Origin of the sequence: Pectobacterium carotovorum, from assembly GCF_033898505.1 — a bacterium.
Lineage (GTDB): Bacteria > Pseudomonadota > Gammaproteobacteria > Enterobacterales > Enterobacteriaceae > Pectobacterium > Pectobacterium carotovorum_J.
Map to the genome: position 1 here is coordinate 2,248,450 of NZ_JAXAFK010000001.1, position 230,686 is coordinate 2,479,135.

At 52.7% G+C, this 230,686-nt stretch carries 205 protein-coding genes, 4 tRNA genes, 2 pseudogenes and 1 riboswitch (2 of these 212 running past the window's edge); of the genes and pseudogenes, 71 read left to right on the plus strand and 140 right to left on the minus strand.

Going from position 1 to position 230,686, the window contains the following annotated elements; genetic code table 11:
* Both R9X49_RS10055 and R9X49_RS10060 read right to left on the minus strand, forming a co-directional pair.
* A protein-coding gene (locus R9X49_RS10055; RefSeq protein WP_015840870.1) for a hypothetical protein crosses the window boundary here: on the minus strand, positions 1 to 9 show its beginning. The gene continues 279 nt to the left of window position 1, outside the view; 9 of the gene's 288 nt are visible here — the first part of the coding sequence; the start codon lies at positions 7 to 9; its stop codon lies beyond the left edge, outside the window.
* 602 nt (positions 10 to 611) lie between these two features.
* Positions 612 to 687: transfer RNA gene (locus tag R9X49_RS10060), tRNA-Lys, on the minus strand.
* Positions 688 to 1,023: 336 nt separating this feature from the next.
* Between R9X49_RS10060 and cycA the strand changes: the two genes are divergently transcribed.
* Positions 1,024 to 2,436: a D-serine/D-alanine/glycine transporter gene (gene cycA / locus R9X49_RS10065; protein ID WP_319848228.1), complete on the plus strand. Its 1,413-nt coding sequence runs from the start codon at positions 1,024 to 1,026 to the stop codon at positions 2,434 to 2,436.
* Positions 2,437 to 2,621: 185 nt separating this feature from the next.
* On the opposite strand, the gene iraP is transcribed toward cycA, so the two are convergent.
* Both iraP and R9X49_RS10075 read right to left on the minus strand, forming a co-directional pair.
* The gene (gene iraP, locus R9X49_RS10070) at positions 2,622 to 2,888 is read right to left on the minus strand and encodes an anti-adapter protein IraP (protein ID WP_075278214.1); all 267 of its coding nucleotides are present in this window, start codon (positions 2,886 to 2,888) and stop codon (positions 2,622 to 2,624) included.
* A 394-nt stretch (positions 2,889 to 3,282) separates the two neighbouring features.
* Positions 3,283 to 3,552, minus strand: a pseudogene (locus R9X49_RS10075) (LysR family transcriptional regulator); the annotation flags it as partial.
* A gap of 379 nt (positions 3,553 to 3,931) precedes the next feature.
* Here R9X49_RS10075 and R9X49_RS10080 point away from each other — a divergent pair.
* Together R9X49_RS10080 and R9X49_RS10085 are read left to right on the plus strand one after the other, a co-directional pair.
* Positions 3,932 to 4,007, plus strand: a tRNA-Asn gene (locus R9X49_RS10080).
* 406 nt (positions 4,008 to 4,413) lie between these two features.
* On the plus strand, positions 4,414 to 5,601 hold the full coding sequence (locus R9X49_RS10085; protein ID WP_319848229.1) for a CocE/NonD family hydrolase: 1,188 nt from the start codon (positions 4,414 to 4,416) through the stop codon (positions 5,599 to 5,601).
* A gap of 70 nt (positions 5,602 to 5,671) precedes the next feature.
* Here the strand turns inward: R9X49_RS10085 and R9X49_RS10090 are convergent, their stop codons facing one another.
* The 4 genes from R9X49_RS10090 to R9X49_RS10105 all read right to left on the minus strand — a co-directional run bounded on the left by R9X49_RS10090 (position 5,672) and on the right by R9X49_RS10105 (position 11,915).
* The gene (locus tag R9X49_RS10090; RefSeq protein ID WP_319848633.1) at positions 5,672 to 6,889 is read right to left on the minus strand and encodes a multidrug effflux MFS transporter; all 1,218 of its coding nucleotides are present in this window, start codon (positions 6,887 to 6,889) and stop codon (positions 5,672 to 5,674) included.
* A 123-nt stretch (positions 6,890 to 7,012) separates the two neighbouring features.
* The gene (locus R9X49_RS10095; protein WP_319848230.1) at positions 7,013 to 10,102 is read right to left on the minus strand and encodes an efflux RND transporter permease subunit; all 3,090 of its coding nucleotides are present in this window, start codon (positions 10,100 to 10,102) and stop codon (positions 7,013 to 7,015) included.
* The gene (locus R9X49_RS10100; RefSeq protein WP_319848231.1) at positions 10,099 to 11,208 is read right to left on the minus strand and encodes an efflux RND transporter periplasmic adaptor subunit; all 1,110 of its coding nucleotides are present in this window, start codon (positions 11,206 to 11,208) and stop codon (positions 10,099 to 10,101) included. The genes R9X49_RS10095 and R9X49_RS10100 overlap by 4 nt, the downstream gene beginning before the upstream one ends.
* A 92-nt stretch (positions 11,209 to 11,300) precedes the next feature.
* Positions 11,301 to 11,915, minus strand: a complete 615-nt coding sequence (locus tag R9X49_RS10105; protein WP_319848232.1) for a TetR/AcrR family transcriptional regulator — start codon at positions 11,913 to 11,915, stop codon at positions 11,301 to 11,303.
* 87 nt (positions 11,916 to 12,002) lie between these two features.
* Between R9X49_RS10105 and R9X49_RS10110 the strand changes: the two genes are divergently transcribed.
* From R9X49_RS10110 to R9X49_RS10125, 4 genes are all read left to right on the plus strand, one after another.
* On the plus strand, positions 12,003 to 13,475 hold the full coding sequence (locus R9X49_RS10110; protein ID WP_319848233.1) for an efflux transporter outer membrane subunit: 1,473 nt from the start codon (positions 12,003 to 12,005) through the stop codon (positions 13,473 to 13,475).
* 476 nt (positions 13,476 to 13,951) lie between these two features.
* The gene (gene lepA / locus R9X49_RS10115) at positions 13,952 to 15,751 is read left to right on the plus strand and encodes a translation elongation factor 4 (RefSeq protein WP_319848234.1); all 1,800 of its coding nucleotides are present in this window, start codon (positions 13,952 to 13,954) and stop codon (positions 15,749 to 15,751) included.
* Positions 15,752 to 15,922: 171 nt separating this feature from the next.
* A complete protein-coding gene (locus tag R9X49_RS10120; protein ID WP_319848235.1) occupies positions 15,923 to 17,422 on the plus strand; it encodes a SulP family inorganic anion transporter in 1,500 nt (499 codons plus the stop codon).
* Between the two features lie 108 nt (positions 17,423 to 17,530).
* Positions 17,531 to 18,712, plus strand: coding sequence for a mandelate racemase/muconate lactonizing enzyme family protein (locus R9X49_RS10125; RefSeq protein ID WP_015840886.1), 1,182 nt, complete (start codon positions 17,531 to 17,533; stop codon positions 18,710 to 18,712).
* Between the two features lie 57 nt (positions 18,713 to 18,769).
* Here R9X49_RS10125 and R9X49_RS10130 read toward each other — a convergent pair whose 3' ends face one another.
* The 3 genes from R9X49_RS10130 to R9X49_RS10140 are packed head-to-tail and all read right to left on the minus strand — an operon-like array spanning position 18,770 to position 23,774.
* Entirely contained in the window at positions 18,770 to 21,850 is a 3,081-nt protein-coding gene (locus tag R9X49_RS10130; RefSeq protein ID WP_319848236.1) for an efflux RND transporter permease subunit, read from the minus strand.
* Positions 21,850 to 22,932, minus strand: a complete 1,083-nt coding sequence (locus R9X49_RS10135; protein ID WP_319848237.1) for an efflux RND transporter periplasmic adaptor subunit — start codon at positions 22,930 to 22,932, stop codon at positions 21,850 to 21,852. The genes R9X49_RS10130 and R9X49_RS10135 overlap by 1 nt, the downstream gene beginning before the upstream one ends.
* Positions 22,933 to 22,958: 26 nt before the next feature.
* A complete protein-coding gene (locus tag R9X49_RS10140; RefSeq protein WP_319848238.1) occupies positions 22,959 to 23,774 on the minus strand; it encodes a MipA/OmpV family protein in 816 nt (271 codons plus the stop codon).
* 152 nt (positions 23,775 to 23,926) lie between these two features.
* On the opposite strand from R9X49_RS10140, the gene R9X49_RS10145 reads away from it, so the two are divergent.
* The 3 genes from R9X49_RS10145 (at position 23,927) to R9X49_RS10155 (ending at position 26,973) form a co-directional block, all read left to right on the plus strand.
* Positions 23,927 to 24,616 carry a response regulator transcription factor gene (locus R9X49_RS10145; protein ID WP_319848239.1) on the plus strand — a complete coding sequence of 230 codons (690 nt, stop codon included), beginning with the start codon at positions 23,927 to 23,929 and terminating at the stop codon, positions 24,614 to 24,616.
* Between the two features lie 5 nt (positions 24,617 to 24,621).
* A complete protein-coding gene (locus tag R9X49_RS10150; RefSeq protein WP_319848240.1) occupies positions 24,622 to 25,821 on the plus strand; it encodes a sensor histidine kinase in 1,200 nt (399 codons plus the stop codon).
* A 318-nt stretch (positions 25,822 to 26,139) separates the two neighbouring features.
* Positions 26,140 to 26,973 (plus strand): transporter substrate-binding domain-containing protein, encoded by an 834-nt coding sequence (locus tag R9X49_RS10155; protein ID WP_319848241.1) that lies wholly within the window; start codon positions 26,140 to 26,142, stop codon positions 26,971 to 26,973.
* Positions 26,974 to 27,006: 33 nt separating this feature from the next.
* Here the strand turns inward: R9X49_RS10155 and R9X49_RS10160 are convergent, their stop codons facing one another.
* Positions 27,007 to 28,416 carry an MmgE/PrpD family protein gene (locus tag R9X49_RS10160; RefSeq protein ID WP_319848242.1) on the minus strand — a complete coding sequence of 470 codons (1,410 nt, stop codon included), beginning with the start codon at positions 28,414 to 28,416 and terminating at the stop codon, positions 27,007 to 27,009.
* 150 nt (positions 28,417 to 28,566) lie between these two features.
* Here R9X49_RS10160 and R9X49_RS10165 point away from each other — a divergent pair, with 150 nt between their 5' ends.
* The 4 genes from R9X49_RS10165 to R9X49_RS10180 are packed head-to-tail and all read left to right on the plus strand — an operon-like array spanning position 28,567 to position 31,718.
* The gene (locus tag R9X49_RS10165) at positions 28,567 to 29,244 is read left to right on the plus strand and encodes an amino acid ABC transporter permease (RefSeq protein WP_319848243.1); all 678 of its coding nucleotides are present in this window, start codon (positions 28,567 to 28,569) and stop codon (positions 29,242 to 29,244) included.
* An 8-nt stretch (positions 29,245 to 29,252) separates the two neighbouring features.
* The gene (locus R9X49_RS10170) at positions 29,253 to 29,918 is read left to right on the plus strand and encodes an amino acid ABC transporter permease (RefSeq protein ID WP_319848244.1); all 666 of its coding nucleotides are present in this window, start codon (positions 29,253 to 29,255) and stop codon (positions 29,916 to 29,918) included.
* Between the two features lie 23 nt (positions 29,919 to 29,941).
* Complete coding sequence (locus R9X49_RS10175; protein WP_319848245.1) at positions 29,942 to 30,772, plus strand: amino acid ABC transporter ATP-binding protein; 831 nt, start codon at positions 29,942 to 29,944, stop codon at positions 30,770 to 30,772.
* A 28-nt stretch (positions 30,773 to 30,800) separates the two neighbouring features.
* Complete coding sequence (locus R9X49_RS10180) at positions 30,801 to 31,718, plus strand: aminotransferase class IV (RefSeq protein WP_319848246.1); 918 nt, start codon at positions 30,801 to 30,803, stop codon at positions 31,716 to 31,718.
* On the opposite strand, the gene R9X49_RS10185 is transcribed toward R9X49_RS10180, so the two are convergent.
* Positions 31,704 to 33,101: a sensor histidine kinase gene (locus tag R9X49_RS10185; RefSeq protein ID WP_319848247.1), complete on the minus strand. Its 1,398-nt coding sequence runs from the start codon at positions 33,099 to 33,101 to the stop codon at positions 31,704 to 31,706. The two genes, R9X49_RS10180 and R9X49_RS10185, sit on opposite strands and share 15 nt — an antisense overlap.
* Entirely contained in the window at positions 33,101 to 33,778 is a 678-nt protein-coding gene (locus tag R9X49_RS10190) for a response regulator transcription factor (RefSeq protein ID WP_319848248.1), read from the minus strand. The genes R9X49_RS10185 and R9X49_RS10190 overlap by 1 nt, the downstream gene beginning before the upstream one ends.
* A 204-nt stretch (positions 33,779 to 33,982) precedes the next feature.
* Here R9X49_RS10190 and R9X49_RS10195 point away from each other — a divergent pair, with 204 nt between their 5' ends.
* From R9X49_RS10195 to R9X49_RS10220, 6 genes are all read left to right on the plus strand, one after another.
* Entirely contained in the window at positions 33,983 to 34,819 is an 837-nt protein-coding gene (locus R9X49_RS10195) for a MipA/OmpV family protein (RefSeq protein ID WP_319848249.1), read from the plus strand.
* 365 nt (positions 34,820 to 35,184) lie between these two features.
* Positions 35,185 to 35,991 carry a MipA/OmpV family protein gene (locus R9X49_RS10200; protein ID WP_319848250.1) on the plus strand — a complete coding sequence of 269 codons (807 nt, stop codon included), beginning with the start codon at positions 35,185 to 35,187 and terminating at the stop codon, positions 35,989 to 35,991.
* An 11-nt stretch (positions 35,992 to 36,002) separates the two neighbouring features.
* The gene (locus tag R9X49_RS10205; protein ID WP_319848252.1) at positions 36,003 to 37,118 is read left to right on the plus strand and encodes a serine hydrolase domain-containing protein; all 1,116 of its coding nucleotides are present in this window, start codon (positions 36,003 to 36,005) and stop codon (positions 37,116 to 37,118) included.
* Positions 37,105 to 37,452, plus strand: a complete 348-nt coding sequence (locus R9X49_RS10210; protein ID WP_319848254.1) for a hypothetical protein — start codon at positions 37,105 to 37,107, stop codon at positions 37,450 to 37,452. The genes R9X49_RS10205 and R9X49_RS10210 overlap by 14 nt, the downstream gene beginning before the upstream one ends.
* 25 nt (positions 37,453 to 37,477) lie before the next feature.
* Complete coding sequence (locus tag R9X49_RS10215) at positions 37,478 to 38,011, plus strand: DUF2975 domain-containing protein (RefSeq protein WP_319848256.1); 534 nt, start codon at positions 37,478 to 37,480, stop codon at positions 38,009 to 38,011.
* A gap of 2 nt (positions 38,012 to 38,013) precedes the next feature.
* Entirely contained in the window at positions 38,014 to 38,250 is a 237-nt protein-coding gene (locus R9X49_RS10220) for a helix-turn-helix transcriptional regulator (protein ID WP_319848257.1), read from the plus strand.
* Positions 38,251 to 38,454: 204 nt separating this feature from the next.
* Here the strand turns inward: R9X49_RS10220 and R9X49_RS10225 are convergent, their stop codons facing one another.
* Positions 38,455 to 39,306, minus strand: a complete 852-nt coding sequence (locus R9X49_RS10225; protein ID WP_319848258.1) for a hypothetical protein — start codon at positions 39,304 to 39,306, stop codon at positions 38,455 to 38,457.
* 240 nt (positions 39,307 to 39,546) lie between these two features.
* Between R9X49_RS10225 and R9X49_RS10230 the strand changes: the two genes are divergently transcribed.
* Positions 39,547 to 40,023 (plus strand): GNAT family N-acetyltransferase, encoded by a 477-nt coding sequence (locus R9X49_RS10230; protein ID WP_300993309.1) that lies wholly within the window; start codon positions 39,547 to 39,549, stop codon positions 40,021 to 40,023.
* Between the two features lie 244 nt (positions 40,024 to 40,267).
* Here R9X49_RS10230 and R9X49_RS10235 read toward each other — a convergent pair whose 3' ends face one another.
* Both R9X49_RS10235 and R9X49_RS10240 read right to left on the minus strand, forming a co-directional pair.
* On the minus strand, positions 40,268 to 40,891 hold the full coding sequence (locus R9X49_RS10235; RefSeq protein WP_319848259.1) for a histidine phosphatase family protein: 624 nt from the start codon (positions 40,889 to 40,891) through the stop codon (positions 40,268 to 40,270).
* Positions 40,892 to 41,089: 198 nt separating this feature from the next.
* Complete coding sequence (locus R9X49_RS10240) at positions 41,090 to 41,434, minus strand: DUF1294 domain-containing protein (RefSeq protein WP_039506112.1); 345 nt, start codon at positions 41,432 to 41,434, stop codon at positions 41,090 to 41,092.
* 216 nt (positions 41,435 to 41,650) lie between these two features.
* Here R9X49_RS10240 and R9X49_RS10245 point away from each other — a divergent pair, with 216 nt between their 5' ends.
* The 3 genes from R9X49_RS10245 to R9X49_RS10255 all read left to right on the plus strand — a co-directional run bounded on the left by R9X49_RS10245 (position 41,651) and on the right by R9X49_RS10255 (position 43,153).
* The gene (locus R9X49_RS10245; RefSeq protein WP_319848260.1) at positions 41,651 to 42,106 is read left to right on the plus strand and encodes a GNAT family N-acetyltransferase; all 456 of its coding nucleotides are present in this window, start codon (positions 41,651 to 41,653) and stop codon (positions 42,104 to 42,106) included.
* Between the two features lie 104 nt (positions 42,107 to 42,210).
* Positions 42,211 to 42,606 (plus strand): Imm63 family immunity protein, encoded by a 396-nt coding sequence (locus tag R9X49_RS10250; RefSeq protein WP_201961183.1) that lies wholly within the window; start codon positions 42,211 to 42,213, stop codon positions 42,604 to 42,606.
* Positions 42,607 to 42,841: 235 nt separating this feature from the next.
* Complete coding sequence (locus R9X49_RS10255; RefSeq protein WP_039314859.1) at positions 42,842 to 43,153, plus strand: NIPSNAP family protein; 312 nt, start codon at positions 42,842 to 42,844, stop codon at positions 43,151 to 43,153.
* A gap of 207 nt (positions 43,154 to 43,360) precedes the next feature.
* Here the strand turns inward: R9X49_RS10255 and R9X49_RS10260 are convergent, their stop codons facing one another.
* Positions 43,361 to 43,798: an ASCH domain-containing protein gene (locus tag R9X49_RS10260; protein ID WP_319848261.1), complete on the minus strand. Its 438-nt coding sequence runs from the start codon at positions 43,796 to 43,798 to the stop codon at positions 43,361 to 43,363.
* Between the two features lie 338 nt (positions 43,799 to 44,136).
* Positions 44,137 to 44,219: riboswitch (ZMP/ZTP riboswitch) on the plus strand.
* Between the two features lie 17 nt (positions 44,220 to 44,236).
* Here R9X49_RS10260 and R9X49_RS10265 point away from each other — a divergent pair.
* Positions 44,237 to 44,869, plus strand: a complete 633-nt coding sequence (locus R9X49_RS10265) for a LysE family translocator (RefSeq protein WP_181845308.1) — start codon at positions 44,237 to 44,239, stop codon at positions 44,867 to 44,869.
* A gap of 392 nt (positions 44,870 to 45,261) precedes the next feature.
* On the opposite strand, the gene R9X49_RS10270 is transcribed toward R9X49_RS10265, so the two are convergent.
* Positions 45,262 to 46,350, minus strand: a complete 1,089-nt coding sequence (locus tag R9X49_RS10270) for an NADH:flavin oxidoreductase/NADH oxidase (protein ID WP_319848263.1) — start codon at positions 46,348 to 46,350, stop codon at positions 45,262 to 45,264.
* A gap of 87 nt (positions 46,351 to 46,437) precedes the next feature.
* On the opposite strand from R9X49_RS10270, the gene R9X49_RS10275 reads away from it, so the two are divergent.
* From R9X49_RS10275 to R9X49_RS10285, 3 genes are all read left to right on the plus strand, one after another.
* The gene (locus R9X49_RS10275; protein ID WP_319848264.1) at positions 46,438 to 46,743 is read left to right on the plus strand and encodes a helix-turn-helix domain-containing protein; all 306 of its coding nucleotides are present in this window, start codon (positions 46,438 to 46,440) and stop codon (positions 46,741 to 46,743) included.
* A 128-nt stretch (positions 46,744 to 46,871) separates the two neighbouring features.
* On the plus strand, positions 46,872 to 48,419 hold the full coding sequence (locus tag R9X49_RS10280; protein ID WP_319848265.1) for an FGGY-family carbohydrate kinase: 1,548 nt from the start codon (positions 46,872 to 46,874) through the stop codon (positions 48,417 to 48,419).
* On the plus strand, positions 48,416 to 49,444 hold the full coding sequence (locus R9X49_RS10285; protein ID WP_319848266.1) for a 2-hydroxyacid dehydrogenase: 1,029 nt from the start codon (positions 48,416 to 48,418) through the stop codon (positions 49,442 to 49,444). The genes R9X49_RS10280 and R9X49_RS10285 overlap by 4 nt, the downstream gene beginning before the upstream one ends.
* Positions 49,445 to 49,600: 156 nt before the next feature.
* Here R9X49_RS10285 and R9X49_RS10290 read toward each other — a convergent pair.
* The 5 genes and pseudogenes from R9X49_RS10290 to R9X49_RS10310 all read right to left on the minus strand — a co-directional run.
* Positions 49,601 to 50,524 (minus strand): annotated as a pseudogene (locus tag R9X49_RS10290) (carbohydrate kinase family protein); the annotation flags it as partial.
* Between the two features lie 63 nt (positions 50,525 to 50,587).
* Positions 50,588 to 51,586, minus strand: a complete 999-nt coding sequence (locus R9X49_RS10295; protein ID WP_319848267.1) for an ABC transporter permease — start codon at positions 51,584 to 51,586, stop codon at positions 50,588 to 50,590.
* Positions 51,583 to 52,575 (minus strand): ABC transporter permease, encoded by a 993-nt coding sequence (locus R9X49_RS10300; RefSeq protein ID WP_319848268.1) that lies wholly within the window; start codon positions 52,573 to 52,575, stop codon positions 51,583 to 51,585. The genes R9X49_RS10295 and R9X49_RS10300 overlap by 4 nt, the downstream gene beginning before the upstream one ends.
* On the minus strand, positions 52,572 to 54,119 hold the full coding sequence (locus R9X49_RS10305) for a sugar ABC transporter ATP-binding protein (protein WP_319848269.1): 1,548 nt from the start codon (positions 54,117 to 54,119) through the stop codon (positions 52,572 to 52,574). The genes R9X49_RS10300 and R9X49_RS10305 overlap by 4 nt, the downstream gene beginning before the upstream one ends.
* A 3-nt stretch (positions 54,120 to 54,122) precedes the next feature.
* A complete protein-coding gene (locus R9X49_RS10310; RefSeq protein WP_413775888.1) occupies positions 54,123 to 55,103 on the minus strand; it encodes a sugar ABC transporter substrate-binding protein in 981 nt (326 codons plus the stop codon).
* A gap of 239 nt (positions 55,104 to 55,342) precedes the next feature.
* On the opposite strand from R9X49_RS10310, the gene R9X49_RS10315 reads away from it, so the two are divergent.
* Together R9X49_RS10315 and R9X49_RS10320 are read left to right on the plus strand one after the other, a co-directional pair.
* Complete coding sequence (locus R9X49_RS10315) at positions 55,343 to 55,864, plus strand: 1,2-dihydroxy-3-keto-5-methylthiopentene dioxygenase (protein ID WP_319848270.1); 522 nt, start codon at positions 55,343 to 55,345, stop codon at positions 55,862 to 55,864.
* 84 nt (positions 55,865 to 55,948) lie between these two features.
* Complete coding sequence (locus R9X49_RS10320; protein ID WP_319848271.1) at positions 55,949 to 56,413, plus strand: DUF1456 family protein; 465 nt, start codon at positions 55,949 to 55,951, stop codon at positions 56,411 to 56,413.
* A gap of 119 nt (positions 56,414 to 56,532) precedes the next feature.
* Here the strand turns inward: R9X49_RS10320 and R9X49_RS10325 are convergent, their stop codons facing one another.
* The 8 genes from R9X49_RS10325 to R9X49_RS10360 all read right to left on the minus strand — a co-directional run bounded on the left by R9X49_RS10325 (position 56,533) and on the right by R9X49_RS10360 (position 70,363).
* Positions 56,533 to 57,477, minus strand: a complete 945-nt coding sequence (locus R9X49_RS10325; protein ID WP_319848272.1) for an Rpn family recombination-promoting nuclease/putative transposase — start codon at positions 57,475 to 57,477, stop codon at positions 56,533 to 56,535.
* A gap of 156 nt (positions 57,478 to 57,633) precedes the next feature.
* A complete protein-coding gene (cobA, locus tag R9X49_RS10330) occupies positions 57,634 to 58,467 on the minus strand; it encodes a uroporphyrinogen-III C-methyltransferase (RefSeq protein WP_319848273.1) in 834 nt (277 codons plus the stop codon).
* A 25-nt stretch (positions 58,468 to 58,492) separates the two neighbouring features.
* Entirely contained in the window at positions 58,493 to 61,201 is a 2,709-nt protein-coding gene (locus R9X49_RS10335) for a molybdopterin-dependent oxidoreductase (RefSeq protein ID WP_319848274.1), read from the minus strand.
* Positions 61,198 to 65,391 carry a nitrite reductase large subunit NirB gene (nirB, locus tag R9X49_RS10340; protein ID WP_319848635.1) on the minus strand — a complete coding sequence of 1,398 codons (4,194 nt, stop codon included), beginning with the start codon at positions 65,389 to 65,391 and terminating at the stop codon, positions 61,198 to 61,200. The genes R9X49_RS10335 and nirB overlap by 4 nt, the downstream gene beginning before the upstream one ends.
* 19 nt (positions 65,392 to 65,410) lie before the next feature.
* Positions 65,411 to 66,205, minus strand: coding sequence for an ABC transporter ATP-binding protein (locus R9X49_RS10345; protein WP_319848275.1), 795 nt, complete (start codon positions 66,203 to 66,205; stop codon positions 65,411 to 65,413).
* Between the two features lie 10 nt (positions 66,206 to 66,215).
* Positions 66,216 to 67,130 (minus strand): nitrate ABC transporter permease, encoded by a 915-nt coding sequence (gene ntrB, locus R9X49_RS10350; RefSeq protein WP_319848636.1) that lies wholly within the window; start codon positions 67,128 to 67,130, stop codon positions 66,216 to 66,218.
* 12 nt (positions 67,131 to 67,142) lie between these two features.
* Positions 67,143 to 68,402: a CmpA/NrtA family ABC transporter substrate-binding protein gene (locus tag R9X49_RS10355; RefSeq protein ID WP_319848276.1), complete on the minus strand. Its 1,260-nt coding sequence runs from the start codon at positions 68,400 to 68,402 to the stop codon at positions 67,143 to 67,145.
* 671 nt (positions 68,403 to 69,073) lie between these two features.
* Entirely contained in the window at positions 69,074 to 70,363 is a 1,290-nt protein-coding gene (locus R9X49_RS10360) for a nitrate- and nitrite sensing domain-containing protein (RefSeq protein WP_319848277.1), read from the minus strand.
* A gap of 641 nt (positions 70,364 to 71,004) precedes the next feature.
* Between R9X49_RS10360 and cydA the strand changes: the two genes are divergently transcribed.
* From cydA to R9X49_RS10380, 4 genes are all read left to right on the plus strand, one after another.
* Complete coding sequence (cydA, locus tag R9X49_RS10365) at positions 71,005 to 72,582, plus strand: cytochrome ubiquinol oxidase subunit I (protein ID WP_319848278.1); 1,578 nt, start codon at positions 71,005 to 71,007, stop codon at positions 72,580 to 72,582.
* A gap of 13 nt (positions 72,583 to 72,595) precedes the next feature.
* On the plus strand, positions 72,596 to 73,735 hold the full coding sequence (gene cydB / locus R9X49_RS10370; RefSeq protein ID WP_319848279.1) for a cytochrome d ubiquinol oxidase subunit II: 1,140 nt from the start codon (positions 72,596 to 72,598) through the stop codon (positions 73,733 to 73,735).
* Positions 73,736 to 73,754: 19 nt separating this feature from the next.
* The gene (cydX, locus tag R9X49_RS10375; RefSeq protein WP_010278781.1) at positions 73,755 to 73,859 is read left to right on the plus strand and encodes a cytochrome bd-I oxidase subunit CydX; all 105 of its coding nucleotides are present in this window, start codon (positions 73,755 to 73,757) and stop codon (positions 73,857 to 73,859) included.
* Positions 73,860 to 74,021: 162 nt separating this feature from the next.
* A complete protein-coding gene (locus R9X49_RS10380) occupies positions 74,022 to 74,387 on the plus strand; it encodes a YidH family protein (protein ID WP_319848280.1) in 366 nt (121 codons plus the stop codon).
* 48 nt (positions 74,388 to 74,435) lie between these two features.
* Here R9X49_RS10380 and fdhE read toward each other — a convergent pair whose 3' ends face one another.
* The 8 genes from fdhE to hutW form a co-directional block, all read right to left on the minus strand.
* The gene (gene fdhE / locus R9X49_RS10385; protein WP_319848281.1) at positions 74,436 to 75,365 is read right to left on the minus strand and encodes a formate dehydrogenase accessory protein FdhE; all 930 of its coding nucleotides are present in this window, start codon (positions 75,363 to 75,365) and stop codon (positions 74,436 to 74,438) included.
* Positions 75,366 to 75,600: 235 nt separating this feature from the next.
* Positions 75,601 to 77,052, minus strand: a complete 1,452-nt coding sequence (locus R9X49_RS10390) for a PLP-dependent aminotransferase family protein (RefSeq protein ID WP_319848282.1) — start codon at positions 77,050 to 77,052, stop codon at positions 75,601 to 75,603.
* Between the two features lie 108 nt (positions 77,053 to 77,160).
* The gene (locus tag R9X49_RS10395; RefSeq protein WP_319848283.1) at positions 77,161 to 77,883 is read right to left on the minus strand and encodes a glutamine amidotransferase; all 723 of its coding nucleotides are present in this window, start codon (positions 77,881 to 77,883) and stop codon (positions 77,161 to 77,163) included.
* A 227-nt stretch (positions 77,884 to 78,110) separates the two neighbouring features.
* Complete coding sequence (locus tag R9X49_RS10400) at positions 78,111 to 80,540, minus strand: membrane-bound PQQ-dependent dehydrogenase, glucose/quinate/shikimate family (RefSeq protein ID WP_319848284.1); 2,430 nt, start codon at positions 80,538 to 80,540, stop codon at positions 78,111 to 78,113.
* Between the two features lie 393 nt (positions 80,541 to 80,933).
* Positions 80,934 to 81,410, minus strand: a complete 477-nt coding sequence (locus R9X49_RS10405) for a YlaC family protein (RefSeq protein ID WP_319848285.1) — start codon at positions 81,408 to 81,410, stop codon at positions 80,934 to 80,936.
* Between the two features lie 160 nt (positions 81,411 to 81,570).
* Positions 81,571 to 82,200, minus strand: coding sequence for an NAD(P)H-binding protein (locus R9X49_RS10410; RefSeq protein WP_319848286.1), 630 nt, complete (start codon positions 82,198 to 82,200; stop codon positions 81,571 to 81,573).
* Positions 82,197 to 82,691, minus strand: coding sequence for a heme utilization cystosolic carrier protein HutX (hutX, locus tag R9X49_RS10415; protein ID WP_319848287.1), 495 nt, complete (start codon positions 82,689 to 82,691; stop codon positions 82,197 to 82,199). Before hutX ends, R9X49_RS10410 begins: the two co-directional genes overlap by 4 nt.
* Before the next feature lie 14 nt (positions 82,692 to 82,705).
* A complete protein-coding gene (gene hutW / locus R9X49_RS10420) occupies positions 82,706 to 84,019 on the minus strand; it encodes a heme anaerobic degradation radical SAM methyltransferase ChuW/HutW (protein ID WP_319848288.1) in 1,314 nt (437 codons plus the stop codon).
* A gap of 408 nt (positions 84,020 to 84,427) precedes the next feature.
* On the opposite strand from hutW, the gene R9X49_RS10425 reads away from it, so the two are divergent.
* Positions 84,428 to 86,596 carry a TonB-dependent receptor gene (locus R9X49_RS10425; protein WP_319848290.1) on the plus strand — a complete coding sequence of 723 codons (2,169 nt, stop codon included), beginning with the start codon at positions 84,428 to 84,430 and terminating at the stop codon, positions 86,594 to 86,596.
* Between the two features lie 11 nt (positions 86,597 to 86,607).
* The gene (locus R9X49_RS10430; RefSeq protein ID WP_413775889.1) at positions 86,608 to 87,432 is read left to right on the plus strand and encodes a heme/hemin ABC transporter substrate-binding protein; all 825 of its coding nucleotides are present in this window, start codon (positions 86,608 to 86,610) and stop codon (positions 87,430 to 87,432) included.
* A 217-nt stretch (positions 87,433 to 87,649) separates the two neighbouring features.
* On the opposite strand, the gene R9X49_RS10435 is transcribed toward R9X49_RS10430, so the two are convergent.
* Complete coding sequence (locus tag R9X49_RS10435) at positions 87,650 to 89,242, minus strand: ABC-F family ATPase (protein WP_319848292.1); 1,593 nt, start codon at positions 89,240 to 89,242, stop codon at positions 87,650 to 87,652.
* Between the two features lie 117 nt (positions 89,243 to 89,359).
* On the opposite strand from R9X49_RS10435, the gene R9X49_RS10440 reads away from it, so the two are divergent.
* The 4 genes from R9X49_RS10440 (at position 89,360) to treC (ending at position 94,541) form a co-directional block, all read left to right on the plus strand.
* Positions 89,360 to 90,256, plus strand: a complete 897-nt coding sequence (locus R9X49_RS10440) for a PhzF family phenazine biosynthesis protein (RefSeq protein ID WP_319848293.1) — start codon at positions 89,360 to 89,362, stop codon at positions 90,254 to 90,256.
* 8 nt (positions 90,257 to 90,264) lie between these two features.
* On the plus strand, positions 90,265 to 90,825 hold the full coding sequence (locus R9X49_RS10445) for a GNAT family N-acetyltransferase (RefSeq protein ID WP_319848294.1): 561 nt from the start codon (positions 90,265 to 90,267) through the stop codon (positions 90,823 to 90,825).
* Positions 90,826 to 91,401: 576 nt separating this feature from the next.
* Positions 91,402 to 92,820: a PTS trehalose transporter subunit IIBC gene (gene treB, locus R9X49_RS10450; RefSeq protein WP_319848295.1), complete on the plus strand. Its 1,419-nt coding sequence runs from the start codon at positions 91,402 to 91,404 to the stop codon at positions 92,818 to 92,820.
* Positions 92,821 to 92,849: 29 nt separating this feature from the next.
* Complete coding sequence (treC, locus tag R9X49_RS10455) at positions 92,850 to 94,541, plus strand: alpha,alpha-phosphotrehalase (RefSeq protein ID WP_319848296.1); 1,692 nt, start codon at positions 92,850 to 92,852, stop codon at positions 94,539 to 94,541.
* Positions 94,542 to 94,590: 49 nt separating this feature from the next.
* On the opposite strand, the gene elaB is transcribed toward treC, so the two are convergent.
* From elaB to lrhA, 15 genes are all read right to left on the minus strand, one after another.
* Positions 94,591 to 94,902: a stress response protein ElaB gene (gene elaB, locus R9X49_RS10460; protein WP_010295366.1), complete on the minus strand. Its 312-nt coding sequence runs from the start codon at positions 94,900 to 94,902 to the stop codon at positions 94,591 to 94,593.
* 313 nt (positions 94,903 to 95,215) lie between these two features.
* Positions 95,216 to 96,673 (minus strand): NADH-quinone oxidoreductase subunit NuoN, encoded by a 1,458-nt coding sequence (gene nuoN / locus R9X49_RS10465; protein ID WP_319848297.1) that lies wholly within the window; start codon positions 96,671 to 96,673, stop codon positions 95,216 to 95,218.
* Between the two features lie 6 nt (positions 96,674 to 96,679).
* The gene (nuoM, locus tag R9X49_RS10470) at positions 96,680 to 98,215 is read right to left on the minus strand and encodes an NADH-quinone oxidoreductase subunit M (protein WP_319848298.1); all 1,536 of its coding nucleotides are present in this window, start codon (positions 98,213 to 98,215) and stop codon (positions 96,680 to 96,682) included.
* Positions 98,216 to 98,315: 100 nt separating this feature from the next.
* Positions 98,316 to 100,163, minus strand: coding sequence for an NADH-quinone oxidoreductase subunit L (gene nuoL / locus R9X49_RS10475; RefSeq protein ID WP_319848299.1), 1,848 nt, complete (start codon positions 100,161 to 100,163; stop codon positions 98,316 to 98,318).
* Positions 100,160 to 100,462 (minus strand): NADH-quinone oxidoreductase subunit NuoK, encoded by a 303-nt coding sequence (gene nuoK, locus R9X49_RS10480; RefSeq protein ID WP_005969835.1) that lies wholly within the window; start codon positions 100,460 to 100,462, stop codon positions 100,160 to 100,162. The genes nuoL and nuoK overlap by 4 nt, the downstream gene beginning before the upstream one ends.
* A complete protein-coding gene (gene nuoJ / locus R9X49_RS10485) occupies positions 100,459 to 101,019 on the minus strand; it encodes an NADH-quinone oxidoreductase subunit J (protein ID WP_015840960.1) in 561 nt (186 codons plus the stop codon). The genes nuoK and nuoJ overlap by 4 nt, the downstream gene beginning before the upstream one ends.
* Before the next feature lie 9 nt (positions 101,020 to 101,028).
* The gene (gene nuoI / locus R9X49_RS10490) at positions 101,029 to 101,571 is read right to left on the minus strand and encodes an NADH-quinone oxidoreductase subunit NuoI (RefSeq protein ID WP_015840961.1); all 543 of its coding nucleotides are present in this window, start codon (positions 101,569 to 101,571) and stop codon (positions 101,029 to 101,031) included.
* Between the two features lie 17 nt (positions 101,572 to 101,588).
* Positions 101,589 to 102,563 (minus strand): NADH-quinone oxidoreductase subunit NuoH, encoded by a 975-nt coding sequence (nuoH, locus tag R9X49_RS10495; protein WP_015840962.1) that lies wholly within the window; start codon positions 102,561 to 102,563, stop codon positions 101,589 to 101,591.
* Positions 102,560 to 105,286 carry an NADH-quinone oxidoreductase subunit NuoG gene (gene nuoG / locus R9X49_RS10500; RefSeq protein WP_319848300.1) on the minus strand — a complete coding sequence of 909 codons (2,727 nt, stop codon included), beginning with the start codon at positions 105,284 to 105,286 and terminating at the stop codon, positions 102,560 to 102,562. The genes nuoH and nuoG overlap by 4 nt, the downstream gene beginning before the upstream one ends.
* A 187-nt stretch (positions 105,287 to 105,473) precedes the next feature.
* Positions 105,474 to 106,823, minus strand: a complete 1,350-nt coding sequence (gene nuoF / locus R9X49_RS10505; RefSeq protein ID WP_319848301.1) for an NADH-quinone oxidoreductase subunit NuoF — start codon at positions 106,821 to 106,823, stop codon at positions 105,474 to 105,476.
* Positions 106,820 to 107,365, minus strand: a complete 546-nt coding sequence (gene nuoE / locus R9X49_RS10510) for an NADH-quinone oxidoreductase subunit NuoE (RefSeq protein WP_319848302.1) — start codon at positions 107,363 to 107,365, stop codon at positions 106,820 to 106,822. Before nuoE ends, nuoF begins: the two co-directional genes overlap by 4 nt.
* 2 nt (positions 107,366 to 107,367) lie before the next feature.
* Positions 107,368 to 109,167, minus strand: a complete 1,800-nt coding sequence (gene nuoC, locus R9X49_RS10515; protein WP_271873612.1) for an NADH-quinone oxidoreductase subunit C/D — start codon at positions 109,165 to 109,167, stop codon at positions 107,368 to 107,370.
* Positions 109,168 to 109,265: 98 nt separating this feature from the next.
* Positions 109,266 to 109,940, minus strand: a complete 675-nt coding sequence (locus tag R9X49_RS10520; RefSeq protein ID WP_005969846.1) for a NuoB/complex I 20 kDa subunit family protein — start codon at positions 109,938 to 109,940, stop codon at positions 109,266 to 109,268.
* 17 nt (positions 109,941 to 109,957) lie between these two features.
* Positions 109,958 to 110,398 carry an NADH-quinone oxidoreductase subunit A gene (locus tag R9X49_RS10525; protein ID WP_015840967.1) on the minus strand — a complete coding sequence of 147 codons (441 nt, stop codon included), beginning with the start codon at positions 110,396 to 110,398 and terminating at the stop codon, positions 109,958 to 109,960.
* A gap of 676 nt (positions 110,399 to 111,074) precedes the next feature.
* Positions 111,075 to 112,025 carry a transcriptional regulator LrhA gene (lrhA, locus tag R9X49_RS10530; RefSeq protein ID WP_319848304.1) on the minus strand — a complete coding sequence of 317 codons (951 nt, stop codon included), beginning with the start codon at positions 112,023 to 112,025 and terminating at the stop codon, positions 111,075 to 111,077.
* A 501-nt stretch (positions 112,026 to 112,526) separates the two neighbouring features.
* Here lrhA and R9X49_RS10535 point away from each other — a divergent pair.
* Both R9X49_RS10535 and yfbR read left to right on the plus strand, forming a co-directional pair.
* A complete protein-coding gene (locus R9X49_RS10535; RefSeq protein WP_039515364.1) occupies positions 112,527 to 113,741 on the plus strand; it encodes a pyridoxal phosphate-dependent aminotransferase in 1,215 nt (404 codons plus the stop codon).
* Between the two features lie 133 nt (positions 113,742 to 113,874).
* Entirely contained in the window at positions 113,875 to 114,474 is a 600-nt protein-coding gene (yfbR, locus tag R9X49_RS10540; protein ID WP_319848305.1) for a 5'-deoxynucleotidase, read from the plus strand.
* 29 nt (positions 114,475 to 114,503) lie between these two features.
* Here yfbR and R9X49_RS10545 read toward each other — a convergent pair whose 3' ends face one another.
* From R9X49_RS10545 to yfbV, 4 genes are all read right to left on the minus strand, one after another.
* Positions 114,504 to 116,336, minus strand: a complete 1,833-nt coding sequence (locus R9X49_RS10545) for an SLC13 family permease (RefSeq protein ID WP_319848306.1) — start codon at positions 116,334 to 116,336, stop codon at positions 114,504 to 114,506.
* Between the two features lie 322 nt (positions 116,337 to 116,658).
* Positions 116,659 to 117,315, minus strand: coding sequence for a sugar phosphatase (locus R9X49_RS10550; protein ID WP_319848307.1), 657 nt, complete (start codon positions 117,313 to 117,315; stop codon positions 116,659 to 116,661).
* A gap of 22 nt (positions 117,316 to 117,337) precedes the next feature.
* On the minus strand, positions 117,338 to 117,832 hold the full coding sequence (locus R9X49_RS10555) for a YfbU family protein (RefSeq protein WP_010295396.1): 495 nt from the start codon (positions 117,830 to 117,832) through the stop codon (positions 117,338 to 117,340).
* 165 nt (positions 117,833 to 117,997) lie between these two features.
* Positions 117,998 to 118,453: a terminus macrodomain insulation protein YfbV gene (gene yfbV / locus R9X49_RS10560; RefSeq protein ID WP_225085256.1), complete on the minus strand. Its 456-nt coding sequence runs from the start codon at positions 118,451 to 118,453 to the stop codon at positions 117,998 to 118,000.
* Between the two features lie 476 nt (positions 118,454 to 118,929).
* On the opposite strand from yfbV, the gene ackA reads away from it, so the two are divergent.
* Together ackA and pta are read left to right on the plus strand one after the other, a co-directional pair.
* A complete protein-coding gene (gene ackA / locus R9X49_RS10565; protein ID WP_319848308.1) occupies positions 118,930 to 120,132 on the plus strand; it encodes an acetate kinase in 1,203 nt (400 codons plus the stop codon).
* A gap of 79 nt (positions 120,133 to 120,211) precedes the next feature.
* Complete coding sequence (gene pta / locus R9X49_RS10570) at positions 120,212 to 122,350, plus strand: phosphate acetyltransferase (RefSeq protein ID WP_319848309.1); 2,139 nt, start codon at positions 120,212 to 120,214, stop codon at positions 122,348 to 122,350.
* 110 nt (positions 122,351 to 122,460) lie between these two features.
* Here the strand turns inward: pta and yfcD are convergent, their stop codons facing one another.
* Positions 122,461 to 123,111 carry an NUDIX hydrolase YfcD gene (yfcD, locus tag R9X49_RS10575; protein WP_319848310.1) on the minus strand — a complete coding sequence of 217 codons (651 nt, stop codon included), beginning with the start codon at positions 123,109 to 123,111 and terminating at the stop codon, positions 122,461 to 122,463.
* A 321-nt stretch (positions 123,112 to 123,432) separates the two neighbouring features.
* Positions 123,433 to 123,984: a phosphodiesterase gene (gene yfcE / locus R9X49_RS10580; RefSeq protein WP_319848311.1), complete on the minus strand. Its 552-nt coding sequence runs from the start codon at positions 123,982 to 123,984 to the stop codon at positions 123,433 to 123,435.
* 262 nt (positions 123,985 to 124,246) lie between these two features.
* Here yfcE and yfcG point away from each other — a divergent pair, with 262 nt between their 5' ends.
* The 3 genes from yfcG (at position 124,247) to R9X49_RS10595 (ending at position 126,293) form a co-directional block, all read left to right on the plus strand.
* Positions 124,247 to 124,873 carry a GSH-dependent disulfide bond oxidoreductase gene (gene yfcG, locus R9X49_RS10585; RefSeq protein ID WP_319848312.1) on the plus strand — a complete coding sequence of 209 codons (627 nt, stop codon included), beginning with the start codon at positions 124,247 to 124,249 and terminating at the stop codon, positions 124,871 to 124,873.
* A gap of 125 nt (positions 124,874 to 124,998) precedes the next feature.
* A complete protein-coding gene (folX, locus tag R9X49_RS10590; RefSeq protein WP_319848313.1) occupies positions 124,999 to 125,370 on the plus strand; it encodes a dihydroneopterin triphosphate 2'-epimerase in 372 nt (123 codons plus the stop codon).
* Positions 125,371 to 125,387: 17 nt separating this feature from the next.
* A complete protein-coding gene (locus tag R9X49_RS10595) occupies positions 125,388 to 126,293 on the plus strand; it encodes a TIGR01777 family oxidoreductase (protein ID WP_319848314.1) in 906 nt (301 codons plus the stop codon).
* 48 nt (positions 126,294 to 126,341) lie between these two features.
* On the opposite strand, the gene hisP is transcribed toward R9X49_RS10595, so the two are convergent.
* The 14 genes from hisP to pdxB all read right to left on the minus strand — a co-directional run bounded on the left by hisP (position 126,342) and on the right by pdxB (position 140,274).
* A complete protein-coding gene (gene hisP / locus R9X49_RS10600; RefSeq protein ID WP_015840979.1) occupies positions 126,342 to 127,115 on the minus strand; it encodes a histidine ABC transporter ATP-binding protein HisP in 774 nt (257 codons plus the stop codon).
* A 15-nt stretch (positions 127,116 to 127,130) separates the two neighbouring features.
* Entirely contained in the window at positions 127,131 to 127,847 is a 717-nt protein-coding gene (locus R9X49_RS10605) for an ABC transporter permease (RefSeq protein ID WP_015840980.1), read from the minus strand.
* The gene (locus tag R9X49_RS10610; RefSeq protein WP_319848315.1) at positions 127,840 to 128,529 is read right to left on the minus strand and encodes a histidine ABC transporter permease HisQ; all 690 of its coding nucleotides are present in this window, start codon (positions 128,527 to 128,529) and stop codon (positions 127,840 to 127,842) included. The genes R9X49_RS10605 and R9X49_RS10610 overlap by 8 nt, the downstream gene beginning before the upstream one ends.
* A 126-nt stretch (positions 128,530 to 128,655) precedes the next feature.
* The gene (locus tag R9X49_RS10615) at positions 128,656 to 129,435 is read right to left on the minus strand and encodes a lysine/arginine/ornithine ABC transporter substrate-binding protein (RefSeq protein WP_015840982.1); all 780 of its coding nucleotides are present in this window, start codon (positions 129,433 to 129,435) and stop codon (positions 128,656 to 128,658) included.
* Between the two features lie 418 nt (positions 129,436 to 129,853).
* Positions 129,854 to 130,426 carry a UbiX family flavin prenyltransferase gene (locus R9X49_RS10620; RefSeq protein ID WP_271877300.1) on the minus strand — a complete coding sequence of 191 codons (573 nt, stop codon included), beginning with the start codon at positions 130,424 to 130,426 and terminating at the stop codon, positions 129,854 to 129,856.
* Between the two features lie 198 nt (positions 130,427 to 130,624).
* Positions 130,625 to 132,142 carry an amidophosphoribosyltransferase gene (purF, locus tag R9X49_RS10625; RefSeq protein ID WP_319848316.1) on the minus strand — a complete coding sequence of 506 codons (1,518 nt, stop codon included), beginning with the start codon at positions 132,140 to 132,142 and terminating at the stop codon, positions 130,625 to 130,627.
* 21 nt (positions 132,143 to 132,163) lie between these two features.
* Entirely contained in the window at positions 132,164 to 132,664 is a 501-nt protein-coding gene (cvpA, locus tag R9X49_RS10630; RefSeq protein WP_180741931.1) for a colicin V production protein, read from the minus strand.
* 318 nt (positions 132,665 to 132,982) lie between these two features.
* Positions 132,983 to 133,750, minus strand: a complete 768-nt coding sequence (gene dedD / locus R9X49_RS10635; protein ID WP_319848317.1) for a cell division protein DedD — start codon at positions 133,748 to 133,750, stop codon at positions 132,983 to 132,985.
* A complete protein-coding gene (gene folC, locus R9X49_RS10640; protein WP_319848318.1) occupies positions 133,740 to 135,008 on the minus strand; it encodes a bifunctional tetrahydrofolate synthase/dihydrofolate synthase in 1,269 nt (422 codons plus the stop codon). The genes dedD and folC overlap by 11 nt, the downstream gene beginning before the upstream one ends.
* A gap of 105 nt (positions 135,009 to 135,113) precedes the next feature.
* A complete protein-coding gene (gene accD / locus R9X49_RS10645; RefSeq protein WP_319848319.1) occupies positions 135,114 to 136,031 on the minus strand; it encodes an acetyl-CoA carboxylase, carboxyltransferase subunit beta in 918 nt (305 codons plus the stop codon).
* A 224-nt stretch (positions 136,032 to 136,255) separates the two neighbouring features.
* Entirely contained in the window at positions 136,256 to 136,918 is a 663-nt protein-coding gene (locus tag R9X49_RS10650) for a DedA family protein (RefSeq protein ID WP_319848637.1), read from the minus strand.
* A 196-nt stretch (positions 136,919 to 137,114) separates the two neighbouring features.
* Entirely contained in the window at positions 137,115 to 137,966 is an 852-nt protein-coding gene (gene truA / locus R9X49_RS10655; protein ID WP_319848320.1) for a tRNA pseudouridine(38-40) synthase TruA, read from the minus strand.
* A complete protein-coding gene (locus R9X49_RS10660) occupies positions 137,966 to 138,976 on the minus strand; it encodes an aspartate-semialdehyde dehydrogenase (RefSeq protein ID WP_319848321.1) in 1,011 nt (336 codons plus the stop codon). Before R9X49_RS10660 ends, truA begins: the two co-directional genes overlap by 1 nt.
* A 161-nt stretch (positions 138,977 to 139,137) precedes the next feature.
* On the minus strand, positions 139,138 to 140,274 hold the full coding sequence (gene pdxB / locus R9X49_RS10665) for a 4-phosphoerythronate dehydrogenase PdxB (RefSeq protein WP_319848322.1): 1,137 nt from the start codon (positions 140,272 to 140,274) through the stop codon (positions 139,138 to 139,140).
* Between the two features lie 285 nt (positions 140,275 to 140,559).
* On the opposite strand from pdxB, the gene R9X49_RS10670 reads away from it, so the two are divergent.
* Together R9X49_RS10670 and flk are read left to right on the plus strand one after the other, a co-directional pair.
* Positions 140,560 to 141,438: a DMT family transporter gene (locus tag R9X49_RS10670; protein ID WP_319848323.1), complete on the plus strand. Its 879-nt coding sequence runs from the start codon at positions 140,560 to 140,562 to the stop codon at positions 141,436 to 141,438.
* A 104-nt stretch (positions 141,439 to 141,542) separates the two neighbouring features.
* Positions 141,543 to 142,787: a flagella biosynthesis regulator Flk gene (flk, locus tag R9X49_RS10675; RefSeq protein ID WP_319848324.1), complete on the plus strand. Its 1,245-nt coding sequence runs from the start codon at positions 141,543 to 141,545 to the stop codon at positions 142,785 to 142,787.
* Positions 142,788 to 142,930: 143 nt separating this feature from the next.
* Here the strand turns inward: flk and fabB are convergent, their stop codons facing one another.
* Positions 142,931 to 144,148, minus strand: a complete 1,218-nt coding sequence (gene fabB / locus R9X49_RS10680) for a beta-ketoacyl-ACP synthase I (RefSeq protein ID WP_319848325.1) — start codon at positions 144,146 to 144,148, stop codon at positions 142,931 to 142,933.
* 172 nt (positions 144,149 to 144,320) lie between these two features.
* On the opposite strand from fabB, the gene mnmC reads away from it, so the two are divergent.
* The gene (mnmC, locus tag R9X49_RS10685) at positions 144,321 to 146,348 is read left to right on the plus strand and encodes a bifunctional tRNA (5-methylaminomethyl-2-thiouridine)(34)-methyltransferase MnmD/FAD-dependent 5-carboxymethylaminomethyl-2-thiouridine(34) oxidoreductase MnmC (RefSeq protein WP_319848326.1); all 2,028 of its coding nucleotides are present in this window, start codon (positions 144,321 to 144,323) and stop codon (positions 146,346 to 146,348) included.
* Positions 146,349 to 146,414: 66 nt separating this feature from the next.
* On the opposite strand, the gene R9X49_RS10690 is transcribed toward mnmC, so the two are convergent.
* From R9X49_RS10690 to prmB, 6 genes are all read right to left on the minus strand, one after another.
* Positions 146,415 to 146,699, minus strand: a complete 285-nt coding sequence (locus tag R9X49_RS10690) for a YfcL family protein (protein ID WP_010285074.1) — start codon at positions 146,697 to 146,699, stop codon at positions 146,415 to 146,417.
* Positions 146,700 to 146,732: 33 nt separating this feature from the next.
* Positions 146,733 to 147,278: an elongation factor P hydroxylase gene (locus tag R9X49_RS10695; RefSeq protein WP_319848638.1), complete on the minus strand. Its 546-nt coding sequence runs from the start codon at positions 147,276 to 147,278 to the stop codon at positions 146,733 to 146,735.
* A 28-nt stretch (positions 147,279 to 147,306) separates the two neighbouring features.
* Positions 147,307 to 148,107 carry a sulfite exporter TauE/SafE family protein gene (locus R9X49_RS10700; protein ID WP_319848327.1) on the minus strand — a complete coding sequence of 267 codons (801 nt, stop codon included), beginning with the start codon at positions 148,105 to 148,107 and terminating at the stop codon, positions 147,307 to 147,309.
* Positions 148,108 to 148,139: 32 nt separating this feature from the next.
* A complete protein-coding gene (gene mepA, locus R9X49_RS10705; RefSeq protein WP_319848328.1) occupies positions 148,140 to 148,985 on the minus strand; it encodes a penicillin-insensitive murein endopeptidase in 846 nt (281 codons plus the stop codon).
* Between the two features lie 7 nt (positions 148,986 to 148,992).
* The gene (gene aroC / locus R9X49_RS10710) at positions 148,993 to 150,078 is read right to left on the minus strand and encodes a chorismate synthase (RefSeq protein WP_319848329.1); all 1,086 of its coding nucleotides are present in this window, start codon (positions 150,076 to 150,078) and stop codon (positions 148,993 to 148,995) included.
* Between the two features lie 234 nt (positions 150,079 to 150,312).
* A complete protein-coding gene (gene prmB / locus R9X49_RS10715) occupies positions 150,313 to 151,254 on the minus strand; it encodes a 50S ribosomal protein L3 N(5)-glutamine methyltransferase (protein WP_319848330.1) in 942 nt (313 codons plus the stop codon).
* Positions 151,255 to 151,425: 171 nt separating this feature from the next.
* On the opposite strand from prmB, the gene smrB reads away from it, so the two are divergent.
* Complete coding sequence (gene smrB, locus R9X49_RS10720) at positions 151,426 to 151,968, plus strand: endonuclease SmrB (RefSeq protein ID WP_319848331.1); 543 nt, start codon at positions 151,426 to 151,428, stop codon at positions 151,966 to 151,968.
* Positions 151,969 to 152,056: 88 nt separating this feature from the next.
* Here the strand turns inward: smrB and sixA are convergent, their stop codons facing one another.
* On the minus strand, positions 152,057 to 152,539 hold the full coding sequence (sixA, locus tag R9X49_RS10725; protein WP_319848332.1) for a phosphohistidine phosphatase SixA: 483 nt from the start codon (positions 152,537 to 152,539) through the stop codon (positions 152,057 to 152,059).
* Between the two features lie 1,093 nt (positions 152,540 to 153,632).
* On the opposite strand from sixA, the gene R9X49_RS10730 reads away from it, so the two are divergent.
* From R9X49_RS10730 to R9X49_RS10750, 5 genes are all read left to right on the plus strand, one after another.
* Positions 153,633 to 154,181, plus strand: coding sequence for a spore coat U domain-containing protein (locus tag R9X49_RS10730; protein ID WP_319848333.1), 549 nt, complete (start codon positions 153,633 to 153,635; stop codon positions 154,179 to 154,181).
* 183 nt (positions 154,182 to 154,364) lie between these two features.
* Positions 154,365 to 154,901, plus strand: a complete 537-nt coding sequence (locus R9X49_RS10735) for a spore coat U domain-containing protein (protein ID WP_319848334.1) — start codon at positions 154,365 to 154,367, stop codon at positions 154,899 to 154,901.
* A 35-nt stretch (positions 154,902 to 154,936) separates the two neighbouring features.
* Positions 154,937 to 155,710, plus strand: a complete 774-nt coding sequence (locus tag R9X49_RS10740; RefSeq protein WP_319848335.1) for a molecular chaperone — start codon at positions 154,937 to 154,939, stop codon at positions 155,708 to 155,710.
* A 58-nt stretch (positions 155,711 to 155,768) separates the two neighbouring features.
* Positions 155,769 to 158,138 carry a fimbria/pilus outer membrane usher protein gene (locus R9X49_RS10745; RefSeq protein WP_319848336.1) on the plus strand — a complete coding sequence of 790 codons (2,370 nt, stop codon included), beginning with the start codon at positions 155,769 to 155,771 and terminating at the stop codon, positions 158,136 to 158,138.
* A 4-nt stretch (positions 158,139 to 158,142) separates the two neighbouring features.
* Positions 158,143 to 159,153: a spore coat U domain-containing protein gene (locus tag R9X49_RS10750; RefSeq protein WP_319848337.1), complete on the plus strand. Its 1,011-nt coding sequence runs from the start codon at positions 158,143 to 158,145 to the stop codon at positions 159,151 to 159,153.
* Here R9X49_RS10750 and fadJ read toward each other — a convergent pair.
* The 3 genes from fadJ to R9X49_RS10765 all read right to left on the minus strand — a co-directional run bounded on the left by fadJ (position 159,146) and on the right by R9X49_RS10765 (position 163,208).
* Positions 159,146 to 161,329: a fatty acid oxidation complex subunit alpha FadJ gene (gene fadJ / locus R9X49_RS10755; protein WP_319848338.1), complete on the minus strand. Its 2,184-nt coding sequence runs from the start codon at positions 161,327 to 161,329 to the stop codon at positions 159,146 to 159,148. The genes R9X49_RS10750 and fadJ overlap by 8 nt on opposite strands.
* A complete protein-coding gene (gene fadI, locus R9X49_RS10760; protein ID WP_319848339.1) occupies positions 161,326 to 162,639 on the minus strand; it encodes an acetyl-CoA C-acyltransferase FadI in 1,314 nt (437 codons plus the stop codon). Before fadI ends, fadJ begins: the two co-directional genes overlap by 4 nt.
* A 272-nt stretch (positions 162,640 to 162,911) precedes the next feature.
* Positions 162,912 to 163,208 carry a YfcZ/YiiS family protein gene (locus R9X49_RS10765; RefSeq protein WP_319848340.1) on the minus strand — a complete coding sequence of 99 codons (297 nt, stop codon included), beginning with the start codon at positions 163,206 to 163,208 and terminating at the stop codon, positions 162,912 to 162,914.
* A gap of 383 nt (positions 163,209 to 163,591) precedes the next feature.
* Between R9X49_RS10765 and fadL the strand changes: the two genes are divergently transcribed.
* A complete protein-coding gene (gene fadL / locus R9X49_RS10770) occupies positions 163,592 to 164,875 on the plus strand; it encodes a long-chain fatty acid transporter FadL (RefSeq protein ID WP_319848341.1) in 1,284 nt (427 codons plus the stop codon).
* A gap of 150 nt (positions 164,876 to 165,025) precedes the next feature.
* On the opposite strand, the gene mqo is transcribed toward fadL, so the two are convergent.
* Both mqo and mlaA read right to left on the minus strand, forming a co-directional pair.
* On the minus strand, positions 165,026 to 166,609 hold the full coding sequence (gene mqo / locus R9X49_RS10775) for a malate dehydrogenase (quinone) (protein WP_319848342.1): 1,584 nt from the start codon (positions 166,607 to 166,609) through the stop codon (positions 165,026 to 165,028).
* 363 nt (positions 166,610 to 166,972) lie between these two features.
* Entirely contained in the window at positions 166,973 to 167,734 is a 762-nt protein-coding gene (mlaA, locus tag R9X49_RS10780; RefSeq protein ID WP_319848343.1) for a phospholipid-binding lipoprotein MlaA, read from the minus strand.
* A 527-nt stretch (positions 167,735 to 168,261) separates the two neighbouring features.
* Between mlaA and R9X49_RS10785 the strand changes: the two genes are divergently transcribed.
* Positions 168,262 to 168,336 (plus strand) — tRNA-Arg (locus R9X49_RS10785).
* A gap of 83 nt (positions 168,337 to 168,419) precedes the next feature.
* Here the strand turns inward: R9X49_RS10785 and R9X49_RS10790 are convergent.
* Positions 168,420 to 168,860 (minus strand): GNAT family N-acetyltransferase, encoded by a 441-nt coding sequence (locus R9X49_RS10790; RefSeq protein ID WP_319848344.1) that lies wholly within the window; start codon positions 168,858 to 168,860, stop codon positions 168,420 to 168,422.
* A 359-nt stretch (positions 168,861 to 169,219) separates the two neighbouring features.
* On the opposite strand from R9X49_RS10790, the gene R9X49_RS10795 reads away from it, so the two are divergent.
* Genes R9X49_RS10795 through R9X49_RS10805 form a run of 3 tightly spaced genes read left to right on the plus strand, consistent with a single transcriptional unit; the run spans position 169,220 to position 171,466 of the window.
* On the plus strand, positions 169,220 to 169,846 hold the full coding sequence (locus R9X49_RS10795; protein ID WP_319848345.1) for a hypothetical protein: 627 nt from the start codon (positions 169,220 to 169,222) through the stop codon (positions 169,844 to 169,846).
* A 10-nt stretch (positions 169,847 to 169,856) separates the two neighbouring features.
* Positions 169,857 to 170,666: a lysozyme inhibitor LprI family protein gene (locus tag R9X49_RS10800; protein WP_319848346.1), complete on the plus strand. Its 810-nt coding sequence runs from the start codon at positions 169,857 to 169,859 to the stop codon at positions 170,664 to 170,666.
* Positions 170,663 to 171,466, plus strand: a complete 804-nt coding sequence (locus tag R9X49_RS10805; RefSeq protein WP_319848347.1) for a hypothetical protein — start codon at positions 170,663 to 170,665, stop codon at positions 171,464 to 171,466. Before R9X49_RS10800 ends, R9X49_RS10805 begins: the two co-directional genes overlap by 4 nt.
* Before the next feature lie 108 nt (positions 171,467 to 171,574).
* On the opposite strand, the gene R9X49_RS10810 is transcribed toward R9X49_RS10805, so the two are convergent.
* On the minus strand, positions 171,575 to 172,072 hold the full coding sequence (locus tag R9X49_RS10810; protein WP_319848348.1) for an Lrp/AsnC family transcriptional regulator: 498 nt from the start codon (positions 172,070 to 172,072) through the stop codon (positions 171,575 to 171,577).
* A gap of 82 nt (positions 172,073 to 172,154) precedes the next feature.
* On the opposite strand from R9X49_RS10810, the gene R9X49_RS10815 reads away from it, so the two are divergent.
* Positions 172,155 to 173,351 carry an MFS transporter gene (locus R9X49_RS10815; protein ID WP_319848349.1) on the plus strand — a complete coding sequence of 399 codons (1,197 nt, stop codon included), beginning with the start codon at positions 172,155 to 172,157 and terminating at the stop codon, positions 173,349 to 173,351.
* 105 nt (positions 173,352 to 173,456) lie between these two features.
* Here the strand turns inward: R9X49_RS10815 and R9X49_RS10820 are convergent, their stop codons facing one another.
* From R9X49_RS10820 to R9X49_RS10830, 3 genes are all read right to left on the minus strand, one after another.
* A complete protein-coding gene (locus R9X49_RS10820) occupies positions 173,457 to 174,248 on the minus strand; it encodes an NPP1 family protein (RefSeq protein WP_319848639.1) in 792 nt (263 codons plus the stop codon).
* 216 nt (positions 174,249 to 174,464) lie between these two features.
* A complete protein-coding gene (locus R9X49_RS10825; protein WP_319848350.1) occupies positions 174,465 to 175,220 on the minus strand; it encodes a hypothetical protein in 756 nt (251 codons plus the stop codon).
* Positions 175,221 to 175,344: 124 nt separating this feature from the next.
* Entirely contained in the window at positions 175,345 to 175,611 is a 267-nt protein-coding gene (locus R9X49_RS10830) for a hypothetical protein (RefSeq protein ID WP_319848351.1), read from the minus strand.
* 526 nt (positions 175,612 to 176,137) lie between these two features.
* On the opposite strand from R9X49_RS10830, the gene R9X49_RS10835 reads away from it, so the two are divergent.
* A complete protein-coding gene (locus tag R9X49_RS10835; protein ID WP_319848352.1) occupies positions 176,138 to 176,677 on the plus strand; it encodes a hypothetical protein in 540 nt (179 codons plus the stop codon).
* A gap of 106 nt (positions 176,678 to 176,783) precedes the next feature.
* Here R9X49_RS10835 and R9X49_RS10840 read toward each other — a convergent pair whose 3' ends face one another.
* The 6 genes from R9X49_RS10840 to R9X49_RS10865 form a co-directional block, all read right to left on the minus strand.
* Positions 176,784 to 177,356 carry an alpha/beta hydrolase gene (locus tag R9X49_RS10840; protein WP_319848353.1) on the minus strand — a complete coding sequence of 191 codons (573 nt, stop codon included), beginning with the start codon at positions 177,354 to 177,356 and terminating at the stop codon, positions 176,784 to 176,786.
* 66 nt (positions 177,357 to 177,422) lie between these two features.
* Complete coding sequence (gene dbpA / locus R9X49_RS10845) at positions 177,423 to 178,805, minus strand: ATP-dependent RNA helicase DbpA (RefSeq protein WP_319848354.1); 1,383 nt, start codon at positions 178,803 to 178,805, stop codon at positions 177,423 to 177,425.
* 120 nt (positions 178,806 to 178,925) lie between these two features.
* The gene (locus R9X49_RS10850) at positions 178,926 to 179,660 is read right to left on the minus strand and encodes a molybdate ABC transporter substrate-binding protein (RefSeq protein WP_319848355.1); all 735 of its coding nucleotides are present in this window, start codon (positions 179,658 to 179,660) and stop codon (positions 178,926 to 178,928) included.
* Positions 179,657 to 180,427, minus strand: a complete 771-nt coding sequence (locus tag R9X49_RS10855) for an ABC transporter ATP-binding protein (protein ID WP_319848356.1) — start codon at positions 180,425 to 180,427, stop codon at positions 179,657 to 179,659. Before R9X49_RS10855 ends, R9X49_RS10850 begins: the two co-directional genes overlap by 4 nt.
* 1 nt (position 180,428) lies before the next feature.
* Positions 180,429 to 181,466, minus strand: coding sequence for an iron ABC transporter permease (locus R9X49_RS10860; protein WP_319848357.1), 1,038 nt, complete (start codon positions 181,464 to 181,466; stop codon positions 180,429 to 180,431).
* Complete coding sequence (locus R9X49_RS10865) at positions 181,463 to 182,527, minus strand: ABC transporter substrate-binding protein (RefSeq protein WP_319848358.1); 1,065 nt, start codon at positions 182,525 to 182,527, stop codon at positions 181,463 to 181,465. The genes R9X49_RS10860 and R9X49_RS10865 overlap by 4 nt, the downstream gene beginning before the upstream one ends.
* Positions 182,528 to 182,849: 322 nt before the next feature.
* Here R9X49_RS10865 and R9X49_RS10870 point away from each other — a divergent pair, with 322 nt between their 5' ends.
* Together R9X49_RS10870 and ypdK are read left to right on the plus strand one after the other, a co-directional pair.
* Positions 182,850 to 183,875, plus strand: coding sequence for an LLM class flavin-dependent oxidoreductase (locus R9X49_RS10870; RefSeq protein ID WP_319848359.1), 1,026 nt, complete (start codon positions 182,850 to 182,852; stop codon positions 183,873 to 183,875).
* Positions 183,876 to 184,232: 357 nt separating this feature from the next.
* Complete coding sequence (gene ypdK, locus R9X49_RS10875; RefSeq protein WP_099606229.1) at positions 184,233 to 184,307, plus strand: membrane protein YpdK; 75 nt, start codon at positions 184,233 to 184,235, stop codon at positions 184,305 to 184,307.
* Positions 184,308 to 184,468: 161 nt separating this feature from the next.
* On the opposite strand, the gene R9X49_RS10880 is transcribed toward ypdK, so the two are convergent.
* The 15 genes from R9X49_RS10880 to R9X49_RS10950 form a co-directional block, all read right to left on the minus strand.
* Positions 184,469 to 185,314 carry an A24 family peptidase gene (locus tag R9X49_RS10880; protein ID WP_319848360.1) on the minus strand — a complete coding sequence of 282 codons (846 nt, stop codon included), beginning with the start codon at positions 185,312 to 185,314 and terminating at the stop codon, positions 184,469 to 184,471.
* Between the two features lie 108 nt (positions 185,315 to 185,422).
* Positions 185,423 to 186,169 carry a type II secretion system protein N gene (locus R9X49_RS10885; protein WP_319848361.1) on the minus strand — a complete coding sequence of 249 codons (747 nt, stop codon included), beginning with the start codon at positions 186,167 to 186,169 and terminating at the stop codon, positions 185,423 to 185,425.
* Positions 186,159 to 186,653 (minus strand): type II secretion system protein M, encoded by a 495-nt coding sequence (locus R9X49_RS10890; RefSeq protein WP_319848362.1) that lies wholly within the window; start codon positions 186,651 to 186,653, stop codon positions 186,159 to 186,161. The genes R9X49_RS10885 and R9X49_RS10890 overlap by 11 nt, the downstream gene beginning before the upstream one ends.
* The gene (gene gspL, locus R9X49_RS10895; protein WP_319848363.1) at positions 186,650 to 187,927 is read right to left on the minus strand and encodes a type II secretion system protein GspL; all 1,278 of its coding nucleotides are present in this window, start codon (positions 187,925 to 187,927) and stop codon (positions 186,650 to 186,652) included. Before gspL ends, R9X49_RS10890 begins: the two co-directional genes overlap by 4 nt.
* Positions 187,924 to 188,910, minus strand: coding sequence for a type II secretion system minor pseudopilin GspK (gspK, locus tag R9X49_RS10900; protein WP_319848364.1), 987 nt, complete (start codon positions 188,908 to 188,910; stop codon positions 187,924 to 187,926). Before gspK ends, gspL begins: the two co-directional genes overlap by 4 nt.
* Positions 188,907 to 189,557: a type II secretion system minor pseudopilin GspJ gene (gene gspJ, locus R9X49_RS10905; RefSeq protein ID WP_319848365.1), complete on the minus strand. Its 651-nt coding sequence runs from the start codon at positions 189,555 to 189,557 to the stop codon at positions 188,907 to 188,909. The genes gspK and gspJ overlap by 4 nt, the downstream gene beginning before the upstream one ends.
* Positions 189,557 to 189,922 (minus strand): type II secretion system minor pseudopilin GspI, encoded by a 366-nt coding sequence (gene gspI / locus R9X49_RS10910; protein ID WP_319848366.1) that lies wholly within the window; start codon positions 189,920 to 189,922, stop codon positions 189,557 to 189,559. Before gspI ends, gspJ begins: the two co-directional genes overlap by 1 nt.
* Positions 189,919 to 190,485, minus strand: coding sequence for a type II secretion system minor pseudopilin GspH (gene gspH, locus R9X49_RS10915; protein WP_319848368.1), 567 nt, complete (start codon positions 190,483 to 190,485; stop codon positions 189,919 to 189,921). The genes gspI and gspH overlap by 4 nt, the downstream gene beginning before the upstream one ends.
* 349 nt (positions 190,486 to 190,834) lie before the next feature.
* Positions 190,835 to 191,305 (minus strand): type II secretion system major pseudopilin GspG, encoded by a 471-nt coding sequence (gene gspG, locus R9X49_RS10920; protein WP_319848369.1) that lies wholly within the window; start codon positions 191,303 to 191,305, stop codon positions 190,835 to 190,837.
* A 32-nt stretch (positions 191,306 to 191,337) separates the two neighbouring features.
* Positions 191,338 to 192,564, minus strand: a complete 1,227-nt coding sequence (gene gspF / locus R9X49_RS10925) for a type II secretion system inner membrane protein GspF (protein WP_319848370.1) — start codon at positions 192,562 to 192,564, stop codon at positions 191,338 to 191,340.
* A gap of 1 nt (position 192,565) precedes the next feature.
* Positions 192,566 to 194,062, minus strand: coding sequence for a type II secretion system ATPase GspE (gene gspE / locus R9X49_RS10930; RefSeq protein ID WP_319848371.1), 1,497 nt, complete (start codon positions 194,060 to 194,062; stop codon positions 192,566 to 192,568).
* Positions 194,059 to 196,011 carry a type II secretion system secretin GspD gene (gene gspD, locus R9X49_RS10935; protein ID WP_319848372.1) on the minus strand — a complete coding sequence of 651 codons (1,953 nt, stop codon included), beginning with the start codon at positions 196,009 to 196,011 and terminating at the stop codon, positions 194,059 to 194,061. The genes gspE and gspD overlap by 4 nt, the downstream gene beginning before the upstream one ends.
* Before the next feature lie 88 nt (positions 196,012 to 196,099).
* Positions 196,100 to 196,963 (minus strand): type II secretion system protein GspC, encoded by an 864-nt coding sequence (gene gspC / locus R9X49_RS10940; protein ID WP_319848373.1) that lies wholly within the window; start codon positions 196,961 to 196,963, stop codon positions 196,100 to 196,102.
* A gap of 50 nt (positions 196,964 to 197,013) precedes the next feature.
* On the minus strand, positions 197,014 to 198,993 hold the full coding sequence (locus tag R9X49_RS10945) for a glycoside hydrolase family 28 protein (RefSeq protein ID WP_319848375.1): 1,980 nt from the start codon (positions 198,991 to 198,993) through the stop codon (positions 197,014 to 197,016).
* Positions 198,994 to 199,132: 139 nt separating this feature from the next.
* Positions 199,133 to 200,701, minus strand: a complete 1,569-nt coding sequence (locus R9X49_RS10950) for a polysaccharide lyase family 1 protein (RefSeq protein ID WP_319848376.1) — start codon at positions 200,699 to 200,701, stop codon at positions 199,133 to 199,135.
* 526 nt (positions 200,702 to 201,227) lie between these two features.
* Here R9X49_RS10950 and gspB point away from each other — a divergent pair.
* A complete protein-coding gene (gene gspB / locus R9X49_RS10955) occupies positions 201,228 to 201,797 on the plus strand; it encodes a type II secretion system assembly factor GspB (RefSeq protein ID WP_319848377.1) in 570 nt (189 codons plus the stop codon).
* Here gspB and gspS read toward each other — a convergent pair.
* Positions 201,794 to 202,207 (minus strand): type II secretion system pilot lipoprotein GspS, encoded by a 414-nt coding sequence (gene gspS, locus R9X49_RS10960; protein WP_319848378.1) that lies wholly within the window; start codon positions 202,205 to 202,207, stop codon positions 201,794 to 201,796. The two genes, gspB and gspS, sit on opposite strands and share 4 nt — an antisense overlap.
* Positions 202,208 to 202,327: 120 nt before the next feature.
* The gene (alaC, locus tag R9X49_RS10965) at positions 202,328 to 203,569 is read right to left on the minus strand and encodes an alanine transaminase (RefSeq protein WP_015841055.1); all 1,242 of its coding nucleotides are present in this window, start codon (positions 203,567 to 203,569) and stop codon (positions 202,328 to 202,330) included.
* A 353-nt stretch (positions 203,570 to 203,922) separates the two neighbouring features.
* Here alaC and dgcA point away from each other — a divergent pair, with 353 nt between their 5' ends.
* Both dgcA and R9X49_RS10975 read left to right on the plus strand, forming a co-directional pair.
* Complete coding sequence (gene dgcA, locus R9X49_RS10970) at positions 203,923 to 204,903, plus strand: N-acetyl-D-Glu racemase DgcA (RefSeq protein WP_319848380.1); 981 nt, start codon at positions 203,923 to 203,925, stop codon at positions 204,901 to 204,903.
* Positions 204,904 to 204,945: 42 nt separating this feature from the next.
* Positions 204,946 to 205,806, plus strand: a complete 861-nt coding sequence (locus R9X49_RS10975) for a D-amino-acid transaminase (RefSeq protein WP_319848381.1) — start codon at positions 204,946 to 204,948, stop codon at positions 205,804 to 205,806.
* An 80-nt stretch (positions 205,807 to 205,886) separates the two neighbouring features.
* Here the strand turns inward: R9X49_RS10975 and R9X49_RS10980 are convergent, their stop codons facing one another.
* Positions 205,887 to 208,340, minus strand: a complete 2,454-nt coding sequence (locus tag R9X49_RS10980) for a DUF3772 domain-containing protein (RefSeq protein WP_319848382.1) — start codon at positions 208,338 to 208,340, stop codon at positions 205,887 to 205,889.
* A 397-nt stretch (positions 208,341 to 208,737) separates the two neighbouring features.
* Here R9X49_RS10980 and R9X49_RS10985 point away from each other — a divergent pair.
* From R9X49_RS10985 to R9X49_RS10995, 3 genes are all read left to right on the plus strand, one after another.
* Positions 208,738 to 208,814 (plus strand) — tRNA-Arg (locus R9X49_RS10985).
* 167 nt (positions 208,815 to 208,981) lie between these two features.
* Positions 208,982 to 209,218, plus strand: a complete 237-nt coding sequence (locus R9X49_RS10990; protein WP_103862249.1) for a DinI-like family protein — start codon at positions 208,982 to 208,984, stop codon at positions 209,216 to 209,218.
* Between the two features lie 60 nt (positions 209,219 to 209,278).
* Entirely contained in the window at positions 209,279 to 209,500 is a 222-nt protein-coding gene (locus tag R9X49_RS10995) for a hypothetical protein (protein WP_319848383.1), read from the plus strand.
* 15 nt (positions 209,501 to 209,515) lie between these two features.
* Here the strand turns inward: R9X49_RS10995 and R9X49_RS11000 are convergent, their stop codons facing one another.
* The 22 genes from R9X49_RS11000 to R9X49_RS11105 form a co-directional block, all read right to left on the minus strand.
* Positions 209,516 to 211,693 carry a GDSL-type esterase/lipase family protein gene (locus R9X49_RS11000; protein ID WP_319848384.1) on the minus strand — a complete coding sequence of 726 codons (2,178 nt, stop codon included), beginning with the start codon at positions 211,691 to 211,693 and terminating at the stop codon, positions 209,516 to 209,518.
* 63 nt (positions 211,694 to 211,756) lie between these two features.
* Entirely contained in the window at positions 211,757 to 214,462 is a 2,706-nt protein-coding gene (locus R9X49_RS11005) for a host specificity factor TipJ family phage tail protein (RefSeq protein WP_319848385.1), read from the minus strand.
* 80 nt (positions 214,463 to 214,542) lie between these two features.
* Positions 214,543 to 214,923 (minus strand): nitrite transporter, encoded by a 381-nt coding sequence (locus R9X49_RS11010; RefSeq protein WP_319848386.1) that lies wholly within the window; start codon positions 214,921 to 214,923, stop codon positions 214,543 to 214,545.
* Positions 214,924 to 215,073: 150 nt separating this feature from the next.
* The gene (locus R9X49_RS11015; RefSeq protein WP_319848387.1) at positions 215,074 to 215,556 is read right to left on the minus strand and encodes a DUF1833 family protein; all 483 of its coding nucleotides are present in this window, start codon (positions 215,554 to 215,556) and stop codon (positions 215,074 to 215,076) included.
* Positions 215,553 to 216,014 carry a hypothetical protein gene (locus R9X49_RS11020; RefSeq protein WP_319848388.1) on the minus strand — a complete coding sequence of 154 codons (462 nt, stop codon included), beginning with the start codon at positions 216,012 to 216,014 and terminating at the stop codon, positions 215,553 to 215,555. Before R9X49_RS11020 ends, R9X49_RS11015 begins: the two co-directional genes overlap by 4 nt.
* Positions 216,015 to 216,070: 56 nt before the next feature.
* Complete coding sequence (locus R9X49_RS11025) at positions 216,071 to 216,466, minus strand: outer membrane protein assembly factor BamE (RefSeq protein ID WP_319848389.1); 396 nt, start codon at positions 216,464 to 216,466, stop codon at positions 216,071 to 216,073.
* Positions 216,467 to 216,535: 69 nt separating this feature from the next.
* Positions 216,536 to 219,433: a phage tail length tape measure family protein gene (locus R9X49_RS11030; protein WP_319848390.1), complete on the minus strand. Its 2,898-nt coding sequence runs from the start codon at positions 219,431 to 219,433 to the stop codon at positions 216,536 to 216,538.
* Positions 219,414 to 219,722, minus strand: a complete 309-nt coding sequence (locus R9X49_RS11035; protein WP_319848391.1) for a phage tail assembly protein T — start codon at positions 219,720 to 219,722, stop codon at positions 219,414 to 219,416. The genes R9X49_RS11030 and R9X49_RS11035 overlap by 20 nt, the downstream gene beginning before the upstream one ends.
* 20 nt (positions 219,723 to 219,742) lie before the next feature.
* The gene (gene gpG, locus R9X49_RS11040) at positions 219,743 to 220,159 is read right to left on the minus strand and encodes a phage tail assembly chaperone G (RefSeq protein WP_319848392.1); all 417 of its coding nucleotides are present in this window, start codon (positions 220,157 to 220,159) and stop codon (positions 219,743 to 219,745) included.
* 43 nt (positions 220,160 to 220,202) lie between these two features.
* Complete coding sequence (locus R9X49_RS11045) at positions 220,203 to 220,940, minus strand: phage tail tube protein (protein WP_319848393.1); 738 nt, start codon at positions 220,938 to 220,940, stop codon at positions 220,203 to 220,205.
* 13 nt (positions 220,941 to 220,953) lie between these two features.
* Entirely contained in the window at positions 220,954 to 221,361 is a 408-nt protein-coding gene (gene gpU, locus R9X49_RS11050; protein WP_319848394.1) for a phage tail terminator protein, read from the minus strand.
* The gene (locus R9X49_RS11055) at positions 221,358 to 221,912 is read right to left on the minus strand and encodes a phage tail protein (protein ID WP_319848395.1); all 555 of its coding nucleotides are present in this window, start codon (positions 221,910 to 221,912) and stop codon (positions 221,358 to 221,360) included. The genes gpU and R9X49_RS11055 overlap by 4 nt, the downstream gene beginning before the upstream one ends.
* An 11-nt stretch (positions 221,913 to 221,923) precedes the next feature.
* Complete coding sequence (locus R9X49_RS11060; RefSeq protein WP_319848396.1) at positions 221,924 to 222,196, minus strand: hypothetical protein; 273 nt, start codon at positions 222,194 to 222,196, stop codon at positions 221,924 to 221,926.
* Complete coding sequence (locus R9X49_RS11065) at positions 222,189 to 222,515, minus strand: capsid cement protein (RefSeq protein WP_319848397.1); 327 nt, start codon at positions 222,513 to 222,515, stop codon at positions 222,189 to 222,191. The genes R9X49_RS11060 and R9X49_RS11065 overlap by 8 nt, the downstream gene beginning before the upstream one ends.
* A gap of 81 nt (positions 222,516 to 222,596) precedes the next feature.
* Entirely contained in the window at positions 222,597 to 224,555 is a 1,959-nt protein-coding gene (locus R9X49_RS11070; RefSeq protein WP_319848640.1) for a ClpP-like prohead protease/major capsid protein fusion protein, read from the minus strand.
* A 46-nt stretch (positions 224,556 to 224,601) separates the two neighbouring features.
* On the minus strand, positions 224,602 to 226,092 hold the full coding sequence (locus R9X49_RS11075; protein ID WP_319848398.1) for a phage portal protein: 1,491 nt from the start codon (positions 226,090 to 226,092) through the stop codon (positions 224,602 to 224,604).
* Entirely contained in the window at positions 226,089 to 226,304 is a 216-nt protein-coding gene (locus tag R9X49_RS11080; RefSeq protein WP_104211993.1) for a hypothetical protein, read from the minus strand. The genes R9X49_RS11075 and R9X49_RS11080 overlap by 4 nt, the downstream gene beginning before the upstream one ends.
* Positions 226,301 to 228,394: a phage terminase large subunit family protein gene (locus R9X49_RS11085; protein ID WP_319848399.1), complete on the minus strand. Its 2,094-nt coding sequence runs from the start codon at positions 228,392 to 228,394 to the stop codon at positions 226,301 to 226,303. The genes R9X49_RS11080 and R9X49_RS11085 overlap by 4 nt, the downstream gene beginning before the upstream one ends.
* Positions 228,394 to 228,894, minus strand: a complete 501-nt coding sequence (locus R9X49_RS11090; protein ID WP_319848400.1) for a DUF1441 family protein — start codon at positions 228,892 to 228,894, stop codon at positions 228,394 to 228,396. The genes R9X49_RS11085 and R9X49_RS11090 overlap by 1 nt, the downstream gene beginning before the upstream one ends.
* Positions 228,895 to 229,539: 645 nt before the next feature.
* The gene (locus R9X49_RS11095; RefSeq protein ID WP_319848401.1) at positions 229,540 to 229,794 is read right to left on the minus strand and encodes a DNA polymerase III subunit theta; all 255 of its coding nucleotides are present in this window, start codon (positions 229,792 to 229,794) and stop codon (positions 229,540 to 229,542) included.
* Positions 229,795 to 229,867: 73 nt separating this feature from the next.
* Positions 229,868 to 230,533 carry a hypothetical protein gene (locus R9X49_RS11100; protein WP_319848402.1) on the minus strand — a complete coding sequence of 222 codons (666 nt, stop codon included), beginning with the start codon at positions 230,531 to 230,533 and terminating at the stop codon, positions 229,868 to 229,870.
* 138 nt (positions 230,534 to 230,671) lie between these two features.
* Positions 230,672 to 230,686, minus strand: the final stretch of a protein-coding gene (locus tag R9X49_RS11105; RefSeq protein ID WP_319848403.1) for a lysis system i-spanin subunit Rz. It continues 516 nt past the right edge of the window; 15 of the gene's 531 nt are visible here — the last part of the coding sequence; its start codon lies off the right edge, out of view; the stop codon is at positions 230,672 to 230,674.

Below are 230,686 nucleotides of genomic sequence, written 5' to 3' on the forward strand. Positions count from 1 at the left end.
GAATCCCATATGAACCTCCGAAATCAAGCAGAAACTTGCTTATGGCTAACCAGGAAACTCCAGCTACCTCTAAACGCCGCCCCAGTGGTGTGAACACAGCCCTGTGCAAACTCGTCATACTCAAGCTACATACGCGCTGGCTACGCGACTCGGCACACTTATGTGTACTTCTGCGTGCTTCGCCCTAAAGGGCAAACGCCTTGCGCGTGAACGTGTTACCTGTAACCCGAATTATTTAGAGCAGTTCAACCCGCAACATCATTATTACGCTCTGTCGACTATTCCGTCTGTTAAGCATAGCACTTTCTCACGACTCTTCAGGTGCGTGAGGCACACTGTCACCAGACAGAGCGTGATTTTCAACAATATCATCAGCCCGTTATATCTTCGCCGACGTTAACGTGCCCTATGAATAAAAATACGCCAGAGAAAACCCGATCTATTAAGCAAAAAAACCGTGAAAAAAATGAGATAAAATAAAAAATAAGAGAGCAATAAAATAACGCAAAAAATATGAATTAAATTAAGAAAGGATATAATTAAAGAAAAATTAACCAAGAAGAAAAACAATAATAACAAACAGGGGGGTTATTGTAAGTCTTTGAAATTGTTGGTGGGTCGTGCAGGGTTCGAACCTGCGACCAATTGATTAAGAGTCAACTGCTCTACCAACTGAGCTAACGACCCAACGGGGAGGATTATTCTCCTCCCTGACTCATCTGTCAAACACTTCATATTAATTTTTTATGCGCGATAATAACATTGTTAGCAATTGGTAAATTTGTTAACCTGCTCAGCCTATTTATCTCTGCCTCTCAGCGTTTTATATCCTCTTCATTTTAGGGCGAAAAATATACAGCATCACTTTACATCATTATCTGCCCTCTTTATGCCTGGCTATCTCAGACATCCGCTGTAATAAGTACCGCGGTTGCGCTATCTTATTTGTTTCGATTTTCGCAAACGAGAGCCGCCAAAGAGCTCAAAAAAACATCACAGACAGAAACAGGAACGTGTACTTAAATGGCCGAACAATCAAAAGAAACCGCAGACCTTGCCCCTGAACAAGGAGAGGGACTGCAACGGAATCTGACTAATCGTCATATTCAGCTCATCGCCATCGGCGGAGCAATCGGTACTGGGCTATTCATGGGCTCAGGCAAAACAATCAGCATGGCAGGCCCGTCGATCATCTTCGTTTATATGATCATTGGCTTTATGCTGTTTTTCGTTATGCGCGCAATGGGAGAGCTATTGCTCTCCAATCTCAACTATAAGTCATTCAGTGACTTCGCGGCCGACCTACTCGGCCCTTGGGCAGGTTTCTTCACCGGCTGGACTTACTGGTTCTGCTGGGTCGTAACCGGGATCGCCGATGTCGTCGCGATTAGCGCCTACTCTCAGTTCTGGTTCCCCGATTTATCACAGTGGGTTTCCTCCCTGCTGTGCGTTCTGCTCTTACTTACGCTCAATCTGGCAACCGTGAAACTGTTTGGTGAGATGGAATTCTGGTTCGCCATGATAAAAATTGTCGCTATCGTTGCGTTAATCGCAGTTGGCGCTGTGCTGGTCATGATGCAATTCTCTTCTCCATCAGGCAACGTCGCCTCTTTTACCAACCTCTGGAATGATGGCGGCATGTTCCCCAAAGGAATAAGCGGTTTCTTCGCTGGGTTCCAGATAGCCGTATTCGCCTTTGTCGGCATCGAGCTGGTTGGTACAACGGCTGCTGAAACGAAAAACCCGAAAGTTGTATTGCCTCGGGCGATTAACGCCATCCCGATTCGCATCATCATGTTTTATGTTTTTGCGCTAATCATGATTATGTCCGTCACGCCCTGGGGCGCGATCACGGCAGATCGTAGTCCTTTCGTGGAAATGTTCGTGCTTGTCGGCTTACCTGCGGCTGCCAGTATGATCAACTTCGTCGTCCTGACGTCTGCGGCATCCTCAGCGAATAGCGGCGTTTTCTCCACCAGCCGCATGCTCTTTGGTCTGGCTAAACAAGGCGATGCACCGAAAAGCTTCGGCATGCTCTCTAAACGCGCAGTGCCTTCGACTGGACTGATGTTTTCCTGTATTTGTTTGCTTTCCGGCGTAGTGCTGATCTACCTGATTCCGAACGTGATGACCGTCTTTACGCTGGTGACCACCGTCTCCGCAATTTTATTCATGTTCATCTGGAGCATCATCCTGTGCTCGTACCTGACCTACCGTAAAAAGCGTCCTCAGCTACATGCCGAGTCATCCTATAAAATGCCATTGGGTATTTTCATGTGCTGGGTATGTTTGGCCTTTTTCGCTTTTGTTGTTGTGCTGTTAACATTACAGCCAGATACACGGCAGGCGCTCATTGTCACGCCGCTGTGGTTTATTGTTCTGGCTATTGCTTATCAGTTTATTCGTCGGAAAAAGCAGGCTGTTGACGTGAAGTAAAGCGTGTAGAAGCAAAGCGTATAAATGCAAGAAAGGCGCGGACAACGTCGGCGCCTTCAATTTTTTTCAGCAAAACCACCCATAGCACAAGTATTCTCTATTATTGGATATAAATAATTCTCAATTGGATATGCGAAAATTAATATGCGATCAATTAATGTCGTTACCATTGATATATAAGAAAGTTATTCCCGTAATGAAACGGTTGTGATTCGATTGATGTTTTTTGCCAATAGTTCGAAAGCTAAGGAATTATGGTCATCCTTCCGCTGAGAAGCATCAGCAACCACACCTTCTATTTTCTTATTTAACTCATTGATTTTGCTGTCATCAAATGTTGAAACAATAGCAGAAATCAGCATCTCTAACGATTCAATCTTCGCGTTAAGCGCTTTTTCTCCAACTTCTTTTTCTGCCAGCTTTATTAAAAGATGAGAGAGGATATTATTCATTTGAACTCCTTAATCAAAAAAATAACCGTCATACCCCCATAAGGCAACACCTGCCGTGACGAACAGGATTAGAGAAAACATAACGAAGATTAATGTAACACTGTGAATGGCCTGATCGCTAGTGTCTATTACCATTTTAAGGAAATCATATTCACACTGCGGCAATAAAATGAAGGTGCATATAAATAAACCAAATAAATAAAAAAACTAAAAAACCATTTTATTTTTAAGAACGAAGCTCCCTGTTTTGAAGAAGATCGATAATGCGATAAATTGTGATGAAGTTCACGAAAAAATAAAAATACATCGGCTTCTGACAGAACATCAGAAAAGAAAGTCAGATGGAATAGCCAGCCATCGGGGAACGGCTGGCCTTAATCGTTAACGCTTACGCACTCATTGATTGTCGTGCGCCACTCACCGCATCCTTTGCCTGTTCACACTGTGACAATATTGTCTGTGCGTGAGAATAAAGAATTTTCCCTGCCTCGGTAGGCGTCACACCGCGCCGACTCCGCACCAGTAGCTGTTTTTCGAGTTCACTCTCCAGCGTCGCGACCTGCTGGCTCAGCGCCGGTTGTGCAATATGCAACAACTCAGCAGCCTGCGTCAGGCTACCGATATCAACGATTTTCACAAAATATTTGAGCCGTCTAAGATTCATGTCTGCCTCCTGAGTAGTTACTCTAAAGAGGTAGCAAAAAGCGCGCCATATTATGTTCCTATGCCTAAGAAAAAGTGATACCTCATTGATAAGCCACGGGTAAAATAAGGAAAAGCAATGATTCTGCTAACCAACCTCCCTGATTTTGTCTGAAGAATCAGCCTTCGGCCCAATACTCATCTGCACCATCCTAAAGCAAACCCTGCTATTTTAGAGTGCAAGCTTGCTCGCTAATTGATGCGTCTCACGGCTTTCCTGTGCTCAACTTGAGCAATAATTTCAATATGTTGGTTATTAGTTCGGCAATCAAACACCTCGAGCGATAACAGCCTTTGACAACCCGAAACGCTCCCGCTATTATCCATCGCACTTAACCGATTCCTCTGTAGTTCAGTCGGTAGAACGGCGGACTGTTAATCCGTATGTCACTGGTTCGAGTCCAGTCAGAGGAGCCAAATTTAGAAAATCCCGCTTAAGGCAACTTAAGCGGGATTTTTGCTTTTATCACTTTATTCAATGCTTTCACGTGAAAAGTCTCTCCGGTGCACATTCTGTTTTCCTCCTGCATCGGGAGAATCTGGTGGTCTGATTGGGGGTCAGGTTGGTTCGATGACGGAGTGACCCCCAAATGTCTCTTAGCGACTGTCTCGTAACAACTGTCTCATAACAACGCGAAAAACCACGCTCCTCAAGCTTTCTTATAACCCCTTAAAACTATCCGGCTTACACGGCCTATGCCTTTAATTTAAACTACAGCTCAATAGACCTTCAGTTGCCGTTGAAGCTGGAATGAATACCTGATATCCATCCGGCAGTTTTGAATGAAAAGACCTCATCAAACACCAGCCAAGGTTAACAAAAATGCGACACCACTCTATAGCCAGCTTTACCAGAGTAACCGTCATTACTGCATTGTTTGGTATCACCTTTTCTTCCATCGCCGCACCACCGAATGTTTCACTACAACATGTTTCACTACAACACCAACAATTCGAAGGCCTGATCAGAGAGCCGCTTTCGTTGCAGGTAATGCTGGATAATGGCAAGCCAGCCATACTCGATGCATTTGTCACGCGGCCAGTCAGCCAGACAAAACTCCCTGTGGTGATAATCACGAATGGGACCGTGGGTACTGCCGAATTTGATCGCTGGGAAATGAACCCAAACCGCGCATCGTCGACAGCGCTTGCCTTTGCACGCCACGGTTATGCTGCGGTTACCGTTCTGCGGGAGGGATACGGTTACTCAAGCGGAGGGGCAGAATATTTAGGCGGTTCCTGTAAGCAGCCGCTGCATAAGCTGGCTGGTGAAAAAGACACCCGAGATATGCTGGCCGCGCTTGAGGCAATCAGACGCCAGCCCTGGGCCTCTCCAGATAAAGCGGTGTTGGCCGGTATGTCAGCAGGCGGCTTTGCCGTGCTGGCAACCAGCGCGGTTAACCCACCCGGCGTTCAGGCTATCATCAATTTTGACGGAGGCCGGGGTTCCATCGACGGTAAATCACTTTGTGATAGATCCGGCCTGATTAACGCATTCACCACGTATGGCCTCACTGCACGCATCCCTTCTCTGTGGCTCTATTCCAGCAACGATCAATCATTCACCCCGAAAATGGGTAGAGCCTTTTCTGAGGCCTATCGCAGCGGTGGAGGTAAAGCAGAATTTATTGAAATGCCTGCATTTGGAAAGAATGGACACGTCTTTATGGATACCGCTCCAGAAAGTTTCTGGTGGAAAACCGTGGCTGAATTCCTTGCACTGCAACACTTGCCATACGAGGAAGTCGTCACGTTACCAGTAACGCATCTTGCTTCCCCCGCAAACCTTAATAACAGCGCAGGCAAAAAGGCGTTCGAAAAATACGAAGCAGCGCGGCTTTATGAGAAAGCGTTTGCGACAGGCAAGGACGGTGCATGGGGAACGGCATACTGGGCGCGAACCGGTCGTGAGGCCGCAGAGGCAGCCGTCAAGAGCTGTGAAACATTCCAGCGCAAAGGGGCAGCCAACTGCACGGTCTATGCCATCAATGATGAGGTTGTCGCAAAGTAGATCTGTCATGGCATCGGGAACCCCTTCGGGGGTTCCGCATCGGGTTAATCAAGCAGGTATTTTTACAGTATTACGCCTTTGAGCGCGTATTCGATCTCGCCAGTGAACCACAGCGAAATAATACCAGTGCAATCAGACAAGCCACGGCCTGTATCGCGCCCAGCGTGGTGACGGCAGGAAACGGCAGTACCGAGCCCAGCCAGGTTGTTAACGCAGCCATTCCCATCGTCAAAAAGCCAAGCAGCGCAGATGCCAAACCCGCCTCTTTCCCGAAGGGGCCCATTGTAATCGCCGTTCCCAGTGGATTCGCTAAGCCCATTCCCCAAAGGAACACGATCATGGAAAAGGTATACCAGCTCAGGCCCGGAGTTTCCGGCCCCAACAGCAGCAAGCTCCCACCGGCTAACGCGGTAGCGAGCCCCACCGATGCCATCCTTCGCGGACCATAACGATGCGCCAGTCGTGGTGCCGCCATGCCTGCCCCAAAAACAACGAACACGGTAGAGGCAAAATATAACCCGGCCTGAAGTGACGATAGCCCTATCCCGCTCATCAGAATGGCAGGGGCAGCGCCAAAAGATGCGAACAACCCACCGAGTAATAAACTCATCGACACAGCCGGGAAGATAAATCGCCCGTCCAATATTAGCCGGCCGTAGGCGAGCAGCACGCTTGAAACCGTGTGTGGAGCACGACGTTCGGCGGGATGCGTTTCCCCCAGCCCGTGAGCATAGAAGACGGCGATGACAAAGGCGGCCAGCCCCACTAGGATAAAGATCGCTCGCCACCCCAATGTGGTGGTCAGCACACTTCCCACCAGCGGCGAGAACCCAGGAGCCGCCGCCGTCGCGATCATCGTCAGAGATAGCGCACGCGCCAGCGTTTCACCGTCAAATAAATCACGTGCAATCGCGCGTGCTAACACAGCAGCAGCGCATATCCCCAGCGCCTGAATAACTCTTCCCACAATCAGCGTTTCGAGTGAGCCAGCAAGGCCACCGACTACCGTGCCAATAATGAATATCGAGAGTCCTCCCAGAACGAGGTTCTTACGCCCGTAGCGATCCGACAGCGGACCGACAACCAATTGAGCCAGCGCGAAAGTAATGAAAAAACTGGAAAGCGTCAGACCCAGTTCACGAGCAGATGCCCCAAGCTGCTCTCCGATATCCGGAAATGCAGGAAGAATGATGTTTGTAGACAATATGCTAATAGCCGAAAGACCAGCCAGTAGCGCGACAATTTTTCCGCTTAATCGCGGGCCTTCGGAATAATGGGTTTTCGCCATAATCGCAGTACTCATGGTTACCTCAACGGCATGACTGGCGTGGAAATACGCACCACGCCAGCGGACTGGATCGCTCTCGCCACCGCGTGTTGCCTGTGGCGATTTTTTCAGATGGATTACTGCTTATACCGATACCGGCTTGTCGGCGTGTTTCTCATTCTCCGAGCGTATTTTGAACCAGATGGCATACATCGCCGGCAGGAAGACTAGCGTCATGATGGTTCCCCCCAATGTCCCGCCAATCAACGTGTACGCCAGCGTGCCCCAGAAGACGGAATGGGTAAGCGGAATAAAAGCCAGAATCGCCGCCATGGCCGTAAGCAACACAGGTCGGGCGCGTTGCACCGTTGCTTCCACCACCGCATGGAACGGATCGAGCCCTTCCTTCTCGTTATGATGGATTTGTCCGATCAGTATCAGCGTATTGCGCATCAGGATGCCCGATAGCGCAATCAGTCCCACAAGCGCATTGATGCCAAACGGCTGGTTGAAGAGCAGCAGCGTCGGCACCACGCCAATCAGCCCCAGCGGTGCGGTGAGAAACACCATCACCATCGCCGACATCGAGCGCACCTGTAGGATGATGATCAGTAGCGTGATGGCAATCATGATGGGGAACAGTGGCGCCATTGCTTTGGTCGCTTTTGCCGATTCTTCGATCGAACCTGCCTGCTCAATACGGTATCCGGCGGGCAGCGTATCGATGATGGGCTGCAACGCTTTCACAATGACCGCGGACACATCCGGTGGTTGCAATGTTTCGGCGATGTCACCACGGACGGTAATCGTCGGCATGCGGTCCCGGCGCCGAAGCACAGGATCTTCCATTCGCACCTCGACCTCACCGATCTGCGACAGAGGAATACGTTGGCCGCCCGACCCCACTAATGTAAAACCGGCTATTTTTGCGGGATCGCGTCGAATATCCCCTGCGGCACGGCCCACGACCTGCACGGAACGAATGTCTTCACGCACTGACGTAATCGGCACACCAGAGAGCAAGAACTGAAGTTGCTGAGCAACCGCAGTCGATGTCAGCCCCACCGACTGCAACCGATCCTGATCCAACGTGAAATGCAGCGTCGGCACCCGCGGGCCCCAATCGGTGTTGACCGTCCTCATCATTGGGCTCGCCTGCATCACCGATTCAACCTGGTGTGCAATCTCGCGCAGTTTGGCAGGGTCCGGCCCTGTTACACGGTAGGCAACAGGAAAAGGTGAATAGGGGCCAAACACCAGTTGAGTAACACGGATACGCGCTTCGGGTGCCAGGCCATCAGCCGCCGCGTTACGGATACGAAATTTAAGTGCTTCACGCGCTTCCTGACTGTCCGTCAGCACGACAATCTTCGCAAACGACGGATCGGGTAGCTCGGGAGCCATCGCCAAATAAAAACGCGGCGAACCCTGCCCGATATAGGACGTAACGATTTTTGCTTCGTCCTGCTGCTTTAGCCAGTTTTCGATCTTCGCCGTCGCAAGGCTGGTCTGCTCAATGGACGTCCCATAAGGCATTTGTACCTCCACCAGCACCTCAGGCCGGTCGGAGGTTGGGAAAAACTGTTTCTTGACCACGCCCATCCCGAGAATCGCGGCAACAAACACGGCAATAACGGTGCTGGCAACCCCCCATTTCCGCGCAATAACGCGCGTCAGTAAACGGCGAAACCGGTTGTAATGGCGGGTGTCGTAAATAGCCGCGTGTCCCCCCTCGACGGTTTTGATTTCCGGCAGCATCTTCACACCCAGATAAGGCGTAAAAACCACGGCCACCACCCAGGAAGCAATCAGGGCAATACCGACGATCCAGAACATGTTGCTGGTGTACTCACCAGCCGTGGACTGTGCGAAACCGTTAGGCATGAACCCCACGGCGGTGACTAGCGTACCCGCCAGCATCGGCGCAGCCGTGTGGCTCCAGGCATAGGCTGAGGCTTTGATACGGCCATAGCCCTCCTCCATTTTCACTACCATCATCTCGATGGCAATAATGGCATCATCCACCAACAGCCCCAGCGCCAGAATCAGCGATCCTAACGTAATACGATCGAAGTTCTTACCGGACGCCTCCATCACGACGAAAACAATAGCCAGCGTCAATGGCACTGCTGCCGCAACAACGACCCCCACACGCCAGCCCATACTGACAAAACACACCGCCATCACCACAAGCAACGCGACGAAGAATTTGATCATGAATTCGTCAACGGACGAACTGATGTTTACCGACTGATCGGTAATCTTCGACAGCGTCATCCCCAGCGGCATGTCTTCATTGATCTGGGTGGTCTCTGCATCCAGCGCTTTTCCCAGCGCTAAACCGTTCCATCCCTCACGCATCACCACGCCCAGCAATAGCGCGGGTTCGCCCTGATTACGAACCAAAAAGGTCGCGGGATCTTCATAGCCACGATTAACCGTTGCCACGTCCGACAGTTTCAGTGTTCTCCCTTGCGCGACGATCGGCGTGTCGCGAATTTTCCCCAGCGTGTCGAAGGCGCCGTCCAAACGAAGAAACACCTGCGGGCCGACGGTTTCAATCGAACCCGCGGGCGTGAGTACGTTTTGATTGTTCAGCGCGGAGAAAATGTCCTGAGGAGAAATACCCAGCGTCGCCAGTCGGTCATGCGAGAACGACACAAAGATCCGCTCAGCCTGTTCCCCGATAATATTGACCTTCTTCACGCCTGGCACATGCAACAGACGCTGACGCAACGATTCGGCATCGCGAACCAGCACACGTTGGGGTTCACCCTTCGCTTTCAGCGCAAAGAGCGCAAACGTTACGTCAGAGAACTCATCGTTGACCATTGGCCCAATAACGCCCGCCGGCAGGTTTTTGGCCTCATCGCCGAGTTTTTTACGCGCCTGATAGAACGCCTCCTGTACCTGTGAAGGCGGCGTACTATCGAGCAGTGACAACATAGTGAAGGAGAGTCCCGGACGCGTGTAGGTTTCTGAGCGGTCATACCACTTCAGCTCCTGCATGCGCTTTTCCAGCGGCTCTGCTACCTGATCCTGCATTTCCTGCGCGGTCGCTCCCGGCCATGCGGAGATAATGGTCATCTGTTTGACGGTGAACGGCGGATCTTCTGCCCGCCCCAGTTCAAAAAACGAGAGAATACCGGCCACGGTAATCAAGATGATAAGGAAAAGTGTGATGGCGCGTTCACGCACCGCGAGCGCCGAAAGATTGAACCGTACCTCACTCATGGTCGGTTCTCCGCCGCGTTGGCATCACGCTGTTCCGCCATACGGACCTCTTCGCCGTCACGCAGCAGATGCGCGCCCAACGCCACAATCTGTTCACCAGGCTGTAGGCCGCCGGTCACGCTTGCCGTGTCATCACCGAGCCCAAGCACCTGAACAGGGTGCCACGACACCTTGGCGGGTTCCCCTGTAATACTCCATACCCCCGGCCCTTTCCCCGCATCATAAATTGCGGCAATAGGCACCTGAAGAGCCTGCTCAGATGACCTATCTTCAGCAATAGCGAGTGTGACAGTGGAGCCAAGCGGGGCGTTCGCCAGCGCACCTTCAAGCACATACCGTGCTTCAAACGTGCGTGTCTGAGGGTCAGCAGCGTCTGACAACAGTCGCAATGTCGCAGGAATGGACGATTTACCCGAGCCGTATCGCATCGCCATCGCTTTGCTACCGACTACGGGGCGTAGCGTCTCAGGCAAATGGACGATCGCCTCCCGTTGCCCTGCCCGCGCCAGCCGAACGACAGGCTGCCCTGCGCTAACGACCTGTCCCGGTTCCGCCAGCGTGTCGACCACTACGCCATCGGCGTCAGCGATCAATACCGCATACCCCGTAGCATTACGCGCCACGTCGGCCTGAGCCTGCGCGGCGCTCAGTTCTGCTTTCGCCGTCTCGGCAGCAGCCTTTATCTGGTCATAAGCGGAAGCGGAGATGGCACCCGCAGCAACCAGACCACGATAACGTGCTTCGTCATCGGTAGCCTGTCTGGTACGAGCCCGCGCAGCGGTAACGGCCTGCTGCTGGGCCTGTGCCTGCAAGCTGAGATCGAGGGGGTCCAAACGCATCAAAGGCTGGCCACGTTTGACGCTTTCGCCGGTATCGACCAGACGTTCAAGTATTTTGCCTTGCACCCGGAAACCAAGGTCGCTTTGAATGCGGGCAACAACGACCCCCGTAAACGAGCGAGACGTTTCAGCGGCGCTCACCACGGTAGCCGTTCTTACTAAAGGAGGCTGATTGCGTGGATCGTCAACGTTGGCAGCGTCGCCGCACGCCACCAGGGCGAGAGGCAACAGGCAAACAGCAAGAGTGGTGGATTTGAGCCGAAGCATGGGTTCCCTTCTTAAATGAGCAGGACAGAAACCGCATTCTCCAACTAGTGACCAATATTGTCAATGGTCACATTTTTAAGCGACCAGACGACTTAAGGTGACAAGCTGCGCAATATCAACGACGACAGTAACACTGCAGCGGACGCTGCCGTATCCAGATTGTATTGCAGTTGAGCAGGGACGATATAAGGGCGCATCACCAGATAGACTGCATCCGCCGCCTCATCCAGTGGCGTCTTGCGTTCGAACTCCCCGGACTGTCGTCCCTCAAGGAGAATTTGCTGAATAAGCTGGCGTAGATTTGCTTCATGTGCCGCGGCAGAAGGCCACCGATCGCGACTGGCTACCGCAGCAATATCGTAAAGCTTGCGGTCATGAAAAAATAAGTCACTGCCCGCTTCGGTCAAGGCTCTGAACAGGCGTCTTAGCTTTTCTGAAGCCGTGGGAGCGTCAGCGAGCGCTGAATTGACAACATCCATAATCATCGCCAGCCGACTGGCGCAGATCACCTCGCCGATCGCCTGTTTAGAATCAAAAAATTTATAGATATATGCCTTAGAAAAACCAATCGCTTTCGCCAGATCGGACACGGTTGTCTTCTCATACCCAAAGTGCCCGAAGTGCGCTTTAGCGGCTTCCACAACCTGATCTCGGACGCTGTGGTCCGACGGCCCACGTGGGGGATGCGTGTTTGTGTGTTTAGTCATTTTTCAAGCTTAGCTCACCGAGCCCTGATTGACAACGAGTGACCAATTAGTAATATGGTCACAACTTTTTTGACTCAAGGAATTGCTATGTTACCCTTCCGTCCTCTTGCTTTGGTCGTGACCGCCAGCTTACTCGCGGGCTGCGCAGTTGGACCGGATTATCATCGCCCGGATGCGCCGCTCTCGGAGCGTTATCAGGCTCAAACCGCCGCCCAGCAATCTGTCACACCACAAGGGAACGCGACTCAGTCTGCCAACGTTGCAGACTGGTGGGAAAGCTTTAATGATCCCTTACTGAGCGAGTTAGTTTCAAGCGCACTCGCACAAAATCTTGATGTAGCCCAGGCATCCGCACGGATGCGTCAGGCACGAGCGGGGCTTGGCGCAGCAACCGCAGCCCTGCTGCCATCAGGCAACCTCAGCGGACAAGGCGCTCGCGCCTATCAGTCTATTGAAACGCCACAAGGCCAGCTACTCAACGCGGTTCCCGGCTATAACCGCTACGGCAATGCCTACGAAACCGACCTCAACGCAAGCTGGGAGCTTGACCTCTTCGGGGGCCTGAGGCGCGGCCATCAGGCGGCACTGGCTGACTATCAGGCTTCAGAGGCAGGCGTTGTCGCCACACGTCTGGCAGTCGCCGCCCAGACCGCCGATATCTATATCACCCTGCGCGGATTACAAACGCGTCTGGCAATTGCCAACAGGCAGGTCAATACGCAGCAAACGCTGCTGGACAAGGTACAGTTGCTCCATAGCAAAGGACTCGCCGCCGAGTATCAAGTCCACCAGACCGAGGGCGCGCTGTCGCAGGTTCAGGCAACAGTGCCCGTTCTCCAGACCGGAATCGATGCCGCGATGAACGCGTTGGATGTCATGCTCGGTACGCCCCCCGGTACCCATCGAACGCAGTTGTCTACCTCGGGAGCCCTTCCACAGCCCCCATCGCGCCTATCAGCCGGGACACCTGCCGACCTGCTACGCCGCAGACCCGATATTATCGTCGCTGAACGCCGTCTCGCAGCGTCCAACGCCCGCATCGGGGTAGCCATCAGCGAGTACTACCCAAAATTTTCACTCAGTGCATTACTCGGCAGCGCAACGTCGGTTTCGAGCAGTAACCTGTTCACCAACGGTGCCAGCCAATCAGCGGGCGTCGTGGGGTTGCGTTGGCGACTCTTCGATTTCGGCCGTATTAACGCTCAGATCGATCAGGCTAAAGGACAGGAAGCCGAAGCGCTGGCAGCTTATCGCCTGTCGGTATTAAGTGCGACCGAAGACGTTGAGAACGCGTTTTCGGCATTGGCCAATCGTGAAACGCAGACAGCAACATTAACCGCGGGTGAAGCCGCGTTAGCCAACGCGCGACAGTCATCCTTCATCGCCTACCAGAAAGGAACAGCCAGCCTGATTGATGTCCTTCATGCCGATGAAACCCTGCTGCAAACCTCAGACGCTCGGGCTCAGGCCCAAACAGAGTCGGCACGAGCAGCCGTCGCCGCATTCAAGGCGCTCGGCGGCGGCTGGCAGCCTCCAGAAACCACCGCGAAGACGTCATAAACACCCACAAACCTGAGTGCAAACGTGCCATCGGTTGGCATCTGTACCGTTCACAATAAACCACTGGAGTTATTAACATGACAGCAAAAAACAATGAGCGTTGTTCCAGAGTTGGGAAATAAAGCAATAACGTTCCTGACCTGGGCCACGCCATTCTGGTTACATCAGGTCATCATGTCCCGAGTGATAGGCGCTTAAACGCTATCTGAGAGATATTGCCGATAGAGAAAGATAGAGAGATAAATAGAGAGTACAGACATAGCCTCGGGAACATCCACCAGGTATTACGTTCTCGGGGAACAACACCCCTCAAACATCATGGCTTGCCGCAGCAAAATAAAACGCGTTATCATCGCTGCGGCTATTCACTTTTACATCTTTTGATTTTCACCTTCGCTGAATTTTTTCAGTGCGAATTTCTCTGCCTGCTCCCGACGATACCGAGTCAGGCATTATGATGTGAAAGGCCCTTTTCTATGTGTACACCTCAGATTCGTAACTTCTGCATTATTGCCCATGTCGATCATGGCAAATCCACCCTCGCCGACCGTTTTATTGAAATGACCGCAACCGTCGCTCAGCGTGACATGCGTGAACTGCTGCTAGATTCAATGGAGATAGAGCGGGAACGTGGCATCACCATCAAATTGCAAACCGTGTGCATGCGCTATCAGGATGAAAACGGCCAACTGTATCAGTTCAATCTGGTGGATACGCCGGGGCACGTCGATTTTTCTGCGGAAGTCTCCCGCAGTCTCGCAGCCTGCGACGGCGCCATTCTCCTGATTGACGCCACACAGGGCGTTCAGGCGCAGACCATCGCCAACCTCCATCTCGCCCAGCAAGCCGGGTTAACCATTTTGCCCGTTCTGAACAAAATCGACAGTCCACAGGCTAACGTGGCGCAGGTAATGCAGCAGTTGGCGGATATTCCTTCGCTGGATATCACAACCGTGTTGGCCGTCTCTGCCAGAACCGGAGAAGGCGTGGCGGCGGTGCTACGTTTTGTTGCTCACCGCTTCCCTGCGCCAAAAGGGATCGCCAATGCGCCGCTGCGCGCGCTGGTGTTTGATTCACATTACGACCCCTATCAGGGCGCTATCATGCATGTTCGCGTGGTGGATGGCAGCATTCAGGCAGGCTCAACGTTGTGCTTTATGTCATCGGGCGTGCGTTTCGACGTCACCGAAACCGGCGTTTTTTCTCCCCAACGCCAGCCTCGTCGCGTTTTGAGAAAGGGTGAAGTGGGTTATCTCGCTGCCGGCTTGAAAGATGCCGCCGCGATTCGGGTGGGCGATACGCTAACGTTGGCCGATCGCCCCGCGACAGAACCGGTTGCGCGCTATCAGGAAATAAAACCTGTCGTATTTTCTGGGCTCTACCCCGATGCGGACGACGATCTGAAAAGCCTGCGCAACGCCATGAATAAGCTGGCGCTAAATGATGCGGCGTTGCACATGACTCCCGATGTGTCCGCCTCATTGGGTGCCGGTTTCCGCTGTGGTTTTCTTGGGATGTTACATATGGATATTGTGCGCGAACGGCTCAAACGCGAGTACGGCATCTCCGTGATCGCTACTGTGCCCAGCGTGGAATATCGGGTTACATTGCATAACGGCCAGTGCCAGACCATCGATAATCCGGCACATTTCCCCGGTGAAGAGACATTAAATTTTGTCGAAGAACCCTATGTTATCTGTACGATTCACTCACCCCCTCGCTACGTTGGCACACTGATGGAATATGGTGCATCGCGGCGCGGGGAATTTATCGATATGCAATACCTTGATAATGGTCTGGTGGCACTCAACTGGACATTGCCGCTCAGCGAAATGGTCTTCGGCTTCTTTGATGCTCTGAAATCGCTGACACAAGGCTACGCGACGTTGGACTATGTGTTAGATGGCTACCGACGTTCCGATTTGGTGCGCTGTGATATTTATCTTGATAGCCAGTTAGTTGATGCTTTTTCTTTCATCATTCCCCGTCACAAGGCCTGGCCGCGAGCAACCGAGATCGTGAAAACGCTGAAGTACGTGATTCCACGCAAGCTATATCCCGTCCCTGCTCAGGCCAAAATAGGCAATCGCGTCATCGCTCGCGAAGATATTCCTCCGCTACGCAAAAGCGCATTGGCACAAGGTTTTCAGGGTAGCCTATCGCAAAAACAGCGCCTGATCCGTAAACAGCGGGAAAACAAAAAACACAATACTGGGTTCTCAAAACGAGATATTCCGCGTGAGGCGTTTATGGCCATTCTGGCGCTTGATGCCTAGTTATTGACGACGCAAACACAGCGATCGGGCGGATATCGCGGCAAAGATATCCGCCCCTTTATTTCTCCGCAGGCTTTTCCCTACCCGCCGATTAAGGACAGTATCTTTTATCCTGCCGATAATTTATCCTCTCCCGCCTTTTGTCATGACATAAAAATTAAGCCTGCATATATGATCTCATCACCCGACGCCACGCCGACGCCAGCACCCTCTGCGACGTCAACACTTGCTGTATTACGCTCGCCCTCGCTGCTGATGCGCGAGGTTTTGGCGGGCACCATCACCGCGCTGGCGCTTATCCCAGAGGTGATTTCCTTTTCCATCATCGCGGGCGTTGATCCCAAAGTCAGCCTGTTCGCCTCCATCGTGCTGTGTTTCACCATGTCTTTTCTCGGCGGCAGACCAGCGATGGTGACGGCGGCGGCCGGTGCCGTGGCGCTGGTCATCGGCCCGATGGTACACGCACACGGCGTGGCCTATATTCTGCCGGCGGTGATCATGGCTGGGATCATCCAGATTCTGTTTGGATTGGCTGGACTGGCAAGGATGATGCGCTACATCCCGCGTTCGGTGATGATCGGTTTCGTTAATGCGCTGGGCATCCTGATTTTTGCCGCGCAGGTACCGCATATTTACGGGCAATCCTCGCTTGTCTGGCTGCTGTTTGCGCTGACGCTCGCGATTGTTCTGCTGTTGCCTTATGTGGTGAAAAGCATTCCCGCGCCGCTAGTCGCTATTGTGACGGTAACCGCAATCGCTATTTTTACCGGCATCACGGTGCCTAACGTCGGCGATGCTGGCCCGATGCAGCCAGGATTACCGAGTTTCACCCAGTGGCTGGTGCCGTTCAATGTTGAAACGCTGCACATCATCTGGCCAACCGCGCTGAGCATTGCCTTTGTCGGGCTGATGGAGTCGCTGTTAACTGCCAAACTGGTCGACGACATCACGGATACGCCATCCAGCAAGCGTCGCGAATGCTGGGGACTGGGCGTTTCCAATATCTTCGCCGGCTTCTACGGCGGCATTGCCGGGTGTGCGATGATCGGGCAAACCGTGGTCAACGTGGAGTTAGGCAAAGCGCGCACGCGCATTTCCACTCTCGCCGCCGCGCTGGTGCTGTTGCTACTGGTGACCGGACTAAGCGAAATCATGGCGAAGATTCCGATGGTGGTACTGGCGGGCATTATGATGATCGTCGCGCTGAAAACCATGAACTGGCATAGCCTGCACCCCGCGACGCTGAAACGTATGCCGCTGTCGGAAACGCTGGTGGTCATCGTGACAGTTATTGCGACCGTCTCGACGGGGAATCTCGCTATTGGCGTCGCGGGCGGCGTGATCTTTGCCATCCTGCTGTTTGCGCGCCGCGTGGCGCACGTCATTCACGCGGAGCGTCAGGTGAGCGAAGACGGACAGTCGGTACACTACACGGTGCGCGGGCCGCTCTTCTTCGGCAGCAGTAACGACCTCTTCGAGCATTTTCTCTATGCACAGGACCCGCAGAACGTCACCATCGATCTGACGCACGCCCAAATCTGGGATGCCTCCAGCGTGGCGGCGCTCGACGCGATCGAAACCCGTTATCATCGCTATAATGCGAAGGTTGCGATCGTCGGGCTGGATACCCATAGCACAAAAATCCACCAGCGTCTGTCTGGGCACCTCTAAGTCACCCGGCGTTCGAAGACGGCTACCGTCGCGGACGCCAGCGTTGACAACCCGCCCGCCTCTGTGATTAGACTCAATGCTAAGCAGGCTAACTTGAGGAAAGGGTTGATGAAAATTACCGACGTGCGCGTGATTCTCGCGAATCGATATATGTTTGTTGAGGTCACGACTGACGAGGGGCTAACGGGCATTGGCGAATCCGGTGCCTGGGGCTTTCTCGATGCCTCCAAAGGTGCTGTCGAGGCACTGCGCACGTATCTGATTGGACAAGATCCGCTGCGTATTGAACACCACTGGCAGTATATGTACCGCTGCTGGCATTTCCGCGGTGCCGCCATCATGGGGGCGATCAGCGCCATCGATATCGCCCTGTGGGATATCGCGGGCAAGTATTACGACACGCCGGTTTATAACCTGCTGGGCGGTCGCTGCCGCGACAAGGCGCGCGTTTATGCCCATGCAGGAGGTCGCACCACGGAAGAAACTATCGCCAACCTGAAACAGGCCAAAGCCGACGGCTTCACCGCGATTGGTCATCTGACGCCTTTTCTGGATGAGTCGCGCGACGCACCCTACTTCACCACCCACGCCAAAGAGATCGGCGAAGCCATTGAGCGCATCGGTCTCTATCGGGAGGCGGTCGGTAACGATGTCGACCTGTGTATCGAAGTTCACCGCCGTCTGAAACCCGCCGATGCCGTGGTGTTCGCGCGCGGTATTGAGCCGTTTTATCCCTATTTTATTGAAGACCCTATCGGCGCAGATAACTTCGATTCCATGGCGGAAGTGGCCGACAAAATCAATATTCCTATCGCCACCGGTGAGCGCCTGAATAACCCGCAGGAGTTCGCGATGCTGATTCGCCGCAACGCCGTCGCCTATGTGCGCCCTGACGTCTGCATGTGCGGCGGCATCACCGGTGCGAAAAAAGTGGCCGCGCTGGCAGAAGCCAACGATTTGATGGTGGTGCCGCACAACCCGCTCAGCCCGGTGTCTACCGCCGCCTGTTTGCAGATCGCCGTCAGTATTCCGAATTTTGCGCTGTTGGAGTACCCGGGTGATGACCAGCCGGCGCTGTCGGAAAAATTTGGCGCGACAGGCGTAGAGAACGGCGTGCGGAAAAAAGACGTGGTGAAGAACACCTTCAAATGCGTGGACGGGTTCATGGAGATACCGACGCAGTCCGGCATCGGCATCGAGCTGGCAGACGATCTGGAGAACCGCTTCCCTTATCGCCGCCGCGGCCTGAAAACCCGACTGCACGTCGACGGTTCCGTCGTCGATCAATAACGACGAGTCGGCAGGTTGTGGCTATCACGCATCACGCCACGACCTGCCGCGTTTCTCTTAGGACGGCGTAGGATTTGCCGTTTTCCGCCCTTCCCACTGCATGAGCAAACTCAGTGCCGCAGGCAGTGCAAGCAGCGTCAGCAGCGTCGCTACCATCAACCCGCCGATAATCGCGTACGCCATCGGCCCCCAAAACACCTGATGTGCAATCGGGATCATGCCGAGAATCGCCGCCAGCGCCGTCAGTATAATCGGGCGTGAACGATGACTAGCCGCATTAACAATCGCCTCTGTCGCGGGCTGTCCGTTTTTCACATTCAGATCGACCTCACCAATCAGAATAACCGCGTTACGAATGATCATGCCCGCCAGCGCAATTGCCCCCAGCAGCGCCACAAACCCCATCGGCGTGCCGGTCGGCAGCATTGCTGCGACAATACCGATCAGGCCGAACGGTGCCGTCAGGAATGCCAACACCATGCGAGAAATGCGCTGTAACTGAATCATCAATAGCACCAGCATGACCAACAGCGTCACTGGCAACACGGCATATACGGATCCATTGCCTTTATCAGACTCCGCCGCCACGCCACCTTCTGTGATGTGGTAACCCGCAGGTAACCCGGCGCGATAGCGTTCAATCTCAGGCGCCAGCTTTTCAGATAGCGCAGGTGCCCGCACGCCCGATGCGACATCCATTTGCACCGTAATGAACGGCTCGCGCTGACGCCGCCAGATAATGGGATCGTCGACACCATACGCCACGGTAGCGATTTGCCCCAGCGGGACGGAGCGCCCATCCGCAATCGGGATTTGCAGATTGGCGATCGTCGCGACGTCTCTGCGTTCCTGCGGCGTGCCGCGAACGACTACGTCCACCAGTCGATTACCATCGCGCACCGACGTCAGCGTGGAACCGGAAAATATCGCTGCCAGCATGCTGGCCACATCCTGCGAACTGATGCCAACGGCGCGGGCTTCGGTCTGATTCAGCACCACGTTCACTGTACGTTCAGGTTCACCCGCCGTCAGATTCACCTCACGCACATCAGCTTGTTTCCCCACCAAGCTCGCCAGCCCCTGCGCAATATCACGAACACGTTGACTGTCCGGCCCCGCCACCCGATATTTAAGCGGCCAGCCCACCGGCGGCCCCAGCTCCAGTGCGGACACGCGCGCCACAATGGAACTAAAATCCTGCGCCAGCACCTGATTCAACCGGGCCGCCAGCGCGTCCCGCGTCTCCAGATTTTTTGCCACCACCACCAACTGCGCAATATTCTCATGGCTCAGCAACACATCCATCGGGAGATAAAAACGTACCGCGCCCGATCCTACATAGGTAGAAAAATGGTCAACGTCAGGATCGTTTTTCAGCATGGCTTCCAGCCGCTTCGCCTGCGTTTCCGTCGCCGCCTGTGAGGCGTTCGCGGGTAACGTCAGGCTAACCAACAGCTCCGGCCGGTCAGAGGCCGGAAAAAATTCGCCTTGCAACCGGGTGGCGCCAAACAGTGAAATAACCAGCAGGATGAGGGTGATCGCCAGCGTCATCCCCCGGTGCGTCAACGCGCGCTGTAGCCACTGGCGATAGAGTCGCCCCAACCGCCCCGGTTCGTCGTGATGGTGGCTAAACGTTTTTGGCAACAGCCAGACGCCGAGCAGCGGCGAAAAGAGAATCGCGACAATCCAGGAACTCAGTAACGAAATCAGAACCACGACAAAGAGTGAAAAGCAGTATTCCCCCGCGCTCGATGCGGCAAACCCCACCGGGATGAACCCGGCGATCATTACCAGCGTCCCCGTCAGCATCGGAAACGCCGTACTTTCATAGGCCCAGGCCGCCGCGCGTTTGCGATCCCAGCCCTGTTCCAGCCGAGACACCATCGCTTCCACCGTAATCATGGCATCATCCACCAGCAGCCCCAGCGCAATAATCAGCGCGCCCAGCGAAATCCGCTGTAGCCCGATACCGGTGATTTCCATGCCAATAAAGGTCATCGCCAGCACAATCGGAATAGAGGCGGCCACTACGAGTCCGGCCCGGCTGCCGAGAGACACAAACGATACCGCCAGCACAATTGCCACCGCTTCCAGCAGCACTTTCACGAAGCCGCCGACTGCACCTTTCACCACCTCAGCCTGATCGGCCACGCGCGTCATTTCGATCCCATGCGGCAGTTGTGCAGAGAGCGTATTCATTTTTTCGCGAATCGCCTGACCGAAATTGAGCATATTGCCGGTGGGTGCCATCGAGATCGCCAACCCAATGGCTTTCTCACCATTCACCCGAAACGTCGGCGACGGCGGCTCTGCCGTTTCACGGTTAATCGTGGCGATATCAACCAGCGGAACAAACTTGCCGCCGATGCGCAACGTAATCTGACGCAGGCTCTGCTCGGAGGTAAACGCCCCGCTGACGCGCACGGCAATCTTCTCATCTTCAGTGCGAATAATACCGGCGGGCGTAACCGCATTCTGCGCTTTTAGTGAATCGATAACCTGCTGCGCATCGATCCCTAATCCGGCCAGACGTCGGGGAGAAAACGTCACCACAATCTGTTCTTCTTCCACGCCCAGCATGTCGACCTTACCGACATCCGGCACGCTCAATAACGCGGAGCGAATATCCTCGACGCGATCGCGCAGTTCTCGCGGCGAAAAACCGTCGGCGGTAAAGCCATAAATCGTACCGAACGTATCATCAAATTCGTCATTAACAGCCGGCGGGCTGACGCCATCAGGGAGCGAGCTGGCGATGTCCGTCATTTTCTTACGCACCGTATACCAGATATTCGGCACGGCAGACGGCGGTGTGTCATCACGCAGGTTGACGAAAACCACCGACTCCCCGGCTCGGGTGTAGCTCTCGACATAATCGAGATACGGCGTTTCCTGTAATTTTTTCTCCAGCTTATCGGTGACGAAATTGACCGTATCGCTCACTGTCGCGCCCGGCCAGGCGGCAGACACCACCGCGGACTTGATGGTAAACGCCGGATCTTCGTTACGGGGCAAACGCTGATAGCTCATCACACCTGCCGCCATAATCACCAGCATCATAAACGCGACCAGTTGTTGATGCGCCAGCGCCCAGGCGGAGAGGTTAAAGCGTGCGGTCGATTGCGGTTCTTGTGTCATTAGCGACGCCCCTCTTCATCCAGCCGAATTTTCTCATCCGGCCATAGCTTACTGACGCCAGCGGTCACCACGCGATCGCCCTGCTCCAGCCCCCCGGAAATGAAGAGCGCCGTGTCGCTATAGCGCGCCACGGTAACCGACTGCAAGCGTACCGTCTGCGTTGCCGTGTTCACGACATAGACAGCGGGCTGATCCCCCTGCCGCGTAAGCGCAGAGGCCGGCAGTTCAATGACGGCGGCGTCGGACTGCTGTATCGCACCATTTACGCTCGCCCCCAACACCATCGCGGCGGGTGGCGAGGTTAGCGTGACTCTCACCCTGAAGGTTCGCGTAACGGGATCGGCCTGCGGGCTGATATCCCGCACGCGCCCCTCGGCCTGAACGCTCGGTTCAGACAACAGTGAAACGCGGATAACGCGCGAGGAAAGCGACTGATTGACCAGCCGTTCCGGCACATCAAACACCGCATCGCGCCCGCCGAGGGAGGCCAGTTTCACCACCTCTTGTCCGGCGCTCACCACCTGACCGGGGTTCGCGCTGACCGTCGTGATGACACCGTCCTGCGCGGCCGTGAGTTGCGTATAGCCGAAGCGTTCCTGTGCGCCTTTCACCGTTGCCTGCGCACTTTCACGGCGGGAAACTGCCGCGTCCCAATTTGCCTGCGCTTCATCAAGCTGCACCCGCGCAATCGCCCCGCCCGGTGCTAGTGCCTTCATGCGGGAAAAATTGCTTTTCGCCAGCCGTTCCGCCGAGATTGCGCTGGCTAAATCCGCCTGTGCGCTGCGCAACTGGTTTTCACTGTCGCGTGCATCGAGCGTGGCAATGACATCGCCACGCTTTACCGACGCGCCCACATCCACCAGACGATTAAGGATGCGACCATCCAGTCGGAAACCTAACGCCGTTTCTTCATGAGGGCGAACTTCCCCCGTCAACGTCACCGGTTCCCGACTCATCGCCGGCATGACCACCAACGTTTTTACCGGCCTGACGGACGGTGACACGGGCACATCATCAGCGCTGTCACAGCCGCTAAGTAACACGGCCGACAGCAGACAGAAAGCAAAACGGCTGACCATCATTACATCCTCTCACTCACCAGATAACATCAGAACGAATACAGAACGGCCAGCGTAGCGCCGGTATCATTCCGTCGTTCCACAACCTGACTATCCGCAACCTTGTCAGTGAGCCAGGTTGAGGTCACCCCGACGTTCGTTGACCACGCGGTGCTAAATTGATGCGTCCAGTTCGCCCCCAGCGCATAACCGTAGACACCTTTTCCAACATGGTACGCGGCCAATCCAGAGCGAAGACTCTGCTGCGGCGTCACACCGTAGTAGGTTTGGTTAAAGCGGGCATCCCCCATCAGCACGTCCGCCGACAACGCCAGCACATCGTCTTTTGCCGCAGACTGCCATACCGTGCTCTTTGCCCCGATGCGGTACTGGTTTCCCCTTTTTGTCTCACTCAGCGCAAATTCGCCGCTCGCTTCCAGCGCCAGCCATGGCGCAAACTGATACCCCGCCGTTACGGTGGTTGTTACCGATCCTTTAATCTTGCCCATCCCTTTCAATCGGTTTGAACCTGCGCGCCACTGGCTGTTTTTGTCATCCCTCCCCATGTCGTAACCGATGGCGTGATCGAGATAAAAACCGGAAGGCGACTGATATTGCCAGCCAATGCCGTGCGTGGAATCGAAATAGAGCGCGCCGCGCTGAACGGTCAGCACAGGCAGCGCGCTGGTTTGACGATCTTTACTCCCTCTGTAGCGCGGCGCATTCTGAACAGCGACACCCACGGCGACATCCGTGTGGTCACCCAAGAGCGAGGGCGATGATGTTTCTGGCTCCGCAGCCAATGCGGTGCCAGATAGCACGATAGCGGACAGACTGGTGGATAAAATCATTGTTGTTATGTTCATACATCCCCTCTTTAACGCGATAATCTTGCACCGTGGTGCTCCCCGGCGGGTGCAAAGTAATTGGTGTTGGCTTTTCGGCACCGTGGCGGATTATGCTGACGTTTAGTCAAGAAACGCTTTGTGGTTTTTTAAGATTTCATCAAGAGGGTGCGATGGCAGAAAAACGGGTGTTGATTATTGAAGACGATATGGACGCCGCCAGCGTGCTTGAGGCCTATCTGCGGCGCGATGGCTATCAGGTTGCTATCGCGTCTGATGGACAAAAAGGTCTACACATGGCGCTGACCAGTAAACCCGATTTGATTCTGCTGGACGTGATGCTGCCGAAGATGAATGGTTCAGAGGTACTGTCCGCTCTGCGGCAGCGCAGTAATATTCCGGTGATTATGGTCACGGCTATCGGCGACGAGCCGGAAAGGATTGGCGCACTGCGCTACGGTGCGGATGATTATGTCGTCAAGCCTTACAACCCGCAGGAGGTGGTGGCACGGGTGCAAGCTGTACTGCGACGAACGGGCTATGCGATCCGCGAAGAGGCGATCCTGACATTCGAAAATCTCTCGGTTGATCCCACCTCCGTGACGGCAAGCATCGCGCTATCGCCATCCGAATCCGTGGTTCTCGACCTTACCCCCACTGAATTTAATATTCTGGTGACGTTGCTCAAGGCGCCAAACCGCGCCTTTACACGGGGCGAATTACTGGAAGCCAGCCTGCCGGAAAGCGACGCGCTGGAGCGTGTCGTCGATACCCACGTCCACAATCTCAGGAAGAAGCTCAACCAGCACAACATCATCAATGTGCTCGTCACCGTCCGTTCTGTCGGCTATCGATTCCGGTGAACCTGATGAAAAAATCGATCTTTCTGTCAGAAAAAATGTCGCTGTGGCGCTGGCTGTGTTTCCGTATTATTTCTCTGCTGCTCGCCACCCTGCTCATCATCGCTACCCTGATGTGGCTGCGCTTCGCCGTCAACAATGTCTACATCGAACAGCACATGCCGGACGCCGTGCGGGCTGAGTTTCAACAGTTAAGCAAGCAGGAAGATTACGGTAATCCTCGCTATCAGCAGATTATCAATCAGTATTATGGCCCGGATTTCTTTGTGCCGAACATTGCTAGCACCGACTGGTTGATACTTGCCATCATGGTGCTCATCGCTTTACCCACCGTCGTCGTCGTGGTTTTGTGGCGGGCGCGACCGCTGTCGCAGCAATTTTCCAATATCGCCAGCGCCGCACGCGACGTCGCTCAGGGAAAGTTTGATACGCGCACGCAGTTGGTCGAACAGGCACCGATGGAGCTGGTGACGCTGGCAGACGACTTTAATAACATGACTGCACAGCTGGAGCGCTACGAACGGGAACTGCGTGAATCCAGCGCGGCCTTGGCCCATGAGTTGCGTACGCCGTTAAATGCGGCAATGGGCCGCGTTCAGGGCATGATTGATGACGTTTTCCCGCGTGATAAAACCCAACTGACAATGGTCATCAAACAGCTTGAACAGCTCAATCATGTGATTCAGGATCTGCACTTCCTGTCGCTCGCCAGAGCCGGACAACTGCAACTGGTCCAGACCCCTTTCTACTTCGACGAACTCATCACCGAACGGCTGACCTGGTATCGGCCTCAGCTAGAGCAGGCCGGGTTTCAGACGCAAACGCATATCGAACAACACGACTTTTGCCTCGCCGACCGCGAACGGTTAGGACAGGTGTTCTCGATTTTGATTGAGAATGCATTAAGCTACGCCAGCGACGGCCGTTATCTGGCGATTGAGGTGCGTGAAACGACGCTGCGTGAAAATGCGCCGAGCTGGCAGATTACCGTTTCCGATCGCGGGCCGGGCATTGAGCCAGAATCACTGTCCCTGCTTTTTGACCGCTTCTGGCGTGCCGAGCATTCGCGCGGACGGCACTCTGGCGGCAGCGGGCTGGGGCTCTCTATCGCGTCAGCCATTATCACTGCACACGGCGGCACGATTTATGCAGAACGCGGCAAGAACGGCGGACTTGTCATCATAATGACACTGCCTCGTAGTACCTGAAAGAACGGTGCATTATCAGTAATTGCCAATAGTTAAAAAGCATAGCGAAATTATTGCTATACCCTGCCGTAAAGAAAAAACACGAGAAACCCTGACAATCTTCATCGGCTACATGACGGGGTAAACGGAGCAACCCCAGACACCACGCCCTACGGCGGGGCAAACCACGCGCCGCCGCGATTTTTATCCCCCTTTTATTCTTATATTTATCTGGAATGAGATAAGGCGAAAAGAACTAATTTCGCTATAAGTATTTCGCTACTCTGCATGAGCGAAATATATCGCCTCGATTAAAACTCAATCATCAAGGTAACTATAATGAAACGTTCATTTCACCAGGTATTCATGGCGATAACGCTGATTAGCGCCGCCTTCTTTAGTCAGGCTGCGGAAACGCAAACCTCAACCTGGCAGCACATCAAACAGACCGGTGAGTTACGCATCGGCGTGGCACAGGGCGAACCCTGGTATTTTAAAAATCCGTCAACCGGAGAATGGGACGGCATTGGCTATAACATCGGCAAAGAGCTGGCAAACGATCTTGGGGTAAAACTGGTGACGGTGGAAACCACCTGGGGCAACGCCATCGCCGCCTTACAGACTGGTCAGATCGATACCATGTTAGTGCTCGACCCCACGGAAGAGCGGAAAAAAGCGGTCGATTTTCCTGAGCAGCCCTTCTTTTGGTATGCGCAAGGCGTGTTGATTCGCGATGGCATCGCCGTCACCAACTGGGACGATCTCAATCGGGAAGATGTCAAAATCGGCGTCACGCTAGGCTCCAGCCCCGACCTGATTCTGACCAAACGTCTGCCAAAAGCGCAGTTGGTGCGTTTCCCGAATATGGATGAAGGCGTGGCCGCGTTCTACGCAGGTCGAGTCGATGCGCTGTCCTATTTCCACCCGGCGCTGGCGCTGCAACAGGCTAAAGTCGGCAAGGGCAATCTGATTCTGCCGAAGCCGATTATTGAGGTCAGCACGAGCGGGGCAATCCGTAAAGAAGCCGATCAGACTTTCCATAACTTCCTGAATGACGAGTTTGCCAAGCTGTATAAATCCGGCAAGACGCAGCACTACTATGAGCAGGCGCTCAAACTGCGCGGCGTGGACGTCAGCAAAGTGCCATCGGTCATTAAAGAAGACTGGAAATAAGCCAAGCGGCTAAAGCGACAGTCCTGAACGGATTCAGGACATCTGCATTAGCGGGGTCAGCAGCGCGGCGACATCCTGACATTGTTCGAGTTCGGATAACGCCGCCGTTGCCTCCGCAACCGTTGCTGGGGCAAATCGGGACGAGAGATTCTCCGCAAATTTCGCCATGACTCGGCTTTCCTCTAACGGGTGTTCTGCGCAGCCCAGCGGAAACGCAATGCGCTCACCGCTCACTACCTTTCTCTGCGTGACAACATCAACCTGCAACACCGGGCGACGTTCCAGCGCCATAAGCTGGTCAAACTCGGGAGAAACCTCAACGTGAACCTTATCGGCCAGCGTCAGGAGTTCTGGGTTGGTTAAGGTGTCGTACGCACTCCAGCGATGGCGCGGGATACGATAAGCCAGACACGCCAGCGCAAACGGCAGGCTGAACTGCGCATCCGTCGCATTTTTCGGCCGTGCATCCATAAAATCAGCGGCCAGCCGCTGGCTTCCTTTGACCCGAATAACGTCGATGTCCAACGGTGATAACGTCAGTTCATGCTGTACGCGCTCAAAAGATTCCAGTGCGGTATGTATCCAACGACAAGCCGGATACGCTTTGAAGCTGGCGTGCTGGATAGCCCACTGCTCACCTAATCCAGTCAGCAATGCCGCTTCATCAAAGCGATCAGATCCCATCATGCGCCAAAATCCCTGCTCGCCGGACAGCACATCTCTTGGGCCGATAATCCCGCTACGATGCAGCTCGACCGCACGGACGCCCGACTCCGCCGCGGGCGCGTTGTAATCTTTGAAAGACACCAGCGGCCGCTGCTGCCAGTTGTATTTGTGCAAGCTGGGCAACGGCGTCAGCGACGCTGCCAGACCGATGGCGTTCTCTAATCCTTCGGCATAACACCCCGTCAGTAATCCGTAGGCTACCGCCGCACCGATGGATTCATGCTGGCATACGCCGTAGACCTGCTGGAAACGCGCCGGACTCGGCTGCTGAGACTGAATGATCCGACCATTGATTTCATACGCCGCCGCCAACGCACAGATCAGCGTTTTACCGTCAATCGGGCACGATCCGAGTGCCGCCAGCGCGGCGGCAACCAGCGAAGCGCCGGGGTGCCCCATACCGCGTCCGGCAACCTCATAGCCATCATCGTAATCCAGCGCATTGATCGCTGCCGCATTCAAAAACGCCGCTCCAATAGCACCCAGCGGTGCGCCACCGTCCAATATCGGGCTGTTGCCTGCCGCATAGTGCAGGCGAGCAACGCGGGCGCAGTCTTGCACTACCTGGCTACCTGCACCGGCAATGCCGCAGCCCAGACTGTCGATAAAATGCAGCGCGATTTTTCGTCTTAACGCAGCGGGAATGTCCTGAATCGTCAACCGATGGGCAAAGGTCGCGAGGCGCAACGTCAGAGGGAGTTCAGCAGCGTGAGACATCGGCATTCCGTCATTCTTTTATAAATAAAAGGAATATTAGCACCACGTTTTATTATTTATTTATCATTTTTTCGACCTGCTAAGATGCATCGGTTCTAACAAAATAAGAAATGCATTTCCTAATTACGTTGTTTCCAGGGGCGCTATTTTATGTCTTATCAGTGGGATTTTTCCGCCATCTGGCCCTATCACCAGCTGCTGCTGGAGGGGCTATGGGGAACGATAAAGATCGGTGCCACCAGCATCCTGATCGGGATGATCGCTGGCATAGTGCTCGCCGCCATGAAAATGTCGCCCCGGCGGCTCTTGCGTTTGCCCGCCGCGATGTTGATTGGTTTTTACCGTAATACGCCCGCGCTGGTGCATTTTTTCTGGATTTACTACGCTCTGCCCGTCATTACGCCGTTAACGTTTTCGCCTTTCACCGCCGCCGTGATCGCGCTGTCCGCACAGTCAGGTGCCTTTTATGCCGAAGTTTACCGTGGTGCGATTTCCTCGATTCACGCGGGACAATGGGAAGGGGCTAAAGCGCTGGGCATGCCAAAATCGACCGCGCTGCGTCGGGTTATTCTCCCACAGGCATTACGCCGGATGATCCCGCCCTTTATTGAGCGTTCATTTGAACTCATCAAATCGACATCGCTGGCGTCATCTCTGGCCTACAGCGAGCTGCTTTATCAGGCGATGCAGATCAATAGCCAAACCTACCGACCGCTGGAAGTCTACAGTCTGGTGGCGGTGATGTATTTCACCCTGCTGCTGCTGATTAGCCTGTTCAGCCAACATATTGAGAAACGGCTGTCGCTGGCAGACCGCCGGATCGCGTAAGGAACATCATGCACTATCAATGGGATTTCTCGCTGGTCTGGCACAACCTTCCCGTGCTGCTGAAAGGCCTTGGCGTCACGCTCGAACTCTGGCTGCTGGCCGGTGTGCTGGGCACCGCGCTGGGGCTGGTTCTCGGTCTTTTTCGCGTATTTGGCAAACGCTGGCTATCGCTGCCCGCCAGAGTCTTTGTCGAAATCTTCCGTAATACGCCGGTTCTTATCCAGCTGATCTGGTTTTATTACGCTTTCCCGGTTCTGGTCGGTGTGCAATTCAGCACCTTTGCCGCCGCCGCGCTGGCTCTGACGCTGTATAGCGCGGCGTACTGTACGGAAATTTTCCGCGCCGGGCTGCAATCCATCGACCACGGACAGTGGGAAGGCGCAAAAGCGCTGGGCATGCGGCAGGCGGTGATCCTGCGACGCGTGGTTCTGCCACAGGTGTTACGTAACATGCTGCCCGCCCTCACCAACCGGATGATCGAACTGGCCAAAGTGACCTCGCTGGCCTCCATACTGGCCGTCAATGAACTGATGTATCAGGGGCGGCTACTGAGCAGTACCTATTATCGTCCGCTGGAAATCCTGACGGTGGTCGCACTGCTCTATTTCATTTTGATCTGGCCGGGGAGTTACCTTGCCGCACGACTTGAACGTCGTTTCCGTTCAACCCCCTAGTCTGACAGCGCCACAGGATTGCTATGCGTGAAAATATTAGTTTGAGTGAAAACAGTTCGTTGAGTGGAAATGAAGCTCTGAATGACGATATCGTCCTGCGCATTCGCGGACTCCAGAAACGCTTCGGTGCCGTTGAAGTATTAAAAGGGATCGATCTGGATGTACGCCGCGGCGAAAAAATTGCCATTATCGGCGGCAGCGGGTCGGGAAAAAGCACCCTGCTGCGCTGCCTGAATTTTATGGAGATTCCTAGCGCCGGTACCATCGAACTGGATGGCGTCGTGTTGGGAAAAACCAACGCGCAAGGCCAGCGCGACTACCCGGAAAAGCAGCTGTGCGCCGTGCGTGAACGCGTCGGCATGGTGTTTCAGCAATTCAACCTGTTTCCCCATCTGACCGTGCTGGAGAATGTGCGTGAAGCGCTGGTGTCGGTGAAGAAAATGCCACGCCATGACGCGGATACCATTGCCAAAGCCCAGTTGGAAAAGGTTGGATTGGGCAACAAGCAAGACGCACGTCCCGCCAACCTGTCTGGCGGCCAGCAGCAGCGCGTGGCGATTGCTCGCGCGCTGGCGATGTCACCAGAAGTGATGCTGTTTGATGAGCCGACCTCATCACTGGACCCAGAACTGGTGGGAGAAGTGCTGCACACCATCCACGAATTAGCAGACGAAGGCCGCACCCTTCTGCTGGTCACCCATGAACTGGGATTTGCCTATCACTTCGCCGACCGCGTCATCTTTATCGAGAACGGCGTGATCCATGAAATGGGCAGCGCCGAACAAGTACTCAAAAATCCGCAGCAGCCGCGAACCCAGGCCTTTCTTGCCCGCTTTGCCGAGCGGGCCTTTTAACTCATTATTCACCTTCAGGAACAGCACGATGCAACCCACATTATCCAGCCAGAGCAGTCAGGCCTATTTGCAGGATCCGCGTAACAGCGACGTACAGGTGTATGTTAATGGAGAGTTTGTTCATCGCGACAACGCGGTGGTGTCGATCTTTGATTCCGGCTACGTGTGCGGCGACGGCGTATGGGAAGGTTTGCGTTTGGTTAACGGCCGTCTGATTGCACTGGATGCCCATTTGGATCGCCTGTTCGACGGTGCCGCCGCGATCCAGCTGGATATCGGCCATAGCCGAGAGACGCTGACCGATATTCTCTATAAAACGCTCGCCATCAACGGCATGACCGATGGCGCGCATATTCGCCTGATGATTACCCGAGGGAAAAAACATACGCCGAATCAGGATCCCCGCTTTATTATCGGCGGCGCCACCATCGTGTGCGTGGCGGAGTATAAGGTCGTCGATACGGCGGCGAAAAAGCGCGGGCTGACGCTGTTTACCTCCACCTACCGTACCAGTACGCCAGACGTCTTCGATCTGCGGCTGAATTCGCACAGCCGGCTTAATCTCATCCAGGCGCTGCTACAGGCGTTGCAGGCCGGTGCCGATGAGGCGCTGATGCTGGATCCGCACGGTTTTGTCGCCAGCTGTAACTCCACCAACTTTTTTATCGTCCGCCGCGGTGAACTGTGGACATCATCAGGCCGCTACTGCTTCAACGGCATTACCCGCCAGACCATTATCAACCTTGCAGAGGCCAATGGGTTGAAGGTCAAGACTCAGGATTTTACGCTGGCAGAAGCCCTGACCGCTGATGAAGCCTTTGTCACTGGCACGCTGGCGGGCATCACCCCGGTAAAAGCGCTGGATGGTCGCCCGTTTAACGCCGAACACCGTCCGGTTACCGAACAGCTCAGCCGCTGGTATGAAGCGTATTTACACGCGCAGTGATAATTTGTGGTGTGGAAAGTCAACCGTTACCGTGAGCCCACCTTCTGCAGACGTACTTAGGTATACGTTGCTGTTGTGTTGCTGCGCAACCGCTTTGACGATTGCCAGTCCCAGCCCGCTCCCGCTTTGCGTCTGATTGGGATCGCGAAAAAATCTATCGAACACGCGCTCCCTCAATTCAATGGGAATACCGGGCCCTGCATCTGAGACACGTAACTGCGTGAATTTATCTAATGATCGAACATCGACCTCAACCCGTCCGCCCTCAGGGCTGTACTTCACGGCATTTTCAATGACGTTATCAATCAGCGACATCAGGCGTTCCCTAACACCGGTAATCCAGATTTCATCATGGGAGTAGAATTCAAGTTCAATCCTGCGCCCAGCCGCTAGCGGTGCCAGCACGGCCATTCGCTCTTGTATGAGCGTCGTCAGCGGCACAGGCTCCAGAACCGTATCAATGCGCGCTTCGCTGTGCATCAACAGCAGCAGCTGATTGACGAGACGAGCAGCACGGCTATTGCTGCGAATAATCCCCGCAAGCAACGCCTGTTGATTATCGCTGCTTATATAGGACTGCAAAGCCTCAACATTGATACGCATCGCAGCCAGAGGGGTACGCAGCTCATGAGCAGCATCTGCAATGAAAACCCGTTCCCTTTCCGCACTTTCTCGCACTCTGGCAAGAAATATATTAATCGCGTCCACCATTTGGCGAAGCTCCCTATGCTTTGGTACTTCTTTTAAAGGAGAGAGATCTTCTGGAGTGCGTAAGGCAATTTCATTGACCACCTTGTTCCAGGGGCGCATTGCAATGCGGATTGACAGCCATGCGGGAAACAAAAGAAAAGGAATGCATACTAGCAGCGGCAATATGTAGTATCCACGCGAGTTCAGATATATAAAGAAATTCCAGCCTCCGGCAGGGGTGACCAGCGTGACCTCCGCGTCGGAGTTCCCGGACTTTAGCGTACGGCTAGTCCAGGTGCGACCGTCGCTCTGAATGCTCTGAATTTTCCCATATCGGGTGTTTCTCACCCCCGCCGGAGCGCCGTCAGATGAATAAATGATCTCTTTATTCTTCCGAACGATTAGGCTGATTGACAGTGCTGGATCTTCCCCTCCGCCATAACCTTCCTGCAACGCCTTGCTGAACGTTTCCAGCACATCGGTTAGATCCTGCGGGCGATCCCCCATACGATCAACCAATGTAAGAATGGTTTCGTAAGTTTTGTTGCCCAATAGCATAGCGGGGCTGCGCAAGTTCTCCCATAAAACGTAGGTCAGAAAAAGACACCAAAGCAGTGTAAGCAATAGCATTTGGGCGATAATAATTCTCCGTACGAGCGTTGGGATTCTCAGGTGGCGCCAAAAATTGCGCATCAGCCTGCCCCCTTCAGAATCGACACGGTATCAATGACATACCCTACGCCTCTCACCGTTCGCACATAGCCCTCGCCGATTTTGCGACGCAAATTACCCATATGCACATCGAGAGGATTGCTCATGTTTTCTTTTGCACCGAATATCTTTTCTTCCAGAAACCGTCGTGTAAGCACGCGGTCAGGGCGCAGCATTAACGTTTCAAGCAGCGCGTATTCACTTGCCGTCAAATCAACATGACGTGTACCCACGGCCACGCGTCGAGTCGGCACATGGAGAGATAATCCGCGAATTTCTATCACCTCATTCTGAAAACCGTAACTGCGCCGCGCAAGTGCTCTCACTCTGGCCAGCAACTCGGCGAGAACGAAAGGTTTGACGAGGTAGTCATCTGCACCGGCATCCAGCCCAGCCAGACGATCTTGCAGAGTGCCTCGGGCAGTCAGGATGATCACGGGGATTCCCTTGAATTGCTGACGCAGGCTCGCCATCAGGCTCATACCATCACCGTCGGGCAAGCCGAGGTCGAGCAATACAAGTTCTGGCACGCAGAGAGCGAGTTGATGCAGCGCATCCACTTTACGGCGCACCCATATAACATCTAATCCTTGATCTTCAAGGGCAATACGCACGCCATTGCCGAGATCGAGGTCGTCTTCAATTAGGAGAATGTTCACAGTAGTTACTTTATCAACAGTGAATGAAGAACGTCTGAAGAAAAAACCGGTATCAGGAAATCTACCAGATTTGCAGCCCGGTACTTGCTTCAGTATTTCTTCATTTTTGGCTCATGAGAACTTCAGGGTGAGCATTCAAACTGAGCGTTCTGGTGTTTAAAACCGCTTGTATCGTAATCAGTTGAATCCACAAGGACTTCTTTAATGAGAAACATCGACCTGCGTCATAAGTTCCTCCATTCGCTCTCGGGGCGTACCCTGAAAAAACTAGTGTCGGGCGTTGTCCTGGCGTTACTGGCCACTCCAATACTGGCAGCAGAACAGAAACAGGGCAACGAGTTGACTCTGGGGGGAGGCGTGGATGTTGCGCCACGTTATTCGGGTTCGGATGAAAGCCGCGCTACAACTGCCCTGGTGATTGATTACTCTATGGTAAATGGTTTCTTCGTCAGCACTACGCGTGGTCTCGGTTACGGTAACAGCATCGGCAAGTTGGATTACAGCGCTGCGCTGAGCTATCGCACAGGCCGTAAGGATCGTGACGTGGACAGCGACTCGATCAGCTACGGTAGCGACCACTTGCGAGGTATGGGTGACGTCAAAGGATCGGCTATCGGTGTGCTTGGCCTGGGGTATAAGGTAACGGACTGGCTTAATTTACAAGTGCAGGCTGAGGTGCCGGTTTCTCAACGAAGCAATGGTGAAGCCCTGCATTTTGGCATTATCAGCCCGCTCTATACGTCATCGAAAAATTCCGTCACGCTGGCGCTGACCAGCAGTTGGGGAACGAGCGAGTACATGCGGACTTACTACGGGGTAAATGCATCCCAGTCGGCCGCATCGGGGTTTGCCCAACATGATATCGGATCTGGGATTTATGCCTATTCACTGAATGCTGACTGGACGCTCAAGTTCAACCAAAACTGGAGTATGGTTGCCGCAGCAGGCTTTACGCAGTTGACTGGTGATGCACGCAATAGCCCAATTATTCAACGAAAAGCCTCGCCTACCGGCAGCCTGAAGGTGACATATAGCTTCTGATCGTTGTTAGACGCGTGCTTCAAGGCAGATTGTGGCTATACACCGTCAATCAATACACATTCGAACCGCCCTAGTTCAGATGATGGGGCGGTACTCAGCTCACCCACTCGCTCTGCTTATGCCCTGTTAATCAGAGCATCTGCCTCATCTCAGGGTTTCCATAAAAATAAGGTTTTCTGAATAGAGTCGTCTGATGACCTGAAGATTACAAATTTCTCATCTGAGAACCGTGCCATTACACCTTCCTTAAATCATTTTCCTGCTCCATTAAATTAACGTAAAACAATAAAAGATTATTGTAAAACGATAAACAAAAGACTAACCTGCACACGCTACAACCCACCCTTTGCCAAGAGAGGCATCGAATGAAAATAAGTCTGCAATATGGCGTTTCGCTTGCGGGAATAGTGTGTTGCGCTCCCTTACAGAGTGCAGAGCTGTCCGGGTACGCGGGTCTGGGCGTTACCGTCAGCCCTGTTTACTCAGGATCACAGCATTCTGCTCCCGGTCCGTTGCTCAACGCTGGCGTAAGTATAAGGAGTGAAAGCTGGGGGCTTTGGGGCCTATCAACGGAGGGGCTAGCGTGGACGCTGCCATCCGATTCCCCGTTTACCGTGAACCTGCTGTTAACACCGGATGAGGGGCGAAAAGAGGTGTTCAGCTATCCATTTTCCACCCGAAAAAACCGAGATCTGCAAGGAATGGGCGATCTTCCCGACATGCTCATGGCGGGTGCGGAACTGCGCTATCAACATGAGGACTGGGCGTTATGGCTGCGCGCATTAAGCGCAACGCAAAAGCACTCGTACGGTGGCGAAACGCAGGCTCTGGCCACGACCCTGAACAGCGGCGTAAAGACAACCCTGTGGCGCTGGCGGGACGCCGATTTGTCGGTCGCTGGCGATATCAGTTGGGCAAACAGCGGTTATCAGCAACGCCATTACGGGGTAACGACAAGCCAGGCACAACGCACTGATTTTACTTCTTATTATCCCTCTTCGGGTTTTCAGCAAGGAGGGGTTTATACCGAACTGGTCTGGCACATTAGCGAAAATCTGGCGGCAGGGGTGACCGGTCGCGCGGCATACCTGCTTGATGAGGCGGGCAAGAGTCCGCTGGTAAAAAGCAGAATGCAGTACAGCCTGTCATCACTGATCCAGTATACATTCTGAGGCGAACAACAATGAACAGGCAATATGTGCGCAGTCGTGCGCGATTGTTAGCCGCAGGCACGGTTTTTATGTCGCTGATTACCGCGGGCATCTATCTGCAACCTGGTTTTAGTACACCTTCTCTGCACCAGGAGGGAGATGCAACGGTGGTATCGTTTTTAACACCATTACTGAAAGGATCACGGAGCAGCGTTGCCGCCGCATTTATCACCCCGCGAGGCGTACAGTACGCCCTGTGGAACAGTGATTATGCAAAACAGTATGAGATCGCCAGCCTGACCAAAACCATGACCAGCAGCCTGCTGATTGAGGCGCAGCGGCGTGGCGAAACTACCGCGCAAACCCGTGTAGGAGAACTCGTCCCGGAAATCACTGGCCCGGCGAGCGACATTACCCTTGCACAACTGGCGTCACATCGCTCCGGCCTGCCACCGCTGGCGACATCATTACGACAGAAAATTCAGGTACTCAAGGCAATCATCCTGCGTGACAATTTCTGGGATTACAATGAAGAGACATTAATAGATATGGTGAATAATACCAGCGTCGAAAGGCCCGCCGGGTTTGAGTACTCCAATACGGGTTACGCACTACTAGGACTAGCGCTGGCGCGTGCATCACATCAACCTTTTGCCACTTTGCTGCAAACACGGGTTTTTGCGCAGGCGCAAATGACAGGATCCGTCGTCGCCAGTGATTCGACACCCGACACATCCGCATTCAGCCACGGTTGGTCAGCTTCCGGGCTCAGCGAAGCGCCGTGGGTATTGCACGCATTTACCCCTGCCGCAGGTGTGCGATCGACCATTGTCGATATGGCAAATTATGCTCAGGTGCTACTGGCAGGGAAACTCGCAGGGAGCGAAGCGATGTCGCCACAATTTGCCACCGACGATCCCGATTCACACATTGGATATGCCTGGTTTACCACCCGCATACAGGGGCGCGATATCACCTGGCATGACGGAGAATCCTCGGGGTTCGCGACCGCTATCGCCTTCGATCTGCAGCGTAAAAGCGCCGTGGTGATCCTCTCTGACACCGCATGGCCGGTGATTGGCCCGGCAATACGGTTGTTGCTAACCCAGCCATCTTCTGAAACAGGGGCACACCGTGAACTGGATTGATATTCTCTGGGCGGTACTCACCGTTGCGTCGGTCATGTTGTTTGCTTGCGGAACGTGGGCTTCACATTACAAACTTCGTTTAGTGAACTATATCCTGACCGTCAGCATTATTATTTACGCGGTAGAGATGATGCAGACAATAACTCACCTGAGCAAGCCAGGTTACTTATTCAGAATGTTGACCTGGATGATTCAGGCGTCATATATCGCTTATAGCGTTTACAGAGTATGGCGCAAACCCTGGTTGAAACACGGCCCTAACAGTCTGAACGGCGGCAAGATTGCCATCGCGCTGATGCTTATGTCATGCTTGAGCATGCTGGTCTTAAAATAATGCCCGGTATTCAGGAAGGTTAAACGTGAAAGGTGTGCGAAATAAACTCAGTCTGGCGCTCATCGCAGGAGTGCTGCCGTTATTTCTCATTCTGGTGTTAATTACACCGCTGTGGATCTATTTCACTGGTGAGTCATTTTTTATTTCCAGTATGCTTAAATTCGCCGAGGTTCAGAGCGATAATCTACCGATCGCGACAGTTTCGCCGCTTCGTCAGATGCTATTACTGGCGATTATCTATTTCCCGGCAGGATTGTTCGCCTTTGCTATCTGGCAGGGTATGAGAGTCACGCGACTGGTACGCCAAAAACAGATCCTCACTCAGGCGCTGGCGCGCAGTGTCCGCAACATTGCGATGGTGATGCTAAGTCTGGGGATCGTGTTGCCGGTATGCCGTTTTTTGATCCCTCTGGTGGTCTGGTGGCCGGAACATTACTATCAGGTCACTCTGTTGATTGGGGATATTGTTCTGCTCTTAGCAGGCGGCTTGTTGCTGGTGACGTTCCACTCCCTCCTCGAGGGGATCAGAGCGGAAGAAGAAAATAAGGAGTTTATCTGATTATGGCTGTCGTGGTTCATCTGGACAAATTGTTGGTAGAGAAGAAGATGACGTCCAGAGCGCTGGCAGCCTTTGTGGGGATCACCGAGCAGAACCTGTCGCTACTTAAGTCTGGGAAGGTTAAAGGCATTCGTTTTGATACGCTGGCGAAAATTTGCGAGGCGCTGCAGTGCCAACCCGGCGATATTATCTCCTGGAAACCGGATAGCCCACCTACCGTGTCGGATGACACGATCTGAAAGCAAATTAAGCGGTATCCTGTACGCTCAGTTTCTCCGACAACAGAAATACGAATGCGCCTGGCGGGTATTTTTAGGGGTGAGCAAGCCAGCAACGCGGTAGTTTCTCGCGGGGCAGCGAGGAGCGGACATAAATACGCCGGACTCTTAAATCTTTTTGATATATGATTTTATAAGTGATTACGGTCTATCTTTACATTCAGCTTATACCAACGTCGGAGGGTGTACTTCTTTGAATATAAAACATCCCTCATATTGCTTTTTGGGTGTTATTGTTTCGCGTTCGAAAGCGTGATGCCATGTAATGCAAGCATCCGGTATTTTTGACTCTGTAAGTAAAATACAGTTAGCCGCCCCTGAGTAATTTTCCAGAGAGAATGGGTCATTTATTTTAAAACTGAATGGCGTTAAATCATTGTGTAAAGCAGTACCGCCTCGTGCGAGTTGAGCAATAGAGTTGCTTTGCTGAGGGAAAAAATCCTCGAAGTATTCCCGTACTGATTTCAACCTCAGATCTCTCGTCTCCTGGCTACCAAAGCGTTTTATATGCAGATTATGGAGCATGATCAACATGCGATACTCCGGATAGCATGAGGCTAACTTAATCAATTGGTTAGCCATTCGGATGTCACGCCATTCAAAAAAAGTTTGTGATGACTTAGCCTTAAGATAATCATCAGTTTCTCTCATGCGTGTCGAATGCCATTCCCGAGGAAATTCAGTTAAAGAACGACGGGGAATACAGTCAATACCAAGACAGGGAATTTTTCTGCTTATAGCCCAGGTGAGAAAATTCCGCATCTCTTGAGTCCGCATAATGCGTGGGAAGTTTTCAAGACGAGAGCTGGCATCTTCATTGTGTTGATGCGAAAACAGCATCCCGCTGCTATCGGCTTCAAATATCAAAACCGTTAGATTGCGGAAATAGCATTCTGCAATTTCCATCCTCACTCTAGAAAATTCTGATACACCGTGTATAGCTTCACCCAGAAAAAGAAAACGCGTTCCTGAGAAAAGCGTTGATTCTTCAAGAGCATACTCCATAATCTTTTTCATAAATTGATGCGCTCTAAAAGATAAATTTCATCTAATACATATAATTTCATTAGCAGCAATGAGCAAGCAGCCGTTAACTTGAATCTTGAGACCTGTTAACATGCGTTCGTGTATATGCCCCGGAGGAATGTCCGTCAGCTGTGCTGATTAATAATTTAACTGATCGTCCACGACGGATGTCGGCCCCTGACAGACCGGCTTTAAAACTACCCCTTCTTCATATACGCAATGGAAAATCATATGCTCATTAAAGCAGCTATTCCTGCTAATGCTACAGAACTTGAACAAATCTATTCATTATCGTTTGAATCAAACGCCTCTTTTTTTCCTGATAATATGGAGGAAGAAGATGACGAGGGAGAAGATGATTTTTCATTTGAGTCCGCAATAATGATGCCTGACAAAACAGTGCTGGGATTATGGGTAAAGGATCGCCTCATCGGCGGTGCTGTTATTTCCGGCAATTCTATAGGAATACACACCCTTGCCAGATTATTTATTCTGCCTGAAGAACAGGGCAAAGGTTACGGTTTGCATGCATGGATGGAAATTGAAAAAATGTATCCTGACGCTAAAGAATGGACACTGAGAACCCCGACATGCCTGATTAATAACGTGTGTTTTTACGTAAATAAGTGCGGTTTTACCATTGTGCGCGTCGAGGACATGGGAAATGATGGGGTTGGCATGTACGTTTTCTCGAAGAAAGCGAGCTAATCTTCAGACTTTTCAAGCATAAACCAGCGCTTGCTGCTCAATAATCACTCTATTGAGCAGCTATCTCCCTCTCCAAAGCATGTCAACTCCTCTGATGACAAACGCAAAAAGATGTATGAAATGTCCGTTTCTGGCACGAAGCGGATCATTTGAAGAGCCGTGTGGTCTGCTAAGAGCGAGCCGGGAACCTTGAACTTTTATCAAGCTGGCTTATCAGGAAGGACTTCGAATATTTGAAAGTCATCTACTTTTCAAGTTGACGTAAGTGTGTAGCAATCCCCCACCTGAGATCGATACATTTCCCATTAATCAGATCGATAACAGAATAACTCGCGTTGGGTTGAGCATACCGAGCGAAACTCTTGACAGTCCCTTCTTTAAACATTGCCAGAATGCCCTGACTGACGTGCCCGTGAGACACAATACATATTGTCTGATGATGTGATGATGTATCTTCCAGGCTTTGTACAAAACGTATAACCCGCTGAGAAGCGTGTGCCAGTGACTCACCACCTGGTGGACAATATTCTGCATCAAGCCTGAATAACGCATTTGCATCGTTCGGATGCTTTTGTCTGAGCAGTTCTAGTGGCATCCCTTCAAACTGACCAAAGGCCTGCTCTTTAAGGGCCGGTTCAGCCGTCAGCGAGCAGCGAAAATATTCAGCCAGGCTCTGCCCCATTTGCCAGGCACGTCCAAGCGGAGAAGCGTAAACACGTTCTACTTGGTACTCACTTTCAGTAAGTGCATCCAGTAAGGCGGATGTTTCACGCAAACCGCGACGAGTCAAAGAGCTATCACAGTGTCCCTGAATAATTCCTTTCAAATTCCACTCGGTTTCCGCGTGTCGAACAAGTATCAATTTCATTGTTAGAGGGTCATGCTCGTTGTTGATTTAAATGCCCAACACTGTGCGATGTCGAATACTACCAACTGACGCAGCGGAATACTTTTCTGTTTTGGAAAATATGAATAAGTGCAGCGGATTGCCGTTACGCCGTGTCTCTAGAGAGAAGTACTGAAATTTATCCGCAGATAACGTCTGCTTCTGGCACGAAGCAACACATCAGGAAGGAGGAAATGGATAGAACAGATAAACCGCCACCATAGCTGAGATACTCAATATTATGCTGACGATGAAGTATGTTTTAAATGGCTGCTTTTGTGTTTTATGGCGAAAGAGCTGTTGACCCGCCATCGCGCCAACCCACCCACCGACAACCCCAAACACCAGCAACGTGGATTCAGGCACTCTACGCCAGGCCTTACGCGCCGCCATTTTATCCACACCGTAAATCACCAGCGTCAGTACATTGGCAAGCAGGAGCCACATAGCAAAGGGGTCAGACGTCATCGTGCTACCGATCGCCGCAAAGACCAATAGTAAATAACAAAAGTAATTGAGACTCATACCATTAGCCACAGTAATTTTCAGAGTGTATAGAAGCTGCATTATACGCAGTACACGCGGTGGGAAGAAACAGCTATCAGTATGGATTGGCGCGGAATAGGCCGTCGTGGCACCCGGGTAGGTGGCATTTAGCGATTTACTCTCACCTATTTCAGGATAATGCCTTTTCCATCAGGATATTCTATGCTGGTGATGACTTAGGCAAAAGGCATAACCATGATAACAGTAGAGAAATCAGATCCATCTGCTCCAGAATCTCATTATTTAATCGAAACATTGTCATCAGAACTTGCCGCTATTACCGGTGATAGTGGCAAAAGCAATTTCACCGTTGATTCAATAGATAGGGACCGATCACTGTGGGTATTAGCAAAAAACACTCATGGCGATGCGATAGGATGTGGCGCTATTCGCCCATTAACGCAAAATATCGCTGAGCTTAAAAGGATGTTTTCAGACCGAAGCGCGCCAGGTATTGGCAGAGCTTTACTCACTTTTCTAGAAGTATCGGCAAAGAATATGGGGTATACCGAGCTCTGGCTTGAAACCCGGCACGTTAACCACAGGGCTGTACATTTTTACGAAAAAAATGGGTATGTACGTATTGAGAATTACGGCCCCTATATAGGCCGGGAAGAGGCGGTCTGTTTTTCAAAGATATTGCAGGAGTGACATACGTTTCTTGCCAGAAATATGATGGAAAAACGTGGCTATTCGGGTATTGATACAGAAAATATATGGAATGGGTGGTTATCATACAAGATGAATAGAATGTCATGAAAACTCTCGAAGAACTGAGGGCAGAGCTTCTTGGTATTGGCGTGCGACTTGGTTGTGGTGTCAGGCCTAATCATTACTTCATCATCCCCGACCAACCTGATGGCGTCGCGACTCCCTATCTGGAAATTTACAGGCAAGAATACCATTTCGTTGTGAGTGAACGAGGCATGGAAATCGAGCGTAAGGTTACCCTTAGCGACGACGAAATCCTTTATTGGTTTGCAGATTGCGGCGTTCGAGCTTTAGCTTCAGATTATGCTGCATCGAAGGTATCCCCTGACGAAAAATTCAGGGATATATACTTCCGAAGACAATTTTACTTAATGCTCTCAATCAAGCCCGAATGGGCTACGAGAAAGAAAAAAGAATTCATGCCCCTTATTCAGTCATAACGATTTTTCTGTATACATACCACATTCTACTCATTAATAGCCGATCTAACCTGCAATGGCATCCCTATCCTGTGAGAAATTTCTGCTTCTAGCACTGAGTAAACATGCTGAAAAACTATCAGGTCTGCTATGAGCGAACAGCGGACAGTTGTAGTTTTCACGGCAGATGGGAATTTTACTTACTCTTTGAATAGTGTATAAAAAACAGAATCTTATTTTTACATGAGGGAAAAGAATGATCACTTGTCACGTCAAATATATTATCGATCCCTATCAATTACACGAGTTTGAGAATTATGCTTCGAAATGGATCGAAATTGTGGAATTGATGGGGGGCATCCATCACGGCTACTTCCTGCCATCAGAAGGAGCAAATAACATAGCCTACTGTTTATTCAGCTTTGATAGCCTGACGCAGTACGAAGAGTACAGGCTAGCCATTCTCAATAAGGCTGAATGTGTCGAACTGTTCAATGAAGCTAATCAGAAAAAGTTTATCCTTAGCTACGAGCGTAGTTTCATGAAGCCATTACTGTCTGACAAATAGCATTCGCATGCTATGCAGTGAAATGGCCTGCATGCAATGTAATGCAGGGGCTGAATCTGATAAGTCACTGTATTTCAAACAACGTCCGCTCTTGGCACGAAGGTGTCGATCAGGGGCTGACATGTCTGTTCAGAGCGAGGAACGGACGTTTAGTCCAGGACAACTGGAAAACTCTAAAACAGTAAACTTAACGTCCCAACGCGGAACCTACGTTAGAGGTACCAGATGATGTATCACTGCTACCTCTGAATCGAGCCGGATGTCCGGGTAGTGCTCCCGCATACCGCTTAGAAGAACCTCATCTGGCCATTCTTCTAACCTGCACAGATAACGCGCTACAGAGAAGAGGTTCATTGTTTTCACCTCAGTCACTTGCACTACCAAAGTGTCAGAATCATCATCTGCATTCACATAACGCATCGGCCCCGGAATAATTTTTCCTTCACCCCAGCGAATGGTGTGTTGCTTCTTACCTGAACGCACATCAGGAAATAGCGACGTGACCGTCTTTGAACGGTCAACCATAACGCCTGAACGTGTTATTTCTAGGAATTCAGGATGGAGAAACCGCTCAAGCCACTCGCGATTGTTTCGCCTTTCACCGTGAAGGCTGCATTCCAGCAACCTGAGCTTTTCCAGAAGCATTCTGCTTATCATCAAGTGATCCTAACGAATGCTTTCTTCTAACATAAAAGTGATGCACTGAACCACAGCAGCTCCTCATCGCGGCTGGAACTTAGAGGCAACTTTGAGCGAAGAGCGAAAGTTTAAAATCCATACTCACCTCGAAGTGTCCTGAGCTATGAGCATCTTGGAATCAGGTAAGCGGTTAATTCGACATATAATGGCACACGACAGGCATTTAGGCTCATTTCGGCGGACATAACCACAAAGCCCTGAGAATAGAGGAAACCGCTCACTGCCTCAGCAATTAATGTTTATGATTTGCAGAGCCATGTGTTGTTGAAATTGTGTTATCATAAATGCGCTCATGTTACTGACGCTTAAAGATAGATCACTATCGTGAAGCATGGGTCATTACGAGCCGCGCGTCTGGGCATAACTTACTTTTGGAGATAAGTCATGCCTGATCACGTACATTTCCTTATGTTTGGCCTGGTTGCGTTAGGAATGGTATTAACTCCTGGCCCAAACATGATCTATCTAATCTCTCGCTCCATTTGCCAGGGAAAGCGCGCTGGATTTATTTCCCTGGGCGGCGTTGCGCTTGGATTTGTATTTTACATGCTTTGTGCCGCATTCGGCATAACGGCATTTGTGTTTGCCATTCCTTATGCCTACGATTTACTTCGTTTTGGCGGAGCCGCTTACCTTCTTTATCTCGCCTGGCAAACTATAAGACCCGGTGGAAGCTCCCCTTTCTCCGTTAAAGATTTGCCGATTGATGCCCCTAATAAACTGTTTATGATGGGCTTCATTACTAATCTCGCTAACCCTAAAATTGCCATCATGTATTTGTCTTTGCTTCCGCAATTTATTCAACCAGGTCATGGCAGCGTTCTTGGTCAATCACTGGCGCTTGGATGTGTTCAAATCTTTATAAGCCTGATGGTAAATGCCGTGATTGTCATTGTGGCAGGCTCAATCGCAGGGTTTCTTTCGGGCCGTCCTTCATGGATAAAAGCGCAACGCTGGTTAATGGGTACTGTACTGGCAGGGTTAGCCTTCAAGATTGCTTTCGAGGCAAAGAGATAGTGACAGCTCCCCACTGATGAACGCACCACTCAATCAGGAATGTCCTCATATCACCCATGAGGACATTCACCTGAACTTGAACTGACCTGTTCCCCGTTGATCAACTCAGACTGTTGTTAGCAACGTCCGCTGTTGGCACTTAGCAGTCTGTCGGATTAGGAATGATTCGGAGAAATGAAGGCGTCAACTCAGATCTAATACATCGGGAACGCGTTAGCGTATCATTCCCGCCAAAAGTCAGGGTTCTGAGGGCGCCCAGCGATTGGGCACCCTCAGTCGGCGTGGCATCAGTGCTACAGAAAAATAGCCCTGTTTATCACCACGAAACCCGACTATTTCTTAATTGGAATGCGTATAGCTGCCACAGAGATATTGATCCGCAATAACAGGGATTAATAGCGCTCCAGCCAGTGGGCGTAAGGCGCTGGCAGCGTCCACGAGGCACGTTCGATGCCCAGTTCGCGGGCGGCCTGATAGCTCCAGTGCGGGTTCGCCAAGTGCGCTTTACCCACCATCACCAGATCCAACTGACCCGATGCCACAGCCTGTTCAGCCAGTTCCGGCGTGCCGAAGCCCCAGGCGGAAGAGACAGGAAGATCGGCCTGCTCGCGTACCTGTTTAGCAATCGGCCCCATAAAGGCGGGTGCCCACGGAACATTCGCTTCCGGCGTAGAAAAACCAATGCTGACACTCAGCATATCCAGCCCTGCGGCTTTAAAGCGACGCGTCAGCTCAATGGATTCCTGCAAGGTTTCTTCATCACGTCCGTCAAACTCAATCACGCCGAAACGGGCGGTCAGCGGCAAATGTTGCGGCCACACGTCACGAACGGCAGCCAGCGTTTCCAGCAGAAAACGGCTGCGATTGTCAAAACTGCCGCCGTATTGATCGTTACGTTTGTTGGAGTGAGCGGAGAAAAAACTCTGTGCCAGATAACCGTGAGCAAAGTGCAGTTCCAGCCATTCAAACCCGGCTTCCAGCGCACGGCGAGCCGCGGCAACAAAGTCGTCACGAACGCGCGCGATATCTTCCAGCGTCATTTCCTGCGGCTGCTTCGACAGATTCGCGCCGAAAGCTTCTGCGGAAGGGGCGATGGTCTGCCAGCCGCGTGAGTCGCCAGCAGGGATATGGTCGTCGCCTTCCCAGGGAATGTTGGCGCTGGCTTTGCGTCCAGCGTGTGCGATCTGAATGCCCGGCACGGAGCCTGCATCCTTAATGGATTTGGCGACCTTGGCAAACGCCTGCGCCTGCTCATCATTCCAAATTCCGGTACAGCGCGGAGAAATGCGACCTTCGGGAGCGACCGCCGTCGCTTCCACGATAACCAGTCCGGCACCACCGCGCGCCAGCGAAGCATAATGCACCTGATGCCACGCGTTGATCAGGCCATCATTCGCGGAATAGGTACACATCGGTGGAACAGCAATGCGGTTGCGTAACGTAATCTCTTTCAGTTTGAAGGGTTGAAACAGTGCGGACATAATATTTCCTACCTTGTCTGGTTACTTCGATATTTCGATATTATTCGAATAATAGATTTTAGACAACCCTGACGCTATAATTCGCCCATGAGACCTTTTAAGCATCCCGCACCCGATGAATTTACCCTTGAGCGCGTCCTGTACGCCTTGAGCGACCCTCTGCGCATGGAGATCGTCCGCCATCTAGCCATGCAGGGAGAGGCAACATGCAGCGAACTTGACGGCGGCCGCCCGAAATCCAGCGTGTCGCACCATTTTCGCGTATTGCGCGACTCGGGCCTGCTGCATACCACCAATATCGGCACCACGCACATCAATCGGCTGCGCCGCAGCGAAATGCAACAGCGCTTCCCCGGCCTGCTCGACGCCATTTTGTCTCAACCTGCCGAGTAACGTTATCCCGTCAATGGCGGCCTCTCCGCCATTCCAACATTGATGCTTTGCTTTGCACTTCTATGAATATAGCGGCCGCCATTTTTCCATTACTCTGATGCTGATACGGGTTTTATGAGGCAGCGCGGATGGATTACTACATTGGCATTGATATCGGGACCTCAAAGGTCAAATCGGTGTTATTCGATGCCGATTTCAACGAACTGCTGATTGCGTCAGCCAACACCGTTACCTACTCTCCGCAGCCCGGCCACGCTGAGCAAAATATGCACCATGTCTGGGACGGCGTACTTTCCACCCTAAAAACGCTGGCCGCTTCGCCGCAGCTTCATCACGGGCGTGTACGCGCCATCGGGCTGACCGGCCAAGGCGAAGGGGTCTGGCTGAGCGATCGCCACGGGCAACCTATCCGGCAAGCCATCCTCTGGAGCGATACCCGCACGGCGGAACAGGTTCATCAGCTTAAACAGCGACCGAACCTGGAAGCGACGCTCTTTCCCGAAACCGGCTCTCCCCTGCTCCCTTGCAACAGCGCGCAGCAGTTGTGCTGGCTGGCACAGCATCAGCCGGATGCGCTGAACAATGCCGATTACTTCTTTTTTGCCAAAGACTGGGTACGCTTTCGACTAACGGGACAGGCGAATCTGGAACTGACGGATGCGGGGACGTCGCTGCTGGATCTGAATAGCGAAACGCTGTCAAAAACCGTGCTGGATAAGCTGGACTTACACACCATCAGACCGCTTTTTCCGCCGTTGCTTTATCCCGATGACATCGCCGGCACGCTCAGCGACGCCGTCGCCGCACAAACGGGTCTGCCAGCAGGCATCCCCGTCTGCGCAGGCGCACTGGATGTGTCTGCCGCAGCGCTGGGCATCGGCGCTATTCACGACGGCGACATTTTCACCATTCTCGGCACCACCTGCTGCACTGGCATTGTGTGCCAGGGTTTAACGCAGGTGAGCCTGCAAACCCGGTTTGTCGCGCACGCCTGGCCAGGCCACTATCTCAACCTGTTCGCGATGCAGTCTGGCACGCCGAATATTGACTGGGCGCTAAGTACGCTGGCTGACGATGCCGATTTTCAGACCATCAACGCACGCATTGCTCGCGTGCCGCCCGGCAGCGGTGGCGTTTTCTATCAGCCTTACCTTAATGGCGAGCGTGCGCCGTTTTACAACACCTCAGCACGCGCAGGATTTTTTGGCATCGAGCAATCTACGACTAACGCGCATTTACTGCGCGCGGTCTTTGAGGGGCTCGCCTATGCGATTACCGATGCGCTCAGCGGTTACCCTGCCCACGGCGATCTCTACATCGCCGGTGGCGGTGCCGCCTCAGCGATTTGGCTGCAAATTATCGCAGACTGCACCGGACGGCAAGTGATAGCCAGCTCGGTCAAAGAGCTGAGCGCGTGCGGTGCCGCACGCCTTGCTGCTCTGTCTATCGGAGAAAGTGCCAACCTCGTTCCCGCCATCAACGCGCAGGCGTCAACGTTTCTCCCCGATGCCGACGCCCATCGGCATTATCAGACACTGTTTCCGGTTTTTCGCCAACTGCGCGATCAGCTACAGCCGCTCTGGCAGGCGCGGGCTCAGGCGCTTAATGCACTAGAGAACCACAGTGCAGCGTATTCGCACACAGTCCCAACTTCACAGGAAAGCCTTACCTCATGAAGATCGTATTTACCGCCGAATATGGCGGCAGCCTCGATGCCTTTCAGGCGTTGGGGGAACTGATTGTGGACGGCTGGGCCATCGGTCAGCCCAAACTGAGCGAAGTAGCGCTGATTCGTCTGGCGGAGGACGCCGACGTCATCATCACCAGCTATGACGATATTACCGCTCGCGTCATTGAGGCTTGTCCTCACCTGCGGCTCATTGCCTGTACCCGCGCCAACCCGGTCAACATCGATATCGAGGCTGCACGCCGCCGGGGCATTCCGGTGCTTTACACGCCCGGACGCAATGCCGATGCCGCCGCAGAATTAACGCTGGCGCTGATGCTGAATGCCGCACGCCACATCCCTCAGGCCCATAGCGCACTAAAACGTGGGGAGTTCACGCGCGAAACCGACACCGCCTTACAGACGCAAAACGGGCTACGGCAGGATGTGGTGTGGGACGTAGACAAACACAGCCCGTATGAAGTTTTCAAAGGCGGCGAACTACGTAATAAGACGCTCGGCATCATCGGCTATGGCAGCATTGGTCATCGGGTCGGGAAGCTAGCGCGTGCCTTTGGGATGCAGTTGCTGATTGCCGATCCGTATGTCGCCGCCGAAGAGATCGACGAACCGGGCATACGCAAAACCACGCTGGATGAACTGTTTTCGCAGTCCGATTTCGTCAGCCTGCACCTGAACAGCACGCCGCAGACCAAAGGGCTGGTCAACCTCGACAGACTCAGAACCATGCGTCCCACCGCCTATCTGATCAACACCTCGCGTGCTGCTGTTGTTGTCGAAGCCGATCTGATCGCGGCGCTACGCGAAAAGTGGCTGGCGGGTGCCGCACTCGATGTTTACGACAGCGAACCGCTCTGGCGTCATCACCCGTTTATTACCGAATTTGATAACGTGGTACTCACGCCGCACATTGCCGGCGCGACGCGGGAGACGCTGGTGAAACACACCGCGATGATCGCCGCCGACCTGCAACGTTTCATCCGCGGCGAACCGCTGCTTTACGAATGGAAATAGACGCAACACTGATCTTTACTCTAAATAATTCGAGTTGCAGGAAGGCGGCAAGAGAAGGAGTCCCGATGAGCTTACTCAGGTAAGTGATTCGGGTGACTGAACGCAGCCAACGCACATGCAGCTTGAAGTATGACGAGTATAATAGGTAGGCGTTTCTGCCATAAATCGCAGTGTATCCTCCCAGTCAATCACGCCCGCATCGGATCCCAATCCGGTAGCCACCAGCCCTGAAACGGCCGAGCCGAGCTGGCAGGCCTGCTCCAGATTCCAGCCTTTCGCCAGACCGGCAATAAAGCCGCCGCAGTAGCTGTCGCCGCAGCCCGTGGTATCCGATACCGCCACGCGGTAGGCGGGAATGTGCAGCGTGACATCCTGGCCGAACACGTAAGATCCGCACGCTCCCGCTTTGAAAATACAGGTGCCGACGCCGCGATCGAGAAAGAAAGCCGCAATCTCTGCGGGTGTAGTCAGGCCGGAGATAAACGCGGCTTCGTCCAGCGACGGCATAAAGTAGTCTACATCTGGCAGCAACGGCGTCAGCAGCGCCAGCGTTTCAGCATTTGGCGCGATAAGATCGAAACTGGTCGTCAGTCCCTTCGCTTTGGCATGTCGAAGCAGACGCGCGCTCTGCCCCTGATCCATTTTCGCCAGCAGCCCCGTGCCGCCGTGGTGTAAGAAACGCGCATTGCACACGGCGTCAAAATCCTGCTCGTCGATAAACAGATGATCTGACGCGCCGCGATAGTGCAGCGCCGGACGCTCGCCGTCCGGCCGAATGGTCAGAATCGTTGCCGAGGTCGATGCCGCCGCCGTTCGCTGTATTAGAGAACAGTCGATGCCCAGCTTGCGATAGGTCGCCAGAATAAAATCGGCTTTTTCATCCTCACCGAGACAGGCGGCCGTCGCCGTACGAATACCGAGTTTGGCGGCATTCATCGCCGCACCGCTGGCCGTTCCAGCGGGATTAAGGCGAATTTCATCGATAAAGTGAACGCCACCGCCTTCGGGCAACCCAGTCACCGGCCGACCGGCGACATCCAGAATAGTTAACCCAACAAAAACCGCATCAAATTGGCTCACGCTCGCTCCTTCTTCACATTCTGTTTTTTATTCATGTTCTGCTTTTTTATTCATATTCGAACATTATTGCCGCTGACGCAGCCGCCCTTGCAGGAAAGAGAGCGCCAGCGCCAGCACTAAAATCACGCCGCTCAGCGCATCTTTTATGATGAAGTTCAGCCCCATCAGGTTTAAACCGTTGGCGATCATGCCGAGAAACAGCACGCCGATTAGCGTCCCCGCTACGTTGGGTCGCCCCTGCGCATGAAACGCGGTGCCGATGAACACAGCAGCAATGGCGTCCATCAGGTAAGCCTGTCCGGCCAGCGGCGTAAACTGCCGCAGATTGGCGGATAGCACCACGCCGCCGATGGCACACGTCACCGACGTGACAATCAGCAGCCAGAACATCGTGCGCCGCACGTTAACCCCGGCAATCAGCGCCGCGGGCGCATTCAAGCCCATTGCGTGAATACGTTTACCGGCAATCGTCCGTTCAAATAACAGGTAATAGGCAAGCCACAGCGCCGCGACAATCACAATCGGCACCGGAATGCCCCACAGGTCGCCAACGGCCAGCTCATGGTACTGCGGTGCCATTCGGCGGTAAGCGATCGGCCCGCCGCCTTCGGTGTAGATACGTTCGATGCTGCTACCAATAAACCACGTCCCTAGCGTCGCCAAAAACGGCTTAATTCGACAGTGAATAATCAGCACCGCATTAACCAGCCCTACCAGCGCGCCTCCCGCCAACGCGGCCAGCACCGCAGCCTGCCACGGCAGGCCATAAACTTTGAGCGCCACCAGCGCGAAGGCAGCACCAAAATCCAGCGCAACGCCCACGGACAGATCGATTCCGCCTGCCGTCACCACTAGCGTCATGGCCAGCGCTACAATCAGCAGTACCGCACTACCCTGTAGCAGGTTCGCCCCGTTGCCTAACGTTAAAAATATCGGGTTTTGCAGCGAGAAAAACACCAGAAAAGCCAGCAGGATGACCAGAAAGCCGTAGCGGATAAAAAACGACAGCCCTGGCTTGCTGCCCAGCAACACAGGCTGTGCCGCCAAAGAAGAAGGTTTCACGTGCGGCTCCTTTGCCTGCGTAGCGAGGCGGCGGTGAGCACTACCAGAATCAGTGCGCCCTTAATCGCGCCAACCCAGAAGATATCGACTCGCAGCAGCGCCAGACCGTTCGACAGGGCATTAACCAGCAGCGTACCCAGCAAAGCCCCCCAGATAGTAACCACCCGGCGGCGAGAGAACGCCGCGCCGAGAAACGTCGCCAATACCATCTCCAGCAACAGCGGTTCTGCCGTACCGGGCGAACTGCCCGATCCTTGCGCCACCAGCGTCAGCGAAGCCAGCGCCGCCGCCAACGCCCCTAACAGATACGAACCGATAACCAACGGTGTGTGGGAAATACCCGACAACTGCGCCGCTTCGCGGTTTCCGCCCGCGGCCTGCAAATGCTGGCCCCAGCGGCTATGGTGGACGATAAACTGAAACAAGACGAAAACCAGCAGCATGAACCAGACCGCCAGCGGTAACCCAAGCAGGCTGCTATCACGAAACGCCACAATCAGCGGGTCGCTAACGCTGATGCGCCGCTGCTGGGTGAGCAAATTGGTGAGGCCGATAACCGCCACGGAGCAGGCTAATGTCGCCAATAGTGGCGGTAACCGAATCGCCACCACCAGCGCGGCATTCACCGTACCCGCCAATAGCGCAGCCCCTGCCACCAACGCAATCAGCCACGAATAGCTGATACCTGCGTTCGTCAAACCGTCGCTGATGATCGCTACGGCAAGTACCGCAATCGCAGGCAGCGAGAGATCGATACCGCCGGAAACCACATCGTCACCACCACCCGTAATGACGCAGACCAGCCCGAAGCACAGGATCGCCAGCGGCGCGCTTTGGCGTAAAATAATGGTGATATTTTGCCAACTGAGAAAATAAGGTGCGTTCAGGCAGAGGAACAGCAACAGCGCCGCAAACAGCAGTAAGGGAATATGATTGAAAAGCCCGGCTAAACGTGGCGTCGCTCGGAGGGATTGTAAGGCACGAGTCATACCGCCTCCTGCGTTCGGCCGCTGCTGGTCAACGCCAGCAGGCTATCCAGCGAGAGGCGTTCCGTCGGTACATCGGCGATGAGTTCACCGCGCCACATCACCAGAATGCGATCGCATAACCCCAGAAGTTCACCGTCATCGCTGGAAGAAACGATAACGGCTCGCCCTTCCGCCGCCAGTTGCCGGGTGAGCTGATAGATTTCCGCCTTCGCGCCAATATCAACGCCCAGCGTCGGCTCATCAAGAATAAACAGCCGGGTATCCGTCTTCAGCCAGCGCGCCAGTATCACCTTCTGCTGGTTGCCGCCGCTTAAATTGCGCACGGGTATGCTGACATCGCGCGGCCGGATATCCAGCATCTGCGCCAGATGATTCGCCTGCGCAGCGGCTTTCTTACGCCGCAGCCAGCCGAGCCAGGCGACAGCTGGCAAGGAAGCCAAATTGATATTGTCGGCCATGGATAGCGGTAAAATCAGCCCGTCGTGGCGACGATCGCGCGGCACCAGCGCCATACGCCGCGCGATCGCCTGTACCGGAGAACGCGGGCTCAGCGTTTGACCATCGATCACAATGTGTCCTTCACGGGCGGGCGTGATGCCATAGAGCGCATCAATCAGCGCCTCACGCCCCGAGCCTAGCAGCCCCGCGATACCAACAATTTCTCCCGCTGCCACCTGAAAACGAATTGGCTGAAAATGCTGCCGATCTGTGAGCTGTTCAACCTGTATCAGCGGCGTCTCACTTTTCGCTGCCTTCCGTTTCCCGTCAAACAGGCTGGCAATCTCTCGCCCCACCATCAGGCGAATCATTCCATCGATATCCTTTGTTTCGGGATCGTCCAGCGTCGTCACGCCCTTACCATTGCGTAACACGGTGACGCGATCGCAGATATCTGCAATTTCATTGAGATAGTGAGAAACATAGATAATGGCGATACCACGCTGTTTCAGCGTCTGGATCGTATGCAATAGCTGCACGGCTTCGCGTGCTTCCAGCGGCGCGGTCGGTTCATCAAACACCACCAGCCGTGCCTTGCCGTCAATCAGCGCCCGCGCAATCTGTACCAGTTTGCGTTCCGCCAGACTTAGCTCGCGAATCAGCCGGTTAGCGTCTATCGATAAATTAAAGGTGTGCTGAAAAAACTGCTCCGTTTCACGCCGCATCGCCCGACGATCGACGCCTCGCCAGCGGTTCACAGGCTCCTGTCCGAGAAACACCGATTCCGCCACGGTAAAGTGGGGAATCAGATGCAGTTCCTGATGGATAAAACGCACGCCGTGCGCGTGGATAACCGCTGGCGTCACGGCGCTCAGCCGCTGCCCATCGATAGCGATCTCACCACCGTCCGCGGCATAAACCCCAGCCAGCACCTTGATTAAGGTCGATTTCCCCGCACCGTTCTCCCCGATCAGGCCGAGAATTTCTCCCGGCCGGACCGTTAGCGATACGTTGTCCAGCGCGGGAATCCCTGCAAACTGCTTGCTGATGTGCGTCATTGCCAGACCGCCGCCGGACGGCGACGGGGCTGAGTGATATCCCGCCATAGATTATTTCAGGTCGCCATAGCCAAGCTGTTTATAGACCGCCTTGGCTTCTGCCTCCCCTTTGACGGGCAAGACTGGTACAAACGTCTGCGGCAGCAGCGTGGCACCCGCGAAATAACGGGCGACATTCTTCGCCGATGTTGTACCGATCAGACGCGGCTGCTGCGCAACGTTGGCAACAAACGGACTGCCTTTTTCCGCCATAATTTCCAGCGTTTCTGGCCCGGCATCAATCGCGGTGACCTTCACGTCCTTGTCACGCCCGGTTTCTTCCAATGCCTGCACCACGCCGATGGCAGGCTGATCCCAGCAGGCAACGTGGATAGCATCCAACGTGCCTTTCGGATGCTGGCTCAGCAGTTCAAGGGTTTTCTTGCGCGCGTCTTCCGGTGAATTGGAATATTGTTCAGCCAGCTCAGGCTGAATGATTTTGATCCCCGGATAGTCTTGCAGAACGTATTTCCACAAGTCATAGCGAATACCGCAGATGCGCAGTGCGTTGGAGAAGGCGTTGAAAACGGCGATATTCCCTTTTCCACCCAGCGCATCCGCCGTATAGCGCCCGATCGTCGAACCGATCGCGTAGTTATCTGACGTCGTGTTATTGATGGAATAAGACGAAACATGATCGACGGTAAAAACCGGAATCTTTGCCTCACTCAGCGCTTTAAACTTCGGCTCTACCGCGCTGTCGCCGAGAATGCTGATCACCGCATCGACTTTACGCGCCAGCAGAATATCGTGGTTATTGGCATGAACCTGATTATCACGCCCTCCATCCACGCCCACAACTTGCCCACCGAGCTTCTCAATTTCTTCGGTCGCCCCTTTGTAGGCCTCACGGTCCCAAAAGTGCTGTGTTCCCACCACCGCAACGCCAATGGTTTTTCCCTTCAATGACAGTGTCTCATCCGCTGCCTGAACCGAGGTCATTACCCCTGTAGCCAAGACACATGCAGCCAGATGAGAAAAGCGAGTCTTCATCATTTTTATCCCGATTTTTATAAAATTATTAGCAGGGAAAGAGATTAGCAACGGGAAAAGTTAAATCGAAATAACAAAAATGATAATGGCTAGTGATTAAATGGAAATAGCGTTGATCGGCATATGTAATGATTGTTAATCATTGAATTAACAGGAATAAGTTATAAAAAAAGCATCTTGTTTTTTGTCCCTATAAAAGGAATGGTTAAAGCTCTTCTATCCTGATGAGAAAAACGACCATGACAACGCTCTCGATTTATCACCGCCCACACATCACACAGCCCGTCCAGCAGCTCACCGCGTTTACTGATATCGCTTCCCTACTCGCCAGCGCCGGAATCCAGCTAGAGCACTGGCAGACCGACGCACCGCCACCTGACGCCAGCAGCGAAATCATTTTGACGCAGTACCATGCCGACATTGAACGTCTCAAACAGCAAGAGGGCTACACCTCTGCCGACGTGATCAGCCTGACGCCGGATCACGCGGAGAGACTGGCACTGCGGGAAAAATTTCTTCAGGAACACACCCATAGTGAAGATGAAGTGCGCTTCTTTGTACGCGGCAGCGGAAGCTTCTTTGTGCCGATTGGCGAGCAGGTTTTCCAGCTTACCTGCGAGGCAGGCGATCTCTTACGCGTTCCCGCCAACACGCCGCACTGGTTTGACTGCGGTGAATTTCCTGATTTTGTCGCGATCCGTATTTTTACCAATCCAGAGGGCTGGGTTGGGCACTTTACCGGACGGGAGACGTTTCACTAATTCCACGATCGTTTCTGCATTTCTCCGCCGTTCCCTTTATACTGTGCGTTTTGTACCAAGACGAACGGCGAGACCCCTTCCGTAATGATGAATAACGATGTCCTGCGCAGCGTGCGCTATATGCTGAATTTGAATAATGACCACCTGCTGAAGATTCTGGCGCTGGTGGAGATGACCGTCCCTCCCCAGCAGTTGGCGAGCTACGTCAAAAAAGAGGGTGAGGAAGACTATCAACCTTGCCCGGACATCGTGATGAGTTATTTCCTGAATGGGCTGATTCTGCAAAAACGCGGCAAAGATGAAAATCAGCCTGCACCGCAATTTGAGCGCAAGATGACCAACAATATTATTCTGAAAAAGCTGCGTGTTGCATTCTCGCTAAAAACGGATGATATTCAGGCGATCCTGCTAGAACAAAATTTCCGCATTTCAGTGCCGGAAGTCACCGCAATGATGCGCGCCCCTGACCACAAAAACTATCGCACCTGCGGCGATCAGGTCATCCGCTACTTTCTGAAAGGGCTGACGGCACGAGTACGCAAAGGCTAAAAGCAACGCGTTAGCGAAAGGACGTGAGCGTTGTCTGGCTGACCTTTTTCCGTAACAGGCATCAGCAACGCTCGGTTTTTAGTGCGGTATCGTTTAATACGCTATTGTTTAATACAGTATCAGTGCTGTGTGTCATGCAGGATAGCCGTGACCAACTGCTCCAGCTCTTCTTCCTCAAGCTGAGTGACCTGCTGCACGCTATTCTTATCCATCCCTGTTAGCAATAGATTACGGGCAATCAATCTGGCGCTGTCTTTCATCCCTTGTTCAATGCCCTGCTCCAATCCTTGCTGAATACCGCGTTGGATGCCTTCCTCGAATCCCATTTTTTTCAATTGTTCTGCAATCGTCATAATGTCCTCCTGACCGGTTGATAGCGGTGCAGCCAGTGCGTCAATGAAGTCTGCGGGTTTGGATGTGTTTCCCGCTTGTGCAATATAAAATAACAGCGCCCGACGCTGCGTCAGCGGCACCGACCAGCGTTCAAATAGTAACCCAATCTCACGCGCCAGCTCCAGCATATCACGGGTACGAATATGCTTCTGTACCAGTTCCAGTAACGCCATACGTCGATGCGTGCGAATCTCATCGTCCGGCATGACAGTTAAATCTACCAGTGGGAAAGGATGTTCATACAGCGCTTGTGCCAGTGCGGGATCGGCAAAACTATCCAGCCAGCGAAGGCTGTAGGGATAAGGACGCGCTCTGCCATGATAAAACAGCAGCGGCACCACTAGCGGTAAACGATCGTGTCCCTGATCCAAATGTTGCTGCATGGCAGCCAGACAATAGCGCAGCAGCCGGAAAGCCATCTGTTTTTCCGGGCGGCTTTGGTGTTCAATCACACAGTAAATGTACCCTTTACCTGCGGTGGTACGCAGCGAGTACAGCACGTCCGATATCCGCGCGCGCAGCTTTTCATCAATAAACGACGCCGACTCCAATTGCAGCGTGCTGAAATCGCATCGCTCGCGGATTTCACTCGGCAGATAAATAGTCAAAAAATCCCGTGCGACGGCGATGTCGCTCAAAAACTGTTTGAAGATCGCATCATGCGATGGCATCTCGTCCCCTTCCCTGTCAGACGCTTGCTAAAAATTCAGCGGGGAGAGTAACGGGAACACGGTAATAAAGCAGAAAACAGCGTAGAAAGTGGAAAGCGCCTCGAAGAAAAATCGGTTTATTTCGAGGCGCTGACTGTGGGCGGGGAGCCGTTAACGTCAGGCGGCTTCGTGTTTTTCCATCGTCAACCGCGCAGGAGCAGCGTCGACGTGCAATGCCGGGTGACGGCAGAAACGGACAACGTCACCGACCACCAACAGACTGGGCGACTGTGGCTGATAGCGTGCCAGTAATGCCGGCAAGGTCGCCAGCGTCGCCGTCAATAGCCGCTGATCCGGCTGGGTGCCGCGTTCGATAATCGCGACGGGCGTCTGCGCGGACAGCCCGTGCTCGATCAGGCGCTGGCATAATCGACTGCTGTGGCTCAGCCCCATATAGAACACCAGCGTTTGCTGGCTGTCCGCCAGCGTCGGCCAGTCTAGCTGTGGTTCGCCATCGCGCGAATGGCCGGTCACAAAACGCACTGACTGCGCACAGGCGCGGTGGGTCAGCGGTAACCCCACGGCTGCCGCACAGCCTGTCGCGGCGGTAATACCCGGTACCACGTGGCAGACGATCCCGGCCTGTTGGGCATAATCCATCTCTTCACCCCCACGGCCAAAAATAAACGGATCGCCGCCTTTCAGACGGATCACTCGCTGCCCGGCCTGCGCCAGTTCGACCAACAGCTGATTGATTTTTTCCTGTGACAACCGGTGGCAGCCGCGCGTTTTCCCGACGTCAATGCACAGCGCCTGCTCCGACACCAGATCCATAATCTCCGCCGACACCAGCCGATCGTAGACCACCACATCCGCCTGCTGGATTGCCCGCAGCGCCTTCAGCGTCAGCAGTTCCACATCACCCGGCCCTGCGCCCACCAGCCAGATTTCCCCGCCGAGTACGGGCTGACGCCGTTGGCCCTGCGCCAATATTGATTGTGTTGTCATCATGTCACACCTCATTACGCCGTGGCGCTCAACCTGCTTTTTTCAATTCATTAACCGTTATCGGTACGTGCTGACTCAATAACGCCTTCAGTTCGGGGATACAGGAACCGCAGTTAGTGCCACATTTCAGCACGCCGCCCAGCGCAGCCACGCTGTGGCACCCTTTACGAATCGCGCCAACAATGATCGCTTCGCCGACGCTATAGCAACTGCAAATCGTTGCGCCTTGCTGCACCTGCCCCTGCGGTGCCTGACCTGCCAGCAGCGCATGGCGTTCGTGTGGTAGCTGCGGTGGAGTGATAAACGCCTGACGCACCGCATCGCTGTCAATACGCAGCGCCTGTGCGCTGACATAGCAGGCCAGCACGACGCGGCCATCGCGCCAGCCAATCAGGTGAAAGATGCCGTTGCCCTGCGCGATCTGACACTGCATGTTCTCCAGACCATACTGCTCAGTCAGCCATGCCTGCCAGTCATCTACCGGCACACGGTCGGCAAACAGGTACTGCGTCACGCCTTCATGCGGAATCTTGCTCCAATACGTTGCAGGCGGCGGCAGAACATCATGCTCTGCGGGTAACGTTAATGGCGCTGAAGCCGGTTCATCGGCAAAAAATAGCGTTGCCTGCCAGGCGGTATGCCAAGGTTGGATACGAACCCGGCTGTGCTTACTTTCCGGCTGGCCGGAATGGGGATCGGTAATCGGCGCGACTAAGCTGTCGGCCCGCGCCTGTGCGCTGAACTGCTGATTCCAGTGCATCGGTACAAACACGCTGCCGCGCGCCTGTCCGGCGTCAATCCGCGCCCGTGCCAGCATCCAGCCGTGCACCGACGACAGGCGCACCAAATCGCCCGCCTGAATGTCATGCGTTTGTGCATCCTGCGGGTGCAGTTCACAGTAAGGTTCACTGATATGACGCATCAGCCGGGCGGCTTTACCGGTACGCGTCATGGTATGCCACTGATCGCGAATCCGCCCGGTGTTCAGTACCAGCGGATATGCCTCACTCCACAGGCTTTGCGGCAGCGACGGGGTTACCGCCACCAGACGCGCTTTACCATCGGCATGCCAGAATTGACCATCATCACCCAGCCGGGCACGTCCGCGTGGAAATGCCGCATTCACCGGCCACTGTATCGGTTCCAACTGCTGCCACTGCTGATTGCTAAGCGTCGCCAGCCCGCTGATATCAAACGCGCGGCTGCCGTTATTCTCAAACCCGGACAGCGCCGCATGTTCACGAAAGATCTCCACCGGATGCTGATAGGCAAACGCTTCGGCAAACCCCATACGCTGCGCCACTTGGCTCAGGATCCACCAGTCGGCTTTGGCTTCCCCCGGCGCAAGCAGAAAGGCACGCTGACGCGACAACCGACGTTCGGAATTAGTCACTGTGCCGTCTTTTTCCCCCCAGCCTAGTGCGGGGAGTAAGATATCAGCGGTTTCTGCGGTATCGGTATGACGCATCACCTCAGAGACGATCACCAGCGGGCAGCGCTCCAGCGCCTGTTTCACCCGGTCGGCATCCGGCATCGACACCACCGGATTGGTGCCCATCACCCACACGGCTTTAATCTCGCCACGTTCAACGGCGCGAAACAGGTCCACCGCATTCAGACCGGGCTGTGTCGCCACGTTATCGCTCTGCCAGAAGCGCCCCACGCGCTCGATATCCTGCGGCGTAAAGCCCATGTGGCTGGCAAGCTGATTGGCCAGCCCGCCGACTTCCCGTCCGCCCATTGCATTTGGCTGTCCGGTTATCGAAAACGGACCGGAACCCAACACGCCGATTTTGCCGCTCAGCAGATGAGCATTAACGATCGCGTTGCACTTATCGCTGCCCGATGACGACTGATTAACGCCCTGCGAGTAGAGTGTGACGACCTTGTCGCTTGTGCTAAACAGGTGATAAAAACGCGCGATATCGGTTTCATCTAACTGACAGAAATCCGCCACGTGCGCCACCGGCCACGCCTGTGCTGACTGTAACGCCACTTCCACACCGGAAAAACGCTCGGCCACGTCGGTAATATCAACACGCGAGTGCTGTGCAATCCACTGCAGCAGACCGTTAAACAGTCCGGCATCGCTGCCGGGCTGCAGCGGTAAATGTAGATCGGCGATATCGCAGGTTGCGGTACGTCGAGGATCGACCACCACCACCTGCATCTGCGGCCGCTGCTGTTTCGCCTGCACCAGCCGCTGATACACCACCGGATGTGCCCAGGCGGTATTGGATCCCACCAGCACCACCACATCCGCCTGTTCGATATCTTCGTAACTACAGGGAACGGCATCCGCCCCCAGTCCGCGTTTGTAGCCGATCACCGCAGACGCCATGCATAGCCGCGAATTGGTATCCATATTGGCGACGCCAATAAATCCCTTCATCAGCTTGTTGGCAACGTAGTAATCCTCCGTCAACAGCTGACCTGAACCATAAAACGCCACCGACTGCGGGCCGTGTTGCTGCATGGTTGCCAGCAGCCGTTCGGCCACCGTATCCAGCGCCTGCTCCCAGCTCACACGACGTCCTTCCACCAGCGGCCACAGCAGGCGGCCGTTCAAGTCCAGCGTTTCTCCCAGCGCGGAGCCTTTAACACACAACCGACCCAAATTTGCCGGGTGCGCCGGATCGCCGCTAATCTTTACCGTGCCTTGATCGTCGCGTTCTGCCAGCACGCCACAGCCGACGCCACAATACGGGCAGGTTGTCCGACAGACGCGCGCGTTCATGATGCTTTCGCCATGGCGGCGTCTGCCAGACTGACGCTTTCAGGTACGGCCAGCGGTTGACGACATACCCAAATCTCGTCGTCTTCTACACGCACCGGCCAGGCGCGCACGTATAGCGCACTGTCATCCGGGCTCACACCATCCCGCAGCTTGAAGCGTTTCTTGTACAGCGGAGAAATCACCACCGGTTCACCCGCTACATCGCCGATCAGCCCACGCGACAGCACATTCGCCCCGCTGCCCGGTTCATGGTTTTCCAGCGCGTACACCTGCTGCTCGCTGCCCGGCAGGTGGAACAGCGCGATCTGCTGCTGCCCGAGGCGCGCCGCCATACCTGCATGACGTGGAATATCGCCCAGCGTCGCCACCTGTACCCACTCAGCTTCGTGCGCCGCGGGTTTCAGAGCAACGGGTTCTGGCGAGGCCACTTTTTCATGATCCTGCGCCGGACGGATCTGTCCACGCTCCGGCACCATCACCACCGCTTCATCTGGGCTATCGCTGTTCAGGAAGCCACGGAATAGCGCCAGACGTTCCGGGCTTTCCAGCGTGGTTTGCCATTCGCACTGGTAGGCATCCACCACGCGCTGCATCTCTTTATCCAGCTCTTCACCGATATTCAGGCTATCTTCCAGAATCACCTGACGCAGATAGTCGATACCGCCTTCCAGATTATCCATCCAGGTGCTGGTACGCTGGAGACGATCGCCGGTACGGATATAAAACATCAAGACCCGATCGATAGTGCGCAGCAGGGTTTCCGTATCCAGATCGCTGGCGAAGAGATCCGCATGGCGCGGTTTCATGCCGCCGTTGCCGCACACGTAAAGATTCCAGCCTTTATCGGTGGCAATCACGCCGATATCTTTGCTTTGTGCTTCTGCACATTCGCGGGTGCAACCAGACACCGCCATTTTGATCTTATGCGGTGAGCGTAGCCCCTTGTAACGATGCTCCAGTTGAATCGCCAGCCCGGTGGAATCCTGCACGCCATAGCGGCACCAGGTCGATCCCACGCAAGATTTCACGGTACGCAGCGATTTGCCGTAGGCATGGCCGGTTTCAAATCCAGCATCGATCAGCTCGCGCCAGATCGCGGGAAGCTGCTCTAAGCGCGCGCCAAATAAATCTACGCGCTGACCGCCGGTGATCTTGGTGTACAAATTATAACGCTGCGCCACCTGACCAATGGCGATCAGTCCTTCCGGCGTGATCTCCCCCGCCGGAACGCGCGGCACGACGGAATACGTACCGTCTTTTTGAATGTTGGCAAAGAAACGATCGTTGGTATCCTGCAACGGCAGGTGCTGCGGTTGTAGCAGATAGTCATTCCAGCAGGATGCCAGCATCGATCCCACCAGCGGCTTACACACTTCGCAGCCTAAACCGTGGCCGTAACGCTCAAGAAGGCTGTCGAACGAGCGGATCTCGTGCACGCGGATCAGGTGATACAGCTCCTGACGGGAATAGGCGAAGTGCTCGCAAATGTCCTTTTTCACTTCGACGCCCAACTGCGTCAGTTCATACTCCATCACCTGCTTAAGCAGTGGTATACAGCCGCCGCAGCCCGTTCCCGCTTTGGTACAGGTTTTCAGCGCGCCCAGCTCGCCGCAGCCGCCTGCCACCGCCGCCGAGATATCGCTTTTGCTGACGTTATGGCAGGAGCAAATCTGTGCACTGGCGGGTAACGCCGCCACGCCTAGCCCTTTCGGCGCATCGCCAGAACGTGCTGGCAAAATCAATCCTTCCGGCTGTGCAGGCAGCGGCATATCGTTGAGCATCATTTGCAGTAGCGTGCTGTAATCGCTGCTGTCGCCAATCAGTACCGCGCCCAGTAAACGCTTGCCGTCGGCAGAGACGACAATTTTCTTGTAGACCTCGTTCGGACCGTCCGTCCACTGGTAGCTTTGGCTCCCCGCCGTGCGCCCGTGCGCATCGCCAATCGAGGCCACATCAACGCCCAGCAGCTTCAGCTTGGTGCTCATGTCCGCGCCGGTAAATGGCGTATCGCGCTGCGCCAGCGTATCCGCCACGCTGCGTGCCATCTGGTAGCCCGGCGCCACCAGCCCGAAAATCTGCCCTTTCCACAGTGCACACTCGCCAATAGCGAAAATTGCGTCATCGGAGGTCTGGCAGCGATCGTCAATCACAATGCCGCCGCGAGGCCCTTTCTCTAAATCGCAGCTATCCGCCAGTTTGTCACGCGGACGAATCCCAGCGGAAAACAGCACCAAATCGGTTTCCAATACGCTGCCGTCGGCAAAGCAGAGGCGATGCAACGCCTGCTCGCCGTCGGTGATCTCGCGCGTTTCTTTACTGAGATGAATCTGTACGCCCAGCGCCTCAATCTTGCGCCGCAGCATGGTGGCACCGCCGTCGTCCAGCTGTACCGCCATCAGGCGCGGCGCAAACTCCACCACATGGGTATCCAGCCCCAGTTGGCGCAGGGCATTTGCCGCTTCCAGCCCCAGCAGGCCACCGCCAATCACCACACCGGATTTCGCCTTTTTCGCCTGTGCGGCAATCGCATCCAGATCGTCCAGCGTGCGATACACCAAACAGCCGGGGCGCGTGTTGCCGGGAATCGGTGGAACAAACGCATAAGAGCCCGTCGCCAGCACCAGTTTGTCGTAGGCGGTTTCACGGCCCTGTGCATCGCACACACACTGACGTTCACGATCGATAGCCACGATCTCACTGGCACTGCGCAGCTCAATACCGCTCTCGGCAAAAAAGCCGTCTTTTACCAGCGATAAAGAAGCAGCGCTGCGACCAGAAAAATACTCGGAGAGGTGAACGCGGTCATAGGCTTCATGACGTTCTTCACCAAAGACGACGATGTGGTAGTGCCGATGCAGGTCGCGCTCGACCAGCTGTTCAAGAAAATAGTGGCCGACCATACCGTGGCCGACGACCACCAAAATAGGTTTGCTCATGACAGGAATCCTTACAGCTTCAGGCTGTGGGTGTGGGTCAAAATCGGGGGAAGAAAGGCCGAAAAGCAGCGAGGCAGGCGGAAGCATCTTGCCTTCAGTAGTGCTCTCCATTGCGGCCAGCAGACGCTGGCTGTCATCGGTGTCGCCATACAGCAGGACACCGCTCAGCCGCCCGTCGCGCAGGAGCAGACGACGGTAGTGCTGCGTCTGCGGATCAAACAGGGTGTACACCTCATCATCCGGTGCCACGTTAATATCGCCGCCGCTGACCACACCAATTCCCGTGACTTTCAGCCGCGTCGCCGCCTGTTCACGTTGATAATCTTTCGGCGCGTGTCCGGCCAGGCGCTGTGCCACCAGCGTGGCATGGGCGAAACACGGGGCAACCAGCCCGAAAGTTTCGCTATTGAGTTCACAACATTCGCCGATCGCACTGATGTACGGGTCGGCAGTTTGTAACTGTCCATCCACCAGCACGCCGCGGTTACAGGGCAAGCCGCACCCGCGTGCCAGCTGGCTGGCGGGAATCACGCCCGCCGTCACCACCACCAGTCCGGCGGGGATCGTACGGCCATCCGCCAAGGCGACAGCCGTTACGCCGTGTTCATCACCGTGCAGCGCCACCACCTGCACATCCGTTTCACAGGCAATACCGCGGGCGCGCAGGCTGTCGCACAGCAGGCCGCTCGCCGTTGCGTCCAGTTGACGCTCCATCAGAATCGGGACGCGATGCAGCAGCGTGACGTCGGCACCGCGCAGTTTCAGCGCCGCTGCCGCTTCAATCCCAAGCAAGCCACCGCCAATCACCACCGCAGGAACGGACTGGCGAATCATCGTCAGCATCAGTTCAACATCATCCAGCGTGCGGAAGCCGCACACGCCCGCCAGATCGATACCGGGCATCGGTGGCATAAACGGCGTGGATCCGGTCGCCAGCACCAGATGATCGTAATGCAGTTGCCGTTGCGTCGTTGTCACCTCACGCTGCTGGCGATCGATATGGGTTACCCGCTCACCCAGCAGGTAACTCACCGGCAGCGCCGCATCGCCATCGATAGCCGCTGGCGTCAGCAGCGTATCCGTAAACGCTTTTTCACCGCTCAATACTGGCGACAGCAGGATGCGGTTATAGCTGGCGCGCGGTTCATCACCAATCACGGTGATGCGGTAGCGCGTCGCAGCCAGCTGACGTAGCGCATCGACGAATCGTGCGCTCGCCATCCCGTTACCAATCACAATCAGATGCGGTTTCATCATCGTTCCGGCCTCACTGTCAGGCTGCTTTAGGCTGTTTTTCATATAAGAAATGCAGCACCTGCTGGCGGTAGTGGTGATAGCGCGGATCGTCAGCCAGCGCGACGCGTGAACGCGGACGTTCCAGCTCGACCGTCATGATTTCACCGACCGTCGCCGCCGGACCGTTCGTCATCATTAGCACGCGATCCGACAGCAGTACTGCCTCGTCTACGTCGTGAGTAATCAGCACAATCGTGGTTTGCAACCGCTGCTGAATCTCCATTACCGCATCCTGAAGATGCGCACGGGTCAGCGCATCCAGCGCGCCGAACGGCTCATCCATCAGCAGCACTTTCGGCTTCATGGCCAGCGCGCGGGCAATCCCCACACGCTGCTTCATGCCGCCGGAGATCTCGTTAGGCCGCTTGTTCAGCGCGTGCCCCATATGCACCAGTTCCAGATTGTGGGTAATCCATTCGTGCATCTCGCGCTTGTTCATCTGCCCGCGAAATACCTGGCGTACCGCCAGCGCAACGTTTTCATAGGTCGTCAGCCACGGCAGCAGCGAGTGGTTCTGAAAGACCACGCCGCGCTCAGGCCCCGGTCCATCAATTTCACGGTTATCACACAGCAGGCCGCCGCTGCTCGGCAATGTCAGACCGGCGATCAGGTTCAATAGCGTGGACTTGCCGCAGCCGGAATGGCCGATCAGGCTGATCGTCTCACCGGTATGAATGTCAAAACTCACCTGATCCAGCGCCAGAAACTCGCCGCTGGCGGTATTGAAACGCTGGCTCACCTGCTGCACTTGAATAATCGGTGTTGTACGCATGGTCGGCTCCTTAGCGGTTGTCATAGCTGAAACGGTTAGCAATCCACACCAGTCCCTGCTCAAGCAGCAGACCGATAACACCAATCACCACGATGGCGATGATGATGTTTTCCACATTCAGGTTGTTCCACTCATTCCAAATCCAGAAACCGATACCGACGCCGCCGGTCAGCATCTCCGCGGCGACAATCACCAGCCAGGCGACGCCAATCGACAGACGCACGCCGGTCAATACGTTAGGCAACACCGCAGGCAGCAGGATTTTGCGCATAATGGTGAATTCGGAGAGCTTCAGCACCCGCGCCACGTTCAGGTAATCCTGTGGGATGCGGCGTACGCCTTCGGCGGTATTGAGGATCATCGGCCAAATGGAGCAGATGAAAATGGTCCAACTGGATGCCGGTTCCGCGCGCTGGAACAGCAGCAGGCCGATAGGCAACCATGCCAGTGGACTGACCGGACGCAGCAGCGAAATGATCGGGTTGAGCATGCTAGCCAGAAAGGTAAAACGACCAATCAGGAAACCCGCAGGAATACCAACCAGCGCCGCCAGTCCGAAGCCAATGCCAACGCGTTGCAGCGAGGCCAATACGTTCCAGCCAATGCCCTGATCGTTTGGCCCGGCGATATAAAACGGATCGGCGAAGAGGCTGAGTGCCGCAAGCCAGGTCGTCCACGGCGTCGGGAAGTTTTCGCTGTTGAGCGCGGCAATCTGCCAGACCGCCACCAGCAGACCCAGCCCCAGTACCGCAGGGAAAAGCTGCTGAAACAGCTTACGCAGCAGCGGTCGGTAGGCGAAAGCAGGCGTTGCCGGTGCTTTTTCAGGCGTCGCTGGTTTGGTTGGCAGCGGCATAATTTCAGCGCTGTGCACGGTTTCCGGGGCGGTATCCGCAGCAATCGGAATGATTCGGGCCTGGTTTTTCATCATCAACCTCACTTATTTCTTCACGCTAAAACTGTTGGCATAACCCGCCGGATCGCTACCATCCCAGCGGCGGCCATCGATAAGCACGCTGCTGCGCATGTCGCTACCGGGCAACGGCACATTCCCCACGGCCTCGGCCGCCTGCTTGTAGATATCAATGCGGTTAACCTGCTTCGCGACGGCCAGATAGTCCGGCTCTTCGGTGAGCAAGCCCCAGCGCTTGTGCTGGGTAAGGAACCACATACCGTCGGACAGATACGGGTAGTTCACGGAACCGTCGTGGTAGAAACGCATCGCGTGTTCGTCTTTCCAGCTTTTCCCCAGTCCGTTTTCGTACTGGCCCAGCATGCGTCCGACGATGGTTTCTTCTTTGGCATTGATGTACGCGCGTCCGGCAACGACACTGGCCGTCTCACGGCGGTTGTCGTCCGAAGCGTCAATCCAGCGCGAGGCATCGAGAATCGCGGCGGTCAACGCGCGGGCGCTATTCGGGTTGGCGTTCACCCAGTCAGCGCGGGTACCCAGCACTTTCTCTGGATGATCCGGCCAAATGTCTTGCGAAGTGGCGGCGGTAAAGCCGATTTTTTCGCTAATGGCACGCTGGTTCCACGGCTCGCCGACGCAGTAGCCCACCATGTTGCCAATCTTCATGTTCATCACCATTTGCGGCGGCGGCACCACCACGGTGCGCACGTCGTTCAGTGGATGAATCCCGGCGGAAGCCAGCCAGTAGTAGAGCCACATGGCGTGCGTACCGGTCGGGAAGGTTTGTGCGAAGGTGTACGTGCCCGCCGGGCTGGCGGCGATATATTTTTGCAGCCCCGCGAGATCCGTGACATTGGCTTCACGCAGTTGGTTTGCCAGCGTGATCCCTTGCCCGTTCTGGTTGAGCGTCATCAGTGCCGCCATGTTGCTCTGTGCGCCGGACAGCCCCATTTGCAGACCGTACAGCTGCCCATACAGAATGTGGGCGGCATCCAGCTCGCCCGACACCAGCTTGTCGCGTACCGCCGCCCAGCTTGCTTCTTTGCTGGGAACAATCGTGATGCCGTATTTCTTATCGAAGCCTTTCACTGCGGCCATCACGACTGAGGCGCAGTCCGTCAACGGGATAAACCCGACCCGGATTTCCTTTTTCTCCGGTGCATCAGAACCCGCGGCCCAGGCGCTATTCATCAACCCTGGCAGCATCAGGCTGCCACCCAGTGCAGCACTCCCCAGCAGAAACTGGCGGCGAGAGACGGTCATGCTTTTGGTTTTGGAATCACTCATCAACGACACCCTTGCGCAAAACACCTTTTCAGGCGGTAAAAACAAAAACGGCGTCCACAAGCCCATGCAGAATCTGCACGCTTATGGACGCCGTTGTCCGATTAACACCTTCCGCACCGCCGTTGGCCCGAAACGCATTATGAATGTTTGGTTGTTGCTAATGAGTTAAAGCAAGGTTTGTGCCAGATGTCACAATTTTGCGTATTACCGAGCGGGATTGTTTAATAGAGAAGTGAACTTAAATTTCGGTAACCACATGTAAATTATGATGATTATTTCGTGCGCGAGAATATTGCCATTTCTATGCTACGCCGTAGCACGCGCCCGACACGGGGCGCTCAGTCGCCGCCGCCCCGTGACCCGTGGCTTTTTCGCGAGAAATAACGTCGCTACGCGATACCTTCAGAAAAAACAGTCTCTTAGCGGACCGTCGTTGACGCGCTCCCGGCGCGGCAACGACTTTCGCGGCTTCCCTGCCGCTCATCCTAAGCCTGTTTTTCCTTCAGCGTTATTTACGCTCATCACAACACAACGACAGCGAGAACCAACTACGCACGAAACTACTTCACACCGTCAGTTACTCCGCTATTGACGCCACGATTTCCTCTTCACAAGACGGCGTCTTGCACCGCAAGCAAGCAGAACACGCACAGTTCATGTGCATATACCTCTTAAGGGGTATCTCCGAATACATCTGCTACCGCGAGCATCGCCGTTGCGATATCAATCAGCTTTTTATTCTGGCTCATCGCCATGCGCCGTAGGGTTTTGTAGGCCTCTTCTTCGCTTAATCCACGGTGCTGCATCAGTAAGCCCTTTGCGCGATCGATCTGTTTTCTTTCATTCAACGTGGCTCGCAGCGCAGCCAATTCATGATCCTGCGCCTGTAAGCGCCTCGACTGTTGCTGCACCAGCGACAGCAGCGATCGCCCCAACTGTGGGCTGACGCCATCGCTATGTAGCCAGCCGGGAGGAGTGCTCTGCCCTTCCACGTCGTGACCAGCGATAAATATCGAATAACCGGGCTCGTCCTTCTCCTGCTGCGCCATCAGCTCTTCGAGGTCCGCCCGCTGATCGCTGCACGCCTTCTCCGCTGCCGCAATACGGGTACGACAGCGCTGCATCAGCGTCTGCTCCAGTTCATCTTCCATCTGTTTCATTTCGTCGATACGCCGCGTGGCAATCGAAAACCAGTGCAGGCTGTCGGCTTCCGACAGCTTTTCTATCGGGCTGCGGGTGCACACGATCCGGCGCAGGCGCTCAAACTCGCTGTCTACCGCGATAGCACGCCAGCGCTGCTGGTTTTCTTCATCGCTAAAACTGAGAAAGGTATCGAAACAGCGCTCCTGCCGCTCAATCAAGTCCAGCAGCTTTTGCCGGGTTTCCTCATCAATGCTGCCCGCCGCATAGGCCGCCGCGCCGATAGCACGCTCCTGCCCCGCCAGTTCTTTCCCCTGCATAAAGCTGAACATGGCAATCAACGCGCGAGAAATCCCCGGATCGGCTGCCGTATCCGACACCTCAAAAACCAGTGCCAGCAGATTACGGACAATGTCGTTGAAAAATGTCATCGCTTGCGGCTGAGGCAGCAAGCGCTGGCGAATCTGCTGGCGCAGCGCAGGCAGCAGGCTCAGCGCATAGACCACGCTGGCGACGCGGCTGAATAGACGGCTTGCCTGCGGCAATTCCGCCGTCATTTTTTCTAATCCGGCCAGATGCGTCATCAAGTGCGCCTGTGCCGTCTGCACGTCTTTCTCACGTAGCACCAGTTCATCGGCGAAAAATCGGCCGTCGGAGCAAAGAAACAGGTTGGCCGTTCCCCGTTCGCGCTGCAATAGATGCACGAGCTGGCTGATTTTCCCCACCAGTTCACCACTTTGCAGCAGGTAGCGCAGGCTGTTCAGCTCACACTGGCGCGAGGCAAGTAAAAATCGAATTGTCGTTGAAGGCTCCGCCACCATTGCACTCTCTCCTGAAAAAACCATGCTCGGAAATATGCAATTAGCACGCCAGTTACCTCACGCATCAACAGGAAAAAAGCAGCAATGCATGCCGACCTCTTTTTAATATTCGATGTATCTCGACGGTGAAATAAATACGCATGCGATCTGCCCGTCAAACAGCAATAACGAGCGGCAAGAGAAGCCATCTGTTGCTCTTTTTTATCTGCCGCGTATTCACAGAGAAAAACAAAATTAATACAAAAAGTAACTGTTATATTTATCCTTATTCCATCTGTACCAACAATGGTATTCATGCGATAAATACCACACCACCAAATCAGAATTAAATTCTTTTAAATGAATTTAAAAAAAATAAAAAAATAACAAATAAGTTTAAATTAGATATAAATTTCAAAATTGACGTAGATTCCGTTTCTCACATCACCCACAAAACTGTACTATTTATCCTTCCATTTTTGCACGCTATAATCCCCGCACGTTTTATTCACTGCTCATTCTTATCTCACTTCAATCAGTGAAGTTAATTTCTGACGGATGCAAATACCGCCGACGGTAATTATTCGCATTTTATTTATCACTATTTATTCCGGCAAGCATCGGAATAACAGCATTTTCCTGCCTGACGCTAGGAGCCTAACATGTTTGATGTCGTTGAGCTGTCGCGGCTGCAATTTGCCCTGACCGCCATGTATCACTTTCTTTTTGTCCCGCTAACGCTGGGGTTGTCTTTCCTGCTGGCCATTATGAACACCACCTATGTGTTAACCGGCAAGCAAATCTACAAGGATATGACCAAATTCTGGGGCAAGCTGTTCGCCATCAACTTTGCGCTGGGCGTGGCAACCGGTCTGACGCTGGAGTTCCAGTTCGGCACCAACTGGTCTTACTATTCTCACTATGTGGGCGATATTTTTGGTGCGCCGCTGGCGATGGAAGGACTCATGGCGTTCTTCCTCGAATCCACACTTATCGGCCTGTTCTTTTTCGGCTGGGATCGCCTGACCAAAGTCCAGCACATGCTGGTGACCTGGTTCGTCGCGCTGGGCTCTAATTTTTCCGCCCTGTGGATTCTGGTCGCTAACGGCTGGATGCAAAACCCGATTGCCGCTGAATTCAACTATGAAACTATGCGCATGGAAATGCTGAGCTTCGCCGAACTGGTACTGAACCCGGTTGCGCAGGTGAAATTCGTGCACACCGTGGCAGCAGGCTATACCGCCGGTGCGATGTTCGTCCTCGGGATCAGCTCTTACTATCTGTTGAAAGGCCGCGATATCGCCTTTGCCAAACGCTCGTTCGCGATTGCCGCCAGTTTCGGTCTGGCTTCGGTGCTGTCCGTGATCGTACTGGGTGATGAATCCGGCTATGTAATGGGCGATGTGCAGAAAACCAAACTGGCAGCAATCGAAGCCGAATGGGAAACGCAGCCCGCCCCCGCTTCTTTCACGCTGTTCGCCATCCCCAATCAGGAAACGATGCAGAACGATTATGCGATCCACGTTCCCTACCTGCTGGGGCTCATCGCCACGCGTTCACTCGATAAACCCGTCGTCGGCATTAAAGACCTGATGGCGCAACATGAGATCCGCATTCGCAACGGCATGACGGCCTATGGTCTGCTGGAGGAACTGCGTTCAGGCAACACCGATCCCGCCGTTCGCACGCGCTTTGAGGCTGCCAAGCACGATCTGGGCTACGGTCTGCTGCTTAAGCGCTATACCGACGACGTCGCCAATGCCAGTGAAAACCAGATTCAGCAGGCAACCAAAGACTCAATCCCTCGCGTCGCACCGCTGTATGTCGCTTTTCGTCTGATGGTGGGCTGCGGCGTGCTGATGCTCGGCATTTTTGCCCTGTCGTTCTGGAGCGTCATACGCGGCCGTATGGGACAGCGTAAATGGCTGCACCGCGTGGCGCTGTACGGCATTCCCCTGCCCTGGATCGCGATTGAATCCGGCTGGTTCGTCGCCGAGTACGGCCGCCAGCCGTGGGCGGTCGGAGAGGTCCTGCCTACCGCCATCGCCAATTCTTCTCTGGAAGCACACGACATCCTGCTGTCGATGGGGCTGATTTGCGGGCTGTATACGCTGTTTCTGATTGCGGAAATGTATCTGATGTTCAAGTTTGCCCGACTGGGACCAAGCAGCCTGAAAACCGGCCGCTACCACTTTGAGCAACCGACAACGCAATCACTCACAACACCTGCAAAACCGTAACGGGAGCCATAAAATGCTGGATTATGAAACATTACGCCTGATTTGGTGGGGATTGATTGGCCTGTTGTTCATCGGCTTCGCCATCACCGACGGCTTTGACATGGGCGTAGGCATTCTGCTGCGCCTGCTGGGTAAAAACGATACCGAACGGCGGGTGATGATTAACGTGATCGCCCCGCACTGGGACGGCAATCAGGTCTGGCTGATCACCGGCGCGGGCGCGCTGTTCGCCGCCTGGCCGATGGTTTATGCCGCCGCTTTTTCCGGTTTCTACTTCGCCATGATTTTGGTGCTCGCCGCTCTGTTTTTCCGCCCGGTGGGCTTTGATTATCGCTCCAAGCTGGAAAACCAGCGCTGGCGCAATATGTGGGACTGGGGCATTTTCATCGGTAGCTTCGTCCCTACACTGGTATTCGGCATCGCCTTCGGGAACCTGTTGCAGGGCGTGCCGCTGAGCGTCGATATGTATTTGCGCCTCACCTACCACGGCGGATTCTTTGACCTGTTGAACCCGTTTGGGCTGCTGGCAGGCATTGTGAGCGTCGCCATGATCGTCGCACACGGCGCGATTTACCTGCAAATGCGCACCACAGACGTGCTTCAGCATCGCGCGCAAAAAACTGTCCTGATCGCCAGCACGTTAATGAGCATTGCCTTCTTACTGGCTGGCTTCTGGGTGCTGACCGGCATCGACGGCTACGTGATTACCTCAGCCATAGATAAAACGGCCCCGTCGAATCCACTGCACAAAGAAGTGGCACAACAGGCCCGGGCCTGGTTAGCCAACTTTACGGCGCATCCAGTGCTGTGGGCGATCCCTGCACTGGGCGTGGCTCTGCCGTGGTTAACCTGTCTCTTCTCACGCCTGAACCGCTGCGGCTGGGGTTTTCTGACCTCGTCATTGACGATTGTCTGCGTGATTCTGACGGCAGGGATTACGCTGTTCCCGTTTATTATGCCTTCCAGCTTTGCCCCTAACGTCAGCCTGACTATCTGGGATGCCACGTCCAGCCAGCTTACGCTTCAGGTGATGACCATTCTGGCCTGTATTTTTGTCCCCACCATCCTGCTTTATACCAGCTGGTGCTATTACAAAATGTTTGGTCGGATCGATGCCCGTTACATCGAAGCCAATAAGCATTCCGTTTACTAACGACTTGAGGAGAAAGAGAATGTGGTATTTCGCCTGGATACTCGGCACGCTGCTGGCCTGCGCGTTCGCGCTGGTCACCGCGTTAGCGGTAGAGAACCATGAAGCAGGCAAAGACGCCTCCTGAGAAAACGAAGCGCCGCATCGGGCGCTTCATCATTATCTAGTGAGGCAATTATCGCTAATACACTGGTCACTGATACAATCGGGCAAACGAAATCCGCCGGGCGCTAGAATGCAGACGCGGTGCCCAATCGGATGCCTCTTTAACCTGAAATTAGACGACGACATGACAACGCCCAGACAGGACAAAACGCCGTGGTGGAGTCAGGGGAAAACCCCGGACTACCGTTTTTCATTAGCGAATGAACGCACCTTTCTGGCGTGGATCCGCACCGCGCTGGCGTTTCTTGCCGGTGCGGTGGGTATCGATCAATTCACCGTCCATATCGATCCGCTGGTGCGTCAGGGGCTGGCTCTGCTGCTGGTCGTCTGTGCGGCATTACTCGGCGGTCTGGCCTATCGTCGCTGGGTCAGCAATGAGAAAGCGATGCGTCAGGAAGGCGATATGCCGTATACGCCGATGCTGCTGATCGTGACGCTGTTTATCACCCTCATTGCCATCGCGATTGCCGCCATGATCCTGTTCGGGTAGCACATGGAAAGGCGGTGAAGCACAAACGCGCTTCACCGATTAGACTGGCTATTCGATCGAACTTTCCGGGAACAGGAAGGGGTTGATGCTACTGCGAGAAAAGCCTTCTTCCTCCATTTTCACATCCAGCACCAGCGAAGCCAGATCGTCGGCGACGGCTTCTACACGGTGATCTTTTTCCTGATATAGCAGCTTCAGATACGTGCCGCAGTGACCGCAGCTTTCCGCTTTGATGGCGGAATTTTCGCTATCCAGCGACCAGTAATTCAGCTCGCTCGACTCTTCACAGTTGCTGCATTTCACCCGCACCATGTGCCATTCGCTCTCGCACAGATTGCAGTGCAGATAACGCAAGCCGCTGGACGTACCTAACTGCACCACGCCCGATACCGGAATACTGCCGCACACCGGGCAGAACTGACGATGTTCGCCGGGTACCGCGCGCGCTTTACCGGGCAGCAGACTTGCCATCTGTGCCCAGAACAGCGACAGCGCCGCCCAGATGAACGGGGCTTTATCATTGTTTTCAGCGCGAAACTCGTGTTGCAGCAGCGCCGTTGCCTGCTCTTCCAACTCCTGTTCTGAGGCTTTTTCCAGATTTTCCAGCGTGGATAACACCTGTCCGCTGGCATCCGGTTTTAATTCTTCGATCAGCGCACGCAGCAGCGTGTGCCAGTGTGCATCACGCGGGAACACCGCGATATCGAGCGGTGGACGTTCACCGGACTGTTTCAGCACGTCACTCAGGTCAAGCTTCAACGGATGATCGTGCAGCACCTTCTGCTGGGCTTCCACCACGCCAGCGGCGAAGGTGAGGTAATCCCCCAGAGGGTGATCTTCAGCCAGCTGACGCAGACGCTCCGCGCGGCTGCTGTACAGGCTTTTTAGATTGGCAAACAGCAGCGGAGGAATATGCCCTTCCTGCGTCGATTTTTCATTCTGTTCTAGCTGTTCCTGAGGAACAATACGAATACTCATCAGGGTGGTTTTTCCTGTTGTTTACGTTGTCTATCCGATAGATTTCGGGGTGCAGGAAGGCCGCCAGCGCGGTCTGAAAGATAATAGGTATCGCTCACCTTTAGCCGGATTATACGCATCGTGCCTGGCGACTTCCTGATTTCCGGCAAGGTTATGGCTGTTTTTCGCCATCGATGCCGCCACCTTCCGCCATGGCGCAAACAGTAACAGAAAAGCAGCAAACATCTCCACACCTCTAAAGGGGTGATCGCGCCAAACGCTCACCTATCTGTGCTCGAATCAGCGAGGCCAATACGATCACGCTTTGTTCGCAGCGCTCGTCCCATGCGTAAGAGGCGTTGAAGCGGAAGTAGCGATCGTATTTATCGCCAGTCGTAAACATTTTCCCCGGCGCAATGCTGACGCCCCGAGCCAGCGCACGACGGTATAGCTCCGTGCTGCTGACGCCTTCAGGCAATTCCAGCCAGAGAAAATAACCGCCTTGGGAATGATTAATGAGGACGTCACCCGGGAAGTGCCGGCGTAGCGACTGTAACGCCGCGTGTTTACGCTGCTCCAGCGCTCGCCGCAGGCGGCGCAGATGGCTGTCGTAGCTGCTGGTCGCCAGATAGTCCGCAATCGCCAGTTGCATGGGTGCGCTGGTTGATAATGTGCTCATCAGTTGTAAACGCTGAATGCTGCCCGCATAGCTCCCTGCCGCCACCCAGCCGATGCGGAACCCCGCCACCAGATTTTTAGAAAACGAGGAGCAGTGCAGAATCGTGCCTTTTTTATCCAACGCCTTCGCAGGCAGCGGACGTTGCAGGCCCGTGTATAGCTCGCTGTAGACATCATCTTCTACCAGCCCGACGCCGTGTTTTTCCAGCATCGCCACCAGCCGCTGTTTCTTCTCCCAGGACAGCGTGCAGCCAAGCGGGTTATGAAAATTGGTCATCAGCCAGCAGGCTTTGATCGGATAGTCATTCAGCGCCTGCTGCAATGCATCAAGGTCGATACCCTGCTGCGGATCGGTTGCAATCGCAATCGCCTTGAGTTTCAGGCGTTCGATCGCCTGTAGCGCGCCATAAAAAGCGGGAGATTCGATCACCACGTAATCGCCCGGCTCCGTCAGCACCTGAAGGCTGAGATTAAGGGACTCCATCGCCCCCGCCGTAATCACAATCTCATCGGGCGAGACGGCGATCCCCTGCAACGCATAGCGCTGAGCGATATTCTTCCTTAAGCTCTCATTACCCGGCGGTAAATTATCCAGCGCGCTGTGTGGCTGCATATGGCGCGCCACCGAGGCCAGCGAGCGCGTTAACTGACGCTGGGGAAAGAGCTGCGGGTCGGGAAACGCCGATCCGAACGGCATCACCGCCGGATCTTTGCTGGCCTGGAGCACGTCAAAAATGAACGCGTTGACGTCCACGTCTTCGGTCAACTGAACGCGTTCCTGCCCTACAGGTGAATGCAGGCTGTCCGCGGGTAGTGCGGACAGCTGTGATGCCGCGTAATAACCCGACTGTGGACGCGACACAATCAGCCCCTGACTTTCCAGCAGCTGATACGCGTGCAGCACGGTCATCAGGCTCATACCCGAATGCAGTGATTTCTCCCGCAGCGAAGGCAATTTATCGCCCGGCTGCCAGATCCCTTCCTGAAGCTGCTCACGGATCTGGTGAGCGAGCTGTTCAAACTTTGCCATAGCGCTACGGTTTCGGTGGATGAAGCTATCATGATTCTTGGCTCGATCGGCACCAATGAGTGGCGATCGAGAAGGACGTTTTATCGCGCATAATGCGTTGTTCGAGGGCTACTTCGCCGCATAGCGTTGCACAAAATCCAGCAGGATCTTGCGCGCCCAGACGGGTTCCTGCGGGATGTCCATCATCCGGTCGACATCCCAGCCGCCCTGTCGCAGCGCCGCTTCATTATGACGCAGACATGTCAGCATGATGTCCGTGCTGAATTCCGGGTGGAACTGCACGGTCAGGACTTTATCGCTGTAGCGGATAATTTGGCAGCCATCCATCTCTGAACTTGCCAGCACCTGCGCACCTTCAGGCGGTTCCAGCACGGACTGCTGGTGGGTCAGATAAGCGCCAAACTGCTGCGGATAATCACGCAGTAAACTGTCCTGCGCGGCAGCTTCATTGGTTGTCACAACCTGAACGCCAACTTCCTTGCCGTTCGGGTTATCCCCCACTTTACCGCCCAGCGCATCAGCGAGCAGTTGGTGCCCATAGCACACGCCCAGCAGCGGGACATCCGCGTAATAGGCTTCACGCAGCCAGCCAGCGGTATATTCACTCCAGTCCAACCGATCCGTGACCATTGACCACGAGCCGGAGATAACCACCGCCGCCAGCGTATCAAACGGCGGCAGCCGCTCCCCGAGATCGGGACGCACCACCTGTACCGGCTGCGTTTTGCCCTGTACCGCATCGGTAAACCACTTCCCTTGTTGCCCAACCTGAGACGCAATGCCTTCCGGCGGTTGGCCCAACTGAATCACCAGCAATACCTTTTCGCTCATCGTCCTGTTCTGCCCGTCTATTTGAAAATCACAAGGTTGAAAAAATCATTCGGCTGAAAAACCACCCGTCAAAAAACAACAAGAACACGACGCGCAGCTCTCCTACGAACCTAGCACTAACGTAATACGATTCCTATCCAAGTCATATGCTGGATAGTAAAAGGCCACCTCAATGACAGGTGGCCTTTCATCCCTACCGTTTCAACGGCGATACCGATCCTTTGGTATCACGGTAACCGATAGGCAATCACATAGTCACCACGGTCTGGTGAGTTACGTGCACCGCCAGCCGAGATAACGACGTACTGCTTACCATCCACCGGAGACTTGTAGCTGATAGGTGTAGCCTGGCTTCCTACTGGCAGTCGGGCTTTCCATACTTCTTTACCGGTCGCGCTATCAAAGGCACGCAGATAGTAATCCTGCGTGGAGGCGATAAATACCAAACCGCCCTGAGTCGCGAGCGTGCCGCCAATCGTCGGCATACCGATCGGAATAGGTAATCCCATTTTAATACCGAAAGGCCCCGTATCTTTCACTGTACCAACGGGAACCTGCCAGGCGATTTTCTGCGTTTTTAAATCCACCGCCGTCAGCGTGCCAAATGGCGGTTTCTGGCAAGGAATTTCAATAGGCGACATGAAGCGAACTTTCGCATTAACCGAATACGGCGTGCCATCCAGCGGTACCGGACGATCAATGCTAGCCGCTTCGTTACCATCACTTTTCTTACCTTTATCCTCTGCCGACGTCGGTACGAGTTGAACCTCAAGCCCCACTCTCATATCGTTGACAAATAGGTAGTTATTCACCGGATCGGTAGATAATCCGCCCCAGTTCATGCCACCTAAAGAGCCAGGCAGATTGAGTGACGGATCGTGCCCCGGCGGGGTAAACAGCCCATTGTAACGTTTAGATTTGAAGTGGACGCGGCAGAGCAACTGATCAAACGGCGTCGCTCCCCACATATCAGACTCTTTGAGGACATCTGCGCCAATCTGCGGCATACCAACGGAAACAGGCTGAGTCGGCGAATACACCTCGCTCGGAATTTCTCCCTGCTCAACCTTTCTCTCTTCAACTTTCGTCAACGGTTTACCCGTCGCACGATCGAGAACGAACAGTTGACCGGCTTTGGTACCGAACACTAACGCGGGTACGTTTTTGCCATTTTCGCTGGGGAAATTAACGAAAGAAGGCTGCATCGGCACATCAAAGTCCCACAGGTCATCGTGAACCGTCTGATAGACCCATTTGACCTGCCCCGTGGAGGCATCCACCGCCACCATTGACGCACCAAATTTACGATCCAGATCGCTACGTTTGACGCCCCATAAATCGATGGCGGCGCTTCCCGTCGGCATGAACACCGTATTTGACTGCGGATCGTAGGACATCGGCGCCCATACGTTAGGCGTCGAACGCGTATAGTTCTGACCTTGTGCTGGTTCTGTCGTCTCCTGCGGATTGCCAGGATCAAATGCCCAGCGTAATTTCCCGGTAATCACGTCAAACCCGCGAACGACACCGCCGGGCATATCGATACTGACGTTATCCGCGACCCTGCCGCCAATAACGATAGTCGTCCCTGCCAATGTGGGCGCTGACGTCGGATAATATTGCCCTTTGTCGCTACCTTTGCCCATGTGATCGCTGAGATCCACCCGGCCATTGGTGCCAAAATCTGGGCAAAATGCCCCGGTGTCCGCATCCACGGCGATCAGCTCTGGCGTCACGCTATTCATCAGGATACGACGCTGGCAAACCGCACCTACAGGTACTGAAACCTGCGCAACCGGTGTAGATCCTGGAAGATCGGGCTGCACTAGCGGCTGTGTGGCATCAAAATAGGCCAGACCACGGCAGCGCATCCACTTTTTCTGGTGCGCGCCGATTTCCGTTTTCCACAGCTGTTCACCACTTGTGGCATCCACAGCAATGATGTTGTTATGCGGCGTACACAGGAATAAACGGTTACCCACTTGCAGCGGAGTCTGCTGATCTTCAGCACCGCCGCCGCCCGGACTTTGCGGCACATCACCCGTGCGGTACGTCCACGCGATCTGGAGATCTTTCACGTTATCACGCGTGACCTGATCCAACGCGACAAAGCGCGACGCACCAGAGGTGTTACCGTAATTGCTCCAGTTTTGCTGTTCTTCACCGGGTTTAACAGGCACTAACGGCAGTTGAGCACCGGAAGAAGGCACTGGCGCATGAGGAACGAACATGCCGGCGACAGTGGCAACGAAGGCCAGCACCAGCACGCCAGCAGAAAGCCCTGCGGCACGCCAGCCAGGTTGTTTACCTGCCGGACTACGCAAGAGAGGTAGTGACAGCGCAACCAGAATGGCAACCCCAGCCAACGTGAGCAAACGTGATACCAAAGGCCAAAAATCCAGACCGACATCCCACAATGCCCAAATAACGGTGCCCAACAAAACGGCACCGTATAAATAAGCGCCTAAGACGCTTTTACGCCAGAGAAGTACCCCGGAAATCAGCAGTGCTAAACCGGAGACCAGAAAATAGGGGCTCCCCCCCAAACCAATCAGTTTGGCCCCATAATAGGCGAAAAAAGCGCCTATCGCCGTTACGATTAACCCCAAGATTAGCAGCCAGATACCCTGCAACCTGGACACAAGTGGTTTTGCCATAGAAAATTCCATCAATACGAGCAAACCTTATCTTCACATCATTTACCCCACATCTAACACGATGATGGAGAAAGGAATGCATTACGTTAATGTTTTAGAAAAGCGAGAATGTGGGTCGAGAAACCGCATAAATATGCTGGATATATCGTTTCCACCCCACTTAATAGCGTAGATGCTTTTTAAAGGGTCACAATCATATTGCACTTTCTTAATAAGAAAATAAAATTTCTATAACATATGGTTTGGTAAGGATTTACCTTTATCGGATAAGCGATCCGCAAGAAAAAAGGAAGAATAAAAGTTTCTTATTGTGATGATAAATAGAGGGAATATAAATAGCCGTTATTTTATATAAGCGTTATTTTATATAAAAAGCTGGCTGTTTTATCACATTCAAGCAGAAGGCTGCTGGCGATAGGCCAATGAAAAAACATCGTAAAAATCAACATCACCTTTCGTGCGTTGAATTTTCTCTATCCCCGCTTTCACTGCGGACGGTACCTGCTCATTGCGTAGCAGTTTATCCAGCGTGTCCTGCGACACGTGGCGGATCGTAAACCACTCGCCGTTATAGCACACGCGTAAATCCAGCGTGTCGATGTCTTCAAAGCGATAGGTCGGGTTAATATCCATCGACAGTGCCAGCGTCATCACCAGCAGGAAGACGGTAAAACCGATCAGATACGGTAAACCAAAATAAGAGGCATAGAAGAGGATGGCAGCGACCGGCACGTAGCTCACCAGCATCGCGGCAAACAGATAGGGGTGAGACTGCATGAATTTACGGCTGAAACGTATTTTATTGTCACGTTTTTCTTCCCGATTAATCCGTTCGATCTCTTCGGTAAGAAGGCGTTTTACTTCGTCCATCGTCGTCACCATCATGCTTAAGGAATACAACACTGCTGGTATCGATTAGAACATAGCCACATAAGAGATAACAGATACAGTTTTCGACAGATTGACTATAACAGTTTGCCTGATGCCGGGAGAGATTATCCCGGCAACAGCGATGACATAAGAACGGGGATTACGAAATAGCAGGCATGGTGAGATCGGGATCGATCAGATTATAGATGTGATTGCCAAACACGGGCTGTTGCAACAGTTGATCAACCGCCAGCGCCACATCCCAGCGTGACACCAGCCCCAGCGTAGCAGCCCCCTGCGTCAGTTTCGCATTGTGCGTCGCAACCACATCCAGCAGGCCGCCAGGACGCACAATACAGTGATCCAACGAACTGCTTTGCAACCAGCTTTCTGCCAACGACTTCTCACGTACCGCAAAGCCAAACGCGGCTCTGGCGCGTGGCGACAACAGCGGCCAGCTATCGCCGCAGCCCAGTGACGTCACCAGCAGCATACGCTTGATGCCTGCCTGCTCGGCGCCATCGATCACCGTGCGATGGCCCTGATAATTTACCGTGCCACCGCCCATTGTTGATACCACAATGGCAGAAGGCCCCACCACACGACAGGCTTCCGCTACCGTTTCCGGGTCACAGGCATCGCCTTCCACTACTGTCATTCCCTGCTCACGCCAGTGTTTGGCCTGTTCAGGATTACGCAAGACGAGTACGACCGCCTGCTCGCACTCAATAGCGCGCTGTAATAAGCAGGCGCCGACCCCATTGCCCGCGCCGAAAAGTAACCACGTCATACCTGCTCCGGTTGTAATTCACTCGCCAGCGCGCGGAACGCCTCAACCTGAGCACTCAGCAGCTGGCGGTGGCTGTCTCGTCCAAGGAAGATTTTAAACATCGCCGCACCGTTGGCATTAAAGAACACCACGGACGCCGTGTCCATCCCCATGAACTTACGCTCAATAAACGCAATGTGCTGACAGCTCGTCGCGCGGATGTGTCCACTCAGGCCATTTTTGCCGCGCAAATTAAAGTAACCGTGGCGATGCGTACCGGTTGGCAGCTCGCTCTTGAATTCCAGAATTGCGTCCGCCGTATGGCTAATGAGCGTCACTTCACCCCAGGTCGCAATCGTGTCCCACACCTGATCGAAGCGATCGCCCGTCGCCAGCGTACGCTGTGCCGCAGGCAAAGCTTCAACGACGGCAAACAGCGAGGTACTGTACTTTCCGGCAATCTCTTCCAGTGTGCCATCAGGGTTGGTTGCCAATAATTCATTCAGTGTCATGATTGCGTCTCCGGTTAGTGCGCATGCTCTTCGGCATTAAGCTGAGGAATAATTTGTTGTAATGCCTGCATCAGGTTGTTCGCCCAGAAACGGCCATCGTTGGTCAGGCGCAGGCAGGTGGAATCGTCACAGGTCAATCCGGCCTCGTGCCACTGGCTAAGCAACGGTTGAAGCTCACGAGCATGCCGGGTCAATTGAGGCAGCTTGATGCGACCCACTTCAATACCCGCCTGAAGCTGATGCTGCCACGGCCCGGTCGGACTGGCTGGCGTCATCATCATGATCGGTTTTTGCCCCTGATCGATCTGCTGGTAATAGCGCTCCAGGCTGCGTTCCATCATGTAGGCTTGCCCGTTTATATTGCCACCCGCGCCGCTTCCCATTGCCAGACAGTCCGCGCCTTGCTTAATCAGCAGGTTGTACAGGTTGCGTTCACGCGTGGTGCGCGCCCAGTGGCTATTGCTAAGCTGGTGCCAGCCGGCGTCAGCCAGAAACGCTGCGCCAGTCCGATAGAAATCACGGCGGGCAACCACATCAGGCAATGCGACACGCTGATTTTCGGCAGCTTTCGCCAGCGGCGTGGTTGGTAACAGATTCAGCGCATACAAATCGACGCCGTCTAACGGCAAATCGCTGACGATGGCCAGATCTTCGCGCCAGATTTCCGGCGTTTGCTCCGGCAGGCCGAACATCAGATCGCACACCACGGCGGCTCTGTCTCGCTCGCACAGGCGTTCAAGGAAGCGAATTGACTGCTGTTTATCTGAGGTACGCGCCATACGTTGACGAATGCGGGTATCAAACGTCTGAATCCCGATGGAGAAGCGGTTCGCTCCCGCATCCAGACAAGCATCGATCCGCTCATCGTCAAAATCCATTGCCCGCCCTTCTACCGTGATCTCACAGTCTGGGGCCAGCGGCAGAGAGGTGCGGATCGCACGAATAATTTGCGACAGTTCATCGGCGGCCAGCGCCGTTGGCGTGCCGCCACCAAAATACACCGCATGAATGGGCGCAGACTGATGCAGCGGGCTGTCCGCTTCCATCGCCAACTCCTGCAACAGATAACGGGTGTAAGTCGCCGTGCTGTCATCACGCAGTTTGTTCTGGTAAAAACCGCAAAACGTGCAATGCGTAGCGCAGAAAGGAATGTGCAGGTAGAGCAGCCGCTTACGCGCAGGCACGATTTGCTGCTTTAGCGCCTGCCAGCCGGCAGGAATCTGTTCTGGTGAAAGCGGCACATGGTTGCGCCAAGGCATTGCCATACGTCGGGCGCTAAAAGGCTGCTCACCGGGCTCAGCATAATACGGCGTCAAATCGATGTTCATTAACGGCCCCCAAATAATCAATAAAATAAATTAAATGATAATTATTTTTATTTGGCAACCTGCCCGGCAGGCAGAAAGGAGCCGGGTTATTCTTTTCGCGTCATTTTCTCTTTAAATTAACCGATTTGCTTATTTTGGTTAAAATGGCAGATATAAATAAATACGGTTATTTCTCATTAGTTTCATAGCATTAATCCACTGAGCCTGTTTTAAATGTTAAATAAATGAAAACAAAAATCACTACATTAAAATTCGTTAATTTAACAACCAATAAAATATTGCAAGTCCTTATTTAATAACAAATGAGATTGCAGTCACATTTTTTAATATTCATTCAAATTTAATTATCGCACCCTTCCCCCAAATGATAACGTTAATGAGAATCATTAACTTTTCAGAGAAAAAGCCATGAATAAAAAGGCCACACACTGGGTTCTCTTTATGCTGCCTGCTATTTATAGCGGCGCAATTAATGCAGCGCCAAACGATTCATCTACAAATCATTCGACCACAAACAGCGATGAAATAACCGTTATTAGTGCAGGGAGAACGGAACAAAATTTATGGGAAAGTCCGGTCACGATGCAGGTTATCGATAATGAAAAGCTGGGTAAATATACCGGCGATTCTATTGCCGAAGCGCTGCGTGATATTCCCGGTGTCGATATTACCGATACCGCATTAGCCGGTCGTAAACAAATACGTATTCGCGGCGAAGAAGCCTCACGCGTATTAGTGTTAATTGACGGACAGGAAGTTACTTATCAGCGCGCCGGACCAAATTACAGCCTCGGATTATTAATCGATCCCTCTTATATTGAGCGCATTGAAGTCGTAAAAGGCCCGCATTCGGTATTATATGGCTCGCAGGCTATTGGCGGCGTGATCAACTTTATTACCCGCAAAGGCGGAGACAAACCGCTGAGCGGCAAAATCAAAGCCGTTTATGACAGCGCGACCGCAGGCTGGCAGGAATCGGGTTTAGCCTACGGCTCCATCGGTAATTTTGACTATCGCCTCAGCGGCAGCTATAGCGATCAGGGCAACCGCAGCACGCCGGATGGCCGTCTGCCGGACACTCATTTCCGCAACAGCGGGCAGTCCGCCTGGCTCGGCTATCGCCTTGGCGATCATAAATTCGGCCTGTCGCTCGACAGCTTCAAGCTCAGCACGCAAACCTATACCGACTCGGATGAATACGACAGCTTCAGCGTGCGTATTCCTGAACTGGAAAGAAAGAAGGTCGGCCTGTTTTATGACTGGCAGATCGGCGGCGATGTGCTGAAAAACCTGCATCTGGATGCCTATCAGCAAAATATCAAACGCGAATTCCGTAACGATCTGTCGCAGAGCGGTAATCCGCTGCGCTATAACGGCATGGCGCTTTATCAAGGCAAAATGGCGATGAGCACAGGAACCGACGACAAGCAGACCAGTCGGGGATTGACCTTACAGGCGGATATCACACCATTCACCGATCATACGCTGATTGCCGGGGGACAATGGCTCTCCGATGTCGTGAAGCAAAATGCCTTCTCCGATGTCCGGGTAACGGGATCATTATCGCCCATGGGAATGCCTTCTCTATCAGTCAACCCAAGCTCAATATCCAATAACCACTGGCGGCAGAATAGCTGGGCGCTGTTCGCACAGGATGAATGGAAAATAACGCCGGACTGGACGTGGACGTTGGGCGCTCGTCAATATTGGGTTGAATCACTCTCCTACGGCGGCCAGAAGACAGGCACCGTAAGAATGAACGGGATGGTGATGCCGAACAACAGTACGTCCGCCGCTGCGAAGGAAAACGACAGTACCTTAGTCACCGCCAGCAGCCTGCGCTATTCCGGCTTTGACAACATCCAGCTCCGTGCCTCCTTTGCGCAAGGTTATGTCTACCCTACCCTGACGCATAAGTTTTACGACACGGCGGCGGGTGGGAGCACCACTTACGGCAACGCCAATTTAAAGGCAGAAAAGTCGAATAACTATGAAGTCGGCATGCGCTATAAAGACGATAGCTGGCTGCTGGACAGCGCTGTCTACCACTCACGCGCCAAAGACTATATCACCACGCTGAACTGCGCCGGTAACGCCGCCTGCTCCGGCAGCACGGATAGCAGCAGCCGTTACTACGCCAACGCCAACCGTGCCACCACGTACGGGATGGAGATGTATGCGGAATACCTCGGCTGGACGCTGTCTCCTTACGTTAACGGCAATATCATCCGCCGTGAGCTGGAACTCCCAACTCGCAGCACCTATCGCACTGGTGAACCCACTTTTACTGGTCGCGTCGGGGTCAAAAACATCATGCTGTTTGATCGCATGGAGCTGGAATCCGATCTCTACCTCCGGGCGGCCTCACGCGCGAAGGATGAAACGGCTGATACCGCCATCCAGCACAGCGGTTGGGCAACGGCCAATCTGGAATTTACCAGCACCTTCGGTAGCGAGAATCAGTATCAGGTCACGCTGGCGCTGAATAACCTGCTGGATAAGCGCTATACCACCGCGCATGAAAGTATTCCTGCATCCGGCTTCAGCACCGCGATCGGCGCGGCGTTCTCATTCTAAGCGTCATGATGATGAAGGCGATAATCGCGTTAATGCTTTTCGGGCTGTCTTCCTTCACCTGCGCGGCCAAGCCGCGCGTGGTGATTGCCGGTGGCTCGCTGGTGGAAATCGTTTATGCGCTCGGTGCAGGCGATACGGTGGTCGGCGTGGATCAGACCACCACTTACCCGCCACAAACAGCAACGCTGCCAAAAGTCAGCAACTGGCAACAGTTAACGAGCGAAGGCATTTTGTCACTCCGCCCAACGCTGTTGATGACCTGGCAAGATGCCAACCCGCCGCAGGTGCTTAATCAGCTTGAGCAGGCTGGCGTAGCGGTAGCGCGTTTTACCCGCACGCCCAGCACGCCAACGCAATTGCTTAGCAATATTCGTCAGGCTGGCACGCTGCTCAATCGCACTGAGGCTGCTGAGCAGTTGGTCACTCGCCTTTCTCAGCAGTTGAGTACGGTATCAGAGCGGCTGACAACGCGGAAAGATCGCGTCAGCGTCGTCTTTCTTATGAGTGCTGGCAGCAGTGCGGCACAGGTCGCGGGGAAAAACACCGTGGTGGATAGCCTGATCGCGCTGGCAGGCGGAAAGAATATTGCCACGCACAGCCAGTATCGTATTTACGGCGGTGAGGCGATGATTGCGGCGAATCCTGAGGTGGTTGTGGTGACGACGCAAAGTGTGGAAAACGGCGTGGAGGCGCTGGCGGCAGTACCCGGCCTAACGCAAACCGCAGCCTGGAAAAACCAGCGTATTATCGCGCTCGATCAGGCGATTTTGCTGGGAATGGGGCCGCGCGTCGCCGAAGCGGTGGAAGCGCTGAACCGCGGATTTTATCCTGACTAACACATCCCTAAACAATACGGCCTCAATAATGAGGCCGTAAGACTGACGACAAACCTATTTGCCGAACGAAAACGGGAGTAATGGAATAGAAGAGTAAAGCGTTTGCGCCAGGGATGGCGCAATCCGAGCTTACAGGGACGTACTTGCAGCGTCTTTACGATCTATCCATTACTCTCGCGCGACGGATTTTGTCAGCAACCTCGTCGTATTGCAACGCTTACTGAATACCCTGACTGCGCAGGTAATCTTCATAGTTACCGGTGAAATCAATGACTTTATTTGGCGTAATTTCCAGAATACGGGTCGCCAGCGAGCTGACAAATTCACGGTCATGAGAGACGAACAGCAGCGTCCCTTCATACATTTCCAGCGCCATATTCAGCGATTCAATGGATTCCATATCAAGGTGGTTGGTCGGTTCATCCATCACCAAAATATTCGGACGCTGCATCATCAGCTTACCGAACAGCATGCGACCTTTTTCACCACCGGATAACACCTTCACTTTCTTCTTGATGTCATCCTGGCTGAACAGCAAACGACCAAGTATGCTGCGCACGGCTTGCTCGTCGTCTTTTTCCTGTTTCCACTGGCTCATCCAGTCAAAAACAGTCAGCGTCTCATCGAATTCGTATTCGTGATCCTGCGCGTAGTAGCCAATTTTTGAGTTTTCAGACCATTTCACCGTACCGCTATCCGGCTCGAAATCACCGACCAGCGTTTTCAGCAATGTCGATTTACCGATACCATTGGCACCCAGAATAGCGACTTTCTCACCCACTTCGACCATCAGACCCAGCTTGCTAAACAGCGGGCCATTATCAAAACCTTTGCTCAGCGCTTCGACTTCCAGCGCATTACGGAACAGTTTCTTATCCTGATCGAAACGGATAAACGGGTTTTGACGGCTAGACGCTTTTACTTCATCCAGCTGGATTTTATCAATCTGGCGCGCGCGTGATGTCGCCTGTTTGGATTTAGAGGCGTTGGCGCTAAAGCGGCTAACGAACGATTGCAGCTCGGAAATTTGCGCTTTCTTCTTGGCGTTATCGGCCAGTAGACGTTCACGAGCCTGCGTCGCGGCCGTCATGTATTCATCGTAGTTACCGGGATAAATACGCAGTTCGCCGTAGTCCAGATCCGCCATGTGTGTACAGACCATATTCAGGAAGTGACGGTCATGCGAAATGATGATCATGGTGCTGTTACGCTCGTTCAGCACCTGCTCCAGCCAGCGGATCGTATCGATATCCAGGTTGTTGGTGGGTTCGTCGAGCAGCAGGATATCAGGATCGGCAAACAGCGCCTGCGCCAACAGGACACGCAGTTTCCAGCCGGGAGCAATCTCACTCATCAAACCATAGTGCTGCTCAACCGGAATCCCTACGCCCAGCAACAGTTCGCCGGCACGAGATTCTGCGCTGTAACCATCCATCTCACCGTATTGTACTTCCAGATCGGCAACTTTATAGCCGTCCTCTTCGCTCATTTCAGCTAATGAGTAGATACGATCGCGCTCTTCTTTTACCGCCCACAGCTCCCCGTGGCCCATGATGACGGTATCCAGCACGCTGTATTTTTCAAAAGCGAACTGATCCTGACGCAGTTTACCCAGACGTTCATTAGGATCGAGGAAGACGTTACCGGCGCTCGGCACCAGATCGCCACCGAGAATCTTCATGAATGTGGATTTACCGCAGCCATTTGCGCCAATCAAACCGTAACGGTTGCCGCCGCCAAATTTAACGGAAATGTTTTCAAACAACGGCTTGCTGCCGAACTGCATGGTGATATTGTTGGTACTTAACACAGCACTTATACTCGAGTCGGAATGTGATTTGGCGCGCATTATGCCACAAGCGCGCGACAGGATCGCGGTTAGTTTTGAGTAATATTTAAGCGATAGCGCATACAGGAGAGAAATGCGATGCCTATAGTACGTCGTTTCAAACAGGTCGACGTTTTTACCCAACAGCCTTTCAAGGGCAATCCGCTTGCCGTCATTCTGGAAGCAAATGGGCTAACCGATGCGCAAATGCAGGATATCGCGCGTTGGACAAACCTGTCAGAAACCACGTTTGTCCTGCCAGCCAGCGATCCTCTGGCGGATTACCACGTACGTATTTTTACGCCAGAATCGGAAATGCCCTTTGCTGGCCACCCGACGCTGGGCACCGCACATGCCCTGCTGGAAGAAGGATTGCGCCCTAAATCCCCAGGCCAATTAGTACAACAGTGCGGCGTTGGCTTAGTTCCGATCAATATTCATGACGATGGGAGCCTGGCTTTTCACGCGCCACAGGCCACTATGGTTCCGCTGGGCGATGAGCACATGCCACTGCTGGAGAAAACGCTTGGCATTACGGGGTTGGATCGTGCCGCTATCGACAACCGCTACCCACCCACCGCGGTACATATGGGCATTCGCTGGCTTGTGATTCGCGTCGACAGTGCCGACACCTGCCTGAACATTGCTCCCGATGCAGACGCGCTCTCTGCCGTGCAGAATCTCAGCCAGACTAACGGCATCGCTATCTACGGCCCGTACGATAACGCGACGCCAGCCGATTATGAAGTTCGCGCGTTCTATATTGAACGCGGCCATCTCAAAGAAGATCCGGTCACCGGCAGCGCTAACGCCTGTCTGGCTGCGCTGCTTCGCCAGCAGCACTCCACCAATAACGTCACCGCGCCACTCAGCTATCTGGCACGACAGGGCACGATGCTGAACTGCGATGGCCGCATTACCGTCACTTACCTAAACGATGAGCCCTGGATCGGCGGGCACAGCGTCACGATCGTTGACGGTACTTTGCAGGGGTAAGGGATTTTATGGAAACGCCATTTGTCGATACGTCAGTTATCGATGCTCTGTATGAACTACGGCATCCACCACATTTGCGTCTGACGATACAGGAAGAGCGCGATGCCGATGCGCTCTTCACCCTGATTCAGCAGGAAAAATCCCGTCTGCGGCGGACATTACCCTGGCCGGATTCCGTCAAGCGCGTCGATGACACGCGTGAAACTATTCGCGGCAACAGAAAGGCGTTCTTCGACAAAACGTCCGCCGTGTATGTTATCCGCTGGGACGATGCGTTGGCTGGCATCGTCTCCTTCAATACAATTCAGGATAAAGAAGGCGTCATTGGTTACTGGATCGCCGAAGCCTTTGAAGGTAAAGGCATCGTTTCTCAGGCCGTCAGCACGCTGATAACAGCCTATGCTGATGCCAATCTCGTTGATCGCTGCGTCATCAAAGCTTCAACCGCCAACACACGCAGCAACGCTGTCGCTCAACGGCTTGGCTTCCACTTTCATCACATAGAGAAAGACGCTGAGCAGATTGGTGAACAGTGGTTCGATCACAATATTTATCGCTATCCCTCCTGATATCACGTCTCATGACATGCCAGCACCTGATGCGCTGACCAGCCGGTCGCGTATCAGGTTCTTTTGCTCCACGACGTACAGCATTTGCCAACTCGTTATATTTTTGTGACTAACATCACAAAAATGTTGAAATCCGATCTCATCTTCGCTACCATTAAAAACGTGATGAACATCACAATTAACTAACCCGTTAGAGGAGTCTGATAATGAAAACTTTTCGCAAAATCAGCAAATTCTTTAAAAGAATGGGAGATGTTTATGTCAGTTACTGTGAACGTATTGGGTCAATCATCAGCCCGTTCTGATTGTGATATAAACAATCTCTAAAGCCGCCTCCTTACAGGCGGCTTTTGTTTTTCTCCCCCTTCTACAGCGCTATTCCTCCTTCTTCCTTTTTTGTCTACCCGTACGTCACAGATCTGTGCAGCACACCGCATGCCTTAACATTCTCTTTTAAAAACAGCCCAATGCATTTTCCTTTCACGGCAAAATCATCGTTAACAGACTATGCTTTTCTCTAGCTGTACTTGCTTCGCGTCCCTGACGTCTGCGCTAAAAGATAAAAAGGACATGACTATGAGTAAAGTGAAACAACAGGATATTGACCGTCTGATCGAACTGGTTGGCGGACGTGAGAATATCGCGGCTGTCACGCACTGCATCACTCGCCTCCGTTTCGTCTTGCACGATTCATCCAAAGCCCATCCCAAAAACATTGAAGAAATGCGTATTGTCAAAGGGTGCTTTACCAACGCCGGACAATTTCAGGTCGTGATCGGCACCGACGTCGACGAGTATTACAAAGCGCTGCTCGCCACGACGGGCAAAGGCGAAATCAATAAGGAAGAGGCCAAAGTCGCCGCCCGCCAAAATATGAGCTGGTTTGAGCGCAGCATTTCACACTTTGCCGAGATCTTTTTTCCGCTGCTCCCTGCGCTGATCAGCGGAGGCTTGATCCTCGGCGCACGTAACGTTATCGGCGATATCCCGATGCGTGACGGGCAAACGTTGGTACAGCTCTACCCCACTTGGCAAACCGTTTACGATTTCCTCTGGCTGCTAGGCGAAGCCATCTTCTTCTATCTCCCCGTTGCGGTCTGCTGGTCAACCGTACGCAAAATGGGCGGCACGCCGATCCTCGGCATTGTACTCGGCATCACGCTGGTATCGCCGCAGTTGATGAACGCCTACCTTATCGGGCAGCAAACGCCCGAGGTCTGGAATTTTGGCTGGTTCACGATTGAGAAGATAGGCTATCAGGCGCAGGTTATCCCTTCCGTCTTGGCCGGGATGGCGCTGGCACTGATCGAAACACGGTTGAAAAAAATCGTGCCGGATTACCTCTATCTGGTGGTTGTGCCTGTAACCTCACTTATTCTGGCCGTGTTCCTGGCACATACCTTAATTGGCCCCTTTGGCCGTATGATTGGTGACGGCGTCGCCTGGGCCGTTAAAGCCGTAATGACGGGCAGCTTTGCCCCCATTGGCGCAGCACTGTTTGGGTTCCTGTATGCGCCGCTGGTCATCACGGGCGTGCACCAAACAACGTTAGCGATTGATATGCAGATGATTCAGAGTATGGGCGGAACGCCGGTCTGGCCACTCATTGCGCTGTCCAACATTGCCCAAGCGGCGGCGGTCGTCGGGGTGATTCTCGTCAGTCGGAAAGCCAACGAGCGTGAAATTTCTGTTCCCGCCGCGATTTCCGCCTTTCTTGGCGTGACCGAGCCGGCGATGTACGGTATCAACCTGAAATACCGCTTTCCGATGTTGTGCGCCATGATCGGTTCCGCCGCCGCCGCGCTCATCTGTGGCCTGTACGGCGTGACGGCCAATGGCATCGGTGTCGGTGGATTGCCGGGCATTCTCTCCATCAAGCCACAATTTTGGGGCATTTTCGCTCTCGCCATGCTGGTTGCCGCCGTCATCCCGATTGTATTGACGTCGCTGGTCTATAAACGCAAGAGCCGCAATGGCACGCTGGATCCTGCATAGCGGCCACGCATAGATTAGGAGGATTGTTCATGACTACCTCACTTCCCTGGTGGCAAAACGGCGTAATTTATCAAATCTACCCGAAGAGCTTTCAGGACAGTACCGGAAATGGTATTGGCGACATCGCTGGCATCACCGCCCGACTCGATTACCTGCAACAGTTGGGTGTTGATGCGATCTGGCTGACGCCGGTTTATCTTTCGCCTCAGGTTGATAACGGCTATGACGTCGCCGACTACTGCGCCATCGACCCAACCTACGGCACGATGGCCGACATGGAAACGTTGATCGCAGAAGCGCACCGACGCCGCCTTCGTGTCGTCATGGATATGGTGTTCAACCACACTTCTACGCAGCACCACTGGTTTCTGAACGCGCAGGATCGCCGCAGCCCCTATCGACATTTTTACATCTGGCGTGATGACAATGACGGTGCGCTACCCAATAACTGGCGGTCAAAATTTGGTGGCCCTGCCTGGCAGTGGCACGCCGAAAGCAAACAGTATTATCTGCACCTTTTCGCCACCGAGCAGGCCGACCTGAATTGGGAGCACCCGCGCGTACGGGATGAATTAAAACAGGTCTGTGAATTTTGGGCGGATAAAGGCGTGGACGGGTTGCGTCTGGATGTGATCAATCTGGTCTCCAAGCAGCAGGATTTCCCGTCCGATGCTCAGGGCGATGGACGCCGTTTCTACACCGATGGACCGCTGATTCATGATTACTTGCAGGAATTCAGCCGGGATGTTTTTCAGCCCCGTGGCTTGATGACCGTCGGCGAAATGTCATCGACCTCGCTGGAGCACTGCCGCCGCTACGCCGCGTTGGACGGTAGCGAACTCTCTATGACGTTCAATTTTCACCATCTGAAAGTCGATTATCCGAATGGGGAAAAATGGACGCTGGCGGAGCCTGACTTCATCCAGCTCAAGCAGATTTTCACTCACTGGCAGCAGGGTATGCACAACCATGCCTGGAATGCGCTGTTCTGGTGTAATCACGATCAGCCGCGCATCGTGTCGCGTTTTGGCGATGAGGGCGAATTCCGCGTGCAATCCGCCAAGATGCTGGCGATGGTGCTTCACGGCATGCAGGGCACGCCCTATATCTATCAGGGCGAAGAACTGGGCATGACCAATCCCGGCTATACGCAGATTGAACAATACCGGGATATTGAAAGCCTGAATCAATTTGCTGAACAGCGCGATCGGGGTCAGCCAGATGCACAAATCTTAGCGATCCTCGCCAGCAAATCACGCGATAACGGCCGTACGCCGATGCAATGGGATACCAGTAACCATGCCGGATTTACGACCGGCACGCCGTGGATAGCGCCGTGTCAGAATTTCACCCACATCAACGCGGGGCAGGCATTGGCGGATAAAGCGTCCGTTTTCTACACCTACCAGCAGCTCATCGCTATGCGTAAAGCGCTACCGCTGCTGACCTACGGAGACTATCAGGATTTGCTGCCGGACCATCCCAGTATCTGGTGCTATCAGCGTACCTGGGAAGGCCAACGGCTTCTGGTTCTGGCAAACCTCAGTAAACAGACTCTGCGTTGGCAGCCTCCCCTTGATCTCCACGATCGCCGCTGGCGACTGCTATTCAGCAATTACTCTGATGCACAGCCTCAACCCACAATATTGGAGCTACGTCCGTTTGAAGCCATGTATTGGGTACAAGGCATGCCGGAGAAAGAGGATAAGATTCAGGAATAGAGAATATCAGAGGATGTAGCGGGGAATCCCGCTACATGATTGGCAGAAATTAGCGCTTAGCCAGCAGTAATCCCAACACCAGACCGACAGTGGCGCCGATACCGATACCGTGCCAGGGTTTGTCATGCACATACACATCGGCTTTGTCGGCTACCTGTTTTGCACGCGCGTAATAGCTGTCTGTTACGCCAATGCGGGCTTTAACTTCCAACAGCGCTTTTTCTGCGCCCTTCTTCAAATCAAGGTAGGCCTGATCTGCCTGATCGCCCGTATAGCGCAGTACCTCATCCAGCGTTTCAGACAGAAGTTTTAAATCATCATCGACACGAATTTCTTCAGGCTGTTTTTTGGTTGCCGCCATAGAGTGCTTCCTTCTGTTATGAGAAATCATTGGTTATGAAAAACCATGAGTTACAAATCGTTGTCTTCTTAACTATAGACAATTTTTCATGACTTCTACGGCTTCAGCAGACCAGACCATTCCTAAAACGTACCTTGCCTGCTATCACCACCGCCCGAGAACGTAGTGATTTTGCTGACAAAAAAACGCAGGGAGCGTTTTTCAACGTCGCTTGCGACGGCCCGAAGGGTGGCGAGCAGGAAGCTCGCCATAAAAAAACGCCGTTGATTCTCATCAACGGCGTTTCGTGACTCAACCCAACTCTCGGCGGTGGTTACAGCATTGGCTGCGCCAACTGTACCAGAGAGATAAGCGGCTGTGGATACAAGCCGAAGAACAGCACGGCGATGGAGGAGATCAGTACCACTACGCCGCCCGCCGTTAAGGCCCAGTTGTTTGGCGTATCACGCTGTAGCTGTTGAGGAGCAGTCAGGTACAGACTCACCATTACGCGCAGGTAATAGTACAAACCAATGGCACTACCCAGCACGACCGCACCAGTCAGCCACCACAGCTCCGCATTAACACCGACAGCCAGCACGTAGAATTTACCGAAGAAGCCCAGCGTCATCGGGATCCCCGCCAGCGACAGCATCATCACCGTCATCACTGCAGACAGAATCGGTTTATGCCAGAACAAACCACGGTAAGAGAACAGCGAATCGGCATCCGGACCACGGTACGGGCTGGACATCAGGCTAACCACACCAAACGCGCCCAGGCTGCTGAACAGGTAACCCACCAGATAAACGCCGACAGTTTCCAGCGCCAGTTGATGGCTCTGAACCGCGATCAGAGCAACCAGCAAATAACCCAGATGCGCGATGGAGGAGTAACCGAGTAGACGTTTAATGTTGGTTTGCGATACCGCCATCACGTTACCGAACAGGATCGATGCAAACGCGATGATGCCCAGAACGATTCTGACAGACTCGCTGTCAGCCATCGGCGCGTACAGGAACAAACGCATTACCGCACCGAAAACGGCAATCTTACCGGCCGTGGCCAGAAACGTAGACACGGGAGCAGGCGCCCCCTGATACACATCAGGTGTCCACAGCTGGAACGGAACCAGAGACAGCTTAAAGCCCAGACCGACAATCATCATCCCAAGACCAGCCAGCAGCAGCGGCTCATGGATTTGGTGATCGCTCAGGCTCTTACCGAGGCTGGCAAAGCTCATATCGCCCGATTCAGCATAAATCAGCGCCATGCCAAACAGCAGGAAGGAAGACGCCGCTGCCGACAGCAGCATGTATTTAATACTGGCTTCCAGCGAACGTTTCTGACGGAAGGCATAGCCAACCAGACCAAACAGCGGAAGGGAAAGCAGTTCAATCCCGATGAACAGTGAAGCCAGATGATTGGCACTCGACAGCAGGATTCCACCCAACGCAGCAATCAGAACCAGCAGGTAGAACTCATCGCGGTTGTCTGGGTAGCCTTGCAGCCACGGATAGGCAAACGTACTGGTTGCCAGACTGGCAAGCAGAACCAGCCCGGTATAGAACATTGAGAAGCCATCAACACGCAGCAGCGGCGTCACGTCCGTTGGGCCAACCTGACCGACAAAGTACAGTGACAGCAACGCAATATTCAGGCCGATAACCGTCATGGTTGCGTTGACAAAATGGTTGCGTCGCCACGCAATGCACAGCATCACAACCACTACCGTCAATCCGACGATCAACAGCGGCGATAGCGCAATTAGTTGTTGAAGAGTTATTGTCATGGCGAATTACGGCCTTGTTGTTGAAATAATTGAATCTGGAGCAGACGACATAAACCACTGCTGGATATTTGACATCGCGGCACTGGAGGTATCCAGAATCGGCTGCGGGTACACCCCTAACAACACCAGTAATACCACCAACAGCATCACGATAGACAATTCGCGGAGCGACATACTCTTCAATGGCTCATCAGATTTAGGCGCGCCGTAGTAAGCACGCTGCATCATGATTAGTGAGTAGACTGACGCAAATACCAGACCGAAGGTTGAGATCACCGTAATCACCGGCACAACCTGATAGCTGCCGAACAGAATCATGAATTCGCCAACGAAGTTGCCCGTTCCTGGCATCCCCAATGTCGCAACAGCAAAGAACAGAGACAGCGCAGGCAGGAACTTCAGACGTGACCACAGGCCGCCCATTTCACGCATGTCACGGGTATGCAGACGTTCGTACAGTTGGCCACACAAAATAAACAGGCCAGCAGCAGACAAGCCGTGCGCAATCATCTGAATCACCGCACCCTGATAAGCCAGTTGATTACCGGAATAGATGGCAATCATCACGAAGCCCATGTGGGACACCGAGGTGTAAGCGATCAGGCGTTTGATATCCGTCTGTTTAAACGCCAGCCAGGCGCCGTAGAAGATACCAATCACACCCAGCCACATGGCAATCGGTGCAAAGGCATGTGAGGCGTTAGGGAACAGCGGCAGGCTGAAGCGCAGCAGACCATAGGCCGCCGTTTTCAACAGGATCCCCGCCAAGTCAACAGAACCCGCCGTTGGTGCCTGACTGTGTGCATCCGGCAGCCAACCGTGCAACGGCACGACGGGCATTTTTACAGCAAACGCGATGAAGAAGCCCAGCATCAGCAGATATTCAACACCATATGACATCGGCGTCTTCAGCAGGTCTTCATAGTTGAACGTCCAGACACCGGTGGCATTGTGATGTACAAAGACCAGCGCCAGAATCGCAATCAACATGATCAGGCCGCTTGCCTGGGTATAAATGAAGAACTTGGTCGCCGCCGTAATTCTAGTTTTACCGTCAGAGCCTTTATGCCCCCACAGTGCAATCAGGAAGTACATCGGCACCAGCATCATTTCCCAGAAGAAGAAGAACAGGAACATGTCGATGGCAAGGAACACGCCGATAACGCCGCCCAGAATCCACAGCAGGTTCAGGTGGAAGAAACCCTGATAGCGCTGAATTTCATTCCAGGAACAGAGGATTGCCAACACGCCCAGCAGCCCCGTCAGTACCACCATCAGCAGAGACAGGCCATCCAGCGCAAGATGGATACCGATGCCGAAACGCGGGATCCACGGCACATAAAACTCAGATTGCCATTGTGGCACGCCTGTCGGCGCGGTTAGTGAATAACCACCTTGCAACCACAGTTGCAGAGACAGTACGAGTGTCAGCCCCATTGCAATCAACGCGATCCAGCGCGGTACTTTCGTACCAAAACGCTCTAACTGCCAGCACAGCAGACCGCCGATAAAGGGGAGAAGAATTAGCCAAGGTAGTAGCATGGCGTTTTGTGTCCCTAAATTAAAGAAATCTGAAAACTTGCCGTGGCGGGCATCCCTATCTGCGGAATGCCCTACCTTTCATACGTTACAGGATGCTGCTTTACACCAGCAGCAACAAGGCCAGCACCAGCACGGCACCAAAGCCCATCGAAGCAACGTACCAGCGCAATTGACCATTCGCACTGAGCGCCAGCCCACGGTTACCCCAGCGGGTAATCGTGGCCGGGATGGTCATCAGCCCATTTAACGGATCACGCTGCAACAGCTTCGCGATAGCCAGATACGGTTTAACAAAGACGTGGTCATACAACCAATCGAAGCCCCACGCGTGGAACCACCAGGTCGAGAAGAAACGACCTGGAGCACTCTTCGCGATGCTGCTTACCGCCTGATGTTTGCCCAGCCACAGCACAGCAGCAAGCAGAATACCGGCAATCGCCACTACGCCAGAGGTAATTTCCAGCGTCATCAACTGGCCGTGTTCAAGCTCAGTCGTCGCTGGCAACACACCGTGCAACGGTGGAACAATCATCGCACCAATAAAGGTGGACAGAACCATCAGCACAACCAGCGGTAAGTGGTGAGAAATGCCTTTTCCTGCATGCGCTTTGGTTTTCTCTTCACCGTGGAACACGATGAAAATCATACGGAACGTATACAGCGAAGTCATGAAGGCACCGGCCAATCCAGCCACCATCAGATTGATGTGACCATTTGCCCATGCGCCAGCCAGAATCTCGTCTTTACTGAAGAAGCCTGCGGTAACCAACGGCAATGCAGCCAGCGCCGCACCCCCGACCAGGAAGCAGACATAAACCAGCGGAATCGTTTTACGCAGGCCGCCCATCTTGAAGATGTTCTGCTCGTGGTGGCAGGCCAAAATGACCGAACCAGAAGAGAGGAACAGCAGCGCTTTAAAGAACGCATGCGTCATCAGGTGGAAAATTGCGGCATCCCATGCCTGAACGCCCAGCGCCAGGAACATGTAACCAATCTGACTCATAGTGGAATAGGCCAGCACGCGCTTGATGTCGGTTTGCACCAGAGCGGCAAAACCTGCCAACACCAGCGTTACTGCACCCACAATACCTACCAGATGCAAAACGTCCGGCGCCATCAGGAACAGGCCATTGGTACGTGCAATCAGGTAGACACCCGCAGTAACCATCGTCGCGGCGTGGATCAGTGCAGAGACTGGCGTTGGACCGGCCATCGCATCCGCCAGCCAGGTTTGCAGCGGCAGCTGTGCAGATTTACCGACCGCACCACCCAGCAACATCAGCGTAGCCCAGGTGATTTCCGGCGAACCCTCAGCCAGTTTCTGCGGCGCTAATACCATCAGCTCGCGGAAGTTGAGCGTACCCAGTTCTTTGTAAAGGATGAACAGCGCAAAGGCCAGGAAGACGTCACCCACACGGGTAACGATGAAGGCCTTCATTGCCGCCGCACCGTTCTTCGGGTTGGTATAGTAGAAACCGATCAGCAGGTAACTGCACAGCCCTACCCCTTCCCAACCGAGATACATCAGCAACAGGTTATCGGCCAGTACCAGAACAACCATACTCGCGATAAACAGGTTGGTGTAGGCGAAGAAGCGAGAGTAGCCCTCTTCCCCGCGCATGTACCAGGAGGCAAATAGGTGGATAAAGAAACCAACGCCCGTTACAACGGACAGCATCGTCACCGAAAGGCCATCAAGCGTCAGCGTTACGCTGATGTCGAAGTTGCCAACGGCCATCCATGTCCACAAATGCTGATTAAAGAAGGTAACTCCGCCGTGCTGTTGGCCCATGAAATCGACCACAACCCAAGCGGTAACCAACGCTGCCAGACCAATCGAGCCAACACCGACGGTCGCGGACGTATTTTCCGACCAGCGACCGCGGGAAAATGCCAGCAACAGAAAGCCGAGCAGCGGGAAGAGTATTGTTAAATAGAGTAAGTTCATCCGCGCATCTCACTGACTGTATCAATATTCAGGGTCTGACGACGACGATACATCTGTAACAACAGCGCCAGACCAATACTGGCCTCAGCCGCTGCCAGCGTAATCGCCAGAATGTACATCACCTGACCATCCGGCTGCTGCCAGTAACTTCCCGCGACGACAAATGCCAGCGCGGCAGCGTTGATCATAATTTCGAGACTAATCAACATAAACAGCAGGTTACGACGAATTAACAGACCAGTCAGCCCCAGAACAAACAGGATAGCGGCTAAAATCAACCCATGTTGTAACGGAATCATGCGCGTTCCCCCGTTATTTTCTTCTCAACGTCCTGGTTCGCGCCTTCTTTACTGACAACGTCACCACGTTTATCTTCACGACCAATGTGGAAAGCGACAACCAATCCCGCCAGCAGCAGCATTGACGCTAATTCAACTGCCAGAACATAAGGCCCGAACAGGCTGATACCCACGGCTTTCGCCTCAACAGGCGTGCCGGTGATTCCCTGCTCTTTCAGGCTGAGGATCGCGTTGACGACAATCACCAGTAGCGCCAGAGAAAGAATACCTGGCCCTACCCAAGCGCTAGGTTTCAGCCAATTCCGCTCTTGTTCTTCCACGGAGTTACCGAGGTTGAGCATCATGACGACGAATACGAACAGCACCATGATGGCACCCGCATAAACAATGATGCTCAGCGCGCCAGCAAAGTTAGCCCCCAGCGAGAAAAAGACGCCCGCAATCGCCATAAGCGAGGTGACCATATACAACAATGCATGCACAGGATTGGTATGCGTAATGACGCGCAATGTCGCCAGTATCGCAATCAAGCCTGTGGTATAAAAAGCGAATTCCATGCTAGCTCCTTAGGGCAACAGGCCTTTGACATCAATAGGTTTGGCTTCGTTTTCCGCTTCGCCTTTGTCTTTCCCATCGATTGCCATACCAGCCATCCGGTAGAAATTGTATTCCGGATATTTACCCGGCCCCGATATCAGCAGATCTTCTTTCTCGTACACCAGATCCTGACGTTTGTAATCGCCCATCTCGAAATCCGGCGTCAGCTGGATAGCGGTTGTCGGGCACGCCTCTTCGCAGAAGCCACAGAAAATGCAGCGTGAGAAGTTGACGCGGAAGAACTCGGGATACCAGCGACCATCTTTGGTTTCCGCTTTCTGCAATGAGATACAACCGACCGGACAGGCCACCGCACACAGGTTGCAGGCAACGCAACGCTCTTCACCATCAGGATCGCGCGTCAGCACGATACGACCACGGTAACGCGGCGGTGGATTCACAGGCTCTTCGGGATACATTCTGGTTTCGCGCTTCTTGAAAGCATTCGAACCCACCATACAGATACTGCGTATCTGGGTGCCGAAACCAACCACTAAGTCTTTCAATGTCATGGTTTATTCACCCCTTCTTAAGCGTTGTACAAAATGACGGCCGCTGTCGCCAGCAGATTCAAAAGCGTTATCGGCAGACAGACTTTCCAACCGAAAGACATCACCTGGTCATAACGCGGACGGGGTAACGAAGCACGAATCAGGATGAACATCATCATGAAAAAGCCAGTTTTCAGCGCAAACCAGACAAATGGAGGCAGGATTGGACCATGCCAACCGCCGAAGAACAGCGTCACCATCAGCGCAGAAACCGTAACAATCCCGATATATTCCCCGACAAAGAACAAACCGAATTTCATACCGGAATATTCAATGTGGTAACCATCGGCAATTTCCTGCTCAGCTTCAGGCTGGTCAAACGGGTGACGGTGACACACCGCCACGCCTGCGATGGCAAACGTAATAAAGCCGAAGAACTGCGGGATAACGTTCCACAGGTGTTCCTGAGAATCGACGATGTCACGCATGTTGAACGAGCCAGCCTGCGCGACAACCCCCATCAGCGACAGACCGATGAACACTTCATAACTCACGGTCTGAGCGGAAGCACGTACCGCACCCAGCAGTGAGTATTTGTTGTTACTCGCCCAACCGGCAAACAGCACCGCGTAAACAGCCAAACCCGCCATCATCAGGAAGAACAGAATCCCGATGTTCAGATCGGCGACACCCCAGGTTGGCGTAATCGGCACAATCGCAAAGGCAATCAGCATTGACGTAAACGCGATCATCGGCGCCAGCGTGAAAATCACCTTATCGGTAAAGTTCGGCACCCAGTCTTCTTTGAAGAACATTTTGATCATGTCAGCGACGAGCTGTAATGAACCGCCCCAACCTACCCGGTTTGGTCCATAGCGTCCCTGGAAGAGGCCGAGCAGTCGGCGTTCACCCATACTCATGAACGCGCCACAGGTCACCACAACCAGCAGAATCACGATCGCTTTTCCAACGGTAATCAGGATCTCGGTTAATTCCGGTGTTAACCAACTCATTGTGCGGCCTCCCGCAGATTTTCAACGGTTGCACCCGCCAGCACCGGCGCAATACCCGGCAAGCCCAGCGGTAAACCAACCTGTCCCTGACTCAATTCCGCACTTAAGCGCAGTGGCAGACGTAGCGTTTGTCCTGCACAGGTCAGCTCCAGCAATGTACCGGCGTTCACACCTAGCGTTGCCGCATCGGCCGGGTTCACCATCACATAAGGTTCTGGCATACGCTGCTGAATCACATCAGAACGCTGTGACATTTCATCACTACCAAACAGGTGATAATACGGCGCAACGCGCCATTGACCCGCTTGTGGGACGAACGCCGCAGGAATGTTGTCGAAATACGCCAGCGAACCTTCTCCGGCTTCAATCATACGCACACCCGGATCGCCATGACGCAAATGTCCGCCTACTTCATCCTGGAATTTGTTCCAGGCTTGCGGTGAGTTCCAGCCTGGTGCCCAGGCAAACGGAATCTGCTGACGGTTAGCTGTCGGACTGTTGTTCCCTTCCATTGAGAAAGCGAACATGGTGTCTTTATCAACAGGCTGACGCGGTTCGTGCACGCTGATATTGGCACGCATAGCGGTACGACCACTGGAGCGAATCGGTGAGCGCGACAGTTTCTGACCACGAATACGGAACGAGGCATCCGGCGCGGCATCTTTAATCGCAGCCAGCTGCGGCAGTGCCGCGGCACACGCATCAATCACATTATCCAGTTGCGTCCAGTCAACCTGACGGCTGTTGTAAGTGATATACAGCGAGTGCAGCCAGCGCCAGCTTTCCAGCATCACAACTTTGTCGTTGTAGTACGTTGGGTCATAAACCTGGAAGAAACGCTGAGCGCGGCCTTCCTGGTTCACCAATGTACCGTCGCTTTCAGCAAAGCTGGCAGCAGACAGAATCATGCTGGCTTTGTCCATGATGCGAGTACGCTGGTGGTCGACCACAATCAGGTTCTCCGCTTTTTCCAGCGCGGCATCAACGCGAGCGATTGGGGCATGACGGTAGAGATCGTTCTCCAGCACAACCACGCTGTCGGCGTCACCGTTTTCCAACTGCGCCAGCGCATCATCCAGCGAACCGCCGCCCATGATTGACAACCCAATGCTGTTGGCAGCAGGAGCAACAAAGGTAATTCCGACGTCAGAACCGCGATTTTTCAGCGCCTTGGCAACGTTTGCCGCCGCAGAGATGACTTCTTCGCTGCCAGCATTGGTGCCGGAAATGATGAGTGGTTTTTTCGCACCGGCCAGCGCCTGTACGATGATATCGACTTTCTGGTCAAGGCCCGCAGCCAGATCGGCAACTGCTGGCGCGCTACTATCCAGACCGTGTGCAATGGCAAAACCAAGGCGAGCCTGATCGGCAACTGGCGCACGGTAGTTCCATGCTGCGATGTCGTCCAGACGAGTGCTGTCTACGTTGGTGACAAACAGCGGGTGCTTGGCATGTTGACCAATGTTCATGATCGCCGCGATCTGCCAGTCAGCCACTTTCTGCGCTGCCGCCATTTCACGGGCTTTGCCTTTCACCGCCTGACGAACGGCCAGTGCGATACGTGCCCCCGTCTGCGTCAAGTCTTCACCCAGAATCAGAACCGCATCGTAGCCTTCGATTTCACGCAGCGCCGGCGTTCTCACACCACTTTCGCGCAGCACTTTCAGGATCAGTTGCAGACGATTTTGTTCTTCCTGCGCAATACCAGTGTAGAAGTTCTCTGCCCCTACCAGCTCACGCAAAGCGAAGTTGCTTTCGATGCTGGCACGCGGCGAACCGATACCGATCGTTTTCTTCGCTTGACGCAACACATCCGCCGCACCTTGCAGAGCCTGATCGGCATTCAGCGCGATCCAATCATCACCGCGACGTTGCAGCGGCTGGTTTGGACGGTCTTTCTGATTAACATAGCCGTAGCCAAAACGGCCGCGGTCACACAGGAAATAGTGGTTTACGCTACCGTTAAAACGGTTTTCGATACGACGCAGTTCGCCATAGCGTTCACCGGGGCTGGTATTACAGCCGATGCTGCACTGTTGGCAGACGCTCGGTGCAAATTGCATATCCCATTTACGGTTATAGCGCTCGGAGTGCGTTTTGTCGGTAAATACACCGGTAGGACACACTTCAACCAGGTTACCGGAGAATTCGCTTTCCAGCGTGCCATCTTCCGGGCGACCGAAATAAACGTTGTCATGCGCGCCGTAAACGCCGAGATCTTTGCCATCCGCGTAGTCTTTGTAGTAACGCACACAGCGATAGCACGCGATACAGCGGTTCATTTCATGAGAAATGAATGGGCCGAGATCCTGATTGCGGTGGGTACGCTTGGTGAAGCGATAGCGACGGAAGTTTTGCCCCGTCATGACCGTCATATCCTGCAAATGACAGTTACCGCCTTCCTCACACACTGGGCAATCGTGCGGGTGGTTGGTCATCAGAAACTCAACTATCGTCTTACGGAATAGCTTCGCTTCTTCATCTTCAATCGCGATGAACGTTCCCTGGGTTGCTGGTGTCATACAAGACATCACCAGACGACCGCGGGTGTCTTCCGCGTTTTGATACTGTTTTACCGCACAGAGGCGGCAGGATCCGACGCTCCCGAGCGCGGGGTGCCAGCAAAAGTAAGGAATATCAAGTCCCAGAGTCAGGCAAGCTTCCAGAAGGTTGTCTGCTCCGTTTACTTCATACTCTTTGCCGTCTACATGAATAGTAGCCATAGTCAGCATGCTTCCATAATGGCCCGTGTTGCCACGAGCGCTAATCAAAAATTCTGTATACCCTCATCTTTCAAATCGCAAATGCGTTGGCTACCTGCGCCTGAAATCTATTGGGTTTATAGAGGGTGGCTTATTTGCGCCACCCTGCGGATACATTCACTGCATCTCGCACGTGTTGAGCGATAGCTTACCAGCGCTCTTTCAACAGGTTAGGCTGAATACCGCCAATCGCTTTGACGTTGCCTAAATACTGTTTAGAGATACCCGCTTCGAATTCTTCCCGGAAATACTTGATGGCACTTTGCAGCGGCTCGACCGCACCCGGCGCATGCGCACAGAAGGTGTTACCCGGTCCGAGGAAGCGGCAAAGCTGTTCCAGCGTTTCGATATCGCCGGGCTGACCTTCGCCCTTCTCCAGCGCACGCAGAATCTTCACGCTCCACGGCAGACCATCGCGGCATGGCGTACACCAGCCACAGGATTCACGGGCGAAAAACTCTTCCAGATTGCGCGTTAGCGAGACCATATTGATCTCGTGATCGACGGCCATCGCCAGCGCTGTACCCATACGGCTACCGGCTTTCGCAATGTGCTCAAAATCCATTGGCAGATCGAGATGGCTTTCCGTCAGGAAATCCGTACCCGCGCCACCCGGCTGCCAGGCTTTCAGCTTCAGACCATCGCGCATACCGCCCGCGTAGTCTTCCAGAATCTCACGCGCCGTGGTGCCGAATGGCAGTTCCCACAGGCCCGGATTGTTGACGCGACCGGAGAAGCCCATCAGTTTCGTGCCTGCATCTTTACTTTTACCCGCAGACAGCCCCTGATACCACGCCGCACCGTGTTCGATAATCGCCGGTACGTTACACAGCGTTTCCACGTTGTTGACGCAGGTTGGTTTACCCCAAACCCCCGCAGACGCCGGGAACGGCGGCTTAGAGCGTGGGTTGGCACGACGGCCTTCCAGTGAGTTAATCAGTGCCGTTTCTTCACCGCAGATGTAACGCCCGGCGCCCGTGTGCACGAACAGCTCGAAATCGAACCCGCTGCCCAGAATATTTTTACCCAGCAGACCCGCCGCTTTCGCTTCTTCGATTGCACGACGCAGGTGGACAGCCGCTTCGATGTATTCGCCGCGCAGGAAGATGTAGCCGCGGTAGGCTTTCAGCGCAAAGGCGCTAATCAGCATACCTTCAACCAGCAGATGGGGCTCTTGCTCCATCAGCAGGCGGTCTTTATAAGTCCCTGGTTCCATCTCATCCGCGTTACACAGCAGGTAGCGGATGTTCATGCTTTCGTCTTTCGGCATCAGGCTCCACTTCAAGCCCGTCGAAAAGCCCGCGCCGCCACGCCCTTTCAGGCCAGCATCTTTAACCAGTGAGACCACTTCATCCTGCGCCATGCCGGTTAGCGCTTTTTGCGCGGCGGCATAGCCGTTTTTGCTGCGATATTCATCCAGCCATACCGGCTGTTTGTCTGCGCGTAAACGCCAGGTCAGAGGATGCTGCTCAGCAGTCAGAACAATGTTTTTACTCATTGATACTGCTCCAATAACGATTCAATTCCTTCCGGCGTCACATGGGTATGGGTATCTTCGTCAATCATCATTGACGGCCCCTTGTCACAGTTCCCCAGGCAGCAGGTCGGCAACAGCGTGAAACGTCCATCGAACGTTGTCTGTCCCGGTTTGATGCTGAGCTTACGCTCAAGCGCGGCCTGTACGCCCTGATAGCCATTGATGTGGCACACGACGCTGTCGCAATAGCGAATAACATGACGCCCGACAGGCTGACGGAAAATCTGGCTATAGAACGTCGCTACGCCTTCCACGTCACTGGCAGGAATGCCCAGCACATCGGCAATCGCGTTGATAGCGCCATCCGGTACCCAGCCGCGTTCTTTCTGCACAATTTTCAGTGCTTCAATTGACGCCGCGCGCGCATCTTCGTAGTGATGTTTTTCGTGCTCAATGGCGTCACGTTCGGCGTCGCTCAATACAAAAGCATTGTCTTTTGTCAGCGAATCGGCAGCAGGTTGTCCCTGAGCGTCAATATGATCGTGATTGTTATGATCATGCATAATTAGCGGTCCACATCTGACATTACGAAATCAATACTGCCGAGGTAAACGATCAGGTCGGATACCAGACATCCGCGAATGACAGAAGGAATCTGTTGCAGATGCGCATAGCTCGGCGTGCGAATACGGGTACGGTAGCTCATCGTGCCGCCGTCACTGGTCAGGTAATAGCTGTTAATGCCCTTCGTTGCCTCAACCATCTGGAATGATTCATTGGCAGGCATAACCGGTCCCCAGGAAACCTGAAGGAAGTGGTTAATCAGCGTATCAATATGCTGCAACGTGCGCTCTTTTGGCGGTGGCGTCGTCAGCGGGTGATCCGCTTTGAACGGCCCTTCCGGCATGTTCTTGAGGCACTGATCCAGAATACGCAGGCTCTGACGCAGCTCTTCAACCTTCAGCATAACGCGGCTATAGCAATCGCTGATGCCGTCGCCGACGGGCACTTCAAAGTCGAAGTTTTCATAGCCGGAATACGGACGCCATTTGCGCACGTCAAAACCGATACCTGTAGCACGCAGACCCGCACCGGTTACGCCCCAATCCAACGCTTCTTTCGCATTGTAGGCAGCGACGCCCTGAGTACGGCCTTTCAGGATGGTGTTCTGCAGCGCGGCCTTAACATAGGTATCCAGGCGGCTCGGCATCCAGTCGAGGAATTCACGCAGCAGACGCTCCCAGCCGCGTGGCAGATCGTGCGCCACACCGCCAATACGGAACCAGGCCGGGTGCATACGGAAGCCGGTAATCGCTTCAACCAAATCGTAAATTTTCTGGCGGTCAGTAAACGCAAAGAACACCGGTGTCATCGCACCGACGTCCTGAATATAGGTACTGATGTACAGCAGGTGGCTATTAATGCGGAACAGCTCGGACAGCATCACGCGAATCGTTTTAACGCGATCCGGCACCTCAATACCCGCCAGTTTTTCTACGGCAAGCACGTACGGCATTTCGTTAACGCAGCCGCCAAGGTATTCAATACGGTCGGTATAAGGGATGTAGCTGTGCCAGGACTGACGTTCGCCCATTTTCTCCGCGCCGCGATGGTGGTAACCCACGTCAGGCACGCAGTCGACGATTTCTTCGCCATCCAACTGCAGGATAATACGGAATGCACCGTGTGAAGATGGGTGGTTTGGACCGAGGTTGAGGAACATGAAATCCTCATTTTCAGTGCCGCGCTTCATTCCCCACTCTTCCGGTTTGAACGTCAGCGATTCCATTTCCAGATCTTCTTTCTGCTTGGTCAGCACGAAAGGATCGAATTCGGTCGCACGCGCCGGGTAATCTTTACGCAACGGGTGCCCTTCCCACGTCTGCGGCATCATGATGCGCGTCAGGTGCGGATGGCCGTTGAACGTAATACCAAACATTTCCCACGTTTCACGCTCATACCAGTTGGCATTCGGGAACAGTTTGGTCACGGTCGGTACGTGCAGATCGCTCTCGGCCAACGCGACTTTCAGCATGATGTCGCGGTTACGTTCGATGGAAATGATGTGATAAAAGACGGAGTAGTCGGCGGCAGGCAAGCCTTCACGGTGAGTGCGCAGACGCTCATCCATACCGTGCAGGTCAAACAGCATGACATAAGGCTTCGGCTGTTTTTTCAGGAATGCGACAACGTCCAGTAATTGCTCACGTTTGACCCACACAACGGGGATACCTGTGCGGGTAGCTTGTACAGTAAATGCATCTGGTCCAAAACGGTTACACAGCTCGCCAACGACCGGATCGTCAAGGTGATCGCGGGTTTGCCAGCCTGGCTGAGCGAGATCGTGTGTCGTTAAATCTGTCATAAATATGTCACCACATTAAATGTGCTATTTCTGTATCTGATAATGACCGCACACTATTATCGGGGTATTACACGGTCACCGGGTTTATCATCTACAGGTCAAATCTCATCAGGCGAACGCAGGTTGGTCACAGCGATTCGCTCGCCGCGTTTGCGCTCACGCTCAGATTGCATATTGGCACGGTAAACGCCCTGTTCACCTACCACCCATGACAGAGGGCGGCGTTCTTTACCGATGGATTCTTTCAGCAGCAACAGCGCTTGCATGTAGGCTTCAGGACGTGGAGGGCAGCCCGGAATATACACATCAACAGGCAGGAATTTATCTACGCCCTGAACGACGGAATAGATATCGTACATACCGCCGGAGTTAGCACAGGCTCCCATGGAGATAACCCATTTAGGCTCAAGCATTTGCTCGTACAGACGCTGAATAACGGGGGCCATTTTAGTAAAACAGGTTCCCGCAACGACCATGAAGTCGGCCTGACGTGGCGACGCACGCAGAACCTCAGCACCAAAACGCGCCACGTCATGAACGGCAGTAAATGACGTCACCATTTCTACGTAGCAACAGGAAAGGCCGAAGTTGTACGGCCACAGGGAGTTCTGACGCCCCCAGTTCACCGTATCGTGTAACGCATGTTCCAGTTTGCCCATGTAGACACTACGGTGAACATGTTGCTCCAGAGGGTCGGAAACGATCTCCTGACGTTGCAGGGGATAACGGTCATTCTCACCGTCCGGCTCTATGCGGGTGAGCGTATAGTCCATCTTAAAATGCCTCGCTGTTACTGCGGATGAGTGTTGGTAGTGTTGATGATGTCTGATTTAACGACTTGTCTCTTGGAACGTACCGGGGTCCAGTCAAGTGCCCCAACGCGTACCAGATAAATCAAACCAGCCAACAGCACCAAAATGAAAATGGTTGCTTCAATGAAGCCAATCCAGCCGCTTTCTTTGATAGACACAGCCCAAGCGTAGAGATAGAGGGCTTCAACGTCGAAGATAACGAAGAACATAGCGACAAGATAAAATTTAGCAGACAGGCGTAACCGCGCTGAACCCACTGAGTCGATCCCGGATTCATAAGGTACGTTTTTAGCTCTGGCTCTGGCTCTCCCCCCCAGCAAGAATCCACCGGTCAGCATGAAGACGCAAAGGCCTACGGCAATGATAAGGAATAGCCCAAATGCCCAATGATGGGCGAGGATTTCAGTAGTTGTTGACATTCTCTTTGCTTACTCATCAAAAGTGGCGGGTAACATCCCTGCTCTATTATCGGCAGTTAATGCGCCACATCGATTAAAAGGAAGGATTAATAACCACAAAAAAGCATGGAAACGTATCAGGTAAGCCTTGCTTGGTATGGTTGAGCCCCTAAATTTGTAACCTTTTTTTCAACCTTACTAAAAATAACAGTACATTACTTTACATGCACGCTGTTTTGTTAACATTTTGTGTCCTCACCCGTAGCTAAATCGAGTCAGTCCTTTTGTCGGTTAACCAGCGTGCAGCGACACAGGAAGCAAGTTCACTGCGTCACTATACCATTTTCACAGAAAATGCCTGTTCCCCCATGGGGTTATTAGGGGTATTTTTTGATCCAGCACACATTTTTACCAATTTAGTTAGTAAAAAAACCACGAGATGCTAGACAAGACTGGACGCCAATTTCCATAACATTATTTTAAAAAAATAGAACCAGCGTTTTATAAATTAGAGATAACCATTTATTTCGCTGCGCCTAGACTATTGATGTGAAATGGAAAACGCAAAGTGGGATTGGAGTGACGAAATCAGGGCAATAAGACGCAGCCAATGCGGGTTTAACACCTTAGTCATAAATCATCATCATTCGGGGTGCATCCCTACCCTCCCCGAATGATAGTTAACTACCCATTACGATTAGATCGCGTCCTTCAGCGACGGATCGGAAGACAATTTTTCATTCGTGCTGTTTGCGAACATGCTGACTGGCGTAATGTGAGAGGGCTTCCCTGATTCAATCACATTGAAAATTGCCGTCGCCAGTTCATTCTCCTGATTAGGGTTCTGGCAGAGGAAATAACGTGTTTCAGGCAATCTCGGCAACCCTTCCTCTTCGCCCAGCACCCGCAGTTCCGGGCTCATCATTTCCACCGAACGCACGGTGATGCCCATACCAGCCTTCACCGCAGCTCGCACAGCAGATAGCGTTGAAGCCACGTAGGCGATTCTCCAGGGAATCCCTGCGGCCGTCAGCTGCTGCGTCGCCAAGGTACGAAAAGGACTGGGTTCATCCAAAACAACCAAGGGTACAGGTTCCTGCGATCGGAACTGATAATCCGCCGCGCAATACCATAGCGTCGGGGAACTCCGTAATAACACATGAGGAAACACCACACCGTTCATTGTGGTAATGACCAGATCTATTTTCCCCTGATTCAGCATATCCATCATTTCAGCGCTGCGTTTTACGCTGACATTGACGGAAAGCTTAGGAAATACCGATGTCACCCGGTGCAAAATATAAGGAAGGATGGTGTCTGCCGTATCGTCAGACGCCCCGATGGTCAGCGTTCCCTGAATATCGCTGTACATTAATGAAATACAGGCTTCATCATTGAATTGTAATATTTTTCTGGCATAACCCAAAAACTGGATACCGTGTTCGGTCAGCAATTTATTACGCCCGTGCCGGGCAAAAAGCTCCTTTCCGATGAGTTGCTCCAGCCGCTGCATCTGCTGGCTGACAGCCGATTGAGTCCGATTGACTGCGGTCGCCGCCGCTGCAAATGTATTTAAATCTGCAACGGCAACAAACGTCCTCAGTAAATCAAGATCGAGATTAAGTACTGGTCGATTTGCACTGGTCATACGATTTTTCACTTATCTATTTTAATTTTAACAAAATATTCCTGGTGTTTTATTACATGTACAGGTAATGACCGATACATTTAAAGACACTATCGCAGACGCACGATAAGGGCAAAAAAATACTTATATTTCGTTACCCCTATCGCCTTTCCATTGGTAAGACATCACTAATTAAATGGCTCACCAGTCTTAATCCTTCATTCAATAACAACGACACTTTCTCTTTATTTCATCCTGCGAAATAAATACGCTTCACACTTAAATAAACGAGCCTTCCCTGTCACCCTATTCTGGCGCTAAAAAAGTGCGGCATGAATAGTCGTCCGCACCCCTACCATATCGCACCATCCAACGAGTACACAACCATATAGTGCAGATGCGCAACCATTTGCAGCAAAAGCGATAATCATTCTTCAAAAGGTACTACAGGAGGAGTACATTAAGCAGGTTATGCTATTCCGTATGGGAATATGCGCTCTCTGCAGAAGGTTCGTACTATTTATGTCTCCGATTGAAAAATCCAAGAAACTGGAGAACGTATGCTATGACATCCGTGGCCCAGTCTTAAAGGAAGCCAAACGGCTTGAAGAAGAAGGTAATAAAGTCCTTAAGCTGAATATTGGCAACCCTGCCCCTTTCGGCTTCGAAGCACCGGACGAAATTCTGGTCGATGTCATCCGTAACCTGCCAACCGCACAGGGCTATTGTGATTCCAAAGGCCTCTATTCTGCCCGTAAAGCCATCGTTCAACACTATCAGGCGCGGGATATGCGCGATATTACGGTTGAAGACGTCTATATCGGCAACGGTGTGTCCGAACTCATCGTGCAGTCCATGCAGGCTCTGCTCAACCCGGGCGATGAAATGCTGGTTCCTGCGCCGGACTACCCGCTCTGGACCGCGGCTGTTTCCCTGTCTAACGGCAACGCCGTACATTACCTCTGCGATGAATCCTCCGATTGGTTCCCCGATCTGGATGATATCCGCAAAAAGATCACGTCCAATACTCGCGGTATTGTGATCATCAACCCGAACAACCCAACGGGGGCGGTCTACAGCAAAGAGCTGCTGTTAGATATCGTCGAGATTGCGCGCGAACACAACCTGATCATTTTCGCCGATGAAATTTACGACAAAATTCTGTATGACGATGCGCAGCACCACTCGATTGCCGCACTCGCGCCAGATCTCCTGACAGTCACGTTCAACGGTCTGTCCAAGACGTACCGTGTAGCGGGCTTCCGTCAAGGCTGGATGGTACTGAACGGCCCGAAAAAGCACGCCAAAGGATATATTGAAGGGCTGGAAATGCTGGCTTCCATGCGTTTGTGCGCTAACGTGCCGATGCAGCATGCGATTCAGACGGCTCTGGGCGGCTATCAGAGCATCAGCGAATTTATTCAACCCGGCGGACGCCTGTATGAGCAGCGCAACCGTTCCTGGGAACTGATCAATCAGATCCCCGGCGTATCGTGCGTAAAACCACGCGGTGCGCTGTACATGTTCCCCCGCATTGATGCCAAACGCTTTAATATCCACGACGACCAAAAACTGGTGCTGGATCTCCTATTACAAGAAAAAGTGTTGCTGGTTCAGGGAACCGCATTTAACTGGCCTTATCCGGATCATGTACGCATCGTCACGCTACCGCGTATCGATGAACTGGACATGGCGATCCACAAATTAGGGCGTTTCCTCGGGCACTATCACCAATAGCCCAACCCCTCTCTTCGCCGGGCAGTCATAGCCCGGCGAAAACCTGACCTTCGTTTGCATAATCCCAAGCAAGTGCCCACAATAGACGCCCACGATATCGCTATTTCACCGTGCTGTTGTCTGAGAGATCGCCATGAATCAGAGCCACTTTTTCGCCCACTTATCCCGTCTAAAGCTCATCAGCCGTTGGCCGCTCATGCGCAATGTGCGCACGGAAAACGTCTCCGAGCACAGCCTTCAGGTCGCCTTCGTCGCGCATGCACTGGCGGTCATCAAAAACCGCAAATTCGAGGGTAATCTGAACGCAGAACGCATCGCGCTCCTGGCGATGTATCATGATGCCAGCGAGGTGCTGACTGGCGACATGCCGACGCCCATCAAGTACTACAACGCGCAGATCGCACATGAGTACAAGAAAATAGAGAAGATTGCACAGCAGAAACTGGTTGAGATGTTACCGGAGGAGCTACAGCAGGATTATCGGATGCTGCTGGATGACAACTACACCAGCGAAGAAGAACGTGCCATCGTTAAACAGGCAGACGCGCTCTGCGCCTACCTGAAGTGCCTGGAAGAATTATCGGCAGGCAACGCGGAATTCATGCTTGCCAAAGCGAGACTGGAAAAAACCTTGCAACAGCGCCACAGCCTGGAAATGGACTATTTTATGACAGTCTTTGTTCCCAGCTTTAGCCTGTCGCTCGACGAAATCAGTCAGGATTCTCCGTTATAGCGGCCATCCGCTATAACGGGAGCACATGATCAGAACGGATACAGCCACGGCACCATCACCACGCTGACCAACATCACCAGAACGGTAAAGGGGACGCCAACGCGCACAAAGTCCCCGAATTTATAACCGCCCGGCCCCAATACCAGCGTATTCACCGGTGACGAGACTGGCGTCATAAACGCGGCGGATGCCGCAATCGCGATGATCATCGCAAAGGGATACGGTGACACACCCATCTGCTTCGCCGCAGCAATCGCAATGGGCGCCATCAATACTGCCGTCGCCGTGTTGGAAATGAACAGGCCAATGACGGCACACAGCACAAACAAACACACCAGCATCACATGCGGCCCAGCGTCTCCGGCAACATCCATCAGCCCTTTAACGATCAGCGTAACACCGCCGGTTTGCTGCAACGCCAGCGCAAACGGCATCATCCCGACAATAAGGATAATGCTCGGCCAGTGGATTGCCCGGTAGGCGCTTTCCATGTCAATACACCGGAATTTCCCCATCAGCAAACAGGCGATCAGCGCAGCAATCGCATTCGGTATTTCATCCGTCAGCATCATCGCCACCATCAGCGCCAGACAAAACAGCGCGTGGGGCGCCTGGCTCACCGCGGGCGCAACGTCATCCACTTCGGCAGGAAGATTAAGCAAAAGGAAGTCGTTTTTCTGCGTATGCAACTGCCGGATCATGCGCCAGTCGCCCATCACCAGCAGAATATCACCGAGCTGGAGCGGTTCATCAGCGAGAATACCCTCCATCGCCTCACCTGCCCGGCGGATCCCCACGACGCTCAGGCCATAGCGGCTTCGGAAGCCAACGTCGTACAGCGTTTTTCCCAACAGCTCGGAATCAGGGATCAGCGAGACTTCCGCCATCCCCACATCACGAGCCTGCTCAGAAAAATATTCGCCGCGCAGCACCATGGGTTCCAGCCGCTGCGCGGTACAAAATTCACGTAAATCCACTTCCGATGCTGACATGTCGATCAGCAGAACATCGTTCAGACGAAGTTCGGTATTGCCCGCTACGCTGATCATCACGCGGCGGAACTTGCGCCAGCGTTCAATCCCCACCACGTTCGCCCCAAAGCGCTGACGCAGGCGTAAATCATCTAGCCGGTGGCCGATAAAAGGCGATCCCGGACGAATCGCCAGCCGGCGCGCCCTGCCCGTCAGCTGGTAATCACGAATCAGATCGCGGAACGTTCTTCTCTTCCACATCTCTTTTGCCGTTGCGGTCTCCGCGCCGCCAAGCCAGTAACGCGCTACCATCATATACGCCACGCCCAGCAGCAATACCACTATCCCTATCGGCGTCACGCTAAAGAACCCAAAACCTGCCACGCCTTCACGCATCAATTCACTGCTCACCACCATATTCGGCGGCGTCGCGACCAGCGTCATCATGCCGCTAATCAACCCGGCAAAGCTCAGCGGCATCATCAGCCTTCCGGGGGAAATCTTCATCCGTGTGGAAACACTCAGCACCACAGGAATAAAAATCGCGACAACCCCAGTGGAACTCATAAAGGCTCCCAGCAACGCAACGGTGACCATCAGTAAGATCAGCATCTTCATCTCACCGCTGCCCGCCACGCGAACCAGCCAATCACCGACCTGATAAGCGACACCGGTACGAACCAACCCTTCACCAATCACAAACAGGGCCGCAATCAATATCACATTCGGATCGCTGAACCCGACTAGCGCTTCAGATAGCGTCAGCGTGCCGCTCAGTACAAACGCGATGATGACCAACAGCGCTACGACGTCCATGCGTAATTTATTGGTGGTAAACAACACAATGGCGATCAGCAACAGGGATAAAACCCAGAGAAGTTCGCTATTCAAAACGGTTCCCCTGACGGAAAAATGCATGTTGAGAGGTGTAGGTTCAGTCTGCCATAAAAAAATGCAGGCGCATTTTTCAACACCGCACAGCGGTGGCCCAAAGGGTGGCAGACATTGGTATACCCTAAATAATTCGAGTTGCAGGAAGGCGGCAATCGCACGAATCCCCGGGAGCTTACACAAGTAAGTGACTGGGGTGAGTAAGGGAAGCCAACGCACATGCAGCTTGAAGTATGACGGGTATAGTCTGCCATAAAAAAACCTCGCGAATGCGAGGTTTGATCATATTTAGTCACAGTTTTGTCATTATGTTACAGACGACCTACTGGCGCAGAAGTACCTTAGCGCCGTTCGGTAAGGGTTCTATTTCTATCTGCTCCAGCGAATCGAGGATGAGATCGACCTGATCCAGTTTTGGCGTATCCGCGGGGGCTTTTACCGCAATGACCTTGCAGCCCGCGGCCAAACCCGACAGCACGCCCGCTGGCGCATCCTCAACGACAACACATTCTTCCGGCTTGAGCCCTAACTGCTGTGCGCCAAGTAAGTAGGCATCGGGGTGAGGTTTACCTTTGGCAACCTGCTCCGCCGTAATAAAGGCACGAGGCGCAGGCAGCTCTCCACGGTGATGACGGGCGCTGGCAATCGGCACCGTGCCAGACGTCACAATTGCCCAAGGAATATTCAGCGCATCCAAACGCTCCAACAGCGCCTTCGCCCCTGGTATGGCTACAATACCTTGCGTATCAGAAGCTTCCGTTTTCTCCAGCGCATCGAATTCCTGTTGAATCGTTTCTTCGCTCTGTCCCTGAAGAAAGTGGCGCAGAGATGTGATTGCCTGCTTGCCATGAATAAAATCCAGCACTTCCTGTGGTTCAATACCGTGATCTTTTGCCCAGTTAATCCACGCACGTTCTACAGCTGGCAGTGAATCGACCAACGTACCATCGAGGTCGAACAGAAAACCTTTACACTCCACAGAAAGCCCCTTTTTTCATTAATCAGGCGTTGATGATCTGTGCGATCTCCACCGCACTCAAGTGATACTGGCGCGGGCAGGATTGCCAGACAGCCAGCATTCTGTTGTATTTTTCCCACATCTTCGTCTGAGCATTAAACCCATGCGTGCCCGCATCAAAGTGGGGGTAGCGACCTTCGACATGTACCATAAAGCGTACAAAACCGAGGTAGCGCGCTTCCGTTGCGGCATCAAAGCCCAGGAAGGTCAGACGTCGTTCGTCCAGATCCTGCTTATCTTTCAGATTGGTCCACGACACCTGCAGAGCGTGGTGCATTTCCATGATGTTAATAATGGTGCGGCAGACTTCTTCGGTTAGTTCACCAAACTCACGATCCAGTTCGCGCATCTGCAAACCGTAACCACGCTCAATGATCGTTTGTAACCGGCGATAGCGCTCGGCGTTGTCAGGATCGAGCATCGTCATCATTTTGTATTGGTTTGAAAGGATCAATCTCTGGGCATTCGTCATTTCCATGTTGCTCTCCTGAACCCTCTTTGGTGTAAGCCAATGTCGCTAAATAGGTATTAACCGCAGAATCGCATACTGAATCGTGTCACGATAGCGGTAGCCACCGCTTCTTTGATTTGAAACAGGGGAAAGAACAAAATAGCCATCAACCCTCACACAGCCTGACGCCGATCACAAATCATCAAGGAAGGTTTTATCAAGCTGGTTGAATGCCCGCTTCAGCACATCCGCCAACGCTTGGTACGTCGGCGCTTCTTCCAACGGGGCTAATGCCTGACCTGACTCCAGCAGCTTATGACGAATTTCGTGGAACCACTGCGCCAGCGTCGGCGGTAAAGGCGTCACGGAACGGCGGCCAAGCCACCATAGGCCCTGCAACGGCAGGCTACAGGCAAACAGTGCAGTAGCAATGGCCGGGCCGAGCTGGCCGCCGAGCGCAATCTGCCACGTTAAGGTAAACACCGCCAGCGGCGGCATGATGCGGATGCCAAACCGCGTCGCTCGCGCCACGCGGTTTTCAGGAAATACGGGAGCCAGCTGCTTTTCCGCCGGCCACGTCTTCATGTAATGCTGCCCACGTTGGAGTAGCTGTAGCCAACTGATTCTACTGTCTGGTTTCGTCGCCATAGCCACACCTCAACTTTACAGATAAAAAATAAAACTTTTGCACAAATCAACAACTCAAGTTGATAAGGTTAAAATATATTTTGTGTTTACCCTACGCTATCGGTATCCTAGATCGGCCTTCTGGCCGCTGTATACCTAAAGTAGTATGACTACACGCAAGGAGTATAATTCCCTTCGCGACATAAGCGCAGCCAACGGCCATAACGCGGTTATCCATCGCTTTAAAAGCTGCGGTTTACATCAGGTCGACGTCACGTTGTTGTAGCAAGTCTTGTTGTATGGATTCGTTGTTGTAACAAACAATGGTTGTAACGATTATCCGATATAACATACGTCATAGTATCGACCCTATTTCATCATCGTGTCTGGTGTATCACACCAAGGCATGATGTTAATCATAAATGCCAGCGGCGGCATGCGATACGCTATGCCCTGTATGACATTTTTTTAACCATGTATAACAAGTAGGTACTTCCATGTCGAGTAAGTTAGTACTGGTTCTTAACTGCGGTAGTTCATCCCTGAAATTCGCCATCATCGATGCGATTAACGGAGAAGAGTACCTGTCTGGTTTAGCCGAGTGTTTCCACCTGCCTGAAGCCCGTATCAAATGGAAAATGGACGGCGGTAAACAGGATGCCGAACTGGGTGCTGGTGCGGCTCACAGCGAAGCGCTGAACTTCATCGTCAACACCATTCTGTCTCAGAAACCAGAGCTGTCAGCTCAACTGGTTGCTATCGGTCACCGTATCGTTCACGGCGGTGAGAAGTTCACCCAATCCGCGATCATCACTGATGATGTTCTTCAGGGTATCAAAGATTCCGTACCTTTTGCACCTCTGCACAACCCGGCGCACTTGATCGGTATCGAAGAAGCACTGAAATCCTTCCCACATCTGGCTGATAAAAACGTCGCTGTCTTCGACACCGCGTTCCATCAGACTATGCCGGAAGAGTCTTACCTTTATGCACTGCCGTACAAACTGTATAAAGAAAACCACATCCGTCGCTACGGTTTCCACGGCACCAGCCACTACTTCGTTTCTCGCGAAGCCGCTAAAGTGCTGAACAAACCTGTAGAAGAGCTGAACGTCATCACTTGCCACCTGGGCAACGGTGGTTCCGTTACGGCAATCCGCAACGGCGAATGCGTTGACACCTCTATGGGTCTGACGCCGCTGGAAGGTCTGGTTATGGGTACGCGCTGTGGCGATATCGACCCGGCTGTGATTTTCCATCTGCACGACGCACTGGGCATGGACGTAGACAGCATCAACAAATTGCTGACTAAAGAATCCGGCCTGCAAGGTCTGACTGAAGTAACCAGCGACTGCCGTTACGTTGAAGATAACTACGAGACGAAAGCAGACGCGAAACGTGCAATGGACGTTTACTGCCACCGTCTGGCTAAGTACATCGGTTCCTATGCCGCGCTGATGGAAGGCCGTCTGGATGCCGTAATCTTTACCGGTGGTATCGGTGAAAACGCAGCAATGGTTCGTGAACTGTCGCTGAAAAAACTGGGTCTGCTGGGCTTTGACGTCGACCACGAACGCAACCTGGCAGCACGCTTCGGTAAAGGTGGCAACATCGCTAAAGATGGCACCCGTCCAGCGCTGGTTATCCCGACTAATGAAGAATTGGTCATCGCTGAAGACGCTTACCGTCTGACTGCGTAAAACACGTAACTCCCAACACCGTCAGCCAAGGCTGACGGTGTTGTTTTTGACTAACGAGCAACCGTAAAGAGGTTCAGCCGTGTCCCGTATAATCATGTTGATCCCAACTGGCACCAGCGTCGGTCTGACAAGCGTCAGCCTGGGTGTCATCCGTTCCATGGAACAGAAAGGCGTTCGCCTGAGCGTGTTCAAACCTATCGCCCAGCCGCGCAGTGGCGACAATACGCCAGATCAAACGACCACCATTATTCGTGCGAATTCCGCTATCAATGCCGCCGAGCCGCTGGCGATGAGCCGCGTTGAAGCCCTGCTGAGCTCCAACCAGCAAGACGTGCTGATGGAAGAAATCATCGCGCGCTATCACGAAAATACCAAAGACGCCGAAGTCGTTCTGGTTGAAGGTCTGGTTCCTACCCGTAAGCACCAGTTTGCTAACGCATTGAACTATGAAATCGCCAAAACGCTGAACGCAGAAATCGTCTTCGTACTGGCGCTGGGTAACGACTCTCCGGCACAGCTGAAAGACCGTATCGAACTGGCGCGTTCCAGCTTCGGCGGCAGCAAAAACAAAAACATCACTGGCGTGATCATCAACAAACTGAATGCGCCGGTAGATGAGCAGGGTCGTACTCGCCCTGACCTGTCTGAAATCTTTGATGACTCCACGAAAGCCAGCGTTGCCAACATCGATCCGAAGCAGCTGTTCGCTAACAGCCCGCTGCCGGTGCTGGGCTGCATTCCATGGAGCTTTGACCTGATCGCAACGCGCGCCATTGATATGGCGAAGCACCTGAATGCGCGTATCGTCAACGAAGGTGACATTCAAACGCGTCGCGTTAAATCTGTGACCTTCTGCGCACGCAGCATTCCTCATATGCTGGAGCACTTCCGCCCGGGTTCACTGCTGGTGACCTCCGCCGATCGTCCTGATGTGCTGGTTGCCGCCTGTCTGGCTGCCATGAACGGCGTGGAAATCGGTGCTCTGCTGCTGACCGGCGGTTACGAAATGGATCCGAGCATCGCCAAGTTGTGCGAGCGCGCCTTCCAGACTGGTCTGCCTGTATTTATGGTTAACACCAACACCTGGCAGACGTCACTCAGCCTGCAAAGCTTCAACCTTGAAGTACCGGCTGATGACCGTCAACGCGTTGAGAAAGTGCAGGAATACGTTGCACGCCATATCGATACCCAGTGGATCGATTCTCTGAGCGCAGAGTCTGAGCGTTCACGTCGTCTGTCTCCACCGGCGTTCCGCTATCAGCTCACCGAGCTGGCGCGTAAAGCAGGCAAACGCATCGTTCTGCCAGAGGGTGATGAGCCGCGTACCGTTAAAGCCGCCGCTATCTGTGCTGAACGCGGTATCGCTCACTGTGTGCTGATCGGTAACCCGGAAGAGATTCAACGCGTTGCCGCCGCTCAGGGTGTAGAACTGGGCAAAGGCATTGAAATCGTCGATCCAATTGTTGTACGTGAGCGCTATGTTGCGCGTCTGGTTGAGCTGCGTAAGAGCAAGGGTATGACCGAAGTGGTTGCGCGCGAACAGCTCGAAGACAACGTGGTTCTCGGTACGCTGATGCTGGAACAGGGTGAAGTTGACGGTCTGGTTTCTGGTGCCGTTCACACCACTGCTAACACCATCCGTCCGCCGTTGCAGCTGATCAAAACGGCACCGGGCAGTTCTCTGGTATCTTCTGTCTTCTTCATGCTGCTGCCTGAGCAGGTTCTGGTTTACGGCGACTGCGCCATCAACCCAGATCCAACCGCAGAGCAGTTGGCTGAAATCGCTATCCAGTCTGCTGATTCCGCTACTGCATTCGGCATCGACCCACGCGTTGCGATGATCTCTTACTCCACCGGTAACTCCGGCGCAGGTAGCGATGTAGAGAAAGTGCGTGAAGCAACCCGTCTGGCGCAGGAAAAACGTCCTGACCTGGTCATCGATGGTCCGTTGCAGTACGACGCCGCTATCATGGCAGACGTTGCACAGTCTAAAGCACCGAACTCGCCAGTTGCGGGTAAAGCGACCGTGTTCATCTTCCCTGACCTGAACACCGGTAACACCACGTACAAAGCGGTACAGCGTTCAGCCGACCTGATCTCCATCGGGCCAATGCTGCAAGGCATGCGTAAACCGGTTAACGACCTGTCTCGTGGCGCACTGGTAGACGACATCGTTTACACCGTCGCTCTGACCGCCATTCAGGCTACACAGCTCTAATCATCTTCATGATGATGTAAATGCCAGCCTTCGGGCTGGCATTTTTATTTGGAAGGAGAGCAAGGAGAAATGCCGCAGTGGAGAAAAAGCCGCGGCGAGGCGGGAACAGATTATTTCTGCGAATCCGTTTCCGATGGAGCAACGCTGCTGTCGTTCTCATCATGAACATTGTCATGATTAACGACAGATGTCTCAGCAGCCTCTACCACCTCATTCAGCTTGCGTGAAATCGGCTTGCCGTATTCCCGATCGCTATAGCGCGTCAGCCACAGCGACAGAGCTTTGAGGGAATCAGGCGTAAACTCATCGCAGCGCGCAGTGATCTCTTGCGGCGTCAGCCAGCTGACTTCATCCACTTCTTCTTCCTGTAACGCAAACGGCCCATGAGTGACGCAGCTGAACAGCCCGCCCCACACCCGGCAATTTTCGCCTTCGTAATAGAACAAGCCGTGTTCTGCGAATGGCACGCCAGCAATACCAAGTTCTTCTTCCGCTTCACGACGAGCGGATTCCAACATTTGCTCACCGCTTTGCACCACACCACCTGCGGTCGCGTCCAGCCAGCCTGGATAGAAGTCTTTGATTTTGGTCCGGCGTTGCACCAGAATTTTACCCATTCCATCATGCACAACAATGTAAGTAGCACGATGACGAAGACTCTGCGCACGCATCTGCTGACGACTTGACTGAGCAATTACCTCGTTGTTTTCATTGACGATATCAACCCACTCTGTGCCTGCTGCCTGACTTTGTTCCGCCATCCTCTGAAACCCTTTAGTATTGGCGCGTTGCTACGCGCGTCTGTTTTAAATGATCGATCTTTGCTGTGAATCTTCCCTGCTACCTTGGCATTATTCAAGGTCAAAAGCAGGGTATATATCCGTCATACTTCAAGTTACATGTACGTTGGCTACGTTCAAATACTCGGCCCGTCGTGGGCCTCGCCCTGAAGGGCCGCTGCAAGCAGCGTTCAAATCTGCTCCCGGCAGATTTGTCACCCGAATCACTTACCTGAGTAAGCTCATCGGGATTCCTTCTCTTGCCGCCTTCCTGAAACTCGAATTATTTAGGATATAGCTAAATTAGTGTCTAATCGCGACCTGTGCAATAGGCTCGCCGCCGTGTAACGGCAGAACCCGCAGCGCGTCTTGTTCAAGCAAGCCATAGCTCGCAGGGAATCCCCCTTTCGGCAAGCTCACTGAACCGGGATTGAAAAAATAATATTCACCGCGTCGCTCGGCAACCGGGATATGGGTATGACCATATACCAGCACATCCCCCGCGCGTAACGGCGGCAGATTATCTGGATGATAAAGATGACCGTGCGTCAGGAAAAGGCGATTCTGCGGTAATAGCACATGTTGCCACGGTGCCGTGATCGGAAAGGTCAACAACATCTGATCAACCTCACTATCGCAATTCCCCCGCACGGCGATGATACGTGACGCATAGGCATTCAGCCGGACAGCCACTTCTGCGGGCTGATAGTTCTCCGGCAGCGGATTACGTGGGCCATGATTGAGAAAATCGCCCAATAAAATAAGCCAGTCGGCATGACTCTGCTCAAAGATCTCCAGCACACGCTCCGTCGCGCTAAGAGAACCGTGTATATCGGACGCAAACATCAATTTCATCGTTATCTCCACCGCATGTATATCCACAATGCTATACCCACAACACCCGCATCCTTCATCAGACGTAGTCTACCAAAGTTGGCGAGGCGCTTCCGGTGAAGATCGCTCAACGACGTGCGTCATCGCTTATTTTTCACCCGCAGAAGTGGTAGGGTAAGAGCCCGTTCCCCAATACGCTATTCTGACAGCGCATCGCTCTTTGAAGCGATCAACTGCCATACAGTCCATGATGTTTTTCTGAATTAAAACGGAGACTTGATTCATGATTGACCTGTATTACGCACCAACCCCTAACGGGCACAAGATCACCCTGTTTCTGGAAGAAGCGAATCTCCCCTACCAGCTCCACCGTGTCAATATCAGCAAAGGCGAACAGTTCAGGCCGGAATTTCTGGCAATCTCGCCTAACAACAAAATTCCCGCGATTGTCGATACGCAGCCAGCGGAAGGCGGCACGCCTATCAGCCTGTTTGAATCTGGCGCGATCCTGCTTTATCTGGCGGAAAAGCACGGCGTGCTGTTGAGCTCGTCGCTACGTGAGCGCACGGCCACGCTACAGTGGCTGTTCTGGCAGGTCGCCGGTTTTGGGCCCATGCTGGGGCAGAATCATCATTTTAACCACTATGCGCCTCAGCCAGTGCCTTACGCCATTGAACGCTATCAGCAGGAGACACAGCGCCTTTACCGCGTGCTGGATAAACACCTGCAAGACAGTCCGTGGCTAGCGGGAGAGCATTACAGCATCGCCGATATCGCGACGTACCCGTGGGTGGTTTCTTATGCCCGCCAGCGCGTCGACCTTGATGATTATCCGGCGGTAAAAGCGTGGTATACGCGTATTAGCGAGCGCCCGGCAACGCAACGGGCCTATCAGCTCGCCGAGCAATAAAATTCTGGCATCATCTCGTTCGGCCTTTAGGTATCTTCTGCTATGGTAATCAATATATTGTCGTTAATGATACCCCCTGACGCTGCGGTTTAGCCGCAGTAACAGAAGCAACCGAGGGCCGAGCAATGCCACATCACTATTCTGACGCCATTATTCGTATAAAAAATCTGCGGCTGCGCACTTTCATCGGTATCAAAGATGAGGAAATCACGAATAAGCAGGATGTGATCATCAACGTTGTGATTCACTACCCAGCAGAGCAGGCGCGCAACAGCGAGAATATCGCCGATGCGCTGAACTACCGCACCATCACCAAAAGCATTATTCGTCACGTCGAAGATAACCGCTTCGCTTTGCTGGAAAAATTAACGCAGGATGTGCTCAACATCGCCAGCGAGCATGAATGGATAACCTATGCTGAAGTAGAAGTAGATAAACCGTTTGCCCTGCGATACGCCGATTCGGTTTCCATGACCCTGCGTTATCACAAGGCATAAAGATAGGGAGAGGGGAGATGCAACTACTTATAACAGGCGGAACCGGCCTTATTGGCCGCCATCTTATCCAACGATTACAGCTGCTTTCCCATCACATTACGGTACTGACACGCGATCCTGAGCGTGCCCGAGGTGTTCTCGGCAATCAGGTGGAATATTGGTCAACGCTGAATAATATCACCTCACTGAACGACTTTGATGGCGTCATCAATTTGGCCGGCGAGCCTATCGCCGACAAGCGCTGGACGCCACAGCAAAAACAGCTGCTGGCAAAGAGCCGCTGGAACATCACCGAGCAACTCGCCACGCTGATAAAAGCCAGCAGTGAACCACCTGCCGTTTTTATCTCAGGTTCTGCTGTCGGGTATTATGGCGATCAGGGAGAAGCGCTGGTTACGGAAGATGAATCTCCGGTTGATGAATTCACGCATCACCTGTGCGCCCGCTGGGAAGCGCTGGCGCAGTCTGCCGAAAGCGATAAAACCCGCGTTTGCCTGCTGCGCACTGGCATTGTTCTTGCGGCACAGGGCGGTGCACTGGCAAAAATGCTGCCGCTTTTCCGGCTCGGGCTTGGCGGGCCGATGGGTTCTGGCAAGCAATATATGCCGTGGATTCATATTGATGACATGGTTAACGGTATTATTTACCTGCTAGACCAACCGATATTGAGCGGCCCCTTCAACATGGTTGCGCCCTATCCGGTCCATAATGAGCAATTCTCCGCCACGCTGGCACACGTCCTGGATCGCCCCGGTTTTCTGCGAGCGCCCGCTTTTGCGATCAAATTACTGATGGGAGAAGCCTCGACGCTGGTGCTGGGCGGCCAGCGCGCCATTCCACAGCGGCTAGAAGCCGCAGGCTTTGGTTTCCGCTTCTTTGAGCTGGAAGAAGCCCTACAGGACGTCATCAAGAAACCGAGCTGACTCAGTGCTGAGAGAAACCTGTGGGCTGATAACCATCAGCCCCAAAACCTACTTCAACGCGCCGGACAGAAACTGCTGTAAACGCGCACTTTTCGGGCTCCCGAAAAGCTGATCCGGTGGCCCTTCTTCTTCAATTACGCCCTGATGTAAAAAGATAACGTGGCTGGAAACATGGCGGGCAAACTCCATTTCATGCGTCACCACCACCATCGTTTTCCCTTCCTCCGCAAGCTGCTGCATGATGCGCAACACCTCGCCGACTAGTTCAGGATCGAGCGCTGACGTAGGCTCATCAAATAATAACACTTCCGGTTCCATCGCCAGCGCTCGCGCAATCGACACGCGCTGCTGCTGACCACCAGAGAGATCAGACGGGTATTTCTGCTGGGCAGAATCGGTGATCCCAACTTTGTTCAGATAGAACACCGCCCGCTCGCGCGCTTCCGCCTTGCTAAGTCCTAATACTTGAATCGGCGCTTCCATTACGTTTTCCAACGCGGTCATGAAGCTCCACAAGTTGAAATGCTGAAACACCATCGTCAGGCGCGTCCGCAGCATCTGAAGCTGCTTTTTATCAAACACCTTCAGCTGTCCGTCAGTATCTCGCACCATGCGAATTTCCTGATCGCTAACGTAAATCGCCCCTTCGCAGGGCTTTTCCAGAAAATTAATGCAACGCAGTAAGGTGCTTTTTCCCGAACCGGACGAGCCAATAATTGAAATAACGTCACCCGCTTTCGCTTGTAATGAGATCCCTTTTAGCACCTCATGCTGGCCATAGCGTTTACGCAGTTCCGTCACCATCAGTTTGTTATTCGACATACTTTTTTCCTGCGTTTAATGAGATGAACGGGTATAAAGATGACGTAACCAGCGCCGTTCCGCCCTTCTGAACAGCCCGATTAATACAAATGAAATCGCCAGATAGATAACCGCAGCAATACCAAATGCATAAAACGGCTGGTAGGTTGCGGCGTTGATATCTCGTGCAATCTTCAGAATATCCGGTACGGTTACGGTGAAGGCCAGCGCCGTAGAATGCAGCATCAGAATCACTTCGTTGCTGTAAGCTGGCAGCGCAATACGCAACGCCCCCGGCAAAATGATGCAGCGATACTGCTTAAAGCGAGAAAATCCGTATGCTCTGGCCGCTTCAATTTCCCCATGAGGCACCGCGCGGATGGCGCCTGCGAAAATTTCTGTCGTATACGCACAGGTATTTAGCGCCAACGCCAAAATGGCACAGTTTAGCCCGCTGCGAAAAAAGGCATTCAGCAAGTCGGTACCGCGCACGATCTCCAGACTATACACGCCGGAATAGAACACCAGAAGCTGCACATAGAGCGGCGTACCGCGGAACACGTAAGTAAATAACCACACCGGAAAGCTGAACCGACGTCGCGGCGACACGCGAGCAATCGCCAGCGGCAACGCCATCAGTCCACCGATGACCACCGAAGAAATGAGCAGCCAGAGCGTCATCGCCAGCCCGGTCAGACGGTAACCATCGCTCCACAGTAGCGGCTGCCAATATTGTTGCAGGATCTCACTCATAGTTTACTTTCTTGACTCCCTGCGAATAGTGCCTTTCCAGCCACCACAACACGCCGTTAGAAACGGTGGTAAAAATCAGGTACATCGCCCCAGCAACCAACGCAAAATAAAACGGTTCATGTGCGCCCTTGCCAGCCAGCTGCGTCGCTTTAATCACATCATTCAGGCCAAGCAGTGACACCAGCGCCGTGGCTTTCAGGATCACCTGCCAGTTATTGCCAATACCCGGTAGCGCAAAGCGCATCATGGAAGGAAACAGAATACGGCGGAACACCTTTATAGGAGAAAAACCGAATGCCACAGCCGCTTCGATTTGCCCACGTGGCACGGCAAGATAGGCACCGCGAAAGGTTTCCGTGAAATATGCACCATAAATAAAGCCCAGCGTAATAATCCCGGCGGTCAAAGGGTCGATATCAATCTGCGCTATCCCTATCGATTCCGTCACGCCGTTTAAGACGATTTGCAAGCCATAGAAAATCAGCAGCATCAGCACCAGATCGGGAATGCCGCGAATCAGCGTGGTATAGCAGGAAAAACACCCTGCCAGCAGCCGGTTGGAAGACAGCTTAGCCGATGCGCCAACCAGGCCGATAGCCAGCGCCAGCACCAGCGAACTCGCTGCCAGCTCCAGCGTCATGATGGCACCGTCCAGAATTAGCTGGGAATAGCCATAAAGCATCAATGATATCCGTTGAAATAGCGGTTAATGGCACAGTGCGTCATCGGCAGGAATACGACACGGGAGGAACGGTCCCATGTCGTAGGCCCTGCGATTCCGCTACAGAGTGTGAATCGTTAGGAGAAATTAGCCGCCGTAGACGTCAAAATCGAAGTATTTTTTCGCGAAGGTATCGTAGGTACCGTCTTTACGCATCTCTTCAAAGGCTTTATCCAGCGCGGCTTTCAGTTCGGTATCCGCTTTACGCAGACCCATCCCCGTCCCCACACCGAAGAACTTGTCATCTTTTACTGCCGGACCAGCAAACGCGTAGTCTTTGCCCATATCAAGCTTCAGGAAACCTTCACTTCCCGCCACTTCATCCTGAAAAGCGGCATCGATACGGCCTGCGGTCAGGTCTGCATAAATCAGATCCTGATTTTGGTAAGCCACAACCTCAACGCCTTTTGGCTGCCAGTTCGCGTTAGCAAATGCCTCCTGTGTCGATGCCTGCAACACACCGACACGCTTGCCGCCCAGAGACGCCAGCGTTGGCTCGATACTCGCGCCCTTCTTCGCAATCAGACGCGCATTGGCAGCATACAGCTTCTCGGTGAAGGCAATTTCCTGCTGGCGTTTTTCGGTGATGGACAGAGAAGAGATAATGGCATCAATTTTTTTAGCTTTAAGGGAAGGAATTAATGCGTCAAAGTCACTTTCCACAAACGTACAGTTAGCCTGAATGCGTTTGCACAGCTCTTTCGCCAGATCGATATCAAACCCAACCAGTTCGCCGCTGGCGTTTTTGGACTCAAAGGGAGCATAGGTCGGATCGGTGCCGATTTTAATATTCTTAGGAATTTCCGCCATCGCGCTGCCCGCAGCCAGAATGAGTGCCAACGGCAAAACTTTGATCAGTTTCTTCATATTGCTACCCTTATCATGAGTGATTGATGTTATGTTCGTCAATGTCGGAACAGATATCGATTTATTGTTTTAAAAATGAACGATGTGAGTGCTATTTGTTTTTTAATGCCGACGATTACCGTTTTCATTAGCAAGCAGTTTTCATGCCACAATGAACGCAGGGACATCGTAAAAGTCTCATAGGCAGTTCATGCAGAAACTAATGAATAACTGTTTGATTATGAAATATTTTCTATAGAACTTTTCGACGCGTAATAATAAGAATAGATAACATTGCCATGAATACAAAAACTCAAGCGCACCATTTAGGTGCTCTCGTGCGCAAAATTGGTGCAATGTGATAAAAAGGCACAAAAAAAGGGCAGTAACACTTTACTGCCCGGAGAGAAGAAAACGGCACGCGTTAGCGTCTATCCTGCTACGACGCACCTTGCCAGCGGATAAAGAGATCTTTCGGCAGCGCGATATCAAACTGGTCCAGAATACGATTCACCGTCTGATCGACAATATCCTGCACACTTTCTGGGCGATGATAGAACGCAGGCACAGGCGGCATGATTATCGCCCCCAGCTCAACGGCGGTAGTCATCAGTCGTAAATGCCCTAAATGCAGCGGTGTTTCACGCACTCCCAGCACCAAAGGACGACGCTCCTTCAGCACCACATCGGCAGCGCGGGTTAGTAGGTTATCGCTGTAGCTGTGCACAATGCCGGACAGGGTTTTTATCGAACAGGGTAAAATCACCATCCCCGCCGTTTTAAACGACCCCGAAGAGACGCTGGCAGCGATATCACGCGTGTCATGCACCACATCAGCCAGCGCCTGCACATCACGCAGACTAAAATCTGTTTCTAACGCCAGCGTCTGCCGGGCGGCCTGACTCATGATCAAATGTGTTTCGATACCTTCCAGCGTTTGTAAAACCTGTAGCAGTCGGACGCCGTAAATAACGCCGCTGGCGCCGGAAATCCCTACAATGAGTCGCTTCATTCGTACCGCCTCTGGCTGACCGCGTAAGCAAAAACGCGGAAAAATCATCTGCGCAAACTTTGCCGCATTGACTGGCGATAAGCAAGGATAAGCACCGAAACCCTGTTTTCTCTATGCAATTTTTCTCTACATACAACAAAGGGGGAGGACACTTTCGCGCCCTCCCCCTTCGATGAAGCCTTAACGTACAGTTAGCCGTTAGCCTTCGTTATGCAATTCCAGATCTTCAACTTCATTCTGGCTACGCAACGCCTTGGCGTCGTCGTTGCGCAAGATTTCCAGATAATCCAGATAGCCTTGATCGACATCCTTCGTCACGTAAATCCCGTTGAACACCGAGCATTCAAACTGAGCAATGTCCGGGTTATCTTCACGTGCAGCGTCGATCAGATCGTCAAGATCCTGGAAAATAAGTGCATCGGCACCAATAATCTTACAGATCTCATCCACTTCACGACCGTGAGCAATCAGCTCATTAACGCTCGGCATGTCGATGCCATACACGTTAGGGAAGCGAATTTCCGGTGCCGCCGAGGCCAGATAAACACGTTTGGCTCCAGCTTCACGCGCCATCTCCACAATCTGCTCCGACGTTGTACCGCGCACGATGGAGTCATCCACCAGCAGCACATTCTTATCACGGAATTCAGCGCGGTTGGCGTTCAGTTTACGGCGAACCGATTTCTTACGCGCCTGCTGTCCCGGCATGATAAACGTACGACCAACATAGCGGTTTTTCACAAATCCCTGACGATACGGCTTGTTGATGATGCGCGCGATTTCCAGCGCGATATCACAAGAGGTCTCAGGAATCGGGATCACGACATCAATATCGAGATCTTCCCACTGACGTGCAATCTTTTCACCAAGCTTCTGGCCCATGCGAACACGTGCGCTGTAGACCGAGATTTTATCGATGAAAGAGTCCGGGCGAGCGAAGTAGACATATTCGAACAGGCATGGGTTGCTCTTTGGATTCTCTGCACACTGGCGGGTAAACAGCTGCCCTTTTTCCGTAATGTAGATCGCTTCTCCCGGCGCAACATCGCGTAAAAATTCAAAGCCCAGCGTATCCAGCGCGACGCTTTCTGACGCCACCATGTATTCGCTGCGGCCATCTTCCAGATCGCGTTTACCAATCACCAGCGGGCGAATCCCGTTAGGATCGCGGAAAGCCACCATGCCGTGACCGATAATCATGCCAACACAGGCATAGGCACCGCGAATTTGCTGGTGCGTCGCGGCAACGGCCGCAAAAATATTATCGGCTTCCAGCGGGTAATGTTGGAAACGGTCCAGCTCTCTGGCAAAAATGTTCAGCAGAATTTCAGAATCAGACGTGGTGTTAACGTGACGACGCTCCTGCTCGAACAGCTTTTTACGCAGTTCATGGGCGTTAGTCAGGTTACCGTTGTGGGCCAACGTGATACCGAACGGAGAGTTAACATAGAAAGGCTGTGCTTCCGAGGCGCTGGAGCTGCCTGCGGTTGGATAACGCACATGGCCAAGCCCCATGTTTCCCTGTAGGCGTTGCATGTGCCGCGCTTCAAACACATCTTTCACCAGGCCATTGGCCTTACGCAGGCGAAAACAATTAAAGGCATCGATGGTCACAATACCCGCTGCATCCTGCCCACGGTGTTGCAACACCGTTAACGCGTCATAAATCGACTGGTTGACCGGTGTAAAACCGGCGATACCGACAATACCGCACATGGTGTCTTTTCCTCATCAGCGCTACCGCAGCGGTAAATGCTGCGGCAAGAAACTTGACGTGCTTTGCAGGTAGTCAAAAAACCACCTGATAATATAACTGAACTGCGGGATTAACTGGGACTGCTTCCAGTCATCACTTTGTGAAAAACCGGTGAAAGTATCCAGAAAGAATAGCAGTGCGGAAACGATCAGCACCCCGCGTAGCGCACCAAAACAGATGCCCAGAACGCGATCGGTGCCGGATAATCCGGTACGTTCAACTAGCGAACTAATCGCATAGTTGACGATAGCCCCCACAATCAACGTTGCAACAAACAGAATGGCAATCGCGATACCGTTACGCACCAGCTCATCATCAAAACGGGTGAAGTAGACCGCGAGGTACGCGTAGTAATGGCTGGCGACAAAAAAAGCACATCCCCAGGTTACTAACGACAGCGCTTCACGAACAAACCCCCGGATCAGGCTAACCAGAGCCGAAAAACCGATGATGCCAATAATGACGTAATCAACCCAAACCATGAACGATCCTAATAATGAACGATGCTACCGATAAGCCGCTACGTCATCCTGTTCGCGGCGCATTCTAACAGAAAAAGAAAACGTTTGCGTAGCGTATTTCCGCCGATTTCATCAATAGATAATCAGGCGAAAAAACCAGCAACACATCGTGCCTGATTCCATTAACTGTCGGCATAACAAAATCAACAACAGGCCACTCAAAACGAGTGCGGGGCGGAGCATCACGCCTATGAGCCCCATCCCCGCAGCCTGCCTCTTCTACTTATTACGCGGCAGACAACAGACAATCCACCCCGTTATTTTCACGCTTAACCAGCCTTAACGAACGGAATGTGCACGCACCTGCCCGCTGAGTCCGCTGAGTTGTTGCAGCTCACCCAGTGAAGACTCCAGCTTCTGCTTCGAGGCATCCGGCCCCACGTAAATACGGGTGATTTGCCCTGAAACCGGCGTTGACGGTACGGTATACGCACGATATCCAGAGAGACGCAATTTGGCGACAATCTCGTTCACCTTATCCGCGTTTTTCAGCGCACCGAGCTGAACAATATAAGCCTGTCCGACGGGCGCTTGCTGCGTCGGCTGTGTTTCAGGCTTCACTTCCGGTTTGGGTTCCGGTTTAGGCTCAGACTTCGGTTTCACTTCCGGCTTCACCTCAGGTTTTGGCTGAGGCTTCGGCGTCACCGGCGCTGGGGTCTGAACCGGCGGACGCTCAACCACCACTGGTGGCGCCGTCATCGTTGGCGTACTGCCAGAATGGGATGATGGCGGCGTCTGCGTCGGGGTTTCAGGTGCTGTCGTTGCCGATGAATTAGCTGCCGATGATCTCGCGTCAGATGCTTCGGCTTCCGGGCTGTTCTGCATCGCCGCTTCTGCCCCTTCTGGCGGCTGACTCGGCAGCGACGGGTTCAGCGCAGGCAGCGATTCCATCTCATTGCTATCACCCGGTTTAGGGATCAGCGGAATCGACGCAAACTCGTCCTCGTAGTGCTTTTTCTTACCATCCAGCAGACCGGGTAAGACGATCACACCCAGCGCGACCAGAATGACCGTACCCACCAGGCGATTCTGAAATTTACTCGCCATTCGCCTTCTCCTCATCCAGCGCTTCCATCACATGCGCTACCGTATGAAAAGATCCACACACAATGACGATATCCTGCTCCGCGGCCTCGGACATCGCCTGCTGCCAGGCGGTCACGACATCGGGGAACGATTGACTGCGCGTCAGGTGCTCGGCAATCTGCTGCGCGGTGGCGCCACGCGGCCCTTCCAGCGGGGCACAATACCACTCATCCACCAACGGCGTTAAGTGGGCCAGCGTACCGGCAATATCTTTATCCGACAGCATGCCAACGACAGCCCGCACTTTTCCGGTTGTCGGCAAGGCGGCCAAACGGTTTGCCAGATACGCCGCCGCATGGGGGTTGTGTGCAACATCAAGAATCAATCGCGGTGATTCCTGCACCGTCTGAAAACGACCAGGCAATGTCGCGTGCCGTAAACCCTGCCGGATCGCGTCTTCGCTCACATTGAGTGACGAATAGTGCAGTGCAGCCAGCGCCGTGGCGGCATTGGCCAACGGGACATTGGGTAATGGCAGCCGTGATAACTCACGCTGCTTATCCTGCCAGCTCCATGTTTCGCGCTGAACGGAATAGTCCCAGTCGCGACCACGACGCCGCAGCTGTGCACCTTTCTCAGCGGCAACATCGGCAATCGTTCCCGGCATATCCGGCTCGCCGACAACGGCAGGTTTACTCTGTCGGAATATCCCGGCTTTCTCACGGCCAATACTTTCCCGATCGTTCCCTAACCAGTCGGTATGGTCGATCGCAATGCTGGTGACGACGGAGACATCCGCATCCACAATATTGGTGGCGTCCAGACGCCCACCGAGCCCCACTTCCAGAATGACGACATCCAGGTTCGCCTGCTTAAAGAGCTGCAGCGCCGACAGCGTACCGAATTCAAAATAGGTGAGCGATACCGCCCCTCTTCCTGCTTCGATATCCGCAAACGCCTGAGTGTGCTGCGCCTCAGGCAATTCTTTACCCTGAATACGCACCCGCTCGGTATAGCGAACAAGATGGGGGGAACTGTACACGCCAACCCGCAGCCCTGCGGCCAGCAGAATGGATTCCAGCGTACAACAGGTGGTTCCCTTGCCGTTCGTCCCCGCGACGGTGAAAATCGTTGCGGCAGGCTGTAGCAGTTGGAGATGTTCAGCAACCTGCTTAACGCGCTCCAGACCTAAATCAATGGCCTGAGCGTGCAGGTGCTCAAGATAATGAAGCCACGTGACCAAAGGTGACGTGGCTTGAGGTATTTGAAGAGTATCCATGAGTCCCGTTCACTGGCTTACGGTTCATTGCGGGCAGAGCGTGCACGTTACTACTCGGTCGAGAACGACGTGGTCGAGTACCACACGCCCAGCCCATCATGTCAATTATGCGTCATCCTGTGATGATTCAGACGGCGCATCGCTGCGGATTTCCACGTCATCGTTGCTCGGTTCTGGATGATTCGTCAGTTTGGCAAGAATGGTGGCCAGCTTGTAGCGCATTTCCGGACGACGAACGATCATATCGATCGCCCCTTTCTCAATCAGGAATTCGCTACGCTGGAAGCCCGGCGGCAGCTTTTCACGCACGGTTTGCTCGATAACGCGTGGACCGGCAAAACCGATCAGCGCTTTCGGCTCGGCAATGTTCAGATCGCCCAGCATCGCCAGACTCGCGGAAACACCGCCCATCGTCGGGTCAGTCAGCACGGAGATATAAGGCAAGCCGCGCTCACGCATTTTTGCCAACGCCGCACTGGTTTTCGCCATTTGCATCAGCGACATCAGCGCTTCCTGCATACGCGCACCGCCACTGGCAGAGAAGCAGACCAGCGGGCAGCCGTCTTCCAATGCCTGCTCAACGGCACGCACAAAACGCGCGCCCACAACAGACGCCATTGAGCCGCCCATGAAAGAAAACTCAAACGATGCAGCCACAACCGGCATGCCGTACAGCGTGCCTTTCATGACGATCAGCGCATCTTTCTCATCGGACTGTTTCTGCGCAGAAACCAGACGATCTTTATATTTTTTGGAGTCCCGGAATTTCAGGACATCCTTCGGCTCCAGTTCGCTTCCCAGCTCAACAGTGCTTTCTTTATCCAGAAACGCCTGTAGACGGTTACGTGCGGAAAGACGCATATGGTGATCGCACTTCGGGCAGACCCCCAGATTACGCTCCAACTCGGCACGATAAAGAACCTGACCGCAGCTATCACATTTTGTCCAGACCCCTTCAGGAATGTTCGCTTTACGGGTCGGTGTGATGTTGCTTTTGTTAAGAATTCGTTCAATCCAGCTCATTGATAACCTTTCTGCTTGAACCTGGCAAATGCCAGTCCGCTGTTCATGTTATTCCCTGACAACATTGCCAATGAAAAAATGCCTGAGACGCACGACAATCGCGGTACAAAGGCATCGGCACCCAGGGTGTTCCCAAGAACAGACCATAAATGCTGCCCATTAAACCATAACGCTCCGGTACTGTGGATAAAAAACTGGTCAAACCGGATGTTAAAATACTTCACTTATTTCACATTGCCGCGCGCGGCCGCTCTACGATGACGGACAATCTCAATAATGCCCGGCAGGATAGAGAGGAAAATAATCGCGACAATCAGTAATTTCAAATTTTCCTGCACGACCGGTAAATCGCCAAACAGGTAGCCTGCATAGGTGAATGACAGTACCCACAGCAGCGCACCAATGACATTATAGGCAGCAAAATGCCGATAGCTCATGTGTCCCATACCGGCAACAAACGGCGCAAATGTTCTCACAATCGGGACAAAGCGCGCCAGAATTATCGTCTTACCGCCGTGACGCGCGTAAAACGCATGCGTTTTATCCAGATAGCTGCGGCGGAAAATCTTCGAGTTCGGGTTGCTAAACAGCTTCTCGCCGAACAGTCGTCCAATCGTGTAGTTCACTGCATCGCCCGTAATCGCGGCAACAATCATCAGGAACACCATCGTGTGTACATTCAGATCGTTTGACGGCAGCGCCGCCAGCGCCCCTGCGACAAACAGCAGCGAATCGCCCGGCAGAAACGGTGTCACCACCAGCCCAGTTTCACAGAACAAAATCAGGAACAAAATGGCATAAACCCAGACACCATATTGCGCCACCAGTTCCGCCAGATGAACGTCAATGTGCAGAATAAAATCAATAATAAACTGTATAAATTCCATCACAACTTCTTCTCCCCAAAGTGTATACCGATTGCACGCGGTCGATATACGCAAGGCAGCCGGAATTCCCGCGTTGCCTTGCGTATAGCACGCCAAACAGCATCGTCCTTAATACGCACCGCACACGGTCAGATGGCCATAGGTCAACAGGCCCCGTGCGATACGACAAAAAACGAACAACTCACACCAATAAGCACTAGTCCGCCAAAAAGAGTGGACCCATCGTGGGCTGTGGCAAGGCAAAACGCGCCGGGTAATCCACCGCCACTAAATACAACCCTTCGGCTCTGGCCGTCGCTGCCGCCAGCGTACGATCCTTGGCCGCCAGCAGGTCTGCAATCCACGATTCCGGGCGATTGCCACAACCGACTTCCATCAGGCTACCGACAATGTTGCGCACCATATGATGAACGAACGCATTGGCCTTAATATCTACCACGATATAGTCACCGTGACGTGTAACCTTTAAATGATTTACATAGCGCCACGGCGTGCGCGACTGGCATTGCACCGCCCGAAAAGAGGTGAAATCATTCTCCCCCAACAGACACTGCCCGGCACGCTCCATCCGCTCCACATCCAGCGGATGATAAAAGTGCGTCATGCCATGTGAGAGCACCGCAGGGCGATAGCGGTGATTATAGATGACATAGCGGTAGCGACGTGCCGTGGCGCTGAAGCGCGCATGGAAATCCTCGTCCACCGTTTTCACCCAGCGCACGGCGATATCCGGCGGTAAATTCGCATTCACGCCCATCGTCCAGGCCGCATCTTTCCTGACGGCGTGCGTAGTAAAATGCACAACCTGCCCGGTGCCGTGAACGCCTGCATCGGTTCGCCCGGCGCAAAACACCTCTATCGGTTCATCCGCGACTTTGCTCAGCGCCTTTTCAAGACAGGCCTGCACGCTAGCGACATCAATCTGACGCTGCCAGCCATAATAGCGGCTCCCGTCATACTCAATGCCTAGCGCGATTTTCTGCGGGGCGCGTTCGTTTTCCGCAGCGGCGTCGGCCTGAATAGCCTCCACCTGAGTGGTTTCCGACATTACCCGAGATACTCCTGCACCAGACGTTCCGCTGTTTCCACCGCCATCAGCGCACCGCCAAAGCGAGCATTATCAGCAACCGACCAAAATTGCAGCAGCTCAGGAATACCATAATCGTTACGCAGACAGCCTACGCTCAGTTGCCCATTACCGGAAGCATCGCCAACCTGCGTCGGGTAATCCTGCTCGTCGCTTACCTGAATATTCCCGGCGTTGAGTAATTCATCACGCGCTTCTTCCGCAGACAGCGGACGCAGTGATTCAAGATGGACAACCTGCGCGTGACCATAGAACACAGGAGACTGAATGCAGGTCACTGAAATCGGCAATCCTTCGTCCTGCAAGACCTTACGCACCTGCTCCACCAGACACCGTTCTTCACGCACGCTGCCAGCGTCATCCGGCAGTAAAGGCAACAGGTTGAACGCCAGCTGTTTCGGAAAAATCCCTTCTTCTGGCGGAATACCGTTCAGCAAACGGGCACTTTGCCCAGCCAGATCGTCTACCGCCGCTTTGCCGAAGGCAGAAACCGACAGCATATTGACGACATGCAGGCGTGAAAGCCCTGCTGCATCGGTCAGCGGTTTAATCGCCGTCAGCAGTTGACTGGTCAGGCTGTCTGCCACCGCAACAATGTTACGGTTACGATAATCTGCCAGCGTATGCGTATTTACGCCCGGCACCACCAGCGGGACATCCGGTTCCAGCGCAAACAGGCCGCTGCTGTCGATCACCAGACAACCTGCGTCTCCAGCTTCTTCCGCATAGCGGGCGCTGACATCCTGACCAGCGACAAAAAACGCCAGCTGTGCCTGTGACCAGTCAAAATCCGCCACATCGGTGACCAGACAGGACTGGCCGTTAAAGCGTATGGTTTCACCCGCGCTACGTTCGCTGGCCAGCGGATACAGTTCACCCACCGGGAATTCACGTTCCTGCAATAATTCCAGTAACGCCGTGCCTACTGCGCCCGTTGCGCCCAGCAGAGCAATATTCCAGCCGTCAGACATTTGGTTCTCTCCCAAATTTTGAATGAAACACAAATCATGAATGGAACCAACAGACGATAGCGACGCCGCCTGTCAGTTCATGAATAAATAACTGTCCGTTAATGAATAAAGCGTGATGCTTGTGCGACGTATCCGCCAGCGGAGAACTTCAGCGGCCTCCGTTAACGTACATCCCGCACTGACGCTGTGAACCCCAGCGCGTTCAGGCAATCTGCGCTGTCAGCATCGGCGCAGATAACATGGAGTGACGACCATTCGCGTCGTTCCTGATAATGTTTGCGTAGGCGATCGAACTCGCCTTCCTGATGCGCAACGTGGCGCAACAGTGCATCGTCCCGGCGCACATCATACACCAGATGCACCAGACGTTTTAGCAACGCCTCATCCAGCGGTACGGTCAGAGTCACTTCGGCAAACTCTGGCTCAGGCAAAAGCGACGAAAGCGCCACCTGCTGAGGGGTTCCGATAAACTCGCTCCAGGCTTCAAAAACCTGCGTAGTGCCGCGCGCCTTCCCCTCCAGGGTATAACCGGCGATATGCGCCGTACCAATATCGACTCGCGCCAGCAGATCGGTTGATAATTCGGGCTCAGGCTCCCATACGTCAAGAATGACGCTGAGTTTTTTACCCCGCTGCAACGCCTCAAGCAGTGCAGCATTGTCCACCACCGGGCCGCGACAGGCGTTAATCAAAATACGTCCGTCCGCAAACGCGTCCAACACGTTGGCATCAACTAAATGATGGGTACGGTATGGGCCATCGAGATACAGCGGCGTGTGCAGCGTCAGAATGTCGGCATCGCGCACCAGCGTTTCTAGCGGCAGAAAATCGCCTGCATCACCGCGATCGGCACGCGGCGGGTCGCACAGCAGCGTTTTCACGCCCCAGGCTTTCAAACGCGCATCCAGGCGTCTACCAACGTTCCCCACGCCGACAATCCCTACGGTTTTATCACGCAGTTGGAAGCCATCACGCTCGGCCAGCATCAGCAAAGAAGAAAACACGTACTCCACCACCGCGATGGCATTGCAGCCGGGAGCAGCAGAAAACGCAATGCCGTTGGCGTTAAGCCAGACATCATCAACATGGTCGGTGCCTGCCGTCGCACTGCCGACAAATTTTACTGCCGTACCAGACAGCAAATCCGCGTTCACCTTCGTGACCGAACGCACCATCAGCGCATCGGCGTCTGCCAGCAGATCGCGTGGTAAAGGACGTCCCGGCACGGCGTGCACTTCGCCCAAACGACTAAATAGCTCGCGGGCATACGGCATATTCTCATCAACCAGAATCTTCATTGTCTTCTCCGACATCGGTAGCCAGCCAAAAAAAGCGGGGAGATATTTTGCCACCGAATGATGCAGAAACCCAAGGCAATTACAACGCGATGTCGTTCCGTCATCAGTTAGCATCAATGAGGACCTTACAAGATGGGGGGTCATAGGAAGCCAATCGCCATACAAGGTTGATAGCCGTCACATGGCTCTGCTATGGTGTTTGCCGTTGCGGCACTTGCCCTATTTTTATCTCCCAGATTGGCAACCGATGCGTTTTCCGTCTGGTCTGTTATGAGAAATCCAACGTTGAACGCCCTATTTCCCACCATTGCCGTCCTGATCTGGTCAATTAATGTCATCGTTAACAAGCTCTCCGCGAGCGTCATTGACCCGGCCGCTATCTCATTTTATCGCTGGCTACTGGCATTCCTCGTCATGACGCCGTTCATGCTGCCAACCCTACGCCATCATGCGGTAGCCATTCGCCAACACGCCTGGAAGCTGCTGGTGCTGGGGTTGCTCGGCATGGTGCTATATCAAAGCCTGGCCTACTACGCAGCGCACTCGATCAGCGCCGTGATGATGGGAATCATGGGTTCGCTCGTGCCGCTACTCACCGTCCTGCTCAGCATTCCTCTGCTGCGCGTTGCACCTACGCTGGGTGTCGTACTCGGCAGCCTGCTGTCGCTGGCGGGAATTGTCTGGCTGATCGGTGAAGGGCATCCAGAACAGATTCTGGCGCAGGGCATCGGCCCCGGCGAATTTATGATGTTTTGCGCGTCGTTGTCCTATGCACTCTATGGCGTGTTAACCAAACGCTGGAGCATCCCCTTGCCCAACTGGGTATCGCTCTATGTGCAAATTGCCTTTGGCGTGGTGATACTGATTCCAAATTTCCTGCTGACGGACAATGTGCAGCTTACTGCCCAAAACCTGCCGCTGGTGATTTTCGCTGGCATCATGGCCTCAATCATCGCACCTTTTCTATGGATTCAGGGGGTTATGCGTCTGGGAGCCAGTAAAGCCGCCATCTTTATGAACCTGACGCCTATCTTTACGGCAATGATAGCGATTGGTTTTTTGCACGAGCCTTTGCATCATTATCATCTGATTGGCGGCGGCATCACGCTACTCGGCGTTATCCTCGCCCAGCGTCTGCGTACCCCGCTGGGTCGCACCTCATGAGACCCGCCTGATATTCGTGCCGTTTTACGCGACGCATGACTATCGGCCGTCACGGGAGATTGCTATGATTCATCTCAATCATGACGGCAGTGAGGATAACCGATATGCAACCTGTAAGTGGCCCAGGTGCCCCGCTGCCCGGCGAACGTCCGGTTACGCCGACCACCACATCCTCGGCCTCATCCGCCTCGAATACCACGGGTTCAGCCAACGGCGATCGGCCGCTCACGCTGGCGCAGCGCACCACGCTGGAAAATCTGGTGCTTAAAGTTGCCGCACTGACAACATCAAAGGCCGCGGAAGTCTGGACAACGGTAAAACAGGGATTAGGTCTGGCAGAAAATAGCGAACTGCAATCCCGCCACTACCAGCCTGCCGAGCAAATACTCCAGACGCGTTTAACGCAGGCACAAGATAACGGCGGGCGTCAGCAGTTGCTTCAACGCCTGACGGATATGCTGTCTCAGGGAAATAATCGTCAGGCAGTCAGTGATTTCATCCAGCAACGGTTCGGCAGCACGACGCTAAGCGCATTGAATAAAACGCAGCTACAGCAGGTTGTGACGCTGCTGCAAAATGGGCAAATCCCGCAGTCAACGGCACCGGCCAGCACGGCGCAAACCGCTCAGGCCGCCAACTCGCCCGATCGTCCCCTCAATCCTGCTGAACAGCGCGGCCTGAATCAGTTAGTCACCCGCTTAGCAACCATGACCGGGGAACAGCCTGCAAGAGTCTTAAGCAATCTGATGATGATGCAGAATCTTAACGCGGGCGACGCCATCCCGTTAAAACATCTGCCGCTGATCACGCAGTTCCTGCAAGCACAGGTTGAGCTGCAACAGACACAAACGCTGCTGCGCGCCACCTCACCGGCAGCACAGGGAACCCCCACAAATGCGGGAACCGCAGGCGCAGCGCCAGAATCGCTGACAGCTAACACGACTAACGCGAATTCGTCGTCCGCCGTGAATCTATCATCACAGCCTCTACCGGCACAGAACGCACTGCTTTCCCCGAACCTCGCCCCGCTGCAAGCTTTGCTACAGCAGCCCATGACCGCGCAGGAACAGCACTTGCTGATGGATTACACGCAGAATCGCTTCAATATCGGCTTACAAACTCCGCTGACGCCGATGCAGGTCAGCGATCTGCTAACCTTCCTGTTCACACAGCGTATTCAGCGTGCGCAGGAAACGGATTGGACTACGACGTCACAGCTGCTGCATCCGCTGTTTAACCCGCTGATTGCGTCACTGCCGCTCAGTTGGCAATCCCTGTTCCATAAGCCGATGTTTCTGGTGATTGTCAGCACCTGCGTGGCGGCATTTCTGCTCTGGGTTCTGATCTAACCGCCAGGCCCGTTAAAGGCAGGCTTATCGCTCATATCATCGTCAACAAAACTATCATCAACAAAGCCATCGCCAACAAAAAACCCCGCGGCTTGCGCCAGCGGGGTTTTATTTATTTGAGATAATGCCGAAGAATAATTCGATTATTTATCGAGCTTTCTCATCACCAGCGCAGCATTGGTTCCACCGAACCCGAAGCCGTTAGACATAACGGTTTTCAGTTTACGCTCAGTGGGTTCAGTAATGATGTTCATGCCTTCCGCACGTTCATCCAGCGTATCCACGTTGATGCTCGGTGCAATAAAGCCGTGTTCCAGCATCAGCAACGAGTAAATCGCTTCCTGAACACCAGCGGCCCCCAGAGAGTGACCGGTCATCGCTTTGGTAGCAGAGATCGGCGGAATCTTATCGCCGAAGACTTCGCGAATCGCCCACAGTTCTTTCACATCACCTACTGGCGTTGAAGTACCATGTGTGTTGATGTAATCGATAGGCGTGTCAATATCCTGCATTGCCATCTTCATGCAACGCACCGCGCCTTCGCCTGATGGCGCAACCATATCCGCACCGTCAGACGTCGCACCGTAGCCGACGACTTCCGCGTAGATGTGCGCGCCACGCGCCAACGCGTGTTCCAACTCTTCGACAACAACCATACCGCCGCCGCCTGCAATCACGAAACCATCGCGATCGGCATCATAGGTGCGGGAAGCTTTTTCTGGTGTTTCATTGTATTTGGTCGACAGTGCGCCCATGGCATCAAACTCACAGGCCAGTTCCCAGCACAGCTCTTCACCGCCACCGGCGAATACGATGTCCTGTTTGCCCATCTGGATTTGCTCAACCGCGTTACCGATACAGTGCGCAGAAGTCGCACAGGCAGAGCTGATGGAGTAGTTCACACCGTGGATTTTGAACGGCGTTGCCAGACAGGCAGAGACCGCTGAACCCATGGACTTGGTCACGACATAAGGGCCAACGGCTTTCAGGCCACGCGGGCTACGCATCGCGTCAGCACCGAATACCTGATAGCGCGCAGAACCGCCGGAACCGGCAATCAGACCAACGCGTGGGTTATTCTGATAAACCTCATCGGACAGCCCGGAATCCTGAATCGCCTGCTCCATGGATAAGTAGGCATAAATCGATGCATCACTCATAAAACGCACAATTTTGCGATCGATGAGGCCAGTGGTGTCCAGTTTGACATTCCCCCAGACGTGACTACGCATACCGGAATCTTTCAGCTCTTGAGAGAAAGTAATACCCGAGCGGCCTTCCCGCAATGATGCCAGAACTTCCTGCTGGTTATTACCGATGCTTGATACGATCCCCAGGCCAGTAATCACTGCACGTTTCATTTAATACCTCTTCTTCCACTTATAGAGTTTGGGATTTCGCTTCGCACTTTAGCGTACAGTTGTAAGCTGAACAAGTCCGATCAGCCGAACTATCGCGAAATTATTGCTAAATTTGCGCCACGATATTCAGCTCGTTAAAATCTCGCCATCACTTGAATAATGAGCTTTTGTCGTGACGAACCTTCCCATCCAACATGCGTCGTTAAGTTGGAACGCTCAGGGTACACCTGTATCGCAACAGTTTGATGACGTCTATTTTTCGAATCAGGATGGGTTGGCTGAAACCCGTTATGTGTTTTTAAAGGGCAATCAGTTTCCTGAGCGTTTTGCCACGCATCCGCGCGCGGCCTGCGTGGTAGCAGAAACCGGCTTTGGCACTGGCCTGAATTTTCTCACGCTGTGGCAAGCCTTTGCCGACTTCCGTCAACAGCAGCCGCAGACGACATTGCGCCATCTGCATTTCATCAGCTTCGAAAAATTCCCTCTGCGCCAGCACGATTTGGCTGCCGCCCACGCCCAGTGGCCGGAGCTGGCCACATTCGCAGATGAACTGCGTGATCAATGGCCGCTCCCGCTGCCGGGCTGCCACCGTCTGATACTGGCACAGGGGACTATCACGCTCGATTTGTGGTTTGGTGACGTCAACACTTTATTGCCTGAGCTGGATGACACCCAGAATCATCAGGTCGATGCCTGGTTTCTGGACGGCTTCGCACCTTCCAAGAACCCGGATATGTGGACAGATAACCTGTTTCAGGCAATGGCTCGTTTGTGCCGTAAAGAAGGCACGTTTGCCACCTTTACCGCCGCGGGCTTTGTGCGTCGCGGTCTGCAACAGGCAGGATTTCAGGTCAGAAAAATCAAAGGATTCGGGCAGAAACGCGAGATGCTGAGCGGCATCCTTCCCGACACGCTTCCCGTTACTTCGCCCACGCCGTGGTATGCGCGCCCTGCGGCCAGTACGACTGACGATATTGCGATTATCGGCGGCGGTATCGCCAGCGTGCTGATGGCCCTTGCTCTGCAACGACGCGGCGCAAACGTCACGCTCTACTGCGCGGAGGCACAGCCTGCTACGGGAGCTTCCGGCAATCGTCAGGGGGCGCTGTACCCTCTGCTGAATAACCGGCACGATGCGGTATCCCGTTTTTTCTCCCTCGCGTTTGATTTTGCCCACCGCAGCTATACGGCACTGGCACAGCAGGGTCTGGTATTTGAGCACCAGTGGTGTGGTGTCAGCCAGCTTGCCTGGGATGAAAAAAGTGCGCGTAAGATCGAGCAGATTCTGCAAGGAGAGTGGCCGGAAGAGCTGGTCGTTAGCGTGGATGCGCAGCAGTTGGAAACGCAAAGCGGCCTAAATCCCGGCGTAGACGGCATCACCTACCCCGACGGCGGCTGGCTGTGCCCGGCGGAGCTGACGGCTTCTGCGCTGAAGCTGGCGGAGCAAAACGGCCTGTCGGTACAGATGAATACTACCGTTTCCGCACTGGAGAAAACGGACGACGGCTGGGCGCTCACGCTGAGTACCGGCCAGCGGGTACATCATGCAGTCGTGGTACTGGCGAACGGTTATCACATTACCGACTGGCCACAAACCCGTGATTTGCCGGCCTACGCCGTGCGCGGGCAGGTCAGCCATATTCCCACCAACCCTGTGCTGGGGCAGCTCAAGCAGGTTCTGTGCTACGACGGCTATCTGACACCGGTCAGCCCGCACCATCAAACGCACTGTATCGGAGCAAGCTATGTACGGGGAGAGACACGCTGTGATTACCGGGAAGAAGAGCAGCAAGAGAACCGCCAACGGCTGCTGAATTGCTTGCCTGACGCAGAGTGGGTCAAGACGATCGATGTCAGCGATGCACAAGCGCGTCAGGGTGTCCGCTGTGCGCTGCGCGATCATCTGCCGCTATTAGGGGCCGTACCAGACTATGAACAAACCCTGGCAGAGTATAAAGAACGATTGCATCCCCAACACCGCGCCGACACGTTACCCAGCGCACCCTACTGGCAGGATCTGTTTATCATCGGTGCGTTAGGCTCACGTGGGCTCTGCTCTGCCCCACTCGCGGCAGAAATTTTGGCTTCACAAATGTATGGAGAACCGCTGCCGCTGGATCGCGACACGCTTGCTGCGCTAAACCCGAATCGCTTCTGGATAAGGAAACTGCTGAAAGGCAAACCCGTCACTCAGGATTAATGAGGAAGAAGATGTGCTGGCTTGACTAAGCCAGCACTGATTGCTTAACGATGAGCACTGATGAAATCAGTGTGTACTGTTCTGCGCCTGCTGGAACAGTCGTTCCCACATTCCGTTGACCAGTACCTGATCCGGCGGTGACAGTTCACCGTTTTTGATGGCATTATTAATACTGTCGCTAACGCGCACATGCAGGGCTTCAAGCGTGTGTTCCCCGTTTTCTTCCGCTTCTGCCACCGACACCGTCAGATGACCACGCAAGTAGCCACCAGCAAAAAGCTCGTCGTCGCTGGCATGTTCTACCATGTCATCAATCAGCGCCAGAATGCGCGTTTCAAATTCTGCGATCATTTCTTATCCTCAAATTTTTGCATTTCCCGCGCATCACAGATCGGCTGGATACGGGAAGCTCGCCGCCGTCAGCGGGGGCGTATTGTAAAACGATTGTAACGCGCGAATAAAGCATGCCGGACGAGCGGGAATGCCCTCTTCCAGATACTGCATCACCTGCGCATGCACACGCCGCTGAAAATCAATGCGGTCCGGCTCGCAGTCGCCGTTCAGGTTGTCGCAGCTGACGTTAAACGGAAAGCCCGCAGCGACACAGAACAGCCAGTCGAAAGCCTGCGGTTTGATTTCTACTCCCTCAAACTGGCTTTGCGTCGCCGCATCGCGGCCATCCGGGCAGTACCAGTAGCCGAAATCAACCTGCAAGCGCCGCTGGGCGCCGGCAATACACCAGTGAGAAATCTCGTGCAGCGCGCTGGCATAAAAACCGTGCGCAAACACAATCCGGTGATACGGGATGTCATCATCCGCTGGCAAATAAATCGGCTCATCGTCGCCTTTTACCAGACGGGTATTGTATTCATCGCCAAAGCAATCATTAAAAATATCAATCAGTTGCTGATAATGGTGCGTCGTTGTCATGTTATCTGTTGTTATCATAAAATTGTTATCATAAAAACTGTCCCAGCCAGACAGCAATGTCGTGCCCATGGCTGTCATAAATCAGCTTGCCGCTCATGGTGGCGGAAACCAGCACCAGCATAGGACGAATCAGCTTTTGCCCTTTCGTCATCACCATTCTAGCCCCCAGCCGCGCGCCGAGGATCTGCCCGATCAGCATGACACCACCGACCACCCAGACCACCTGACCGCCGAGGATGAAGAACAGCAGTCCACCGAAATTAGAGGTAAAGTTCAGGATTTTGGCATTCGCCGTCGCTTTTGCCAGATTGAAGCCATACAGGGTGACAAACGCTAACGCATAAAACGACCCCGCGCCGGGGCCAAAGAAACCGTCATAAAAGCCGACGCAGCCGCCAGCCAGAATCGCAAACGGAAGGGGCGACAGGCGACGCTGCCGATCTTCATCACCGATTTTGGGCGTTAATAAAAAGTAGAGGCCGATGCCAATGATCAGCACCGGCAGCAGTTGGCGCAGAAAATCGGCGTGAATTTGTTGGATCAGCCAGGCACCAAAGGTCGAACCGGCAAACGTCAGCGCAATCGCCAGTTTCTGCTCGCCCAGATTCACCGCACGACGGCGGATGAAATAGAGGCTGGCGGAAAAGGATCCACCGACGGCCTGCAGTTTATTCGTTGCCAGCGCCTGCGCGGGGGATAGCCCCGCCGCCAGCAGGGCCGGGATCGTCAATAAACCGCCGCCGCCCGCAATCGAATCAATAAATCCCGCCAACGCCCCGACAAAAAACAGCACGGCCAGCGTTTCTGGCCCAAGAACTAACCAGTCCATAATTATTTTTTATCTCGCGACATAGTTATCCGTTATCTCGCAGCAAAATGTCTGTCGAGCAGTGCCTGACAAGAAGGAGGCAACGGCGGCGGTGTAGTTTTCTCTGGTGCTTCACTACTCGGCTGCTTTGGCTGGAACCAGCTGGTCAACTCGGCACCGCATCCGTCACCGAGTGGCGGATCGCTTTGCTCCTGACATTCCAGACTGTCTGCCGGGCAGCGCAGGCGCACGTGCATGTGCGCACGATGCGCAAACCAGGGGCGAACTTTGCGCAGCCAGTCACGATCGTGACCCGCTTCTACGCACAGCTGTTTTTTAATCGCCGGATTGACGAAGATGCGCGTCACATCGCTATCCAGCGCGGCGGTTTTGATCAGGGTCGTGATTTCCGGTCGCCAGACGCGCGGATTAACGTTAAGCCCGCTGGCGTTCACCAAATCGATAGGCTGTGGCTTCAGCAGTTGCTGCTCGCTCCAGCGCTGTCTGGGCAGTTGCAGCCAGATGTCGACATCCAGCCCGGATTGGTGACTGGCGTGGCCGCTGCTGAAACGTCCACCGACAGGCATTCCCATATCCCCCACCAGCACATTACCCGAAGTCGTGCGCTTCACCTCGTTGCTCAGGCGGTGAATAAACGCCAGCAGATCGGGGTGACCGAAATAGCGGCGCTGATCGACACGCATCACCTGATAGTCCAGCGACTGCAACGGCAGCGGCTGGGCACCGATGATACAGCCATTGGAAAAACTCCCAATTGACTGCGGCGTGCCCGCAACCGGATGCGTTATCTCCTGCCAGGGCGTTTTCGCCCACGCGGCGTTCGACCACAGCGGCGCACTCAGCACCAGCGCGAGAACCCCGATTAACCCTTGTTTCATTATTTTTTTACCAGCGAGGAACCTGACTGTTCACATCCCCACACTGTGCGCGTTGGCGCAGCAGGTGATCCATTAACACAATCGCCATCATGGCTTCGGCAATCGGCACTGCGCGAATACCGACACAGGGATCGTGGCGACCGCGCGTGACCATTTCAGTCGCTTCACCCTGACGGTTGATCGTCTTTCCCGGCACCATAATGCTGGAGGTCGGCTTCAACGCCAGATGCGCAACGATGTGCTGACCGCTGCTGATCCCGCCCAAAATGCCGCCAGCGTGATTGCTTTGGAAACCATCCGGCGTGATTTCATCACGGTTTTCGCTGCCGCGTTTGGTCACAACCGCAAAACCATCGCCAATTTCGACGCCCTTCACGGCGTTGATGCTCATCAGCGCATGGGCCAGATCGGCATCCAAACGATCGAAGACCGGCTCGCCTAATCCGGCGGGTACGAATTCCGCCACGACACTCACCTTCGCGCCAATAGAATCGCCCTCTTTTTTGAGCGCACGCATCAGTTCATCCAAGGCTTCCAGCTTGTCGACATCCGGGCAGAAGAACGGGTTTTGCTCAACCTGTTCCCAATCTTTCAGTTCGCAGGTGACATCGCCAATCTGCGACAGATAGCCACGTACCTTCACACCGTATTGCTGTTGCAGATATTTCTTCGCAATAGCCCCTGCGGCAACGCGCATCGCGGTTTCGCGCGCGGAAGAACGGCCACCACCGCGGTAATCACGCAGGCCATACTTTTGCTCATAGGTGTAGTCCGCATGACCGGGGCGAAAAACATCTTTAATCGCACTGTAGTCCTGAGAACGCTGATCGGTGTTTTCAATCAGCAGACCAATGCTGGTCCCTGTCGTCACGCCTTCAAAAACGCCGGACAGGATCTTGACCTGATCGGGCTCGCGGCGCTGCGTCGTATAGCGGGATGTTCCCGGACGGCGGCGATCCAAATCGTGTTGCAGATCCGCTTCCGTCAGCGGGATCCCCGGCGGTACGCCATCAACAATACACCCCAGAGCAATACCGTGGGATTCACCAAATGTAGTGACGCGGAAAAATTGCCCAATACTGTTGCCTGCCATCACAACTCCTTCGCATGTGTTCTGTTTCTGCCCTACCGTCTAAACAGTAAGGCGAATAAATATCGTTATGACCGTTTAATCACGGCTGCTGACAGAGGTCGTTGAGCGGTAGTAACGGATAGATCGTAAAGACGCTGCAAGTACATCCCTGTAAGCTCGGATTGCGCCATCCATGGCGCAAACGCTTTACTCTTCTATTCCGTTACTCCCGCCCTCACTTCGCAAATAGGTTTATCAACTATCCGAATCACGGTAAGCGCTAAAATGATCTTTGCAATCAACCAGCTGTGATCGCGTTAGCATAAACACGCCGTCACCGCCGTTATCAAACTCCAGCCAGGTGAACGGGATTTCTGGGTATTGATCGATCAGGTGCACCATGCTGTTGCCCACTTCGCAAATCAGCACGCCGTCGTCGCTAAGATAGTCTGGCGCACAGGCCAGAATACGCCGCACCAGATCCAGACCGTCGTTGCCCGCCGCCAGCCCCAGTTCAGGCTCGAAACGGAACTCCTGCGGCAGATCGGACATATCTTCTTCATCCACATACGGTGGATTGGTCACGATCAGATCATAGCGAATCGCCGGTAAATCGCGGAACAGATCGGACCGGATTGGCGTCACGCGGTATTCCAGACCGTGCTGCTGAATATTCTGTTCGGTTACCGCCAGCGCATCGGCGGAGATATCCACGGCGTCAACTTCCGCTTCGGGGAATGCCTGCGCGCAGGCAATCGCAATACAGCCGCTGCCCGTACACAGATCCAAAATATGGTTTGGCGCTGCTGGCAACTGCTCATCAAAATAGTTATTGATCAGCTCACCAATCGGAGAACGCGGCACCAGCACGCGTTCGTCAACGTAGAATTCCAGGCCGCAGAACCAGGCCTTGTTGGTCAGATAGGCAACCGGGATACGCTCATTGACGCGGCGAATCACGCGTTCAACAATGCGCTGCCGCTCGCTGGTGATCAAACGAGACGTGTACATATCTTCAGGAATATCGAGCGGCAAATACAGGCTGGGCAATACCAACTGTATGGCTTCATCCCAGGGATTATCCGTCCCGTGACCGTAATAGACGTTGGCTGCGTTAAACCGGCTGACAGCCCAGCGCAACATATCCTGAATGGTATGAAGTTCACTGACGGCCTCATCGACGAAAATTTTGTCCAAGGGTGTCCTCCGCAGACAGTTCTGAACGGGAAATTGGCTCTTAGTTTGCCATGAAGCCCGCGACAAATCAGCAGATATAACCGACTGAACGCGCCCCGATACAGACTTTTATTTAGCGACAGCGAGGAGACAAGGTAAACTGATCGAATGTTGACGCAAGATGAATGAAATATGAGTAATAAATATTCGCTGAATGACGACGAATTGCAGCTTTTTCGCACGTCAATCACTGGCACAAAAAAGTTGCGTCAGGATACCTATACCCACAAACCGCTGCGCAGAAAATCAGGCGAATTGCCCGCCAAACGGGTATTGCAGGAGCAGGTTGATGCCAGCTTTTATTTTTCGGATGAATTTCAGCCCCAGTTGGACGCAGAGGGCCCGACGCGCTACGTCCGCCCCGGTGCCAGCCACTATGAATTGAAAAAACTGCGCCGGGGAGATTATTCGCCGGAGCTGTTTCTGGACCTGCACGGCCTGACGCAGCTTCAGGCGAAACAGGAGCTGGGCGCGCTGCTGGCAGCCTGCCGGCGAGAGCACGTTTACTGCGCCTGCGTGATGCACGGGCACGGCAAACATATACTGAAACAGCAAACGCCGCTCTGGCTGGCGCAGCACCCTGACGTGCTGGCTTTTCATCAGGCACCGAAAGAGTTTGGGGGGAATGCCGCGCTGCTGGTGTTGGTCGCGCTGGAGGCACCTTCGCTTGAGTAATCTCGTCCTTCGTCAACGAATGACAAGGCGTGTAAACTCGTTACACGCCTCATACCCTATGAATTCAGGCGTTTCGGGGGTAGTCGTATTAGGGTTTCGCGGTCAGCTGTGCCGGGCTGACTTGCCAGTGCAGAACGCCATTGCCAGATTCCGCTTCCACCTGCACACAGGCAACAGCGGACGTGGCGAACATCGGAGCCGTTTCATTCCGACATAATTCGGCGACCAGATAGCCCACCAGCGGCAGATGCGAAACAACCAAAACCGCCCCTACGCCTTCTCTCGCCAGCGTTTGCAGATAATAACCGACAAGCTGGGCATCCCCGCCGGGCGTCAGTTCATTTAAGCAATCCGCTTCTTCCGGCAGCGGCAGCACGTTCTTCACCACGTCGAGCGTTTGCTGGGCGCGTAAATAAGGGCTTACCAAAACGCGCTCAATATCGATATTTTGCTCGTTCAGCCAACACGCCATCTGGCGAGACTCATCACGACCACCGTCGCTCAATGGCCGAACGGCATCACTCGCTGCATCAAGTACCGCATCACCATGACGCATTATCAACACTTGCATATTACACCGCTATGTTAATGAAATATATGGTATATCCTCATAACCTGCCGGCATGAGGATTGGCTTTCCTGCAATTCGGGCATGCCTGCAACGTAAGCCATATAAGGTTTGCTGTAGGTTACCTGAGTTTCTCGCTATGTAAACTCGCCTGAGATCAGGTTTTGGTAGAAAACTTCATCCTCACCGCTTCCTCCTACAGACAACCGACCGGAGTCAGCCGAAAATACGACCGAATACTGTTGTAAAATTAACCATTTCCAATGACGCGTTTTTAGCCGATCCGTCACCAAAGAGTCAATAATTGTTATGAATCGACAACGTCAGAAGGTGCGCCCCGCTCTTGACTCTTCAAAGTAATTACATGATAAATAAAGCATTTAAAGACATCTGATAGAGTCTCTCACATCCGCAATAGATGACCATACGTTTATAATGGCCATTATAATCAATTACAATAAAATCAAAAAATAGGATATAGAATCCGACAAAGAACAAAAAATCAGCACAAAAACCTGATAAAATCATAAATATCGATTTTTTACACTTTTTTAACACATATCAATTTTGCGACATTGTTAAACAACCACTCTACTTCTATCTTTATCTTAAATAGCGTTTTTTTTACTATTCGTTTTATATAAACAAGGTCATTACACAGAATATAACGTCATATAATAAAAATAGATTGCTCTTCTATTTATGGACGAATGCGCAATTCAGGATAAAGCCCGAAGAACTTCTCTGTTATTTTATATGCCCGCCATTATTCACGCCATGGAAGAGAATATTAGCAATACGTTTCTTTATAGATTTATTTTCACCATACGGAAAGCACTGAAAATAGTAGCGATATATATTTCAGCAGTGCGACATTTTTGTGTCAGTCGGTTGGGCAATCAGGAAAAAGAATATCTCTTCTGCATTTTCCCGAGTAGCCGAAACCATGCCATATAAATACCCGTACTGATTAAAACGACTCGTTATGATTTTTTTCGTAATAGTCACTCATGACGAGCAGTTTTCACGGAGAGCACTGTACTTTCGTGAAGACACTTTCGATGAAAATAAGTGAGAGACATATAAAGGAATCGTTATGAATTCTAAACGTATAACATTATCTATCCTGGCGACACTATTTACCACATTCGGCCTATCCCCCACCGCCAGCAGCGTGACGATTAATGGTCAGATTCCAGTATCACTTACCATTACCGCCGCCTGCACGGTCAACAACGGGGGTGGCGCAGGAACCACATGGGGAACAATAGACTTCGGCTCCCACTCCGATCTCACTGCCGCGATTGATAGCCAGGTCACCAGCATCGGGGGCAACGGAATTACGGTCAGTTGCTCTGTAGGCACCCCCGCATCATTAAAGATAGGTGCAGGTGCAAACGCCACCGCCTCGCTACGCAGGCTGGCACCAGGTACAGGAACCTATAACGTCCCTTACCGTTTATATAGCGACTCAACCCGCACCACTGAAATCCCGCTGAGTAGTACCACCGGCATTGCCATTGTGGCAACGGGCAACCCGCAGCTGGTTCCGGTGTATGCACGTATCCTGCCGTCAGACCAGACCGTTCTGGCACCCACCGCAGGGGCTTATACCGACACCGTCACTGCAACTATCGAATGGTAATTTTTTACAGGCCGGCATGTTTACCTGTCGGCCTTTTTAGGGTCATTGATCCGTAAGAAAAGGAGCCGTTATGTCACCACGCCTTATATGCGATATCGCGTTGACTGCCTGCACTCTGCCGTTCACCCCTGAGTTGGGTGTGTTCCGCGTCGCCATCCTGGTCAGATAACCGTTGGTATTGCGATGCGTTTTCCATTGGCATTGGTTTTGTCACTTCTGCTGTCCGGCTCCATCATCCCTACGGTGGCGATGGCGCTCACCGTTAGCAGCACATTCGATGTCACGGCAACGATACAAAGAGGCTGTGTTTTTGGCACCAGCACGGCAACTAGCCAGCCCAATATGGGCACGCTTGACTTCGGAACGCGCAGCGCCACGGCAACCAACGTGGATGTCGCCAGCACCAGCGGCGGCGGTTCGATTGTTGCCACCTGCACACCCGGCACGAGCGCCATCATTGAACTGGGCTACGGCGCCAATGGCGGCAGCAGCGCACAGCGTTATCTGAAAAATACAGCGGGAACGCGTTTGTTGGCCTATCAGCTTTACCGCGATGCTGCGCGCACGCAGGTGTGGGGAACGGGAAGTCTGGCGCTCAGTATTGTCTCCTTTCCCGCCACAACCCAGACCTACACCGTTTATGCCCGCTATTTTGGCGGCACGCCTCTGCCTCCCGCAGGGGTTTATACCGATAACGTGACCGTCAGCCTGACTTATTAAAAACAAAACAGGGTGAACACAGGATGAAGAGGAAAATGACGTTTTTTATTCGGGCAGTGGCCTTTTTATTAAGCGGTTTCAGCGCGTTTTGCTTTGCCGCCAGCTCTATCCTCGTTTGGCCGATTTATCAGGTAATTGAAGCCGATGAGAACAGCTCAGCGCTGTGGCTGGAAAACAAAGGCAATGCGCCCGTCGGTTTGCAAATCCGCATCATGTCCTGGAAGCAAATAGACTTTCAGGATCGTTATGCCGAACAAAGTAATGTGATTGCTACACCGCCGTTCATGACGCTGGAACCGGGTAAGCGCAATATGGTACGCCTGATTCGCGTCAACTCGGCCCCCGCCAATACCGAACAGGCTTACCGCATCATCGTTGATGAGATTTCAGCGCCCTATCAACAAGATGCCCCGCAGATGGGGCTACAATTCCAGATGCGCTATCTGCTGCCTCTGTTTCTTGATGGTGAAGGCGTCTGGACGCATAGTCGCCCGGAAAAACGACGCGCCAACGCCGAACCTACGCTGCCCGTGCTCAGTTGGCGAATCGGCGCAGTGGGGGGGAAAAACCATCTGTATGTCCGCAACCGTGGCGTGGTACATGCCCGGCTGAGTAACGTCTATTGGTCAGCCGACCCGAGCGGGAAAGGAAGCCGGATAAAAGTAACCGACGGCTTTTTAGGCTATGTGCTACCGGGGCAAGAGATGCGCTGGCCGTTGCCTGCGGGCGTATCCACACCGAGCGCGGCGATGCAGCTCTTCACCAACTTGATCGATATCACCGATCCCATACTGATTAAACGCGAATGATGGTTCGGTTGATGAAAGAGGCGTGTCGAGTGGCCGTTCGGCCATGGTGAGGTCTGGCATGAAGCGTAAACCAGGTGCCTTTCCCCTGCTTATCTACGCTCCGCTTGCGCTGTTTTATTCTGCTACGATTCTCGCGGAAGAATATACCGATCTTCCTGCGCCCCCCAGCGCCATGCCCTCGCTCAGCGAATCCGTTTATTATTTGACGGTTTCCGTTAACGGACGGAGCGATAACACGGTTATCCCTGTCACGTATCGTGCCGGGAACTATTATGTGGATGCGGCAATACTGCGTCAGAATCACATTCGCCTGTCGGAGCAAAGCGTGGGGCAAGTTAATATCAGCGCCCTGCCAGAGGTCACCGTCGATTACGATCAGGCCATACAGCAGCTAAAGCTGACCGTGCCCATGCACTGGCTACCCGATCAATCCGTTGACGGTGGGGGGCAGGATATGGCACGTTTCCCCGCCCGCAGTAGCCCCGGCATGCTATTCAACTATAACCTTTATTACACCTCGCCCCGCGGCAGTTCGGATTCGCTCAGCAGTTGGATGGAACAGCGCTTTTTCAGCCCCTACGGGACCTTATCCAATACGGGGATCTACTATTTCACATCGGGCAACAGCACTTCGCAGCAAGATGGCTACCAGCGCTTTGATACCTATTGGCGCTATAACGATAACGAACGCATGATCACCTATCAGGTTGGCGACCTGATTAGCAACTCTCTGACGTGGAGCAATTCGGTACGCATGGGCGGCCTGCGTGTCGCCCGCAACTTCGGCCTTCGCCCGGATATCGTGACCTATCCGATGCTGCAATACACCGGCACCGCCGCCGTACCCAGCACGCTTGACCTATTTATCAACGGTTATAAAGCCAATAGCACCAGCCTGAACGCAGGTCCATTCACCCTCACCAATACGCCTTACCTAAACGGTGCAGGGGAAGCGACCGTCATCACCACGGACGCGCAAGGGCGACAGATTTCCACCACGCTCCCCTTTTACGTCTCCAACGCCTTGCTGAGAGAGGGACTAAGCGATTTCGATCTGTCCGTTGGTGTGTTGCGTCAGGATTACGGCGTACAGAATAATTCCTACACTGACGATCCTGCCGTCAGCGGCATCTATCGCTACGGGTTGACCAATACACTGACGGTATCGGCACATGGCGAGGCCGTACAGGATCTGTATCTGCTCGGCGCTGGGGTAGATTTTACCGTCGGCCGCTGGGGCACGCTGAGTTCTTCCTACAGCCAAAGCGAAAAGGAAGCCACCGGACACCAATACACCACGGGTTATTCTTACTACAGTTCTGCCTTTGGCCTGAGCGTTCAACACGCTAAACGCAGTGAGAAGTACCGCGATTTAACCGCCGTGCTCACAGAAGGTCGCCTCAGTCGGGAAAGCTATCAGGCGACGCTCAGCAGCCAGCTGTTTGGTGAAGGCAATGGCACCTTCGGCGTGGGTTACTTCGACATCCGTGCGTACGATTCAACCCGTACCCGTCTGCTGAATCTCTCTTTCAGCCGTCAGGTCTGGCAAGACAGCTCCATTTATCTTGCCTTTAACAAAGCACTGGGAGAAAACGGCTACAGCGCCCAGCTCCAGTTCGTCATGCCTTTTGGTAAAAATGGCAGCATCAATGCCGGGGTTCAGCGCGACAGCAATGGCGATTATTCACCGCGCGTGGGGGTGAACCGCACCGCGCCGACAGAAGGTGGATTTGGCTGGAACGCCGCCTATGGCGCAGGAAGAAACCCCTATCACCAGGGATCGCTGAACTGGCGTGGCCCTTATGCCACAATGGCTGGCGGAACCTATGGCAACGAAGGCGATACCACGCAGTGGGGGGAACTCAGCGGCTCGCTGATCTACATGAACGGGGGGCTTTTCCCCAGCAACCGCATCAACGACGCCTTTATTGTGGTCGATACCGAAGGATACTCCGATGTTCCAGTAAAATATGAAAACCAACTGGTGGGGAAAACGAATAAACGCGGCCACTTACTCGTACCGTGGGTGGTATCCAACTACCCCGCGAAAGTAGAAATCGATACGTTACAACTGCCGGCCAACGTCACCACACCACAGGTGGAATCACGCGTGTCGGTCAAAGAAGGCAGCGGCACCATCGTGAAATTCCCCGTTCATGTCGTGCGATCCGCCAACATTAAGCTGCGCAATACGGATGGTAATCCGCTCACCATCGGCACCTGGATAACCGACGAAATCAGCGGTGACACCACCATCAGCGGCTACGATGGCCTGGTCTATTTCGCCAATCTGGGAACCGCTAATCGCTTACGTTTTAAACAAGAAGACGGACGGCTTTGCCGGGTGGAATTCTCACTGGCGGAATCACAGACCATGATGGCGACCATCGGCCCACTCACCTGCCAGACGACTGACCCAAAAGGATAAAATGATGCTGACCACGATACCGACAATCCAGCACGTCTTCCCCACCAATCGGCGATCCGCCCGCTGGTTGCGTCTGGCTTTCCTGCTGGTGGCGCTGTATTACGCCCCCTTTAGCGACGCCGCCTGTACCACGCCCCCCAGCAACACGACGCTGGGGCCTTATGGTTCTTCCGTTGTCGGCGTTAACGGTACGCCACAGGTCGTGGCATCGGGGAGTGGATTTCGCTGCACGGGGAGTCTATTGAGCTTAGCCAGCACCAATACCATCATTGCGACGATACAGAGTGACAGCAACCCCAGCGGCACCACTATGCGGATGCGCAGAGGAACAAGCTCAGATTACGTGCCCTACAGCCTGTGTATGGATTCTGGCTGCGGTACACTCTATAACATCGGTTCAACCTATACCTGGAGCCGGACGACCTTTCTGGACATATTAGGCCTGTTCAATTCCACTGACGGCACGATGCCGGTCTATATCCGTACCAGTATCGGCAATAACGTTTCTGCCGGAACCTATACCGATACGGTAACCATCAAATGGGATTATGAACTTTGTTCGCTGGGGGCACTCGGTCTTTGTGTTTACGAAAGAGGCTCAACCACTTCAACCCTCAATATCACCATGAATATCACCAATGATTGCCAGATCACCAGTGCGCCGAATGTCAGTTTTGGTATTGCGGCGTTTCCCGCCGATTTCGCGGCAGTCAGCAATAGCCTCGGGGTGCGCTGTACGCTGCTGGGCGCATATACCGTCAAGCTCGTCAGTACGCATCCCGACGATGCCAACTGGCGCAGAATGACGGCCACCGTCGGCGGCACCCCTTACTACCTGCAATATCAGCTCTATCGCACCGGGAATATCGCCTGGACCGAAAACAGCGATTACAGCGGGACGGGCACGGGGATTACGCAGAGTATCCCGTACACCGCTCGCATTAACGCCAGTCAGGCCAGCAAGCCAGAAGGCTCGTATAAAGATACCGTCACGATTAACGTCACGATCAACTAGTGCGAAGGTCTTCATTGGTTGGTGGGTAAAATGTCCGCCGACCTTCCCGCATCGCGAGCAAGCGTTCACAGGGTGCGAACCGATCGCCATACTGCTGTTGCAGCACCAGCAGCGTTTTTACAACCGTCTCGACGCCCAGACGATCCATGTAGTGAAATGGCCCGCCGAGGAAAGGGGGGAAACCGATACCGAATACGGCACCGATATCACCATCGCGCGCACATTGGATCACACCTTCATCCAGACAACGCGCCGCTTCGTTCAGCATCATCATTACGGCGCGCTGGCTGATGAGCGCGGGGTCGATATGGGCCTTCGATGTCACATCCAACAGCGGATAAATCGAGCTATCCACCTCTCTCCCCGAGTGCCAGAAACGGCGCGTTTTGTTGTATCGATAGAACCCTTTCCCATTCTTGCGCCCTTTGCGTCCGTCTTTCAGTATCGCATCAAACGCGGGCGGGGACGTGAAACGTTTACCCAGTTCTTCGCTTAACACCGGCACAATTTTGGTCGCAACATCGATGCCCACTTCATCAAGCAGCGCAAGCGGGCCGACGGGGAAACCAAAACGCACCAGCGCATAGTCAATCGATTCAATCGGCTCCCCTTCCAGCAGACAATAAGCCGCTTCGTTGATATAAGGCGCCAATATGCGGTTCACATAAAAACCGGCGCTGTCGCCCACGACGATCGCGGTTTTCCCCTGCTTTCTCGCCAAAGCAACCGTCGTTGCAACCGTCTCTGCGCTCGTGTGAGCGTGAGGAATCACCTCAACCAGCGGCATTTTGTCCACCGGACTAAAATAGTGCAGGCCAATAACCTGCTGCGGACGACGCGCGCCCTCCGCAATCTGGTGGATTGGCAGCGATGAGGTGTTTGACGCGAATATCGTATGCGGCGCGGCGTGATCTTCAATCTCCGCCACCATTTGCCGCTTCAGCGCCAGATCTTCAAAGACGGCCTCAATGACGATATCCGCATGTTCAAACCCGCGATAGTCCGTACTGCCGGAAATCAACGTCATCAACCGCTGACGCTCCGTCGGCTTCATCCGTTTACGCTGGACGCGCTTGGTCAGCAGTTGCCAGTTGTATTTCAGAGCATGGTTGATGCCCTGCTCATTGATATCTTTAATACGCACCGGCAACTGCCCGCGCGTCGCCGTCACACTGGCGATCCCTCCCCCCATCAACCCGCCGCCAAGAATGCCGACGTGGTGAATTGGCCTAGCGTCAGAGGCCGCACCGGTGGTTTTCTTTAACGCGTTGGAAGCAAAGAACAGGTGGCGCAGCGCGGCAGATTCCGGTGTCATTACCAACTTGCCAAACGCTCGCGCCTCCTGGCGGTATCCTTCTTCACGGCCCTTTTCCACTCCCCGGCGCACGACCTGAATAATCTTTTCCGTGGCCGGATAGTTGCCGTGTGTTTTCGCGCGGGTCTTGCGCTTCACCATCTTGAAAAGCACATGGCGAATGCCCGGGCTGCTCAGCAGGCGCGAACGCCAGCCCAGCGGCTCGGCTTTACGTTTTCCTTTTTTGAGGATCTCTACCGCCGTCTCCAGCAGGATATCGTGCGGGACGGCTTCATCCACCAGCCCCTGACGTAGCGCCTGACTCGCGCGGAGATGGCGACCGGTCAGAATGAGATCCAGCGCGCTATCCAGGCCAATCAGCCGTGGCAAGCGCTGCGTTCCGCCCGAACCGGGAAGGAGCCCAAGCTGCACTTCCGGTAGCCCCAGCACCGTCTTTTCATCCAGCGAGCAAACACGATAGTCGCAGGCTAATGCCAGCTCCAGCCCACCGCCCAGACAGGCACCGTGGATCGCAGCTACCACGGGGAACGGCAGCGCAGCAATCTGATCGAATGTTTCCTGCCCTTGCCTCGCCAAATTTTCTGCCTGTTCAGCGCTGCTGCACTGGTTCAACATGGTGATATCGGCACCGGCGATAAACGAGTCAGGTTTAGCAGAAATCAGAATCAGCCCTCTAAGCGTTGCATGCTGTCGTGCCTGCTCGAAAACCGAAAGAATTTGTTCCGCAAATTCGCTTTTTAGCGTGTTCACCTTCTCGCCGGGCACATCAATGCCGATCACACCGATATTGTCCGGCCGAATAGTGAGGGAAAAGGCAGAGGGGCTTTCCGTTACTGTAGGGAAAGGCTGTTGATCGTTCATGGCGTCACCTCCAGTACCATTGCCGCACCCAGCCCGCCAGCCGCGCAGGCGGTGGTTAATCCCAACCCGCCGCCGCGACGGCGCAGTTCATTCAGCGTTTGGGTAATCATCCTCGCCCCGGTGGCCGCAAAGGGGTGCCCATAGGCGATTGAGCCCCCCAACACATTGAACTTGGCCCGATCAACTTCACCCAGCGCGGCATTTCTCCCCAGTTGATTGCGGGCAAACTCATCGCTGGCAAACAGTTTGAGGTTAGCCAGCGTCTGGGCAGCAAAGGCTTCGTGCATATCAATGAGCGTCAAATCAGCCAGCGCCACGCCAGCCCTTGCCAGCGCGAGCGGAGAGGCATAGGCCGGCCCCAGCAACATATCACGCTGCACGCCAATGGCGCTGAACGCATAGCTGCGCAGGTAGCCTAGCGGCGTAAGCCCCAGACTTTTGGCCTTGGATTCACTCATCATCAACACGGCCGCTGCGCCATCCGTCAACGGCGTACTGTTGGCCGCCGTGACCGAACCGTGCCGACGGTCAAACGCCGGGCGTAAACGGGAATACTGCTCCAGTGCGGAATCATGGCGCACATTGTTATCTTCACTCAGCGCCTTCTCATAAGGCGGGACGTAAGCCGTCATCACTTCATCGCGCAGCACGCCAGATTCCCAGGCCTGTGCCGCCAGCCTGTGCGAACGGTGCGCCAACTCATCCTGCTCTTCACGCGTGATACCGTAGGTTTTTGCCATCTGTTCCGCGGTATCGCCCATGCGCAATCCGGTGGAATACTCCGCCACGGCGGGTGCAACCGGCAGCAGGTCTTTCGGGCGTAGGCCGCTTAACAGTTTCAACTTCTGGCCCAGCGTTCTGGCTTTGTTCATATCCACCAGCGTTCTGGCCAACGCTTTGCTGACACCAATAGGCAGCACGGAAGAGGAATCCGCGCCACCGGCAATACCGACTTCGACCGTACCCGCCATAATACTTTCTGCCACGTTGGCAACCGCCTGAAAACTGGTCGCGCAGGCACGCGACACGCTATAGGCATCGGTATGTACGCTCATTCCCGTGCCGAGCACGATCTCTCTGGCGATATTCGGCGCTTCGGGCATTTGGACCACCTGTCCAAACACCAATAGCTCGATCAGCTCAGGATCGATACCCGTGCGAACCAATAATTCGCTGGTGACGAGCTTCCCTAATTCGAGGGCAGGTACGCCATGATAGGCCGTTGCCTGCCGGGCAAATGGGGTGCGTAATCCGCTCACGAACGCAATGCGATCGCCACGGCGGGTTATCAGAGGTAATACCTCACTCATAAACGCTCCTGTTAACCGAAAATACTCCCGTTAACCAAAAATACTTCCGTTAGCCAAAAATAAATTGCGCGCACAACAGGTCAGACCTGATTTCATTGTTAACCAGATGGTTACATTACGCAAAGTCACGCAACGCAAAAGTGTGAAGAGCAGCGAGTAGCAGCGAACAAAAGTGAAGAAATAGCAATAACAGAAGGAATAGAGGCGAGGTAATGCATTAGTGGAAGCAGTGACGGGCAGGAGCCACAAGAAGGATCCTGCCGGGGAAAATATTAACGCAGGCCGAGCTGGAAAATCATCGTTTCAGCCTGGCAACTGAATGTAAAACCGATGTCCAGCTTAACGCCACCGTCTATGTCTTCCAACGTGCTGACAATGTCGCAGGGGTCAGACTCTACCGCACGCGCTTTTGCCGTCAGGGCGGCCAGCGCCGCTTCCGCGTCAGAACGATCGCCGAAAACCTTGCTGTAAGACGCTGTGCAATCTGTGTTATCCATGATTGTGCCGACATCGACACAGCAGCAGGCTGCGGTTTCTTCAGCACTGCATTTGTTGATTACGTTCGTCATGCTGCTTTCCTCTTAAAACGCGGGAGATTATGATCCAGTTCAAATATTTTCTATCCTCCTTATATTTTACTCCCTCATCCCAAATCAGTGCCAGCACTTCATGCCAGCCAGTAATTTTAGTGATATCAATCACATTAAGGTGTTATACGGCAGTAAAAACCGAGTAATATCTCTTCACACAAATTAACCAAAACGTTAAGCAGATCTAAATTTTGCATCATTTTGGAAATATTCTTAATACACGAATGCAACATTATCGTATTCCCAACTTATACTTTGGCAACTGGTCTGATTTGTCAGGCTGAGTGCGCCCCCTACAATGCGCGTCCCTTGTTACCCCGTGTAACAACGTTAAATAACAAGCATATAAAGAGGTTTTGGTCATGAACCAGAAAAACCTGTTCAAACAATCCACAATTGCTGTTGCGGTGGCACTGTTTTCAGCAAATGTGTCAGCAGCTGGTTTCCAGCTAAATGAATATTCCTCATCGGGTCTGGGGCGTGCATTTTCTGGTGAAGGTGCCGTAGCCGATAATGCGGCCTCCGGCAGCCGTAACCCCGCGACCATGACCATGTTTGACCGTCCATCCTTCTCCGGTGGCGTCACCTATATCAACCCGGATATCGATGTTCAGGGGAAAAACTCCCTGGCAGGGCAGAATACCAGCGCCAAGAATATCGCGCCGCACGCCTGGGTACCGAACCTGCATTTCATCATGCCACTTGATGATCAGTGGGCGATTGGCGCTTCCGCCACCACCAACTATGGGCTGGCAACGGAATTTAACGATACCTATGCCGCAGGTTCTATCGGTGGAAAAACCGATCTGTTGACATCAAACCTGAACCTGAGCGCCGCTTATCGTCTGAATCAGCATTTCAGCTTTGGTTTAGGTGTTAACGCCGTCTATGCCGATGCGAAAATCGAGCGTCGTGCTGGCGAGCTGGCTGCAGGTGGCTTGCAGCCGTCTTCCGAGTTAGTACACATGGAAGGCAAAGAGTGGGGCTACGGCTGGAACGCCGGTATCCTGTATGAAGTCGACGAAAATAACCGCTTCGGCTTTACCTATCGCTCAAAAGTTAAGATCGATTTTGATGGCGATTACCATAGTGCCAAACCAGCTATCGCTCCAGGCCTGCCTGTTGGGACAAGTGGTGCAACGATCCCTGGCAAGCTGACGCTGAATCTGCCAGAAATGTGGGAAGCATCAGCCTACCATCGCGTAGCACCGAAGTGGGCGGTTCACTACAGTCTGGCCTATACCAGTTGGAGCCAGTTCCAGGAGCTGAAAGCGACGGGCAACAACGGGCAGACTCTGTTCCATAAAGATGAAAGCTTCCGTGATGCTTACCGTATCGCACTCGGCACCACCTACTATCATGACGATAACTGGACGTTCCGCGGCGGTATCGCGTTTGATGATAGCCCGGTACCGGCTGACAAACGTTCTATCTCTATCCCGGATCAGGACCGTTTCTGGCTAAGTGCAGGCACCACCTACGCATTTAATAAAGATGCCTCTGTGGATGTCGGCGTGTCCTACATGCACGGCAAACAAGTTGATATCAGTGAACCTATCTCTGATGTCGCTGGTTCACCACGCTATAACTTTACCTCCAAAGGTAAAGCCTGGTTGTACGGCGTAAACTTCAACTATGCGTTCTAAATAAGAACAGACGTTCTTATTTCTACCGTGTAGAACGTGATCAAGCAGGTAAGGCAACTTACCTGCTTTTTTATTGCCTGTATTTACGCGACACAGATACAAAAAAGGCCGCTTTCGCGGCCTTATATCGTGCTTTCTGGCTAATACCGATTATTCAGGTTTAACCTCAATATAATCCAGACCCAGCGTGCTGCTGGTATAGCTGCGGATTTTATTGGTCATTTCAATATTACCGTCCAGCTTCTGGCCATAAGATGGAACGATCTCTTTCAGTTTGCTCTGCCACTCTGGCGTTGCAACTTTATCTTTAAACACTTTTTCCAGCAGGCTCAGCATAATCGGCGCAGCGGTAGACGCGCCCGGAGAAGCGCCCAGCAGTGCCGCAATCGAACCATCCTGAGAGCTGACGATTTCCGTACCCAGCTTCAGTACGCCGCCCTTCTCATCATCCTTCTTGATAACCTGAACGCGCTGGCCAGCAATCGCCAGTCTCCAGTCTTCTTTCTTCGCGTTAGGGAAGTATTCCTGCAACGAGGCGAAACGATCGTCGTCATCCATCATGACCTGACCGACCAGATACTTCACCAGATCGAAGTTATCCAGACCTACGTGCGTCATCGGCATAATGTTGGAGAAGGTCACGGAACCAACCAGATCCCACAGCGAACCGTTTTTCAGGAACTTGCTGGAGAAGGTAGCAAACGGCCCGAACAGCAGTACCGGTTTACCATCAAAAATACGCGTATCAAGATGAGGAACGGACATCGGCGGCGCGCCCACGGAGGCTTTACCGTAAACTTTTGCCATGTGGCGCTTCACGATTTCCGGGTTTTCTGTCACCAGGAATTCACCACCAACCGGGAAGCCACCGTACAGGTCGGCCTCAGGAATACCGGATTTCTGCAGCAGCGGCAGCGCCGCCCCACCCGCACCGATAAAGACGAACTTCGCCTTAATCACGCTCTCTTTCTCGCCGTTCTTCAGATCGGCGTAAGTCACGCTCCAGGTGTTGTCCGCGTTACGCTTGATATCACGCACTTCTGAATTCAGGTGCAGCGCAAAGTTGGACTTGGTTTTCATCGCACCAACCAGCTGACGTGTGATTTCACCGTAGTTCACGTCAGTACCGATAGGCATGCGAGTCGCCGCAATCTTCTGAGCCGGATCGCGACCTTCCATCACCAGCGGAGCCCACTCTTTGATCGTATTGGGATCGTCAGAGAACTCCATGCCACGGTACAGCGTGCTGTGCTGCATTGCATCATAGCGGTGCTTCAGGAAGGCAGTGTTCTCATCGCCCCAGACAAAGCTGATGTGCGGCACACTGTTAATGAAGGAGTGCGGATTATTCAGCACGCCGTTTTTCACCTGATAGGACCAGAACTGGCGTGAGACTTCAAAGGCTTCGGTAATTTCCAGCGCTTTGCTGATATTGATTGGGCCGTCAGGATTATCCGGCGTGTAGTTGAGTTCCATGAAGGCCGAGTGACCCGTACCGGCATTATTCCAGCCGTTAGAGCTCTCTTCCGCCACGTTATCCATGCGCTCAACCATATCGATAGACCAATCTGGTTGCAGCTCCTGTAAATACACGCCCAGCGTAGAGCTCATAATGCCCCCGCCGATCAGTACCACATCCGTTGTCTTCTCTGTCGTTTTAGCATCTTCAGCCATCGCCAGTGGGGCGCTAACCACCACGCTCAGGCAGAAGAACATAGCAAGTAGTTTTTTCATGCTTATATCTCTATTTTTATAAGTGCAGGTAAATAGAATTCCAGGCATTCATTAACACACGACCGCACCACCATCAGTCAAAGGCATCATTTTTATGACCTTTTTGTTAATCACCTTGCTAACAAAAAAATCAGCGTGCTGACACATTTCAGCCGTGACGGGCATCAGTAGCGGTTAACGACGTTGCATTATTGTTATCTGACGACAGGAAATAAATTTTAGTAAGTAAATAAATGGACAACAAAGTAATAACTTTTAAGAAACAAGCCACAGAATCAGTAGGGTAAAAATAAGTTTAGCAGTGTTTTATAAAAGCAAAAGGCACCCTGAGGGTGCCTTTGAAATGAGCGATGCTATGCAAAACTATTGCGCTGAATCGATCTCGTCGAGTGAGTCTTCGATCGCTGCCGCATTCGGGTTCTTCTGCGGGGTGATTTGCCCATCGCTGGCAAGGAAATCATGCCGTTGGAAGTAGGCTTCACGCATCATCAGGTAAGGATCGGAAGAGTTACGCAGTAAACCGTCGGAATCCAACAGCTGCGCTCGCGTTTCTATCCCTTCGATAGCCCACTTGCCTGCGGACATCCAAAACGTCAGATAGCTCAGCATCGGATACAGCGTATCCACTACGCCACCGCCGTCTTCACGAGGCGTCACGCTACCGTAGCCGGGTACCACGACATAAGGCCCGTAACCCACGCCATAATTACCCAATGTGCTACCAAAACGGCGAGACTCTTCTTTCGCCAGTTTCGGATTCGCCATTGACGCGACGTCAATCAGACCACCCATCCCGAGCAAGGTATTCAGGAAGAAACGGTTAAAGTGAATCATCGCTTTATACGGTTTGCCTTCAACGAAGTAGTTCACCATCGTTGCGGGCTCTTCCAGGTTGCTGAAGAAATTCCCTAGTCCGTTACGCGCAGGCTTCGGTACATAATCGCGCCAGGCAACAGCCGCAGGACGCACCAGATAAGGATCCAGAACGTCATAATTAAAGCTGAACATGGTACGGTTAAAGCCTTCAAGCGGATCGGAACGACCTTCTTGATCGCGATCCCCGGAACTGGCGCAGCCGATCAGTAACACGCTGGCAAACACCACCCCACTCAGGCGGTAATTCATATCTGTTCTCCCTGATTTATAGTGTGCTATACCCGCGACCGAAAATGGGTATTCCCCGTATCAGCCCCAGCCTGGCAGGCTGAGCGACAAGGACGGGATATCGGCCAACAGTGTAACATTTTATGGCTCCATCGCTACGTTGGCTTACGTATTACTGCATTTTCAGAGGTTTGCCATTTTTCTTATGGGGCAGCTCACGGCGTCGTTGCGACACGCGATCCAGCGTGGACGACTGTCCGATACTTCATTGCTCCACTCACAGCATAGCACTGTCAGCCTAAACCAGTGAGCTACGCCGCACCATCCCATCGTGTAAAAACTGACTACGTTTATCATCATTTTCGCACTCATCTTCCATGCACAAATTCGGCAACAGCAAGAGGCATTCATCCCACATAAAACGCCAAAAGCGACGCAAAACGAGGAAAAAGAACGCCAGTAAGCACGCCGATTGCCGACACTTTGAGCAAACGCGCCGTTAAGTGCTTATTCTCAGAGCGAAAATGCGTATAATAGCTCGGCTTCATGTCCCCGTAGTTAAACGGATATAACAAGCCCCTCCTAAGGGCTAGTTACTGGTTCGATTCCAGTCGGGGACACCATTCACGCGAAATATCACTCCCCCGCCCCCTGATTAACTGCTATTGCGCCCTCTCTCTTTACTTCTATCAGCGCAAGACGGCCTCTACTCTTCATCACCAAGCATTTTTCTAAACGACGCCTGATTCTTTATTTTTTTGAAACCCATGTGCTCATAAAAACGGTGAGCTTCTATCCTGCTTTCGCCTGAGTTCAACCGTATGCCTGCGGCACCAGTAGCATTAGCCCAATGTGCAGCCTGTTCCATCAGCGCTTTTCCAATGCCTTTTCTTTGAACATCGTTCCTGACGGCCAGCGCCAAAATATTCACCAGCCTCGGCCCATACGAACTAATGTACTCAGCAACATGAACGTAGCCGACGACCTCTTCTTCTATTTCAGCGACAAATAGCTGGTTAGTCGGTGACGAAAGTAAATAACGCAGATGTTGTTCTGCCTCTTCAAGCGGATAATCATAGTGCAGTGCGTATTTATTCAAAAAATGAATAACTGAAATATCTTCTAATGCAGCCAGCCGAATATTCATAGTCTTTTCCCAGAAAAGGACATCCTTTTTTCATCCCGCGGATAACGATACTACTGCTTGTCACGGTAATCAGGCTGATTGCTCACTCGATGTAGTCGCTATCACATAAATAGGATGAACGATTGCTGTTTGAACTTCGCCAGACAACGATGGTCGAGCATCTTCAAAGCGCTGGTGTTATTGCTGATGATTCGGCGCACTGGCATCGAATTCGATATCATTATAACGACGCCGATAATGAAACGTATCCCTAAGCGGCAACAACCGCTTGCATAGCAAAGAATATATACTTACAACCATGAATAACCTTATAATATCAAAAGGATTTATTCACTATTTGTAAGGAATGCGTGTTTATTATGAAACGGAGTTATATAAAAAGCGTCGTTTGGCCTTTTCTTTTCCTGCCTCTCTCCAACGGGGCGTATGCGCAAGACTTCCCCACGTTTGTAACAGACTTCACCAATGTGTTGCAAAAAAGTAAATTATCACAAAAAGACTATAACCAATTTATTGAACTCACTGATTCCTATTTTATTCCAGCTAGCTATGGTGTAAACATAGCGAAAAAAGATAAAATAAGTTATAAAAACAACGAAGTAATGCCAAAACTAGAATCTGACACCAGCTTTATCTTCAATGGTTCAAATGGAAAAGCGGCCTTTATTTCATTTCTGCAAGAAATAAAAAACCTACCTCCGTCAGAAAAATATTTTGAAAAATCCTACACGGATGCAGGATCGGTCTTCGTCATGAATTACTATACGCTGTCATCAGGTATTATTAATATCCAAATGGACATCGTTTCTCCTCCGGGTCTCAAGGGGATGATCATCAATATACTTAATGAAAGGGAATCAGAGCTTAAACAAGAAGCAGGCGAAGGCGCTTATATTTACCAATTCAAAAAAATAAATGAGACCTATAAGATGGTCAGTGCCAACACCTATTCATCTTCAGATAAACGAATCTGCATGTCCTGCTAACAGGATTTCAATGGAATTGAAAATGATAAAAATCATAATAAAATCTCTATTATTGATAATGCTTTCATCACACTATGTTAATGCAAATAATCTTGTGTGTCGTAGTCCTCTCGTCATTCAGTCATTAATCAAAGAAGATCAAGAGAAAGCACAACCCATCAGAGACCGGGTCTCTTTAGAAACAATTAAAAAAATTGAATTTGAATATGACATCATTATCACAAAACTTAAAACAAAAAATAACCTGAGCTGCTTTGGCAAAGCCAAGATAAAAATCCCATCCGATGTGTCAAATTTTTTAAAATACTATCCTATTATGGAGAGCGGAGATCCTAAAGCAAAAAGCATTTACCTTCTCAATATTCCCCCACACAAAAAAGAATCTGAATACATCACATTAGACCGTGTTTATTATAATGTTCATATTGCTGATAATCAGCAAGAAACCAATATTATGTATCCACACGATGAGTCAGTCTCACGTACACTTTATGGCCTGGCCTGGTTACAAGAAAATGCGGCAAGACTGGAAGAACAATCACCACGCTTTAAATATAAAAAAGCAATCATAGAGTTCACTGACGCTGATAATGCATTAAATATTTACTGGAGTAACCTGCCCGATTATATTAAAGGACAACTGAAAGAGGATGCACGGCAGTGGATAAAAAACAAAAATAAAAAATGCGGTGCAATAGAAACTATCGCGAATAACAACCGCTCAATGGAAGATCGGGCAAAAATTTATACCTGCCAAGAGCAGATGACGAGGGAAAGGCTGGTGCAGCTTGGATTGACTGAAAACAAGGACAAGAAATGAAACAGCTCCTGTATGTCATGATTGGAATTATCCTTACTTGTACGTCGGCGTATGCAAAGGACGACTTTCAATGCAACGATCCCAACGCGGTTGAAGCTGTTAAAAAAACGTTTGCCGACCGTGCAAAAGCACTGTTCTATAAGTCCCCTTCTCAATCTGTTGATACCGTGAGCGTACTTTATTCTAAATTATCCACTCAGCCACGCTGGGGGGAAGCATTCTCGTGTAGTTTGCGGGCTGAAATTCCCATAAGTCAGGAGATCGTCGATATCATTCTTAATAAAGACGATCTTTTGTACACAAAAGACGAAATGGATAAGATTAGCAATAACATTTTTACTAAAACAGGTGAAAGCAAAGATAATAGGCTCAGCGATAATAAGATCGTCATTCCGTCCTTTGCCTACGACCTCCGCGTTATTGATAATGGGAAGGAAATCAAAGTAGAAAAAAAATCCTATGATGCCCTATCCAGAGCGATTTATGCCGTAGCCTGGTTCAGTGAAAACGCCGAAAAAATCACAAAAACCGCACAAGAGAAAGCGCTTGAAAGTGAAAAGGAACAATATCTTTTCTTTTTCACCGACGTCTATGGAATATTGGAAGACGCACCTGAAGACATAAAGAGAAAATTCCACGCCTCTCAAGCAACATGGGTTAAAGAAAGAAATAAAAAATGCGGCAATGCCGAATCCTTAGAAACGAGTCATCTTTCCATTAAAGAGCAGATTTATGCTTATCGCTGCCATAATGCAACGATGAGTGAACAGGTATCAAGTTTAGATCCAGACGAAGGGTGATAGTCACGCCGATGTAGCTTCAGGCTATTGCCTACGATCTTAGCAATGGCCTGAATCTAAACCTCTCGTCCAGTTTACTCAATCTGGACGAGACAAACCTCCGGCGAATCAGCTATCGCTCGGCTGTACAGGGCGCTCAAGATAGGTAGACAACACAATATAAGAGCGTGTTGAACTGACGCCGGGCACCGCATAAAGCTGAAACAGAAGTTTTTCCAGCGACTGCGCATCTTCGGTGCGGATCTTGAGGATCATAGCAGTATCGCCAGCCACCGAATGCACTTCTTCAACATCAGAATTCTGCGTGATCTCCATCAGCTCGGATGAAACGCCCCAGCCACTGGTGTCAACGTGCACAAATGCCAGAAGGTTCTTTTTTATCGCGACAGGATCGAGCAGCACAGCCGTTTTCCGTATCACGCCGTCGCGCCGCAGCCGTTTCACCCGTTCATGCGCGGCAGGAGCCGAAAGCGCAACTTTTTCCCCCAATTCGGCATAGCTCAGCGTGGCATCTTCAACCAGTTCCCTTAATAATCTTCGGTCAGTGGCATCAATATCCCGTGTAGGAATGACTTTTGGCTTAATGTCATCTTTATTTATTTTCATTCTCTCATTCCTTATTTCAAACTAATACCGTTTGGTTAATAGTACTTTCTCCGAATCATATTAAGCAAAAAGTGAAATTTCAATGTCACAACATCAACATGCCGAATGTCATGCCAATTCGCGCACGCTTCGTGTTCCTGGCGCGGCCTATGTCCTGACGTTCTGTATCGGCGTGATTGGATCAAATTCGTTACTTATGGGCCCCATCGCTCCCGAGATCGCCACATCATTTAAGAGTATCGCGCAGTCAGTCATGCTGGCCTCAGCCGCATTTGGCCTGGGAACGGCGCTAAGCGCCCTGTTTCTGGCACGATACATCGATCGATTCGGTGCCTTTAAGATGTTGAAGAACGCGATGATCCTGCTGGTCGTCGCCTTGCTTTCCAGCGCTTGTGCCTCTTCCGTTGAATGGCTGATAGCCAGCCAGCTCATTGCGGGTATCGCATCCGGCGTGGCGATTCCCGCGATTTACACCACCGCAGCAGCTATCGCTCCCAAAGGCTTGGAAAGTAAAACAACTGGCGTCGTTCTTACCGGCTGGACTCTGAGCCTTGTCGCCGGTGTTTCACTCGCGTCGATTCTGGCAGAGCAATTTCACTGGCGCGTCGTTTATCTCGGAATCGGTGCACTTGCCGTTTTGGCTATCGTCATCCTTTCCCGTTTGAGTAATCGGGATGAAAACACCACGCGGGTTTCGTCATCGCCTCTGGCGGCACTAAGCGTGCCCGGTGTGAAACCGTTACTGGCTGCCTGTGGCGGATTCATGACCGCCTTTTATGGGGTTTATGGCTATCTGGGTGACTATCTGTACCACGAACTGCACCAGCCGCTCAGTGCTAACGGGCTGATCGCGCTTTGCTACGGTATCGGTTTTGGTTCTGCGGCTTTTCTGGATGCCATGATAAGTAAAGTGAATCCCAGAGTGGCTATGCCAGCCTCGTTCCTTACGGTAGCGACGGTGTACCTCATTTTTGCCCTGTCAGGAACTAGCTTGCCTGTTGTGTGCGTACTAATGCTTTTTCTGGGCACCGCGAATCACCTGTGCGTCAATTTGCTGATTACCGGGTTAAACACAACCGATGTATCGAAACGCGGCGCAATCATGGGGCTGAACAGTGCCGTGACCTATTTGGCCGTCTTTGTGGGGAATACGCTTTTTGGCGCCCTCTATCTGCATTGGGGATATGCAACGGTACTCTACGCAGCGGTGGGTTTTGTGGTGATGTCTATCCTGTTCACATTACAACTGCAAACGTCTGCAAGCGCTGAACAGCATTAGTACATTCCCATTTCTCACCGGTGAAGAGGTGATTTCTCGGGGGATTTTATACTCTCAGCCATTCAGGTTAGAGAGGTAGGCTTAGCCATACCTCTCTTATCATGATTATTTCGACGCCGTTATACTGGCATCTGTAAATTCCGGGTAACCGGCTGGTCGGCCATTATTCAGGTTATTCAGGAAATTATTGTCTTTCAGAGGAATAGAGGCTGAACCGTAGTCAAACGCGTTTAATCGGTTACGCAACTCTTGATTATTAATGCCATCACCATACATGGAGTACCAGCTGATAATATCCGGCGTGACAAATTTCTTATACGGGTTTTCCGCTTGCTCATTTGCTTTAGAAAAACGGAAGGCATGGGTTAATACGCCATCTTTGTGATAAACAAATTTCAGATGACCATCCTGTTTATCAATACCCGACGCATCTTTGGTCGTTAATTTACCATGTGCGCTGTAGCTACCATGTGTCACGACGCCATTCTTAGTCCAGATGGCGACATGCTCCCAATCATGGCGGTGGCCTGAATTGACACCACTTAAGACCTGATCTTTTAAAAAATAGAGCGCATAGAAGCTGCCACAATAGCGAGAACCACCGGAATTAACACAGGCATAGCGGTGCAATGTATTTGACGAGTCAAGAAAGTTACTCCATCTGCACCCGCCCGTTATATTTCCTGATGGTTTCAGCCCGCCGTTCTGCACGCCATTACGGCTTACGCCAGCGCTGGGAAGGCAGCCATCAGTATCAAAATCAAATACCGGTGCAATCGCCCGTGCATCAATGCCTGATGGCAAAGTCTGATTCAGTTTAGGGAAATTATCTGCATGCGAAGAAAAGGTCGCGAACAATATTGAGCATGCCAGAATTGTTTTCTTTCCTGAAAGCATATTAACTCCTTTAGCAAAAATAGTCCTTTGAAAACCAATACCATCACTAGCCATAAAAATTGGCCATAATGAAAGTGTAGGAAATAACACTTTTAACAAGAAAGAAAAGGAAATAAAAATCATTTATTTCCAACAATGAACACAAATATATTTAGCCTGCAAAATAATGCAGGGCGTTTATAGATAACATCAGCAAAGCCCTACCCGCCAGGGCTTTTATTCTCCGACCACATCATAACGCTGCGTTGCCGCATCAAAACGGTATTCTAGCAGAATATCGCCTCCGCCATGGGAATAGCAGTTCAGCGTGATGCTACGATTATCTCCGCCATTTTCAATATTCATATAAACCGGGGTCATGAAGAAGCCAAACTGACATTGCTGAAAATCAGGCTCAAGAAGCTGATCGACATTGCCATTCTTCTTGTTAATCGCCTTAATCCCCTCAACGACCATTCCCGCATCGCTGTTTTGATACACCCCAACGAAGCTGTGAGTCGCTGTTTGCCCCCAAAAAGGAATATCGACTTGCCCTTCGACCTTTGCAGGCTGCGCACTGTCATCAAAGGATGCCACACGCCGTAAGCTAACATCATAACGAGCTTTCCCGTTCGACCACTCACCGCGGAGCTCCTCTCCCGTTTCCGTCAATGTAAACGGGCAATGTGTCATATCGATGTCAGACTTAACGCCCTGAACGATGTACTTATCATAATCCTGCGGGGTATGAATTTCGCAGATCTCAAGCGACGTTCCCGAGAGTCTCCCATACAGAGGGATCGGCGCTCTGTATTTATCGTAAAAGTAGCTTCCCAGAAGGTTCTTATCCTGGTCAGTACTGTATTTCTGCAATGAAAAATGTACCGGATAAGGCCCGATTTGGCCTTCATAATTACTCACGACATACCAGCCAGCATGCGCTGTTGCCGTCCACAGTCCACAGGCTATTAAGGTTGATACCGCTAATCTCATACATTCACCTTGTCTACCCGTCATACTTCAAGCTGCTCGTGCGTGGGTTTATCTGCAACTCGCGTTGTATTGGTTATCTGTAAATCATGAAGCCAAACCGTTCAAAACGACCTGGCCAATCAGGCTAATCATGGTGGCAGCAGGGGCAGATTTCCACCTCAGACACCGTCATAGCCGTTGTTCCCTCGCAATCCCATTCAACACGCACGGGTAGCGATTCTGGCCCTGAATGGTGCAAATATTTATTGACCGGACTTTCCGTCATACCGGTAACCACCTCCGTGGCGATGAGTTCATCACCGACAAAAACGCGGGCTGTCGCCTGCGACGCTTCACGGGTTTCACCAGATTGCCGATACAAATAGTTAACCGTCAGTTTAATGCTGGGCATAGCGCTTCTTAAGACAGGGAAAAGACGAGGAAAACAGTGTATCGCGTTCCCCCACGCTTGTAGAGCACATACGTTTCAAACGATATCACTGCATTACGCTAATACCATGATAGTTTTCTATTTTTTTAAAATGGAGATATTTGGTCACATAAGATCGCACGATTGGTAATCAAAAAGTTAAATCTTATACCTTTTGGATATTAATGAAGCAAAAAAAACAGCCGATACCCTTTGCGATAGGGTGTTTTTTAATGCAATTGCATTTTGCATAAATAGTGTTTGGCATAAATACTGTTTTACATTAACCGTGTTCTGAATGAACCACTTCGTTAACGTCATATTGTTGAATAACAGGAAATTATACTCAGCAGATTGATGCCTCTTCCAAGGAAGACAATCCCCCTGCCTGTGTTGATAGCCTGAATGTCAACGATTGCGGTATTTCGTACGTGGTTTTAACACACTGAAGTAACTCACTGGTAAAAACCATTACCAGCATTAAATAGATATAAGAAGGAGTTATACTGTGGTGATTCCAGATATTCAAATCGTGAATACAACAACCCCGGCGACCATGCCTCCTATTGGTGCTGCTGCCAACCCAACGGTCGTTGCAGCTATCAGCGCGGGGAATAAAACAGACACATCAACAAACTCCGACTCTCAAAATATGCAGGGCTCGAACGAGAGCACCAAAGTCACGCTGTCTTCCCAAAAGAAACGTGCGGCCGCAGAGGACAATACTCCCCCGGCTGAACAGGTCAAGGCACAGCAGAAAGCCGCCGCTGAATACTCTCTGGCAACAACGGGCATTCCGCTGTACAACGGCAAGCTTATTTCCGTGATTAAGTACCCGGATGGAAATTCTGAAATGTTTGATGCCTTTACGGGACAACGCATCACACAAGAAGATCTGGCTCTCATCAGTGCGCTTCATGGTTCAGAGGGCGAGCAGGTATTACATTTCGAGAGCAAAACATCCTATAGCAATTTATCTGCGGCCGAAGTTTATCAGCAGATTCAGGAAATGTTGCATGGCTCAGGCAGTGAGGAAGAGCTGTCTTAATGAAGGTATGCATGCCAAGACAAATAAATTCACTGCCCTGGCATTAAAGGAAAATATAACGTTATTTTAATAATGGAACACGGCTACTCAATAGAAAAGCGGCCTATTAACGACTAGCAATGAGTTCTTCTGAGAACTCGGCTAATCTTGTCAGGCCGTATTCCCATGAGCCAAACCCCGCTTCTGCATTAATATGCCCAGCCTCACCGACATCAACCAGTTCGCTGTCCCATGCATGCGCCCAGTATTGGGCGCGAGTAAAACTCATCAATGGATCGTTATGGCTGGCCACTGTCAGCGCAGGAACCCGAAGCGGCGTAGCCTGAATACGCTCGTCAATCTCAAAGCGCATGGGCTCAGCAGGCGCCACCAACATCACACCAGCAATCCCTTCCTGATCTTGTTGCACCACATGACAGGAAGCCAGTGCGCCAAAGCTATGGCCGATAAGAATCACGGGCTGTGTACAGACGCTAAGCTCACGGCGGATCGCCAACACCCAGCGATCCAGATCGGCCTGATACCATTCCCGCTGGCGTATACGGTGCCAGTGAGGAAAACGCCGTTCCCAATGGCTTTGCCAGTGCTCGTCATCGCTGTCTCGCAACCCCGGCACCAGCACCATCGTTAGCTGCTGGCTCACTTCCGTCAGCCGCCGATCGATTTCTGTTGTCTGCACGCCCTTAATACTCCTGTCTGTGACCCAGCGACATCATCCTACTCTGTCTGGTATATCAGCCACCGGTTACTTTAACAATCTGGCCTTACAGCTTTTTCCTTTGATTTTACCTTTCTGGAGCTGCTGCAACGCGCGTTTAGCGCTGGCTTTACGGATAGCGACATACGCATGCAGCGGAAACATATCAATCTTCCCGACTTCTGCTGCCGTTAATCCCGCATCGCCGGTTAATGCGCCGAGGATATCGCCGGGACGGATTTTCGCTTTTCTGCCCCCATCAATACACAGCGTCATCATCTCAGGTTCCAGCGTAACCTCACCACTGCGATCAAGGCTATCCGCCGATGCCCATTTAATTCGCATACCGAGATAGTCTTCAATCAGATTAGCGCGGTTCATTTCCTGTGGCGTACACAGGCTGACGGCCAGACCCTGCATACCCGCACGGCCCGTTCTGCCAATACGATGAACGTGGACTTCAGGATCGAAAGCCAGCTCAAAATTCACGACCAGCTCCAGCTCTTTGATATCGAGACCGCGGGCCGCAACATCGGTTGCCACCAGCACACGACAGCTGCGGTTAGCAAAGCGCACCAGAACCTGATCGCGATCGCGCTGTTCCAGATCGCCATGCAGCGCCAATACGCTAATTCCCCGCATATCCAGCGCGTCAAACACGCTCTGGCAGTCACGCTTCGTGTTACAGAACACCACACAAGACGAAGGCTGATGATGAGCCAGAATAGCAATCAACAGCGGCAGACGCTGCTCTTTCGTCGTCTCATAAAAACGTTGCTCGATAGCCGACTCTTCCACATCGTCTGCAATCTCGAAACGCTGCGGCTGACGCTGAACGCGCGCACTGATCTGTTCGATCTCTTCCGGGTACGTGGCGGAGAATAGCAGGGTTTGACGATCGGACGGCGTATAGGAAATCACATCATCAATCGCGTCAGTAAAGCCCATGTCCAGCATGCGATCTGCTTCATCCAGCACCAGCACTTTCAGGCTATCCAGAGACAGGGACTGCTTGCGTAAATGATCCTGAATACGTCCTGGTGTCCCAACGACAATATGTGGCGCGTGAACCAGCGAATCGAGCTGCTGCCCCATCGGCTGACCGCCACATAGCGTAAGAATCTTAATGTTTTGCGCAAAACGAGCCAGACGACGCAGCTCTTTGCTGACCTGATCGGCCAGTTCACGCGTCGGGCAAAGCACCAGCGCCTGCGTGGTAAAGTCGCTCACGACAATGCGATCCAACAGCCCGATGCCAAATGCCGCCGTTTTGCCGCTACCGGTTTTCGCCTTGGCACGCACGTCTGCACCGCTCAGAACAGCTGGCAGCGTTGCCGCCTGAACGGGCGTCATTTCGGTATAGCCCAGTTCATTAAGATTGGATAACTGCTCTGCTGGCAGCGCGAGGGAAGAAAAAGAGGTTGTACTCACAGTGATTACTCTACCAAGGACGAGATAACGAAAGGTGGCGCCGAGCCAAAGAGCGACGCAGATATGCCGCAATCATAGCAGAGTTCGTCATCGTTGACCGATTTACCTCTCGTTCCACGGCTAAAACAGCGAAGCGAATCCTTTGTTTACCAAGAAACTCTGCCCTTCCGGAGATAAAAGATAGTTCGCCAGCAGCCGCGCCTCACGCCGGGCTGGCTTCATAATGCCCAGCATGTATTCGGCATCAATACGATACGGATCCGGCAGATGAACCACGTGTAGGTCAGGTTGATTGAGCAGTAACGGTAGATAGCTGGCATAGCTAATGTGCATATCGCTCTGCCCGCTCCGAATCAGGTAGCTTCCCGCCGTCATGCCAGCCGGAATCGCATGATCGAGCCCCCCGCCCACCAGCGGTTTCGCTTTGTCGCGCAGTTGACTCCCCCAGCCACAATGCAAACGCTCGATGCGATCAAAGAGTTCAAACGCATAATCCCCACCGGGATCGCTGCCGGGCGTTGAGGTTGAAAGCACAAAACGCGGATCAAGGAGCGCCATCAGCCAGGATTGCGAGATGAGTTCAGGCACGTTACGCATCACAATGCAAAGATGGTTGCGCGTAAACACGGTGGTTTCCTCGACCAGCCCCAGCGCTTTCAAGCGTAAAGGGTGTGCGCAGTTTGCCGATGCGAAAATATCTACCGCGTCGCCGTGTATTATTTTTTCACTCAGCAGTCCCGCCGGGCCAAACGTCGGCACAACGTCCACCGCATAGCGTTCGCTAAACGTCGCTAACAGAGGAGTCAATGCAAGGCGCAGGCTGCCAGCCGCATATAAACGAAGGGGATCGGTCATGGTGGCTCCGTCATAGTCAATATCGGTATCAGCGCACGATAAGGCTGCGGCGATATCTCCACGCAGACCTGCCGCATCGGAATGCCGTACAGGCGCGACAGGTTATCTTCCGTCACGACCTCATCACATCGGCCATAAAGGTAATGCTGATGATCCATCAGAAGCAGCGCCTGCTCCGCAATAGCCAACGCGTGGGAGGGATCGTGCGTGGTCAGCAAGATGCTCAGGTGCTGCGTTTTAGCCAGATGCTTCAATAGTCGCAGCACCTGCGCCTGATTTTGCACATCAAGCGCTGCCGTCGGTTCGTCCAGAATCAGCATCTGACATTCCGAGGCTAATGCACGCGCAATGAGTACAAGCTGCCGCTGCCCGCCGGACAACGCGCTAAATTCACATTCAGCAAGAGACGCGATTCCCAGCATAGTTAGCGCGTTCCGGGCAACGGTGATGTCATGCGCGGAAGGCATGGCAAACAGCCGTATATGCGCTGCTCGCCCCATCAGCACCATATCCAGAACGCTATAAGAAAACGGCGGCGTAAATATCTGCGGCACAAAGCCAATGTGCCCCTTGCGCTGGATCGTCCCGGAAAGCGGCGATAAGTGTCCCATCAGCGTATTCAGCAGCGTCGTTTTTCCTCTGCCGTTCGCGCCCAGAATCGCCGTAATCTCCCCTTCCCGACAGCACAAATTCAGCGGTGCAAAAAAGCCCTGCCCCTGGCGGTAGCCATACACCAACCTTTCTGTCGATAACCTGATAGCAGGCATGTTAGCGTCCTCTCTCCTGCCGCTGCGTTTTATATAACAGCACGGCAAAAAGTGGCGCACCAAGTAGCGCCGTCAGAATGCCCAGCGGAATCTCGGCTTCACTGAGCGTGCGCGCCAGATCGTCCACCAGCACCATAAAGCCGCCACCCAGCCACAGCGACACGGGTAGCAGGCGACGATGATCGGCCCCCACCAACCTACGTGCGACATGGGGAATCACTAGGCCAATCCAGCCAATACTGCCGCTGACCGCCACCTGAGCGGCGACTATCGCGGCACACAAGCTCAAAATCAGCCAGCGCAAGGGCTGCACGGCGATGCCCAACGCCCGCGCATCCTGTTCGCCCATCGACAATACGTTGATGTGCCAACGCAGTCGCAGCAATAGGCCGCCCGCGAGACCTAGCGGCACCGCCGTTGCGACCAGCGAATTCCAGTGTGCGGTGGCAAAACTGCCCAGCAGCCAGAAAACGATGCTTGGCAGCTTCTCTTCGGTATCCGCCAGATATTGCATCAGGCTGACCAGCGCGCCGAAAAAGCCGCTGAGGATGACGCCGGCCAGAATCAGGATCAGTACGTTCTGCTTGCCGAATGCAGCGGCCATCATGAAAATCAGCAAGAGCGCCAGCATGCCAAACGTGAATGCAGACAGCAGCAAAAGCAGCGGCGTCCAGCTTAATAGAATCGCCAGCGTGCCCCCGAAGGCCGCGCCGGCGGACACACCGATAATATGCGGATCGACCAGCGGGTTACGGAAAACGCCTTGCAGCGTGGCCCCGCTCAGCGCCAGCGCCGCGCCCGCACACCAGGCTAATAGCACGCGAGGTAGGCGTACGCTCCACACCACTTGCCGTTCGATATCCCCAAGCAGCGGTTTTTTTCCGAACAACAGATCGTTGCCAGACAGCGGTTCGACAAGAATCTGGACGATGCGCCACGGGGATAAGCTAAAACGCCCTATCCCCAGTGAGCACACGGCAATCAACAGCGTGGACACCACCACCGTCAGCAGCGTGATCCGGTAGGTGCGATAACTCATTGCGCTGCGGAGTCTTCCTCACGGTAGTCCATACGATAAAAGCGTTGGTAATACTCATCGGCGGCTTTTTGCATATCGATATTGGCAAAGCGTTCAGGGTACAGCTTTTTCGCCATCCACAGTTCGCCAATCGCCAATGCTTCTGGCATCGGATAACCCCAGGCTTTGGCATATTCCGGCATCAGATACACACGATGCTGTTTCACTGCATCAATTGCCTGCCAGGCCGGATCGTTGACGATCTGCTTCACGACATCCGGGTAGCGGTCTTGTACGAAAATCACCTGCGGATTCCAGCTCAGTACATTTTCAATCGACACCTGTTTGAAGCCTTTTATCGATGCGGCCGCGACATTCAGCGCTCCCGCATGCGACATCATCAGGCCGGTATATTTCCCGGAGCCGTAGGTTGTCAGGTCTGGGTTAGCCATATACACGCGGATTCGCTTCTCTTCTGGAATAGACGCTAAACGCGCGCTCACGTTTTGCCGCTGTGTAAACGTATAGTCGATCAGCGCCTCTGCCTGTTTCTGGCGCTCAACCACGTCACCAATCAGCCGAATCCCTGCTTTGAGCCCTTCGTTATACGCCGTGTTTTCGTCGCTCATCGTAGGATTGATTTTGTCGGCTTCTCCCGGCTGATCCTGACGCAGCGAAATCGCCACGACTGGAATTCCCGTCCGCTCAATCTGCGCAATCATTTCCGGCGGTGCATAGTTAGCGACAAAAACCACCTGCGGTGACAGTTTCAGCAGGCTTTCAATATTGACCTGAGTGAGATCGCCAGGCATTGGCAAATCCGCCAGACGTGGAGCCAGCCGCAAGTAATGCTCACCCAGCTGTTTCTTCCAACTGGAAAGCACACCGACCACGCTCTCTTGCGCATCCAGTTGCACCAGCAGGTTTAAGGTTTGATGCTGCAACACCACCACGCGATTAACATGGTCGGGAATCGTCACATTACGCCCGAGCTGATCGGTCACCTGACGCGCCGCCCAGGCGTTGGAAAACACCAAAAACAGCCCGGTAAACCACAGCGTGTAGCCAAATTTCTTTATCATGTTGGTATCCTGATTTTCGCTATATATAAAATGATACAGCGATAGGGGCAAAGAAAATACTGATCTCGCTCATAATAATATTTGGATACCAATTTGGGGGTAGATCAACCCGGCCTGGGTTTTCTGCTTGCGTTTTCTGCTAAATAATCAGCGGCGATTTATTCTTCAAAATATTAGTCAGATAAACTGAATTATTACGTTAAAAAAATGATATTTATTCTCACTATTAATCGCGTAGAGTGCTTCTATTACTGATCTATAGAACCTTGCTGTGCAGGACGAATATGCTAAATATTTGCCTGAATATAAGGATAAATACCCTATGAAGAAGATTGGCTTTTTATCATTCGGCCACTGGGCACCGTCGCCGCAGTCTGGTACACGTTCCGCGGCTGATGCACTACTGCAATCTATCGACCTCGCCGTCGCCGCTGAAGAGTTAGGTGCTGACGGCGCTTATTTCAGAGTGCACCACTTTGCCCGCCAGTTGGGTTCGCCTTTCCCGCTGCTGTCTGCGATTGGGGCGAAAACCAAAAGCATAGAGATTGGCACCGGCGTCATCGACATGCGCTACGAAAACCCGCTGTACATGGCTGAAAACGCCAGCGCCGCCGATTTGATCTCTGGCGGGCGTTTGCAGCTCGGCATCAGCCGTGGCTCGCCTGAACAGGTGATCGATGGCTGGCGTTACTTTGGCTACCAGCCTACAGAAGGGGAATCGGAAGCGGACATGGCACGGCGTCACACCGAAGTCTTGCTGGATGTACTGCGTGGCGAAGGGGTTGCAAAACCGAACCCGCAGCCAATGTTCCCGAATCCACCAGGCCTTTTGCGTCTGGAGCCCTATTCTGATGGGTTACGTGAACGCATCTGGTGGGGAGCGGGCTCGAATGCCACGGCAGTATGGGCAGCGAAACTGGGCATGAACCTGCAAAGCTCCACGCTAAAAGACGATGAAACGGGCGAACCTTTTCATATCCAACAGGCACAGCAAATTCGCGCCTATCGGGCCGCCTGGGCTGAAGCGGGGCATACACGTACGCCACGCGTCTCCGTCAGCCGCAGTATTTTTGCCCTGATGGATCATCGCGATCGCGCCTATTTTGGCGGGAGCAGTAACGATAGCGACAAAGTGGGTTTTCTGGATGAAAAAACGCGCGCGATTTTCGGACGTAGCTATGCCGCCGAGCCGGAAGCACTCATCCAGCAGTTAAAACAGGATGAAGCGATTGCCGAAGCGGATACGCTCTTGCTCACGGTGCCGAATCAACTGGGCGTGGATTACAATGCGCATGTTATTGAAGCGATCCTGAAACATATCGCACCGGCGATGGGGTGGAGAGCGTAAGCCTGTAATCTAACGCATTAAAGCCTGCCCAACAGGCTCCAAATTAAAGATAACATCATTAAAAATCGGGGGAATTGAGGGGTTATTTTCACGCCTATTCCCCCGTTTTTTTCAGCCTCTGAAACGGCTCAACGCTTTTTAATGCTATTTTGAAAATATAGTTTCTGGACCTCTTGAATTCCCCCCCTCACTCGGCGTAGATTTAGCGCCGATCCCGTCATAACTGGTGTGACTCTGGTGATGACAACGGGAAAGATTACCCTTCGGTGACATCACCGGCAGCGTAATTATTTCCTTCCATAATAAAACGCACAATCGGGATCGTTGCTGGCGTGGTTTCTGCTGGAGAATAAATCGGTGAAGTATTTTTTTATGGGTATCTCATTCTGTTTAGTCGTTTGGGTGAGTACCTTTATGCTGATGGTAGAATAACCTGTCATTTGCCCGGCAAAGATTTATTCATTGAAGGGCACACACAGATAAAGATAAAAAAGGCTGATGGTATTTATACCCTCAGCCTATTTTTATGCCTGCCGATCTATGTCCAACCGACGATTGTTCAGCCGATGATTCGGCATTGCCTTTGTTATTCTCTACAGATTCAATCCGTTCATTACTATGCCGAACACGCCGCCTATTGCCAGCCAGGGGCCAAAGGCCAGCGGTTTAGCCGTATCCTCTTTACGCAACCCGCGCCAAATAAGCGTCACGATCAGCCCGCTCAGCGCCGCCACCAAAACCAGATTCGGCAATGCCTGCCAGCCTAGCCAGGCTCCCAGCGCGGCCAGTAACTTAAAATCACCGTACCCCAGCGCCTCTTTACCAGTGGCGTATTTAAATACCCAATAAAGTAGCCACAGGGACAAATAGCCAGCCATCGCGCCTACCACGGCATCACGTAATGGGACAAACGTTTCCGACAGATTAAACAGCAATCCCATCCACAGCAGCGACAGCGTAAGCACATCCGGCAGCAGCAGCGTTTTTATATCAATAACGGTCAGCACCACCAGAAAGGACAGCAGGATTAACGCCGCACACAGCGCCATACCGGGCAGCCACAGCAACCCCGCAGCCAGAAAAACCAGCATGGTGATGACTTCCACCAGCGGATACTGCACAGACACAGGCTGATGACAACAGCGGGAACGGCCGCGCAGCCACAGCCAACTGAATAACGGGATGTTATCCTTCACCGCAATAGTCTGCTGGCAGTGCGGACAAGACGAAGGTGGGCACCACAGGTTGTAGCGCGTAGCCTGCCCGGAATCGGTCATGCCCGTTTGCAGATCGATGTCCTGCCGCCAGCGCCGTTCCAACATGATCGGCAAGCGATAAATCACGACGTTCAGAAAGCTGCCAACAATCAATCCCAATACGCCCAGCGCACCATACCACCATGCCGGAAACACCTGCGCGAATTCCCTTAAATCGTCCACGTTAGTCCCTGATTGTTGATAAAGAAAAGAGATAAGTTAGCGGTTCATTTTTTGCAGTCGGCTACACCGCGATGGCAACGATCGTTTCTCTTATAACGCTCGTCCCTGTTACAACAGGCGCCCCTGAAAACTCAGCGTTCTGGCACCTTGTTCATCCGCTTTTCCGGTGGTAGCCAGTAATTTTTTCATGGTCGCGGGTAAGTCGTTTCCGCTACTCAGTTGTCCTGTAAAACGGTACTCACCTTTCGGGGTGACGCTGCCCTTGCCGGACAATTGCAGATGCGAGGAGGTCTGCCGCAGGTTCGCCTCAAGCGCCCCTTGCTGGCAGCGTAACGTAGCCTGAGGGGTTGCGAGCACGAGCCCACCCAGCGGGGTTTTCACCCGCGCGCCCGGCCAGACTATATTGGCATCCAGCGACTGGCAGCCAGAACGGTCGACCGTCGCTTCTTGCAGATTCAGCTGCACGTTGCCTTCTGCGCCGATTGGCACGACAAAACGCAGATGGCGGAATAAATAGCCCGCTGGCACAGACAGCCGCCATTGATAAAACTGTGGCTGCTGCCAGCCACGAATGATCCCGTGGCCTTCGATGCCCTCCGGGTTTTGAAACGCAATTTCCAGCGCGGGCATAAAACCCGAGAAAGTGATGTTCCAGTGCACATCGTCCAACGTTAATGTGCGCCAGCTAAACCGTTGCAGGTTCCCCTGCCATAGCGTTCCGGCGGCTTCTGCGACCACCATTCCGGCCGGCAGCGGAACCGCGGTGAGCAAACGGGCAGGCGCATAGCACGCCAGAAACAGCCCATAGGCCAGAACCAAAGCGACACCTGCGCCGATGCCGGATTTAAGCTTCATCCGCCCGTTCCAGCATCAGTCTGGTCACATCCACCACTCCTGGGCTTTGCTCGACGGCATTCACATCCAGCGACAGCACTTTCACACCATTTTTCTGTTCCAGTTCGCTCAGCCAGCGCAGCAGGCTATTAAAATCGCTCTGGGCCAGCGTCACCGACGCCTGATTGCCCTGCGGCTGCAAGCGTACGACGGTCAGCCCGTAACGTTTGGTACTTTGCGAAATCAAAATTGGCAGACTAACATCACGCTGACTGTTTTCCCCCTGCGCCCGATTGCCCTGCGGAATCGATGAAGCCTGTTTCTGCATCCAGTTGACGGTCTGCTGCTCGCGAGAAATCGTGCGCTCCCACTGTTCTTCCCGCAGCTGCCACGGCTGAAAAATAGCGTAATACACCAGACAGAGCAGGAGCACCGCCGCACACAAGACCATGAGTTGGCGCTCGCGCTGGCTCATCGCCTGCCAGCGTTGCCGTAATTCATTCATTGCTGGCTCCTTAACGTTAAGCGGCCTTCAACCCGATCGTTTTCCTGCCGCATCTCCCCCGCCTGAACCTGATAATAAGCGGCAGCCTGCTGCTGAAACTGCTCTAATTCCTGATACGACGTGGCCTGCAACGCCAGCCGGAATTCACCAGCGGAACCGTCGTAAGACAGCGACTGAATTTTGATGGCGCTATTCTGCGTCATCAGTTGCTGTAAGGGATTCAATTGCTCCAGTAGCCCTTTCCCCGCTCCTCCGGCTGCCGTACGTTGCAGGTGCTGCTGCATCTGCGCGCGTGGGTTAACAACATTCGTCTCGGAAGGGAAAATCTGCCGATAGACGCGGACGCTTTCCTGCCGCCAATGCTCGGCCTGCTGATAAAGCTGATAGTGCGCCCAGCCAGCATCCGCCACGACCAACAGAAGGTAACAGGCAAAAGCAATCCCGACGCCGCGCCACGGCAGCAGCGTGTTTTGCCAGGCCTTCTCCGGCGCATAATCGCCTTGCCGCAGATCGACCGAAGCAGGTAGCTGCGCCGTGGCCGCCAGCGTGAAGAGATCCGTTGCGGGCTGCGCTTTCCACTCGCCTTCCTCCTGCCAGTCGTACTGCGATAGCTCACCGCCGACCGATGCAGCGCTGTAGCTGTATATCGCAGGCAGCGGCATAGACGCTTTCAGCAAGTCACCGCACCAGGAGGATTCCGCTGCCATGGCATGGCCCGTCGGCTGGCGAAATAGCCACATGCCATCATGCTGCAACGCGCTCCAGCCATCCTGATGTTTCGGCAATACGCGGGCATCGGGCAATAAGGTATCGACGCTGAGCCCCAGTGCATCACACTGCGCCAGCCAACGCTGCATCCGGTTTTTTTCCACCACGGCGACCGTGCCGTCATCGCCATGAATTTCCAGCACGGCAAAATGCAGCTTTTCAATTTCCGTTGCCAACTGGTCTTCCAGCATAAACGGCACGACTTGCGTTAACTGACGCCGAGCCTGTCGGGGTAGCGTCAGGGCATAAAACGTCACGTCAGTTGCCGGAACCAGAACGCGGGTGAAAGTCACGGACGGATACGCCGCAAGCGCCTGCCGAACCTGTTCTACGCTACCGCGCCCCTGACTCAGTACACTTTCCCCATTGGATGAACGCACTTGCCATTCAATGTCTCCCAGTTCTTCTACCGGAAGACGCACAATGAGGCACGGATGTCGAACAACCGGACCTCGATTTAATGGGGCTTTCGCGGCTTTTCGCTTCCATTTTCCCGCTATTTTCATGGATTCACCGTCCTATATCCTCCATATTGCCGCTGCACGACCTGTACCTTTTGTCCACTCAGATGAAGCAAACTGCGCTGATGAAAATCACTGTCACCAACACGCACCTGGAGTTTTACAAAGAACCATTCACTTTTCACTGCCAGCACTCGCTGCGCGGTATTTTTACTATTCGGGGGCAATAGCCCGGTTTGTTGCAGAACCTCAAGGCCTGCCCATCCCGTACGAGGCCGCTGCTGCACCAGCGCTTTCGCCTGCGACATCGTCATTTCATTCAGGAACAAGGCGGATAATAACGGGGCATCAAACTCAGTTAATGTGTTGATATTGATCGACATCGCATCCACCGGCAGCGCGCAGACATAGGGCAGCAAACGGCGATAGAGATCGCTGTCCATGCCATAAACCGCGCGCAATTCGCTGATTTCACTCATTCTCTGGTTGGCCGTACGATAAGGCACTGGCAGCGTAGCGTAGACATCATCTTCTGCACCGTTAGCCGACGGATAGTTATCCGCATCAATCCAGTCGCGCACCGCCGCAGTGATTTTTTCTGCACGATCCGCATCTTCGCCTAGATTTTTCAATAGCAAACGGAAAACCTGTGCTGGATAAGGTGTCTTCACCAGCGTGCTTTCGTTATCCACGCCTTGATTGATCGCATTTACATTAAAGCAGGTGCGCGCATCACTAATCTGGCCGATGATTTCCCCACCGTCCACCGGGAAACGGTGCCCCGGCTGCGACCAGTTCTGCCCGACAAACGTGCGCCCTGGCATATTCCGCGCGTCGCGCAGTAATATCTGCCCGCTTAGCGTTTCCGCCCCCAAGGCATACCATTTCGCCTGCTGACGGCTCAAATGACTTTCGGTACGCAAGAATGCTTTCCCAGTGCGTTCCGTAATCACCGCGGCAATCGTCACCATTAATGCCAGAATCAGGAGCACCACCAGCAGCGCAGCGCCACGCTGACGCGACCTCATTTAACCGGTCCGGTAGTAATCAAGAACATACGCGACATTTCTCCGTAATCCCTTAAGGTCAGCACCACTTCGATCCCTTGTGGCAATTGCGTACTGTTATCCCAGCGATCGCGCCAGGTTTTATTACTGAAAAAGCGCAGGCGGAAGCCGTCTACCTGCGTGAGAAGCGGTTTTACACCGGGATCGAGCCCCTCAATCGGGTCAGGCACCGCGTGGGTTAACCGTTCCAGAGTGTGTTCCCGCAGTCGATAGGCCACAGGCTGAAGTTCAGAGCGCGGCAGTATGCCAAACGGGTTCTGCCAGCCATTACGCATAAAGCTGACGCCCCAGTCATCGCTTTTTAACTGATCGCGACCAGCATAAAATATCGAGGTACTTCCCCTGCTGCCGCGTGCGATCATCTGGGAGAAATCGCTGTCCATTTGTGAAAAGGCGCGCTGTATTTCGGCCAGACGTTCGGCCTTACGCTGCGAAATTTCATCGTTGCGCATCACGCCGTTCAGGACCTGAAACGCGCTAACGCTTAGCGCGGCAAAGATCGCGATCGCCAGAATCATCTCCAGCAGCGTAAACCCCTGCTGGCGTTTCTGCCGCGCTGTCTCTCGACTCCGCCTTATTTGACTACATTTCCCTGTTTTATTAAGCATTATTGCTTCACCACATAGGTACGCAGCGAAGCATCAGCGGCAAAGGCATCTTTATTACGCCGCACTTCCACATCCAGCGCTTTGGTCTGAGGGTCGGCCGTCTCTACGCCTTGCCAACGCCAATGCCAGCGCATGCCCGCAAACTGCGTTTCGCCTCTCACCCACGCTGCTTCCGGCCAGCGCTGTTCCAACCGCAGTTGCACCTGCTGGTTTTCCGCTACCCAGCCAGCAAACGTCTTCTCTTCCAGCCGACTCAGGCTGCTTGCCTGTCTGGCTGTCGTTTGCAATACCGCAATGCCTGCCAGCGCGAAAACGCTTAGCGCAACCAGCACCTCCACCAACGTCATCCCTTTCTGTCGTTTCATCGTTTCTTACCCTGACTCATCGACGTCAAAAATCGTCCGGTACCATCCACCTGGAGCCAATTCGAGAGCGCTTTGTCTTTAGACTTAACGAGCAGACGGAAAGGCGTGATTTCGCCGCCGGGCAAAATCAGGATATCGGGGTCGTCGCCACTCTGCGTTTTATCCACTTTTTGCCCATCGGCCTGCAATAGTTCAAGCCGGAATGTATCAGGCAGCGTTGCCGTTGTGCTCACCCGATGCGGTTGCCACGGCTGCCACTTGTAGCCCTGCCAGCGATCGCCGCTCGGGATCGACACTCCTTCCGATGCCGCGGGTCGCTGGAGTTGATAAAACTGCCAGCGATCGGGATAGATGCGAACACCCAGCATGTATTCGTTAATCTGACTGCTTTCCGCGGCAAACTCTAACTGCGCCTGAAAACGAGCCAACTGCCACGCGCTGTCATTCTGGCGCTCGGGAGGAAACGCCATGACTACCATGCCAGCCGCGATGCCAGCCAGCAGCACGACCAGCATCATTTCCAGCAGGGTGAACCCCTGCTGCTTCCTCGTTTCCCGCTTCATTGCGCTTTGCCGTCCTTTTCCCGCCGCCATCGATAGCAACTACCCACAACCCATCTGCAACAGTCACTTATAAAGACTGGCATAGTTATTTGAGGTTGCCGACAAAGTCCATATGGCGGTAGTAACGGATAGATCGTAAAGACGCTATAAATACATCCCTGTACGCTCGGATTGCGCGAATATGAATCTCATCCCTGAGATTCACCCTTTCAGGGCCATCGCAAGCGACGTTCAAAAACGTTCCTGACGTTTTTGTCCATGGCGCAAACGCTTTACTCTTCTATTCCGTTACTACCGTTCTCGTTCAATAAATAGGTTTGTCAGCAATCTGCAACAAAGACCGACGTCTTTATTTTTTATCAAGATTCCAGTTGCCGATGTCATCTTCCGTTCCCGGCATGCCATCTGGCCCCAGAGAGAAGATATCCAGTTTGCCGTGCTGGCCGGGATTCAGCAGTTGATACTCCGTGCCCCACGGATCCTGCGGCAGACGGCGAATATAGCCATCGGCTGGGTAGTTACGCGGTTCTGGCTGTACAGTCGGCTTCGTCACCAGCGCCTTCAGCCCCTGCTCGGTGGACGGATAGCGGTTGTTATCCAGCTTGTACATATCGAGTGCGCTTTCGAGAGACACAATATCGCTGACGGCTTTTTGCCTGTCCGCTTTTTCCTTATTCCCCATCAAATTGGGCACGACCAGACTCGCCAGCACGCCAAGAATGACGATCACCACCATAATTTCCAACAGGGTAAAACCACGTTGACCATGGCTGTGCTTACCATAACTATGCTTACCATCACGACGCTGAGACTGTTGCATCCTTACTTTTCCTCGTTCAATTGTTGGTTCTCTTACGAACTCATTAACGTATTCAGTTGCAGAATCGGTTGTAAAATCGCCAGTACGATAAACAACACCACCGCTGCCATGCTGACCACCAGCAGAGGTTCAAATAACCCCAGCGCCAGCGTCATCTGTGAACTGAATTCCCGATCCTGATTATCCGCCGCCCGTTCCAGCATGCTGTCCAACTCGCCGCTGCGTTCACCGCTGGCGATCATATGGCGCATCATCGGGGGAAAGAGCGCCGTCTGTTCCAGCGCTTTGTGTAGACTCACGCCTTCTCGTACCGCATCCGTCGCCAGAGAGAGCCGATGGCGGGCATAGTCATTGCTCATCACATCGCCGCTAATACGCATCGCCTGCAACAGCGGCACCGCACTGGCGTTGAGAATACTGAGCGTCCGCGCGTAACGTGCCGTATTCAAGCCGCGAGCGATACGGCCGAGCAGCGGTAAATGCAGCAAGCGCCGATGAAAGTTGATGCGCCGCTTTTCTTGCCGCAGCATCACGCGAAACGCCATAAACGCGGCCAGCAGCGCCAGCAACACCCACGGCCCGAACGTGCGCACGGCATCGCTCATCCCCATCAAAACACGCGTTGAAAGCGGCAGCGCCTGCTTCATATGAATAAATTGCTCGACAACTTTCGGCACCACGACGGACAGCAGAATGCTGACCACGGCAATCGCGACGACGGTTAGCACGCAGGGATAGATCATCGCCTGCTGGATGCGGCTGCGCATCTGTTGGCGCTGCTCGGTGTAGTCCGCCAGCCTATTCAGCACTTCATCAAGGTGACCGGACGTCTCGCCTGCGGCGACCATCGCGCAATACAGTCGCTCAAAGCTGCCGGGAAAACACTTCATGGCATCGGCCAACGAATGCCCTTCCATGACCTTACTGCGCACCGCCGCCATCAACTGGCTCAGATGCGGCTTTTCGCTCTGTTTCGCCACGGCATCCAGCGCTTCTTCCAGCGGCAACGACGCCGCCACCAGCGTCGCCAACTGGCGAGTTAACAGTGCTAAATCTGAGGTACTGATACGAATTTTACGGCGGAGGGAGAACCCCGTAGATCCAGATTTCTGCTGGTCACCGCGGCCTTCATCAACCGACAGCGGCACCAGTCCGCGCTCCCGCAATAGCTGACGTGCCTGTCTGGCAGAGTCGGCCTCCTGAGTGCCACGGCATTTTTTCCCCTGCGCATCCAGCGCCTGATAGTGGTACTGTGCCATATCATTCCTCTTTGGTTACGCGGATCACTTCTTCCCAGGTCGTGAGCCCCGCCAGTACCTTTTCCAACCCGTCCTGACGGATAGTGGTTCGACTCTCCCCCAGAATCTGCGCAATTGCCATTTCACCGTCACTGCGGTGGATCGCCGCGCGAACGTCGTCATTGATCAACACCAGTTCATGAATGCCGATGCGCCCCCGATAGCCGGTATAGCTACACTGCGGGCAGCCCACGGGGTTATGCAGCAGCGTACCCGGCGCAATCCCCATCTGTGCGGCCTGAACCGGATCGACCGGATGCGGCTGGCTACAGTCAGAACACAGCGTTCTGACCAGACGCTGTGCGAGCACGCCCAGCAGAGAGGTTGAGAGCAGGAAAGGCTCGACGCCCATATCCTGCAAACGAGACAGCGCGCCCAGCGCACTATTGGTATGTAGCGTGGATAACACAAGGTGACCGGTCAGCGAGGCCTGCACGGCAATTTGCGCCGTTTCACCATCACGAATTTCCCCTACCAGCACGACGTCCGGGTCCTGACGCAAAATGGCACGCAGCCCGCGGGCAAACGTCATATCCACCTTGGTATTAACCTGCGTTTGCCCAATGCCTTCCAGCTCATACTCGATGGGATCTTCCACCGTCATGATGTTACGTTCCGAGGCATTCAGGCGACTGAGCGCGGCATACAGCGTGGTACTTTTCCCCGATCCTGTCGGGCCAGTAACCAGAATAATGCCGTGTGGACGATGGATCAGGCTGTCCAGCCGCTGCCGATTGCGTTCCGACATGCCCAGCAGTTCAAGATCGAGCTTAACGCTGTTTTTATCCAGCAAACGCAGCACGACGCGCTCACCGTAGTTCGACGGCAACGTGGAGACACGAACGTCAATCGCCCGCCCCCCCACTCGTAGCGCCATGCGTCCATCCTGCGGGATACGCTTTTCAGCAATGTCCAGCTTCGCCATGACCTTAATACGCGATACCAGCAGCGACGCCAGCTTACGCTGTGGACGCAGGATCTCACGCAGTACACCGTCGACACGGAAACGGATCAGCAAATAGCGCTCATACGTCTCGATATGAATATCCGACGCTTTATCCTTAATCGCTTCGGTTAGCATCGCATTGATCAGGCGGATAATCGGCGCATCATCGTCGGCATCGAGCAAATCGTCGCTGTCTGGCAACTCTTCCACCAGCGTATAGAAATCCATCTCATTGCCGATGTCTTCCATCAGACGACGCGCTTCTTCTGAATCACGCTGATAGCTAATGACTAATTGCCGTTCAAACTCGTCTTCCGTCACGCGCTCAATCTTAAGCGAACGGCCCGCAATCCGACGTGCTTCCAGCAAGGCGGCTGGCGGCGTTTGCGCGACGCAAATTGTCTGTAGACTCGCATCGTTTTCCCGCTGCAACAGCAGAATTTGCTGCGATCGTGCATAAGCAAACGGCAATATCGGGCGTAATTCTATAATCTGGGAGGCAACGTCACTCATTTCCCGCCCGCCGGATAAAACGCCACAATGGAGGACTGAACCTGACGGAACGTATAGGCGTTCCCGCCTTCCGGCAAGCGCAGTAAATCGTTATCCAGCAGATTAGCCTTCCCGCCATTCGCCTCTCGCTGCTTCTCTTCTTCAGCATTGAACGAATGATACTTACTGGCAGAGGCACTCTGATATTGGCTGCGATCGCGAATAATAGAAGGACGGATAAACAGCATCAGGTTACGCTTTTTCGTTTCCTGACTGTTGGAGCGGAACAGGTATCCCAGCACGGGAATATCGCCCAACAGGGGGACTTTACTTGCCGACTCATTGGTACTTTTATCCAGCAAGCCGCCCACCACCACGGTTTCGCCACTGCTGACCAGCACCGCGTTATTAACGGTACGCGTATTGAATGTTGCGCCAAGGTTGGTGCTGCTGCTGGAGGCGGCATCAGCCACGCTGGAGACTTCCTGTTCGATTTCCAGCAGAACGGAGTCACCTTCGTTGATTTGGGGTTTCACCTTCAGTTTGATACCGACCGTTTTACGTTCCACCGTTTGGAAAACGTTGTCACCGGATGTCGTCTGCGAACCCGCCAATACTGGCACTTCCTGACCGACGTTAAACGTCGCTTCCATATTGTCCAACGTCACGATACTGGGCGTCGCCAGAATGTCGTTCTTGCTGTTGCTGGACAGCGCCGTCATCAGCATGCTCCAGTTCCCCTGATAGAAGCCCGCGGCAATGCCGTTGAAGCTGCTCAGGGCACTCGATGCCGCAGTATTCAGCGTCCCATCACGCCGATACTGATCGGCTCCCGCTATCATTGTCGTGATCGGTAGCCCGGTGTTCGTGAACTGCGTTGTCCCGGCATTTTTATTCGCCCATTGCACGCCCAGATTCATGCCATCGGCATCCTGAACTTCCGCGATAATCGCTTCGACTAATACCTGTGGACGGCGGATATCCAGCTGTGCAATCACCTGTTCCAGATCGCGCATAATGTCAGGCGCAGCATTCACAATCAGGGAGTTGGTTTGTTCGTGAGCCTTAATCGAAATGTCTTTACGCAGCGCGGGCAGCGCATTTTGCTGGTCGGTTTGGATGCTGTCGCCGACGCCAGTCAGCACTTCGACCAGATCGGCCGCTTTCGCGTATTTAAGGTAGATAACTTTGGTGTTGCCCTGCACAGCCTGCTGGCGATCGAGCTGTTTGATCATATCAATTACACGCTGGCGTGAGTTCGGTTCTCCACGCACCAGCACCGAGTTGGTTCGTTCGTCAGCCACTACATTGGCGGTCAGCATCCCCGGCAAGGCGGATTTCTCATCCATCTTGTTCAGTTCATTCACCATCTTCACCACTTCCGTTGAGGAAGCGTAAGACAGCGGTATGCTGGTCACATTCCGATCGCCCGTCTGATCAACCCGTTCGACTATCGTCATCAGCCGCTTGATCACACCCGCGCGGCCAGTCATCAGCAGCACGTTCGACGGTTCGTAATGCACCACGCTCCCGGCACCGGCGTTGTCGTTCAACTGGCGCAGCAGCGGCGCCAGATCGCGAGCGGCGACGTTGTTCACCGGTACGACGCGCGTCACTACTTCATCGCCAATGCCCGGCTGATCGTCAGTAGCCAGCGGCATAGATGTTGATTTCGCATCCTTCGAGCGAATGATTTTCAGGACGTTGTTATCCATCGGAATAACGGTAAATCCATAGACATCCAGCACGCTCAGGAAGAACTGGTAATACTGTTCTTCATTCATCATGTCATAGCTGCGTACGGTAATCGTTCCGCTGACCGACGGATCGATAATGACCGTCTTATTTAAATTCTTACTGACGGTATTGATAAACTCCTGAATATCCGTGCCCTTAAAACTGGCGGAGAATTCAGCGCTCCACGCCAATGATGACGCCATCAGCAGAACGCTCCCGCTGAGCAATAACATGCTCTTACGGCGTACTTGACCAAGCCATTGGTTTTTATGTTTTGAAAAAACCTGACGCTTAAAAAATCCCTGTCCCTTGCTAAACAAATTAGTGGTCTCCATCCAGTGCCAGATATATATCCTGCTGTTGACCATCACGCTCGACGGTCAAATTAAATTTGCTCATCCCTGCCAGTTGCGCCATCGCCTGCTGTGCCTGATCTGCATCGCGTAAATCCATGCCGTTTAATGACACAGCGAGATCGTTATCCTGCAAGCCTGCGCGGTAGAAAAGATCGGGATTTTTGCCGGGGTTTAACTGATATCCTTTCAGTACTTCTTCTTCCGTGACGGGAGAAATGGTGAGGTAGTCCTGCGCCGAGAAGGGATCTTTTTGTATTTCCTCTTTCACCTGGCTAAATGCGCCAGCAGACGGCGGCGCGTCAGCCGCCTTTTCTTCCTGATACAAGTGCAGCGCCTCATAGCGCCCCTGATACTGAAGCACGACACGATCGGCAGAGATAGTCACAATTTTGGCTTCATAGCCCGGAATGGCATCGCCGACGTTGCGACTGTATTGCTGACTATCTTTAGCGATGATGGCAATCGAACGCTTGGCGTCTTCACTCGCCAGAACCCCAGTCAGGCTGATATTTAACGATGTCAGCGGAATATCACCGGACAGCGCGGCATCATTAACCGCAGAGGCATCCGCATCGGGAGCATGGCCAAATAGGGTAAAGTCGCCCGGCGTAGCGGGCTTTTCTTTTGCCTGGGCAGGCGTGACCGCCACGCCGACAAGGCGCGAATCTTCAGGCAGGAGAAAACGCCAGGTCAATACGGCCAACTGCTGGCAAATCAGCAGCAAAATCAGCCCCAACACGATACGTCGAATCAGCGGAGCTGGCAGTGACCGAAAAGTGGCAACCAACGAATTAAAAGACGGTTCTTTGAAAGCTTGCAATCGTGCCATAGGTAATCATCCATAATACTCCCCACGCCGATGGGCGTGGGGAAAATGCCTTATTCCGTTGCGGCTTCCCGGGTGATGGTTTCATCACCGCTGGTCGTCAGCGCGGCATCATTATTTACACGGTCTTCGAGCCTGATATTTTCAATATGACCGAAATTCCAGGCTCCCGGTACATTCTCAAAAATGACATTTTTAAAGTCACTGTTCTTCAGGAACGTAATGTCCGTGGCTTTTACACTTCTGAATTTTACATTCTCAAAATGCAAGCCTTGATGATAAGCATCACGTTCGAAAGAGAACTTATATGCATCAGCCATCTCAGCGACGGTCATCCCATCGACCAGAATACTGTTTTTCTTCGCTGAACCATCCACCGTGACGTTGGAAACGGTCACATCACGGAACTGTGCAGGTTCGGCCGCAGGCTGGGTATCGTTCACGTCCGCTTTATATTTAATCGTGAACACGAACGGCTCGTTGACAATATCACGCATCGCGTTATTACGGAATACCACGTCACGCGAGCCGCCACCATAATAAGGTCGACTCTTCATGCGCAGGCCAACATCCGTCTTATTCATGACGTTATCTTCAGCAACAATTTTTTCAATCCAGGCACCAGTATGGCTACCCGTGACCACCGCACCGTGCCCGCGACGGAAGTAGTTATTGAAGATCCAGGCACCGCTCTGCGCTTTTTGCCCCAGCGTCGCCACCTCGGCACCGTATCCTGCCGCAAAGTTTACGCTGTCATCACCCGTATCGAAAAAGTTATTGAATACCATGACGTTTTGGCTGTTACCGAATTCAATACCGTCCGCATTATTCGCATCATACGTCATGTGTACCAGCGCATTCATCGCCACATTTTCGGATTCCAGCACCATCACACCGTGGTAAGCCGGGTTCAGGATCGTCAGCCCTTCCAGATACATGTTGCTCACGCCGCGCAGCGTCATCAGACTGGAGCGTCGGTTTTTGTACGCTTCATCCAGTGACATGCCTTCATTAACGGCTTTTGCCGTTTGGTCTTTTGCCAGAATACCGTCACTGCCAACATTGGTCGCTTTGCTCGCACGGTAGAGCGGTAATTCATTCTTTAATTCATCAATTTCAGTAATGTTTGTATCGCCAGATTTGATGCCACGCACCCAACCGTTGCCATCAATCGTGCCCTGCCCGACGATACGGATATTTTTAAACGTACCTGCATGGCTATTGCCCCGATCGTCGGCTTCCAGCACGTTAATCAGTGACGGTGGGCGCTTAGGTAATTGAGGTGACGTGTAAGGGTAGAGATAATAGCCGCGAGCGAGCGGATAGTCGTCGCCATTTGCCGACCCCAGCAGCGTAGCCCCTTTCGCGACTTCAAACGTCATGTCGCTATGCAGGAACAGCGCGCCGGTTTTAAACGTTCCCCCTTCAACCACGACTTTACACCCTTTCGGATACGCGGCTGGCGTACAGTCATCAATTGCCTTCTGAATCGCCAGCGTGTCGTTGGCTACGCCATCCCCTTTCGCACCGTAGTTGGTCACATTCAGTGAAGCTGGCGTCGCCGTCGTTTTCTGCACGACGGTTTCACTATCTACGGATTCTTTGCCATCGTCATAAAGCGCACGCACCGTGAAGCGATATTCCGTTTCCGGCGACAGATTCGTCACCTTAAAATTATGGAAGCTGACGCGGACATGCCAGTTATCAGTATCAATCGCGTTGTAGAAATTATCGATATAAGGCTTGGCGGGCGAATGGGTGTTTTGGTTATCAATCGCGCCGCCCAGCAAGGTTCCATTCATATAGACACGGTAATCCTTAATACCCGCAGCAGGTTTGGTCGGTTTTTCCCAGGCAAGTACCACGCTACTGTCATCATAGGCCAGCGTCGGCACTTTAAGATTTTGTGGCGCAGCAGAACGATCAACACTCACATTCGGCGTTGAGTCGCTATCGCTGCATCCGGCAATCAGGCCGCTCAGGACAAGTGTCGCGCAGAGCGTAAGGCGAGTACGAGGTAAAAAGTCAGTCATAGTATTTCCTGTATTTTTACTATTATTTCGCCCGACGTCTCTCTCCCTGCGGCAGAATCGTTGCCACAGGGCGATAGACATCGGGCAGAGGGTTTACAGATGAAAAGTTAAATAAAAAATAATCAATGAGATCAGATGACTACGGCAGCGCAATCTCCAGTTTTCCCGCCCCGGCATTTTCCAGCACATATTTCTCAACGGCGGCGATGGATTTCCCTGCGCTGTACGCATAAGGCGGACTCCATTCCAGTTCATTGGTGCAGGTTTCCAGCGCCCATGCAGGTATCGCTTTCCCAGCATTTGTGGCGGCGGTCTTCTCGGCATCTTGCAAGGCGCTGCATTTGTCTAATGCGATTTGATTCAAATTGCTTGCCGGATTGCCATTGAACCAGGAACCGTTATCTTTAAATTTGCTTCCCTTGTAGGCACCAATAATCAGCTTTTCATCCGCACCGCCGCCCTGGAAATTAAACACGTTACTTTCGGAAAGAATGGATGAATCGAACCCCATCCCAATGGCATACAGAATGGGGTAATTAGTATCCGTTGCCCCGCGATGGTAGTTATTGAGCAAATGCACCTGACCAAAACGCACTCGCGGCGAGCGCTGCACGCTGTTGTCCCATAAATTCCCTTCAAAGGTGATCCGGTATTCCCCTTTATCACCATCACCAGAGCCAATTAATACCGTTTTGTCATGCTGGGCGAAAATGTTGTAGGAAATCGTCAGGTAGTCGGCCCCATCTTCAATATCCAGCAAACCATCGTGGCGTTGGATATGCTTGCCAAATAACACCGGTTCCTGATAGTCAGGATGTTCACCATCCGTAAAGGTGCAGTGATCAAGCCAGACATTTTTGCTGGCATTAATCGATACGGCATCATAACGGGCATTCCAGTTTCCTTTATCACCGTCGCTGGCATCCCAGGCCGGAGCAAAGTCACGCGGAGCCTGGAACGTAATATTACGGATAATGATGTTGCTGTTATCGGTCTTGCCAAACGTATGGCTTAAGGTGTTGAGGGATAAATAGCCTTCCACCAGCTTCGCTTCGCTACCCACGCCTAAAATTGTGGTATTCGGCGGTACCTGAAATTGAATCTGCGCCTTCTGGTTGTTGGCATACTGCGAGCGTTGACCATTTTGCTTCTTAAGCAGGCTAAGTTCAGCGCTAGCCGCCGCCGCATCGCTGCCCCCCGCATCTGCCGTCGCCTTCAACTGCGCCATATAATCCTGATCGAACGCTTTGACATATAAATCAAAATCAAACGTTGTTTTATTCGGCTTGGTTTTATAATACTCAGCATCCGCATAGCGTCCATTACCTAAATCATCGCCGCGGATAGTGCCTTGCCAGTAGATAATTTTAGGTTCTAATTTTGCCTTCAACTCCGCATCGGCATCGCCTGCGATATAAAGAGGGCTGCGGATATTATTCAACGCATCTTTTAATTCCTGGCGGCTGGTCACGACATAAATGCTATTTTCATGTGCTCCCTCGCCCCCCGTCGTTGCATAAAACTTACCATCCGTATTCTGATATTGCGCAGCCCAGCCAAACGGTGCCGTTTTCACCTGCAAATCTGGCGGTGCCTTTTCTGCCACGGGCTGCTGACTATTATCACAACCGGAAAGTACGAGCCCAAAAAAGGCAATAGCTACCGCACAGGTGCGTAAACGACCAGTCCCAATAACCGCTCTAAACATTTTATCCCTCAGTATTTTTTAATTATCAAAATAGAAAAATAAATCCGCACAAAACCCTGCGATATTAATCGCATACTTTAAAATTGCTTTTATTCGTCATTTAGCGGTAGTTCGATACATCCCTTATTGATAAAAAAGCAGCGCAATACCTGTAGTAAAAACCACATAATAAGACTGCCGATTTAACACTCAGGATGGTTAATTAACTGATTATGGCGCCTCCACATTTATTGACTATCAAACATCAAAAAGAAACGTTATACCTACAAGGGTAAAACATGGTTTCATTAAAGCAAATTCGCACGTTTTTTTTGCGACCGGCATCAAGATTCCATCTGTGATTATTATGATTGCAATAGTTTTTAATCAAAATGGAGGAACTGTCACATAACCGAGAGATTCAGTTTTCTGGCTCTTTCTATTTTTTGCAAAATAAGGCAGACGGCACCATCCTACTCACCTCACTTTCGTTTATGATGTGATGCTACACGACCCAAAATATGCCCTAAAAATTAAGGATGAGCGCGTGGATAACGCACCGGACGCACCGACACACTCACAGCCAGCGCTGCTTGCCAAATACCCAATGCCTGGGTATTTGATGATTATTTACGCTCTGCTTTTTATCGCGCTTGGCTGGTTCAGCCATCAGCGCTGGGGAACCCCTACGTCTCCTACGACCGCTTTAGCTGCTCAAGCCGCGACCTTGCCTGCGGCAGAGGAACAAACGCCAGCAACGCTTGCGGCGACACCTCATCAAGAGGAAGCCCATGTCGATACGCCTGCGCCACCAGAGAAAAGGACTACGCTGCCGTTGCCTGCCATCAGCAATGGTGAAATTCCCCCGCTGACCTACAGTGCACACGTTTATACGTCGGATGAAGCCAAGCGCAGTGTCACGCTCAACGGTATGCAATTCCGTGAGGGCGATTCGCCAATAGAAGGATTGACCATAGAACAAATCCAGCAGGACATGACCATTTTCAGCGTTGAGGGAGAGGTGTTTATTCTGGAGGCGTTGGAGGATTGGCCGGGCGGAAAATTCAACGAGAATGAACGTTCCGCCGACGATGAAAGTGGAAGCGCCGCGCCTTAACCGTGACTGCGGATGGCATCAATAAATGGCGTCAACGTACGATTAAATTCCGAACACTGCGTCTCTTTGGGCGTGCTGTCTTTTAATAATCCTTGATACAGGCTTTCACTGCGCTGCGGTAAAGCCTGATAGCTCGCGACATTCCAGCCTCTTTGTTTCGCCACTGTCAACGCAACATTCATAACCGTCGCATCATCGGGGAGATCGCTGCGGTTACATTTTGATTTGAGATAGCGAGTGGCTGCAACCAGCGACGACAGCTGATTCAGTTGATCGTTAGGAGAGACCGTTACCGCAGAAGACTGGCCTGCCACCGTTCCTTTTTGGGCAGACGTTCCTGTTTGTTGGCACCCGGCCAGCGTGACGCAAAGCAGCGTTAACGCAGAAATTTTAGACAGAGATAACGACATGACAAACTCATCCTGATTGAGATTAACGGTGCATTCTAGCAAATGATAGGCCGCTGTCACGGCATGTTTATGTTGCTCCCAGTCTGCTGACCGGGAGCCGCAGTTATCAGGCAATCGCTATCAGGCAGCGGAGCCCTTGCCTGATACCGGTTTGGTGGTCGGTAAAATACCGTCAGCGCGGAACATGGTCTTAATACCGCGCACCGCCTGCCGAATACGATCCTGATTTTCAATCAAGGCAAACCGAACATGGGTATCGCCATAATCGCCAAAACCAATGCCGGGGGAGACACAAACCTTCGCTTCCGACAGCAGCCGCTTGGCGAACTCCAGCGACCCCAGGTGCGCATAGGCGTCAGGAATTTTCGCCCAGACATACATGGATGCTTTCGGTTCATCAACCATCCAGCCCGCTTCATGCAGACCGCGAACCAACACGTTACGGCGCTGGCGATACTGCTCGGCAATATCCAGCACGCATTGCTGATCGCCTTCCAACGCAGCGATAGCGGCAACCTGCAACGGCGTAAACGTGCCGTAATCGTGGTAGCTCTTAATCCGCGCCAGTGCGCTGACCAGTTCTGGGTTTCCGACCATAAAGCCAATACGCCAACCCGCCATATTGTAGCTTTTTGACAGCGTGAAGAACTCGACTGCAATGTCCTTCGCACCGGGAACCTGCATGATTGATGGCGCCTTCCAGCCGTCATACACGATATCGGCATAGGCCAAATCATGGATCACCAGCACGCCGTACTGTTTCGCCAACTCCACCACGCGTTCAAAGAAATCCAGCTCGACGCACTGCGCCGTCGGGTTCGACGGGAAACCGAGAATCATCATTTTCGGCTTCGGGATACTCTCGCGGATAGCGCGTTCTAATTCGTTGAAGAAATCGACGCCTTCCACCAGCGGCACAGAGCGAACCTGCGCCCCGGCAATCACCGCACCATAAATATGAATCGGGTAGCTAGGGTTTGGCACCAGCACCGTATCACCATGATCCAACGTGGCCAGCATCAGGTGCGCCAGCCCCTCTTTGGAACCAATCGTGACGATCGCTTCGCTTTCAGGATCGATATCAACCTCATAGCGATCGGCGTACCAGCGGGAGATCGCACGACGTAAGCGTGGAATACCTCGGGAGGTCGAATATCCGTGAGTATCTTCGCGTTGTGCAACCGTACAGAGTTTTTCCACGATATGAGGAGGTGTCGGGCCGTCAGGGTTACCCATGCTGAAATCAATAATGTCTTCGCCGCGACGACGCGCAGCCATTTTTAATTCAGCAGTAATATTAAATACATACGGGGGAAGACGATCGATGCGCGTAAAACGGCGCGGAGAAGTAGAGTCAGCCATAACATCCTCAAAGTAACGTGAGCGCCCGGACCGTCCGAGCGACGCAGTGCCTGTAAAAAGGCACTCTACTCAACATCATTCAAGTCGCAGCAAGCCCGTTTTGTTGATTATGGCGGTACATGCGGCCTGAAGTGTGATGAGCCCATTCAAGCTATCTCAGATAATTCTCCCTGTCGATACCGCGCTCATAAATTTTTCCTTCCCGTAATGAAGCTCCATCAATTTCTAACTACGATCGCGAAAAGTGAAGAATATCCGCGGGAAGAAGCATTACACTTGATGACCCGCTCAGGCCTTGCAAACAAGGCATTTATCCCCCTGAAGCACAGGATGGTTAACCCGAGAGTAAGCTTATGACCGAGATGCGATATTTCACCGAGAGTTGGCCAATAGAGGGCGCATTTACTATCTCACGCGGCAGCAAGCGTCAGGCGGATGTTGTTGTGGTAGCTCTCCAGTCCGGCAACGTGGTGGGCTACGGAGAATGTGTCCCTTATTCACGCTACGGCGAGTCCCTCGACAGCGTAATGGCGCAAATTGGCTCACTGCACAGCGACGTTCGTAACGGTTTAGATCGGGAGACGCTACAAACCATTCTGCCCGCAGGTGCGGCACGCAACGCGCTGGATTGTGCGTTCTGGGATCTGGAGTGCAAACAGCATCAGCAACGCATTTGGCAACGTTTGAATCTCCCCTCGCCGCTGGCGTTGGAGACGGCCTATACCCTATCGCTGGATACGCCAGATCGTATGCGGCACGCCGCGATACATCATGCCAATCGCCCTCTTCTCAAATTAAAACTGGCAGACGCAAACGATCTGGCCAGAGTTGCCGCCGTTCGCAAAGGCGCGCCATTAGCCCGTCTGATTGTGGACGCCAATGAGGGATGGAACACCGAGCGCTATCTGAAGCTGGTTCCTGAACTCGCCGCACTGGGTGTAACGATGATCGAGCAACCTTTCCCAGCGGGCAAAGATGATGTGCTAGCAGACCTGCCCCGCCCGATTCCCGTCTGTGCCGATGAATCCTGTCATGACAGCCAGTCGCTGGCCCCCCTGGCCGGGCGCTATGACATGATCAACATCAAGCTGGATAAAACCGGCGGGCTAACGGAAGCCCTACGCCTGCGCAACGACGCACAGGCGCAAGGATTACAAATCATGGTCGGCTGCATGGTGAGTACCTCACTCTCGATGGCACCCGCGTTTGTCGTCGCGCAAGGTGCCGCCGTGGTCGATTTGGACGGTCCGCTGCTTTTACAGCGCGATCGCACTAACGGGCTGCACTATAACGGTAGCGAAATATTACCGCCCAACGCATTATTGTGGGGATAACGCGCGTTAACCTGCATTGAGCAACTATTAAGGAGTGTTGTGATGCAACGTCTTGTTTATGTTGATGGACAGTATCTGGAAGAAAATGAAGCAAAAATTTCTGTATTTGATCGTGGTTTCCTGTTTGCCGATGCCGTCTATGAAGTGACGGCGGTCATCGATGGCAAGCTGGTTGATTTCCCCGATCATATCACTCGCCTGCAACGCTCCTGCCGCGAGCTCTCGCTCACGTTGCCCGTCACCCCTGAGGCGCTAAAAATCATTCACGATGAGCTGATCAATAAAAACGATCTGAAAGAAGGCGCGATCTATTTACAGCTTAGCCGCGGCAACGCCGGCGATCGTGATTTCTATTTCCCTTCTGCTGACGTCAAATCCACGCTGGTGTTATTCACTCAGGCACGTTCGCTGGTCGGTAACCCGAAAGCCACAACCGGCCTGCACGTTGTCACCACCGAGGATATTCGCTGGCATCGCCGAGATATCAAAACCGTCAGCCTGCTCGCCGCCAGCCTGGCAAAAGAGTACGCCCATGCCAATCAGGCTGATGACGCTTTCTTTGTCGAAGAGGGTTTCATTACCGAAGGCAGCTCCTGCAACTGTTACATCGTCCTGCATGACAACACGGTTGTGACCCGCCCACTCAGCAACGATATTCTGCACGGTATTACCCGTCAGTCGCTGCTCAAGCTGGCAGAAAAGGATGGCATTGCGCTGGAAGAACGGTGTTTTACGCCGGAAGAGGCCTATCACGCCAAAGAGATTTTTGTCAGCTCAGCCACCATGCTGGTCCTCCCCGTCGTGATGCTGGATGGAAAAACGATCGGTGATGGCAAACCCGGAAAAATTACTCAGCGGTTGCGTGAAATCTATCTTGATATGATTAAACAGCAGGGAAAATAGCCGCGCGTCACATCCTGTAAGCACGGCTTCGATATTCATCCGTTACCCGTTCAATGCCGGATAACGGATGACTGAGCGAACTACTTGTCGTCACCCGAAATGCTGTCAGACAGCGCAAACCCCGAGTTCTCCAGCACCATCTTCTGCGGTACGGCCAGCGGAATATTAGATTCCCGCAGTCGCTTGATGATCGCAAACAACAGATCGCTTTTCGCTTCCGATACCATTCTCGGGCTGCTGACATAGCCCGTTACGCTCAGCACCATGCCCGTTGGGTTCAACTGGCTGAACTTCACTGACGGTGCTGGTGATTCCAGAATCGCATCGTGGTTGATATAGGCATCCAGTAGCAGTGCCCGGACTTCTTCAGGATCGATATCCAGCGGGAACGTCAGCGCCAGCGTGGCAACCCCAAACGGATTCCCCATCGTAATATTACGCACATTCTGTGAGATAAATTGAGAGTTCGGCACGATCACCGTCGAACGGTCACCCAGCTGAATTTCCGTCGCACGCACGTTAATCCGCCGGATATCCCCTTCAACCCCGCTGATGCTGACCGAATCCCCTACTTTCACCGGGCGCTCCGTCAACAAAATCAGGCCGGAGATAAAGTTCTTCACTATCTCCTGTAAACCAAAACCGATACCCACCGACAGCGCGCTGACAATCCATGCCAGCTTGTTCCATTCAATCCCCAATGTCGCCAACGTCAGCAGGATAATCAGGATGTAGCCGATGTTGCTGAACAGCGTCACCAGCGACGCACGGATTCCACGCTCTAACGTCGTTTTAGGAAGAAATTCATCTTCCAGCCAGCGTTTTGAGGAGCGTAAAACATAAACCCCCACGACCAGAAAGAGCACCGCATTGACCAGATGCGCAGGCACAATGCTCAGCGTTTCCAGCCCTTTTCCGCCCCAGATTTCAACGGCTTTTTGCACCAGTTCCAGCGGCGTAGTGGTGCCAAACGTGCCGTTAAGTAAGGCAACCGCCGCCATTAAGATTAAAAGCACTTTGCCGCTGGCCGACAGAATCAAGGTGGCCTGAGCCAGGTGGCGGTCGTCCAGATTGAGCGAATTTTTCATCCGCTTGCCGCTAGCATTGTTAGGGGAAAAGAGGCTTTCGCAGATATCGGTAATAAACGTTGAGAACAAATACAGGCACGAGAACACCATGCCAATCCACACCAGCTCGAACGCCAGAAAACGGGCCAGTGAGATATAACCGATGACCAGCGACACCAAAATCGAGAATGCCGTCGCCAATACCGCAAGATGAATAACGCCGGATAACGTCGAACGGGCTTCCGGCTGCTCCCCTGAATGCACCATCTGCCGACGAATCTGATCGCTTTTCAGCGCGATCGTCCCTGCGGTGAATGCGAGGAACAGCGCAGATAAGCCGTTCACCATAATGGTTGCTGCGACCGATGTGCCCACCGTCGCGGTCACCTGTTCAATAAAACCAAAGATCAGAATAATGCCTGCGGCAACCACAGGAAACGGCTTCATGGCTTTTGCGACGGGGTTAGCAATCGCAGGCAAACGCCAGGAAGGACGCTGATTCGAAAGGAACGCTCGCCCTAACCCAGCCACCATCGAGCAGAAAATGGCCTGTCTCACCAGCGCATCCAGGAACGACACGACGCGTTCAGAAGCCTCACCGTGGCGCGTAAACGTAAAATCGATCAAATTCACTGCAATACCGATCGTAACCACAGTTGAGATAACCGACGCCGTAGCTAAAAAACTCCGCCGCAGACGCCCTTCTGGCAGCCAGTTAATTCCCGCCCAGGCTAGGCATTTCTCCATATATCGGCGCCCTGCCGAACTCATGACCATAGCGATCAAAATCAGGAGTGCGGAACCATAACGCCAGTCTGGCTCCCAGGCTACCGTAAAGGCATCGCTTATCTGATCCTGAAAGGCACTCAGGCGACGGACATCTTCGGCCTGCGGAGTCACAACCGGTGCCCAGAAGCGCCCGCCCAGAATGCTGCCGGAATTCAATGCCAACTGCGTTTTCAGCGCATTACGGCGCAGAGTAACAATTTGCGCTGACAGGTTGGACGCGCCAGTGCGTAACGCCTGAATCTGCTCGATCTGCGCATCCATTTTTGCTTTTTGCGCATTCAAACTGTTTCGCTTACGCGTCACTTCACTGGTTTCATTAATACTGGAGCCGGACTCTGGCGCTGGCCCTAAAACATCCAGTTGAGCCTGAATTTGAGCGCGCTGCGGTACTACCGCATTAGCAAGTTCGTTGGCGCTATTCACCAGTTCCTGCGTGGTGTCATTCAACGCGCCAAACTTGCTGTCGTTATTGGTGCCTGAAACCTGCTGCTTGATGTTATCTAACTGTTTTTGCAGCTTGACCAACTCGGCATCAACATTAATTTTTACTGGCGCATCGGTCTGCGCAGGCTGTGGGTCAGGATCAGAATCCGCATTCGCCGCCGCTGCATATCCAACAGGCAGCATCAACATCGCCAGCAGACAAACGCGCAAGAATGCGGATGAAAGAATGTTCATAAATCAAAAGGTTCCAAAGTTCGACAAAATAGCGGATCCACAAATGACCGAGCGATAAACCCGGTACGTGAAAGCAGCCCACACTCATCCAAAACCCAACGAATGCGGGCATAGTGTACCAACAGCGTAGGATGCAGAATACGTCCGATCATAACTTGAAAAGAATTACTGAACGTATCCAGCAGATAAAACTGAAATTCTCACTGCTATATGTAGTTCATGTGGACGAGGCTCGCAATTGTGCAAAAAAGTCACACCAGGAAAAGCGACATTCGCCAAAGTTGTACAGGGATTCACCGTATAGCGTAAATCCAGCGCCAACCCGTTGACTCACTGGGACGTGTGGGTATAATCCAGCCCACTGTTGTGACAAGCAGCAGCCATTTCTTTGCGCAATGCGCCCTTAGCTCAGTTGGATAGAGCAACGGCCTTCTAAGCCGTAGGTCACAGGTTCGAATCCTGTAGGGCGTACCATTAAAATTAGTAACTTACCTAAAAAATACAAACCCAATCACCATTAACAGGTGTCTTAACGGGTGTTGTGCGTCACAATACTGCCGATGCGTTGAAAATAGCAATCATTGACCACTGTTTATTCATACAGTATAAATACCTCACCAACTTAACCGAGGTATCCCGTAATGTTTGTTGAACTGATCTACGATAAACGCAACGTATCCAGCATCCGCAATGCTCACTCACTAATTGAAGGCGAGCTAACAAAGCGAGTTCACAGAGTCTTTCCAGATGCCGCAGTGAAAGCAAAGGCGATGCAGGCGAACGGCATCAATACCGACGCGAGCAAATCTGATAAATCGATCATCGCTCGCGTTGTAGAAGAAATGTTCGATGAGTCCAATGATTGGTTGATCGACTAATTACACGGAAAAATTCACATGATAGGCTGATTGTTCTATCTCAATCGGTATAGTGAAATCATGGAAATTATTAATTATCACGGAACGACAATCTGCGTACTCGACGATAACGACATGCTGACTGATTGCCCGCTCGGTTCATATGCAGTGATCGAGGATTCTGGGTTTTATGTCGCTGTACACGTCGGCGAAACTGACGCGCCAGCGATTCATATAGACCCAGTGCCGACTCTAGAAGATGCTTTGGATATTATCGCCGGGCGCTTGTCGTTTTTTGCGTGATGTGTGCGTGATCGGCTATCTTCCGCCGATCACGGTAGCTCTAAATGAAGTCGGGTTAACTAGCGCACCAGCGGCGTTATAGAACTGGATGCGGAACGACCCCTCGGCTTTAAATATCACTCGATGATGAATGAGCGTTGCGTCTTCGGTGTACTCGACTTCGACGCGATAATTTTCAGGTACAAGATTACTGATTGTCACATCAAACACACCTGTCGCTTCTGACGTACACGCGTTCACAAATCCGGTCATTGTGCTGGCGACACCCCGCCTGAACAACATCCCTGAAACACCACCAAACACATCATTATTGCGGACGTTTGCCCAGCTATCAAAAATGACACCTTCGATTGCCGCAACACCTGCGTTCTGGCCTGCGGCGAACGTAAGCATGTGCCAGCCGCGCGTAGTAACGTGCATGTAGCAGCCATTTACACGCTGAACTGTATATTTTTCAGTTGTGCGATTACGCAGCCCCGACCCACTGATTGATCGACCGGAGACTATGTATTGACGGTCACGAAGAACAGGAATGATTTCAACGTCAGAAGGATAATCCGGCTGTGTAGCGCCATCGTCGATTATCAGATCCAATGAAAAAGGCTTACCATCGGGATTTATCGATGGAAATGCCACCACATTATCTTCATCAACATAAATTGCGAACGTCACACTGCCGCCAAGATCGTCATTAGGCAACATTACACCGATCGCCTCAGGATTGTCTGTGCCGCCGCCTAGTGGGGGCGATGAGCCGTTCGTGAACTCGCTGCGTATTATCGTGCGATTTGATGATATTGGATTCTGAAAAAATCCGGGTATAAACACATCACCGTGGCGTATCTTACGAGGATTTTTATAGTCTATGTGCATGAATACGCACGCAAAACGCTTGCCGATTATTTCAAGAAAATCGGCACGAAGATGAATTCCATCGTGACACGACTCGCTGATGCCAAATTGTTGAATCACATCCTTCATCGTGTCTACGAACATGCACCCGAACTCACTAGCGACAGCATTAGCTGCGGCATTGTATGTCTCAGATAGATAACATTCTGTCATATTCCCCATCGGGGACAGGTTCGCACCGCTAACCCATTGCGTCATGCCTAACACCACAACGCAGCGGCCGCGCAGCAGCTCGCGCGCCACGAATTTTCGCATCACTACTGCATAATTTTTGACGCCGTATAGCGAATCACCGTCGATATCTGCGGGGTTATTTCCGTTGTTCGTGGCGGATTTGATGTCATTAACGCCGAGCATGATTGTAGAAATATGCCCCGTCGTGCCGTCATTGATATTCCGCACGTAGTTTGTCAGCGCACGATCGCCTTGTGCCGCCATGTTTTGAGCTGACCATGCCGACTGCGTGCGAGTAGACATAGTCTGCGCGATCTGCACTGGATAGTTCAACGGGTACTGCCCGCCGTCTGGACGCTGCCCCCATGTGATACTGTCGCCGTATGCCACCAGTTCAATCGATTTGTTGGTCCGTAATCGGGACAGATATTTAGAGTAATTCCGCGACTCAAGCCCGCGTAACTTATCGTAATCGTCAAACTCAAGCATGCCACCGCTGGCGACTAGTTTATGCAGTTCGTCGTCAGTTGCGATCGCAGACGCTGGCTGGCCAGGGATGATGTTACGTGTAGCGTTAAATTTGAATAGATAGCCGATATCAGTGATAAATACCTGCTGTCCATCTAAAAAACCATTAAATTGTTTAGCAGCAGATAACGTTATTCGCGCAATCTGTGTACCGCCCACAAATTGAAATCCATCTGGTTGAGAGAGAGCCGAGCGTAATGTTAAATCAGTTACGTTTGCCCATGCGCCACTTCCGATCCCACCGGTACTATCTGGCGATGACCCCGCTGGAACAATTTTAGGAAATACTCCATGCCACGCGTAATAATTATTATCACTATGCTGGAGAGCCTGCGTTGAATCACTCAGTGTCGCTCCGGTTTCAAATGAAACATCCGGCATTGGCACCCAGCCCATTTTAGACATAGCACGAATAAACATCTGCTGCATGCCGAACCACGTTTTACGTTGAACTCCGAGGCGATCAGGTAACAACTCATGTTGAGTGTCGTTAAAAAACACATCAAGATTCTCGGCGTTATCGTATAGATCTTTTGCTGCGGCTGAACCAAGTGGATTGCCTGTGTTATAGGTGGTCATCTAAATACTCCAAGCATAAAAAAACCCGCGGAAGCGGGTTTGAAAGAGGTTTATTGGTCGGATTTAATTTTCTGACGTATTATCCGTGTCACCTGGATACTGGGCGTCGTCATGCTGATAAATTAACGAGCTATACAGCTTGGCTGTTACTCCGCACGTCCCGTCTGAATCTGGCTCAATAGAATCAATAATCGCATCGTATCCAACGCGTGATGATGAACAAAAAATCAGGCGCGGAGGTTCAATACACGGGTCGTCCATGATCCATTCTGACGGTGCTAACGCGTCACTGTTAGACACAGTTAGTGTGTAATCATCAATGCGGGTTGGTGTCAGCAATGCAGATGCAGAGCCGTCTTGATGCCTGATTAACACACGCGGATTTTCAAAATCCCAATCCAGTGATTCACTTACAGCCAACGTGATCACGTTATCGTCATAGTGCATTTCGGTGATGAGACAACTGATAGTGTTACTGCCAGGAATGTCATCAGTCATGATGACTCGGTCCTTGTACTCGTAGCACAGTGCATCCAGTTCTGTCGTCGTTGTATGGGTTAGCCGTTGGTGCAGGTATGCCATCAAACGGCGCATACCGATGCGGTACGCGCGGTCTTTATCCAGAACACCATCCAGTTTGTAATCCTCAACCTTGCGAGGTGTGGGGTTATTCTCCGTACGGCACTGAACGGTTTCCTCTGCCCAAGTTGTGCCGTCGATATACGTCACATCAACGCCGTCATAGTCGTCAACTGACGGCGCAGAAAAAGCGGTTTGCATTGGCTCTGTCATTTCCTGGGGGGTGATCACCCCAGTCCATGGCTTAATTCCCTCACGCCCGGCAGAAGCCAAACCATTAGACAGGAGAAAATAGCCCATCCCAGCGTTTGTGATGGCTTGGAGAATATCTAGCGCTGATTTATTGCTCTCATTGGCTTCAAAATCAAACGTCTCGCCACGCGGCGTCCAGTAATTACTCTCAAGTGCATCAATAGCCTCGGTATCTGCAGAAATACCGAGGCTATCCATGACGTGATACAGAGCACCACTGATACTACGATTAACGTACCCATCGTATTCGCGCGTAGCCACAACGTTTACGCGTCGATCGGACTGCGCTGCAATACGGTTTCCGGTGCGTACTGTCAGTGCAATGGTTGTGACATCCGCATAGCCGCTCGGTCTTTTACTAAGGCGAGAGCGCAACGCTTGCCAGTAAACCAAGTCACGAGTAGAGCCGCCTGCCGTTGCCGTTGCTCTTCGGCAACGAACTTCAATCTGTCCCGCTACGGGAAAATCGAAAACTTCGGTAAAACCTACTGCATCTTCTGATGCATCTGCATAATATATCGATTTTTCAGTCCACTCATCATCGCCGACTACACGATACTGAATAGCAACTGTAACGCCGGCTCCACCTTTGTTACCCTTGTTATCGTAAGAACACAGCCCACTCGTAAACGCAAAATTAATCTCAAATCGATTAGTCGTTTCACTATCTGGACATGCCATGTATGGCCCCAACCAGTTGTATTCGTCATTCAGTCCTGTCACTGACGCATCCAACATTGTTCGCTCGATAAAACCAGACCACGACGGGTCAACCTCTGTTGCTTTTGTTGTAGTCTCCTCTCCAGTATCTGGATCGGTTACTGTCGTCGTTACATCGATGACACGGACAACACTGATCGTCACACCATCGATTTCTGTGATGCGATAACGGAAATCAGATGTGCCTACTGTCAGCCGTTGAACGCCTGTTGGTATGCCATTAAACGCGACACCCGTTTCACTACCGTAAGCCAGAGTGATTTTTGCAGGTGACGCGACACTTAAATTATCATCAGGATCGACCTCTTCCGCAGGGGAAAAGCTGGCAATAAATAGGGAAAAATCCTTGTCGTTATAGTCGAGAATGACAGGCATACCGACATAAGGGGCCAATTCATCCAGAGGGCCACTGATTACGTTATATCCACTTACGGTGCTGACATTAAAATCGTCAGGGGCACGGACATAAATAATCGTCCCCTCTTCCCACGATTCTGGAATTACAGGATTGGATTCAGTCGTTTCGCCAGTTAATGAGATTGACGAACCAGATACAGTGACCGCGTCTGCATTAACTGATGTGGTTTCTGGCCCACTTGAGCCAAGATCGAGGCCAGCAGTGCCAGCGTTAGTCCCCCCGACTTCTGGCGCGTTGTACCAGTTCTCTGAACGCTCATCAGCGGATACATCAGCACCGGGTGGATAGATGGTGTACTGAACATCATCGCCGAATGACGATACCGGTGTAGCGCCGATTCTTATCCCAGAGCGTAGAATTGAATGCTCTCCAGCTCCGATACACAGGAGCATGTGCGTAACGTATTTTTTCTTTTCAACAAAGCGGCTTACCGGCTGAACCACGTAATCTGGCCAGACTTTGTAGCGACCGAAAATTTCGCGGATCGGATCGCCCAACTTTGCTGAGTTGGCTTTTGCCGGGTTTAATTCAAGCTGATCACCATTTCCACTTTGCGCATAGCCGCTCGTATTCATGCTATTCATCATGAACAGCGCATAGGCAACAGACACTGCAGCAACGGCAACCGCGATCCACCCGACAATACCGAGTTCAATACCATAAGGCACTGGGTACATGCGCACATCGTTATCTTGCTTGATAACACATAACGGCCAGTGATCTGGGGGGACAGGTATGCCATCCACCTCAACCGCAATCGGATGCGTCATCTCAAACTGCCACCCTGTTACGTTTTTCATGAACCAATCATGCAGTGTCAGTGTGCCATGATTATGCGTCTCCAGTGGTTCTCCTGGTAATCTTGATGGATAAATGCGGATCACTGGTAATACTCCACTTTGACAAAACGACGAGCAAAACGACTTAACGGCGTAATCGTTACGTTGTTTTTGGGATTGCACTCTATGGCGTGGAGAATGCCATAGAGTTCAATCACGACAGCAACATGAGTAACCATACTGCCGCTATAGCATGCGATACCTGCACCATTAACCGGCGCACAAACCGTAAGTTGATGCATTAACGCTTTAGCTTCTCGATCGAGGCCATTATCGTCTTTAGTCACACCATGAAACTCCGGCCAAGGAGCTAAACCGAGATCGCGACGTACCTCATTCACGATGCCAAAGCAGTCAAGTTTTGGGAAAACGCGTCCTCCCTTCTGCCATTCGACAGAACGGTATTTATCAATGTTGATCATGAAGGGCCCTACTGAGAGTAGTTTTTACCACGTTAATATTATTGGCTTCACTGTCGACATTTTTCAGCGCGATAACTATTGAAGCCAGATCGCCGATTTGCAGCAACACAAAAAGCCCATACAGGGCATAATTCAGCATAAGAAACTCAATTAAGATAAGTAGCGTAAGCCGGGAAAATTTGGCAGCGTGTAACGATAACGCGGCCATGCGGTATCCAAAACATTCATGTAGCCAGCGGTGATTTGTACCTCAACAGCAGTCCAGTAGCCGCTTTTGATGGCCATAGTGAATGGATTCACTGCAGGTGCAGAAAGGTCTGTCGATATATAACGCCTATATGTCACAGTAGCGCCATTAAGGTTTTCAAGTGCCGATAGAATTGAGTTGGAAACTATTCCATCAATGTTGCTGATAGCGAATTTCAAATCCTGCGTTCCGTCTGCATTACGAGCAGGGAGCGCTATATCGATCGCACTTGCAAGAAACGTGGCTGTTTCTCCATCTTCTAATGTTACTGTTATGTCATCCCACCCTTTTGTAAGGTAATAAATATAGCCCCCAACGTTTATTTGCAAGGTATCGATAATCACCTCGCTGCCACTGGAAGCGTACAGGCGATTTAGAATCGTCATTGTGGCCACTCCCGGTTCAATGCTAAATCGATAATGTTGCTGTTAAATATATAATCGGGGAATTCAGCCCACCCCGCAGGCAAGAGCGGACGATCCCACAATTCCAAGGTGGCAGAGTATTGCCAAAATTTCCCACTGAGCAGCGTTGGCCCCTCATAAATTTCAACGAAACGGCACTTATATACTTCAACTCCGCGTGGCGTTCTAAGACGCATATAAAACCACGCCGCACCATCATTGATGGTTTCCCTAAACCAAGCCTCAAACAACTGTGCCTGTGCATCTTTTTTAAATGCCCACGTTACACCCGCTTGCGTCGGCGTCGATGTGTATTGCCGTCTCTGCCGAGCTCTTCCACTGGTCATTTGGGTGCGTAGTAACGGGCTGACTGGCTTCATACCAAAACCACTTTGCATAGGAACGGGCAAATAGTCATGTGGGTAATAAATGTCAGCCATATGTCCTCCAGATAATAAAAAACCTCACCGAAGTGAGGCTTTTTATTAATATCGTGTCATTGATTTTTTATGATAACTGTTTGAGGGTTCTCACGGACTTGTTGGTATATCTTTTGCGTATTTTCAGTTATATCATCAGCTAAAGTTTGTTGCCCCCACTTTGTTACTTTTCCACCAATAAATGTAACTACCAGTCTATCTGTAGCGACATTTTCATTATCGATTATTGTGTATCCGTAACGGGATTTATTCCAATAAATCCAACGTTCCCGTTCCTGATTAACATCGGTTCTGCGAGGTGTTCCTAAAATTTGCATTACATCATTTTTACTCATACCCAATGAAAGAAGCATTGATTTTTGGTTGTAATCAACAGTCTGAACAGTGGGTGCGCAGGCGGTAATAATTAACATCGAAACGACAATTAATACGGCAGAAAGAAGTTTTTTCATATTAACATCCCAGTAAGTAGCAAGAGATAGCAAATTAACACTAGTTAGTTTGTGGATCTATATTCTTGGTCACCTCTTTCGTCTTCCTGTAGCCCAGCCACCTCCAAGCGCTTTAGATACCTGCCCTTGTCCTGATGCCAAGTGATTTGCCACTTTTTGATAGCCTCTCTCTGCACCACGCGCTACGGCATTCTCTAATAGAGCCATAGTTCTATCATCAGGATTACCATTCACATTAATGTTTTGGGTTAAACCACCCGCAATAATTGATGCTCTGGTATCCTCGCTGGATTTTTTTACCTGATCCAATGTCTGATCTAGTTTTGCCGACGTTTGAGAGGTAACGACACGTTCTCCTTTCTGCAACAACCATGTTCCAGTTGACGGAACGCTGTCGATACCAGAGTGGGCCATACCAGCCAAGGATACCGCTGCAATCGCAGCCACCAGAGGTTCTGTTACACCAGCCGCAGTAGCCATCGCAATAGGAGCTAGACCAGGGCCAACAATAGGGATCGCCGCGGTTGAAGCATACGCAGCTAACTGTGCCTGTAATGCCATAGCCTGAGCGTTAGCAGTTAAACCGCTGCTAGCCGCAGCCTGTCCCGCTTTACCTACCGCCAACTGTACTGCCTGATAAACCAGCCATTGCGCCCCCATCCTGATCAGCGTCTGAATGATGGCTTCTCCAATACCCGAGAATATGCTTTTTACACCCTCGCTAACAGTTTTTGTATTATCGAGAATATCCATGACACCGCCAGAAATCGCATCAACCGATCCATCAAGAATTGATGTGGTTGCCTCAGACGCCATGCGGCTATAGTTGGTTGCCTCTTCCGCATAATTTGCCAGTGATTTCTTGGCACCGGATATCCAATCTTCGCGCATGGCATCCTGCTCAGCATAATAATTACGCTGCGCTTCAAGTTCTGTTTTAAATCCCTGATCGTTTAGATTTCCGCCCTTATTTAACCAGCCCTGACGAAGTTGCGCCTCTTCCATTTGACGCTGTGCCTGTCTGTCGCTAAGGCCAGCTCCTGCTTTCATTGCACTGGTTTTTTCCGCCATCTGCGTAGCATATTTGGTAGCGGTATCCTGTAGTTTGTTTAAACGCTCCTGTGCTGTGATCTGGTCACCAAGAATGGCTTTCTGCTCTGCCAACGCAATGATTTGACCCTTGTTCGCTAACAAGGATTGCTCCTGCTTTGTCAACTTGCGGCTTTGCGAGGCCTCTTCAAGTACGGAAAACTTCGATTCGGCTTGCCAGAGTTCCTTTCGCTGCTGGCTTATGGTGTCATTGATGCCAGTATGCTGCTGCAATACGCGCAGTTGGGTTTGTAATGCAAGCAACTCGGCTTGGGCGTTTTCTTCCACCCGATCCCCTGCAGGGGTTTTAGCATCACGCTGTTTAGGATCTTTGTATTTCTCATTAACTGCCGAAATTAATTTATTGTATTTCTCTTGAGAGATATAGCCTGCGTCTAGCTGACGCTTGTAATTTTTCTCAAGATCGTTACGAATTTCCGCATGCGTTCGGGCCGATTTCAAAAACTCATCGGCTTTTTGGTTTGCATCTACTTGGTCTTTATTAAACTGGCGAGTTTTGGCATTAACTTCATTGACAAATCCCAGCAAACCAGATGCATTGGACTCTATATTTTGCCAATTTTCCGCCATCGTACGCGAAGGGTTAACGTCTACCTTCCCGCCATTCATTTGCTGGTTGATGCGGTCAAATACAGCAGAACCGGTGCCAAACTGGACCTCTGGAAGCTTTACCGTGGTTGCATTCTGTGCAACCTTGTCATACCAAAACTGGGTAGTTTTCAGCTTTTCAATCAGGCCATCCCAGAATCCTGATATTTCCTCCATTGTTCCTTTGGTTTTATCGCTGAATTGCTGCTGGCTATCCTTTAATGAATCAAGAATTAGTTTTGTAGCACCAGTTTTATCACCCAGTTCAATCATTTGCTTTACTTGCTCATAAAGAGCCAGATTTGCGAAATTATATTGCTGGTTGATATCAATAAATGACTTGAGCGGGTCTTGAGGAATTTTCCCTAGTTGCTTAACCAACTCTTCAACGCTCTGCCCGGTAGTCTTTGACATAGACAGTGCAGTTTCACTAACAAGTTTTATTTGCTCAACGGATAGCCCTAAACCATTGGACTGGGCAACAGCGGCAGCGGCGGCAGACTTGCTAACATCGATATTTTTGGCGATTTGGTCGGTAAGTCCCTTAAGCCCGTTCGCGGTTTGGCCGCTGATATTACCAGTTTTAGCGATCGACTGATTGAAGGTTTCAGTCTGCTGATGCGACTGGTAAACCTCATAACCGAGATAGCCTACAGCCCCAGCGAATGCCGCCACACCAAGATAGGCTGGATTGATTATGCTGGATAAAGCGTAGAACGTCCCCCGCAGCCCACCGAATGAATCCTTAATCTGACCACCCTGTTGGATCATTATCAAAAAAGGATTCTGACCACCCGCCAACTGAGTGACAATATCCGTCATCTGCGCCGGTAACATTTGCATGGCTGCACGATACTGGCCGACAGAAATACCGGCTTTCTGAGCCGCAATAGCTTGCTTAGATAATGCGGCTGGCATGTCATTTGCCGCAACCGCAGCAGATTTTAATAATTCCTCTCTGGTATTGTTGATGGTGTTACTGAACTTCACGAATTGATCACCATCAATCCGACGTTCAACAAAATGCGAGATAAGCTGGGTGTACTGTTCATCCAGACGATTAATGGCCTTGATATTTGGATCAATTTTCTCCAACAATGACTGGAGCGCAGCCTCTTGTTTTGCAGCCATATCAGCAGTAACTTTCGCCGCAGTGTTTGCGGAATTACCGAACGAACCCAGCTGGGTTTTAGAGCGTTCAACCTTCTCATCGAAGGAAGCTGCATCGGCATCCAGCGTTACAACTAAATCACCCACTGGTTGGCTCATAACGCATCCCCCCTATCAATCCTTCGCTAAGTAACATCAGTTCATCATCTGTGCGCTCAACCATCTCTCGCCGATCAGAAAACAAGCTAAAATCATCAATATTCAGGTCTGTTTTTCCTGAAATTAATGTCACAATAGTTGCGGTAAGGTTTGAAAACTCGGCATCAATCAGCGAGTCCATAAATGGTTTTTCGCCGAAAAAATCAATCCATTCCATAAACTCGGTAGCCGATATTTCTGCTAACATTCCACGCCAGTCAGGACGACGGAACTCACGGGCCAACCGCATGGAAAACTGACGTTCGGCGTTTAATACTTTTCCGCTGGTACAATCTCTTTCGAATTTTCTCCCTCAGTGGATTCATTGAGGCCAGGGGGAGACTCTTCATCTTGGGTTTTATTCAGTCCACTTAGCGACATGACCTTAGCCGCAGCAATATAGATATTATTCGGTGACCATGACGACAATACTTCGTCTTTCAATTGTTCAGCCGGTTTGGTTTTATCGTCATGCCAAAGTGAGCGAGAAATAAGCCAGGCATTCACATCAAGATTAAGGCGCAAGTATTTTGCCCCCTTTTCCGCATCGGGTAATACTTCAAAGGATTTACTCGCCTTTTGAATTTCTGTTAAATACTCAAGATATTCAATGCGCTGCAATCCTGAAAGCTCGCTTAAATTAACCTGATTACCGCCAATGTCAGTATTTTCTTTTTTCAAAAACATTATTCACACCTTAAAGCCCCACATTGTGGGGCTGCGTAAGTTATCATTCAGCAGTGACAATGACAGGCACAATGGCCGTCTTTTTACCGTCATTAGTCATAATCACAATATTCGTATTGCCTTCTGCCATCCCAGTAACAGTAACCACCGAGTTAGATACGGACGCCGTTGCTTTACTGGTATCAGTAACACCAACAGTAAACGTTGTGTCTGATGCATTAACTGGAGCAATGGTTATTGCAATATCAGCAGATTGGCCTACTGCCAGTTCAAGTGATGTAGGTAGTACCGAAATCCCGGTAACTGGCACCGTAGAATCACTGGATTCCTCAGCAAGCGACGGTTTACCGCTATTAGTGATTTTTACAGTGCGAGTGATCGTTTCTTTTACCGGAATGTTTTTCCCAAGAGACGATACCCAGCCATTGAAAACATCTACAGCACCGTTGGGATATTTGATTTTATAAGCCCGAACATCCCCCTCGTTGAACCAATCAACAAGGTCTTGTTGCCCAATTTCACCAGGTTTCCATGCAAGAGTAAAAGTGGCATCACCAGCAGTTTTCTGCCCCTGAGCTGTGCTGGCCCAATCAGCATTTTCATCATCCAGGTAAGTATCATCGAATGATTCTGCTGTCATTTCGCCAGGAACCAAATCTTTGATTTTTGCTAGCCTGGTCCACCCCGTATCACTTTGCGGGTTGGTGTAAGGATTACCTGTACCACCATAAATCCATAACGATGTACCAGCCCCTTTGACTGGTTCTGTTTTACTAGCCATGAGAATCCTCACATTACATTTGATAGGTAAGTAAATGCTTAAGATCAGCGGAGCCCCAGGTGATAGCCTCATCGTCGCGCTGGTAGTCATACCCTTGAGTACTGATGCTTTCTACAAGCGCCAGCAAAGTGGGAATGTTGTTAGTTACGGGCTTTATGCGTTGCTCTATCCACCCATCCAAGGCAGTATCTGGTTCAGATGACTTCAGAAACACTTCAACATGCAAAATTGCCTGCCAGGTTTCCTCATCCAGATACCCATCATCAACGCTTTCTGCATCGGTTATGTATACAGAGATGCAGGGGAGTGAATCGGCGCCTATAAACACAGGACGCCCATCAGAGAACGAGACATCAACATCGGTAATGCTGGCTCTCAACGCCGACAGCACCACGTTGCGTATAGCAGAATGTTTACTCATTTGCTCAACACCAATCGAAGCTGGTTTTTAAGTGCAGACGACAATTCCTTTGTCATATCAGACTGCATTAACGATGTGGTTTCCTCACGAAACGCCGTGGTTAATGGCTTCTCAAGAGGAATTTTCACCACTTCGATCGGATAACGCGATTTCGCGGTACGGCGCATGACGTGCCAGCGGCCGTTTTTCAGTTGCTGGATAAACGCACCAGGAAAAGAGAATTTACCGACACGCAGCACACTACCCGCGGCCAGCAAAGCGCTTTTCTTTCGCCGCAACTGGACGCGAGCAGCACCCAGTTTGATAGCAGGCAAATTCCCCCGGTTAACATTAATGGTGGCGATCGGGCGCTTGCTGGATGCTTTCTTTAGCCGCGATCGTCCTCTTACCAGTCTTGTAGGGACTTTGGTTTGCTGCGCGACCTTGCGCGAACTACGACTGATAGCACGCCCCGCAACACGGTTGACAGCCTGGGCGGTCGCTTTTGGAACAGCGTTCTTGCTGATAGTGTTTAGGTTGTTGATGACCTGTTCGAGGCCGGAAAGAGACATTTCGCCTCCTATTATTCAATAAATATCTGCGGTTTCCCGTTAAACATCTGGTGCCGAGTAACGATGTACTCCTGACCGGAAAAAATCACAGAATCATTACGCCTAGGTTGGTACTCAGTGAATACCACCAACGAGATGCCATCCCCAGACACTGGCCCCATTTCCGGCAGAAAGTGGCTCTCAACCGCAATATGATCAGCCCCATTGATCTGCACTGTTTTACCCATTTTGTTGACGGTGGCCGCATCCATGCGTTCCGCCAAGCGTTCAAAGGGGTTAGCCATTGAGTTTCACATCAACAAATGAGGCACCCGCGCCAGCCGCAGACCAGGCGATCCCTGCATACGTGGCATCCGTCGCGGTTAACTGCAAGGTACCATCTTCGTTCAGATACAGTTTCTTGCCGATGGCGACAACGTCAGCGGATAGCTTTGGACAGAAAAACACGCCTTCGGCCAGTCCGTCGCCAGTTGTACCCACAGCAATATCCACTAGCGCAACGGCTACGATATCGCCAACAGCGACCAATTCACCGCTGGCGATAGCAGCCGTTCCCGCCGTAATTGCGATGGTCTTCCCATCCTGCACAAAGTTTGTAGACATATCGATCTCCATCTCGGCCCTAACGGGCCGGATTTTAGGTATAAAAAAAGCCCTTTCGGGCATTCTGTTTTATGGTGCTGATTATTCGCCGGTAGATTTGACCATGCCGCGATAATCCAACGGGGACACCCCTGCTTCGATACGAACTTTGGTTGCAACACCATCCACCGTAAAACCTTCCTGTTGTTCGATGTAAGGAACGTCAACACCATCAAGATAGGCGACTTCGATCGTATCCGTCCCTTGCGCTGAGGTCAGATACCAGGCTTTGGCGCTATGGTCATCCAATCGAGCTTCAGCGATGACTTCTGCAAAATTCTGGATTGGGTTGATGATTCCGCTGTTAGCATCTGCCCCTTTAACGCTGGCTGACTTAATGGTCTGATTTGCCTGCGTTTCCAGTGATACTGGAACCAGCATAAACGCAGGTCGAATATTGAGGCTACGACCATCATCACCATCTTTCCCGGTTCCGTGTGCTTTTTGTTTACGCATCAGCTGGCGTGCGGCATCCAGACTGGTAATGCTGATAGCACCAGATGAAAGATTTTTATGATCATTATGGAATAGCGCCTTCCCGTCTGAAAGTTTGTGATTCCCGACCAGTACCTCATATACGAGATCACCTACCGTCGCTTTGGCTGCGCGACCCAGCTTCATTGGGACATCGGTCAGGAGGTTCAGGTCATCATTGATGATGGCCTGACGGCTGATTGTGAAAATTTCACCATACGTGGCGAGTGCAATAGGTTCACCGCGATCGCTGGTCGTTACGTACTTGTATTCCGCCCCTTCACGAACCTGTCGCAATGAAGGGAATCCGCCCAGTCCAACACGGTGGGCTGTTTTGAAGTCGGCCAATTGGCCGCGCTTCGTCCACTGGGTAAACGTTTCCTCCGATTCCTCCCAACCTTGCAGCAGCGCTTTAGCTGACACATCAAGCAAGATATTGCCAAAATCTGAGCTGGTATGCGTAAATGCCAATCCGACCATTTGCATAGGGTTGTATGCGGCGACGCCCACACCGCGTTCTGTCAGCGACATACGGGCATATTCACGCAACGTCATCCCGTTGTAGACATTACTATTATCGCGATTCTCATATCCGGCACGCGCCATCAGCGCCTGACGAATACCATCACCAACAAAGTTACCGTTCCCGGCGTAGATGTGTGGTGCGGTAGCTGCGTTGCTCGGTGTCGCATTAGTTCCCAGTTTCGCCAGCAGTTTATCTTTTGCAGCATCCACCGAGCACTCAACATCAGCGATACATTCTGCGGCCAACTCTGAATGACGACCACCGAACATGGCAAACAAATCCTGAATGCCATTAACGCGCGCTTTTTGTTCGGCAATAATCTGCGCACGAATCGCTGTTTGATCGGGTTCAGTTGTCGTAGGGGCTTGCGGGGTTGCCTGCGGCTGTGGAGTAGCAGTAGCTCGCGGCGGTTTAACCATATTACGGATGTTCTGTGGCATTTTTTCAAATTCCTCAATGCATTTTGAATTAATACAGGCCATCGCCTGCAATGGAGCTACTACCTGATCGGCAAAGCCAAGTTCGACACACTCACTGCCAGAGAGCCAGGTTTCATCTGCCAGCAGCGCCGCAATTTCTTCCGGCGTTTTCCCCGTTTTCTCCGCGTAGGCTGGAATAAGGTTGTTTTCCACCTTATCCAGCAGATCGGCATAATCACGCATTTCATCGGCATTGCCCCCGGCAACGCCCCAGGGCTTGTGGATCATCATCATCGTGTTTTCCGGCATGATGACCGGATTTCCCACCATCGCGATGTAAGAGGCCATAGACGCTGCAATTCCATCAACATGGACAGTAATTGCCGCACCACAATGTTTGAGCGCGTTAAAAATGGCGATACCATCAAACACATCACCGCCTGGTGAGTTGATGTGCAGATTAATGAGGGATAATTCGCCCAGCGCCTCCAGATCGGAAATAAACGACTTTGCTGTTACGCCCCAGTACCCGATTTCGTCATAGATATAAATATCAGCTACACCATCACTCTGCGCCTGCATACGAAACCATGAGGTGGCTTGATTAATCGGCGTTCGCTGTGCGCTGTTACGCACCTTTTGCCATGCTTTTTGCCGTGACATTACTGTCTCCTTTATCGTTCGCCGGGTCAGTGTCAAATACCAGCCCCTGCTTACTGTTCTCATCGATTTCCGCCTTGCGGCGGCGTTTGACATCATCAGGGTTAGAGCCCCGCGCCCTTACCCATTCGCTTTCTGTTGCAGCACCACCACGGATCAGGATTTTCCATGCATTAGCTTCTTTAACCGGATCAATCCATGGCATTACAGGGCCGGAGTAGACGGCGTTAAACAGGGTTTCCTGATTGAGGTCGCGAGGGATTTTGAGTCGGCCAGCAGCAATAGCCATACGAAGAAATGCACGGTACATAGGCCGGGTAAACGCGGCGATCACCGTGTCTTGTAAAATCAAGTATCCTTCTGTTGACTCGACCAGCTCTTGGCGTTGGGCGCTGTAGGTGCCGTCATAATTGCGGGCGATACTTGAGAAACTACCGCGTGAACCTGCAGCCACCGCTCGCAGTTGCCCGTTTCTGAAAGACTCCATATTGGCGTTAGGTCGGTCAGATTTGATCATCCCGACCTCTTCACCCGGTTGGAGCCCATCAAACAGCATGCCAGGAACAATATTCAGTTCCTCTGGACCACGCTTTTTAGCGTCAGCATCTGCAAATGACGCCCCGTCACCTTTTTTGATGTACATCCCTAACGACGCGGCGATACGTGCAGCAGTCAGCTCAGCATCTTCGTAATCTTTGAGCCCACTCAAACGAATAAGGATGCCGGAAAATAACGAGTTGCCACGCACCTGATGCAAACGACGGGTAAATTTCAGATGTAGCATTGCGTCGGCGGATACTTCTTTGAGATCGCCTTGAAGAAGGCCTCTCACTGGTAATTGTTTATACACCATGTACTTGGTTGGTCGCCCCCAGTCATTGAGGTATACCCCTTGCAGTAATCTTTGTGACTGTTCAGTGCGATCCAGAGGAACAAAATCAGGCTCCAGCGCCTCCAGCCAGAACGGAACGCCAGCCACAGGTGTTAATCCTGTGGCTGAGCCCTGTACCAACTGCGCAAACACCTCGCCATCACGTAACCAGGTGCGTACCATCAACCGCTCAAGAACCGGGCGCGTGTACTGCCCTGTTACATCAGGAGATATCGACCATTCCCCCCATAGGGCACGAATTTGCGAGGCAAAGTCTTCTGCAATTTTTCCATCCTTCATTAATGGCTGGGGTTCAACGATAAACCCCTTAGCCCCGACAATACGCTCCTCCAATTTGTCCAGAATGCCGATCACCAAATCATGATTGTTATCAAGCCACCGGGCTTGCTCACGCAGGGACCGACCACCGAATTGTGTTAACTGATTTGCGTTGCGATTCTCACGCTTTGCCTTGTGGGTACGTGTTGGCATCGCCGCTTCATAGGCGCTGATCATGTAGCGACTACGCAGACGAGATGCCTTCCACGCCGGAGATATGGCTCCAATAAAGTTATCCAGCAGCTTCATTGAAACCTCGCCACTTTATATGCGGGACTACCCGTCTGACCCCGTTGAAAAGCCGCTAACCGACGCTCCCATTTCTCCCGACCTGCGATAATCAGGTTCAGGTTTTCCATAGTCATCTGCTGGCCGTTAAACGTAATGCTTTTCCCCTCCAGCACCGCTTTTTCAGCATCCATGTAGAGTTGGATCATGTTTTGAATTTCTGCTTGGTTCACACCCAGCCTCCTGATGAATTAATCGGAGCCCAAGCCGAGACCACTACCTCGTGGGCTGATGATGATGTTGTTGTGTCTGGTATTGTCGGTTGTAATGCGGGTCTGTGCTGTGGTGGCGAGTCATCATCTGTAGGCATTACCCACTGTGGAGGGTTATCCCAGTTGATTTTGTCGTACCCGCGCAGGATAACCAGCGCATGGGCATAGACCATCAGGTCAAATGCCTCGTTTGCCCCGCGTCCCGGTTTACGCCATTTGCCGTCTGGTTCGCGCTCTTCGTAGGTCAGTTCGTCGTAGAACCACTCACCGAGCCAGTCAGGAAAATGAATGTAATTGGCTCCCGGCGTCTCACGCTGTAGTGCGTTGTCGATCCGGTCCTTTAGTGGGTCAGTCTGGAGCAGGTACAACGGCACATCCCCACGCGCTTCCGCACGCCGGTCTTGTCGGTCAATATTGTTCGGGAATGTTTTACTGATAAGTTTGCTGCGTTTGGTACTGTCACCTTTGAACAGGTAGACACGTTTATGCAGGCCATCCCGGCGACATTGCCGCCAGAATTCATACGCATTGCCGGTTACGCCGTCTTCCCCGCCTGAGTCCACCGCCATTGCCAGTATCGGCATACTGATGTCCGGGTTATTTGCCAGGGGATAGGCTTTATCCAGAACGTCAGTGCGCAACAAATCCCAATCTTCGAGATATCCTGCCGGGTCGATAGGCAAACTCTCGCCATCGTTACCGGGGCGAAGCGATTGGCGAATGTTGTAGCGATCCACAACCCAGCGTTCGCCATGTGCGCCATAGCCTATGACCTGTACAACGAAACGGCGCTTTTTCCCGCCCTGAACATCCACTGTGGCAACCAGAAAACGAACGCCATCAGGCACCGTGCGTTTGGCTACCTTCTCGGCACGATCTTTCAATGTTTCAGATTTGCGCTGCTCCTGCCCTGACTGCGGCATGTAGGGAATTCCCCAGTCGGTATTGATAACCGTTTTTAGGGTTTCTTCACTCTGCGTTACCTCGTATTCCTGCTGGGCGGTCAGCAGTTTATAAACGAGTTGGGATAATGTTTGGTAGGCTGCGGCTGGCCCTTCCATCCAGAAAGAGGCAATACGGGAACGCCGTCCCTCCCCTGTAACGTTTCCGTCACGGTCTACCTGCTCTCCCTCGCGTAGCCATATACCGCGCAAATTGAGTTCACGTTTTTTGTCTGCCGTGATTTTCCCGGTACAGTGAGGGCATTCGATATAGGCCGCTTCACTGGCTTTAACAGGGTCACTGATGTTCTGAAATCCGGTGACAACATCTTTTACTGGTTGGAAGTGTTCACCACAATGCGGACACGGCCAGTACAAACGACGACGATCGCCACGGTTGTACAGAGACATGATCCCCGTTGCTGGGGGCGCTTCATGTGTGGATTTGCGACGGTACTTTTTGTCGCGAATATCCCGACCAGGCGAACTTTCCACCAGCGTCATGCCAGATGACATAAAAGTCTGGGTACGTTTTGACGCCAGCGTAAACGCATCCCCTTCGCCGTCGATATCTTCGGGGTAGCGATCGTAATCCGTCAGCGCAACACATTTGAAATCGGACGACGACATGATATTGACCGACGGCCACCCGATTTTCAGGTAGTTCCCCGCCAGAAATATGCGGTCGTAAACGTTATTGTCGTTACGCCGTGGGCTAAGACGCTTTGCCAGCTCAGGGCTAAGTTTGTACATCCGCGCCAGACGCTTTTTCGAGTGTTCCCGCGCTTTCTCTTCCGTCATCTGCACAATGAGCATGTCAGACGGATCGCACATAAGGTTGTATGCCGACCAACCGTCAATCAGTGCAATAGTTTTGCCGGTTCGGGCTGGACCAACAAACACCACTGCATCATATTCACGCGATGCCAGGCAGTTCATTGGCTCAATAAGATAAGGTGCTACCGTGGGGTCCCAGGGGATAGAGTTACCCGCCCCCATTGGCACACGCATAAATTTTGTGACGGCCTCAGACACAGGCATGCGCCGGGGCGCTCTTACCATGTCTGCAACGTTCTTCCGTACCGCTGATGCTGTTGCCTGAGCGACCATCAATCCTCCTCGGTGGCATCCTCCTCTGTATTGTCCGGCGTATCGGCCTCTATGATTTTCAACGCAATGCTGTCGCGCAGATCATCAATGATGTTCTGAACACGCATTACTGCTGCGGGTTGCAGTGCACAATCTCGCTCAAGAATGTCCGGCAGCGTCTCCAGCACCTGAATCACGGCTTTCGCCATTGAGGAAAACTCGCGCACCACATCGTCGGCAGGAATTAGCTCATCCACCTCTTGCTGAAATTTGAGCCGCTCGCGCTCTGACTGAAACCACGCTTTACGATCGGGCGGTGTCATCTGATCAACATCGAGGGTTTCGCCGGTTTTCATCAACTCACACAGGAGCGCAGGCAAGGCGTAAAGTTTGAGGCGGGAATTACTACCCGGAGCAGGTTCGACATTCTTCAACCTGCCTGAAATCGTCTGCCTGTGCAGACCAGTGATGCCTGCAAGCTGGTTGATATTGAACCGGATTGACTCGATCTCTTTATCCATAATGATGATGAACAAAAAATAAACGATTCGACATGTTAGCTAACCCCACCATTTTAAAAATCAGTAACCTATGCAGATGATGATGAAGTCGATCAAATACGAAAAACTAGCCGTTTTCCGCGAGTCCGCCGCCCCGTGGTAAGGCCCCTTCAGGGAGGACCCATAAATGATAATGGTTATCATTCAACTAAAAATCAGACTTTGATACGTCACTTAGCCGTCTAAACGTCCATTTCACATCCATTGCCGACATAGACCGCGTGCACAGGGCTCTCTGACGCATGATCCATTCATCAATCGAGGTAGAATTCATCGTTCAACATTCTACGACGGGCGCTGGTTGCATTGTGCGGGCATGCGCTTGATGTATGGCCCTGCCCACGTTTTAGGGCAGTTAGCCGCTGTGTGAAGGCGTGAGCCGCAATATGTGCAGCGTTGATAGCTCATTGCTCATACCTCGCCGTAACGATTGTGGAAACAAAAAGCCCCGGCAAATGCCAGGGCTAAAGGTGGTAATCGGGATGGGAGTCGAACCCATGAACGATCCTGGTATTGGCCGTCTGCACCACCAGTCGCTATAGCAGCGTCACGCTTTGACCATACCGGAGGCCGGAGTCTCGCGCACCCGATTAAATATGTTATGTGTTACTTCTTACCGTTGGCCTCGGCCATCTGCTGATACACAGCGTCAGTGCCACGCGGTAACGTCCTGCTCACGTTTCTGTAGTGCGCCACACGCTCACGGAAATATTCGCGCAGATGTTCCGGCTGTTCGGATTCAACCTGAGCAGGAACAACGGGCAGATTCATGCGCTCTTTGTACGCTACGCCCGATGCTGCTAAATCGACGTTAATTTTGTCCCGCTCGTCACGCGGTAAATCACCTAAATTATGTGACATACCCCCTCCAGTTTTCAGAGAGTATACAGCAGCATTATCACAGGAACTCAGTGAATGCCTGCTGCAATGGAACTTAAACCTTGATTGGCCCATACATCCCGGTATGGATAATCGCATTCCATACTGTTTTCATAGCCTGTCCAGTTTCCTGATTAACGAAGAGTGATGACCTAGCGCCATGCGGGCGGCCCAAAAAATATGGTCGCATAGTCTCCCATGTCTCAGCGACCTGAGCATCTCGCCATTCTGGAATTTCTTTCTCAAGAAGGAGACCTATAGCTTTAGATTTTTTAATAGTCCCATCATTGGCAAGATAACCATCCAAGTCGCAAGACACTACAATCGCAGTCGCTTGCTCATGGTAAAGATTGGTTTCAAGCTTCCGAGCACAAATAGAGTAATTTATCTGACCGCGCAGGTGCTCTATTGAAGAAAGGATTTCTTTACCCCCATCATAAGGGCAAGTAACAAACCCTTTTGCAAAATAAACAGTGTGGTCTAGACCATAATACCCGCAATCTTTACTCGGAGTTGTAATTGGGTATCTTGTCTCATTATTGCTGGATACCAAAGGATGCCAAGAAGGATAGGAATCTACTACTGGGCCTAATTCCTCTATAAGTTCGAGCACTACATCTCTAGCAGCCTTTCTCTCTTCAGCGTTTCCGCTCTTAGGAATTAGCTTACTCAATGCGTAATCTAATCCTTTTTGTGCCTCTTCATCTGCGCGAAATGCCATGAGTTAGTCTCCAGTGGTTTTACTCCACGCAGCATTGATCACTCACGCATGAAAATCAACAATAACGCATTAAATTATATTTTTATGCGTTAATTTAAATTAACACCATAAAATAATATAGAGGAATTCATTCGAACCTCATTTTGCTATCAC

Bases quoted from the DNA above. Each gene is read 5' to 3' on its own strand.
- cycA (WP_319848228.1), top strand. From the start codon at position 1,024: ATGGCCGAACAATCAAAAGAAACCGCAGACCTTGCCCCTGAACAAGGA.
- iraP (WP_075278214.1), bottom strand. From the start codon at position 2,888: ATGAATAATATCCTCTCTCATCTTTTAATAAAGCTGGCAGAAAAAGAA.
- R9X49_RS10085 (WP_319848229.1), top strand. From the start codon at position 4,414: ATGCGACACCACTCTATAGCCAGCTTTACCAGAGTAACCGTCATTACT.
- R9X49_RS10090 (WP_319848633.1), bottom strand. From the start codon at position 6,889: ATGGCGAAAACCCATTATTCCGAAGGCCCGCGATTAAGCGGAAAAATT.
- R9X49_RS10095 (WP_319848230.1), bottom strand. From the start codon at position 10,102: ATGAGTGAGGTACGGTTCAATCTTTCGGCGCTCGCGGTGCGTGAACGC.
- R9X49_RS10100 (WP_319848231.1), bottom strand. From the start codon at position 11,208: ATGCTTCGGCTCAAATCCACCACTCTTGCTGTTTGCCTGTTGCCTCTC.
- R9X49_RS10105 (WP_319848232.1), bottom strand. From the start codon at position 11,915: ATGACTAAACACACAAACACGCATCCCCCACGTGGGCCGTCGGACCAC.
- R9X49_RS10110 (WP_319848233.1), top strand. From the start codon at position 12,003: ATGTTACCCTTCCGTCCTCTTGCTTTGGTCGTGACCGCCAGCTTACTC.
- lepA (WP_319848234.1), top strand. From the start codon at position 13,952: ATGTGTACACCTCAGATTCGTAACTTCTGCATTATTGCCCATGTCGAT.
- R9X49_RS10120 (WP_319848235.1), top strand. From the start codon at position 15,923: ATGATCTCATCACCCGACGCCACGCCGACGCCAGCACCCTCTGCGACG.
- R9X49_RS10125 (WP_015840886.1), top strand. From the start codon at position 17,531: ATGAAAATTACCGACGTGCGCGTGATTCTCGCGAATCGATATATGTTT.
- R9X49_RS10130 (WP_319848236.1), bottom strand. From the start codon at position 21,850: ATGACACAAGAACCGCAATCGACCGCACGCTTTAACCTCTCCGCCTGG.
- R9X49_RS10135 (WP_319848237.1), bottom strand. From the start codon at position 22,932: ATGATGGTCAGCCGTTTTGCTTTCTGTCTGCTGTCGGCCGTGTTACTT.
- R9X49_RS10140 (WP_319848238.1), bottom strand. From the start codon at position 23,774: ATGAACATAACAACAATGATTTTATCCACCAGTCTGTCCGCTATCGTG.
- R9X49_RS10145 (WP_319848239.1), top strand. From the start codon at position 23,927: ATGGCAGAAAAACGGGTGTTGATTATTGAAGACGATATGGACGCCGCC.
- R9X49_RS10150 (WP_319848240.1), top strand. From the start codon at position 24,622: ATGAAAAAATCGATCTTTCTGTCAGAAAAAATGTCGCTGTGGCGCTGG.
- R9X49_RS10155 (WP_319848241.1), top strand. From the start codon at position 26,140: ATGAAACGTTCATTTCACCAGGTATTCATGGCGATAACGCTGATTAGC.
- R9X49_RS10160 (WP_319848242.1), bottom strand. From the start codon at position 28,416: ATGTCTCACGCTGCTGAACTCCCTCTGACGTTGCGCCTCGCGACCTTT.
- R9X49_RS10165 (WP_319848243.1), top strand. From the start codon at position 28,567: ATGTCTTATCAGTGGGATTTTTCCGCCATCTGGCCCTATCACCAGCTG.
- R9X49_RS10170 (WP_319848244.1), top strand. From the start codon at position 29,253: ATGCACTATCAATGGGATTTCTCGCTGGTCTGGCACAACCTTCCCGTG.
- R9X49_RS10175 (WP_319848245.1), top strand. From the start codon at position 29,942: ATGCGTGAAAATATTAGTTTGAGTGAAAACAGTTCGTTGAGTGGAAAT.
- R9X49_RS10180 (WP_319848246.1), top strand. From the start codon at position 30,801: ATGCAACCCACATTATCCAGCCAGAGCAGTCAGGCCTATTTGCAGGAT.
- R9X49_RS10185 (WP_319848247.1), bottom strand. From the start codon at position 33,101: ATGCGCAATTTTTGGCGCCACCTGAGAATCCCAACGCTCGTACGGAGA.
- R9X49_RS10195 (WP_319848249.1), top strand. From the start codon at position 33,983: ATGAGAAACATCGACCTGCGTCATAAGTTCCTCCATTCGCTCTCGGGG.
- R9X49_RS10200 (WP_319848250.1), top strand. From the start codon at position 35,185: ATGAAAATAAGTCTGCAATATGGCGTTTCGCTTGCGGGAATAGTGTGT.
- R9X49_RS10205 (WP_319848252.1), top strand. From the start codon at position 36,003: ATGAACAGGCAATATGTGCGCAGTCGTGCGCGATTGTTAGCCGCAGGC.
- R9X49_RS10220 (WP_319848257.1), top strand. From the start codon at position 38,014: ATGGCTGTCGTGGTTCATCTGGACAAATTGTTGGTAGAGAAGAAGATG.
- R9X49_RS10225 (WP_319848258.1), bottom strand. From the start codon at position 39,306: ATGAAAAAGATTATGGAGTATGCTCTTGAAGAATCAACGCTTTTCTCA.
- R9X49_RS10230 (WP_300993309.1), top strand. From the start codon at position 39,547: ATGCTCATTAAAGCAGCTATTCCTGCTAATGCTACAGAACTTGAACAA.
- R9X49_RS10235 (WP_319848259.1), bottom strand. From the start codon at position 40,891: ATGAAATTGATACTTGTTCGACACGCGGAAACCGAGTGGAATTTGAAA.
- R9X49_RS10240 (WP_039506112.1), bottom strand. From the start codon at position 41,434: ATGAGTCTCAATTACTTTTGTTATTTACTATTGGTCTTTGCGGCGATC.
- R9X49_RS10245 (WP_319848260.1), top strand. From the start codon at position 41,651: ATGATAACAGTAGAGAAATCAGATCCATCTGCTCCAGAATCTCATTAT.
- R9X49_RS10250 (WP_201961183.1), top strand. From the start codon at position 42,211: ATGAAAACTCTCGAAGAACTGAGGGCAGAGCTTCTTGGTATTGGCGTG.
- R9X49_RS10255 (WP_039314859.1), top strand. From the start codon at position 42,842: ATGATCACTTGTCACGTCAAATATATTATCGATCCCTATCAATTACAC.
- R9X49_RS10260 (WP_319848261.1), bottom strand. From the start codon at position 43,798: ATGCTTCTGGAAAAGCTCAGGTTGCTGGAATGCAGCCTTCACGGTGAA.
- R9X49_RS10265 (WP_181845308.1), top strand. From the start codon at position 44,237: ATGCCTGATCACGTACATTTCCTTATGTTTGGCCTGGTTGCGTTAGGA.
- R9X49_RS10270 (WP_319848263.1), bottom strand. From the start codon at position 46,350: ATGTCCGCACTGTTTCAACCCTTCAAACTGAAAGAGATTACGTTACGC.
- R9X49_RS10275 (WP_319848264.1), top strand. From the start codon at position 46,438: ATGAGACCTTTTAAGCATCCCGCACCCGATGAATTTACCCTTGAGCGC.
- R9X49_RS10280 (WP_319848265.1), top strand. From the start codon at position 46,872: ATGGATTACTACATTGGCATTGATATCGGGACCTCAAAGGTCAAATCG.
- R9X49_RS10285 (WP_319848266.1), top strand. From the start codon at position 48,416: ATGAAGATCGTATTTACCGCCGAATATGGCGGCAGCCTCGATGCCTTT.
- R9X49_RS10300 (WP_319848268.1), bottom strand. From the start codon at position 52,575: ATGACTCGTGCCTTACAATCCCTCCGAGCGACGCCACGTTTAGCCGGG.
- R9X49_RS10305 (WP_319848269.1), bottom strand. From the start codon at position 54,119: ATGGCGGGATATCACTCAGCCCCGTCGCCGTCCGGCGGCGGTCTGGCA.
- R9X49_RS10310 (WP_413775888.1), bottom strand. From the start codon at position 55,103: ATGAAGACTCGCTTTTCTCATCTGGCTGCATGTGTCTTGGCTACAGGG.
- R9X49_RS10315 (WP_319848270.1), top strand. From the start codon at position 55,343: ATGACAACGCTCTCGATTTATCACCGCCCACACATCACACAGCCCGTC.
- R9X49_RS10320 (WP_319848271.1), top strand. From the start codon at position 55,949: ATGATGAATAACGATGTCCTGCGCAGCGTGCGCTATATGCTGAATTTG.
- R9X49_RS10325 (WP_319848272.1), bottom strand. From the start codon at position 57,477: ATGCCATCGCATGATGCGATCTTCAAACAGTTTTTGAGCGACATCGCC.
- cobA (WP_319848273.1), bottom strand. From the start codon at position 58,467: ATGATGACAACACAATCAATATTGGCGCAGGGCCAACGGCGTCAGCCC.
- R9X49_RS10335 (WP_319848274.1), bottom strand. From the start codon at position 61,201: ATGAACGCGCGCGTCTGTCGGACAACCTGCCCGTATTGTGGCGTCGGC.
- nirB (WP_319848635.1), bottom strand. From the start codon at position 65,391: ATGAAACCGCATCTGATTGTGATTGGTAACGGGATGGCGAGCGCACGA.
- R9X49_RS10345 (WP_319848275.1), bottom strand. From the start codon at position 66,205: ATGCGTACAACACCGATTATTCAAGTGCAGCAGGTGAGCCAGCGTTTC.
- ntrB (WP_319848636.1), bottom strand. From the start codon at position 67,130: ATGAAAAACCAGGCCCGAATCATTCCGATTGCTGCGGATACCGCCCCG.
- R9X49_RS10355 (WP_319848276.1), bottom strand. From the start codon at position 68,402: ATGAGTGATTCCAAAACCAAAAGCATGACCGTCTCTCGCCGCCAGTTT.
- R9X49_RS10360 (WP_319848277.1), bottom strand. From the start codon at position 70,363: ATGGTGGCGGAGCCTTCAACGACAATTCGATTTTTACTTGCCTCGCGC.
- cydA (WP_319848278.1), top strand. From the start codon at position 71,005: ATGTTTGATGTCGTTGAGCTGTCGCGGCTGCAATTTGCCCTGACCGCC.
- cydB (WP_319848279.1), top strand. From the start codon at position 72,596: ATGCTGGATTATGAAACATTACGCCTGATTTGGTGGGGATTGATTGGC.
- cydX (WP_010278781.1), top strand. From the start codon at position 73,755: ATGTGGTATTTCGCCTGGATACTCGGCACGCTGCTGGCCTGCGCGTTC.
- R9X49_RS10380 (WP_319848280.1), top strand. From the start codon at position 74,022: ATGACAACGCCCAGACAGGACAAAACGCCGTGGTGGAGTCAGGGGAAA.
- fdhE (WP_319848281.1), bottom strand. From the start codon at position 75,365: ATGAGTATTCGTATTGTTCCTCAGGAACAGCTAGAACAGAATGAAAAA.
- R9X49_RS10390 (WP_319848282.1), bottom strand. From the start codon at position 77,052: ATGGCAAAGTTTGAACAGCTCGCTCACCAGATCCGTGAGCAGCTTCAG.
- R9X49_RS10395 (WP_319848283.1), bottom strand. From the start codon at position 77,883: ATGAGCGAAAAGGTATTGCTGGTGATTCAGTTGGGCCAACCGCCGGAA.
- R9X49_RS10400 (WP_319848284.1), bottom strand. From the start codon at position 80,540: ATGGCAAAACCACTTGTGTCCAGGTTGCAGGGTATCTGGCTGCTAATC.
- R9X49_RS10405 (WP_319848285.1), bottom strand. From the start codon at position 81,410: ATGGACGAAGTAAAACGCCTTCTTACCGAAGAGATCGAACGGATTAAT.
- R9X49_RS10410 (WP_319848286.1), bottom strand. From the start codon at position 82,200: ATGACGTGGTTACTTTTCGGCGCGGGCAATGGGGTCGGCGCCTGCTTA.
- hutX (WP_319848287.1), bottom strand. From the start codon at position 82,691: ATGACACTGAATGAATTATTGGCAACCAACCCTGATGGCACACTGGAA.
- hutW (WP_319848288.1), bottom strand. From the start codon at position 84,019: ATGAACATCGATTTGACGCCGTATTATGCTGAGCCCGGTGAGCAGCCT.
- R9X49_RS10425 (WP_319848290.1), top strand. From the start codon at position 84,428: ATGAATAAAAAGGCCACACACTGGGTTCTCTTTATGCTGCCTGCTATT.
- R9X49_RS10430 (WP_413775889.1), top strand. From the start codon at position 86,608: ATGAAGGCGATAATCGCGTTAATGCTTTTCGGGCTGTCTTCCTTCACC.
- R9X49_RS10440 (WP_319848293.1), top strand. From the start codon at position 89,360: ATGCCTATAGTACGTCGTTTCAAACAGGTCGACGTTTTTACCCAACAG.
- R9X49_RS10445 (WP_319848294.1), top strand. From the start codon at position 90,265: ATGGAAACGCCATTTGTCGATACGTCAGTTATCGATGCTCTGTATGAA.
- treB (WP_319848295.1), top strand. From the start codon at position 91,402: ATGAGTAAAGTGAAACAACAGGATATTGACCGTCTGATCGAACTGGTT.
- treC (WP_319848296.1), top strand. From the start codon at position 92,850: ATGACTACCTCACTTCCCTGGTGGCAAAACGGCGTAATTTATCAAATC.
- elaB (WP_010295366.1), bottom strand. From the start codon at position 94,902: ATGGCGGCAACCAAAAAACAGCCTGAAGAAATTCGTGTCGATGATGAT.
- nuoN (WP_319848297.1), bottom strand. From the start codon at position 96,673: ATGACAATAACTCTTCAACAACTAATTGCGCTATCGCCGCTGTTGATC.
- nuoM (WP_319848298.1), bottom strand. From the start codon at position 98,215: ATGCTACTACCTTGGCTAATTCTTCTCCCCTTTATCGGCGGTCTGCTG.
- nuoL (WP_319848299.1), bottom strand. From the start codon at position 100,163: ATGAACTTACTCTATTTAACAATACTCTTCCCGCTGCTCGGCTTTCTG.
- nuoK (WP_005969835.1), bottom strand. From the start codon at position 100,462: ATGATTCCGTTACAACATGGGTTGATTTTAGCCGCTATCCTGTTTGTT.
- nuoJ (WP_015840960.1), bottom strand. From the start codon at position 101,019: ATGGAATTCGCTTTTTATACCACAGGCTTGATTGCGATACTGGCGACA.
- nuoI (WP_015840961.1), bottom strand. From the start codon at position 101,571: ATGACATTGAAAGACTTAGTGGTTGGTTTCGGCACCCAGATACGCAGT.
- nuoH (WP_015840962.1), bottom strand. From the start codon at position 102,563: ATGAGTTGGTTAACACCGGAATTAACCGAGATCCTGATTACCGTTGGA.
- nuoG (WP_319848300.1), bottom strand. From the start codon at position 105,286: ATGGCTACTATTCATGTAGACGGCAAAGAGTATGAAGTAAACGGAGCA.
- nuoF (WP_319848301.1), bottom strand. From the start codon at position 106,823: ATGAGTAAAAACATTGTTCTGACTGCTGAGCAGCATCCTCTGACCTGG.
- nuoE (WP_319848302.1), bottom strand. From the start codon at position 107,365: ATGCATGATCATAACAATCACGATCATATTGACGCTCAGGGACAACCT.
- nuoC (WP_271873612.1), bottom strand. From the start codon at position 109,167: ATGACAGATTTAACGACACACGATCTCGCTCAGCCAGGCTGGCAAACC.
- R9X49_RS10520 (WP_005969846.1), bottom strand. From the start codon at position 109,940: ATGGACTATACGCTCACCCGCATAGAGCCGGACGGTGAGAATGACCGT.
- R9X49_RS10525 (WP_015840967.1), bottom strand. From the start codon at position 110,398: ATGTCAACAACTACTGAAATCCTCGCCCATCATTGGGCATTTGGGCTA.
- lrhA (WP_319848304.1), bottom strand. From the start codon at position 112,025: ATGACCAGTGCAAATCGACCAGTACTTAATCTCGATCTTGATTTACTG.
- R9X49_RS10535 (WP_039515364.1), top strand. From the start codon at position 112,527: ATGTCTCCGATTGAAAAATCCAAGAAACTGGAGAACGTATGCTATGAC.
- yfbR (WP_319848305.1), top strand. From the start codon at position 113,875: ATGAATCAGAGCCACTTTTTCGCCCACTTATCCCGTCTAAAGCTCATC.
- R9X49_RS10555 (WP_010295396.1), bottom strand. From the start codon at position 117,832: ATGGAAATGACGAATGCCCAGAGATTGATCCTTTCAAACCAATACAAA.
- yfbV (WP_225085256.1), bottom strand. From the start codon at position 118,453: ATGGCGACGAAACCAGACAGTAGAATCAGTTGGCTACAGCTACTCCAA.
- ackA (WP_319848308.1), top strand. From the start codon at position 118,930: ATGTCGAGTAAGTTAGTACTGGTTCTTAACTGCGGTAGTTCATCCCTG.
- yfcD (WP_319848310.1), bottom strand. From the start codon at position 123,111: ATGGCGGAACAAAGTCAGGCAGCAGGCACAGAGTGGGTTGATATCGTC.
- yfcE (WP_319848311.1), bottom strand. From the start codon at position 123,984: ATGAAATTGATGTTTGCGTCCGATATACACGGTTCTCTTAGCGCGACG.
- yfcG (WP_319848312.1), top strand. From the start codon at position 124,247: ATGATTGACCTGTATTACGCACCAACCCCTAACGGGCACAAGATCACC.
- folX (WP_319848313.1), top strand. From the start codon at position 124,999: ATGCCACATCACTATTCTGACGCCATTATTCGTATAAAAAATCTGCGG.
- R9X49_RS10595 (WP_319848314.1), top strand. From the start codon at position 125,388: ATGCAACTACTTATAACAGGCGGAACCGGCCTTATTGGCCGCCATCTT.
- hisP (WP_015840979.1), bottom strand. From the start codon at position 127,115: ATGTCGAATAACAAACTGATGGTGACGGAACTGCGTAAACGCTATGGC.
- R9X49_RS10605 (WP_015840980.1), bottom strand. From the start codon at position 127,847: ATGAGTGAGATCCTGCAACAATATTGGCAGCCGCTACTGTGGAGCGAT.
- R9X49_RS10610 (WP_319848315.1), bottom strand. From the start codon at position 128,529: ATGCTTTATGGCTATTCCCAGCTAATTCTGGACGGTGCCATCATGACG.
- R9X49_RS10615 (WP_015840982.1), bottom strand. From the start codon at position 129,435: ATGAAGAAACTGATCAAAGTTTTGCCGTTGGCACTCATTCTGGCTGCG.
- R9X49_RS10620 (WP_271877300.1), bottom strand. From the start codon at position 130,426: ATGAAGCGACTCATTGTAGGGATTTCCGGCGCCAGCGGCGTTATTTAC.
- purF (WP_319848316.1), bottom strand. From the start codon at position 132,142: ATGTGCGGTATTGTCGGTATCGCCGGTTTTACACCGGTCAACCAGTCG.
- cvpA (WP_180741931.1), bottom strand. From the start codon at position 132,664: ATGGTTTGGGTTGATTACGTCATTATTGGCATCATCGGTTTTTCGGCT.
- dedD (WP_319848317.1), bottom strand. From the start codon at position 133,750: ATGGCGAGTAAATTTCAGAATCGCCTGGTGGGTACGGTCATTCTGGTC.
- folC (WP_319848318.1), bottom strand. From the start codon at position 135,008: ATGGATACTCTTCAAATACCTCAAGCCACGTCACCTTTGGTCACGTGG.
- accD (WP_319848319.1), bottom strand. From the start codon at position 136,031: ATGAGCTGGATTGAACGAATTCTTAACAAAAGCAACATCACACCGACC.
- R9X49_RS10650 (WP_319848637.1), bottom strand. From the start codon at position 136,918: ATGGAATTTATACAGTTTATTATTGATTTTATTCTGCACATTGACGTT.
- truA (WP_319848320.1), bottom strand. From the start codon at position 137,966: ATGTCGGAAACCACTCAGGTGGAGGCTATTCAGGCCGACGCCGCTGCG.
- R9X49_RS10660 (WP_319848321.1), bottom strand. From the start codon at position 138,976: ATGTCTGACGGCTGGAATATTGCTCTGCTGGGCGCAACGGGCGCAGTA.
- pdxB (WP_319848322.1), bottom strand. From the start codon at position 140,274: ATGAAGATTCTGGTTGATGAGAATATGCCGTATGCCCGCGAGCTATTT.
- flk (WP_319848324.1), top strand. From the start codon at position 141,543: ATGCAACCTGTAAGTGGCCCAGGTGCCCCGCTGCCCGGCGAACGTCCG.
- fabB (WP_319848325.1), bottom strand. From the start codon at position 144,148: ATGAAACGTGCAGTGATTACTGGCCTGGGGATCGTATCAAGCATCGGT.
- R9X49_RS10690 (WP_010285074.1), bottom strand. From the start codon at position 146,699: ATGATCGCAGAATTTGAAACGCGCATTCTGGCGCTGATTGATGACATG.
- R9X49_RS10695 (WP_319848638.1), bottom strand. From the start codon at position 147,278: ATGACAACGACGCACCATTATCAGCAACTGATTGATATTTTTAATGAT.
- R9X49_RS10700 (WP_319848327.1), bottom strand. From the start codon at position 148,107: ATGGACTGGTTAGTTCTTGGGCCAGAAACGCTGGCCGTGCTGTTTTTT.
- mepA (WP_319848328.1), bottom strand. From the start codon at position 148,985: ATGAAACAAGGGTTAATCGGGGTTCTCGCGCTGGTGCTGAGTGCGCCG.
- aroC (WP_319848329.1), bottom strand. From the start codon at position 150,078: ATGGCAGGCAACAGTATTGGGCAATTTTTCCGCGTCACTACATTTGGT.
- smrB (WP_319848331.1), top strand. From the start codon at position 151,426: ATGAGTAATAAATATTCGCTGAATGACGACGAATTGCAGCTTTTTCGC.
- sixA (WP_319848332.1), bottom strand. From the start codon at position 152,539: ATGCAAGTGTTGATAATGCGTCATGGTGATGCGGTACTTGATGCAGCG.
- R9X49_RS10730 (WP_319848333.1), top strand. From the start codon at position 153,633: ATGAATTCTAAACGTATAACATTATCTATCCTGGCGACACTATTTACC.
- R9X49_RS10735 (WP_319848334.1), top strand. From the start codon at position 154,365: ATGCGTTTTCCATTGGCATTGGTTTTGTCACTTCTGCTGTCCGGCTCC.
- R9X49_RS10740 (WP_319848335.1), top strand. From the start codon at position 154,937: ATGACGTTTTTTATTCGGGCAGTGGCCTTTTTATTAAGCGGTTTCAGC.
- R9X49_RS10745 (WP_319848336.1), top strand. From the start codon at position 155,769: ATGAAGCGTAAACCAGGTGCCTTTCCCCTGCTTATCTACGCTCCGCTT.
- R9X49_RS10750 (WP_319848337.1), top strand. From the start codon at position 158,143: ATGCTGACCACGATACCGACAATCCAGCACGTCTTCCCCACCAATCGG.
- fadJ (WP_319848338.1), bottom strand. From the start codon at position 161,329: ATGAACGATCAACAGCCTTTCCCTACAGTAACGGAAAGCCCCTCTGCC.
- fadI (WP_319848339.1), bottom strand. From the start codon at position 162,639: ATGAGTGAGGTATTACCTCTGATAACCCGCCGTGGCGATCGCATTGCG.
- R9X49_RS10765 (WP_319848340.1), bottom strand. From the start codon at position 163,208: ATGACGAACGTAATCAACAAATGCAGTGCTGAAGAAACCGCAGCCTGC.
- fadL (WP_319848341.1), top strand. From the start codon at position 163,592: ATGAACCAGAAAAACCTGTTCAAACAATCCACAATTGCTGTTGCGGTG.
- mqo (WP_319848342.1), bottom strand. From the start codon at position 166,609: ATGAAAAAACTACTTGCTATGTTCTTCTGCCTGAGCGTGGTGGTTAGC.
- mlaA (WP_319848343.1), bottom strand. From the start codon at position 167,734: ATGAATTACCGCCTGAGTGGGGTGGTGTTTGCCAGCGTGTTACTGATC.
- R9X49_RS10790 (WP_319848344.1), bottom strand. From the start codon at position 168,860: ATGAATATTCGGCTGGCTGCATTAGAAGATATTTCAGTTATTCATTTT.
- R9X49_RS10795 (WP_319848345.1), top strand. From the start codon at position 169,220: ATGAAACGGAGTTATATAAAAAGCGTCGTTTGGCCTTTTCTTTTCCTG.
- R9X49_RS10800 (WP_319848346.1), top strand. From the start codon at position 169,857: ATGGAATTGAAAATGATAAAAATCATAATAAAATCTCTATTATTGATA.
- R9X49_RS10805 (WP_319848347.1), top strand. From the start codon at position 170,663: ATGAAACAGCTCCTGTATGTCATGATTGGAATTATCCTTACTTGTACG.
- R9X49_RS10810 (WP_319848348.1), bottom strand. From the start codon at position 172,072: ATGAAAATAAATAAAGATGACATTAAGCCAAAAGTCATTCCTACACGG.
- R9X49_RS10815 (WP_319848349.1), top strand. From the start codon at position 172,155: ATGTCACAACATCAACATGCCGAATGTCATGCCAATTCGCGCACGCTT.
- R9X49_RS10820 (WP_319848639.1), bottom strand. From the start codon at position 174,248: ATGCTTTCAGGAAAGAAAACAATTCTGGCATGCTCAATATTGTTCGCG.
- R9X49_RS10825 (WP_319848350.1), bottom strand. From the start codon at position 175,220: ATGAGATTAGCGGTATCAACCTTAATAGCCTGTGGACTGTGGACGGCA.
- R9X49_RS10830 (WP_319848351.1), bottom strand. From the start codon at position 175,611: ATGCCCAGCATTAAACTGACGGTTAACTATTTGTATCGGCAATCTGGT.
- R9X49_RS10850 (WP_319848355.1), bottom strand. From the start codon at position 179,660: ATGACCGATCCCCTTCGTTTATATGCGGCTGGCAGCCTGCGCCTTGCA.
- R9X49_RS10855 (WP_319848356.1), bottom strand. From the start codon at position 180,427: ATGCCTGCTATCAGGTTATCGACAGAAAGGTTGGTGTATGGCTACCGC.
- R9X49_RS10860 (WP_319848357.1), bottom strand. From the start codon at position 181,466: ATGAGTTATCGCACCTACCGGATCACGCTGCTGACGGTGGTGGTGTCC.
- R9X49_RS10865 (WP_319848358.1), bottom strand. From the start codon at position 182,527: ATGATAAAGAAATTTGGCTACACGCTGTGGTTTACCGGGCTGTTTTTG.
- R9X49_RS10870 (WP_319848359.1), top strand. From the start codon at position 182,850: ATGAAGAAGATTGGCTTTTTATCATTCGGCCACTGGGCACCGTCGCCG.
- R9X49_RS10885 (WP_319848361.1), bottom strand. From the start codon at position 186,169: ATGAAGCTTAAATCCGGCATCGGCGCAGGTGTCGCTTTGGTTCTGGCC.
- R9X49_RS10890 (WP_319848362.1), bottom strand. From the start codon at position 186,653: ATGAATGAATTACGGCAACGCTGGCAGGCGATGAGCCAGCGCGAGCGC.
- gspL (WP_319848363.1), bottom strand. From the start codon at position 187,927: ATGAAAATAGCGGGAAAATGGAAGCGAAAAGCCGCGAAAGCCCCATTA.
- gspK (WP_319848364.1), bottom strand. From the start codon at position 188,910: ATGAGGTCGCGTCAGCGTGGCGCTGCGCTGCTGGTGGTGCTCCTGATT.
- gspJ (WP_319848365.1), bottom strand. From the start codon at position 189,557: ATGCTTAATAAAACAGGGAAATGTAGTCAAATAAGGCGGAGTCGAGAG.
- gspI (WP_319848366.1), bottom strand. From the start codon at position 189,922: ATGAAACGACAGAAAGGGATGACGTTGGTGGAGGTGCTGGTTGCGCTA.
- gspH (WP_319848368.1), bottom strand. From the start codon at position 190,485: ATGAAGCGGGAAACGAGGAAGCAGCAGGGGTTCACCCTGCTGGAAATG.
- gspG (WP_319848369.1), bottom strand. From the start codon at position 191,305: ATGCAACAGTCTCAGCGTCGTGATGGTAAGCATAGTTATGGTAAGCAC.
- gspF (WP_319848370.1), bottom strand. From the start codon at position 192,564: ATGGCACAGTACCACTATCAGGCGCTGGATGCGCAGGGGAAAAAATGC.
- gspE (WP_319848371.1), bottom strand. From the start codon at position 194,062: ATGAGTGACGTTGCCTCCCAGATTATAGAATTACGCCCGATATTGCCG.
- gspD (WP_319848372.1), bottom strand. From the start codon at position 196,011: ATGTTATTGCTCAGCGGGAGCGTTCTGCTGATGGCGTCATCATTGGCG.
- gspC (WP_319848373.1), bottom strand. From the start codon at position 196,963: ATGGCACGATTGCAAGCTTTCAAAGAACCGTCTTTTAATTCGTTGGTT.
- R9X49_RS10945 (WP_319848375.1), bottom strand. From the start codon at position 198,993: ATGACTGACTTTTTACCTCGTACTCGCCTTACGCTCTGCGCGACACTT.
- R9X49_RS10950 (WP_319848376.1), bottom strand. From the start codon at position 200,701: ATGTTTAGAGCGGTTATTGGGACTGGTCGTTTACGCACCTGTGCGGTA.
- gspS (WP_319848378.1), bottom strand. From the start codon at position 202,207: ATGTCGTTATCTCTGTCTAAAATTTCTGCGTTAACGCTGCTTTGCGTC.
- alaC (WP_015841055.1), bottom strand. From the start codon at position 203,569: ATGGCTGACTCTACTTCTCCGCGCCGTTTTACGCGCATCGATCGTCTT.
- dgcA (WP_319848380.1), top strand. From the start codon at position 203,923: ATGACCGAGATGCGATATTTCACCGAGAGTTGGCCAATAGAGGGCGCA.
- R9X49_RS10975 (WP_319848381.1), top strand. From the start codon at position 204,946: ATGCAACGTCTTGTTTATGTTGATGGACAGTATCTGGAAGAAAATGAA.
- R9X49_RS10980 (WP_319848382.1), bottom strand. From the start codon at position 208,340: ATGAACATTCTTTCATCCGCATTCTTGCGCGTTTGTCTGCTGGCGATG.
- R9X49_RS10990 (WP_103862249.1), top strand. From the start codon at position 208,982: ATGTTTGTTGAACTGATCTACGATAAACGCAACGTATCCAGCATCCGC.
- R9X49_RS10995 (WP_319848383.1), top strand. From the start codon at position 209,279: ATGGAAATTATTAATTATCACGGAACGACAATCTGCGTACTCGACGAT.
- R9X49_RS11000 (WP_319848384.1), bottom strand. From the start codon at position 211,693: ATGACCACCTATAACACAGGCAATCCACTTGGTTCAGCCGCAGCAAAA.
- R9X49_RS11005 (WP_319848385.1), bottom strand. From the start codon at position 214,462: ATGAAAAACGTAACAGGGTGGCAGTTTGAGATGACGCATCCGATTGCG.
- R9X49_RS11010 (WP_319848386.1), bottom strand. From the start codon at position 214,923: ATGATCAACATTGATAAATACCGTTCTGTCGAATGGCAGAAGGGAGGA.
- R9X49_RS11015 (WP_319848387.1), bottom strand. From the start codon at position 215,556: ATGACGATTCTAAATCGCCTGTACGCTTCCAGTGGCAGCGAGGTGATT.
- R9X49_RS11020 (WP_319848388.1), bottom strand. From the start codon at position 216,014: ATGGCTGACATTTATTACCCACATGACTATTTGCCCGTTCCTATGCAA.
- R9X49_RS11025 (WP_319848389.1), bottom strand. From the start codon at position 216,466: ATGAAAAAACTTCTTTCTGCCGTATTAATTGTCGTTTCGATGTTAATT.
- R9X49_RS11030 (WP_319848390.1), bottom strand. From the start codon at position 219,433: ATGAGCCAACCAGTGGGTGATTTAGTTGTAACGCTGGATGCCGATGCA.
- R9X49_RS11035 (WP_319848391.1), bottom strand. From the start codon at position 219,722: ATGCGGTTGGCCCGTGAGTTCCGTCGTCCTGACTGGCGTGGAATGTTA.
- gpG (WP_319848392.1), bottom strand. From the start codon at position 220,159: ATGTTTTTGAAAAAAGAAAATACTGACATTGGCGGTAATCAGGTTAAT.
- R9X49_RS11045 (WP_319848393.1), bottom strand. From the start codon at position 220,940: ATGGCTAGTAAAACAGAACCAGTCAAAGGGGCTGGTACATCGTTATGG.
- gpU (WP_319848394.1), bottom strand. From the start codon at position 221,361: ATGAGTAAACATTCTGCTATACGCAACGTGGTGCTGTCGGCGTTGAGA.
- R9X49_RS11055 (WP_319848395.1), bottom strand. From the start codon at position 221,912: ATGTCTCTTTCCGGCCTCGAACAGGTCATCAACAACCTAAACACTATC.
- R9X49_RS11060 (WP_319848396.1), bottom strand. From the start codon at position 222,196: ATGGCTAACCCCTTTGAACGCTTGGCGGAACGCATGGATGCGGCCACC.
- R9X49_RS11065 (WP_319848397.1), bottom strand. From the start codon at position 222,515: ATGTCTACAAACTTTGTGCAGGATGGGAAGACCATCGCAATTACGGCG.
- R9X49_RS11070 (WP_319848640.1), bottom strand. From the start codon at position 224,555: ATGCAGGCGCAGAGTGATGGTGTAGCTGATATTTATATCTATGACGAA.
- R9X49_RS11075 (WP_319848398.1), bottom strand. From the start codon at position 226,092: ATGAAGCTGCTGGATAACTTTATTGGAGCCATATCTCCGGCGTGGAAG.
- R9X49_RS11085 (WP_319848399.1), bottom strand. From the start codon at position 228,394: ATGGTCGCTCAGGCAACAGCATCAGCGGTACGGAAGAACGTTGCAGAC.
- R9X49_RS11090 (WP_319848400.1), bottom strand. From the start codon at position 228,894: ATGGATAAAGAGATCGAGTCAATCCGGTTCAATATCAACCAGCTTGCA.
- R9X49_RS11095 (WP_319848401.1), bottom strand. From the start codon at position 229,794: ATGTCACATAATTTAGGTGATTTACCGCGTGACGAGCGGGACAAAATT.
- R9X49_RS11100 (WP_319848402.1), bottom strand. From the start codon at position 230,533: ATGGCATTTCGCGCAGATGAAGAGGCACAAAAAGGATTAGATTACGCA.